Source organism: Pseudomonas sp. LS44, from assembly GCF_024730785.1.
Classification (GTDB): domain Bacteria; phylum Pseudomonadota; class Gammaproteobacteria; order Pseudomonadales; family Pseudomonadaceae; genus Aquipseudomonas.
Genome location: NZ_CP102830.1, coordinates 1,720,236 through 1,950,921, shown reverse-complemented (window position 1 = coordinate 1,950,921; position 230,686 = coordinate 1,720,236). Strand labels below are relative to the sequence as shown.

General features: G+C 60.5%; 191 protein-coding genes, 2 tRNA genes, 1 other RNA gene and 4 pseudogenes (1 of these 198 running past the window's edge). 87 read left to right on the top strand and 111 right to left on the bottom strand.

Going from position 1 to position 230,686, the window contains the following annotated elements:
- Nucleotides 1-18: 18 nt before the first annotated feature.
- Nucleotides 19-756: a uroporphyrinogen-III C-methyltransferase gene (gene cobA, locus NVV93_RS08755; RefSeq protein WP_258254049.1), complete on the top strand. Its 738-nt coding sequence runs from the start codon at nucleotides 19-21 to the stop codon at nucleotides 754-756.
- 151 nt (nucleotides 757-907) lie between these two features.
- On the opposite strand, the gene NVV93_RS08750 is transcribed toward cobA, so the two are convergent.
- The 7 genes from NVV93_RS08750 to NVV93_RS08720 form a co-directional block, all read right to left on the bottom strand.
- On the bottom strand, nucleotides 908-1,939 hold the full coding sequence (locus tag NVV93_RS08750; protein WP_258254048.1) for an OmpA family protein: 1,032 nt from the start codon (nucleotides 1,937-1,939) through the stop codon (nucleotides 908-910).
- 454 nt (nucleotides 1,940-2,393) lie between these two features.
- The gene (locus NVV93_RS08745; protein ID WP_258254047.1) at nucleotides 2,394-2,795 is read right to left on the bottom strand and encodes a biopolymer transporter ExbD; all 402 of its coding nucleotides are present in this window, start codon (nucleotides 2,793-2,795) and stop codon (nucleotides 2,394-2,396) included.
- Nucleotide 2,796: 1 nt separating this feature from the next.
- A complete protein-coding gene (locus NVV93_RS08740; RefSeq protein WP_258254046.1) occupies nucleotides 2,797-3,510 on the bottom strand; it encodes a MotA/TolQ/ExbB proton channel family protein in 714 nt (237 codons plus the stop codon).
- Nucleotides 3,511-3,553: 43 nt separating this feature from the next.
- On the bottom strand, nucleotides 3,554-4,351 hold the full coding sequence (locus NVV93_RS08735) for an energy transducer TonB (protein ID WP_258254045.1): 798 nt from the start codon (nucleotides 4,349-4,351) through the stop codon (nucleotides 3,554-3,556).
- A 337-nt stretch (nucleotides 4,352-4,688) separates the two neighbouring features.
- On the bottom strand, nucleotides 4,689-5,579 hold the full coding sequence (locus tag NVV93_RS08730) for a TauD/TfdA family dioxygenase (protein ID WP_258254044.1): 891 nt from the start codon (nucleotides 5,577-5,579) through the stop codon (nucleotides 4,689-4,691).
- A gap of 39 nt (nucleotides 5,580-5,618) precedes the next feature.
- Complete coding sequence (locus NVV93_RS08725; protein ID WP_258254043.1) at nucleotides 5,619-6,536, bottom strand: TauD/TfdA family dioxygenase; 918 nt, start codon at nucleotides 6,534-6,536, stop codon at nucleotides 5,619-5,621.
- Between the two features lie 85 nt (nucleotides 6,537-6,621).
- Nucleotides 6,622-9,024, bottom strand: a complete 2,403-nt coding sequence (locus NVV93_RS08720; protein ID WP_258254042.1) for a TonB-dependent receptor — start codon at nucleotides 9,022-9,024, stop codon at nucleotides 6,622-6,624.
- A 361-nt stretch (nucleotides 9,025-9,385) separates the two neighbouring features.
- Here NVV93_RS08720 and NVV93_RS08715 point away from each other — a divergent pair, with 361 nt between their 5' ends.
- Nucleotides 9,386-10,342 (top strand): LysR family transcriptional regulator, encoded by a 957-nt coding sequence (locus NVV93_RS08715; protein WP_258254041.1) that lies wholly within the window; start codon nucleotides 9,386-9,388, stop codon nucleotides 10,340-10,342.
- 55 nt (nucleotides 10,343-10,397) lie between these two features.
- Nucleotides 10,398-10,928, top strand: coding sequence for a DUF3016 domain-containing protein (locus NVV93_RS08710; protein ID WP_258254040.1), 531 nt, complete (start codon nucleotides 10,398-10,400; stop codon nucleotides 10,926-10,928).
- A 168-nt stretch (nucleotides 10,929-11,096) separates the two neighbouring features.
- Here the strand turns inward: NVV93_RS08710 and NVV93_RS08705 are convergent, their stop codons facing one another.
- A complete protein-coding gene (locus tag NVV93_RS08705; protein WP_258254039.1) occupies nucleotides 11,097-12,164 on the bottom strand; it encodes an ABC transporter substrate-binding protein in 1,068 nt (355 codons plus the stop codon).
- A gap of 307 nt (nucleotides 12,165-12,471) precedes the next feature.
- On the opposite strand from NVV93_RS08705, the gene NVV93_RS08700 reads away from it, so the two are divergent.
- The 6 genes from NVV93_RS08700 (at nucleotide 12,472) to adeC (ending at nucleotide 22,632) form a co-directional block, all read left to right on the top strand.
- Nucleotides 12,472-14,067 (top strand): ABC transporter permease, encoded by a 1,596-nt coding sequence (locus NVV93_RS08700; protein ID WP_258254038.1) that lies wholly within the window; start codon nucleotides 12,472-12,474, stop codon nucleotides 14,065-14,067.
- Nucleotides 14,064-14,900, top strand: a complete 837-nt coding sequence (locus NVV93_RS08695) for an ABC transporter ATP-binding protein (RefSeq protein WP_258254037.1) — start codon at nucleotides 14,064-14,066, stop codon at nucleotides 14,898-14,900. Before NVV93_RS08700 ends, NVV93_RS08695 begins: the two co-directional genes overlap by 4 nt.
- Before the next feature lie 63 nt (nucleotides 14,901-14,963).
- Complete coding sequence (locus NVV93_RS08690) at nucleotides 14,964-16,571, top strand: arylsulfatase (RefSeq protein ID WP_258254036.1); 1,608 nt, start codon at nucleotides 14,964-14,966, stop codon at nucleotides 16,569-16,571.
- A 346-nt stretch (nucleotides 16,572-16,917) separates the two neighbouring features.
- Nucleotides 16,918-18,039, top strand: a complete 1,122-nt coding sequence (locus NVV93_RS08685) for an efflux RND transporter periplasmic adaptor subunit (RefSeq protein ID WP_258254035.1) — start codon at nucleotides 16,918-16,920, stop codon at nucleotides 18,037-18,039.
- A gap of 10 nt (nucleotides 18,040-18,049) precedes the next feature.
- Nucleotides 18,050-21,187 (top strand): efflux RND transporter permease subunit, encoded by a 3,138-nt coding sequence (locus tag NVV93_RS08680; RefSeq protein WP_258254034.1) that lies wholly within the window; start codon nucleotides 18,050-18,052, stop codon nucleotides 21,185-21,187.
- A complete protein-coding gene (adeC, locus tag NVV93_RS08675; protein ID WP_258254033.1) occupies nucleotides 21,184-22,632 on the top strand; it encodes an AdeC/AdeK/OprM family multidrug efflux complex outer membrane factor in 1,449 nt (482 codons plus the stop codon). The genes NVV93_RS08680 and adeC overlap by 4 nt, the downstream gene beginning before the upstream one ends.
- 86 nt (nucleotides 22,633-22,718) lie before the next feature.
- On the opposite strand, the gene modC is transcribed toward adeC, so the two are convergent.
- The 4 genes from modC to NVV93_RS08655 all read right to left on the bottom strand — a co-directional run bounded on the left by modC (nucleotide 22,719) and on the right by NVV93_RS08655 (nucleotide 26,282).
- Nucleotides 22,719-23,828, bottom strand: coding sequence for a molybdenum ABC transporter ATP-binding protein (modC, locus tag NVV93_RS08670; protein WP_258254317.1), 1,110 nt, complete (start codon nucleotides 23,826-23,828; stop codon nucleotides 22,719-22,721).
- Nucleotides 23,828-24,508 carry a molybdate ABC transporter permease subunit gene (gene modB, locus NVV93_RS08665; RefSeq protein ID WP_258254032.1) on the bottom strand — a complete coding sequence of 227 codons (681 nt, stop codon included), beginning with the start codon at nucleotides 24,506-24,508 and terminating at the stop codon, nucleotides 23,828-23,830. Before modB ends, modC begins: the two co-directional genes overlap by 1 nt.
- Nucleotides 24,509-24,518: 10 nt before the next feature.
- Nucleotides 24,519-25,268: a molybdate ABC transporter substrate-binding protein gene (gene modA / locus NVV93_RS08660; protein WP_258254031.1), complete on the bottom strand. Its 750-nt coding sequence runs from the start codon at nucleotides 25,266-25,268 to the stop codon at nucleotides 24,519-24,521.
- A gap of 108 nt (nucleotides 25,269-25,376) precedes the next feature.
- The gene (locus NVV93_RS08655; protein ID WP_258254030.1) at nucleotides 25,377-26,282 is read right to left on the bottom strand and encodes a LysR family transcriptional regulator; all 906 of its coding nucleotides are present in this window, start codon (nucleotides 26,280-26,282) and stop codon (nucleotides 25,377-25,379) included.
- Nucleotides 26,283-26,430: 148 nt separating this feature from the next.
- Here NVV93_RS08655 and NVV93_RS08650 point away from each other — a divergent pair, with 148 nt between their 5' ends.
- From NVV93_RS08650 to NVV93_RS08610, 9 genes are all read left to right on the top strand, one after another.
- Entirely contained in the window at nucleotides 26,431-27,948 is a 1,518-nt protein-coding gene (locus NVV93_RS08650; protein WP_258254029.1) for a CoA-acylating methylmalonate-semialdehyde dehydrogenase, read from the top strand.
- A gap of 188 nt (nucleotides 27,949-28,136) precedes the next feature.
- Nucleotides 28,137-28,910, top strand: a complete 774-nt coding sequence (locus NVV93_RS08645; protein WP_258254028.1) for an enoyl-CoA hydratase — start codon at nucleotides 28,137-28,139, stop codon at nucleotides 28,908-28,910.
- 201 nt (nucleotides 28,911-29,111) lie between these two features.
- The gene (mmsB, locus tag NVV93_RS08640; RefSeq protein ID WP_258254027.1) at nucleotides 29,112-30,002 is read left to right on the top strand and encodes a 3-hydroxyisobutyrate dehydrogenase; all 891 of its coding nucleotides are present in this window, start codon (nucleotides 29,112-29,114) and stop codon (nucleotides 30,000-30,002) included.
- Nucleotides 30,003-30,005: 3 nt separating this feature from the next.
- Complete coding sequence (locus NVV93_RS08635) at nucleotides 30,006-31,109, top strand: enoyl-CoA hydratase/isomerase family protein (RefSeq protein ID WP_258254026.1); 1,104 nt, start codon at nucleotides 30,006-30,008, stop codon at nucleotides 31,107-31,109.
- Nucleotides 31,110-31,111: 2 nt separating this feature from the next.
- Complete coding sequence (locus NVV93_RS08630; protein ID WP_258254025.1) at nucleotides 31,112-32,263, top strand: acyl-CoA dehydrogenase family protein; 1,152 nt, start codon at nucleotides 31,112-31,114, stop codon at nucleotides 32,261-32,263.
- Nucleotides 32,264-32,793: 530 nt separating this feature from the next.
- On the top strand, nucleotides 32,794-34,167 hold the full coding sequence (locus tag NVV93_RS08625) for a site-specific integrase (protein WP_258254024.1): 1,374 nt from the start codon (nucleotides 32,794-32,796) through the stop codon (nucleotides 34,165-34,167).
- Nucleotides 34,168-34,225: 58 nt separating this feature from the next.
- Entirely contained in the window at nucleotides 34,226-34,888 is a 663-nt protein-coding gene (locus NVV93_RS08620) for a hypothetical protein (RefSeq protein ID WP_258254023.1), read from the top strand.
- A 72-nt stretch (nucleotides 34,889-34,960) separates the two neighbouring features.
- Complete coding sequence (locus tag NVV93_RS08615) at nucleotides 34,961-35,239, top strand: AlpA family transcriptional regulator (protein WP_258254022.1); 279 nt, start codon at nucleotides 34,961-34,963, stop codon at nucleotides 35,237-35,239.
- A gap of 2 nt (nucleotides 35,240-35,241) precedes the next feature.
- The gene (locus NVV93_RS08610; protein WP_258254021.1) at nucleotides 35,242-36,444 is read left to right on the top strand and encodes a hypothetical protein; all 1,203 of its coding nucleotides are present in this window, start codon (nucleotides 35,242-35,244) and stop codon (nucleotides 36,442-36,444) included.
- Nucleotides 36,445-36,815: 371 nt separating this feature from the next.
- On the opposite strand, the gene NVV93_RS08605 is transcribed toward NVV93_RS08610, so the two are convergent.
- The gene (locus NVV93_RS08605) at nucleotides 36,816-38,285 is read right to left on the bottom strand and encodes an RES family NAD+ phosphorylase (protein ID WP_258254020.1); all 1,470 of its coding nucleotides are present in this window, start codon (nucleotides 38,283-38,285) and stop codon (nucleotides 36,816-36,818) included.
- A gap of 101 nt (nucleotides 38,286-38,386) precedes the next feature.
- On the opposite strand from NVV93_RS08605, the gene NVV93_RS08600 reads away from it, so the two are divergent.
- The 4 genes from NVV93_RS08600 (at nucleotide 38,387) to NVV93_RS08585 (ending at nucleotide 41,434) form a co-directional block, all read left to right on the top strand.
- Nucleotides 38,387-38,737, top strand: coding sequence for a hypothetical protein (locus NVV93_RS08600; RefSeq protein ID WP_258254019.1), 351 nt, complete (start codon nucleotides 38,387-38,389; stop codon nucleotides 38,735-38,737).
- A gap of 193 nt (nucleotides 38,738-38,930) precedes the next feature.
- On the top strand, nucleotides 38,931-39,269 hold the full coding sequence (locus tag NVV93_RS08595; protein WP_258254018.1) for a hypothetical protein: 339 nt from the start codon (nucleotides 38,931-38,933) through the stop codon (nucleotides 39,267-39,269).
- A gap of 527 nt (nucleotides 39,270-39,796) precedes the next feature.
- Nucleotides 39,797-40,444: a hypothetical protein gene (locus tag NVV93_RS08590; protein ID WP_258254017.1), complete on the top strand. Its 648-nt coding sequence runs from the start codon at nucleotides 39,797-39,799 to the stop codon at nucleotides 40,442-40,444.
- 453 nt (nucleotides 40,445-40,897) lie between these two features.
- Nucleotides 40,898-41,434 (top strand): hypothetical protein, encoded by a 537-nt coding sequence (locus tag NVV93_RS08585; protein WP_258254016.1) that lies wholly within the window; start codon nucleotides 40,898-40,900, stop codon nucleotides 41,432-41,434.
- A 641-nt stretch (nucleotides 41,435-42,075) separates the two neighbouring features.
- Here NVV93_RS08585 and NVV93_RS08580 read toward each other — a convergent pair.
- Entirely contained in the window at nucleotides 42,076-42,528 is a 453-nt protein-coding gene (locus tag NVV93_RS08580) for a very short patch repair endonuclease (RefSeq protein ID WP_309137393.1), read from the bottom strand.
- A 34-nt stretch (nucleotides 42,529-42,562) separates the two neighbouring features.
- Here NVV93_RS08580 and NVV93_RS08575 point away from each other — a divergent pair, with 34 nt between their 5' ends.
- The 8 genes from NVV93_RS08575 to NVV93_RS08540 all read left to right on the top strand — a co-directional run bounded on the left by NVV93_RS08575 (nucleotide 42,563) and on the right by NVV93_RS08540 (nucleotide 55,412).
- Nucleotides 42,563-44,350, top strand: coding sequence for a DNA cytosine methyltransferase (locus tag NVV93_RS08575; RefSeq protein ID WP_258254014.1), 1,788 nt, complete (start codon nucleotides 42,563-42,565; stop codon nucleotides 44,348-44,350).
- 305 nt (nucleotides 44,351-44,655) lie between these two features.
- Nucleotides 44,656-47,295: a Z1 domain-containing protein gene (locus tag NVV93_RS08570; RefSeq protein ID WP_258254011.1), complete on the top strand. Its 2,640-nt coding sequence runs from the start codon at nucleotides 44,656-44,658 to the stop codon at nucleotides 47,293-47,295.
- A complete protein-coding gene (locus NVV93_RS08565) occupies nucleotides 47,288-48,286 on the top strand; it encodes a PD-(D/E)XK motif protein (RefSeq protein ID WP_258254010.1) in 999 nt (332 codons plus the stop codon). The genes NVV93_RS08570 and NVV93_RS08565 overlap by 8 nt, the downstream gene beginning before the upstream one ends.
- Nucleotides 48,283-50,133 carry a hypothetical protein gene (locus NVV93_RS08560; RefSeq protein ID WP_258254009.1) on the top strand — a complete coding sequence of 617 codons (1,851 nt, stop codon included), beginning with the start codon at nucleotides 48,283-48,285 and terminating at the stop codon, nucleotides 50,131-50,133. The genes NVV93_RS08565 and NVV93_RS08560 overlap by 4 nt, the downstream gene beginning before the upstream one ends.
- Nucleotides 50,130-51,035: a hypothetical protein gene (locus NVV93_RS08555; RefSeq protein WP_258254007.1), complete on the top strand. Its 906-nt coding sequence runs from the start codon at nucleotides 50,130-50,132 to the stop codon at nucleotides 51,033-51,035. Before NVV93_RS08560 ends, NVV93_RS08555 begins: the two co-directional genes overlap by 4 nt.
- Nucleotides 51,035-51,850 carry a DUF6339 family protein gene (locus NVV93_RS08550; RefSeq protein WP_258254005.1) on the top strand — a complete coding sequence of 272 codons (816 nt, stop codon included), beginning with the start codon at nucleotides 51,035-51,037 and terminating at the stop codon, nucleotides 51,848-51,850. Before NVV93_RS08555 ends, NVV93_RS08550 begins: the two co-directional genes overlap by 1 nt.
- A 289-nt stretch (nucleotides 51,851-52,139) precedes the next feature.
- Nucleotides 52,140-53,999 carry a DUF6119 family protein gene (locus tag NVV93_RS08545; RefSeq protein WP_258254004.1) on the top strand — a complete coding sequence of 620 codons (1,860 nt, stop codon included), beginning with the start codon at nucleotides 52,140-52,142 and terminating at the stop codon, nucleotides 53,997-53,999.
- A gap of 549 nt (nucleotides 54,000-54,548) precedes the next feature.
- Complete coding sequence (locus tag NVV93_RS08540; RefSeq protein ID WP_258254003.1) at nucleotides 54,549-55,412, top strand: HNH endonuclease signature motif containing protein; 864 nt, start codon at nucleotides 54,549-54,551, stop codon at nucleotides 55,410-55,412.
- Nucleotides 55,413-55,955: 543 nt separating this feature from the next.
- Here the strand turns inward: NVV93_RS08540 and NVV93_RS08535 are convergent.
- From NVV93_RS08535 to ppsA, 19 genes are all read right to left on the bottom strand, one after another.
- Nucleotides 55,956-56,032 (bottom strand) — tRNA-Pro (locus tag NVV93_RS08535).
- A gap of 85 nt (nucleotides 56,033-56,117) precedes the next feature.
- The gene (locus NVV93_RS08530) at nucleotides 56,118-56,474 is read right to left on the bottom strand and encodes a MerR family transcriptional regulator (protein WP_258254002.1); all 357 of its coding nucleotides are present in this window, start codon (nucleotides 56,472-56,474) and stop codon (nucleotides 56,118-56,120) included.
- Nucleotides 56,455-56,757 carry an integration host factor subunit alpha gene (gene ihfA, locus NVV93_RS08525; protein WP_003243414.1) on the bottom strand — a complete coding sequence of 101 codons (303 nt, stop codon included), beginning with the start codon at nucleotides 56,755-56,757 and terminating at the stop codon, nucleotides 56,455-56,457. Before ihfA ends, NVV93_RS08530 begins: the two co-directional genes overlap by 20 nt.
- Before the next feature lie 3 nt (nucleotides 56,758-56,760).
- Nucleotides 56,761-59,139 carry a phenylalanine--tRNA ligase subunit beta gene (pheT, locus tag NVV93_RS08520; RefSeq protein ID WP_258253998.1) on the bottom strand — a complete coding sequence of 793 codons (2,379 nt, stop codon included), beginning with the start codon at nucleotides 59,137-59,139 and terminating at the stop codon, nucleotides 56,761-56,763.
- Between the two features lie 38 nt (nucleotides 59,140-59,177).
- Nucleotides 59,178-60,194 (bottom strand): phenylalanine--tRNA ligase subunit alpha, encoded by a 1,017-nt coding sequence (gene pheS / locus NVV93_RS08515; RefSeq protein WP_258253997.1) that lies wholly within the window; start codon nucleotides 60,192-60,194, stop codon nucleotides 59,178-59,180.
- 95 nt (nucleotides 60,195-60,289) lie between these two features.
- The gene (gene rplT, locus NVV93_RS08510; protein ID WP_119893342.1) at nucleotides 60,290-60,646 is read right to left on the bottom strand and encodes a 50S ribosomal protein L20; all 357 of its coding nucleotides are present in this window, start codon (nucleotides 60,644-60,646) and stop codon (nucleotides 60,290-60,292) included.
- 29 nt (nucleotides 60,647-60,675) lie between these two features.
- On the bottom strand, nucleotides 60,676-60,870 hold the full coding sequence (gene rpmI / locus NVV93_RS08505) for a 50S ribosomal protein L35 (RefSeq protein WP_119893341.1): 195 nt from the start codon (nucleotides 60,868-60,870) through the stop codon (nucleotides 60,676-60,678).
- Nucleotides 60,871-60,932: 62 nt separating this feature from the next.
- Nucleotides 60,933-61,484 carry a translation initiation factor IF-3 gene (gene infC, locus NVV93_RS08500; RefSeq protein WP_258254316.1) on the bottom strand — a complete coding sequence of 184 codons (552 nt, stop codon included), beginning with the start codon at nucleotides 61,482-61,484 and terminating at the stop codon, nucleotides 60,933-60,935.
- Nucleotides 61,484-63,406 carry a threonine--tRNA ligase gene (gene thrS / locus NVV93_RS08495; protein WP_258253995.1) on the bottom strand — a complete coding sequence of 641 codons (1,923 nt, stop codon included), beginning with the start codon at nucleotides 63,404-63,406 and terminating at the stop codon, nucleotides 61,484-61,486. The genes infC and thrS overlap by 1 nt, the downstream gene beginning before the upstream one ends.
- Before the next feature lie 216 nt (nucleotides 63,407-63,622).
- Nucleotides 63,623-63,699 (bottom strand) — tRNA-Val (locus tag NVV93_RS08490).
- Between the two features lie 165 nt (nucleotides 63,700-63,864).
- Nucleotides 63,865-64,551, bottom strand: coding sequence for a peptidase C39 family protein (locus tag NVV93_RS08485; protein WP_258253994.1), 687 nt, complete (start codon nucleotides 64,549-64,551; stop codon nucleotides 63,865-63,867).
- 117 nt (nucleotides 64,552-64,668) lie between these two features.
- Entirely contained in the window at nucleotides 64,669-65,703 is a 1,035-nt protein-coding gene (locus tag NVV93_RS08480; protein ID WP_258253993.1) for an OmpA family protein, read from the bottom strand.
- A gap of 107 nt (nucleotides 65,704-65,810) precedes the next feature.
- Nucleotides 65,811-66,401, bottom strand: coding sequence for an RNA polymerase sigma factor SigX (gene sigX, locus NVV93_RS08475; protein ID WP_258253992.1), 591 nt, complete (start codon nucleotides 66,399-66,401; stop codon nucleotides 65,811-65,813).
- Between the two features lie 88 nt (nucleotides 66,402-66,489).
- The gene (locus NVV93_RS08470; protein ID WP_258253991.1) at nucleotides 66,490-67,314 is read right to left on the bottom strand and encodes a mechanosensitive ion channel domain-containing protein; all 825 of its coding nucleotides are present in this window, start codon (nucleotides 67,312-67,314) and stop codon (nucleotides 66,490-66,492) included.
- A 2-nt stretch (nucleotides 67,315-67,316) separates the two neighbouring features.
- Nucleotides 67,317-67,562 carry a CrfX protein gene (locus tag NVV93_RS08465; RefSeq protein ID WP_258253989.1) on the bottom strand — a complete coding sequence of 82 codons (246 nt, stop codon included), beginning with the start codon at nucleotides 67,560-67,562 and terminating at the stop codon, nucleotides 67,317-67,319.
- Between the two features lie 53 nt (nucleotides 67,563-67,615).
- Nucleotides 67,616-68,611, bottom strand: a complete 996-nt coding sequence (locus NVV93_RS08460) for a zinc transporter ZntB (RefSeq protein ID WP_258253988.1) — start codon at nucleotides 68,609-68,611, stop codon at nucleotides 67,616-67,618.
- Between the two features lie 59 nt (nucleotides 68,612-68,670).
- Nucleotides 68,671-69,159 carry a ribonuclease E activity regulator RraA gene (gene rraA, locus NVV93_RS08455; RefSeq protein WP_258253987.1) on the bottom strand — a complete coding sequence of 163 codons (489 nt, stop codon included), beginning with the start codon at nucleotides 69,157-69,159 and terminating at the stop codon, nucleotides 68,671-68,673.
- A 329-nt stretch (nucleotides 69,160-69,488) separates the two neighbouring features.
- Nucleotides 69,489-70,460: a lysophospholipase gene (locus NVV93_RS08450; protein WP_258253986.1), complete on the bottom strand. Its 972-nt coding sequence runs from the start codon at nucleotides 70,458-70,460 to the stop codon at nucleotides 69,489-69,491.
- Nucleotides 70,461-70,541: 81 nt separating this feature from the next.
- The gene (gene ppsA / locus NVV93_RS08445; RefSeq protein ID WP_258253984.1) at nucleotides 70,542-72,914 is read right to left on the bottom strand and encodes a phosphoenolpyruvate synthase; all 2,373 of its coding nucleotides are present in this window, start codon (nucleotides 72,912-72,914) and stop codon (nucleotides 70,542-70,544) included.
- 145 nt (nucleotides 72,915-73,059) lie between these two features.
- Here ppsA and NVV93_RS08440 point away from each other — a divergent pair, with 145 nt between their 5' ends.
- A complete protein-coding gene (locus tag NVV93_RS08440; RefSeq protein WP_258253983.1) occupies nucleotides 73,060-73,878 on the top strand; it encodes a pyruvate, water dikinase regulatory protein in 819 nt (272 codons plus the stop codon).
- A gap of 62 nt (nucleotides 73,879-73,940) precedes the next feature.
- On the opposite strand, the gene prpD is transcribed toward NVV93_RS08440, so the two are convergent.
- The 6 genes from prpD to NVV93_RS08410 all read right to left on the bottom strand — a co-directional run bounded on the left by prpD (nucleotide 73,941) and on the right by NVV93_RS08410 (nucleotide 82,420).
- A complete protein-coding gene (prpD, locus tag NVV93_RS08435; protein ID WP_258253982.1) occupies nucleotides 73,941-75,425 on the bottom strand; it encodes a 2-methylcitrate dehydratase in 1,485 nt (494 codons plus the stop codon).
- Nucleotides 75,426-75,598: 173 nt separating this feature from the next.
- A complete protein-coding gene (prpF, locus tag NVV93_RS08430) occupies nucleotides 75,599-76,786 on the bottom strand; it encodes a 2-methylaconitate cis-trans isomerase PrpF (RefSeq protein WP_258253981.1) in 1,188 nt (395 codons plus the stop codon).
- A 158-nt stretch (nucleotides 76,787-76,944) separates the two neighbouring features.
- Nucleotides 76,945-79,551 (bottom strand): Fe/S-dependent 2-methylisocitrate dehydratase AcnD, encoded by a 2,607-nt coding sequence (gene acnD, locus NVV93_RS08425; protein WP_258253980.1) that lies wholly within the window; start codon nucleotides 79,549-79,551, stop codon nucleotides 76,945-76,947.
- Nucleotide 79,552: 1 nt separating this feature from the next.
- Nucleotides 79,553-80,716, bottom strand: a complete 1,164-nt coding sequence (gene prpC, locus NVV93_RS08420) for a 2-methylcitrate synthase (RefSeq protein ID WP_258253979.1) — start codon at nucleotides 80,714-80,716, stop codon at nucleotides 79,553-79,555.
- 85 nt (nucleotides 80,717-80,801) lie between these two features.
- A complete protein-coding gene (gene prpB / locus NVV93_RS08415) occupies nucleotides 80,802-81,701 on the bottom strand; it encodes a methylisocitrate lyase (protein WP_258253977.1) in 900 nt (299 codons plus the stop codon).
- Nucleotides 81,698-82,420: a GntR family transcriptional regulator gene (locus NVV93_RS08410; protein WP_258253976.1), complete on the bottom strand. Its 723-nt coding sequence runs from the start codon at nucleotides 82,418-82,420 to the stop codon at nucleotides 81,698-81,700. The genes prpB and NVV93_RS08410 overlap by 4 nt, the downstream gene beginning before the upstream one ends.
- 250 nt (nucleotides 82,421-82,670) lie before the next feature.
- Here NVV93_RS08410 and NVV93_RS08405 point away from each other — a divergent pair, with 250 nt between their 5' ends.
- The 3 genes from NVV93_RS08405 to NVV93_RS08395 are packed head-to-tail and all read left to right on the top strand — an operon-like array spanning nucleotide 82,671 to nucleotide 85,729.
- Entirely contained in the window at nucleotides 82,671-83,207 is a 537-nt protein-coding gene (locus NVV93_RS08405; RefSeq protein ID WP_258253975.1) for an ATP-dependent zinc protease, read from the top strand.
- Nucleotides 83,208-83,212: 5 nt separating this feature from the next.
- The gene (locus NVV93_RS08400) at nucleotides 83,213-84,739 is read left to right on the top strand and encodes an inactive transglutaminase family protein (protein WP_258253974.1); all 1,527 of its coding nucleotides are present in this window, start codon (nucleotides 83,213-83,215) and stop codon (nucleotides 84,737-84,739) included.
- A gap of 3 nt (nucleotides 84,740-84,742) precedes the next feature.
- Nucleotides 84,743-85,729: an alpha-L-glutamate ligase-like protein gene (locus NVV93_RS08395; protein WP_258253973.1), complete on the top strand. Its 987-nt coding sequence runs from the start codon at nucleotides 84,743-84,745 to the stop codon at nucleotides 85,727-85,729.
- Between the two features lie 156 nt (nucleotides 85,730-85,885).
- Here NVV93_RS08395 and NVV93_RS08390 read toward each other — a convergent pair whose 3' ends face one another.
- The 7 genes from NVV93_RS08390 to NVV93_RS08360 all read right to left on the bottom strand — a co-directional run bounded on the left by NVV93_RS08390 (nucleotide 85,886) and on the right by NVV93_RS08360 (nucleotide 96,730).
- A complete protein-coding gene (locus NVV93_RS08390; protein WP_258253972.1) occupies nucleotides 85,886-87,061 on the bottom strand; it encodes a MalM family protein in 1,176 nt (391 codons plus the stop codon).
- Between the two features lie 9 nt (nucleotides 87,062-87,070).
- Nucleotides 87,071-88,663: an outer membrane protein transport protein gene (locus NVV93_RS08385; protein WP_258253971.1), complete on the bottom strand. Its 1,593-nt coding sequence runs from the start codon at nucleotides 88,661-88,663 to the stop codon at nucleotides 87,071-87,073.
- A gap of 18 nt (nucleotides 88,664-88,681) precedes the next feature.
- The gene (locus NVV93_RS08380) at nucleotides 88,682-89,686 is read right to left on the bottom strand and encodes a transporter (RefSeq protein WP_258253970.1); all 1,005 of its coding nucleotides are present in this window, start codon (nucleotides 89,684-89,686) and stop codon (nucleotides 88,682-88,684) included.
- Nucleotides 89,687-89,739: 53 nt separating this feature from the next.
- Nucleotides 89,740-90,498 carry a C39 family peptidase gene (locus NVV93_RS08375; RefSeq protein ID WP_258253969.1) on the bottom strand — a complete coding sequence of 253 codons (759 nt, stop codon included), beginning with the start codon at nucleotides 90,496-90,498 and terminating at the stop codon, nucleotides 89,740-89,742.
- A gap of 92 nt (nucleotides 90,499-90,590) precedes the next feature.
- Nucleotides 90,591-91,082 (bottom strand): DUF6160 family protein, encoded by a 492-nt coding sequence (locus NVV93_RS08370; RefSeq protein ID WP_258253968.1) that lies wholly within the window; start codon nucleotides 91,080-91,082, stop codon nucleotides 90,591-90,593.
- Nucleotides 91,083-91,304: 222 nt separating this feature from the next.
- A complete protein-coding gene (locus tag NVV93_RS08365; RefSeq protein WP_258253967.1) occupies nucleotides 91,305-94,007 on the bottom strand; it encodes a LuxR C-terminal-related transcriptional regulator in 2,703 nt (900 codons plus the stop codon).
- A gap of 11 nt (nucleotides 94,008-94,018) precedes the next feature.
- Nucleotides 94,019-96,730: a LuxR C-terminal-related transcriptional regulator gene (locus tag NVV93_RS08360; protein WP_258253966.1), complete on the bottom strand. Its 2,712-nt coding sequence runs from the start codon at nucleotides 96,728-96,730 to the stop codon at nucleotides 94,019-94,021.
- Nucleotides 96,731-96,886: 156 nt separating this feature from the next.
- On the opposite strand from NVV93_RS08360, the gene pabB reads away from it, so the two are divergent.
- Nucleotides 96,887-98,236 (top strand): aminodeoxychorismate synthase component I, encoded by a 1,350-nt coding sequence (gene pabB, locus NVV93_RS08355; protein ID WP_258253965.1) that lies wholly within the window; start codon nucleotides 96,887-96,889, stop codon nucleotides 98,234-98,236.
- 75 nt (nucleotides 98,237-98,311) lie between these two features.
- On the opposite strand, the gene thrH is transcribed toward pabB, so the two are convergent.
- Nucleotides 98,312-98,929, bottom strand: a complete 618-nt coding sequence (thrH, locus tag NVV93_RS08350; protein WP_258253964.1) for a bifunctional phosphoserine phosphatase/homoserine phosphotransferase ThrH — start codon at nucleotides 98,927-98,929, stop codon at nucleotides 98,312-98,314.
- Between the two features lie 188 nt (nucleotides 98,930-99,117).
- On the opposite strand from thrH, the gene NVV93_RS08345 reads away from it, so the two are divergent.
- Nucleotides 99,118-99,852 carry a phosphoadenylyl-sulfate reductase gene (locus NVV93_RS08345; RefSeq protein WP_258253963.1) on the top strand — a complete coding sequence of 245 codons (735 nt, stop codon included), beginning with the start codon at nucleotides 99,118-99,120 and terminating at the stop codon, nucleotides 99,850-99,852.
- A gap of 4 nt (nucleotides 99,853-99,856) precedes the next feature.
- The gene (locus NVV93_RS08340; protein WP_258253962.1) at nucleotides 99,857-100,204 is read left to right on the top strand and encodes a hypothetical protein; all 348 of its coding nucleotides are present in this window, start codon (nucleotides 99,857-99,859) and stop codon (nucleotides 100,202-100,204) included.
- 59 nt (nucleotides 100,205-100,263) lie between these two features.
- On the opposite strand, the gene cysB is transcribed toward NVV93_RS08340, so the two are convergent.
- The 4 genes from cysB to NVV93_RS08320 all read right to left on the bottom strand — a co-directional run bounded on the left by cysB (nucleotide 100,264) and on the right by NVV93_RS08320 (nucleotide 103,496).
- Nucleotides 100,264-101,238, bottom strand: coding sequence for an HTH-type transcriptional regulator CysB (gene cysB / locus NVV93_RS08335; protein WP_258253961.1), 975 nt, complete (start codon nucleotides 101,236-101,238; stop codon nucleotides 100,264-100,266).
- A gap of 122 nt (nucleotides 101,239-101,360) precedes the next feature.
- A complete protein-coding gene (locus tag NVV93_RS08330; RefSeq protein ID WP_258253960.1) occupies nucleotides 101,361-101,861 on the bottom strand; it encodes a universal stress protein in 501 nt (166 codons plus the stop codon).
- 97 nt (nucleotides 101,862-101,958) lie between these two features.
- Nucleotides 101,959-102,864, bottom strand: a complete 906-nt coding sequence (locus tag NVV93_RS08325; protein ID WP_258253959.1) for a 5'-nucleotidase — start codon at nucleotides 102,862-102,864, stop codon at nucleotides 101,959-101,961.
- Between the two features lie 305 nt (nucleotides 102,865-103,169).
- The gene (locus tag NVV93_RS08320; RefSeq protein WP_258253958.1) at nucleotides 103,170-103,496 is read right to left on the bottom strand and encodes a thioredoxin; all 327 of its coding nucleotides are present in this window, start codon (nucleotides 103,494-103,496) and stop codon (nucleotides 103,170-103,172) included.
- Between the two features lie 59 nt (nucleotides 103,497-103,555).
- On the opposite strand from NVV93_RS08320, the gene NVV93_RS08315 reads away from it, so the two are divergent.
- Nucleotides 103,556-103,969, top strand: a complete 414-nt coding sequence (locus NVV93_RS08315) for a PilZ domain-containing protein (RefSeq protein ID WP_258253957.1) — start codon at nucleotides 103,556-103,558, stop codon at nucleotides 103,967-103,969.
- Between the two features lie 175 nt (nucleotides 103,970-104,144).
- Nucleotides 104,145-105,221, top strand: a complete 1,077-nt coding sequence (locus tag NVV93_RS08310; protein ID WP_258253956.1) for a 3-deoxy-7-phosphoheptulonate synthase — start codon at nucleotides 104,145-104,147, stop codon at nucleotides 105,219-105,221.
- Nucleotides 105,222-105,276: 55 nt separating this feature from the next.
- Here NVV93_RS08310 and NVV93_RS08305 read toward each other — a convergent pair whose 3' ends face one another.
- A complete protein-coding gene (locus tag NVV93_RS08305; RefSeq protein WP_258253955.1) occupies nucleotides 105,277-105,558 on the bottom strand; it encodes a GNAT family N-acetyltransferase in 282 nt (93 codons plus the stop codon).
- Nucleotides 105,559-105,576: 18 nt separating this feature from the next.
- Complete coding sequence (locus tag NVV93_RS08300; protein WP_258253954.1) at nucleotides 105,577-106,842, bottom strand: hypothetical protein; 1,266 nt, start codon at nucleotides 106,840-106,842, stop codon at nucleotides 105,577-105,579.
- A gap of 372 nt (nucleotides 106,843-107,214) precedes the next feature.
- Here NVV93_RS08300 and oprI point away from each other — a divergent pair, with 372 nt between their 5' ends.
- Nucleotides 107,215-107,466: an outer membrane lipoprotei OprI gene (gene oprI, locus NVV93_RS08295; RefSeq protein WP_258253953.1), complete on the top strand. Its 252-nt coding sequence runs from the start codon at nucleotides 107,215-107,217 to the stop codon at nucleotides 107,464-107,466.
- 133 nt (nucleotides 107,467-107,599) lie between these two features.
- On the opposite strand, the gene NVV93_RS08290 is transcribed toward oprI, so the two are convergent.
- From NVV93_RS08290 to NVV93_RS08280, 3 genes are all read right to left on the bottom strand, one after another.
- Entirely contained in the window at nucleotides 107,600-108,559 is a 960-nt protein-coding gene (locus NVV93_RS08290; RefSeq protein WP_258254315.1) for a L,D-transpeptidase family protein, read from the bottom strand.
- A gap of 71 nt (nucleotides 108,560-108,630) precedes the next feature.
- A complete protein-coding gene (locus tag NVV93_RS08285; RefSeq protein ID WP_258253952.1) occupies nucleotides 108,631-108,912 on the bottom strand; it encodes a hypothetical protein in 282 nt (93 codons plus the stop codon).
- A gap of 56 nt (nucleotides 108,913-108,968) precedes the next feature.
- A complete protein-coding gene (locus tag NVV93_RS08280) occupies nucleotides 108,969-109,574 on the bottom strand; it encodes an arylesterase (protein WP_258253951.1) in 606 nt (201 codons plus the stop codon).
- Between the two features lie 10 nt (nucleotides 109,575-109,584).
- Here NVV93_RS08280 and NVV93_RS08275 point away from each other — a divergent pair, with 10 nt between their 5' ends.
- The 3 genes from NVV93_RS08275 to greB are packed head-to-tail and all read left to right on the top strand — an operon-like array spanning nucleotide 109,585 to nucleotide 113,310.
- A complete protein-coding gene (locus NVV93_RS08275) occupies nucleotides 109,585-110,268 on the top strand; it encodes an ABC transporter ATP-binding protein (protein WP_258253950.1) in 684 nt (227 codons plus the stop codon).
- Nucleotides 110,268-112,772 carry an ABC transporter permease gene (locus NVV93_RS08270; protein WP_258253949.1) on the top strand — a complete coding sequence of 835 codons (2,505 nt, stop codon included), beginning with the start codon at nucleotides 110,268-110,270 and terminating at the stop codon, nucleotides 112,770-112,772. The genes NVV93_RS08275 and NVV93_RS08270 overlap by 1 nt, the downstream gene beginning before the upstream one ends.
- Nucleotides 112,773-112,812: 40 nt before the next feature.
- The gene (gene greB, locus NVV93_RS08265; protein WP_258253948.1) at nucleotides 112,813-113,310 is read left to right on the top strand and encodes a transcription elongation factor GreB; all 498 of its coding nucleotides are present in this window, start codon (nucleotides 112,813-112,815) and stop codon (nucleotides 113,308-113,310) included.
- Here the strand turns inward: greB and NVV93_RS08260 are convergent.
- Complete coding sequence (locus tag NVV93_RS08260) at nucleotides 113,301-113,633, bottom strand: class I SAM-dependent methyltransferase (RefSeq protein ID WP_258253947.1); 333 nt, start codon at nucleotides 113,631-113,633, stop codon at nucleotides 113,301-113,303. The genes greB and NVV93_RS08260 overlap by 10 nt on opposite strands.
- 192 nt (nucleotides 113,634-113,825) lie before the next feature.
- On the opposite strand from NVV93_RS08260, the gene thpR reads away from it, so the two are divergent.
- From thpR to NVV93_RS08235, 5 genes are all read left to right on the top strand, one after another.
- On the top strand, nucleotides 113,826-114,371 hold the full coding sequence (thpR, locus tag NVV93_RS08255) for an RNA 2',3'-cyclic phosphodiesterase (protein WP_258253945.1): 546 nt from the start codon (nucleotides 113,826-113,828) through the stop codon (nucleotides 114,369-114,371).
- Nucleotides 114,372-114,737: 366 nt separating this feature from the next.
- The gene (locus tag NVV93_RS08250) at nucleotides 114,738-115,679 is read left to right on the top strand and encodes a triacylglycerol lipase (protein ID WP_258253944.1); all 942 of its coding nucleotides are present in this window, start codon (nucleotides 114,738-114,740) and stop codon (nucleotides 115,677-115,679) included.
- Between the two features lie 123 nt (nucleotides 115,680-115,802).
- Complete coding sequence (locus NVV93_RS08245) at nucleotides 115,803-116,738, top strand: triacylglycerol lipase (protein WP_258253943.1); 936 nt, start codon at nucleotides 115,803-115,805, stop codon at nucleotides 116,736-116,738.
- A gap of 180 nt (nucleotides 116,739-116,918) precedes the next feature.
- The gene (locus NVV93_RS08240) at nucleotides 116,919-117,953 is read left to right on the top strand and encodes a lipase secretion chaperone (protein WP_258253942.1); all 1,035 of its coding nucleotides are present in this window, start codon (nucleotides 116,919-116,921) and stop codon (nucleotides 117,951-117,953) included.
- A gap of 284 nt (nucleotides 117,954-118,237) precedes the next feature.
- The gene (locus NVV93_RS08235; RefSeq protein ID WP_258253941.1) at nucleotides 118,238-119,185 is read left to right on the top strand and encodes a triacylglycerol lipase; all 948 of its coding nucleotides are present in this window, start codon (nucleotides 118,238-118,240) and stop codon (nucleotides 119,183-119,185) included.
- A 58-nt stretch (nucleotides 119,186-119,243) separates the two neighbouring features.
- On the opposite strand, the gene NVV93_RS08230 is transcribed toward NVV93_RS08235, so the two are convergent.
- Together NVV93_RS08230 and NVV93_RS08225 are read right to left on the bottom strand one after the other, a co-directional pair.
- Nucleotides 119,244-119,678, bottom strand: coding sequence for a DoxX family protein (locus NVV93_RS08230; protein WP_258253940.1), 435 nt, complete (start codon nucleotides 119,676-119,678; stop codon nucleotides 119,244-119,246).
- Between the two features lie 107 nt (nucleotides 119,679-119,785).
- Entirely contained in the window at nucleotides 119,786-121,201 is a 1,416-nt protein-coding gene (locus NVV93_RS08225) for a transglycosylase SLT domain-containing protein (protein WP_258253939.1), read from the bottom strand.
- A gap of 235 nt (nucleotides 121,202-121,436) precedes the next feature.
- Here NVV93_RS08225 and NVV93_RS08220 point away from each other — a divergent pair, with 235 nt between their 5' ends.
- Nucleotides 121,437-122,240, top strand: coding sequence for a TatD family hydrolase (locus NVV93_RS08220; RefSeq protein WP_258253938.1), 804 nt, complete (start codon nucleotides 121,437-121,439; stop codon nucleotides 122,238-122,240).
- An 83-nt stretch (nucleotides 122,241-122,323) separates the two neighbouring features.
- On the opposite strand, the gene NVV93_RS08215 is transcribed toward NVV93_RS08220, so the two are convergent.
- Complete coding sequence (locus NVV93_RS08215) at nucleotides 122,324-123,121, bottom strand: acyl-CoA thioesterase II (RefSeq protein ID WP_258253937.1); 798 nt, start codon at nucleotides 123,119-123,121, stop codon at nucleotides 122,324-122,326.
- Nucleotides 123,122-123,333: 212 nt separating this feature from the next.
- On the bottom strand, nucleotides 123,334-124,383 hold the full coding sequence (rlmM, locus tag NVV93_RS08210; protein ID WP_258253936.1) for a 23S rRNA (cytidine(2498)-2'-O)-methyltransferase RlmM: 1,050 nt from the start codon (nucleotides 124,381-124,383) through the stop codon (nucleotides 123,334-123,336).
- Between the two features lie 157 nt (nucleotides 124,384-124,540).
- Between rlmM and acnA the strand changes: the two genes are divergently transcribed.
- Together acnA and NVV93_RS08200 are read left to right on the top strand one after the other, a co-directional pair.
- Nucleotides 124,541-127,282: an aconitate hydratase AcnA gene (gene acnA / locus NVV93_RS08205; protein ID WP_258253935.1), complete on the top strand. Its 2,742-nt coding sequence runs from the start codon at nucleotides 124,541-124,543 to the stop codon at nucleotides 127,280-127,282.
- A gap of 192 nt (nucleotides 127,283-127,474) precedes the next feature.
- Nucleotides 127,475-129,040 carry a PAS domain-containing methyl-accepting chemotaxis protein gene (locus NVV93_RS08200; RefSeq protein WP_258253934.1) on the top strand — a complete coding sequence of 522 codons (1,566 nt, stop codon included), beginning with the start codon at nucleotides 127,475-127,477 and terminating at the stop codon, nucleotides 129,038-129,040.
- A gap of 161 nt (nucleotides 129,041-129,201) precedes the next feature.
- On the opposite strand, the gene NVV93_RS08195 is transcribed toward NVV93_RS08200, so the two are convergent.
- Nucleotides 129,202-129,864 carry an alpha/beta family hydrolase gene (locus NVV93_RS08195; RefSeq protein ID WP_258253933.1) on the bottom strand — a complete coding sequence of 221 codons (663 nt, stop codon included), beginning with the start codon at nucleotides 129,862-129,864 and terminating at the stop codon, nucleotides 129,202-129,204.
- A gap of 460 nt (nucleotides 129,865-130,324) precedes the next feature.
- Between NVV93_RS08195 and ccoN the strand changes: the two genes are divergently transcribed.
- From ccoN to NVV93_RS08120, 15 genes are all read left to right on the top strand, one after another.
- On the top strand, nucleotides 130,325-131,764 hold the full coding sequence (gene ccoN, locus NVV93_RS08190) for a cytochrome-c oxidase, cbb3-type subunit I (RefSeq protein ID WP_258253932.1): 1,440 nt from the start codon (nucleotides 130,325-130,327) through the stop codon (nucleotides 131,762-131,764).
- Nucleotides 131,764-132,372 carry a cytochrome-c oxidase, cbb3-type subunit II gene (ccoO, locus tag NVV93_RS08185; RefSeq protein WP_258253931.1) on the top strand — a complete coding sequence of 203 codons (609 nt, stop codon included), beginning with the start codon at nucleotides 131,764-131,766 and terminating at the stop codon, nucleotides 132,370-132,372. Before ccoN ends, ccoO begins: the two co-directional genes overlap by 1 nt.
- A 5-nt stretch (nucleotides 132,373-132,377) precedes the next feature.
- The gene (locus tag NVV93_RS08180; protein WP_258253930.1) at nucleotides 132,378-132,569 is read left to right on the top strand and encodes a cbb3-type cytochrome c oxidase subunit 3; all 192 of its coding nucleotides are present in this window, start codon (nucleotides 132,378-132,380) and stop codon (nucleotides 132,567-132,569) included.
- The gene (gene ccoP, locus NVV93_RS08175) at nucleotides 132,566-133,537 is read left to right on the top strand and encodes a cytochrome-c oxidase, cbb3-type subunit III (RefSeq protein WP_258253929.1); all 972 of its coding nucleotides are present in this window, start codon (nucleotides 132,566-132,568) and stop codon (nucleotides 133,535-133,537) included. Before NVV93_RS08180 ends, ccoP begins: the two co-directional genes overlap by 4 nt.
- A gap of 198 nt (nucleotides 133,538-133,735) precedes the next feature.
- Nucleotides 133,736-135,151: a cytochrome c oxidase accessory protein CcoG gene (gene ccoG, locus NVV93_RS08170; RefSeq protein WP_258253927.1), complete on the top strand. Its 1,416-nt coding sequence runs from the start codon at nucleotides 133,736-133,738 to the stop codon at nucleotides 135,149-135,151.
- A 55-nt stretch (nucleotides 135,152-135,206) separates the two neighbouring features.
- A complete protein-coding gene (locus NVV93_RS08165) occupies nucleotides 135,207-135,749 on the top strand; it encodes a FixH family protein (protein ID WP_258253926.1) in 543 nt (180 codons plus the stop codon).
- Nucleotides 135,746-138,142: a heavy metal translocating P-type ATPase gene (locus NVV93_RS08160; protein ID WP_258253925.1), complete on the top strand. Its 2,397-nt coding sequence runs from the start codon at nucleotides 135,746-135,748 to the stop codon at nucleotides 138,140-138,142. The genes NVV93_RS08165 and NVV93_RS08160 overlap by 4 nt, the downstream gene beginning before the upstream one ends.
- Before the next feature lie 19 nt (nucleotides 138,143-138,161).
- On the top strand, nucleotides 138,162-138,374 hold the full coding sequence (gene ccoS, locus NVV93_RS08155; protein ID WP_258253924.1) for a cbb3-type cytochrome oxidase assembly protein CcoS: 213 nt from the start codon (nucleotides 138,162-138,164) through the stop codon (nucleotides 138,372-138,374).
- Entirely contained in the window at nucleotides 138,367-139,095 is a 729-nt protein-coding gene (locus NVV93_RS08150; RefSeq protein WP_258253923.1) for a sulfite exporter TauE/SafE family protein, read from the top strand. Before ccoS ends, NVV93_RS08150 begins: the two co-directional genes overlap by 8 nt.
- Before the next feature lie 81 nt (nucleotides 139,096-139,176).
- On the top strand, nucleotides 139,177-140,559 hold the full coding sequence (hemN, locus tag NVV93_RS08145; RefSeq protein WP_258253922.1) for an oxygen-independent coproporphyrinogen III oxidase: 1,383 nt from the start codon (nucleotides 139,177-139,179) through the stop codon (nucleotides 140,557-140,559).
- Nucleotides 140,560-140,759: 200 nt separating this feature from the next.
- Nucleotides 140,760-141,494, top strand: coding sequence for a fumarate/nitrate reduction transcriptional regulator Fnr (gene fnr / locus NVV93_RS08140; RefSeq protein ID WP_258253921.1), 735 nt, complete (start codon nucleotides 140,760-140,762; stop codon nucleotides 141,492-141,494).
- Between the two features lie 54 nt (nucleotides 141,495-141,548).
- Nucleotides 141,549-142,097, top strand: coding sequence for an adenine phosphoribosyltransferase (locus tag NVV93_RS08135; protein ID WP_258253920.1), 549 nt, complete (start codon nucleotides 141,549-141,551; stop codon nucleotides 142,095-142,097).
- A gap of 164 nt (nucleotides 142,098-142,261) precedes the next feature.
- Nucleotides 142,262-143,101: a PaaX family transcriptional regulator C-terminal domain-containing protein gene (locus tag NVV93_RS08130; RefSeq protein ID WP_258253919.1), complete on the top strand. Its 840-nt coding sequence runs from the start codon at nucleotides 142,262-142,264 to the stop codon at nucleotides 143,099-143,101.
- Complete coding sequence (locus tag NVV93_RS08125; RefSeq protein ID WP_258253918.1) at nucleotides 143,098-144,072, top strand: fatty acid desaturase family protein; 975 nt, start codon at nucleotides 143,098-143,100, stop codon at nucleotides 144,070-144,072. Before NVV93_RS08130 ends, NVV93_RS08125 begins: the two co-directional genes overlap by 4 nt.
- 138 nt (nucleotides 144,073-144,210) lie before the next feature.
- Nucleotides 144,211-145,050, top strand: coding sequence for a metal-dependent hydrolase (locus tag NVV93_RS08120; RefSeq protein ID WP_258253917.1), 840 nt, complete (start codon nucleotides 144,211-144,213; stop codon nucleotides 145,048-145,050).
- A gap of 241 nt (nucleotides 145,051-145,291) precedes the next feature.
- Here NVV93_RS08120 and NVV93_RS08115 read toward each other — a convergent pair whose 3' ends face one another.
- Nucleotides 145,292-146,008, bottom strand: coding sequence for a TetR family transcriptional regulator (locus NVV93_RS08115; RefSeq protein ID WP_258253916.1), 717 nt, complete (start codon nucleotides 146,006-146,008; stop codon nucleotides 145,292-145,294).
- A 115-nt stretch (nucleotides 146,009-146,123) separates the two neighbouring features.
- On the opposite strand from NVV93_RS08115, the gene NVV93_RS08110 reads away from it, so the two are divergent.
- Together NVV93_RS08110 and NVV93_RS08105 are read left to right on the top strand one after the other, a co-directional pair.
- The gene (locus NVV93_RS08110) at nucleotides 146,124-147,662 is read left to right on the top strand and encodes an NAD(P)/FAD-dependent oxidoreductase (RefSeq protein WP_258253915.1); all 1,539 of its coding nucleotides are present in this window, start codon (nucleotides 146,124-146,126) and stop codon (nucleotides 147,660-147,662) included.
- Nucleotides 147,659-148,540: an SDR family oxidoreductase gene (locus NVV93_RS08105; RefSeq protein WP_258253914.1), complete on the top strand. Its 882-nt coding sequence runs from the start codon at nucleotides 147,659-147,661 to the stop codon at nucleotides 148,538-148,540. Before NVV93_RS08110 ends, NVV93_RS08105 begins: the two co-directional genes overlap by 4 nt.
- Nucleotides 148,541-148,800: 260 nt before the next feature.
- Here NVV93_RS08105 and NVV93_RS08100 read toward each other — a convergent pair whose 3' ends face one another.
- Together NVV93_RS08100 and NVV93_RS08095 are read right to left on the bottom strand one after the other, a co-directional pair.
- Nucleotides 148,801-149,082: an antibiotic biosynthesis monooxygenase gene (locus NVV93_RS08100; protein WP_258253913.1), complete on the bottom strand. Its 282-nt coding sequence runs from the start codon at nucleotides 149,080-149,082 to the stop codon at nucleotides 148,801-148,803.
- A gap of 29 nt (nucleotides 149,083-149,111) precedes the next feature.
- Nucleotides 149,112-149,240, bottom strand: a pseudogene (locus NVV93_RS08095) (oxidoreductase); the annotation flags it as partial.
- Between NVV93_RS08095 and NVV93_RS08090 the strand changes: the two are divergent.
- Nucleotides 149,239-149,658, top strand: a pseudogene (locus NVV93_RS08090) (helix-turn-helix domain-containing protein); the annotation flags it as partial. The pseudogenes NVV93_RS08095 and NVV93_RS08090 sit on opposite strands and share 2 nt — an antisense overlap.
- A 126-nt stretch (nucleotides 149,659-149,784) precedes the next feature.
- Here NVV93_RS08090 and NVV93_RS08085 read toward each other — a convergent pair.
- The 5 genes from NVV93_RS08085 to ffs form a co-directional block, all read right to left on the bottom strand.
- Entirely contained in the window at nucleotides 149,785-150,933 is a 1,149-nt protein-coding gene (locus NVV93_RS08085) for an acyl-CoA dehydrogenase family protein (RefSeq protein WP_258253912.1), read from the bottom strand.
- A gap of 121 nt (nucleotides 150,934-151,054) precedes the next feature.
- The gene (gene recR / locus NVV93_RS08080) at nucleotides 151,055-151,654 is read right to left on the bottom strand and encodes a recombination mediator RecR (RefSeq protein ID WP_258253911.1); all 600 of its coding nucleotides are present in this window, start codon (nucleotides 151,652-151,654) and stop codon (nucleotides 151,055-151,057) included.
- Nucleotides 151,655-151,790: 136 nt separating this feature from the next.
- Nucleotides 151,791-152,117 (bottom strand): YbaB/EbfC family nucleoid-associated protein, encoded by a 327-nt coding sequence (locus tag NVV93_RS08075; RefSeq protein WP_258253910.1) that lies wholly within the window; start codon nucleotides 152,115-152,117, stop codon nucleotides 151,791-151,793.
- 15 nt (nucleotides 152,118-152,132) lie between these two features.
- A complete protein-coding gene (gene dnaX / locus NVV93_RS08070) occupies nucleotides 152,133-154,127 on the bottom strand; it encodes a DNA polymerase III subunit gamma/tau (RefSeq protein ID WP_258253909.1) in 1,995 nt (664 codons plus the stop codon).
- 196 nt (nucleotides 154,128-154,323) lie between these two features.
- Nucleotides 154,324-154,420: signal recognition particle sRNA small type (gene ffs / locus NVV93_RS08065), an RNA gene on the bottom strand.
- 285 nt (nucleotides 154,421-154,705) lie between these two features.
- Here ffs and NVV93_RS08060 point away from each other — a divergent pair.
- On the top strand, nucleotides 154,706-156,301 hold the full coding sequence (locus tag NVV93_RS08060; protein ID WP_258253908.1) for a triacylglycerol lipase: 1,596 nt from the start codon (nucleotides 154,706-154,708) through the stop codon (nucleotides 156,299-156,301).
- A gap of 111 nt (nucleotides 156,302-156,412) precedes the next feature.
- Entirely contained in the window at nucleotides 156,413-156,691 is a 279-nt protein-coding gene (locus NVV93_RS08055) for an HU family DNA-binding protein (RefSeq protein WP_258253907.1), read from the top strand.
- Nucleotides 156,692-156,741: 50 nt separating this feature from the next.
- Here NVV93_RS08055 and ligA read toward each other — a convergent pair whose 3' ends face one another.
- The 4 genes from ligA to NVV93_RS08035 all read right to left on the bottom strand — a co-directional run bounded on the left by ligA (nucleotide 156,742) and on the right by NVV93_RS08035 (nucleotide 164,396).
- Complete coding sequence (ligA, locus tag NVV93_RS08050) at nucleotides 156,742-159,120, bottom strand: NAD-dependent DNA ligase LigA (RefSeq protein ID WP_258253906.1); 2,379 nt, start codon at nucleotides 159,118-159,120, stop codon at nucleotides 156,742-156,744.
- A gap of 80 nt (nucleotides 159,121-159,200) precedes the next feature.
- The gene (gene zipA, locus NVV93_RS08045; RefSeq protein WP_258253905.1) at nucleotides 159,201-160,037 is read right to left on the bottom strand and encodes a cell division protein ZipA; all 837 of its coding nucleotides are present in this window, start codon (nucleotides 160,035-160,037) and stop codon (nucleotides 159,201-159,203) included.
- Between the two features lie 184 nt (nucleotides 160,038-160,221).
- Nucleotides 160,222-163,725: a chromosome segregation protein SMC gene (gene smc / locus NVV93_RS08040; RefSeq protein ID WP_258253904.1), complete on the bottom strand. Its 3,504-nt coding sequence runs from the start codon at nucleotides 163,723-163,725 to the stop codon at nucleotides 160,222-160,224.
- A gap of 11 nt (nucleotides 163,726-163,736) precedes the next feature.
- Nucleotides 163,737-164,396, bottom strand: coding sequence for a GntR family transcriptional regulator (locus tag NVV93_RS08035; RefSeq protein ID WP_258253903.1), 660 nt, complete (start codon nucleotides 164,394-164,396; stop codon nucleotides 163,737-163,739).
- A gap of 229 nt (nucleotides 164,397-164,625) precedes the next feature.
- Here NVV93_RS08035 and NVV93_RS08030 point away from each other — a divergent pair, with 229 nt between their 5' ends.
- From NVV93_RS08030 to NVV93_RS08020, 3 genes are all read left to right on the top strand, one after another.
- Nucleotides 164,626-164,805: a hypothetical protein gene (locus NVV93_RS08030; RefSeq protein WP_258253902.1), complete on the top strand. Its 180-nt coding sequence runs from the start codon at nucleotides 164,626-164,628 to the stop codon at nucleotides 164,803-164,805.
- A gap of 105 nt (nucleotides 164,806-164,910) precedes the next feature.
- Nucleotides 164,911-166,287, top strand: coding sequence for a glutamine synthetase family protein (locus NVV93_RS08025; protein WP_258253901.1), 1,377 nt, complete (start codon nucleotides 164,911-164,913; stop codon nucleotides 166,285-166,287).
- A gap of 84 nt (nucleotides 166,288-166,371) precedes the next feature.
- Nucleotides 166,372-167,697 carry an FAD-binding oxidoreductase gene (locus NVV93_RS08020; protein WP_258253900.1) on the top strand — a complete coding sequence of 442 codons (1,326 nt, stop codon included), beginning with the start codon at nucleotides 166,372-166,374 and terminating at the stop codon, nucleotides 167,695-167,697.
- Between the two features lie 397 nt (nucleotides 167,698-168,094).
- Here the strand turns inward: NVV93_RS08020 and NVV93_RS20180 are convergent.
- Together NVV93_RS20180 and NVV93_RS20175 are read right to left on the bottom strand one after the other, a co-directional pair.
- Nucleotides 168,095-169,264, bottom strand: a pseudogene (locus NVV93_RS20180) (sensor histidine kinase); the annotation flags it as partial.
- A gap of 120 nt (nucleotides 169,265-169,384) precedes the next feature.
- A pseudogene (locus NVV93_RS20175) lies at nucleotides 169,385-169,996 on the bottom strand (response regulator); the annotation flags it as partial.
- Between the two features lie 561 nt (nucleotides 169,997-170,557).
- On the opposite strand from NVV93_RS20175, the gene NVV93_RS08010 reads away from it, so the two are divergent.
- Together NVV93_RS08010 and NVV93_RS08005 are read left to right on the top strand one after the other, a co-directional pair.
- Nucleotides 170,558-174,355, top strand: coding sequence for an autotransporter outer membrane beta-barrel domain-containing protein (locus NVV93_RS08010; RefSeq protein ID WP_258253898.1), 3,798 nt, complete (start codon nucleotides 170,558-170,560; stop codon nucleotides 174,353-174,355).
- Nucleotides 174,356-174,848: 493 nt separating this feature from the next.
- Nucleotides 174,849-179,213: an autotransporter outer membrane beta-barrel domain-containing protein gene (locus NVV93_RS08005; protein WP_258253897.1), complete on the top strand. Its 4,365-nt coding sequence runs from the start codon at nucleotides 174,849-174,851 to the stop codon at nucleotides 179,211-179,213.
- Nucleotides 179,214-179,273: 60 nt separating this feature from the next.
- Here the strand turns inward: NVV93_RS08005 and NVV93_RS08000 are convergent, their stop codons facing one another.
- Nucleotides 179,274-181,046, bottom strand: coding sequence for an ATP-binding protein (locus NVV93_RS08000; protein WP_258253896.1), 1,773 nt, complete (start codon nucleotides 181,044-181,046; stop codon nucleotides 179,274-179,276).
- A 379-nt stretch (nucleotides 181,047-181,425) separates the two neighbouring features.
- On the bottom strand, nucleotides 181,426-181,779 hold the full coding sequence (gene uraH / locus NVV93_RS07995; RefSeq protein ID WP_258253895.1) for a hydroxyisourate hydrolase: 354 nt from the start codon (nucleotides 181,777-181,779) through the stop codon (nucleotides 181,426-181,428).
- A gap of 415 nt (nucleotides 181,780-182,194) precedes the next feature.
- On the opposite strand from uraH, the gene puuE reads away from it, so the two are divergent.
- The 5 genes from puuE (at nucleotide 182,195) to NVV93_RS07970 (ending at nucleotide 186,787) form a co-directional block, all read left to right on the top strand.
- Nucleotides 182,195-183,127 (top strand): allantoinase PuuE, encoded by a 933-nt coding sequence (gene puuE, locus NVV93_RS07990; RefSeq protein WP_258253894.1) that lies wholly within the window; start codon nucleotides 182,195-182,197, stop codon nucleotides 183,125-183,127.
- Nucleotides 183,124-183,639, top strand: a complete 516-nt coding sequence (gene uraD, locus NVV93_RS07985) for a 2-oxo-4-hydroxy-4-carboxy-5-ureidoimidazoline decarboxylase (RefSeq protein ID WP_258253893.1) — start codon at nucleotides 183,124-183,126, stop codon at nucleotides 183,637-183,639. Before puuE ends, uraD begins: the two co-directional genes overlap by 4 nt.
- Nucleotides 183,640-183,681: 42 nt before the next feature.
- Nucleotides 183,682-184,677 (top strand): allantoicase, encoded by a 996-nt coding sequence (gene alc, locus NVV93_RS07980; RefSeq protein ID WP_258253892.1) that lies wholly within the window; start codon nucleotides 183,682-183,684, stop codon nucleotides 184,675-184,677.
- Between the two features lie 244 nt (nucleotides 184,678-184,921).
- The gene (locus NVV93_RS07975) at nucleotides 184,922-185,425 is read left to right on the top strand and encodes an ureidoglycolate lyase (protein WP_258254314.1); all 504 of its coding nucleotides are present in this window, start codon (nucleotides 184,922-184,924) and stop codon (nucleotides 185,423-185,425) included.
- A 51-nt stretch (nucleotides 185,426-185,476) separates the two neighbouring features.
- A complete protein-coding gene (locus NVV93_RS07970; protein WP_258253891.1) occupies nucleotides 185,477-186,787 on the top strand; it encodes a urate hydroxylase PuuD in 1,311 nt (436 codons plus the stop codon).
- A gap of 204 nt (nucleotides 186,788-186,991) precedes the next feature.
- Here the strand turns inward: NVV93_RS07970 and NVV93_RS07965 are convergent, their stop codons facing one another.
- Nucleotides 186,992-187,495 carry a hypothetical protein gene (locus tag NVV93_RS07965; protein ID WP_258253890.1) on the bottom strand — a complete coding sequence of 168 codons (504 nt, stop codon included), beginning with the start codon at nucleotides 187,493-187,495 and terminating at the stop codon, nucleotides 186,992-186,994.
- Nucleotides 187,496-187,685: 190 nt separating this feature from the next.
- Here NVV93_RS07965 and NVV93_RS07960 point away from each other — a divergent pair, with 190 nt between their 5' ends.
- Nucleotides 187,686-187,970: a Rho-binding antiterminator gene (locus NVV93_RS07960; protein WP_258253889.1), complete on the top strand. Its 285-nt coding sequence runs from the start codon at nucleotides 187,686-187,688 to the stop codon at nucleotides 187,968-187,970.
- Between the two features lie 216 nt (nucleotides 187,971-188,186).
- On the opposite strand, the gene NVV93_RS07955 is transcribed toward NVV93_RS07960, so the two are convergent.
- The 5 genes from NVV93_RS07955 to NVV93_RS07935 form a co-directional block, all read right to left on the bottom strand.
- Complete coding sequence (locus NVV93_RS07955; RefSeq protein WP_258253888.1) at nucleotides 188,187-188,945, bottom strand: CHAD domain-containing protein; 759 nt, start codon at nucleotides 188,943-188,945, stop codon at nucleotides 188,187-188,189.
- A 43-nt stretch (nucleotides 188,946-188,988) separates the two neighbouring features.
- Nucleotides 188,989-191,004, bottom strand: a complete 2,016-nt coding sequence (locus NVV93_RS07950) for a DUF3488 and transglutaminase-like domain-containing protein (RefSeq protein WP_258253887.1) — start codon at nucleotides 191,002-191,004, stop codon at nucleotides 188,989-188,991.
- Nucleotides 191,001-191,954 (bottom strand): DUF58 domain-containing protein, encoded by a 954-nt coding sequence (locus NVV93_RS07945; protein WP_258253886.1) that lies wholly within the window; start codon nucleotides 191,952-191,954, stop codon nucleotides 191,001-191,003. Before NVV93_RS07945 ends, NVV93_RS07950 begins: the two co-directional genes overlap by 4 nt.
- A complete protein-coding gene (locus NVV93_RS07940) occupies nucleotides 191,951-192,868 on the bottom strand; it encodes a MoxR family ATPase (protein ID WP_258253885.1) in 918 nt (305 codons plus the stop codon). Before NVV93_RS07940 ends, NVV93_RS07945 begins: the two co-directional genes overlap by 4 nt.
- Before the next feature lie 237 nt (nucleotides 192,869-193,105).
- Nucleotides 193,106-193,714 (bottom strand): flavin reductase family protein, encoded by a 609-nt coding sequence (locus NVV93_RS07935; protein WP_258253884.1) that lies wholly within the window; start codon nucleotides 193,712-193,714, stop codon nucleotides 193,106-193,108.
- 236 nt (nucleotides 193,715-193,950) lie between these two features.
- On the opposite strand from NVV93_RS07935, the gene NVV93_RS07930 reads away from it, so the two are divergent.
- Nucleotides 193,951-194,265, top strand: coding sequence for a hypothetical protein (locus tag NVV93_RS07930; protein ID WP_258253883.1), 315 nt, complete (start codon nucleotides 193,951-193,953; stop codon nucleotides 194,263-194,265).
- On the opposite strand, the gene NVV93_RS07925 is transcribed toward NVV93_RS07930, so the two are convergent.
- Entirely contained in the window at nucleotides 194,266-194,544 is a 279-nt protein-coding gene (locus NVV93_RS07925) for a hypothetical protein (protein WP_258253882.1), read from the bottom strand.
- Nucleotides 194,545-194,918: 374 nt separating this feature from the next.
- Between NVV93_RS07925 and NVV93_RS07920 the strand changes: the two genes are divergently transcribed.
- A complete protein-coding gene (locus NVV93_RS07920) occupies nucleotides 194,919-195,968 on the top strand; it encodes a patatin-like phospholipase family protein (RefSeq protein WP_258253881.1) in 1,050 nt (349 codons plus the stop codon).
- Nucleotides 195,969-196,007: 39 nt separating this feature from the next.
- On the opposite strand, the gene NVV93_RS07915 is transcribed toward NVV93_RS07920, so the two are convergent.
- From NVV93_RS07915 to NVV93_RS07835, 17 genes are all read right to left on the bottom strand, one after another.
- Complete coding sequence (locus tag NVV93_RS07915) at nucleotides 196,008-196,958, bottom strand: putative 2-dehydropantoate 2-reductase (protein WP_258253880.1); 951 nt, start codon at nucleotides 196,956-196,958, stop codon at nucleotides 196,008-196,010.
- A 51-nt stretch (nucleotides 196,959-197,009) separates the two neighbouring features.
- Nucleotides 197,010-197,702, bottom strand: a complete 693-nt coding sequence (locus tag NVV93_RS07910; protein WP_258253879.1) for a response regulator — start codon at nucleotides 197,700-197,702, stop codon at nucleotides 197,010-197,012.
- A gap of 126 nt (nucleotides 197,703-197,828) precedes the next feature.
- Nucleotides 197,829-200,477, bottom strand: coding sequence for a sensor histidine kinase KdpD (locus NVV93_RS07905; RefSeq protein WP_258253878.1), 2,649 nt, complete (start codon nucleotides 200,475-200,477; stop codon nucleotides 197,829-197,831).
- A gap of 5 nt (nucleotides 200,478-200,482) precedes the next feature.
- Complete coding sequence (kdpC, locus tag NVV93_RS07900; protein ID WP_258253877.1) at nucleotides 200,483-201,061, bottom strand: potassium-transporting ATPase subunit KdpC; 579 nt, start codon at nucleotides 201,059-201,061, stop codon at nucleotides 200,483-200,485.
- A gap of 167 nt (nucleotides 201,062-201,228) precedes the next feature.
- On the bottom strand, nucleotides 201,229-203,286 hold the full coding sequence (kdpB, locus tag NVV93_RS07895) for a potassium-transporting ATPase subunit KdpB (protein WP_375162914.1): 2,058 nt from the start codon (nucleotides 203,284-203,286) through the stop codon (nucleotides 201,229-201,231).
- Between the two features lie 10 nt (nucleotides 203,287-203,296).
- Complete coding sequence (kdpA, locus tag NVV93_RS07890; RefSeq protein WP_258253875.1) at nucleotides 203,297-204,994, bottom strand: potassium-transporting ATPase subunit KdpA; 1,698 nt, start codon at nucleotides 204,992-204,994, stop codon at nucleotides 203,297-203,299.
- 8 nt (nucleotides 204,995-205,002) lie between these two features.
- Nucleotides 205,003-205,092, bottom strand: a complete 90-nt coding sequence (kdpF, locus tag NVV93_RS07885; RefSeq protein WP_258253874.1) for a K(+)-transporting ATPase subunit F — start codon at nucleotides 205,090-205,092, stop codon at nucleotides 205,003-205,005.
- Between the two features lie 311 nt (nucleotides 205,093-205,403).
- Nucleotides 205,404-206,540: an AI-2E family transporter gene (locus tag NVV93_RS07880; RefSeq protein WP_258253873.1), complete on the bottom strand. Its 1,137-nt coding sequence runs from the start codon at nucleotides 206,538-206,540 to the stop codon at nucleotides 205,404-205,406.
- A 154-nt stretch (nucleotides 206,541-206,694) separates the two neighbouring features.
- A complete protein-coding gene (locus tag NVV93_RS07875; protein WP_375162913.1) occupies nucleotides 206,695-207,513 on the bottom strand; it encodes a DUF4892 domain-containing protein in 819 nt (272 codons plus the stop codon).
- On the bottom strand, nucleotides 207,510-208,172 hold the full coding sequence (locus NVV93_RS07870; protein ID WP_258253871.1) for a glutathione S-transferase family protein: 663 nt from the start codon (nucleotides 208,170-208,172) through the stop codon (nucleotides 207,510-207,512). Before NVV93_RS07870 ends, NVV93_RS07875 begins: the two co-directional genes overlap by 4 nt.
- Before the next feature lie 50 nt (nucleotides 208,173-208,222).
- Nucleotides 208,223-209,086, bottom strand: a complete 864-nt coding sequence (locus NVV93_RS07865; protein WP_258253870.1) for an alpha/beta hydrolase — start codon at nucleotides 209,084-209,086, stop codon at nucleotides 208,223-208,225.
- Nucleotides 209,083-209,892 (bottom strand): alpha/beta fold hydrolase, encoded by an 810-nt coding sequence (locus tag NVV93_RS07860; protein ID WP_258253868.1) that lies wholly within the window; start codon nucleotides 209,890-209,892, stop codon nucleotides 209,083-209,085. Before NVV93_RS07860 ends, NVV93_RS07865 begins: the two co-directional genes overlap by 4 nt.
- 331 nt (nucleotides 209,893-210,223) lie before the next feature.
- Nucleotides 210,224-210,667, bottom strand: coding sequence for a hotdog fold thioesterase (locus NVV93_RS07855; protein WP_258253867.1), 444 nt, complete (start codon nucleotides 210,665-210,667; stop codon nucleotides 210,224-210,226).
- Nucleotides 210,668-210,820: 153 nt separating this feature from the next.
- Nucleotides 210,821-212,488: an AMP-binding protein gene (locus tag NVV93_RS07850; protein WP_258253866.1), complete on the bottom strand. Its 1,668-nt coding sequence runs from the start codon at nucleotides 212,486-212,488 to the stop codon at nucleotides 210,821-210,823.
- A gap of 128 nt (nucleotides 212,489-212,616) precedes the next feature.
- The gene (gene sixA, locus NVV93_RS07845) at nucleotides 212,617-213,075 is read right to left on the bottom strand and encodes a phosphohistidine phosphatase SixA (protein ID WP_258253865.1); all 459 of its coding nucleotides are present in this window, start codon (nucleotides 213,073-213,075) and stop codon (nucleotides 212,617-212,619) included.
- Nucleotides 213,072-213,416 (bottom strand): DUF4389 domain-containing protein, encoded by a 345-nt coding sequence (locus NVV93_RS07840; protein ID WP_258253864.1) that lies wholly within the window; start codon nucleotides 213,414-213,416, stop codon nucleotides 213,072-213,074. The genes sixA and NVV93_RS07840 overlap by 4 nt, the downstream gene beginning before the upstream one ends.
- Before the next feature lie 46 nt (nucleotides 213,417-213,462).
- Nucleotides 213,463-214,485 (bottom strand): NAD(P)H-dependent glycerol-3-phosphate dehydrogenase, encoded by a 1,023-nt coding sequence (locus NVV93_RS07835; protein WP_258253863.1) that lies wholly within the window; start codon nucleotides 214,483-214,485, stop codon nucleotides 213,463-213,465.
- Nucleotides 214,486-214,816: 331 nt separating this feature from the next.
- On the opposite strand from NVV93_RS07835, the gene NVV93_RS07830 reads away from it, so the two are divergent.
- From NVV93_RS07830 to fabB, 3 genes are all read left to right on the top strand, one after another.
- Nucleotides 214,817-216,721, top strand: coding sequence for an ATP-binding protein (locus tag NVV93_RS07830; protein ID WP_258253862.1), 1,905 nt, complete (start codon nucleotides 214,817-214,819; stop codon nucleotides 216,719-216,721).
- A gap of 203 nt (nucleotides 216,722-216,924) precedes the next feature.
- Nucleotides 216,925-217,440, top strand: a complete 516-nt coding sequence (fabA, locus tag NVV93_RS07825; RefSeq protein ID WP_119894037.1) for a 3-hydroxyacyl-[acyl-carrier-protein] dehydratase FabA — start codon at nucleotides 216,925-216,927, stop codon at nucleotides 217,438-217,440.
- A gap of 11 nt (nucleotides 217,441-217,451) precedes the next feature.
- Nucleotides 217,452-218,672: a beta-ketoacyl-ACP synthase I gene (gene fabB / locus NVV93_RS07820; protein ID WP_258253861.1), complete on the top strand. Its 1,221-nt coding sequence runs from the start codon at nucleotides 217,452-217,454 to the stop codon at nucleotides 218,670-218,672.
- A gap of 72 nt (nucleotides 218,673-218,744) precedes the next feature.
- Here fabB and mddA read toward each other — a convergent pair whose 3' ends face one another.
- From mddA to NVV93_RS07775, 9 genes are all read right to left on the bottom strand, one after another.
- Nucleotides 218,745-219,512 (bottom strand): methanethiol S-methyltransferase, encoded by a 768-nt coding sequence (gene mddA, locus NVV93_RS07815; RefSeq protein ID WP_258253860.1) that lies wholly within the window; start codon nucleotides 219,510-219,512, stop codon nucleotides 218,745-218,747.
- A gap of 293 nt (nucleotides 219,513-219,805) precedes the next feature.
- Nucleotides 219,806-222,604, bottom strand: a complete 2,799-nt coding sequence (locus NVV93_RS07810) for a PAS domain S-box protein (protein ID WP_258253859.1) — start codon at nucleotides 222,602-222,604, stop codon at nucleotides 219,806-219,808.
- A 107-nt stretch (nucleotides 222,605-222,711) separates the two neighbouring features.
- Nucleotides 222,712-223,425, bottom strand: a complete 714-nt coding sequence (locus NVV93_RS07805; RefSeq protein WP_258253858.1) for a response regulator — start codon at nucleotides 223,423-223,425, stop codon at nucleotides 222,712-222,714.
- A gap of 124 nt (nucleotides 223,426-223,549) precedes the next feature.
- Complete coding sequence (locus NVV93_RS07800) at nucleotides 223,550-224,920, bottom strand: DUF1329 domain-containing protein (RefSeq protein WP_258253857.1); 1,371 nt, start codon at nucleotides 224,918-224,920, stop codon at nucleotides 223,550-223,552.
- Between the two features lie 58 nt (nucleotides 224,921-224,978).
- Entirely contained in the window at nucleotides 224,979-226,937 is a 1,959-nt protein-coding gene (locus NVV93_RS07795; protein ID WP_258253856.1) for a DUF1302 domain-containing protein, read from the bottom strand.
- 354 nt (nucleotides 226,938-227,291) lie between these two features.
- Entirely contained in the window at nucleotides 227,292-228,917 is a 1,626-nt protein-coding gene (locus NVV93_RS07790; protein ID WP_258253855.1) for a methyl-accepting chemotaxis protein, read from the bottom strand.
- 172 nt (nucleotides 228,918-229,089) lie between these two features.
- Nucleotides 229,090-229,899: an OmpA family protein gene (locus NVV93_RS07785; protein WP_258253854.1), complete on the bottom strand. Its 810-nt coding sequence runs from the start codon at nucleotides 229,897-229,899 to the stop codon at nucleotides 229,090-229,092.
- Nucleotides 229,899-230,225 (bottom strand): DUF4398 domain-containing protein, encoded by a 327-nt coding sequence (locus NVV93_RS07780; RefSeq protein ID WP_258254313.1) that lies wholly within the window; start codon nucleotides 230,223-230,225, stop codon nucleotides 229,899-229,901. The genes NVV93_RS07785 and NVV93_RS07780 overlap by 1 nt, the downstream gene beginning before the upstream one ends.
- Before the next feature lie 19 nt (nucleotides 230,226-230,244).
- On the bottom strand, nucleotides 230,245-230,686 hold the 3' portion of the coding sequence (locus tag NVV93_RS07775; protein WP_258253853.1) for an ABC transporter substrate-binding protein. It continues 404 nt past the right edge of the window; the window shows 442 of its 846 coding nt (coding positions 405-846); its start codon lies off the right edge, out of view; its stop codon occupies nucleotides 230,245-230,247.

Here is a 230,686-nt window from a genome sequence, read left to right as displayed (position 1 = left end):
CTACGAGGAGATGTCGCTATGAACGCAAAAGTCTGGCTGGTGGGCGCAGGCCCAGGTGATCCGGATTTGCTGACCCTCAAAGCGGTCAAGGCCTTGCGCCAGGCAGACGTCGTGATGATCGACGATCTGGTCAACCCGGCGGTGCTGGAACATTGCCCGGATGCACGGGTGGTGCCGGTCGGCAAACGCGGCGGCTGTCGCTCCACGCCGCAGGCATTCATCCATCGCCTAATGCTGCGCTATGCCCGCCAAGGAAAATGCGTTGTGCGTCTGAAAGGTGGCGATCCGTGCATCTTTGGTCGCGGCAGCGAAGAAGCCGATTGGCTCGCCGCTCACGGTGTCGAGTGCGAGATGGTCAACGGCATCACCGCTGGCCTGGCTGGCGCCACCAATTGTGGCATTCCCCTGACCCTACGCGGCGTAGCCCGGGGTGTGACCCTGGTCACCGCTCATACTCAGGACGACAGCAGCCTCAACTGGCAGGCCCTGGCCCAGGGCGGCACCACTCTGGTGGTGTACATGGGCGTGGCCAAGCTCGGCGAGGTGCGCGACAGCCTGTTGGCCGGTGGTATGCGTGCAGATATGCCCGTGGCCATGATCGAAAATGCCTCATTGCCCGTGCAGCGGGAATGTCGCAGTAGTCTGCAACGAATGGTTGGCGATGCATCGGCATTTCAACTGAAAAGCCCGGCGATCCTGGTGATCGGCGAGGTGGCAGAGAGCGTTCAGCACCTGGCACTGGCGCAAAGCGCCTGAACCCTTTCTCCTGTGGAGCACCTCAACCGGCCGCACCAGGCCGGTTTTTTTTGCCTCGCTGTAAAGAGGAGCAAAGCTCGAGCTCCCTATCCTTCTTCCAAAGAAAAACCCGGCCGAGGCCGGGTTTTTCTTTGCGTGAAACTCAACCTAATTATTTAGGTTGGGCTTCCACTTCAGCTTCTACGCGACGGTTGACCGCACGGCCTTCCGAGGTGGCGTTATCGGCCACTGGGCGGGACTCGCCGTAACCAACCGACTCGATGCGCTCGCCGCCGACACTGTACTGGTTGACCAGCACGTCTTTAACCGCGTTGGCACGGCGCTCGGACAGTTTCTGGTTGTAGGCGTCAGTACCAACGGAGTCGGTGTGACCTTCCACGGTGGTGGTGGTCGACGGGTACTGGGTCATGAAGTCAGCCAGGTTTTTGATATCGCCGTAGCTTTCTTCTTTTACTTTGGACTTGTCGAAATCGAATTTCACGTCCAACTCGACACGCACATTCTCGGCAGCAGCCGGGCAACCATCGGCGTCAACGGTGACGTTGGCCGGGGTGTCCGGGCACTTGTCGACGTTATCGCACACGCCATCGTTGTCACTGTCGGCGCAAACTTCGGCAACCGGCTCGGCTGGCGGTACCGGTTGAGCACCACCGAAGTTCACACCGACACCAACACCGGCCATCCACTCGGAATCACCGCGGTCGAAGTTGTAGAGGCCATCTACGCCACCACGGGCATAGAAATGCTCGGTGAAGTAGTACTTCAGGCCGGCACCGAGAATGCCTTGAGTGGTGCGGTCACGTCCGCTGGCTTCCTGGCCAATGCTCTGGTGGCCGACACCTGCGGAAACGTACGGACGCAGGCCTGGGCCAGGTTGACCGAAGTGATACAGAGCAGTCAGGGCGCCATTGTCACCCTTGATGTCTTTGTTGGTCACATCGGTGCGAATGTCGTGGTACTGCCCATAGGACAGGGCCAGTTCGACATCTTCGGTCAGGAAGTAACCGAGCGAACCACCGAGCAGGTTACCTTCGTCGCCGTTGTACCCGCGAGTAGTGTCAGTGAAATAACGATTGCCGAAAATTTCCGCCTCAACGGCACCTTGGCCTTGGGCCAGTGCGCCGAGCGAAAGACTTCCGACCAGTGAGCCAATGACAACGCCTAAGGTGTTTTTCAATTTCATCCGTAAAATCCCCAGTTAGATGTAGTACGAGTTGCTGTAGAACACGTGAACCTACCTCAAAGTAGTAGACAAATTTCGTTATGGCGAGCCACGCCAAACAAGATTTTTCGCCGCCTACCGGCCACTTGCAAATTCTCCCGCAACCTGAGTGCGACGAAAAAGACTCAGCGAATACGCCGCACACAAGTCTGAAGGTGAGCAAACGGCGAAGTTCAGCAAAAATTCCTAGAGTTGCGACTTGCTTGGTATTTCACTGCCGCCCGATATCGTAAGTACAACTCCCGCCCCATCTTATATAAGGCAGTCAGCATCTCAACCCGGCTGAAGGAATAGTTCACGCGGCGATTTCTTATATTCACGGCCATTATTGCAATCATAAAAAAGGCCACTCTTCCCCTGCCTAAAGAAGAGTGGCCAGAAATACAGAGCGGACCCGACCTTGGGTCAAGCTCAATCATCGCGCTGTGATTACCGCCAGTTTTGTGATGCCTGCACGCTCGATGGATGCCATCGCTTTGGCCACCACGCCGTAGTCCACCCCGTCGTCGGCCTGCAACTGCACGCGCAGTTCAGCATCTTTGGCTTTGGCGCTTTCCAGGTTGCCCTGCAATGCCTGCGCCTGAATTTCGTCCTTATTAATGAACAGCTTGCCGTCGCCATCGATACTCACCACCAGAGGATCTTTCTGATCAGCCGGGGCGACGGCCTCGGTTTTTGGCAGGTTGATGTGAATCGAATTGGTCAACAGCGGTGCGGTAACGATGAACACCACCAATAGCACCAGCATCACATCGACCAGTGGCGTGACATTGATTTCGCTAAGCACTTCGTCGCTGTCTTGAGTGGAAAAGGCCATATCAGGACGCCTCCTTCACTTTTGTCGGGCTGGCGGCAGCTTTCGCGGCGGGCAATTGGATCAGCTTGAAGGCGCTCTTCTGGGCCAAGCTGTAAAAGTCATGGGCGAAGTCGTCGAGATCTGCGGCGGAGAGCTTCAGACGACGCAGGAAGTAGTTGTAAACCAGCACCGCGGGCACAGCGACGGCGATCCCGACACCGGTTGCCACCAGCGCCGCGCCAATCGGTCCAGCTACCGTTTCCAGACTCGCCGAACCCGCCGCGCTAATGCCTTTTAGCGCTTCCATGATGCCCCACACGGTGCCGAACAGCCCGATAAACGGCGATGTCGAGCCAATCGATGCGACCACTGCCAGACCGCTTTCCAAAGAGCGGCGCTCACGCTGGATCTGCTGACGCAAGGCGCGCTCGAGGCGATCCTGATGATTAATTGCCTGGCTCAGGTCGCCTTGACCGTTGTCCTGAATGCGGATGGCGCCAAAGCCGGCTTGCGCCACACGCGAGACCGCGCCGGGTTGAGTGGTGACCAGCTCGGCAGCGCCATCCAGGCTGGAGGCGCCCCAGAAGAGCTTCTGGAACTTGCGATCCTGGCCTTTCAGGCGACCGAACTGCACGCCCTTGAGCAGCGCCAAGCCCCAGGTCAGGACGGAAAAGCCGATCAGCAGCCAGATGACCGCGTGTTCGATGGATTCGAGGGGTGATGCCAATAGGTTCATGTCGGGCTCTCTCTGTTCAGCAAAAAAATGTCGGTGTGTTCAATCAATGCAGGCGGAAATCAATCGGCACGCTGACCCAGCCGTCCTGGGCCACATCGCCGCGCTTGGCGGGGACGAAGCTCCAGCGCTTGACTGCGCGCACCGCGGCCTCATCGAGCGACTCGCGGCCACTGGAGGTCTGCAGCTGGATTTCGCTCGGCTTACCGTTTGCCAGCACATGGACCCGCAGCAGTACCGTACCTTCCCAGCCGCGGCGTTGGGCCAGCGACGGGTATTCCGGCGCGGGATTGCGCAGGTAACCGGCGTTGGCAGTCGGCGGCGTGACCGGTACGGCCGCGGGTGGCGGCGGCGTCGGTGCTGCCACTTCCTTGGCCGCGGGTGCCGGCTCAACAGGTTTCGGTGCCGCTTTCGGCGGTGGCGGAACAGGCTTGGGTTTGAGTTTCGGCAACGGCTTGGGGGGCGGTTTGACCGCCAGCTCCTCCACCGGCGGTGGTGGTGGCTCGACCGGCTGTACGATCGGCTCGGGCGGTGGCGGCTCTACCACCGGCGGTGCCGGGCTGGCGAACTCGATGGTCATCGGCGGAATCTCCACCGGCACTTCTGGCAGGACCGGGGCTGGACGCTGAGCCAGCCAGTAAATCAGCGCACCATGCAACACCAGGGCAAATGCCCCGAGCAGCACGCCTTCCCGGCGGCTAAGCGCGCCCTTTGGCCTTACGTGATGCTGGCGATCGCGGCCCAGCGGTTGGCGATGCGGGCGACCCAGGTCCAGCAGATCGGCGCTGGGCGTTTCTCGCCAGAACAATCCCTGAGTGCTGGCCGTGCTTTGTGCATTGCCCATCGACTTGCTCCTCGAAAATCCTGATGCATTCCGCTAGCAACCGCCATATCGCGCTGAAAGGTCCAGTGCAGAGCGGTTACCGCGGTTGAGGAGATGATCTACGGCCGTTCTTATCCCATAAAGTAATCTTTATTAATTTTATAATTCCTTAAAGGAATATAAAAACTCTAACATATTGTTTTTAAACGTATTTATTTAGTGAAAAGCGCACAACGCATAGTAAAAATGCCTCAAAGGCATGAGCGAGCTGAAACGCGCGCCAGTCTCCCCGCCTCTCCAGTCAGTAAAAAGCCCCGAACAGCGCGAACTGCTGGGGCTGGAGAGGTTTTTGCACTACTCAGAACGGGCGGCTGCCCGCCAGGCTGATGCGCTTGAGGTTGCGTCGTTCGCGGGGATCGAAGGCAGTCCGCGCGTGCAGGGTCGCCTGGTTGTCCCAGTAGACGATGTCCCCCACTTGCCAGCGGTGGGTGTAGTAGAAGCGCGGCTGGCTGATGTGCTCGCGCAGGCGGGCGATTAGCGCCTTGCCGCGCTCCGGGTCGTAACCGGGGATTTCCACCTCGGTGGAGACGCTGAGATAAAGCAGGCGCTTGCCGCTCTCCGGATGCACACGCACCAGCGGGTGCTCGGTGCCCTGGATCGGTTCGATATCCGGCGTGCGATAGCTGACATGTGCGCCGCCATAGCCGCCCGCACGGATGCGGATGAACGGGTTGTAGTTGATCAGCCGCAAGTCATCGATTTCGCGCTTGGTCTCCTCGTCGAGCGTTTCATAGGCCAGCGCCAGGTTGTACCAGCTGGTGTCGCCACCTTTGGACGGCACTTCCAGGGCATATAGCAGGGAGCCCGACGACGGCACCGGCGTCCAGTGGTGATCGGTATGCGCCGGCAGCGCGAAACTTCCCAGCTCGCCCTCATCTTGATTGGCCACGCGCACGATCTCTGGCGCCTTGCCATCGGTGCCGGAGGACAGCACCGGAATATCCGCGGGCGGCTGGAACACCGCACCGAAATAGGTGGAGAAATCGAGGAACTGGCGATCGTCGAGGTGCTGTTGGCTGAACACCAGAATGTGGTGATCGCGCAGCGCCTGCTTGAGCGCGACGATTTGCGTGGCGGTTAGCGGCTGGCGGGCATCGAGGCCGCTGACCCGGGCGCCGAGTGGCGCATCCAGCGGGGTGATGGCGAAAGTTTCCGGCTCCTGAAGAAGCGCGGCAGCGGATTGGCTCATGGTTCGTCTCTCATCAATGGTATCGGTAGAAAATATGCATCAACCTTTGCGCACGGTCTGGCTGCGCTTGCCGTCGATGCTCACCGGCACGTCGCCGGCCAAGGTCACACGGCGCACCACGCGGCCCTGGTCGCCGTAGTCGTCGACCGCGTAATGCTGGGTGGCGCGGTTGTCCCAGATCGCCACGTCAGCTTCGCGCCAGCGCCAGCGCACGGTGTTTTCCAGGCGGATGACATGGTTTTGCAGGACATTGAACAGCTGCGCCGAATCGCTCTGCGACAGGCCTTTCAAGCGTTTGACGAAATGCCCGAGGAGCAGCGTGCGTTCGCCGCTGACCGGGTGCACGCGGACCACCGGGTGCTCGGTCTCGTAGACGGTGGAGGCGAAGATCTGGCGGTACTCCTCCAGACGCGCCGGGTCGACGCTGAGTTTTGCCGAGGCGTAGTCGTACTCGTTGCTGTGCACTGCCCAGAGCTTGTCGGCCAGCTCACGCAGCTCGCTGGGCAGATCGTTGTAAGCACTGGCGGTATTCGCCCACACGGTGTCACCACCGGCTGTGGCGGCCACCACCGAACGCAGGATCGAGGCTTTCGGATAGGCATCGACGAAGGTCACGTCGGTGTGCCAGGAGTTGGCCCGCCGCCCTTCGGCGCCGTCCAGTTCGAGCACATAGGCGGTGCCGGCGCGCACCGGTACGGTCGGGTGCGCGACCGGCTCGCCGAGCAGATTGGCGAAGGCTTCCTGGCCCTGATCGTCGAGATGGGTCTGGTCGCGGAAGAAGATCACCTTGTGGGTCACCAGCGCCTGCTGGATGGCGGCGACGGTGGCGGCGTCGAGGTCGCCGGCCAGTTTCACACCGCGAATCTCGGCGCCGATGCGCCCGGCGACCCGATGGATATCGAGGACGGCCAGTTGGCTGGTGATGCTCTGTTCTACGGCTAATGCGGCATTGCTCATGGTGTTTCTCCTTGAGGATTTGGCTGCGCGGCAGCCGGTCAGATCGTGACTCGATCAGCTCGTGACCCGGTCAATCGTGACCCGGTCAGAAGTCGTAGCGCAGGCTCACGCCAGCGGTGCGCGGTTGGCCGACGGACGCGGTGTAGGCGCCGTTGCTGAAGGCGAACGCAGTCAGGTAGTAGTCCTTGTCGGTGGCGTTCTTGATCCACGCGGAGGCGTCCAGCTGGCCCTCGCCGACGTCGGCGCGCACGCCGATCGAAGCGTTGACCAGGCCGTAGCCATCGATTTTCGACAGGTCGGAGTTATCCAGCGTCCCCTCCGCCTCGGAGCGGTAGGAATAGCCGGCCGTGACGTAGGGCTGCAGGCCGTTGCCCAGGCGCCACTGGTACTCACCGTTGAAGTTGCCAATCCACTTCGAGGCGCCGACCACCCGTTCGCCAGTCAGGTCGCAGACCGCCGTCGGGTTAACCGTGCTGACCTCGCCGGGGCATGGCGCGTCCTTGAACGACAGGTAGGTGACGTCGTTGTAGGAGCCGTTGAAGTTCAGGGTCAGCCCCTGAAACGGCAGGTAGCTGGTCTCGAACTCCACGCCGCGGGAACGCACGCTGCCGGCGTTGGCGAGCACCGAGACCGGGGTCAGCGAACTGCCGTTGGTGGTCAGGGTGGTGGCCTGGTAGCCGTGGATGCCAGTCCAGAACAGGTTGGCGTTGAACAGCAGGCGGCCGTCCAGCTGGGTGCTCTTGAAGCCCAGCTCGGCATCGTTGGCACGCTCCGGGCCGACCACCAGCGAGTCGCTGCCGAAGCCGGCCGATGGCGCCACCAGGTTGACCCCGCCGGACTTCTCGCCATGCGCCAGGCTGGCGTAGCCGAGCAGCCCGTCGGTGATCTTGTAGCTGAGGCTCAGCAGCCCGGACGGCGCGGCGTTGTGCAAGCCGAAGTCGCCGGTGTCGAGGCTGCCCATCTGGTTGCGGCGGGCGGCGGCGAGCGGGCCGGTCAGCGGCGCTCCGCCCGAGGGGTCGAAGCGGTGCACGCGGGCCTGCTTCTCCTCGTAGGTACCACGCACACCCGCAGTGAAGTCCAGACGGTCAGTCAGGTGCCAGTTGCCTTGGGCGAACAGCGCGTAGCTGTCGGTCTCGATCTTGCCGTTGGTCTGGCTGGTGGCGTTGTTGAAGATGTTGCGATTCACCCCGGTGAGGAAGAGGTCCGCCAGCGGGCCAAACTCCTGCACGGTCTTGTTGCCGAGGTTCTGGTTGAACAGGTAGGCGCCAACCACATAGTCGAAGGCGCCGCCGGTGGGCGAAGCCAGGCGGAATTCCTGGGAAAACTGCCGGTCATGGACCTCAACACCGCCGTGGATCAGCGCCGGGGCGTCGGTCAGGTCGGTGTCGTTCAGCGGAACGAAGTGCCAGTAGCGGTAGCCGCTGATCGAAGTAAAGGTATGGCCGCTGCCGAGGGTCCAGTTGGCCTCCAGCGACGTGCCGCCCTGCCAGACGTTCACCGCCTGGTCGGAGTCGATGTTCACTTCGCGCTTCTTCGGGTCGTACTGCGGATTGCCGCCGATCAGCGCGGCGCGCTCGCGGAAACGATCGGAAACGCCGTACAGCGCCCAAACCCCGTTGGTGGATTTTTCCTGGTTGTAATCGGTTATCCAGCGCAGGTTGAAGTCTTCATTCGGCTCAAACAGCAACTGACCGCGCGCCCCTTCCCGTTCGCCACCGATGAAGGTGCGGTCGTCGTGCTGGTTGTCGATGTAGCCGTCTTCACGGGTGCGGTAGGCGGACAGGCGCCCGGCCAAAGTCTCGGTCAGCGGGCCAGAGACGGTGCCCTTGCCCTGAAAGTAGCCACGCTCGCCACCGGAAATTTCCACACTGCGCTCGGGAGTGAAGGTCGGCTTGCGGGTGGTGATGTTGATCACCCCGGCCGTGGTGTTCTTGCCGAACAGCGTGCCTTGCGGGCCACGCAGCAACTCCAGCTGCTCCACATCGAGCAGGTCGAATACCGCCATGCCCGGACGGCCGAGATAGATGTTGTCGAGATAGATGCCGGCGCTGCCTTCCAGGCCATCGCTGGCCGGGTTGTTGCCGATACCGCGCACCGCGATGCTCGACTGCCGCGCATGGATGTAGGCGACGTTGACGCTGGGCAGGATCTGCTGCAGGTCCTGAACCCGGTAGACCTTTTGCTGCTCGAGGGTGGCACCACTGACCGTGGTGATCGGCGTCGGAACATCCTGCACGTTTTCCTCGCGGCGCCGCGCCGTGACGGTCACTTTCTCCAACTTCGCCTCGTCGGTCTGCGCCTCGGTTTGTTCGGTCTGGGCGCTGGTTTTTTTCACGTCCTGCGCCAGCGCAGCGTTGCTGTTGAACAGCCCGCCGAGGGCCAGCAACAGGGTCAGCGCGTAATCCGGAGCAGCAAGGCGGCTTACGGCCAGTGGCTTGCTGATGCGTGCTCGAAAACGTTGATCGTTCTGTGTGCGTTGCGGACTCATGGTGCTTCCTTTTCATCCCCAGCCCGGCGGCAAACGCCAGGCAATACGAACCCTTACCAGCAAACCTGGCAGCGAAAAAATGCGTGGTGTGACGGGCGCGATTTACCGCTTCAACCAGCGGAGGCGCCTCGAGGAGTTAGCAGCGACACATGCGCGCGATGGCGCTGCGGTATTGCCTGATTGGTTGGTTAGCGATGGTGCCCATGGTTTTTCCCCTGTGGCTGACGGCCATAAACTTATTCTCTATCGATCTAACAAACATTTATATGCTTCGTTGACGGAATAAGAGCTTGCATTTAAAACCCACACCACGGACCGGGCAAATACCTTCGGCCTATTTTTTCTATGCCAGGAAAGCATCATGGATTTACGACAATTGCGTTACTTCATCGCCCTGCTCGAATACCGCAGTTTTGTCCGCGCAGCCGATGCCATCGGCATCACTCAACCCGCGTTCAGCCGCAGCATTCAGGGCCTCGAGCAAGAGTTCGGCTGCCAACTGGTGGACCGCGCCAACAAGGACTTGCGCCCCACCCCGGAGGGTCAGCTGGTGCTCCAGCACGCCTTGCGCCTGGTCCAGGGTGCGAGCAATCTGGTTCACGAAATCAACCAGATGACCAAGCTCGACGCCGGCGAACTGCGCTTTGGCTGCGGCCCGGCACCGGCCGTGGCGCTGGTGCCCGATGCGGTAGCCAGTTTCGTCAACCGCCATCCGAAGGTGCGCACCACATTCATCGTCGACAGCTGGGAAAAACTCGGGCGCGCCCTAGGCCGCGACGAGATCGAATTCTTCATCGCCGACATCCGCCACTTCGAGGCCGATCCAAGCTTCCAGACCCAGCCGCTGACCGTTAAGCGCGGAGTGTTCTACTGCCGTCCCGGCCACCCGCTACTGACCAAGGAAAGCCTGTCGACCAACGACATGTTCAGCTATCCATTGGCCGCCTCGCAGATCCCGCCCGGGGTGCGCAAAGTGCTGGCCAACCTCAGCGGCCGCATCGACTTCTCCCCCAGTATCGAAGTCGAGAATTACCTCACCTTGCAGCGCATCGTCCGGCAGACCGATGCAATTGGCATCGGCACCGAAGAGGCGTACCGCAAGGCCATCGCCCAGGGCGAGCTGATCCATCTGCGCTTTCGCAATCTGCCGCACAATCTCGATGGCATGTTCGCGCGCTGCGGCATCGTCAGCCGCACCGGCTTCCGCCTCTCGTCGGCGGCGCGGGCGATGATCGAAACGCTGATCGAGGTCGATCAGGCTGGTGCAGCGCAGACCGGGATCAAAGTCGCCGCTGGTCAGGGTGAAATCCACCACTGACCAGCGGCGTAGACTGATAGGCAGGCGCGGTCAATGCCGCGTCAGGAGGTGTGCGATGCGTCCAACCCCAACTTTCACCCTCTGCCTCATCGGCGTCGTTTTGGTCGGTTTATCCACGGCGCTGGCAGCCGCGAGCGCGGTCGACGTCAGCTATCAGCATCCGGAGAAGTTTCGCGACGCCAGCCTGCGCAGTTCCGGCTATGAACGCGGTGCCGACGCCTTCGTCATGAAGGCGCTCGACGTTCACTTGCAAGAGCTAGGCAGCCGCTATCTGCCTGCCGGGCAAACCTTGCATATCGACATCCTCGACATCGACCTGGCCGGCCGCTACGAGCCATGGCACGGCAATGCCTACAATGTGCGTTTCATGCGTGACATCACTTGGCCGAGCATCAAGCTGCATTACGAACTCAAGCAGGACGGCAAAACCGTTGCCAGCCAGGACCAGCAGGTAAACGACATGTTCTACCTGCAGCGCCCCGGCCGCAGCATGCACAGCAGTGATCGGCTATATGCCGAAAAGGCCATGCTCGACGACTGGTTTCGCCAGCGCTTCGGCGCGCAACGGGCCAGCGCTACGCACTGACTGGCGAGGGTAGCTGGCCCAAGTCAGCATATTCCCGTCATGCCGGCGCAGGCCGCTATCCAGCTGCCCGCGCGAGTGACCCGCAATTCCCCCCTGGACCCCGGCCTGCGCCGGGGTGAGGAACTCTGATGGCACAGTGGCGCTCGCCTGGCCGGCAGGTCGAAGACTTCAGCGAGCGGCCTGGGCGCTGGCGGCGTGCGGCTGGTCGCGGGTGGCGGCCTCGAGGAACTCCGGCTGCGCCCAGTCCTTGACCGTAAACGGCTTGCGGATCAGGCGCAGTTCGCCGGCGAGATCCACCGATTTCTGCAGATGGGCGAGGAATGCCACATCCAGGTCCGAGCTGAACAGCGCAGCGAGTTTCTGATCCTTGTAGTCCGCCTGCAGGATCACCGGTGGATAGCTGGCCAGTTGCGAAACCAGCTGGATGTAAGCGTCCTTGTTATCTTCCTCGACCAACCATTGCAGCGCCTGCTCCTGCGCCGCCAGCAGGCGGGTGACCAGTTCCGGATGGGCATCGACGAAGGCCCCGGCGCCAAGCAGCACGCTCTGCATGCTGCCGGCGTCGCCGAGGTCGTTGGTGCTCAGGGGAATTTCGATCAGGTTGCGCGCGCGCAACGCGTTGAGATTGGAAAACCCCCACGAGGCGTCCACCTGCCTGGCCACCAGGGCCGCGGTAGAGGCGTTGAAATCGAGGTTGATGACTTTGAAGTCCTTCTCGCTCAAGCCCTGGCTGGCAATCGCCGCATCGAACGAGAGCTGGTTGGCGGTACCGCGAAACAGCGCCACGCGCTTGCCCTTGAGGCTTTGCAGGTCGGTGATCCCGCTGCCCGGCACCACACCCAGGTAACTCTTGATATTGCGGGCGATGCCGCTGAGCAGCCGGGTATCGGTGCCGCTGGATTTGCCGATGATCGCCGCCAGATCGCCCAGGTAGGCGAAGTCCACCTGACCGTTGGCGAAGGCTTCATTGATGACCGGGCCGGCGCCCTTGAAGAAATTCCACTGAATATGGATGCCCTGGTCGGCGAACGCTTTTTCCAGCAGCTGCTGGTCGCGCAACACATCCACCACACCGCCACCGCTGTGACCGGCGCCGGCACTGAGATCGGGCACGGCGATACGGATTTCCTTGACCGGCTGCGTGGTGGCCGAGGCGACCAAGGGGAAGGTGCCCAGCAAGCCCAGCAAAATCGGCGAGGCGAACAATCCGAACAGTGAATTGGCGAGGGTTTTCATTGAGGCGACTCCTTGGGCGATATCCATAGCGATGGCGGCTTAGCCGTCCGTTTGGCGATGAATAAGGCACAGCCCAGACATTCTCATAAATACTATTAATTCATTTTTTAATAACTAAGAGAGCTAAACAAGACAGGCCGCGGGCTGGCGCACAACATGCGCCACGGGCATAAAAAATATTCCACGAAGGCATTTGCGATGCGACTGCCAACCACGGTTTATTCATATAAATATTGGAACTTATATTCCATAAAGCACTATCAATAGGCCAATAACTGGCCCTCTTTCCTGTTCGGAACCCGTCGTTATGGCCACTACCTGGACTTCGCCTTCAACCACGCATGCACGGCCGCTAGATAATGCGGCCTGGTCTCGGCGCAGCGCCGCCCTGCTGCCCTGGCTGGTGCCGGCTAGCCTGGCACTGCTGTGGTGGCTGGCCAGTAACTTTGGCTGGATGTCGGAGCAGATCCTTCCGGCACCGCAACTGGTCTGGCAAAGCGCTCTGGAACTGGCGCACGGCGAGCTGTGGTTCAACCTTGGCATCAGCCTGCAGCGCCTCGCCGTCGGCTTGCTTCTCGGCATTGCCAGCGGCGCCGTGCTGGGCGGTTGGCTGGGCGCCAGTGCGCGGGCCGAGCGGCTGATCTACCCGACCTTCGCCGCGCTGGCGCAGATCCCGACCCTGGCCTGGATCCCGCTGTTCATGCTGCTGTTCGGCATCGGCGAGGCGCTCAAGCTGGTGGTGCTGGTCAAGGCCGTGGTGGTGCCGATCACCCTGCACACCCTGGTCGGCGTGCGCGATGCGCAGCCCAAATTGCGCGAGGCCGCCGCCGTACTGCGCCTGTCGCCACGCCTGCGGCTGTGGCGACTGACCATCCCGGCGGCCCTGCCAGCTTTTCTCGCCGGATTGCGGATCGCACTGGCCACCGGCTGGTCGTCGCTACTGGCGGTCGAACTGCTCGCGTCCAGCGAAGGCCTCGGCTTCCTGATGGTCTGGGGCCGGCAATTGTTCATGCTGGACATCGTATTCGTCTGCATTCTGGTGATCGGCGTCGTCGGTGTGCTGCTCGATCGCGGCATCAATCGGCTCGAGCATTCCCTGGTGCACTGGCCGCATCCACCCACGGCCGCGTTCCGTCGACGGCCGGCCGGCTCGGCCTGGCAACGCGTCCAGCCATGGTTGCTGCCGCTGGCGCTGCTGGGCCTATGGCAGCTGGCCAGCCAACGCGAGTGGCTGGACAGCAATATCCTCGTCGCCCCCAGTAGTGTGTGGCTGACCACCTGGCAAGGTCTGGTGGATGGCAGCCTGCCGGGCGCCATGGCGGAAAGCCTGAGCCGCACCGTTCTCGGCCTGGCACTGGGCGGCAGCCTCGGCGTTCTCGGCGGCCTGCTTCTCGGCCTGTCGCGCCCGGCGGAGCGCCTGTTTGGCCCGAGCTTGGGCGCGTTCCGCCAGGTGGCAATCTTTGCCTGGGTGCCGCTACTGACCGCCTGGTTCGGCCTAGGCGAGGCCGCCAAGCTGGCGTTCGTCGGCCTCGCCGCATTCTTCCCGCTGTTTATTGCCACCCAGCGCGGCGTCGCCGGCCTTTCGGCGCAGCTCGCCGAGGCGGCGCGGACCCTGCGCCTGAACCTCTGGCAACGCCTGCGCCTGCTGATCCTCCCCGGCGCCGCCCCGGCGATCTTCGCCGGCCTGCGCCTGGGGCTGATCTACGCCTGGCTGGGCACCATCGGCGCCGAATACTTCATGCCCGCCGGCGCGGGGATCGGCACGCTGATGCTCGGCGCCCAACAGCTCTTCCGCATGGACCTGGTGATGGCCGGCATGCTCCTGGTCGGCCTCACCGGCGCCCTGCTCAACACCCTCGGACAACGCATCGAAGCGCGTGCCACGCGCTGGAGAAACGCATGAATTCGCTGACCCGCCTGACCGTCGACACACCCATTGTCCGTTTCCGCCAGGTGAGCAAACAGTTCGCCGTCGACGGTGACAGGCTGGAAGTCATCCGCGATTTCGACCTCGACGTGCGCGAAGGTGAATCGATTGCCATCGTCGGCTCCAGCGGCTGCGGCAAATCCACCCTGCTGCGCCTGCTGGTCGGCCTGGATACCGAGTTCAGTGGCGATATTCAGGTCGACGGCGAGTCTGTGACCGGCATCGGTGGCGAGCGCGGCATCGTGTTTCAGGAGCACCGCCTGTTTCCCTGGCTGAACGTGGAACAGAACATCGCCCTCGGCCTGGTCAACGAAGGCCTGACCCAGGCCGAAAGCTTCCGCCGCGTCGAGCAGCTGGTGCAACTGGTCGGTCTGCACGGCTTTCAACGCGCCTACCCGCACCAGCTTTCCGGCGGCATGGCGCAGCGCGTGGCAATCGCCCGCGGGCTGGTCGCCAGTCCGCGCATCCTTCTGCTCGACGAGCCGTTTGGCGCCCTTGACGCGCTAACCCGGCAGCAGATGCAGGAGGAACTGCTGGCGATCCGCGCGCGTGCCGGGATCACCACCCTGCTGGTCACCCATGACGTTGAGGAAGCGATTTTCCTCGCCGACCGCGTGGTAGTCCTCGAGCCACGCCCCGGACGGATCAAACGCATCGTCGATATCGACCTGCCGCACCCGCGCAACCGCGCCAGCTTCGATTTCCACCTGCTGCGCGAAGAGCTGCTCCACGAACTGACCGGCAACGGCGAGCTCCGCGCTCCGCCTCCGCGTGTCGAGGACCTGCCGCTGGCGTACATCGCCTATTAATCCGCTTGTTCATTGGCCCCCGCCTACGCGGGGGTCCAGTCAACCACTCACTCCGGAGCCCCCATGCCGCACCGTCCCAACTTCCTGATCATTCTCGCCGACGACCTCGGTTTCTCTGATATCGGTGCCTTCGGCGGCGAGATTCGCACCCCTAACCTCGACGCCCTGGCCACCAGCGGTCTACGGCTGACCGATTTCCATACCGCGCCGACCTGCTCGCCAACCCGCTCGATGCTGCTCACCGGCACCGACCATCACATCGCCGGGCTGGGCACCATGGCCGAAGCGCTAACCCCGGAGCTGATCGGCAAGCCCGGCTACGAGGGGCACCTTAACGATCGCGTAGTCGCCCTGCCCGAGCTGTTGCGCGAGGCCGGCTACCAGACGCTGATGAGCGGCAAGTGGCACCTCGGCCTGACCGCCGAGTTGGCACCGCACGCGCGTGGCTTCGAGCGCTCCTTCGCGCTGCTGCCCGGCGCCGCCAACCACTATGGGTATGAGCCGCCCTACGACGAGTCCACGCCCGGCCTGCTGAAATCCACGCCGGCGCTGTACGTTGAGGACGACCAGTTCATCGACGAGTTGCCCGCCGACTTCTATTCCTCCGATGCCTTCGGCGACAAGCTGCTGCAGTACCTCAAGGAACGCGACCAGAGCCGGCCGTTCTTCGCCTACCTGCCATTCTCCGCGCCGCACTGGCCTCTGCAGGCCCCCGCCGAACTGGTCGACAGCTATCGCGGCCGCTACGACGCCGGCCCGGAAGTATTGCGCCTGGAGCGACTGACTCGCCTGAAGGCCTTGGGCTTGATCGACGAGCAGGTCGAGGCCCACCCGATCGTCACCCTCAGCCAGGAGTGGGCGCAGCTCGACGACGACAAGCGCCAGCGCTCGGCCCGAGCCATGGAGGTGTACGCGGCGATGGTCGAGCGCATGGATTGGAACATCGGCCGGGTTCTGGACTATCTGCGCCAGCAAGGTCAGCTGGACAACACCTTCATCCTGTTCATGTCCGACAACGGTGCCGAGGGCGCGCTGCTCGAGGCCTTTCCGAAATTCGGTCCCGAGCTGATGAGCTTCCTCAACCAGCACTACGACAACAGCCTGGACAACATCGGCCGCGCCAACTCCTACGTCTGGTACGGCCCGCGCTGGGCGCAGGCGGCGACTGCACCGTCGCGGCTGTTCAAGGCCTTCACCACCCAGGGCGGCATCCGCGTGCCGGCGCTGATCCGCTACCCGCAGGTGCATCGCCAGGGACAGATCAGCCATGACTTCGGCACGGTGATGGATATCACGCCGACGATTCTTGATCTGGCTGGCGTACGCCACCCCGGGAAGCGCTGGCGCGGCCGCGACGTGGCCGAGGTGCGCGGCAAATCCTGGCTGGGCTATTTGAGCGGCGAGACCGAGCAGGTTCACAACGAGCACACTGTCACTGGCTGGGAATTGTTCGGCATGCGCGCAATCCGCCAAGGTGATCTGAAAGCCGTGTACATCCCCGCACCGGTCGGCCCGGAAACCTGGCAGCTGTATGACTTGGCTAGCGATCCGGGCGAAATCCATGATCTTGCCCAGTCGCAGCCGGAAAAACTGGCTGCGCTGCTTGAGCATTGGCAACAGTATGTTGCGGAAACTGGCGTAATCCTTAGCAAATCGCCGTTCCAGGCGTAATTTCCGCACCACTCGTCTATCCGCACCCGACCGAGCATTGCACCGGTTTAATGGGTGCGGAATGATCCTCCCAGGCTGCAAATCAAGTGGCTGGCCGGCCATTTCTTCAGAATTTCGTCCCGGTCCCACCGCACGTTTTTTTCTGGCGCATCGACATTCATATCCAGCCACTGCGGCTCTTTATTTCTCGGCCCACCCACATGACTTGTAGTGGCATTTAGCCGATCAAAAGCGTTTACAGACAGTACTGAATGTAAGTATCTTTTGCAGTCTGCTTATTTGTCGTTTTTTCTTCGTACTTTCATGTTTTTCGCGCCCAGAGCGCGTAGCAATCGAGACATTTCCCATGCCCTTCAAGCCAGCCCTCACCGCTCTGGTTACTGCCACGTTGGCCGCCCTTTTGCTCAGCGGCTGCGACAAGCAAAACACTGCACAGCCACATGAAACGCCGACGGTCGGGGTCATTACCCTGCAACCCCAGGTGTTCGCGCAGACCAGCGAATTACCGGGCCGGGCCAGCGCCTACCGAATCGCCGAAGTACGTCCGCAGGTCAACGGCATCATTCTCAAGCGTCTGTTCAGCGAGGGTAGCGAGGTCAAGGCCGGGCAGCAACTCTACCAGATCGACCCAGCCACCTATCAGGCGACGTTCAAGAGCGCGCAGGCAGCCTTCAAGTCGGCCCAGGCATTGGCCGGTCGCTATAAAGAGCTGGTCGCCGACCAGGCCGTCAGCAAGCAGGAATATGACGAAGCCGAGGCCGCCCGTCTGCGCGACGAGGCCGCTCTGGAAAGCGCGCAGATCAACCTGCGCTACACCAAGGTGCTCGCACCGATTTCCGGACGCATCGGCCGCTCGGCGGTGAGCGAAGGCGCGCTGGTGAACGTTGGCCAGAGCGAAGCGATGGCGACCATCCAGCAGCTTGATCCCATTTATGTCGACGTCACTCAATCGTCCAAGGACATCCTCCGTCTGCGCAAAGAACTGGCCAGCGGCAACCTGCAAAAAATCGGTAAGCACGGCGCCAAGGTCAAGCTGGTGCTCGAGGACGGCAGCCTCTATGGGCATGAAGGCACGCTGGAGTTTTCCGAAGTCTCGGTAGACCCCGGCACCGGCTCGGTGGTCCTGCGTGCGGTATTCCCTAACCCCACCCATGATTTGCTGCCGGGCATGTTCGTCCATGCGCAGTTGCTCCAGGGCGTTAAAGAGCAAGCCATTCTCGCCCCACAACAAGGCATCACCCGTAACGTGCGTGGCGAACCGACTGCGCTGGTGGTCAACGCCGACGGCGTGGTCGAGCGCCGCGACCTGCAAGCCGAGCACACCGTCGGCAACCAGTGGCTGGTCAGCTCCGGCCTCAACAGCGGCGACCAGCTGATCACCGAGGGTCTGCAGCACGTGCGTCCGGGCGACAAGGTCCACGTCAAGGCCGCCAGTAACGTCAAGACAGCAGCCGCCACCCCGCGCTGAGGAACGTACCATGTCGAAATTCTTTATCGACCGGCCGATCTTCGCTTGGGTGATCGCCCTGGTGATCATGCTCGCCGGCACCCTGTCGATCCTCAATCTGCCAATTCAGCAGTACCCGAGCATCGCCCCACCGGCGATCGCCATTCAGGTCAACTACCCGGGCGCTTCCGCACAGACCGTGCAGGACACCGTGGCGCAGGTGATCGAACAGCAGCTCAACGGCATCGACAACCTGCGTTACATCACCTCGGACAGCAACTCCGACGGCAGCATGACCATCACCGCCACCTTCGAGCAGGGCACCAGCCCCGATACCGCCCAGGTACAGGTGCAGAACAAGCTGCAGCTGGCCACCCCACTGTTGCCGCAAGAGGTCCAGCAGCAGGGCATCCGCGTAACCAAGGCGGTGAAGAACTTCCTGATGGTTATCGGCGTGGTGTCCAAAGATGGCAGCATGGGCAAGAACGATCTGGCCAACTACATCGTCGCCAACATCCAGGACCCGATCTCGCGGACCAAGGGCGTCGGCGACTTCCAGGTATTCGGCGCGCAGTACGCCATGCGCATCTGGCTCGACCCGGCCAAGCTCAACAACTTCAAGCTGACGCCGATCGACGTGCGCACCGCCATCCAGGCGCAGAACGTGCAAATCTCCTCCGGCCAGTTCGGCGGCCTGCCGGCCGAGCCGGGACAGCAACTGAACGCCACCATCATCGGCAAGACCCGCCTGCAGACGCCCGAACAATTCCGCCAGATCCTCCTCAAGGTCAATACCGACGGCTCGCAGGTACGCCTCAGCGATGTCGCCAAGGTCGAGCTGGGTGGCGAGAACTATGCCATCAGCGCCCAGTACAACGGCATGCCGGCTTCAGGTCTGGCGATCAAGCTGGCCACCGGTGCCAATGCGCTGGACACCGCCAAGGCGATCCGCACTACCCTCGACGAGCTCAAGCCGTTCTTCCCTGCCGGCATGGAGGTGGTGCTGCCCTACGACACCACTCCGGTGGTATCGGCGTCGATCTACGAAGTGGTCAAGACCCTCGGCGAAGCCATCATCCTGGTATTCCTGGTGATGTACCTGTTCCTGCAGAACTTCCGCGCCACACTGATCCCGACCCTGGCGGTGCCAGTGGTCTTGCTCGGCACCTTCGGCGTGCTGGCGGCCGCAGGCTTCACCATCAATACCCTGACCATGTTCGGCATGGTCCTGGCCATCGGCCTATTGGTCGACGACGCCATCGTGGTCGTGGAAAACGTCGAACGGGTGATGACCGAGGAAGGCCTGTCACCCCGCGAGGCGACACGCAAGTCGATGGGCCAGATCCAGGGCGCGCTGGTCGGTATCGCCCTGGTGCTGTCGGCGGTCCTGCTGCCCATGGCGTTCTTCGGCGGCTCCACCGGGGTGATCTACCGGCAGTTCTCGATCACCATCGTCTCGGCCATGGGCCTCTCGGTACTAGTCGCACTGATCTTCACCCCTGCCTTGTGCGCCACCATGCTCAAGCCGATCCACAAGGGTGAGCATCACCATCACGGCGGCTTCTTCGGCTGGTTCAACCGTAGCTTCGAGCGCAGCGTGCAAAGTTATGAACGCGGCGTCGCCGGCATGCTCAAGCGCAAGGCGCCGTACCTGCTGGCCTACGTGGTGATTCTGGTCGGCATGGTCTGGCTGTTCGCCCGCATCCCCACCTCGTTCCTCCCGGAAGAGGACCAGGGGGTGCTGTTCGCCCAAGTGCAGACGCCGGCCGGCTCCAGCTCGATCCGCACCCAGGACGTGCTCGACGATATGCGCCAGTATTTGCTGGAAGACGAGAAAAACAACGTCAACTCGGTGTTCACCGTCAACGGCTTCAGCTTCGCCGGCCGCGGCCAGAGCTCGGGCATGGCCTTCATCATGCTCAGGCCCTGGGAAGAACGCACTAGCGCCGGCCAGGACGTGTTCTCCGTGGCCGACCGCGCCAAAAAATACTTCAACAATCTGATCGATGCCCGGGTGTCCTCCTTCGCCCCGCCAGCAGTGATGGAACTAGGCAACGCCACCGGTTTCGACTTCTACCTGCAGGACCGCTCCGGGAGCGGTCACGACGCGCTGATGGCCGCCCGCGATCAGCTCATCCAGCTGGCCCGGAAGAATCCGGTGCTCTCCGACGTACGCGCCAACGGCCTGGACGACGAGCCGCAGTACCAGTTGCAGATCGACGACGAGCGCGCCCGCGCCCTCGGCCTGTCGCTGGCCGAGATCAACAGCACCCTGTCGATCGCCTGGGGCGCCAGCTATGCCAACGACTTCATCGACCAGGGCCGGGTCAAGAAGGTCTATCTGCAGGGCGAAGCCGCCGCGCGGATGGGACCGGAAGACCTGGAGAAGTGGTACGTGCGCAACGACAAGGGCACGATGGTGCCGTTCGCCGCCTTCGCCAGCGGCAAATGGATCTACGGTTCGCCCAAGCTGTCGCGCTTCAATGGCGTGCCGGCGCTGCAGATCCAGGGCAAACCGGCAGCCGGGCGCAGTTCCGGCGAAGCGATGCAGGCGATCGAGGAGATCATTGCCCAACTGCCGCCAGGAATCGGCTACTCGTGGAGCGGCCTGTCCTATGAGGAGCGGCTGTCCGGCGCCCAAGCCCCAGCGCTGTACGCCATCTCGCTGCTGGTGGTATTCCTCTGCCTGGCGGCACTCTACGAGAGCTGGTCGATCCCCTTCTCGGTGATGCTGGTAGTGCCACTCGGGGTGATCGGCGCACTGCTCGCCACCTACGGTCGCGGCCTGTCCAACGACGTGTTCTTCCAGGTCGGCCTGCTGACCACGGTCGGCCTCGCGGCGAAGAACGCGATCCTCATCGTCGAGTTCGCCAAGGAACTCTACGAACAGGGCAAGAGCCTCCCCGAGGCGGCCATCGAAGCCTGCCGCATGCGTCTGCGGCCAATCATCATGACCTCGCTGGCGTTCGTCCTCGGCGTACTGCCACTGGCCATTTCCAATGGTGCCGGCGCGGGCAGCCAGCACGCCATCGGTACCGGCGTGATCGGCGGCATGATCACCGCGACGGTGCTGGCGATCTTCGGTGTGCCGCTGTTCTTCGTCATGGTCACGTCGATGTTCAAGCGCAAACCCAGACCCGTCACCAGCGAACAGGAGGTGGTCGAATGAGCAAGTCGTTACTGTCCCTCGCCGTCGCCTCGATCATCCTCGGTGGCTGCTCGCTGATCCCGGACTATGAGCGCCCAGAGGCGCCAATCGCCACTGCCTGGCCACAGGGCGAGGCCTATCCCTCGGCCGCGGAAATCGCCGGCAATGCGGACGCGCTGCAAGGCTGGCGGGAGTTTTTCCATGACCCGGCGCTGCAGCAGCTGATCGAAATCGCCCTCACCAACAACCGCGACCTGCGCACCGCGGCGCTGAACGTCGAGGCCTTCCAGGCGCAGTACCGCATTCAGCGTGCCGAGCTGTATCCAGCGGTTTCGGTGGACGGTGGCGCAAGCCGTCAGCGCGTGCCGGCCAGCCTGTCGCAGACCGGTGATTCGACCATCACCAGCCAATACTCGGCGACCATCGGCGTCAGCGCCTGGGAGTTGGACATGTTCGGCCGCCTGCGTAGCCTGCGGGATGCGGCGCTGGAGCAATATTTCGCCAGCGCAGAAGCACAGCGGGGCACGCAGATCAGCCTGATCGCCAGCGTGGCCAACGCTTATCTGAGCTGGCAAGCCGATCTGGACCTGTTGCAGCTCACCCAGGAAACCCTGGCCACTTACGAACGTACCCTCGCCCTCACCCAACGCAGCAATGAAGTCGGCGTGGCCTCGGCGCTGAACGTCAGTCAGGCACGCACTTCGGTGGAAACCGCGCGGGTGCGGCTGAGCCAGTACCAGCGCCTGGTCGCCCAAGACCGTAACGGCCTGATCCTGCTGCTCGGCCATGCGCTACCGGATGACCTGGGCCAGCCACTCGATCTGAACGCCAAGCTACTCGGCGATCTGCCGGCTGGCTTACCTTCGGAGTTGTTGCAGCGCCGCCCGGACATCCTCGCAGCCGAGCATCAGCTGAAGTCAGCCAACGCCAACATCGGCGCGGCGCGGGCGGCGTTCTTCCCCAGCATCAGCCTGACCGCCGATGCCGGAACGCTGAGTCCGGACCTGTCCGGCATGTTCGATGCGGGGTCGGGAACCTGGCTGTTCCGCCCGCAGATCAGCCTGCCGATTTTCAATGCCGGCGCCCTGCGCGCCAACCTCGACTACACCGAGGTGGTGAAGAGCATCCAGGTGGCGCAGTACGAGAAAACCATCCAGACCGCCTTCCAGGAAGTCGCCGATGGCCTCACCGCACGCGCCACCTACCGGCAGCAACTGCAGGCGCAGCGCGATCTGGTCGAGGCCAGCCAGAATTACTATCGCCTGGCCGAGAAGCGCTACCGCACTGGCATCGACAGCAACCTGACCTTCCTCGACGCCCAGCGCCTGCTGTTCAGCTCCGAGCAATCGCTGATCATCGATCGCCTGGCGCAGCTGGCCCGCGAGGTCAATCTGTACAAGGCGCTGGGTGGCGGTTGGGATGAGCAACGCGTGGGAGAAGCGCCGGCGACCGCGCCTGCATCTTGATCGCGCGGTTTTGATCGATGGGATCGCTCCCGGATTACATCCGGGCAACGGGTTTTTCATCTCTCCTGCCGGGAGAGATGAAGGACTTAAGCCAGCAACGCGACCGACTTCACCTGCGCCCATAACCGTTGCCCAACTTGCAGACCAAGCTGGTCGCGCGAATAGCGGGTAATCCGCGCCAACAGTGGCGTGCCGTCCACGTCCAGCCGCACCAGCACATGCGCGCCACTGGCGGCGGGTATTTCCTCCATGACCACCGCCGGCAGCAGATTGAGAATGCTGCTGTGTTGCTGGCACTGCAGGCTGAGGCTGACATCCCGCGCCTGCACCTTACAACGCAGCCGGCGCCCGAGCGGCATCGCCGGATGGGCTACACGCAAAGTCTGCTGACTCCCCGGCAGATGCACGCTGAGCAAGTCATACGCCGAGTCGTAGGCACTGACCTGACCCTCGATGACCACCCCGGCATCGTCGCCAAGCGCAGTGGGCAGATCCAGACGCGCCAGAGTTTCCCCGAGCGGACCGCTGGCCAGCACCGCGCCCTGTTCGAGTAGCACCAGGTGGTCGGCCAGGCGCGCCACCTCGTCCGGCGAATGGGTGACGTACAGAATCGGGATATCCAGTTCGTCGTGCAGACGCTCCAGATAGGGAAGGATCTCGCCCTTCAACTTGTGATCGAGCGCCGCCAAAGGCTCGTCCATCAGCAGCAGTCGCGGGCTGGTGAGCAAGGCCCGGGCGATGCCGACCCGCTGCCGCTCACCACCCGACAAGCGCTCGGGCAGGCGCTCGAGCAGATGAGCAATCCCGAGCAATTCCACCGCCTGATCGAGATGCACGCGGCGCTGCGCAGCGGCGATGCGGGTGTAGCCGTAATTCAAATTGCCGCGCACCGAGAGATGGGGAAACAGACTGGACTCCTGAAACACGTAACCCAGCGCGCGACGATGCGGCGGCGTGAACAGGCGCCGCTCGCTGTCCTGCCAGACCTGCCCATTGATGCGCAGATAGCCTGGTGCGCGCTCAAGCCCGGCCAGGCAACGCAACACACTGGTTTTCCCCGAGCCCGAGGGGCCGAACAGCGCCGTGACACCGCGTCCCGGCAAGCTCAGATCGACATCCAGAGTGAAATCCCCATGGCTCAGACGAAAACGCGCCTCGATCTGCTCGTCGCCATGCTTCGCGCTCACGTCATTCATCAATTCCATCCCGGCCTCATGCGTTTGCCGGAATACAGCGCCAGCAGCACCAGGAACGAAAACACCAGCATGCCTGCCGCCAGCCAGTGTGCCTGGGCGTATTCCATGGCCTCGACGTGATCGTAGATCTGCACCGAGACCACGCGGGTTTTATCGGGAATGTTGCCGCCGATCATCAGCACCACCCCGAACTCACCCACCGTGTGGGCAAAACCGAGCACGCTGGCGGTGATGATGCCCGGCTTGGCGAGCGGCAAGACCACCGAGAAAAAGCTGTCCCACGGCCCGGCTCGCAAGGTCGCCGCGACTTCCAGCGGACGCGCGCCAATGGTGGCGAAAGCGTTATGCAGTGGCTGCACGACAAAGGGCAGCGAATAGATCATCGAACCGATCACCAGGCCGGCGAAGGTGAATGGCAAGGTGCCGAGTCCCAAACTTTGCGTAAGCTGTCCGATCGGGCCGTGCGGGCCCATGCTGACCAGCAGATAGAAGCCGATCACCGTCGGTGGCAGCACCAGCGGCAGTGCCACCAGCGCGCCCACCGGGCCTTTCCAGCGTGACGAGGTGCGCGCCAGCCACCAGGCGATGGGCGTACCCAGCACCAGCAGTAACACCGTGGTCAGCGTGGCCAGCTGGATAGTCAGCCAGATTGCGGCGAAATCAGCAGCGCTCAGACCCATCGATCAGCTCTCAAAGCTCATAGCCGTAGGAGCGGATCACCTTAGCGGCATTCGGCCCGCGCAGGTACTCCAGGAATGCCTTGGCCGCCGGATTGTCCTTGCCCTTGTTGAGCAGTACCGCGTCCTGACGGATCGGCTGATGCAGCGTGGCCGGCACGATCCAGGCGGAACCATTGGTGATCTGGCCATCCTTATAGACCTGCGACAAGGCAACGAAACCCAACTCGGCATTGCCGCTGGAGACGAACTGGTGCGCCTGCGTGATGTTCTGCCCTTCCACCAGCTTGCCGGCCAGTGCTTGCGTCAGGCCCAGCTTGGCCAGCACCTCGGTGGCAGCCAGCCCGTAGGGCGCGGTTTTGGGGTTGGCGATGGCCAGATGTTGGAAAGTGTTTTGCTTCAACACCTCGCCTTTGCCATCCACATATCCGGCTTTGGCCGACCATAGGGCCAGCGTGCCGATCGCATAGGTAAAGCGCGAACTGGCGACGGTTTCGCCTTCCTGTTCGAGCTTTGCCGGGGTGCTGTCGTCGGCGGCCAGAAATACCTCGAACGGCGCGCCATTCTTGATCTGTGCGTAGAACTGCCCCGTCGCGCCGAACGCCGTCACCAGCTTGTGCCCGGAGTGTTTTTCGAAGTCACTGGCCATCGCCTGAATCGGCGCGGTGAAATTTGCCGCGACCGCGACCTGAACCTCATCGGCGGTTGCCACTTGGGCAAAACAACCAATGGCGGCAACCAACGCCAGGAAATGACGACGCATGAAAAACTCCTTTTTAGTGGGTTTTGACGGCTCGGAATCAAACCAGCATATCGCTATATCAAAAACTATATAGCGAAGCGCGCCACCCCACCAAGCCTAATCACGCATCTACTCCGTCGCGACCCGCTCACCCATCAACACCGCCTGACTATTGCCGGCCATTTCGCGGAGGAAGTTCCAGGTCGCCTTCATCCGCGCGATGTCTTTTAGCTCGATCGGCATGAGCATCCAGAACGTCCGGGTGAACTCCACCTCATCGCCCAGCACGCAGACCAGCCGCGGATCTGGATCGGCCGAAAACGCCGGCAGGATGGCAATCCCCGCGCCGGCAGCGGTCGCCTGTTGCTGCGCAAGAATGCTGGTGCTGCGCAGCGCGACCCGTCGCGGCTTGCCGATTTCGTCGAGGTTGAGGAGTTCCTTGCTGTACAGCAGGTCATCGATATAGCTGACGAAACCGTGCTCGCGCAGATCGTCGCGGCTGCGAATCGGCGCATGCCGCTCCAGGTAGTCGACGGAGGCGTACAGCCGCAGCACGTAGTTGGTCAGCCGGGTGATGATGAACGGGCCGCGCTCCGGTCGCTCAAGGGTGATCACGATGTCCGCCTCGCGACGCGACAAATGCACCATTCGCGGCACGGCCAACAGGTCGATGCCCAGATTCGGATGGCGCTGGGTGAACTCGGCCAACTGCGGCGCCAGCATCACCGAACCGTAACCCTCGGTCACACCGATCCGCACGTGCCCGGAAAGGTTTTCCTTCTGGTCTTCACGCGCCTGCTCGATAGCTGAAAAGGCACTTTCCATCGCCTCGGCTTGCGGCAGCAGCGTACTCCCCGCCTCCGTCAGGCTGTAACCCGAGGCCTCGCGGCTGAACAGCTGCACGCCGAGGCTCTTCTCCAGCGCCTGCACACGGCGGGCTACGGTGGTGTGGTCGACTGCCAGGCGGCGCGCGGCGGCTGTCAGCTTGCGCGTGCGGGAAAGCTCGAGGAAATACCGCAGGTTGTCCCAGTCCATTCGCCACCTATCGATCTGCAAAAATGCAGACTAACAATGCATTTACTCGAATTGATACCCACAAAAACGCACTGCTAGGATAAAGATAAGCGCGCTCGAAGGCATGCCCTCGGGCTTATCCCCCCACTGCCTGTCGGAGACCGGACACATGAACACGCCTTCTGCACCAAGCGTCCCCACCGTCAAACTGCTGATCGACGGACAACTGGTCGAATCGAAGACCAGCCACTGGCGCGACGTGGTCAACCCGGCCACCCAGGAAGTCCTGGCCCGCGTGCCGTTCGCCACCGACGACGAAATGCACGCCGCCGTGGCCAGTGCCAAGCAAGCGTTCAAAACCTGGCGCAAGACGGCGATTGGCACGCGGGCGCGCATCTTCCTCAAGTATCAGCAGCTGATCCGCGACCACATGAAAGAGCTCGCGGCGATCCTCACCGCCGAACAGGGCAAGACCCTGGCCGACGCTGAAGGCGATGTGTTTCGCGGCCTGGAAGTGGTCGAGCACGCCGCCGGGATCGGCAACCTGCAGCTCGGCGAGCTGGCCAACAACGTTGCTGGCGGCGTCGACACCTACACCTTGATGCAACCACTGGGCGTGTGCGCCGGCATCACCCCGTTCAACTTCCCGGCGATGATCCCGCTGTGGATGTTCCCGATGGCCATCGCCACCGGCAACACCTTCGTCCTCAAGCCGTCCGAGCAGGATCCGATGGTGACCATGCGCCTCGCCGAATTGGCGCTGGAAGCCGGTCTGCCGGCCGGCGTGCTCAACGTCATCCACGGCGGTGCCGACGCGGTCAACCTGATCTGCGATCACCCGGACATCAAGGCCGTGTCCTTCGTCGGCTCGACCAAGGTCGGCACCCACGTCTACCACCGCGCCAGCCAGGCCGGTAAGCGCGTGCAGTGCATGATGGGCGCGAAGAACCACGCGATCGTCATGCCCGACGCCCACAAAGAGCAGACCCTCAACAATCTCGCCGGCGCCGCCTTCGGTGCCGCTGGCCAGCGCTGCATGGCGCTGTCGGTGGTGGTGCTGGTCGGCGAAGCGCAGAGCTGGCTGCCGGAGCTGGCCGAGAAAGCCAAAACCTTGAAAATCAGTGCCGGCGTGGAGCCGGGCACCGATGTCGGCCCGCTGGTTTCCTGCGCGGCGCTCGACCGGGTCAGCAGCCTGATCGAACGTGGCGTCGACGAAGGCGCGAGCCTGGCGCTGGATGGACGCAACCCAAGTGTCGCCGGCTACGAGCGCGGTAACTTCGTTGGCCCGACCATTTTCGCCGGCGTCACTTCCGAGATGAGCATCTACAAGGAAGAAATCTTCGGCCCGGTGCTGTGCGTGATGCACGCGGAGACCATGGATGAAGCCATCGAGCTGATCAACGCCAACCCGAATGGCAACGGCACCGCGATCTTCACCCGCTCCGGTGCCGCCGCGCGGCACTTCCAGGAAGAAATCGACGTCGGCCAGGTCGGCATCAACGTGCCAATCCCGGTACCGGTACCAATGTTCTCCTTCACCGGCTCGCGCGGCTCGAAACTCGGCGACCTCGGCCCGTACGGCAAACAGGTCGTGCAGTTCTACACCCAGACCAAAACCGTCACCCAGCGCTGGTTCGACGAAAACGAAGTCGGTGGCGCGGTGAACACCACCATCACCCTGAAATGATCCGCCAGGCCGACGCACAGCTTCGTAGGGTGGGTTAGCCGCATAGCGGCGTAACCCACCATCCATGTCGCAAGGCATCGCGATTGCCAGCCTGACGGCCGGTCGGTGGGTTACGCCTTTGGCTAACCCACCCTACGCCAGACCATGCAACACCTGACTTGTACCTGGCTTTTTCTGGAGTTTGCACCATGGAATTTGAAACCCTTCTGCTGGACATCCGCGAGCGCGTCGGCCTGATCACCCTAAACCGGCCCAAGGCGCTCAACGCCCTGAACGGCCAGCTGATCGCCGAACTCAACCAGGCGCTGGATCGTCTGGAAACCGACCCGAGCATTGGCTGCATTGTCCTGACTGGCTCGCAGAAAGCCTTCGCCGCCGGTGCCGACATCAAGGAAATGGCCGAGCTGACCTTTCCGCAGATCTACCTGGACGACTTCTTCGCCGCCGCCGACCGCATCGCCAACCGCCGTAAGCCGATCATCGCCGCCGTGGCCGGTTACGCGCTGGGCGGTGGCTGCGAACTGGCGCTGATGTGCGACTTCATCTATGCCGCCGACAACGCCCGTTTTGGCCTGCCGGAAATCACCCTTGGCGTGCTGCCGGCGATCGGTGGCACCCAGCGCCTGACTCACGCACTGGGCAAATCCAAGGCCATGGAATTGTGCCTGACTGGCCGCCAGCTGACTGCCGAGGACGCCGAACGCGCCGGCTTGGTCGCCCGTGTGATCCCGGCCGACAGCCTGCTCGAAGAAACCCTCAAGGTCGCCGCCGGCATCGCCGCGAAATCGCTGCCTGCGGTGATGATGGTCAAGGAAAGCGTCAACCGCGCCTTCGAGGGCAGCCTCAGCGAAGGTCTGCGGTTCGAGCGACGGATCTTCCATGCGGTGTTCGCCACCAGCGACCAGAAGGAAGGCATGGCCGCCTTCGTCGAGAAACGCCCGGCGCAGTTCAAGCATCGTTAAACGTGGTGAGGGTGGAAAACGCTGCGCGGTTCTTCCGCGGGGTGGCCATCCACCCTACGAGGCTGCCGTAGCCCGGATGCAATCCGGGGGCGGAGTTGCCGGTTATCCCCGGATTGCATCCGGGCTACGCACTGAGGGTTTTGTCCCCTCCCCTGCGGGGCGAGGGGAGCTTTACCGCCGTTCCACAATAAGGACGTCACCATGCATATCGGCTTTATCGGTCTCGGCAACATGGGCGCCCCTATGGCCCGCAATCTCCTCAAGGCCGGCCACGCGCTGACCGTTTTCGATCTGTTCGCCACAGCCGTCTCCGGGCTGGTCGAAGCCGGCGCCACCGCCGCCACTTCCCCCGCGGCACTGGCGCAGAGCGACGTGAAACTGATCATCACCATGCTGCCGGCCGCCGCTCATGTGAAGAGCGTCTACCTCGGCGATGACGGCCTGCTCGCCAACGTGCGCGAAGGCGTGCTGCTGATCGACTCGTCAACCATCGATCCGCTCAGCGCCCGCGAAGTGGCCAAGGCCGCCATCGCCCAGGGCAACCCGATGCTCGATGCGCCGGTGTCCGGTGGCACGGGCGGCGCTGCAGCCGGCACGCTGACCTTTATGGTTGGCGGCGATCTGGCCGACTTCGAACACGCCCAACCGGTTCTCGCCGCGATGGGCAAGAACATCGTGCACTGCGGCGGCGCCGGCAACGGCCAAGTGGCCAAAGTCGCCAACAACATGCTGCTGGGTATCTCGATGATCGGCGTCGCCGAGGCCATGGCCCTTGGCGTGGCGCTGGGCATGGACGCCAGCGTGCTGGCCGGGGTGATCAACACGTCCAGTGGCCGCTGCTGGAGTGCCGACACCTACAACCCGTTCCCCGGCGTGATGGACAACGTGCCCGCAGCTCGCAGTTACAGCGGCGGCTTCGGCACCGACCTGATGCTCAAAGATCTCGGCCTGGCCACCGAATCGGCCAAGCAGGCCCGCCAACCGGTGATGCTCGGCGCCTTGGCGCAGCAACTGTATCAGGGCTTCAGCCAACAAGGCCACGGCGCGTTGGACTTCTCAGCGATCATCAACCTGTACCGCAAAGAGAGCTGAACAATGAGCGATAGCGATGCCGTCATTCTGGCTGAGGTGCGCAACCGCATCGGCCACCTGACGCTGAACCGGCCCAGCGGACTCAACGCCCTGACCCTGCCGATGATCCGCGCCCTCTCCCAGCAATTGCACGACTGGGAAGAGGACCCGCAGGTGCTCGCCGTGGTGCTGCGCGCCAGCGGCGAGAAAGCCTTCTGCGCCGGCGGCGATATCCGCGCGCTGTACGATAGCTATCGGGCCGGCGACACCTTGCACACGCAGTTTTTCGAGGAGGAATACGCGCTCGATCAATACATCCACGCCTATCGCAAACCGCTCCTCGCCTTGATGGACGGCTTCGTCCTCGGCGGTGGCATGGGCCTGGTCCAAGGCGCCAGTCTGCGTGTGGTCAGCGAGCGAGTGAAGATGGGCATGCCGGAAACCGGCATCGGTTATTTCCCCGATGTCGGCGGCAGTTACTTCCTCTCGCGTCTGTCGGGTCAGCTAGGGACTTACCTGGGTATCACCGGCATGCAGATCCGCGCAGCCGATGCGCTGTATACACGGCTGGCGGACTGGTGCCTGCCCAGCGAATTGTTCGCCGAGTTCGATCGCTGCCTCGATCACCTGAGCTGGACCACTCACCCGCAGGAATCCCTACGCACCCTGCTCTCCACGCTGGCCAGCAGCCAATTGCCCGGCGCCGAACTAAAAGCCCTGCGCCGGGCCATCGACGAACATTTCGCCCATGCCGATCTGCCGGCGATCCGCGCTGCGCTGGTGGCGGAAAACCGTCCGGAATACCGCGACTGGGCCGAGAAAACCGTCAAGCTCCTCGACAGCCGCTCGCCGCTGGCGATGAGCGTGACTCTGGAGATGCTGCGCCGCGGCCGCCAGCTATCGCTTGCCGATTGTTTCGATCTGGAATTACATCTGGACCGCCAATGGTTCGCCAAGGGCGACATCATGGAAGGCGTGCGCGCGCTGATCGTCGATAAGGACAAGACACCACGCTGGAATCCGCCCACTCTGGAGCAAGTCGACCGTGCGCAGGTCGACGCCTTCTTCTGCGGTTTCAAACCCACCGCTGGCAAAGCCCGGCGTACCGCCCTGGAACAAGAGAGATAACCATGCACGACCTCGAACTGAGCGAAGAACAACGCATGATCCGCGACATGGCCCGCGACTTCGCCCGCAGCGAAATCGCCCCCAAGACCCAGGCGTGGGAAAAAGCCGGCTGGATCGACGACGCGCTGATCGCGCAAATGGGCGACTTGGGCCTGCTGGGCATGGTCGTCCCGGAAGAATGGGGCGGCTCGTACGTCGATTACGTCGCCTATGCGCTGGCAGTGGAAGAAATCTCCGCGGCCGATGGCGCCGTGGGCACCCTGATGAGTGTGCACAACTCGGTCGGCTGCGGGCCGGTCCTGCGCTATGGCAGCCAGGCGCAGAAACAGGCCTGGTTACCGGCCTTGGCCGCTGGCCAGGCCATCGGCTGCTTCTGCCTGACCGAACCCCACGCCGGCTCCGAAGCGCACAACCTGCGCACCCGTGCCGAACTGCGCGACGGCCAGTGGGTGCTCAACGGCGCCAAGCAGTTCGTCACCAACGGCCAGCGCGCCAAGCTGGCCATCGTCTTCGCCGTTACCGATCCGGAGCTGGGCAAGAAAGGCCTTTCAGCCTTTCTGGTACCGACCGACAACCCCGGTTTCGTCGTCGAGCGCCGCGAACACAAGATGGGTATCAAGGCCTCCGACACCTGCGCAGTGACCCTGAACGATTGCACAATTCCCGCCGATAACCTGCTCGGCGAGCGTGGCAAGGGTCTGGCCATCGCCCTGTCGAACCTCGAAGGCGGACGCATTGGCATCGCCGCCCAAGCCCTCGGCATCGCCCGCGCGGCCTTTGAAGCGGCGCTGGGTTATGCCCGCGAGCGCACCCAATTCGGCAAGCCGATCATCGAGCACCAGAGCGTGTCGAACCTGCTCGCCGACATGCACACCAGCCTGAACGCCACGCGCCTGCTGGTACTACACGCGGCGCGCCTGAAAAGCGCCGGCCTGCCCTGCCTTTCCGAAGCCTCGCAGGCCAAATTGTTCGCCTCGGAGATGGCCGAGAAGGTGTGCTCGAAAGCGATCCAGATCCACGGCGGCTACGGCTATTTGGAAGATTATCCAGTGGAAAAATACTACCGCGACGCGCGCATCACCCAGATCTACGAAGGCTCCAGCGAAATCCAGCGCCTGCTGATCGCCCGCGAGCTGGTCAACTACAGTCTGTAAACGCCACGTTTGGCGTAAGCCTTCAAGCCCGCGCAGCTCATGCTGAGCGGGCTTTTTATTTCCCGCAACGTTCGGGAGTCCGTCTCGACTGGCTCCGTTACAGCTCACGACTACTTCCTGCCGAAAAATAACCCCCCCGCGCTCCCACGGTCATTCCCGCAGACAAAAGCATTGCTGATATTTCTCTTGTTGGTCGTCGTCCATGTAGCGGGAAATGGAACGAACCCCAAACGGTCACCAGAACCACCAAATCGCAGACATGAAAAAGGCCAGTCGTTTCCGAACTGGCCTAAGTCATTGAGGTAAATGGTCGGGACGGAGTGATTCGAACACTCTACCCCTTGCACCCCATAATGGTAAAAGCTCTTCCAAGGCAATCCACGGAGAACCATAAGAACATCGCAACTTATTGTTTCTACTTCAGTAATGCCTTATTTTAGCTTCCACTGTCATCTCGTAGCCTACGCCCAAATCCACGCACAAACGGTCACCAAACGGTCACCGGAAATTGTATTGATACGGGCGGAAAAATGGCAGACATCACCGACAGACAGATGAGCATCAAACCCGGCCCCCGGGACATCTGGCTCAACGAATCCGCCCCAAAAGGCCACGGCCGTTTCATGGCCCGCATCCGGCCCAATGGCGAGCGTCTCTTCTACTACCGATATACCGACTCGACCGGCGCGAGGATACGTCTCCCGATCGGGTCATATGATCGCGATGGAACCTCTGGACTGACGCTCAAATCTGCCCGCCTGCGCGCCCGGGAGCTGACAGAGCTTTATCTGAGCGGAGTTACTGACCTACGTGAGCATATAGAGGCCGAAGAAGCTGCCCGCAAGGCTGCAAGAGCAGCCGAAATCGCAAGGCTCGAATCAGAAAAGGCAGCGTTCGAAGCAGACTTGGCCCGCCAAGCGGCCCGCAAAACGGTTAACGACCTTTTCGACCACTGGACCCGTGTTGACCTGATTAACCGAAAGGACGGTGGTGCCGAAGTGCGACGCATGTTCCGTAAAGACGTGTTGCCCTTGATTGGTCACCTGGCCGTCGAAGACGTGCGCAAAGGTCACATCACCGAAGTGACCGATAAATTGCTCGCCCGCGGAGTCAATCGCATGGCGAAGCTCATCTTCTCGCTGATACGTCAGATGTTTCGCTTCGCAGTCGATCGCGATCTGATCGAAAACGATCCAACCGCGAGCATCCGTAAAGCCAAAATCGGCGGCAAGGATGTCGAGCGAGATCGTGTCCTCAGCGAAGACGAAATTCGAGCCTTAGCAAAGCAAGTTCCGGCTGCTGGCCTTCTGGCCACCTCACAAGCCGCCATCTGGATTGCCCTTTCGACATGCTGCCGGATCGGAGAGCTTCTGGCTTCACGGTGGGAGCACATAGACCTGGACAAGCGGACCTGGCGGATCCCACCTGAGAACAGCAAGAACAAGAAGGCTCATGTGATAGCGCTCTCTGACTTTACCTTGGGCCAATTCCAACTTCTGCGTGAAGTCACAGGCACATCGCCTTGGTGCTATCCGAACACAGATGGAACCGCGTCGGTGTGCTCGAAGACCGTCACTAAGCAGATTGGAGACAGGCAGCGAAAGCCCGGCCAAAGAATCATGAGCAACCGCAGCGCAATGGCCCATGCCCTCCTCTTACCTGCCGGCAAATGGACTCCGCACGACCTGCGGCGCACCGGAGCCACGCTCATGACAGTGATGGGCGTGTTACCTGAAGTCGCCGAGCGATGCCTGAATCACACGGAAGAAAACAAGGTGAAGCGCATCTATCAACGGCACAGCTATGCGGCAGAGATGGCAGATGCCTGGCAACGGCTCGGTGCCTACCTTGAAAGAATCACGCAGGAAGAAAACAGTAATGTCGTCACGCTCAAGCACGCATGACAACACCGCACCTGCTGCTACCCCGAACTCAGTAAAACAACCCCATCCGGATCACTACATGGCAATCAATCTAACTAACCTCGAATGGCTATCTCCCACGCAAGCCCTTAAATGGCTCCAGGTGGCCAACAAGGACCTAACCCGGGAAGACATGATGAGTCTTTGCGTCGAAGGGCGCTTCCTCGCCTACGTCCGCCTCAAAGGCGACAAAGGCGTGATGGCAGATGATCCAGAACATGTTGTTTACGGCAGCGGCCACTATGCCGTGCTCAACCCAGACGACCTTGTTCATGGAAAAAGGTCGATCTCGCTGCTGCTGCAAGGAGATGTTCTGCCTTCTCCCGACCCCGAAGACTCTCGCCTCCGTGACGTTGCATGGACAATGACCACAGACAGACAGGAACTTCGAGTCCTGTTCAAGCGAGCCGAGCTCGATCAGTTGAAAGGCGGATCGGTAGCTGGATCGAGCGACATGCACATGAATCACCTGGTCATTATCTCCGCCCTAGTGGAGATGCTGAAGGACCAGGCCAGACCGGCATACAACCAAGACCGAATCATCAAGGATTTGAACACCCGGTTCGGCCATGTGCATGGGTTGGGAGAGACAACGCTGCGAGCCTTGTTTGGCACAGCGAACAAGGTAAGGAAATCGGCAAAAACACCGCCACCAGGATCCTCAAAAATCCGACTGGATAAATCCGAAATCCAGTTGGACTGACCTCCCGCCGATCAGAGGGTTGAATTCGCCAGGACATCATTCATGCGCCATCGAGCGCTAAGGTTCCTGTCCATGACAACCCTTTCCAACCTTCCCACACATCACTCAGCAGTTAGTTACTCGCGCCGCTTCCTGCGGCTCCCTGAGGTCGAGCTGGTCACCGGCTTCAAGCGATCCCACATCTACAACCTCATGAAAACGGGTGCATTTCCGCAAGCTCTAAAGCTCGGGCTTCGGGCGGTCGCTTGGGACTCCGTTGCTATCGAGCAGTGGCAGATGGAACGGCTTGCGCCAACACGAGCGGCCAATAATGCAATCCACAGCCCCACTACCTCGTCGCTCCAGAAATGACCATGCCTATCCCTACCATGCACACATCACACGGCCAGCGGCTCGCAAGAAGAAACCGTAAATACCGTGCAACGCCAGCAAACATCGGGGCCCTGATCGACCTATACCTGCGTCATCAGCAGCTCAGCGTAGTTATAGATAACTACTTAACTCATTCACTCTCAGGAAAAGACAGTGAGGAGGAGCTACAACAACTACAGATAGAAAGCCTCCACAACCAGATCACAGCACACAAACACATCGCAGCCCTAAACCTTCCAAGATGGCGAGCACTCCCGGAGCAGCTGAAACAGATCTTCAAGATTGCTGCGGTCGGCTCAAATCGGGACTCCATTGCTGTGACCTGCAACGTCGGCTCAGAAACTGCAGCAAGTGCGCTGGTCGCCTCCAGAGGAGTGTCTGTTTACATAGGTAGAAAGCTCCGGGACACATTGCGGTCGGCTGACCTGGCCACTAGCTTTGCTCTGGTTCTCGAAGAGGCAATGGACCGGCAAAGTTGTAATCCTGAGCTCCACTTCCACGCGGTGTTCCAATGTCCAGCCCACCACCGACCAAAGCTTCATTCCGCGTTGGTAAAAGCGTTCGCATCGGACTACGTGGAGATTTTCAATAACCAAGCCGTGGACATAAGACCGATCACCAAACCCGGGGGCTGGGGTGGCTACTGCTGCAAAACGCTTCCTCGTGAAAATCATCTTGGTAGCCGTGCAGTCTTCTCCAGCAAAGCAGCCAGCCGAGCCGGAGAGCATCTATACCTAGAGGTCATGCGCTGGCTACGAAGCCTTCCAACATCGAACCAGCTGAAGGCTGATCTCAGTGGACTGCTTGGACCTCTGATCAAGGCAGAGGCGTGCCCAGAGCTACTCCAGCTAATCGCACAGCATTCCGCGCAGAGGAAAGAAAGGAGACTTCGGCGACGCCAACAAGGGGCTCAATACAAGCAGCTTGCTGCAAGCGAGCCAGAGTGGTTTCGCAGAGAGCTTGTCCAACAGCTCCGGCCGGCGTCTTGTGAAGTTACAAGCAGCTCTACAGCGCCTGCACAGCACGCAGAATCAACGATCAGCCCAGACCACACCCACACTACTGCAGAACGCCATATAGCCCTTGCTGAGCGTTACAGGACGCACCCGGGCTTCGGCGAGTGGGCAATCACTGAGGATGATGACGAAACCCTGTTTGGGAACCATCCAGACCCCGAATCTTGAACTACAGGTGCCCGACTAAGAACAGAGTGCAGTAAGCGGGCATACACGAACTGAACATCCGGGGCATTACAAGCAAACGAGTTGTCAGCCCCGGAGTGTCGATCGTCGAAGTCTTAGGAATACCGGGATAGCTGGACCCTATTCGATTTAACGTGGCTACCAGCTACCGGATGACTCCTTACACAGCCACGAAGTGAAGAAGTCAATTTTTGTTCCGTTGATGTTCACAAATACAGTGAGGTTTTCGTGTAAGGATCCGGTGAGGAAACCATTGGATTTTAAAAGCCTGCGGGGGCGGCAATAATATCCTTACACAGCAGCAGTCCAAACAGATTGACGTTCCGCCACGGCGCCACCAGCGCGGTCAACCTCTAAAAGTCATTGACCTTGCTTGTTGACTGTTCATATCGATGGCGAGAAACCGAGAAGGCAGTGCAATGAACTTGGACCCAATCCACGGAATGGACTTCCACCGAGCCTAGATCGACGCTAAGGGTAGCTTCGCGAGGCTCAAGGCTTCGAACGTCGGCGGGATCAAACCACAACAGATTATCCGGATCCAGATGCTGCCTGTGCCCAAGAGCATCATCCTTGATCGCCTTTGTTACCGTCTCCCAGACCGAGTAATCGACCTCATACCCCTCATCACTATGGTGTCCAGCGCTCGCAGATATCTCGGTATTTTGGGGGATCGACATGGCCTCAACTTTAGAAGCCTTGTGGAACAGCACGACATTACGCCCCTCTTTTGCCTGTGCTGACTGAAAAATTATTCCATCGAGCGCCGGCTCGTTTTCTGTTGCCAGGAAGTCGGCAATCGCCTGAGTAGCAAGATAGTCCAGGGCTTGATCGTCTGGCATGACTGCACGGGTCATCCGTTTTCCAACCGATCGCAGAAACGCGACCCGCTCGAGTCGGTCTTTTAGGGTGAGATCAAAGATGCTACCGGTGTCATGCGCATATTCCAGCGCAGTGAGGTCGAGGAGGCGCAGTGGCCGCTGGATGTTGAACCTGGCGACAACCACTCGACTTCCCACGGGAGGACGAACTTCTGCGATTGCAGACTGCATGCTTGTCGCACCATAGAAAACCGAAATGCCTTGGGCATTCATTCGGCCGGCGGTGGCGAGGCGCGCTGGCGGAGGGCCGAGTTCCTGGTCTGGCCGGCAGAGGGCCTTCAGGAGCGGATCCTCTGACTGGAAGACACGAGCACGATAGAGACAATTCAGGTCAAAATACGGTCCGGCGTCAACTACCAGCGGCTGATTATTACTCGTTTTGAGCGAGTCGATGTGGCCAAACACCTCGGCCAGGTGGACGGCGGCACTTCGGCTGAAGAATCGAGCCTCTTTCTGGATGCATTGCTCGAAATTGCGCCAGTCTTCTTGCCACGCTTCGTCGGTGGCTCCCTTCTCTTCGTAGTGGCACTCGGCTGAAAATTCGGTCTCGCCATCCCATTCTGACGGATCGTAACAAGCATGCTTGTCTTCAAGGATTACCTGCACATCCTTCGCCACCTCTGAGGCGACTTCCGCAGCCCCTTCAAAGGCTTCGACGGTAGTATCCCCTTCGCGAAACCATTCATAGCTAGACTCTCGATCGGCCATCATGTGCCGCTGCAAGTAGTCCGGCTCGACCGACGTTCGAGTGAAATGGTGGTCGAAGGCTATCTCAACTCGCTTCGCCAGCTGCCCGAGTGACCATGCGACCATTGTCTGGTCGCAGTAACTACATTTTGCAGCTTCTCCAGTGACGGACACTTCATTGGACAGGTATTCCTCACCAATGCACTCATGGCAGATGCGCTTTGCATTGAGCCGGGCAATATCGTCGCGATGCATAACGCTTGTTTTCCACCGTTTTGAAGTAGGAGCGGATTCTCCCATGCGCGAGCCCGGCCAGGTGGAACTGGAATGCAAAGCCCACCAGAAACTGATCTTCCATGCTTGAACTGCGCAACATCTCGCAAAAAATCACTTTTCGACCGAGCTACCCCCCCGATAAACTGATCGGCTGCGCGCTGAACAGCGATAACGCCCCCCCTGAGAGCGGAGTAATGAGTAGGAGCAGAAGAAAAAACCCTATTGTCGGCTATACCACAGCGACCAGCGAGGCCGAGGACAAAGCCCTCTGGCACCGCGCGCTCCGCCGCGCCGAAAACCAGCGCCTAGCCACAGCCCCAAACTCAGAAGCACACCATCCGCGAGAGTTCTCCAATCCTTGGAGTATGGATAAAGATGGCAAGCACTGGCTGGGGGCCCAGTGGCGGAGCGCAGACTGGGCCCGTAAATGAGAAAAACGAGACTTGGCTCGGTGACAAACACGTTGTCACGTAGCACTTAAACCACGACCTCCAAGCTTGTATAGCGCGAGCAAGCTGCGCCCCAGTCATCTCTGTTCTACACTCATCAGGGCCGCTATTGTTGGGGAGACTGGTTCGTGACGCTCAAGTTTCTGACTCAATCCCTCCCCCCCCCGCAGATCGTGTGACGATCACTCAAAAAGCCAGAAATCACCACCTCTCTGTGGATGAGCTCCTTCGTCGGGCGATCGCCCTCGACGAGGCCGAGGAAAGGTCCCTCCCCGCCGTTCCGCTTGCTGCAGCAGAAGAACTCCTGAACGAGGATCTACGTGAAATTCTCAGCGGAGAAAGGACACTAAGTGGATATCGCGAGAAGCGAGCACAGCTGGACCACTTGCTCACACAATTGAGTCAGTCGACCGCCCGTGCAAATGCTGCGCTGGATGACACATTGAGCTTCATTGAAGTATCCGACACGCGAATTGCGGAAATGGATAAAAACGTAAAGATGCAAAGTGTCTAGACAGCACTGCCAATACTTTCGAAGGTCGTCTTGCGCCTCGCACCATCGCAACAAATGGAAAAATTAACCTAGCTCGCTTAGGCGCCTCGATATCGCGCTTCCGCTGGGCATCCAGCACGGTATCTCTGCATACAGGCGTCATCTTCAAGCTCCTCGTCCCGGTAGCAAAATCCAATTGGAAACTAAAGAAATCCAATTGGACTGACACCCAGCTTTCGTAAGGGTTGAATGTGCCAACACCTCAATATGCGCCCAACGCGCTAAGGAATCTGGCAATGACAACCCTTCCCTTCGCCCCATCTGCTCAGTCAGCAGTTAGTTATTCCAGACTCTTCCTGCGGATTCTCTCAAGTCGAATCCATGACCGGATTCCCCTCTAGCAGCATAGACTTCCGCTAAGCTAAGTAATAGGAACTTAAAGAGGCAAGAGCATTAGCAAATCCATCAATACCGAGATTGGAGCTTTCTTAAAGCTACTAATCATTCATCACACAGATAAATATTAAACTATGGAAATAAGAAAACCGATGAGTGTTTCAACTGAGCGCATGAGTTACGGACGACCAAGCAGATGGCGGTCAGCCTCCGCAAAAGCTAGGGTTTTGATTGACCTATACCACCGCAACCAAGGCTTGGAGGAAACAATAAAACATCGCTCAGAACAAGCAATGAGCAAAAAACAGGAAGAAGAAACTTTACGACTACGCAGAAACAGCCTTGAAGATCAACTATTCGCCAAAAGAGCTCTCGGAGTGTTTACTCTCCCTAGCTGGCGATCTCTTCCGGTGGCCGCTCAGAAACTTTACACAAGCGCAGCGGAGAGTCATTCACAGGATGCCGAATTTGACAGCATCAAGAATGAGACCATATCCGCCGCCGGCCATTCAAGCCCAACAGGTGAGCAGCTATACGCCGAAGTTATTAGCTGGCTGCGCCAGCTTCCGGCTCTCACACAATTAAAGAGCGGAATCGCTAAATTACAGCCATTAATTATTAAATTGGACTGCCCTGAACATTTAGCGGACATACGCCATTATGCAGAAACACTTAACCCGAACCGCCGCAAACGCCCACAACACAATCGCTACAACCGGAGCGACTCTGACGTTTTGCAGCGATTAGAACAGATGACTTCGAGCCTCCCAAGCGACCCTTTTAGCATGATTCATTCATAGCGCCAACGTTACAGAAGGAGCATTTTTATGCGCTGCCAGATGCAAGTGACAGTTGCAGAGCTAGGAGCGTCGTCGACAAGCAGCCCCGTAGCGAAAGTGCTCTCTACCACTCAAGAAATTGCTGGCCATGGGCAGCACAGCACGGCATTTAAATCGGAAAATATAGGCAATTTATCTATTTGAAACTGAAACATCCGCCGACCGGCGACACGTGCGAGAAGCGGGTCCACCTGCCATACAGCCAAAAAAATACAACCCTCTTATTCGCAGAAAAGATCGCAGAAATCAAATAAAATCAACAGAAATACAATCATACAAGCAATCAAATAACTAACTAAATACTTATCAAATCAATTAACTAACGACTTAGTTATCAAAAAAACTCAACCCCCACAGTTGACACACTAAAAAACTAAGCCACCATTACCACATACCAATAACGGGCATGGTGAGATGAGCGAAGCCAAGCGAATACTCAAAGCAATTCAAAATTTTACAACCCCAGAGTTAGAGCCAGCACCAACACTAGACGCCAAAGCATCGCTACTTGGATATCCAGACTTTCAAGAGCTAGAAAATCATCTGCTAAAACTAGAAAAACAAGATCTTCTTGACACTGAAGCGGATCTACTTCAGAAAATATGTACTCTAAAAAACCCGAACGCCAATTATCGTTACTTCAAGTTTCACGCCCACTCAGACAGAGACATATCTTACTCCAGCATATGGATTGGCAAAAATGAATACGGATCAGACGTCAGAATTCCTGCTCTCGTCGACGCTTATAGAGTGCTGGAAAATTTCAAACTATTTTCAGATCTAAAGATAGTCATTGTGGACGACTTTCACGAAGCTCTAATTTGGAACAATTACTGGCTGGGTGATGCCCTAATAAGGGAAGACGTTGCCAGAGATTATTTTTTTGAACTTTTCCAACGAGAAAGCCAAATCAAGTCAATTTTCAACAAAGAGCCCAGCCTCCGCCAATGAAAAAAACAGATATCACAGAAGCCGAAGCACTCCTCTAGGGGATAGTCGAACAGGCTGCCGCGAGAGAAAAATCATGTTCACCAAAAGCGGCCTGCCCTTTGCGCAGATCATCCCTGCACGCAATTCACGAATTGGGATGTTGGAAGGCGCTTATCGGCCCAGATGATATAGATGCAGCGTATTCGAAAGAAATCGAGGGCATGTTTTGTGGGAAAGAGGAGTGATGGCGTTAAATAATTGGCCCGCCCCGAACTAGATAAACGCCGGAATGGTCCCGGCCGTTCTGCCACAATAGCACCCTGCCATGCCTGTTCCCGATCGCATGACCGGATGCGTTTTTCGATGCCGAACAGGAGGACGAGATGGAGATGGTGGTGCCATGTGCAGATCCGCCGGCATTGATCAGCTGCTCTATCCCTACACACCTAGGGATACCCTTCTTGTTCACTGGAAACCAGCGTATCAATCTGCTGCAAACTTGGTGCTCAGCGACCCAGGGATGGCGGTAGCACCATGAAATCTCACCTCGTCACACCAGACCGCCAAGCTGTCGTTGGCATCTTGGAATATGAAAATCGTGCGTTGTCGCCCTCTGCTGGAGAAGCATGCTCCCAGCAACGGGCTATCTGCCATTAGCGCCTCTATGGCGCTGGCAAGCTGCGCGGAAAGCTCGGCTGTCGCGCCTCTGGTAGAAGGTCGGGCCAGGACAAGCTTTTTTGATTACTATTGCAGATTGCTTCAAGGAGCCACTCCATTCCGGACTCGGGGCCGCGTATGCCGCATTCCCAGAGTTCAAACACTCGCCAACCCGATGCGAGAAGCTCTGCTTTGATCCTGGCATCACGGGTTACGTTCTGGTCAAATTTGGTCTGCCAAAATGCTGGGCGGGTCTTAGGGGTGGTGGCGTAGTGACATCCAAAATGCCTGTGCCAGAAGCAGCCGTGAACAAAAATGCACACCCGATAGCGGGGAAGCACCAGATCTGGCCTTCCAGGAAGATTTTTCTGGTGAAGGCGGTATCTGAAACCATGCCGATGCAGCAGGCGCCGAACCTTCATTTCCGGTGACGTGTCGCTGCTCCGGATGCCCGCCATCATGCGAGACCTGACTTCCTTACTGACTATGTCCATGAATCGAAACCAGATGACATTCCTTCCGGAGGATACGCCTCTAGACCCTCAGGGTGAGCTAAGCCAGCCCATCCAGATAGTTGACCTCTTTGCAGGACCAGGCGGCCTGGGGGAAGGATTCTCTTCGTTCGGTGACGGTAAGCGATTCGAGATTGTCGTGTCTGCAGAGAAGGACTCCAAGGCTTGGCAGACCCTGAGGCTGAGGGCGTTCTTTCGCTTGCTGAAGAAACACAAGCCGAGCCATCTCTTCGAGTACTACGACTACTGCAATGATCCCTCGGCGAAGGAGGGTTTCATTCCTTCGGATGAAACGAAGGGGCTTTGGGAGGCAGCTGCAAGAGAAGCTAAATGCATTACCTTGGGGAGCGACGAAGGAAATAAGGAGTTAGATGACGCGCTGAATGATCAGGAGCATGGCCTAGATAGGAATCGTCCCTGGGTGCTTATCGGTGGGCCCCCATGTCAGGCGTATTCCGTGGTGGGCCGTGCCCGTAACCAGGCCAAGGCTGACTACAAGGCTGAAGAGGATCACCGCCACTTCCTTTACAAAGAATATCTGCGGATCATCAGGGAGAGGCAGCCGACAGTCTTCGTAATGGAGAACGTCAAGGGCATTCTTTCGTCGAAGGTCAACAATGAGCGGATCTTCTCCAACATCCTGCGAGATCTCTCAGGCCCCCATAAGTCTCCTGATGAAGGAGGAGCCGAGAAGCGATACCACATCTATTCGTTGGTGACCGGCACCCATTTTGCTCCCGACGATGATGTCGACAAGATAAATCCGAAGTCTTTCATCATCAGGGCTGAGGACTATGGAATTCCTCAGGCTCGGCATCGGGTCATTCTGCTGGGCATTTCAGAGGATTGTCTGCCTGCGGATATTGCGCAGTTGAAACTGGCCAAAGACAGCCCGGAAGCGACTGTCGGGCAGGTCATTGGGAGCCTTCCAAAGCTCCGTAGCGGCTTGACCAAGATGGCGGACAGTCAGGAGCTGTGGGCTTCTACCGTGCAGGAGCAGGTCAACTACCTGCGTGACCAGATCGATGTGGCTGACAAAATGTGGCTTGCTCTTGGCGATGTCCTGAGAGACTTCAACGCACCAGCAAGCTGGGGTGGTAGGCGGATCAGACGAGCTGCCAGCAAGGACGATGGAAGCACGGGGAGTGCTCAGCTAGACGATTGGTACCACGACGAACATCTGGATTACTGGTTGAACCATGAAGCCCGCGGCCACATGCTGACAGATTTACGGCGGTATGTGTTTGCAGCCACCTACGCGAAGCTTCACGGTGTTTCGCCCAAAGGTCATAAAGGCTTCAATCTAAAAGGGCTTGCTCCTGATCATTCGAACTGGGAAAGCGGAGTCTTCAGTGATCGTTTCCGGGTCCAGGCGGAGCACCTGCCCGCAACGACCATTACCAGCCATATCTCTAAAGATGGGCACTACTTCATCCACTACGATCCCACTCAATGCCGTAGCTTGTCTGTGCGTGAAGCTGCTCGCATCCAGACCTTCCCTGACAACTACTTTTTCCAGGGCAACCGGACGGAGCAGTTTCATCAGGTAGGGAACGCGGTGCCCCCACTGTTGGCTTCCAAGATCGCAGGGGTCGTTTTCCGGATCCTTTTTGACAAGGTGCAGGAGTTCGACGAGCAAGGCTCGGTGGTAGAGCAAACCGACGCTGATCTCCCCTGGCAAACACAGAATGGGGCTCAGAAAGCCAGACGTGATAGCCACAGGGATGCACGTTCAGAACCTGCTAAACACACTGAGCCGTGTAACTGACCATCCCAGCCGCACTTCCTAGCGCAGTATGTGATGGTCTTTGGAGGGAGGCCTCGCTCTTCCGTTGCGCACAGGCTGTAACAGTCATGCCCATCCTAGAGAACTCATTTTTATCTTGCCGTTGCGGGATTTAACCTCGCAATGGCAGGATGCCTCTACTGCCGTGCGCAGATCATTGCAAATAGACTGTTCCGCCGGCCGACATAGCGAGGCGACGCTATATAAAACGGCCTGGAAGACTTATGGAACACCCATCCAGAAACCAGGATCGCTTTACCTCTGGACAGCAAGTAAGGATTGCTTCGATGACAAATCCGCAAGTCGAAACCTTCGCTCGTCAAATCCGCGAGAAGCTCCCCACACACGACACCCCCGAACAAGCCGCACAGGCCTTGGTAGTTGATTTCGCCAACATTGGGTTTCCCTTCTCCGACGAGATGAAGCAAAACCTCGCAGCAGCCTTGGAGCAGGTTATTGCGGCGCTGGAGGATGTAGAAATCCTTCGCCGCAACTCCCTCGTGAAAAGCAGGGTCGAGTGGTACAAGGGGCCTGGCCAGAAGGACCTCCATTGGCCCGCGCTCGAGGGGTATCTCACCAACACCAAAAGTTGGGACGAGGATGCCATCAAGTCCATTGACGAAAGCTCGTCAGAGGTAGTTTCTCTGCTTGCGAACCCTGGCAAGGAGGCTTTCCGTCATCGCGGGCTTGTAGTCGGGTACGTTCAGTCTGGCAAAACAGCGAACATGACCGCGGTGATCGCCAAGGCCGTGGACGCCGGATACAACCTGATCGTGTTACTGGGTGGGGTGACCAACAAACTGCGCGCTCAAACCCAGCGACGAATAGAGAACGATATCGTCAAACGTCATCGCGATCTCTGGCAGCTGTACACCACCGAGCATGATGATGGTGACTATACCTATCCGGCGAATGGTTCGTTCACCATGCCTGTCCCTGGGCGGGCGCAGCTGGTTGTGATGAAGAAGATCACATCGCGGCTGGAAACCTTTCGCAGAACCATTGTGGATGATAAGGGCAAGCCCAAGACGCCCTTGGCAATTCTCAGACAGCTCAAGGTGCTGCTGATTGATGATGAATGCGACCAAGCATCGGTGAACTCATCGAAGAGCGACTACGACATGACTCGAATCAACGCGGAGATCCGCAAGATCATCAGAGCTCTGCCGGCAGTTTCCTATGTGGGCTATACGGCAACACCGTTTGCAAACGTGTTCATTGATCCATACCCACTCAATCAGAACGATCTGGACGACCTCTACCCGGAAGACTTCATCACTGCCCTACCCCGGACTGAAGGTTACTTCGGTGCGCGGGAGGTATTCGGCTTCGGCCCGGCAAACCCCGATGGCCCGGAGTCGCCAGAAGAGGCCGGCAGAAACATGATCCGGAATGTGCCGACTGAAAAGCTAAACCAGTTGCGCCCAGCCCGGGCAAGCGACAAGGACACCTTCCGCCCTCAGATGACCGAAGAGCTGGAGAAAGCAGTTCTCTGGTTCCTGATCAGTTGTGCCATCCGACGAATTCGTGGGCAGGAAGACAAGCACATGACAATGCTTGTTCATACCTCCCCAAACATCATCCAGCACACCAGGATGGCCGAACTCATCGAGGGCTGGATTGAGGAGAAGCGCGAGGAACTGACCAGCAAATCCGGAGACCTCCACGACAAGCTGGTACAGCTATTCCAAGAAGAGACCGATCTGGTTCCGCTGGAGTATGACGGCATCTCTTCCTTCGACGCCCTGCTCCCTCATCTGAGCAGCACGCTGGAGGCCCTGCAGTTTGCGGTCGAGAATGGCGAGAGCCTAGAACGATTGGATTACACCCAAGAGCCAAAGACCTACATAGTCGTAGGCGGCACAGTTCTGGCGCGTGGTCTGACTCTGGAAGGACTGTCCGTTTCCTTCTTCCTGCGTACATCTATGCAGTACGACACGTTACTGCAGATGGGCCGATGGTTTGGCTACAGGCACGGCTACGAGGATCTGCCGCGTCTCTGGACAACCTCTGATCTTGCATCGAACTTCCGAGCACTCGCTCGCATCGAAGAAGAGATCCGCGAGGACATCAGCAACTACAGAAAACACAACGTCACTCCGAAAGAGTTCGCAATTCGTGTCCGCGCCATTCCCGGAATGGCAATCACGGCTGCATCCAAGATGCGACATGCTTACCGCAGCAACATCAGCTTCGAAGGTCGTCACGTGCAGACGATCCGCTTCGACCATCAGAGCCTCAGCAAAGTAGCTGGCAACTGGGATGCTGCAGTCAGTTTTGTGGACGAGATCGTGGGTGGCCGTCAGGTTGAAGCTCAAGGCGGAGACAAGCGCCGACTCGTGCGGGGTGTATCGATCCAGGAGATCCGCAAGTTCTTGGTTGCCTATGACATCTGCGAGCACCACATGGATCTGAAGAAGGACCTGCTGCTCGGTTACATCGACCAAGCATCGGACAGTCTGCAGGAGTGGAACGTCGGCATCATCACCCCTGCAGGCGAAAACACCTCTGTCAAACCGCTGGGTGCACTCGGTACGGTGAATGCAGGGTGCCGCTCCCAGTTGGCAGGCAATGAGCGCGGGTATGCCGACATCAAGGCGTTGATGTCCAAGAACGATATCCTGATTGATGTCGAGGACCTGGACGCGGTGAAGACAAGTGATAGCTGGTCAGACATAAAGGATCGACGACCTCAGGCCCCCCTTCTGCTGCTATATGTAATTGACGGTAAATCCAGCGCGCAATCGAAATCGCGTGTCGACCTTGATGCGGTCGGCGATCTGATCGGTATCGGTATCGTCTTCCCCGGCGCCCCCGATCAGGCCGGAGACTATTACTCAGTGGAGCTGGATGCGCCTGTTCCCGAACAGATCGAATCGGAAGAGGAACTGCTCGCAGAAGTGCTGGAAGAGAGTGCTGATGAGTAAGCGGGCCATCGAGCGCTGGAAGCGCTTGAACGCTACTGGCGCAGGTGATGGGGTAATAGAAGTCCCCAGCATCGATTCAGGTATCGCGACGGGCTTCGGCACGGCGCGATATGCCATCGGCGCCCAAGGTCAGCCACGTCTGCTGATTCCTGTAGGTGGGAGCGCCAATCCCCGAGGGCTTGCGTCAACACCAAAACTCCTAGTTACAACGTCGAACTTCAAGGTCGCCGGCAAGGGGACCTGGTTCCTCGATGTCATGTGCCAAGACCGCGCTTTGGACCTAGTCTTCGCCGAACTGGCAGAAGAAATTCTGCGCCGCATCCAGGAGGGGCACGTCCCTCTAAAGGCGGTTACAGCATCCATCGATGACTTCCGAGAACTCTTGAAGGAGAAATCCCGCGGAGAGATTCCGGACTGCAAGATCCAAGGTTTGGTCGGTGAACTGGAAACGCTTCGACGCCTTGCCACTTGCAATCCAGCGGCCGTAAAAACCTGGACCGGGCCCTATGAGTTGCGCCATGACTTTCGACGGGACGTGCATGCACTTGAGGTGAAAACGTCAGGTCGCTCTGACGCAACGCGTGTGTCCATTCACGGGATTGACCAGTTGGCAGCCCCGGCTGGGGGCACACTTCACTTGGTCCACATTCGTGTTGAGCTAGTCGCGAATGGACCGCTCTCGGTAAGCAGATTGTTCGATAGCCTGCTGAAACTCGGCGCTGACAAGGAGTCGCTCAAGAAAGGCCTGGAAGCACTCGAGTGCTCTGACCCCCATGCAGAAGAATGGAATCGCCTCTCCTACACGCTTGAAGGCCTGAGCGTCTACTCCGTTACCGACGGATTCCCACGAATCGTGGCCTCCAGCTTTAATGCAGGATTCTTGCCCCAAGGCATTTCGACTCTGGATTACCAAGTTGATCTCAGTCACGCAAAAACCTTCGAACTCTCGATTACTGATTGCGAAATAGCATTCAAAAGGATTGCTGGATGACGCGACTTGAGCTTTTCAGCGAACCCTTTGCCAAGACAGGAAATATTGCAGCAGACGGATTCAAGAGGTTGTTGGGTTGCCCAGCCCAAGACCTACTTCAAACCGTTCTGCGAGAGTCCATTCAGAACAGCATTGACGCCGCTCGGCTAGGCTCTGGTCCCTCCCTTCTCATTCGGTTCAGAACCCTGACTCCTAAGCAATGCATTGCACTCAGGGAATTAGCGCTGGCAGATCTTCCTCAAGGCGATCAGACCAGAGCCGAGATGGCTGCGTCGATTGGCAAGAAAGATCTCAAAGTCCTAGAAATCTGCGACTTCAACTCAACAGGACTTGGTGGGCCGACCTCAGGGGATGTGGCATCAGAGGGTACAGAGACCCTCGACTTTGTTAACTTCCTGCGCAATGTCGGCGTTGCCCGTGACACCCATCATGGAGGTGGCACATATGGCTACGGTAAGACTTCGTTGTATACGATGAGCGCCTGCTCGACCATTCTGATCGACACCCAAACCACCTGCGATGGCCAACCAGTACGTAGATTCATGGGCTGCCATCTTGGCTCTGCATTCGATGGAGATGTCGCCGGTGGGAAGCGCAAGCGCTTCACAGGACGGCATTGGTGGGGAGTAAGTGATGGCGATGGAGGTATCGACCCCCTGACCGGAAGCCCCGTGGCAGACATAGCAGCATCACTCGGTATGCCTGATCGAGGCTTGGAGAATACCGGTACCTCTATACTGATTCTTGACCCCTATATCGAAGGGGGCGACGAAGCCAGGCCGATAGATCACTACATCCAAGAGACGATTCTGTGGAACTTCTGGCCTAGGCTCACCAATTCGACGCCTGCAGAGAAGAAGCTCAGTATTCGAGTAGAGATCGAGAACGTTGAAGTGTCTTTGCCGCCTCCCGAATCGTTTCCACCTTTCGATCTCTTTGCATCAGCTATGGCAGCTTATCGCGAAGATCGCGATGTGGAGATCATCAAGAGCGAACGCCCAAAGAAGAACCTCGGCAAGCTGGTCATAAAGAAGGGACTTTGCGCTGCTCGCTCTGGCCCAGCCCTAGAGGAACACTCTGTCATACCCAAGCACTCAAGCCACATAGCGCTGATGCGCCCTGTAGAGCTGGTCGTGAAGTATGTTGAAGGGAGCCCCTTTCCTGACTCCCGATTCGAGTGGGCAGGAGTTTTTATCTGTTCGGACGAGAACGAAGTAGAGTCTGCCTTTGCATTGTCCGAGCCGCCAGCACATGACGACTGGGTCCCAGATAATCTGCCTGACCGCAGCGCAAAGACCTTCGTCAGGGTTGCACTCAAGCGCATCGAGTCAATCGCCAGCACCTACGCAACACCTGTGCTGCCGCCCAGCACAGCCGGTGGTGAACGCGGCCCCTCCCTGGCAAGCACGGCCACCCGTCTAGGGCGCCTTCTTGACTCCGTCTCCGGGAAGGGTCCGGGCAAGCCAAGACCTGTGACTCGCCCCTCCTCCAAGAAGAAAGAGCTATCCATTTCACCTGCTCGCTTCATCCGACTCGAGATAGACAAGTTAGGCCGACGTTGTGCCATCTTTGAGGCCGATCTCCAGAACGACGAAGCCGATGCCTCGCTTGAGCTATTGGCGGAACCACATCTGGTTGCTGATGGTGCGATTGCTGATAGCGAAGATCTTCCTTCGGGCTACGAGACAAAGGTCATCGAGATGTCTATCGCAGACTCTGGAGAATCCACAACTGACACGGTGATCAGAGTAGGCACGGAGAGCGGCACAATCAGAATCTCTGTTCTCAGCCCCCCAGAAGCCGCCGTTGGCGTGCGTCTGCGATTCCTGAATGAGGGTAGAGAATGACTCGGGTAGCTCTACCTTTCCTCGTCTTACCGAACGAAACAGTGAGTTTCAGCGGATGGATGATCGGCCCACCAGATGAGCCGCTCTCTCCTGCTTCAGACATCTTAGAAAACTGGGATTACGAGCAGGACATTCAGGTGAGCACTCGCCTCGCAATAGATTTCCCAGAAGCTGCAAAACAACTGGGAATAGACTCGGGAGACCTCAAACTTGCTGCGGTTCTGGTCGCTGGCACCGGGGCTGGTAGCTTGCCACGTCGCCTCGATCGGCTCGATACGAAAATCATCGATGCTGACAATCCCTCTGTCGCGCTTGACGCAGTAATACCTGGCAGAACGCTTTCAGGGCAGCTACAGCTAAGTCTTCGACTTGTCCTTGATTCCCCCATTGAATCTGGAAACGCGCTGTCGCCGAAACAACGTGGAGCTCGCCTCTGGCAGAGTCAGAAAAATATCCTCATTGAGGACGGAGGTGACTCAAGATTCCCTATCGAACTTGCAAGCTTCTCCGAAAGCTTCAAGGGCAGACAGGAGCAATATGCACCGTGGCTCGTCGAGTGGAATCCGACAACCCTTGATGCGGATTTCAGTGGCAACGTGCGACTCTATATCAACTCGGACAACGAGAGCATCACCAAAAGGTTTGTAGAGGGCGACCCGCTGACGCTCCAAGCGATGGTCGCGGACGTGATGACGCAGATGATCGAGGCTGCTTTAGAGAGCAAAGACGAAGCAGAGCTCACTCAATACGAAGAAGGCTCGATTGGCTATCAAGCCAGAGCTTGGATGGAGATGTCGCTCCCTGGGCAGAGCCTCGATAGTATTCGTCAAACTCGCATGTATAAACCCGGGAAATTCAGGGCCTCGATTCTTGCGATTGCTGACTTTGGGGAGGCCGAATAATGCGGGTTCCACTACTGCCACGCCTGAAAGCACATGGTGTTGCAACCATTCTTGAACGGCTGAAGGAAACAGCGCCAGCTGCCCGAGATGGAATAGATCTCCTTAGCGAATATGCTGCCCTGAAGTCTAGCGCTCCTAGTGGTGGTGCTAGAGCCGATGCTGTGGCAGTTGACATAACGGTTGAACTGAGAAAAATCGCCCAGAAGTTCGGCTTTCCTTATGCCAATACGCAATCCGCACGATCGCTCTTCGACCAAGAAGCAGCAATCTATCTTGCACAAAAGGAAGAGCTGAAATCCGGTGAAGCACTTCGTGACGATGTCTGGGCATTCATGAGCACCATACTCGCACCTGATGTAGTCGCTTGGCGATTTGCGGATAAGTCTAGCGAACGAGTGGCACGCTTTGCAGGAGGTGTTCGTAATTCGTTTCAGAGACTGTGGGTGAGAGGAACTGTCCTTGACCGCGGCGAGGGCCACCCTGAACGCTGGGAGCTCATAAAACAGCTCACCGAAGATGCTATGGTTCAAATCTTTGAGCGAGCATCAATTGGAGGCAATCCGCCACTGGCCAAAGCTCTAGCAGAAGGCTGGCTCAAGGCAGGTTTGATTTTCGGTAGGGGCTCAATGGAGTCAATCATGCGCTCAGCGACCAAAATCCTCCGCCTTAGAAACCAGATTGTCGATCTCGCATATCTGCCACCAAATGAATTGGAGCTAATCGTATCAGAAGCTTTTGAAACTGCAGGAGCCGCACTACAACTTCCGTATTCCTCTAATCCTCCTGTCCCAGCACTGTTACCTAATCAGCAGTAGAGTGTGGCGTTGGAGTTACTACTGAGGCTCGGCTTTTCAATTGGACACTGCACATAATGACAAATGGAGCCTGTCAGAACCCCGCGTATCAGGCTGCCCCACAGCAGCCAGGGCGGAAGAGTGAACCAAATATATGAGCGGGTGGGAATCCTGCGGCCCGAACACTAAGATTTCATATATTGTGCACCGAGAGGAATGCACATCATAAATCTAGCCCGACCCAATCGACTCAACGACGAGTAGTGGACCGGTGAGAAATATTATAATAACACAACGAAGGGATTCCGAATTGAAAAGCCGTCCTTTTACCATATTTCTGCTAAAGCAAGGCTTCGATGCAAATAATTCACTCAAAAACGAGCACGAACTAGACCAAGCAATAGCATCAGATCGACTCCCAGAAAATTCCAGCGTATATATTCTAGACAGTCAACCGAGGGCGCCATGGTGGCGAGAATACTTCAATATCGCCAACCCTCTTCAGCAGGCAAATAAAGGTGCACTCGTATTCATACCAGTGGCAGACAGGCACTTCGCCCTATCGTTTGGCCATGTCTTCCATAAATTACGCGACAACTGTTATGAGTATGACTTCGGACTACTAGTAACACTCAATAGTCTCGACCCAAAAAAACTCAAAAGTGCTGACATCATGGACCCTGGGGCGTCTAGGCGAAAGAGAACCCAAATCCCAGCAGCTGCCGACATTACATTCCTTGATTTTGATAGCAACACTGAGATTGTCCGAAGCCTAACAGGGGCGGTAAAGGAAGAGTTTATTGGACTTTTTAAAAGTGCGACGGGCTCAGCCAGCCTTAAAATTAGTCTGAAATTGCTTCCCGAAGAGCTTCATGGCTTGTGCAATACACTGCTCGATCTATACAGATGCGAAGACTACCTCGAAACCTTTCCAAGCGTCGGAAAAATCTCACCCGAGAATGATCCTGATATCATTCAAGTACTAGACGAGCAGCTTCTAGAGTGTTTTATTTCCCAAGACCCTTCTTTATCCCTTTGTATCCCTGACATCGTGGATTATCGAGACAATACCTCCTGCCGATTCCAAGGGCGCGGCGGACTGGCAGAAATCTATACGGATATTTCACTAGATGCATTCTACGACTATCTAGGTGAAGACACCGACCTAAACGTGCTCACCATCGAAAAGCTGAAATCTTTCAGCCTGGCACTCTGTGATGCCGAAGGAAACATCAGCAGAGCTTACAACATATACAACTGCCTGCTACTTGACATTGTTGAGGGTCATAAATTTTATCATTTATGCGAAGGCGGCTGGTATCGCGTTGAACGAGAATATATCGAGCACCTTAAGCAATATTTGGATGCCAAGTGTGAGCCTAATGATTTATTCGATTATAATCATGACCTGATTAAGGACGGGTTAAGTCACTACAGCGAAGAAACTTACAACGAAGCGGTGGCTAATGCTCACCCTGCATTCATATGCTTGGATCAGCAGAATATGAGCATTGATGGGCAGACCGCTATTGAGCCGTGTGACTTGTACATGGTGATTCCTCCTGTTAACGGCACCCAAGAACTAGGAAAACTGTACCATTTAAAAATCTCTACCAGATCATCACAGCTAAGTCACTTATTCAATCAAGGGACCAACTCGGCTGAATTAATTATCCTAGAGCCCAGATGTCGCGATGCGCTGAAACAATTGATTACTGATCGGATTGGCCAGAATGATCTGCAGCTATACCACGCAGCAATTGACAATATTAATATTAAGATAGTATACGGCATCATCACGACTAAATCACCAGCAGATTTGTCTGACAATCTTCCGCTGTTTTCCAGAATCAGCTTAATGCGCTGTTTCAAAAGCCTAGACTTAATGCAAATCTCCTCTGCGCTAATTTACATCCCTGACGCCAGCCCACCGAAAAACAAGTCCTGCGCACTGCCAGCCGCGATCGTCGAAGTAGTAGAATTAAAAAAAGGAAAGAAGGAAATCCGCGTAATTGCCGGGCAAACGCTTCAAGAGGGATTAAAAGTAAGCCGCTGCTCCGCCGCTATCGCAGAAAGTGCCGCAGGATCTCAGTTCAAAATACTCTATAAGATCAACAAAGAAGGAGCTCCATACTCAAGCCATCGCTGGCCTCATGAGGCCGTGAATTAGCTCTACACACATAATTAAACAGTGTAAATACTTACATGTTCGCCAGTACGCTTTGCTGGCAACAGTTCCATCATCCACCAAGTGACTCGTTTAAATTAAGCCTGATGCTTGACCATAACCAGATAAACACATAGAGCAGAATATTTTTCCCATGGGAATTATTGAGAGATTTTTTTCTTCAGATGCTATAAAAAACATGTTCGACAACATTAGGAATTTGGGCTTGTCAGCAGCCGTCCAAATCACCGGGAGCTACCTCGTAAACACGGTAACCCCTACCGCTCAGTGGCCAGAAGTAACATTCTCATTCGGCTACTCCTTAATTGCTTGCGGCTTTATTCTGATGATCACCTGCATTTTACACGGATACTTCTTACTCAAGAAATCCGCGCTACCCCTATTTGTTTCAAGGTCAATCTCTTTGATTTATTTCATTTTAGCAACACTACTATTCCTTACCACGCTCAAAGCCAAGGGCATTGCCTTATGAATATCTACTAGATGCATATGGGCTCCCACCACAAGCAGTAAGTATTTTTGGAGTTTTCAATGCCAAACGTAATCACAAGCAGTGGTCTGCAGCTCAATGCCACCTACTCAGTCGAAGAGTTTCAATCGATTCCAGGATTGATTTTAGAGTCTTGGGGACCATCCACTCGAAATGCCGATTACAACAAAGCATTAGACGTTTTGTTGGAAAGGCTCCAAGCGGCGGGATTCCTCTCCATTTCAGTTAATATCATCTCCCGCGATCTAGTACGAGCATTTCCTGACTTCTCGGATCGAGCGATCAAGATTGACGGCGAAGAAATTCTTTTGCTAGAGGCCGGCCACACAGAAGAGCTTCGGACTGCGATTGGAGCACAGCAAGCACGTCTCAAAGTTAATCCAGACTCTAAGGGCGGAAATCGTACAAAACGCATCTTGCTGCATAGCTCTTTGATATCACCCCAAGATTGGATCCAAATTTCAACCGGCAGCTTCAATTCCGCCCAATTGCTGAAGCAGCTTCAAGAGCCTACGGCCGACAATGCTGAACTAGAGGTGCGGGCAACTGCTTTGATACGCTCCATGCTTGAAGTGCCGCCAGGTCGCGCAAAGCCTGCTAGCACAACAGCCACAAGCACTGTATATGCCCGCGATCCCGCTGTTAAAGCTTGGGTTCTTCAGCGAGCGGATGGGTGCTGTGAACTCTGTGATTGTTCAGCGCCGTTTCTGAGAGAAGATGGCCTGCCATATTTGGAGGTGCATCACGTAAAGCCCCTAGCCGAAGGCGGTAGCGACAGAATATCGAACACAATTGCATTGTGTCCCAATTGCCATAGGCGCATGCACCACGGCCAAAGCAAGCTGGATCTCCGAGAGGAGGCGGTCAGAAAAATCCCTAGGCTGCTACAAGAATCCAGCAGCTAACAAATCGCGGGGCTTGATCTCTCCTACCCTGGTTGTAATCCCCATCAATACATGAAACCACCACGCCATTCGCAAGGCTAAATCCCTGCGGAAACGTCGTAGCACATCCGCGAGGCAATCCGTCGTAGGGACCAGCAGATTCCCGTCCAACGGACCATCGGCGGCCCGTGCTTCTCGACCTCTACTGCCGACATAAGCGGCGCGCGAGCTGTTCGGCCCGGAGCAACCGCGAAGACCAATCAGGTGCCCCCTCGCTCGCACGGAGCCAGAAATCAGATTGAGGCTCAGAATTTGCCTGTACCGCCCGATGTGGAGCCAAGAGAATTGGACGACTTCGCTGACTGTTTTGCAGCACTGGCGCTACTTATCCGGCACGCACTTATAAGATGATCGCTGGCTGTCAGGTAACCAAGCCTGCAGAAGCGAGTCCAGCACAAACGGTCACCAAACGGTCACCAGAACCGGCCTTTTGAGGTGAAAGCAAAAAACCGTGCCCAAAAAAAATCCAGTCACCGCTAAGTGACTGGATTTTCTAGGGTTATTTGGTCGGGACGGAGTGATTCGAACACTCGACCCCTTGCACCCCATGCAAGTGCGCTACCGGGCTGCGCTACGCCCCGACTAAAGATTTGCTTTCAGCTACAGCCGAAAGCGGGAGGAACTATAAACTAAGCCCATGAAATACGGAAGTTTTTTCGTAGAGCATCACTTCCGCAGAACAAGTAAAACGTCTTCCAATTCGACAATCATTTGCCGAATCAGCTGCTTGTACTGAGTGGTATCGTCCTTTGCCTCATCACCGGAAAGACGCTGACGCGCGCCGCCGATAGTGAAACCTTGATCGTAGAGTAAGGCCTTGATCTGCCGAATCATCAGCACATCCTGACGCTGATAGTAGCGGCGATTTCCACGGCGCTTCACTGGATTGAGCTGAGTAAACTCCTGCTCCCAGTAACGCAGAACATGTGGCTTCACCGCGCAAAGCTCACTTACTTCACCAATGGTGAAATAGCGCTTGCCCGGTATCGGCGGTAACTCATCGTTATGACTTGGTTCCAGCATAAGCTTCGACTCTGGCTTTCAGTTTCTGGCCTGGACGAAAAGTGACGACACGGCGAGCCGTAATCGGGATTTCTTCTCCCGTTTTTGGGTTACGTCCGGGGCGCTGACGCTTGTCTCGCAGATCAAAATTGCCAAAACCCGACAATTTGACCTGCTCATTAAGCTCCAGCGCCTGCCGGATTTCCTCAAAAAACAGCTCTACCAACTCCTTGGCTTCCCGCTTATTCAGGCCTAGCTCTTCATACAGACGTTCCGCCATTTCAGCTTTCGTCAGAGCCCCCATACGTTACTTCCTTAACGTGGCGTTGAACCTTTTTTCCAGCGAGGCAAGGATGTTCTGCGTTGTACTACTTACCTCATCGTCATTAAGAGTGCGCGATGGATGTTGCCAGGTCAAGCCGACGGCCAAGCTTTTTCTATGCGGATCAATACCTTTACCGTGATACACATCAAACAGCCTGAGGTCTGTCAGCCATTCGCCGGAAGTCTCACGAATAGTTGCCAGCACAGACTCAGCAGCAATGTCCTTATCCACCAGCAGTGCCAAGTCCCGACGTACCTCTGGGAAGCGCGATAGTTCTCTGAATTGAGGCAAATTACCTTGGGCAATTTCAGACAGCACCAATTCAAAAAGATAGATCGGCTGCTCCAAACCTAGCGATTGAGTTAGCTCAGGATGAATTGCCCCCATATAGCCGATGACTCGCCCTTCTCGTTCAATTTGCGCCGTCTGACCAGGATGCAGTGCAGCATGTTGGCCTGGGACGAAGATGAAAGAGTCCAGCGCACCTGCATGGCCCAGCACTGCTTCGACGTCCGCCTTCAAGTCATAGAAGTCAACGTCGTCACGTCCGTGAGCCCACGCCTCAGGCAAGCGACTTCCGGTAATAACTCCCGCCAGCATCGCTTCCTGCTTGAGGCCTGGGAGCTTACCTTTAAAGCGCAATCCGCTTTCGAACAAACGCACTCGGGACTGCTGTCGATTGAGGTTGTGCTGCAGTGCCTTGACCAAACCCGGCCACAGCGACGAACGCATGGCAGCCATATCGGCAGAAATCGGGTTGGCTAGTTGCAACGGCTCAACGCCCGGATCGAACAGGTCGAACAATTTAGGATCAATGAAACTGTAGGTAATAGCCTCTTGATAGCCCCGTGCGACTAACAAACGCCGCAGCACTGGAAGCTCCGAACGGGCTTCCGCCTTGGCCTGTGGCGCTAGGCGTGCCTGCGGATAGCGGATTGGTAAGCGGTTATAGCCATAAAGGCGCCCCAATTCTTCGATCAAATCCACTTCTATCGCGATGTCGAAGCGATGACTGGGTACCTCGACCTTCCAAATCCCGGAGCTCTCCTGGGTTACGGATAAGCCTAACGCGCGTAACAGTTGCTCGATCTCAGCCGAATCCATTTCTAAGCCGAGCATTTGGGTGATGCGCTCGGCCCGCAGAGTGATGGCGGCAGTGATTGGTAGGTTAGCTTCGCTGGCCACTTCAATTATCGGCCCAGCTTCTCCACCCATCACCTCGACCAACAGTGCAGTCGCTCGCTCCATGGCCTTACGCGGCAACAGAGGATCTACGCCACGCTCGAAGCGATGAGACGAATCCGTATGCAGGCCATAGGAACGTGCTTTTCCAGCCAAAGCGATCGTATCGAAGAAAGCGCTTTCGAGAAAAAGATCCGTTGTCCCGGTGTTAACGCCACTGCGCTCCCCACCCATAATTCCCGCCAGCGCCAGCGCACGTTGATGATCGGCGATGACTAAGGTGTCGGCTCTTAAGGTGATTTTCTGCCCGTCGAGCAGCGTCAGCGTCTCGCCCTCTTCGGCCATGCGCACATGAATCCCGCCCTGGATCTCGGCAAGATCAAACGCATGCATCGGCTGCCCCAACTCGAGCATCACATAATTGGTGATATCAACGGCAGCATTGATGCTACGGATATCCGAGCGACGCAGGCGCTCGACCATCCATAGGGGAGTAGCTCGGGATAGATCGACATTGCGGATCACACGACCGACGTATCTCGCACACGCCTTAGGCGCAAACACATCAACCGGTCGAGTTTCATCATGTGTAGCTGCGACAGCTTCAACTACTACGGTCTCGACATCGGCAGCATAAATAGCGCCGACCTCCCGAGCCAAACCTGCCAATGACAAGCAGTCACCACGATTTGGCGTCAAACCGAGCTCGATACTGACATCATCCAGCCCTAGATATGCACGAATACTTTCGCCAACCGGCGCATCGATCGCCAGTTCCATCAAACCGCTATCGTCTTCGCTGATCTGCAGCTCAGACGCCGAACACAGCATGCCGCTGGATTCAACTCCACGCAGTTTCGCCCTTTTGATCTTAAAATCACCGGGCAACTCCGCGCCAATCATTGCGAATGGAATTTTCAAACCTGGACGCACATTTGGCGCACCACAGACCACTTGAAAAATTTCGCTGCCATTGGACACCTGGCAAACACGCAACTTATCCGCGTCTGGATGCTGCTCCGTACTGAGTACCTCGCCAACGACCACGCCGGAAAAATTGCCAGCCACAGGTGTCACGCTGTCGACTTCAAGACCGACCATGGACAACCGCGCCACCAACTCATCGCGCGAGGCCTGGGGATTCACCCAGGTCCGCAGCCACTGCTCACTGAACTTCATCCTGCTCTCCCAATCAATTCGGTTACGGTCATGCGTTTCTAGCGAAATTGCGCCAAGAAACGCAGGTCGTTATCGAAGAACAGGCGTAAATCGTTGACGCCGTAGCGCAGCATAGCCAGACGCTCAACGCCCATACCGAAGGCGAAGCCCTGATACTTTTCGGGATCGATACCGGACATGGTCAACACGTTTGGATGCACCATTCCGCAGCCCATCACTTCCAACCAACCCGTCTGTTTACATACGCGACAGCCTTTACCGCTACACATCACGCACTGCATATCAACTTCAGCGGAAGGCTCGGTGAAAGGGAAGAACGACGGGCGGAAACGGACACCCAAATCCTTCTCAAAAAACACCCGAAGAAATTCTTCAATGGTGCCCTTTAGATCAGCAAAACTGATGTCCTCGTCAATCAGCAGCCCTTCAACCTGATGGAACATTGGCGAGTGCGTGATATCCGAATCACAGCGGTAAACCCGGCCTGGACAAACGATGCGAATCGGTGGCTGCTGGGACTCCATGGTGCGCACTTGGACGGGCGATGTGTGAGTGCGCAACAACATGTTCGCGTTGAAATAAAATGTGTCATGCATTGCCCGCGCCGGATGATGGCCAGGAATGTTGAGTGCCTCGAAATTGTGGTAGTCGTCTTCGACTTCAGGACCTTCCGCAACGCTGTAGCCGATATGCGTGAAAAATTGCTCGACTCGCTCCAGCGTGCGAGTAACGGGATGCAGGCCGCCGGATATTTGTCCGCGCCCCGGCAAAGTCACATCAATGCGCTCAGCAGCGAGCTTGGCGCTTAATGCTGCCTGCTCCAAAGCTGCTTTACGGATGTTCAACGCGTCTTGAACGCGCTCTTTTGCCACGTTAATCAGCGCACCGATCTTCGGCCGCTCTTCGGCCGGCAAATCGCCCAGGGTTTTCATTACCTGAGTCAGCTCGCCTTTCTTGCCAAGATAATGGACCCGGATTTGCTCCAGGGCATTGGTGTCTTCGGTATGTTGCACGGCCTCAAGCGCTTGCGAGACCAGCGCATCCAGGTTTTCCATGTACGGACTCCAGATACGAAATAGGGGAAGAGCTTGAAGGCCCTTCCCCTATTGGTGACGTTTAGCACCGGGCAAGCCCGGTGATTGTCGGGGACTTAAGCCAGAACGGCTTTCGCTTTCTCGACAATCGCAGCAAACGCCGCTTTTTCGTTCACTGCCAGATCGGCCAGAACCTTACGGTCGATCTCAACGGACGCTTTTTTCAGACCGGCGATCAAACGGCTGTACGACAGACCGTTGACACGAGCACCAGCGTTGATACGAGCGATCCACAGTGCGCGGAACTGACGCTTCCGCTGACGGCGGTCACGGTAGGCATATTGGCCAGCCTTGATTACCGCCTGCTTGGCAACACGGAATACGCGTGAGCGTGCACCGTAGTAGCCTTTGGCGAGTTTCAGAATTTTCTTGTGACGGGCACGGGCGATAACGCCACGCTTTACACGAGCCATGAATTAATCCTCTTGACCTAGACCGGAAATCAACGCAGACGCAACGAACGCTCTACACGAGCGACATCAGACTTATGCAGCATGGAAGTGCCACGCAGCTGACGCTTACGCTTGGTGGTCATTTTGGTAAGGATGTGGCTCTTGAAAGCGTGCTTGTGCTTGAGGCCACCAGCAGTTTTCTTGAAGCGCTTCGCAGCGCCACTCTTAGTTTTCATCTTTGGCATGTTCGGATACTCCGCATTGAGTCAATTTCACATAACCACAAGGCCTGCCAGTGCCCTGGAGATTATTTTCGCTTTTTGGGGGCGATGACCATCATCAGTTGGCGTCCTTCCAACTTAGGATGCTGCTCAACGGTGCCGTATTCAAGAAGGTCGGCTTCGACCCGCTTCAACAGCTCCATGCCCAGATCCTGGTGAGCCATCTCACGACCGCGGAATCGTAAAGATACCTTGGCCTTGTCCCCATCACTTAGGAAACGTACCAGGTTGCGTAGTTTTACCTGGTAATCCCCTTCTTCCGTCCCTGGACGAAACTTGATTTCTTTAATCTGAACCTGTTTCTGGTTCTTCTTGGCGGCTGCTACCTGTTTCTTCTTTTCGAACAGATGCTTGCCGTAATCCATGATGCGGCAGACAGGCGGCACTGCATCAGCGGAAATCTCTACAAGATCCAGCTTGGCTTCTTCAGCCACTCGAAGCGCTTCATCAATCGAGACGATGCCAATCTGCTCGCCGTCCGCGCCAATTAACCGAACCTCGCGTGCCGAGATATTCTCGTTGATCGGGGCTTTCGGTGCAGCTCGTTTATCCTGTCTCATTTCACGCTTAATAATGATTACTCCAAATCTTGGCGACCACGCCGGGAAACCGCCTGCGCAAGGAACTCCGCGAATTGAGCGACGGGCATCGAGCCCAGGTCAGCACCTTCACGAGTACGCACAGCGACTGTTTGCATTTCTACTTCCCTATCCCCGATCACAAGGAGATAAGGTGCCTTGAGCAAAGTATGCTCGCGGATTTTAAAGCCGATTTTTTCGTTTCTCAAGTCGGACTTGGCACGAAATCCGCTTTGAGTCAGTATTTTTTCCACTTGCAGAGCAAACTCAGCCTGTTTATCGGTGATATTCATGATCACCGCCTGCACAGGCGCCAGCCATGCAGGGAATGCTCCTTCATAATGCTCGATCAGCATTCCGATAAAGCGCTCGAAGGAGCCGAGAATCGCTCGATGCAGCATCACTGGATGCTTGCGACCGTTGTCTTCACTAACAAACTCAGCACCCAAACGAACCGGCAGATTAAAATCGAGCTGCAGGGTACCACACTGCCAGACCCGACCCAGGCAATCCTTGAGAGAGAATTCGATTTTAGGACCATAGAAGGCCCCTTCGCCCGGCTGCAGATCGTAGGGCAAACCAGCATTGTCTAAAGCCGATGCCAAAGCAGCTTCAGCACGATCCCACAGCTCATCGGAACCCACGCGCTTCTCTGGACGAGTCGAGAGCTTTAATTGGATATCGGAAAACCCGAAATCGGCATAAACATCCAGCGTCAGCTTGATGAAAGCCGCCGACTCCGCCTGCATCTGCTCTTCTGTACAGAAGATATGCGCATCGTCCTGAGTGAAACCGCGGACCCGCATGATGCCATGCAAAGCACCGGACGGCTCATTGCGATGGCAGGCACCAAATTCCGCCAAACGAAGCGGCAACTCGCGGTAGCTTTTCAACCCTTGGTTGAAAATCTGCACGTGGCACGGGCAGTTCATCGGCTTGATCGCGTAATCACGACTTTCCGACTGTGTCGTGAACATATTTTCCGCGTAGTTGGCCCAATGCCCGGATTTTTCCCACAGACTGCGATCGACAACCTGCGGTGTTTTCACTTCCAGGTAACCGTTTTCGCGCTGCACACCGCGCATGTACTGTTCAAGCACTTGATACAGCGTCCAGCCATTCGGATGCCAGAACACCATACCCGGAGCTTCTTCTTGGGTATGGAATAAATCCAAACGTTTGCCGAGCTTGCGGTGATCGCGCTTCTCCGCCTCTTCGATACGAGTGACATAGGCAGCTAGCTGCTTCTTGTCAGCCCATGCGGTTCCGTAGACGCGCTGCAGTTGCTCGTTCTTGGCATCACCACGCCAATAGGCACCAGACAACTTGGTCAATTTGAATGCTTTGAGAAAACGCGTATTGGGCACATGCGGCCCACGACACATGTCCACATATTCTTCGTGAAAATACAGACCCATCGCTTGCTCATTGGGCATATCGTCGACCAAACGCAGCTTGTAGTCTTCGCCCCGCGACTTAAACAGCTCAATCACTTCCGCCCGCGGAGTAACCCGCTTTACAACATCGTAATCTCGATCAATTAGCAGCTGCATGCGCTGCTCGATCGCAGCCAGATCATCCAGAGTAAAGGGCCGTTCATACGCGATGTCGTAATAGAAACCCTCATCGATAACTGGACCGATCACCATTTTGGCGGTCGGATAGAGCTGCTTAACCGCATGCCCAACGAGATGCGCGCAGGAGTGGCGAATGATCTCCAACCCTTCAGCGTCTTTCGGAGTGATGATCTGAAGGCTGGCGTCGTTTTCGACGAGATCGCTGGCATCCACCAGCCGCCCATCAACCTTACCAGCTAGAGTGGCCTTTGCTAGACCCGCACCAATAGACTGCGCCACCTCGGCAACAGATACCGGGTGATCAAATGAACGTTGACTGCCGTCGGGAAGAGTAATGGTTGGCATGGCGCCTCCTCTCCTAGTGGTGACCCCTACCAAAGGTCACGTGGGTTGGGATGAGCTAATACGTGTTCCGGCGGTGTACCTGCCTCACGATGGCAGGAGCAAAGCTCACCTAAACCGAACCAGAGTCATTTGACGCAAGAGGCCGAGTGCTTCCAGAAAGCAAGGAAACTAACAAGCGGCCAATAAAAAAGGGTCGCCTAAGCGACCCTTTTAATTTGGTAGGCACAATTGGACTCGAACCAACGACCCCCACCATGTCAAGGTGGTGCTCTAACCAACTGAGCTATGTGCCTGCATTGGTCGCGCATTCTACGTACTTACAAATTCCTGTCAACAAATTTTCTTCTAACTGTCTGAAAAAATGGATTTTTTCGCACCTGACGCCATACGGGAGCATGCGTGTCGCAACAACTATGTCACGCAAATCGGCGCCCATACCCAGCACACAGCCTGTTTTTTCAATGAGGGGCTGCCCGGCTCAGCACCTGCCTTGCGAGCGTCGCCGCCTGAGGCTGCCCAGCCAGATCAAGTCCATCTGCAGCCAAACGCCAACGCTGCGGATCCACTTTCGAAGGAAGACTGGTCGGCAACTGCACCAAGACCGCCCACCCACCCGCATCCTTCCACGCAGAATCAAAAGTGGAAAATTTGAGAATCTGACGTTTACTCGATCCGGATCTCAGCAAAAAGGTTTGCCGAAGTCGATCGTAACCAACGATCACGGCGTAATGCGGCTTCTTCACCCATCCAATCCCCTGATTCAACTGAACTAACACCGGGGAGCCGCCCGCCACCTGCCCCAGAATTTCAAGACTTGTTCTCAGTGGATAGACGATAAAACCCTGCTCATGGGCCACGCGCTGGATGTTGACCAATAATTGCGGCTCAGCATCTGGCAATCCCAATTCCTTCGCGACCAGGCCAGGGGTCGTAACCACCCCCTGTTGTGACAACATTACCGCCAGAGAGCCGGGCGCCCCCTCATAAGCCGTTTCAGAAAAAAATGGCACCCCAATAAGCTCTACGCGCTCAGGCAGCCTGCCGAGATCCGTCGGCAAATAAATCGCGCCTTGACAGCCGCCTAACACCCCAGCAATTAAAAAGAAGCGCAGACAAGAAAAGGACCCGCGAGAAATATTGAACAAAGCTCGTCTCCCACCGATTTCCAGCACCCGACCACTTGGTCAGTCATCCGGGCCAACATTCCCCGAAAATGAAAAAACCCGGCCAAAGCCGGGTTTTTCTGCAGATGCTCAGCTCAATTACTTGGCCTGTGCTTCCACTTCAGCTTCCACTCGACGGTTCACAGCACGACCTGCGTCAGTGGCGTTGTCCGCCACTGGACGGGACTCACCATAACCTACCGACTGAATACGCTCACCGCCAACACCGTACTGATTGACCAGGACGTCTTTAACCGCATTGGCACGACGCTCAGACAGCTTCTGGTTGTAGGCGTCAGTGCCGACGGAGTCGGTGTGGCCTTCAACAGTGGTGGTGGTCGACGGGTACTGGCCCATGAAATCAGCCAGGTTTTTGATATCGCCGTAGCTTTCTTCTTTAACTTTGGACTTGTCGAAGTCGAACTTCACGTCCAGCTCAACACGCACAGCTTCAGCGGCAGCCGGGCAACCATCCGCATCAACAGTGACATTAGCCGGGGTGTCAGGGCACTTGTCAACGTTGTCGCAAACGCCATCGTTGTCGCTGTCGGAGCAAACCTCGGCAACCGGAGCCGGAGCAGCTTCAACCGGCTTAGCACCACCACCGAAGTTCATGCCGATGCCGACGCTTGGAGCCCACTCGGTATCACCCTGATCGATGTTGTATTGAGCTTCGACACCAGCGCGGGCGTAGAAATTCTCGGTGAAATACAGCTTGGCACCGCCGCCAACGTTCGCGAAGGTGGAGCCATTACGACCACCGGCACCGTTTTGACCGATGCTTTGATCCGAGAAACCGGCAGATACGTATGGACGCAGTGTGTCGCCCGGAGCATTGAAGTGGTACAAGGCGTCCAGAGCGGTGTTCGAGCCTTTGATGTTGCGGCCATCATCGCTACGAGCATTGTGCAATTCGTCATAGCCCAGACGCAGCTCAACGTCGTCGGTCAGGAAATAACCAACGGAACCGCCGAACAGGTTGCCGTTGTTTTTGAAATCGCGAGCACTATCGAACTGCTCTTTCTTAGCGAAGCCTTCAACCTCGACAGCGCCTTGCCCTTGTGCCAGTACGGCCAGCGAAGAAGTGGCCAGCAATGCGCCAATGACAACGCCTAAGGTGTTTTTCAATTTCATCCGTAAATCCCTATCTTGGTGGTCAATTAAGTTGTCCAAGAATACCCAGACAACTCAACTAGTGATTGTATCAGAGTTCGCCGACTCGTTAGAGGTGCCACTTCGCATTAAGCTTCTGGATCGCCTGCGAATTTTTCCCGCAAGCGGTCCAAGGCCCGCTTATAACGCATCTTTGTTGCGCTGAGCCCCATACGCATGATGTCGGCTATCTCTTGGAATTCAAGTTCTGCGACAAAACGTAGCACCAAGATTTCACGATCAATTGGATTGACATGAACAAGCCAGCGGTCTAGACCACCTGGCTCAGCAAGCACCGGAGCCTTCTCCTCAGATGCCTCTTCCAGCGGATCCAAACTCAGAGCATCCATCAAACGACGCTTTCTGCGCTCCTTCCGATACTGGGTAATACATTCGTTGTAAGTAATACTATAAAGCCAAGTTTTAAATTTTGACTTTCCTTCAAAGTTCTTTAATCCATAAAGAACTTTGAGCATAACCTCCTGACACACATCATCCGCATCACGCTCGTTACCAAGATACCTCGCGCATACGTTGAACAATGTACGCTGGTAACGGCGCATCAGCTCTTCATAAGCCCGAGTTACATGAAACAATTCTCCATGAGCACGCGCCACGAGCTCTTCATCGGAGAGATCGCGAGGGTCATAACGAGACGGTAATGATTGGGCTTTGTTCAAAACAAATCGAGCCGACAGTAAGGGAGATAGCCGCCATCACCCAGGATAGGGTCACTAGTCGGCGATATACATTAGCAGGGTTAGCGCGTTAGCGACTGCTCACCTGCTGCTCGAGCAGAGTCCGATTGGCTACGGAAACCAGCTCTCCCTCATCCGTCAGTACGGTGGTCTTAACCGTGCCAATTTCTTCGATCTGACCTTCTACCGTGCCCACTTTGACTTGCTGCCCGACCTGATAAAGCTCGCGCACATAAATACCGGCGAGGATCTGCCCCGCTAGTTCGCGACTTCCCAGCCCTAATGCCAAAGCCACTGCTAAACCAACAGAAATCAGCACGATGGCAATCACGTTGTTTAGCAGCTCGGTCTTCACTTCCAGCTGACCGATAGCCACGGAGATACTGATGATGATCACCAGTCCTTGGGCGATTCGCCCAAGTCCACCCGCATAGTCAAGCCCGACCCCTTCGGCCGCACCACGCACCAGGCTATTGACCAACTGAGCCAGCAGAATACCGACAACCAAGACCAGAGCCGCGCCCAGCACTTTTGGTAGGTACAAAGCCAGCACATCGAGCGTCGCGGAAACGCGCCCCAGGCCCAAAGAGTCGGCGGCGGAGACCAGGAAAATCAGCAGCACGAACCAGTAAACGATCCGCCCAACTAGAGTCGAAACCGGTACGCGAATACCTACTCGCTCCAGCAGCTTGGTCAGACCAGTGCCCGCCATCAGGCGATCCAAGCCCAGTTTGGCCAGCAGCTTGGAAAGTAGAGTATCCAGCAGCTTGGCGACTACGAAACCCAGCAAAACAACCACCAACGCACCGAACAAACGCGGGATAAAACCGGCGACAGGCGTCCATACGTTGGTCATAGCGCTGACCAACCCTTGAGTCCAGGGATCGAATTCCATCGTTACTCGGCCTTATCAGCAGAAGAATTGGAAGAGGTGCGGCGTGAAACCGGAGCCACATGCGCAGAACCATTGCTCACGGCTATTAACAGAGCTTCAAACCAATGCCCCATCAGACTGAATAGATCACCTGCCCCAACCTGGCGGTTAGCGGTTTTCAGAACGCGGCCCAAGGTCGCGTCGTCATCATGTGGCGGGGACGACGCCTTGAGCAGGTCTCGTAGGGATTCTTCAAAAGGATCGCGCATGCATACCTCGCAGGGTGTGACGGCTAGACGAGGTCAATAGTCGGTAGGTCACATCAAATCCAGCGCAAACGGCGAAAAAGCCACCACTGCCCGAAGGCGAGAGAGCCAATGATGAGACAGGCACCCAGGAAGCCGACCGGGCTTTCCGAACCCGGGATGCCGCCGACATTGATGCCGAGCAGACCGGTCAAAAAGCTCATCGGCAAAAAAAAGCCGGTAATGATGCCAAAGCGATACATGGTGCGATTCATCCGCTCACTTGCTCGCCGATGCTCGGATTCCAGCACCAGGCCGACTCGTTCACGGATCAACTCCAGTTCTTCCAGATTGCGAATCAGGCGGTTGCTGAGCTCATTCCAGTAACCTACGTTCTCAGGAGTGAACCATGGCAATGGATTGCGGGAAAGCTGCGCATAGACATCCCGCTGCGGAGCCAGAAAACGGCGCAAACCAGCGGCGCGACGCCGGATATGCAGCATCAACCCATGATCAGGGGCATAGCGCTCATCGGCGTCGATTTTTTCTTCTTCGCCATCGATCTGCTCTGACAGTGCAGTCACCACATCATCGACCTTGTCGCTCAAATGATGGGCCAGATAGAACAGCAGTTCGGAGGCAGTTTTCGGCCCGACACCACGACCCAACTCATCGATGAGTTGATCCGTGGCCAGCAGCGGGCGCAAACGCAGCGAAATCACCTGCTGCGGCGCGGCGAAAATCCGCACTGAGACCATATCCTCGGGTTCGGCACCGGGATTGAGATTGACGCCGCGCAGGAACAGCAGCAGCTCTTCGTTGGCCAAAGGCAACAGCCGAGGACGGGTGTTTTCCTCCAACAGCAAATCGCAGCTGAATTCGTTTAAACCGCTCGAACTGCGCAGCCAGGCATGGGTTTGCGGATGCCCACGATCCCAGTGCAGCCATACGCTTTGTCCGGCATCGAGTTTCAACGAATCAAGCTGTTGACGCGAAATAGATGTCGCGCCGCCCTCGCCGTCCAGCACGAATGCATGGACCAACCCCCACTGCGAATTGTCTTCCTCGAGCATTGCTACTCCCACAAACATGCGACCCAGAAAAAACCCGACTCACGCCGGGTTCTTAATTGTTACTCCGGCATCGTCAGCGGTTTGGGCGAGACAATGATTCCGTTGTTATCGGCGTACATGAACTCGCCTGGGCGGAAGGTCACGCCCCCAAAGGTCACCGGCACGTTGAGATCGCCAATACCGCGCTTGTCGGTTTTCATTGGGTGGCTCGCGAGTGCCTGAACGCCCAAATCGGTCTGCGCGATGACATCGACATCACGAATGCAGCCGTAGACCACCAAACCTTCCCAGCCATTCTTCGCCGCTTTTTCGGCCAACATGTCGCCTAGCAACGCCCGCCGCAGCGATCCGCCACCATCGACGACCAGTACTTTACCCTGGCCATTGGTATCCACTTGGTCCTTGACCAGCGAGTTGTCTTCGAAGCACTTGATGGTGACAATTTCACCGCCAAAGGAATCACGGCCACCGAAATTGCTGAACATCGGCTCTACGACCTGTACCAGGTCTGGATAGGTATCGCACAGATCGGGAGTGATGTATTGCATTGGGAAACTCCTGGAAAAGGACAGTGGTTCAGGGTTCGACGCCAAGAAGATCACCATCAAAGACCATAGTGAATCGGGTCGATGGCGGACCGTGGGCATTCAATGATTTCCAGCACCCTGACGCGCGCAGCGCAGCACCCTACCGCTCAAGATCGCATCGTGCAAGGGAGCGCCGCGGTGCAGGCAGCGACTCCCCAGCAACAGCAGCTGGTTATCATCCACCATGAGCAAAATCTGGATGCAATTAACTGCTCATATATCTTAGCCGGCACGCGCCGCCCGGCGGAACACCGAACACCGAACGCAGAACGCAGCACATCGGCCACTCGCTAATCGCCTTTTTTCAGCTCCGGCAGTTCGGCATTGCGTAACCAATACTCGATCAAAGGCCAGACCTCGCCTTGCGCCGGCTTGCTGAGCAGCATTTCGATATGTCCGTAATCATCGGCAAAGCCTGTTTTCTTCCCGAGGCAAAGAAACTCGCGACGTGGCGAGCCGAAGCGCTCCAACAGTTTTCGACAGGCCCATGGCGGATCCTGATGATCCTCAGACGCAGCGACGGCAAGGACTGGTGCCTGCACCTCTGCGAGCCCCGCCCACCAATCGCGCTCGGCGTCACCGAAACGCCCGAATAGCCCGTGCCAACGCAAGCTTTCCAGCGCCACGCCAATTGGCTCGTCCTCCGGCCCCCGCTTGAGACCAGAGCCGGAAATGACCGAGAGGCGCTTGAGAAGCGCACGCCCTCCCCACTCCAGTGGCGGCAACTTCAAAGGCCAATACACCCGACTAACCTGGCTACCAAACAAAGCCACCGAAGCGACATCAGCCTCATCGAGGTAGTGACCGCCCAAGGCTGCCGCCAAGGTAATCCCGCCAAGAGAATGGCCGATCCAATGCGGCGCCTGACCACTTTGCTCACGCACGAACGCGGCGATGGCTGGCAAGTCATAGCGAGCATAGTCGGCTACGCGATTGTGTCGATAGGCTTGATTGCGTGGCGAAAGACCGTGCCCGCGCATCTCGGCGATCCAGACATCAAAACCTGCGCGCGCCAAATACGGGCCAAGCCCCAAGCCCTTTGGTGAATACCAAAAGCGGCGATTGGAAAAGCTGCCATGCAACAAGATCACGGGAATGCCCCGCGGCATTTCACACTGATGGCAGCCCAGACGAGTGACGGCCAATTCGACCGTGCTATCCGGGCTATTGCCAGGCTTCAAGCGATAAATGTCTTCACTTAGATCGCCCCGCAACTCGGCGCTCATCAATGCGACAGGAAATAATTCACTACTGCTTTGCATGCTGGTACGACGAAGAAAATGTTACTGGCACAAAAAAGGGCGGGATCAATCCCACCCTTTTTTAGTTGGTAAAGCCCGTTATCAGGCTTGTTGGCCTTCCGCGAGGAAGAACCAGGTCTCCAGCACCGAGTCCGGGTTCAGGGACACGCTTTCGATGCCCTGCTCCATCAGCCACTTGGCAAGGTCCGGGTGATCCGAAGGGCCCTGACCACAGATACCGATGTACTTGCCAGCCTTACGGCAAGCTTGAATGGCGTTGGAAAGCAGCTTCTTGACCGCCGGATTACGCTCGTCGAACAGGTGGGCGATGATTCCCGAATCCCGATCCAGACCAAGAGTCAGCTGAGTCAGGTCGTTGGAGCCGATGGAGAAACCATCGAAGAACTCCAGGAACTCCTCGGCCAGAATGGCATTGGACGGCAGCTCGCACATCATGATGAGCTTCAGGCCATTTTCACCGCGATTGAGGCCATTGCTGGCGAGCAGGTCGACCACCTGACTGGCTTCGCCCAAGGTCCGCACGAACGGCACCATGATTTCGACGTTGGTCAGGCCCATCTCATTACGGACTTTCTTCAGCGCACGGCACTCAAGCTCGAAGCAATCGCGGAACGACTCGCTGATGTAACGCGAAGCGCCGCGGAACCCGAGCATCGGGTTCTCTTCTTCCGGCTCGTACAGCTTGCCGCCGATCAGGTTGGCGTATTCGTTGGACTTGAAGTCCGACAGACGCACGATGACTTTTTTCGGCCAAAACGCCGCCGCCAGAGTGCTGATACCTTCGACCAGCTTCTCCACGTAGAAACCAACCGGGTCGTCGTAGCCGGCGATACGCTTCTCGACGCTGTCTTTGATATCGGTCGGCAGGTTGGCAAAGTTCAGCAGCGCCTTCGGGTGCACGCCGATCATGCGGTTGATGATAAATTCCAGACGCGCGAGACCCACGCCCTCGTTCGGCAGCTGAGCAAAATCGAAAGCTCGGTCCGGATTACCGACGTTCATCATGATTTTGAACGGCAGATCAGGCATGGCATCGACCGAGTTCTGGCGGATGTCGAAGCCCAACTCACCTTCAAAGATGAAACCGGTGTCACCTTCGGCGCAAGAAACGGTTACGCCCTGGCCATCTTTCAGCACTTGAGTGGCATTGCCGCAGCCAACAACCGCCGGAATACCCAGTTCACGGGCGATGATCGCCGCGTGACAAGTACGGCCGCCCCGGTTGGTAACGATTGCGCTGGCGCGTTTCATGATCGGTTCCCAATCCGGGTCGGTCATGTCGGAAACCAGTACGTCGCCCGGCTGGACTTTGTCCATCTCGGCGATGTCGTTGATTACCCGCACCTTGCCAGCACCGATCTTCTGTCCGATCGCGCGGCCTTCGACCAACACTTTGCTGGTCTCTTTCAGCAGGTAACGCTCCATCACGTTGACGTTGCTGCGGCTTTTTACGGTTTCCGGACGTGCCTGGACGATATACAGCTTGCCGTCATCACCGTCCTTGGCCCACTCGATATCCATCGGGCGCTGGTAATGCTTTTCGATAATCATCGCCTGCTTGGCCAACTCCGATACCTCGGCATCGGACAGGCAAAAGCGTGCGCGATCGGCGTGATCGACATCGACCACCTTGACCGACTTACCGGCCGTGGCTTCTTCGCCGTAAATCATCTTGATGGCTTTGCTGCCCAGGTTGCGGCGCAAGATTGCCGGACGACCGGCCTCCAGCGTTTGCTTGTGGACATAGAATTCGTCGGGGTTAACCGCGCCCTGAACGACGGTTTCACCAAGGCCGTATGCACCGGTGATGAACACCACGTCACGGAAACCAGATTCGGTGTCCAGGGTGAACATTACGCCGGCGGTACCGGTTTCCGAGCGGACCATGCGCTGCACGCCGGCGGACAAGGCGACCAGCTTGTGGTCGAAGCCCTGGTGGACGCGGTAGGCGATGGCGCGATCGTTGAACAGCGAGGCAAACACCTCTTTGGCTGCGCGGATCACGTTTTCCACGCCACGGATGTTCAGGAAAGTTTCTTGCTGGCCGGCAAAGGAAGCGTCCGGCAGGTCTTCAGCGGTGGCCGAGGAACGCACGGCGACGGCCATGTTGTCATTGCCGTTGGACATGGCCGCGAAGGCAGTGCGGATTTCAGCGTTCAACCGCTCTGGGAATTCCGCATCCATTACCCATTGGCGGATCTGCGCGCCGGCTTTCACCAGGGCATTCACATCATCCACGTCCAGCGCATCGAGGATGGCGTGAATACGGTCATTCAGACCGCTTTGCTCGAGAAAGTCACGATAGGCCTGGGCGGTAGTGGCGAAGCCACCAGGGACCGACACTCCGGCACCGGCCAGGTTGCTGATCATCTCGCCCAGGGAGGCGTTCTTGCCCCCTACGTACTCAACATCATGATTGCCGAGCTTATCGAGGGAAACTACGTACTCAACCAAGGTGATCTCTCCACTTGAGTTTGGGAAAGCCATGCGATGGCTTTGGCCCTGGCAAATAAGTCACAATGCCAGCCCATATGGGCCCGGCAAAACGGGGGGTCTATGATAGCCAAGAATCGTTCCCAGCTTAAGGCCTACGGCGCAAATGAAACGAACCGCTTTTTTCATCTCCGACGGGACCGGCATCACTGCTGAAACCTTGGGCCAGAGCTTGTTGGCGCAGTTCGAAAATATTACGTTCAATAAACTCACACGACCGTATATCGACAGCGTTGAAAAAGCGCGCGCAATGGTACAACAAATCAACGCTGCCGCGGAAAAGGATGGTGCCCGCCCGATCATTTTCGACACTGTGGTAAACCAGGAAATTCGCGACGTTCTGGCGAAGTCCGACGGTTTCATGATTGACATCTTCTCGACCTTCCTCGCCCCCCTGGAGCAGGAACTGACTTCCCGGTCATCCTATAGCGTTGGCAAGTCGCACTCGATCGCCCACAGCAGCAACTACATGGAGCGCATCGAGGCGGTCAACTTTGCTCTCGATAACGATGACGGCGCCCGTACTCACTACTACGACAAGGCCGATCTGATCCTGATCGGCGTGTCACGCTGCGGCAAGACGCCCACGTGCCTGTACATGGCCATGCAATATGGGATTCGCGCGGCCAACTATCCACTGACCGAAGACGACATGGAGCGCCTGCAGTTACCGGCCGCCCTCAAGGCGTACAAGCACAAACTGTTCGGCCTGACCATTGATCCCGACCGCCTGGCAGCGATCCGCAATGAACGCAAACCGAATAGCCGCTATGCCAGCTTCGCTCAGTGCGAATTCGAAGTACGAGAAGTCGAAGCCTTGCTACGCCGGGAAAACATCAACTTCATCAACTCCACGCATTTCTCGGTGGAAGAAATCTCCGCCAAGATTCTGGTGGAAAAAGGCGTCGAGCGGCGCTTGAAGTAGTCATCCGCTCGCAATCAAAGAGCCCGCTACTGCGGGCTTTTTTGTTCCAGTTTCGCCTCCATTCAAATCACCAACAGATCCATAAAACCCTGAACGGGCGTGGCCTCCAACTGCGCTTGGTCTTGGCACAGCGCGAAGATTTCCGCCGCACGCCGAGCGCTAAAGCGCGTCGCCAAAGCGGCCTTGAACTTGTCCTCCAACAACGGAATACCTTCTTTGCGGCGTCGACGATGGCCGATCGGGTATTCCACCGCCACTTGCGGCGCCGAGCTACCGTCGATGAAGAACACCTGCACGGAGTTGGCGATCGAGCGCTTGTCGGCTTCCAGATACTCGCGGGTGTAGCGGGCGTCCTCGATGATCGTCATCTTCTCGCGCAGGTCATCGATGATCGGATTCGCGGCATGGAAAGCATCCTCGTAATGCCCAGCCACCAGCTTGCCAAAAGCCAACGGCACGGCGGTCATGTACTGCAAACAGTGGTCGCGGTCGGCAGGATTGGTCAGCGGACCGACCTTGGAAATGATGCGGATTGCCGACTCCTGGGTGGTGATGACAATTCGGTCGATCTCCCGCAGGCGCTCCTTCACTAACGGATGCAGGAGTACCGCCGCTTCGCAGGCGGTTTGCGCGTGGAACTCGGCTGGGAAACTGATCTTGAACAGGATGTGCTCCATCACATAAGTGCCGAAGCCCTGCGAGAAACTGAACCGGCGCTTGTCCGTTGGTTTAACAGCCAGATCTTTGTTGGTATGGCTGAACAACACGTCATAAAAGCCCCACTGCGGCGCACTCAGCACACTGGGAATACCCATTTCGCCGCGCATGGCGATATCGGCCAAACGTACCCCGCGACTGCTCGCATCGCCCGCGGCCCACGACTTGCGCGAGCCGGCGTTCGGCGCGTGGCGGTAGGTACGCAGCGCCTGGCCGTCGACGCAGGCGTGGGACAGCGCGGAGAGCAATTGCACACGATTGGCGCCCATCAGCTTGGCGGTTACAGCGGTGGACGCCAGCTTGACCAGAATCACATGGTCCAGGCCGACGCGATTGAAGGAATTCTCCAGCGCGAACACGCCCTGGATTTCGTGGGCCATGATCATGGCTTCCAGCACGGTGCGCATAGTCAGCGGCGGCTCGCCGTTGGCGATGCGCTTCTGCGACAGGTGATCAGCCACGGCGAGGATGCCGCCGAGGTTGTCGGATGGATGGCCCCACTCAGCGGCCAGCCAGGTGTCGTTGAAGTCCAGCCAACGCACCATGGCGCCGATGTCCCAGGCTGCCTTGACCGGGTCGAGACGGAAGCTGGTGCCGGGAACGCGCGCACCGTGCGGCACCACGGTACCTTCAACGATCGGGCCGAGGTGCTTGGTGCACTCGGGAAAATTCAGGGCCAGCAGCCCGCAGCCAAGTGTATCCATCAGGCAGTAGCGGGCAGTGCTAAGAGCCTCGGCCGATTCGATGCGGTAGTTCAGGACATAGTCGGCGATGTCCTGAAGGACTTTGTCGTAGTCGGGGCGAATATTCAGATCGACGTTGGCGCTCATGTGTTCAATACCCTGGCTAACGAATTCGGCCGGCGATGACCAGCCCCGCGAACCGCCCGTGGCACCCAAGGAAAGTGCCCGGCTGTTCGGTAGGTGGACCTTGGCTCTGCCCCAGCGTTCCGGAAATAAAAAAGCCCGCTTGCGCGGGCTTTCTGGAACACGAAGCGGAATGCCTAGAACGCATCGCCCGGTACGCGCACCCAGCCTTCCATCAGCACCCGCGCACTGCGGCTCATAATGGCCTTGGTCACGGTCCATTCGCCGTTGACCTGGGTGGCTTCGGCGCCCACGCGCAGGGTGCCCGACGGGTGGCCGAAGCGCACGGCGCTGCGTTCACCGCCGCCGGCGGCGAGGTTCACCAGCGTACCGGGGACCGCGGCGGCAGTACCGATGGCCACCGCGGCGGTGCCCATCATGGCGTGGTGCAGCTTGCCCATCGACAGGGCGCGAACCAGCAGATCCACGTCGCCGGCGCTTACGGTCTTGCCGCTGGAAGAAAGGTAATCGACCGGCTTGGCGACGAAGGCGATCTTCGGCGTGTGCTGCCGGGTAGCTGCCTCTTCGGCCGTCTTGATCAAGCCCATGCGCAGGGCCCCGGCGACCCGGATCGCCTCGAAGCGCGCCAATGCCTCGGGGTTTGTGTTGATGTCTTCACGCAGCTCGGTGCCCTTGTAGCCGATGGCCTCGGCCTCGACGAACACGGTCGGAATCCCGGCGCTGATCATGGTCGCCTTGAGGGTGCCGATGCCGGGTACTTCCAGGTCGTCGACCAGGTTGCCGGTGGGGAACATCGAGCCGCCGTCCTCGCCATCGTCGGACGGATCGAGGAACTCCAGCACGATTTCCGCGGCCGGGAAGGTCACGCCGTCGAGTTCGAAGTCACCGGTTTCCTGAGTCTGGCCATTGGTGACCGGCACGTGGGCGATGATGGTTTTCTGGATGTTGGCTTGCCAGATGCGCACCACGCAGGTGCCATTCTGCGGGATGCGTGCCGGATCGATCAGCCCGGCGTGCAGGGCGAAGGCGCCAGCGGCGGTCGACAGGTTGCCGCAGTTGCCGCTCCAGTCAACGAAGGCCTTGTCGATGGAGATCTGGCCGTAGAGATAGTCCACATCGTGATCAGGCTGGCTGCTTTTCGACAGGATCACGCATTTGCTGGTGCTCGAGGTAGCGCCGCCCATACCGTCGATGTGCGCCGAATAGGGATCGGGGCTGCCGATCACGCGCATGAACAGCTTGTCACGCGCCTCGCCCGGCACCTGGCAGCGCTCGGGCAAATCTTGCAGGCGGAAGAACACGCCTTTGCTGGTGCCGCCACGGATATAGGTGGCGGGAACTTTGATCTGGGGTACGTGGGCCATGGCAATGTTGTCCTGATAGATTCCGCGGCACATGGAGCACCACGAATGGGTCGGATTCATTGGGTTTGCGCCGCCCTGCTCCGTTTAACAATCGACCCGGGGCCTTGCGGCACCGGGTCGATTGTCAGAGCAAGCAACGCTAAACCGTTCAGCGTTTCTTAAGCGGTAGCGGTCGATTCCAAGAAGTCCTGGGCGAAGCGCTGCAGCACACCGCCGGCCTCGTAGACCGAGACTTCTTCCGCGGTGTCGAGACGGCAGGTCATCGGCACTTCGACACGCTCGCCGTTGCGACGGTTGATCACCAGTGTCAGGTCGGTACGCGGGGTGAGATCGCCGACTACGTCGTAGGTCTCGGTGCCGTCCAGACCCAGAGTCTTGCGGGTGGTACCTGGTTTGAACTCCAGCGGCATCACGCCCATGCCGATCAGGTTGGTGCGGTGAATACGCTCGAAGCCTTCGGCCGCGATCGCTTCCACACCCGCCAGACGCACGCCCTTGGCCGCCCAGTCGCGGGACGAACCCTGACCGTAGTCAGCGCCGGCGACGATGATCAGCGGCTGCTTGCGCTCCATGTAGGTCTCGATCGCTTCCCACATGCGGGTGACCTTGCCTTCCGGCTCGATACGCGTCAGCGAGCCCTTCTTGACCTCGCCATTGACCACGGCCATTTCGTTCACCAGCTGCGGGTTCGCGAAGGTTGCACGCTGAGCAGTCAGGTGGTCGCCACGGTGGGTTGCGTAGGAGTTGAAGTCCTCTTCCGGCAAGCCCATCTTGTGCAGGTACTCGCCAGCAGCCGAATCCATCATAATTGCGTTGGACGGCGACAGGTGGTCGGTGGTGATGTTGTCCGGCAGCACGGCCAGAGGACGCATGCCCTTGAGGGTACGCTCACCCGCCAGCGCGCCTTCCCAGTACGGCGGACGACGGATGTAGGTGCTCATCTCGCGCCAGTCATACAGCGGCTCGACTTTCGGACCGGTGTCTTCCTGGATGGCGAACATCGGGATGTAAACCTTGCGGAACTGCTCCGGCTTGACCGCAGCCTTGACCACGGCGTCGATTTCTTCGTCGCTCGGCCAGATGTCCTTCAGACGAATTTCCTTGCCGTCGACCACGGCCAACACATCCTTCTCGATATCGAAGCGGATGGTACCGGCGATGGCATAGGCAACCACCAGCGGCGGCGAGGCCAGGAAGGCCTGCTTGGCGTACGGGTGGATACGGCCGTCGAAGTTACGGTTGCCCGACAGCACGGCAGTGGCGTACAGGTCGCGGTCGATGATTTCCTGTTGGATCACCGGATCCAGCGCACCGGACATGCCGTTGCAGGTGGTGCACGCGAACGCCACGATGCCGAAGCCCAGCTGCTCCAGATCGGCGGTCAGACCGGCCTCGTCCAGGTACAGGGCAACGGTCTTGGAACCCGGAGCCAGCGAGGACTTCACCCACGGTTTGCGGGTCAGACCGAGCTTGTTGGCGTTGCGCGCCAGCAGGCCGGCAGCGATCACGTTGCGCGGGTTGCTGGTGTTGGTGCAGCTGGTGATGGCGGCGATGATCACCGCGCCATCGGGCATCTGCCCGTCAGCTTCCTGAGCACGCGCCTTGTCCAGATCCACGGCGATGCCGCGCTCGGCCAGTGCCGATACCGGCAGACGGCGGTGCGGGTTGGACGGGCCAGCCAGGGTACGCACGACGGTGGACAGGTCGAAGCTCAGGACGCGCTTGTACTCGGCGGTCTTCAGGCTGTCCGCCCACAGACCGGCTTCCTTCGCGTAGGTCTCGACCAGCTTCACTTGCTCGTCTTCACGGCCGGTGAGCTTGAGGTAATCGATGGTCTGCTGGTCGATGAAGAACATCGCCGCGGTGGCGCCGTATTCCGGAGCCATGTTGGAGATGGTCGCGCGGTCGCCGAGGGTCAGGGCCGAAGCACCCTCGCCACGGAATTCCAGGTAGGCGCCGACGACTTTCGACTGACGCAGGAACTCGGTCAGCGACAGCACCACGTCGGTGGCGGTGATGCCTTCGGCCGGCTTGCCGGTCAGCTCGACGCCGACGATTTCCGGCAGGCGCATCCAGGAGGCGCGGCCGAGCATGACGTTCTCGGCTTCCAGGCCACCCACGCCGACGGCGATTACGCCCAGCGCATCTACGTGCGGGGTGTGACTGTCGGTGCCGACGCAGGTGTCCGGGTAGGCCAGGCCATTGTCCGAGTGGATTACCGGCGACATCTTCTCCAGATTGATCTGGTGCATGATGCCGTTGCCCGGCTGGATCACTTCGATGTTCTTGAACGCTTTCTTCGTCCAGTTGATGAAGTGGAAGCGGTCTTCGTTACGGCGGTCCTCGATGGCGCGGTTCTTCTCGAACGCTTGCGGGTCGAAACCGCCGCACTCGACGGCCAGCGAGTGGTCGACGATCAGCTGGACCGGCACCACCGGGTTGACCTGGGCCGGGTCACCGCCCTGGTCGGCGATCGCGTCGCGCAGACCAGCGAGGTCGACCAGCGCGGTCTGACCGAGGATGTCGTGGCACACGACACGGGCCGGGAACCACGGAAAGTCACGTTCTTGCTTGCCTTCGACGATCTGGGTCAGGCACTCGGTGAGGATCGCCGGATCGCATTTACGCACCAAGTTCTCGGCGTGCACGCGCGAGGTATAGGGCAGCTTCGCCCAGGAACCAGGCTGGATGGCTTCGGCCGCCGCGCGGGCGTCGAAGTAGTCCAGCTTGGTACCGGGTAGATTCTTGCGGTATTGGCTGTTCATTTTAGGTACGGTCCTTCAGCGGCACGAACTTCAGATCTTCCGGGCCGACGTAGTTGGCGCTCGGGCGAATGATCTTGCCGTCGATGCGCTGTTCGATGACGTGGGACGACCAGCCGGAGGTGCGGGCGATCACGAACAGCGGGGTGAACATGGCAGTGGGCACGCCCATCATGTGGTAGCTGACAGCGCTGAACCAATCGAGGTTGGGGAACATCTTCTTGATTTCCCACATCACGCTTTCCAGGCGCTCGGCGATGTCGAACATCTTGGTGTTGCTTTGCTCAGCGGAGAGCTCGCGAGCCACGTCCTTGATCACCTTGTTGCGCGGGTCGGCAACGGTGTAGACCGGGTGACCGAAGCCGATCACGACTTCTTTCTTCTCGACGCGAGCACGAATGTCAGCTTCTGCTTCATTCGGGTTGTCATAGCGCTTCTGGATCTCGAAGGCCACTTCGTTGGCGCCGCCGTGCTTCGGACCGCGCAGCGCGCCGATGGCACCGGCGACGCAAGAGAACATGTCGGAACCGGTACCGGCGATCACGCGGGAGGTGAAGGTGGACGCGTTGAACTCATGCTCGGCGTACAGGTTCAGCGAGGTGTGCATGGCGCGCACCCAGGACTCACGCGGCTTCTCGCCGTGCAGCAGGTGCAGGAAATGGCCGCCGATGGAATCGTCATCGGTTTCTACGTCGATGCGCTTGCCGTTGTGGCTGAAGTGGTACCAGTACAGCAACGCGGAACCCAGCGAAGCCATCAGCTTGTCGGCGATGTCGCGGGCGCCCGGATGGTTGTGGTCTTCCTTCTCCGGCGACACACAGCCCAGCACGGATACGGCAGTACGCATCACGTCCATCGGATGGGCGGACGGCGGCAGTTGCTCGAGAGAGGTCTTGAGGGCCGCCGGGATGCCGCGCAGGGCCTTGAGCTTGGCTTTGTAGCCAGCCAGCTCGGCAACGTTCGGCAGCTTGCCGTGGACCAGCAGGTGGGCGATTTCTTCGAATTCGCAGCGGTTGGCGAAGTCGAGAACGTCATAGCCACGGTAGTGCAGGTCGTTACCCGTGCGGCCGACAGTGCACAGTGCGGTGTTGCCGGCGGCGGTGCCACTCAGGGCTACCGACTTCTTCGGCTTGAAGCCTGGAGTGGTCGTTTCTGGGGTAGCGCTCATCGCGTGTATCTCCTCATTCAATCCGGTTGGGTACAGCTTCTTGTTGTTGCAGACCGCCTTGAGCAAGCAAGGCGGCCTGCTCCGGTTATTTCTTCGCAGCGAACAGCGCGTCGAGGCTCTGCTCGAACGCGTGGTAGTTGATGCGCTCGTACAGTTCCATGCGGGTTTGCATGGTGTCGATCACGTTCGCCTGGGTGCCGTCGCGGCGCAGCGCGGTGTAAACGTTCTCGGCGGCCTTGTTCATGGCGCGGAAAGCGGACAGCGGGTAGAGGACCAGGGATACATCCACTTCGGCCAGCTGCTGGGTGGTGTACAGCGGGGTAGCACCGAACTCGGTGATGTTAGCCAGGATCGGCGCCTTCACACGGTCAGCGAAGGTCTTGTACATGGCCAGTTCGGTGATCGCTTCCGGGAAGATCATGTCGGCGCCGGCTTCGATGCAGGCGGCAGCGCGATCCAGCGCGGAGTTCAGGCCTTCGACGGCCAGCGCGTCGGTACGCGCCATGATCACAAAGCTGTCATCGGTACGTGCGTCAACGGCGGCCTTGATGCGGTCGACCATTTCCTGCTGGGTAACGATTTCTTTGTTCGGACGGTGGCCGCAACGCTTGGCGCCAACCTGGTCTTCGATGTGGATGGCAGCAGCGCCGAACTTGATCATCGACTTGACGGTACGCGCCACGTTGAAGGCCGAGGAGCCGAAGCCGGTGTCAACGTCGACCAGCAGCGGCAGGTCGCAGACGTCGGTGATGCGACGCACGTCGGTCAGCACGTCGTCCAGGCCGGTGATGCCCAGGTCCGGTAGGCCCAACGAGCCAGCAGCAACACCGCCACCGGACAGGTAGATAGCCTGGAAGCCGGCACGCTTGGCCAGCAGGGCGTGGTTGGCGTTAATCGCGCCAACAACTTGCAGCGGATGTTCAGCGGCTACGGCGTCGCGAAAACGCTGACCTGGACTGCTCTTGACGGAAGAAAGCGAACTCATGACTCACCTCGTGGAGTGGTTGTCTGTGCATTAGCGCCAAGGTAATGGCGTTCGATATTGCGCTTCGATGCACCGATGTGACGGCGCATCAGCAACTCGGCCAATTCGCCGTCTCGGTCGGCGATGGCATCGAGAATTCGGTGGTGCTCGTTGAAGGCCTGGCGTGGCCGATTCGGCGTGGCGGAGAACTGCAGGCGGTACATGCGCACCAGCTGGTACAACTCGCCGCAGAGCATTTGGGTCAAGGTGCGATTGCCGCTGCCCTGGATGATCCGGTAGTGGAAATCGAAGTCGCCTTCCTGCTGGTAATAACCAACGCCAGCCTGAAACGCAGCATCCTGCTCATGTAGATCGAGCAGACGGCGCAGTTCATCGATTTCTTCGCGACTCATACGCTCGGCGGCCAGCCGGCAGGCCATGCCTTCGAGGGATTCGCGAATTTCGTAGAGCTCGATCAACTCGGCATGGTCGAGCGATACCACGCGCGCGCCAACATGCGGCACGCGCACCAGCAAGCGCTGCCCTTCCAAGCGATGGATGGCCTCGCGCAGTGGGCCACGGCTGATACCGTAGGTACGCGCCAGTTCTGGCTCGGAAATTTTGCTGCCGGGAGCGATTTCGCCTTTGACGATGGCCGCCTGAATACGCCGGAACACGTGCTCGGCAAGCGTTTCGCTATCACCCTGGATAGCCAGGGGTTCGTCGATGACGTCCAGCATATTGTCGACACACCGTTAAATATTCGGGCGAAAATTACCCCGAGGCAGCGTTACTGTCAAACAGTTCAGTCGGATTGTCGACAATCAACTAATAAGCAAATATCCCAGCCGACGCCGCCTCACTTACACAAACACCTATAAGCGCCTGTCGCGGCTGAAACAGCACATGTTAGAATGCCGGCGCCCCGCCTGGCTGGGCAGTCGACCGCCCCAGCCGCCTTCCTAGCGATTGCTCTACGCATTAGGACTTATGAGATTCAAGCCCTTTACCCTGTTGTGTTGCCTTCTACTTTCGTCAGGCCTGAGTCTCGCGGCTGACAAAACTGTCTATGGCCTCAACGAATACGCGCAGCTCGCGGACCTCGACATTCAGGTCGCGGCAAAACTGGACACCGGCGCCAAGACGGCTTCGCTCAGTGCTCGCGACATCAAACGTTTCAAACGTGACGGGGAAACCTGGGTGCGCTTCTATTTGGCTATCGATGATGCGCACAGCCACCCGATTGAGCGTCCGCTAGCCCGCATCAGCAAAATCAAACGCCGCGCCGGCGATTACAACGCCGAAGAAGAAAAGGCCTATACCGCGCGTCCGGTGATCGAGATGGATGTATGCATGGGATCAAGCTTGCGCAATATCGAAGTGAACCTCACCGACCGTAGTGCCTTCCAATACCCGCTTCTTATCGGCTCCGAGGCGCTCAAACGCTTCGACGCCCTGATCGACCCGAGCCTTAAATATGCAGCCGGCAAGCCGGGCTGTGCCACCGACGCAAATTCTGCAGAGTAATTCACATGCGCTCTCTCAACCTTCATCTGAAAGTCCTGATCGCCGTACTGGTGACCCTGGGCATTCTGATCACGGGCTATCAGATCTTCATCGTAGGCATCCCGGTTACCGAGGATGAAACCGACGACTTGTGGAATATCGACGCCAAGGTCGAATTCCAGGCCAATCCGAAGAGTCCGGTGAAGGTGCAAATGTTCGTACCGCCGCTGAGCCGCGACTACGTCAGCCTGAATGAGAGCTTCGTCTCCAATAACTACGGCGTGAGCATCAATCGCATTGATGGCAACCGTAAGGTCACCTGGTCGGCACGTCGCGCCAGTGGCAATCAGACCCTGTATTACCGATTGGTGCTGACCAAGCGCTACAGCGGTGAGAAAGTCAAAATCAACGGGCCGATCTTCCGTGACAGCATTGCCGTGGAAGGTCCGGAGAAAATCGCTGCCGAGGCATTGCTGGCACCGATCCGTCAACACTCAGCGGATGTCGAAACGTTCATCAGCGAGACCATCAAGCGGGTCAACAACCTCAACGATGACAACGTCAAACTGCTCCTGGCCGGCGACCCGTCAACCGTCAACAAGGCCAAGACCATCGAGTTGCTGCTGTCCATCGCCCATGTGCCGATGGAGCGCGTGCATACCCTGCGCCTGATTGCCGATCAACCGCAAACCCCGGAACTCTGGCTGCGTAGCTTCAACGGCGAGAACTGGCTGTATTTCAATCCGGAAACCGGCGAACAGGGTATGTCGAATGACCGCCTGATCTGGTGGATCGGCGATGAGCCGCTGATCAGCGTGGATGGCGGTAAGAAGGCCCAAGTCAGCTTCAACCTCAACAACAGCGAGATCAATGCGATCCGCCTGGCCAAGCTGACCGACGAGAACACCGACGCCGACTTCCTCGGCTACTCGCTGTATGGCCTGCCACTGTCGACCCAGCAGACCTTCCAGATCATGATCATGATCCCGATCGGCGTGCTGGTGATCCTGATCCTGCGCAACCTGATCGGCCTGCAAACGCTCGGTACATTCACCCCGGTACTGATCGCCCTCGCCTTCCGCGAAACCGGCCTGGAATGGGGGATCGGGCTCTTCACCCTGATTACCACCTTGGGTCTGTCACTACGCTCGTATCTGGAACACCTGAAGCTGCAGATGCTGCCGCGCCTGTCGGTGGTGTTGACGTTCGTGGTGGTGACCATCGCGGCCATCAGCCTGCTCAGCCACAAACTTGGTTTCGACAGCGGCCTGTCCGTCGCGCTGTTCCCGATGGTGATCCTGACCATGAGCATCGAGCGTCTGTCGATCACCTGGGAAGAACGTGGCGCCGCCCATGCCATGAAGGCGGCCATCGGCACCTTGTTCGCCGCGTCACTGGCGCACATCGTGATGGGCATTCCGGAGCTGGTGTACTTCGTGTTCACCTTCCCGGCGGTGTTGATGATTCTGGTTGGTTTCATGCTGGCGATGGGTCGCTATCGCGGCTACCGCCTGACCGAGCTGTTCCGCTTCAAAGCCTTCCTCAAGGACTAAGCCATGTTCGGCCTGATCAAGCGATGGAAAGCCCTGGAAGCCAAAGGCATCATGGGCATCAATCGGCGTAATGCGGACTACGTGCTGAAGTACAACCAACGGCACCTGTACCCGATCGTCGATGACAAAATCATCACCAAGATGCGTGCCATCGAAGCCGGCATCAATGTTCCCGAAATGTACGGGATCATCGAAACCGAGAAGGATATCGACAAGCTCAACGAGATCATCGGTGGGCGCAGCGACTTCGTCGTCAAGCCCGCGCAGGGTGCTGGCGGCGATGGCATCCTGGTGATCGCCGACCGTTTCGAGGAGCGCTACAAGACCGTCTCCGGCAAGATCATCAGCCATGACGAGATTGAGCATCAGATCTCCAACATCCTCACCGGCCTCTACTCGCTCGGTGGTCACCGCGACCGCGCGCTGATCGAGTACCGGGTAACCCCGGACCAGATCTTCAAGAGCATCAGCTACGAAGGCGTGCCGGATATTCGCATCATCGTGCTCAAGGGCTACCCGGTGATGGCCATGCTGCGCCTGCCGACGCGCCAGTCCGGCGGCAAGGCCAACCTGCACCAGGGCGCCATTGGTGTGGGTGTCGACATGGCAACCGGGGTGACGCTCAAGGGCACCTGGCTGAATGCCAAGATCACCAAGCACCCGGATACCGCCAATGCGGTGGATGGCGTGCAGCTGCCCAACTGGGACGGCTTCATGAAGCTTGCCGCCGGCTGCTACGAGCTGTGTGGGCTGGGTTATATCGGCGTGGACATGGTCCTCGATCAGGATAAGGGCCCGCTGATTCTCGAGCTGAATGCGCGCCCCGGCCTGAACATCCAGATCGCCAACGACTGTGGACTGACCAAGCGCGCCCATGCGGTCGAGGCGCGGCTGGCCGAAATGGAAGCGAAGGGCATCGTGGAAACACCGGAAGAACGCGTGCGCTTCGCCCAAGGCCTGTTTGGCCATGTGCAGCAAGTGCACGTCTGACTCGATCCGCTATAAAAAAGCCCGGCACACCGCCGGGCTTTTTTATTGGTGGGCTGACTGGTTTGCCTCTGCGCCCGAGGCTGGTCGCTATTCGATGGGTATCGACGCTGCGTGCCTCGACCCCTCCTACGAAACGTCGAAACTCTGCAATCGCGACTACTTGACGACTGCCAGTTCGAAGCCGCCTTCGTCGCTGTGCGCGTGGTTCTGCATGCCGGCTTCATCGACGGCGAGCTTCTGCAGCGGGCGCTTGAAGGGTTTGTTGTCCAGGGTATTCAGGTTGCGATCTTCATCGGTGGTCAGCAGCAACACATAGCGCTCGCCCTCGGCGGCCTTGACCGGCACGGTGCCCTCGATGAAGGCGTAGCGGTACCAGGTTTCCCCGTGCAGCTGGTAGACCGCGTCACTGACCAGGCGCGTCGGCCGCTTGGCTTCGTCGAGAAACAGCAGCGACGGATAAACCACCTGCTTATTGGCAAAACTGCGCACCCGCAGTCCATAGGTGCGCTGCGAGCGCGGGAGCTTGAGCGCCGCGTAATAGCTGCGCCCCATGGGAAAGTCGAAGCTCGGCGAGAAGCGATTCAGCTCTTCATAACGCGACTCATCGGCCGACAACTCGGTAAACGCGTCCTCGGCCAATTGCCCGCAGCATTGATCCAGCAAGCTTTGATAGAGACCACCGTCATCCGCGCCTTTACTGCCCGCCAGCAGCGCCTGCATGGCACTGGTCGGTTGGCCGTCGAGGCCCGGCAGGAGCGCTTTCTTGCCAGAAAACTCGACCTGCCGACCTTCGGTGAAGGCAATCGGTTGACCAGCAGCGGCGTCCGCCTGACGCCCGGCTGGCGCGACCGTCGAGTTGCGCATCCGGCCTTGCTCATCGACCCAGGTGTAATACGGACTACCCTGCTCCGGTCGCGTATAACCGCGGCCCTCCAGCACATCAGCATCGATATATTCCCCGGCGCGCTCGCCATTGGGCAGTAGCTGATCGGCGCGCCCAGGCAACTGCTGATCGCCGGCGTAGAAACTGTTCTGCAAATTGCCGCCGCCATCCACCCAGGTGTAGTAGCGGCGCTTGCTCTCGTTGCTGCTCTTGCTGCCGGGCCAACGCGCCGCACTGTCGTCATTGAGGCGCGCCTGATCGCTCAGGTTGATCCTCCGCGCAGCCTGGCGCTGCTGCTCGCCGTAGGCGTTGTCGACGAAGGTGTTATGCACCCTGCCCTGGTCGTCCACCCAGGTCAGATAGCGGCCTTGGCTGGCGATTGCCGTGGCGCTCGCTGCGAGGGTGCAGAGCACTGCCAGGGCTGGAAATAGACGCGTCACGATAGTCATGGCGGCGACTCAAAAAGAGGTCTGGTAAGTCAGGGCCAGGATGTAGGCCTTGACGGTGGTATCCACATCCAGATCGGCATACGGGTTGTACACCATGCTGTCGATGTCCGAGCAGTTGATGTTGCAGCTCGACCGGGCATCGATGCTCTGCTTGCTGACCAGATAGTTGAAACCCAGGTCGATCGTCGTGTCTTTGTCCCAGCGATAGCCGACGCCCAAACCGTACAACGTGGCATCGCCGATCGGTGCCAGTGCATCGGCCTTGTTGCCGGGAATCGCCGAAGGCCGCGGCTCGTAGCCCGCCCGCAGGCTCAGGCGGTCGTTGACGTCGTACTGCACACCCAGCGCCCAACTCCATACCGACTCGTAATCCCGGTCGAGGGTGATGGTGGTCGCGGTGGCGTTGTCCGGCGAGAACAGACTGGCAATCTTCAGCACGTCCAGCGGCCGGTCGAATTCCAGTTTGAATTCCTTCCAGGACGCGTAATCGGTCCATTTGACGTCGAAGTTGACCTGCCATTTGGGCAGCGGGTTGACCTTGATGCCGGTGGAAAAATGCGCCGGATAGGTCAGGTCCATCGACACGTTGCCGGCCTCTTCGTCGAACACTCCATCCGGGGTGATGCTGCTGAAGATCGCACCGATCAAGGAGCTGTCCAGCCCTTGCCAGAAGCCCTGCCAATCTTGCGAATAGTCGACCCGATACTTGCCCTGCAAGTGCATCTTCGCCTCGCTCTGATACACCGCGCCCCAGGCCAACCACTCGTAGGGCTCCCAGAGGAAACCGACGTTCCAGGTCGGCGATAGTGACTGCTGCATGTCGACATCAATGTTGGCGATGTCGGTGAACGGGCCAAGATCGCCGCCGCAAATATTCAGCAGGATTTCGAACGGGTTGCCCTCGATGGTGCACAGCGCATCCTGCGCCACACCGGTAAAACCGGTCAGTACGCCGGGGGCGCGAAAGTCCTGATTGAGCGCCACCGCCTGGTGGGAAAAGCCGATCGACAAGCCGATCGACAGCTCGTCGTTGACCTGATAACCCAGCGACGGCGAAAAATAGGTGATGCGCTGCAGCACCACTTCCTTGCCCTGATAACGCCCAGGGTCGTCGTCATCGCGTTGATAGCCCAGCGCTTGCGGGGCATACACATCGGTGGCGAAGGTGAACTTCGAGCCGGGCGGTGTGATCGACAAACCCGCCAGCGGGGCGAACAGCACCGGCACCTCGGTGGCGCCACCCAGGCCGGGCAAATACATGGCGGCCGTCGTGGTGCGGCTGGACTGGTTGGCCACCGGGTCGTTGTCCAGGCCGAGGAAATTGCTGCCGTAATCCGACGGCGCATCGAAGTCGGCGCGGATATCCATCACCCCGGTGAGGAACTTCACCATGGTCTGCCGACCTTTGAGTTTGGTCAGCGCCGCCGGGTTGTAATGCACCGCATCGATACCGCTGTAATCCGCGGTGATGGCGTTGCCCATGGCCATCGCCTTGGGATTGCCGATGGTCAGGTTTTGCGCCATTTGCGCGTGCGCCAGCCCGCCCCAGAGCAAGGTGATCCCGGCAACCGCTCGGGCCAGCGGCGATATTTTCATAGTCATGACCAGTTCGCTCGCCGCTTAGGGGGCCTTCAGGCCTTTGATGTCGAGGGGCAAGGACAGCCCCAGCAACACATCGGGCGAATCTTCGGTCATGCCGAAACCGGCATTGATGTTGACGATGTAATCCGGCGAGGTCCGCAGGCCCAGCGAGAAGTTCATGATCGCGCTGGTCTGCTCAGTGCCATCGAAACTGGCATCGGCGAAGGTGTAGGTCGGCTTGAAGCTCTGCGACATCTGGTAGGAGGTGGACAGCGATACGTCGTACGACAACGCGTAGGCGAAACCCATGCTCAGGTTGATCGCGGAACCGGGATCGACCTTGTTCAGCTCACGTCCGCCGCGCACCTGATGCAGGCCCGAGACCGGCACGTTGTAGGTGTAGCCCAGCGAGCCGAACAACACGACCGGGTCGATCACGTAGGACATGTTCGCCCCGCCACCGATGCTGTAGAAACCGCTGCCGGTCGCCAGGTCATTGTTGTTATTGATGTCGTACGGGCTGGTGCCGGTGGGCAGGCCAAGGGTCGCGTATAGCGTGGTAACCGGCTTGCCACGCGCCGACGACCACGGCTGCCAGCGCAGGCTGGCGGAGATATCGCCGAGGCTATATACGTCGATCTCACGCTCGGTATCGTACTTGGCCACCAACGGCAAACGCATGCTGAAGGTCAGGTTGTCCCAGATGCCGTAGTCGAAGGTGAACGAGTTGGTGAAGGTGTGCTGCGCTTCGGCCTGCGTGACCACGCTGTACACCTCGTCACCGGTGCGCACGGACTGGATTTGCGTGTCGCGCAGCAAGGAATAATCGAAGCCATAGGTCAGCGTGCGTTCGCCCTTCTTGAGTAGCGTGTAGCTCTGCTCCGCAGCCTGGAACACCTGTTCCAGCGCCTTGGCGCTGTCGGCGTCGTCGTCTTTCTTGCTCAACGCATCGCGCGCTTCGTCCACAGACGGCTCATCGGCCCAGAGGGGTTGCGCAGTCGTCAGCGCCAGCAGGGCCAGCCATGCATAACCGTTAAAACCCATGACGCTATCCCCAGTAATTTCTTGTTATGTCGGGCAGTGCAGTGGCTGCACTGTCACTTTCTACGGATGTATTGAATGTCGCCGCCGGAGCCCAGTTCGTCGGCCTGGTTGTCGAGGAATTTGCTCATCTGCGGAAAATCGTGGAACGCCAGCAGGCTGACAGTACGGTCATCGATGATGCGCAGGTCGCGCTCGGTGAGCGCCATGGCGTTATGCGGTTCCTGGCCATTGGGGAAGATCACGAACAGGACGTTCTGGTCCCAGATTTCCTCGAAGCGGGTACGGGTAAAACTGATATTGCCAAGCGCCGGATCGGCGACGAACACGTGATCGTTGTACACATCGCGCACGACCACGAAATGCTTGAAGCCGGCATAGTGGATCGGCACGATCGCCGGATGCTCAAGGGCATCCAGGTCGGCGAACTCGGCGCGGAAACCGCCGCTGTTGTAGCCGAGCGCACTGACGAAACGCTTCATGTCGAGTAGCGAAAAACCGCGGCGCTCGACGATCTTGTCCGCCTCGCCATAGCGCAGCAGACCTTCCATGACCTGGCGTTCTTCCAGGTTACGGCCGAGGAAATAATCCAGCAGGCTGGTCAGCGCGGCCGAACCGCAGCTGTAGTCGTAGGCTTGGCGAATGACGTTGCGAAACTGCAACTGGCTCATCGGCTCGAGCGTCACCGATTCGCGGTACGTCCCGGGCACCAGCGCCTGGGTGATATTGACTGTCCCCTGGGGCGGCGGCTTGGTATCCACAGCCTCGGTAAAACCGAACAGGCCAATCAGGCTACCCACGAGAATTTCGATCATCAGCAGTCCTGGTAAAGCGACTTTCTTATTAGGAGAAAAGCCTTACCAGCCGGGGCTGATAAGGCTTTTCGAGTCATGCGGACCGAGCGAACTCAGTGGCCCCAGACTTTAACGATGGTGCCACCCATGTTGATATCGGAAATCGCCAGGCCACCGATGTTACTGCCACCGGACAGAGCGCCCGGGGTCGCGCCGCTGGCGGCGGTGTAAGCGCCGCCAACGTTGATTTTCGCCACCGTCAGGGTACCGGTCATGCTCGGCAGACCGATAGCCAATTGCTTGGTGGCGACGGCTGTCCCACCACCGGCTGGAGTGATGCTGGTAGTGACCACGTCGACGGTCAGCGGGCTACTATCGGAAATGGAGAAACCGTTGAAGGCGATGCCGCTGAGGTTCAGCGCGCTGCCCTCGTCGATGTAGGCCACGTTGCCAATCGAGCCACTGAAGTTACCGGAGATGCTGATACCGTCCTGACCGGTCACAGCGGAAAGGCTGCTGTCATCCATTGCTTTGAGGTCGGCTTGTGCCATGAACGGAGCGGCCAGAATCGCTGCAGCGAGAGCCAGTTGTTTGAAATTTGTCATTGTTGTTTTCTCCAAGATTCACAGATGAGGTAGCTGTCGCGGACATCCTGTCCTGACAACTGGACCGACTCACGCCGGTCGACTAACAGTGGCTTCCCTATTACCGCCAGCCTGGACTCGTGAAGCACCGTGCTTCCCGCCCTGAACCTCAAATTACTGTCGTCGCCCTCGCCTGCCAGCCTATCCAAGGGATGGCGAATGGCAGGCCGCATTTGCTCCGCACTACAACTCGCTCAGCAACCCCATGCTCTTGCCCTTGAGTACCGCCTGGGTGCGGCTGCGCACCCCCAACTTGGAAAACAAATTGTGCAGATGCCACTTAATCGTGGCCTCCGACAAATGCACCGTATGGGCGATATCTCGATTCGACAGACCAGCCGCAACGAAACGCAAAATTTCTCGCTCACGGTGACTAACATCCTGATTTTCATCGAGACTTTGGTAGTCGACGGATAATCTGCGGCATTGCTCGCGGAGCATTTCGGCGACGCCCTGCCAGGCCACCGCACGTTTCGGTTCGACGGCTTGCCAGGCTTCCCAGAACGGCAAGAGCCATAGCGCATCGTCCTGAAACATCCGCCGGTAACCGCTGCTCCAGGCTTCTTCCAAAGTTGGCTGAAACAAGGCAAAGGCTTTTTCGCTGTTACCTTTGCGCCAGTACGCCACAGAAAGTAACAAGGACAGGCGCAAACGCCGGTCGCGCTGGTGTTCCGCCGTCTGTTTGGCCAGGCACTCTTCCAGGCACGCCTGCGCCCTGTCGGCACGCCGCTCGCTGAGCGACAAGCGCGCTTCGGTCAGCGCGAGTGCAGTGTCGGTATCCAGATAGCGAGCCGGCAAACTGGCCAAGTACTGCTGCAACTGCAAACAAATGCGCTCGGCTTCGTTGGGACGACGCAACCACAGCAGGAACTGCACCTTGCAGCTCATGCCCAGAGCGAATGCCCGTTCAAAACGAGCACCCTGCAATTCGGCCAGCCACTCATCGAGCTCGGCCAGGCCTTGCTCGGGCTCGCCAGCGAAGAAACGCGCGCGCGCCATGACCAATTTGCCGCGGCTGATCAACTCAACCGGCGTGGCTACATCGCGCCAGGTGGTGGCCAGCGGCAATTCGGCAAGAATCGCCGCGTGACGATCCTGTTCGTAAAGTAGGTCGGCATACGCCAGCGCCAGCGGGCCGCCGACCCGACTGCGGCGACCGAAAATACGCTCGATCAGCTCGCGCGCGGATTCGGCCACGGCGCGGCCGCGCTCCAGTTCGCCGTGCTCTTTGCAGATCAGTGATTCGATCAGGCTGGTCATGGCCTGCAGATAGTCGCTGCTGGCCAGCCGCAGGTTATCCCGCGCGATAGCGATCGACTTGCCCGCCTCACCGTACTCGCCAAGGAGTGCATAGGCGGCCGCTTGAATGCACGACAGGCTGGCGCGGAACACCGGCTGATTGTCAGGCGCCATGCCCAACCAGTGGCGGGCGACCTTCAGGCAGCTCTCCAGCTTGTCCTGGTACAACAACACCAAAGCCTTGAGCACCTGGGCGGCGGCAAACAGCTCCATCAGGCCGAAATGCATCGGTCGGCCACGCCCTTGCAACAGACGCGAGCCGACTTCCTCGATCAGCGCCTCGGCTTCGGCGAAGCGCTGATCGAAGGCCAACTGCCAGGCATAGAAGACCTGGAACACCGGGTGCTCACGAATCACATCGGCAGGCACGCTCTTGAGCATGGTGAGGATGTCGTAGACCCGATTGCTGGCAATCAGGTTGGCACCTTGGCGTTCGAGTAGGTCGGCAGCGAAGCTGAAATCGCGCGCGCGGACCGCATAACGGATCGCCCGCTCCGGCAGCTCGTGGCTTTCACACCAGCGCGCGGCTGCATGCAGCAACAATGTCGAGTCGCCGCGCTTGGCCAAGCGACTCTGAAGAAATTCGGCAAACACCGGATGATAGCGAAACCACTGCTTTTGCTCGCCACACCGGGCCAGAAACAGCTGGCCGTAATACAAGCGCGTCAGGGTTTCCTGGCCATCGCTACGTCCGGTCAGGGCGTTGCACAGATCGCCATTGAGCTCATCGAGCACCGATGTCTGCTCGAGAAACAGCTGAATACCTTCCGGCAGCCTGGCGACCACGTCCTCGCTCAGGTAGTCGGCAATAGTGCGCTCGGTACCCGACAGGCCAGCGAGAAACGCACGCCGATCCGGATGCACCGCCAACGCCAGCGCCGCCAGATGCAGCGCCGTTACCCAGCCCTCGGTGCGCACCTGCAGGATGTTCACTTCAGCATTGCTGAGCGGCAGTCCCTTGATCTCGCGCAGATAGCGTGCGGTTTCCTCGCCGCTCAGGCTCAAGTCTTTGGCGCCGAGGGAAAACAGCCAGGCCGGACTGAACTTGGTATTGAGCTGGTGAGGTTTGTAGCGCATGCCGGTGATCAAGCGCAGATTGCGTGGCAGACGCTCGATCAGATAGCGCGCCACCTGGCGCATCGACGGATGACGGATGCGATGGAAGTCATCGAGCATCAAGTAAATATCGCCGGGCAGCCGCTCGAGATCGACGACAAATGCATCTATCAGCGCCTCCGGCAGCCAGCTCTCATCGCCGTCCAACAGGCGACCGACATTAACGCCGAAATCCGGCGCGATGACCCGGACCGCGGCAACCAGATATTCCATCAAGCGCCGCGGCTCGCTATCCGACTCATCGCACGACAGCCACGCCACCTGAGCTCCGCGGGCGAGCAGATACTGGCGGTACTGGCCGAGCAACGTGCTTTTGCCATAGCCGGCCGGCGCATGCAGCACCACCAGGCGATGATCCTTGGCGGCGACCAGACGCTCGATCAGCGCCGGACGCGGCAGTTGTGGACGGTTTTCGTATGGCGCCGGGAAGAGTTTGGTGCGCAGCAGAGGTAAAGCATTCAGATTCGACAAGCGCGCACTCCTCAGTCCAGCAAATTGAGCTCTCGGGCACGACGGATGGCTTGCGTCCGGTTCCGTACCTTGAGCTTCTCGTAGATGTTATGCAGGTGCCATTTGACGGTGCCCAAGGCCAACTCCAACTGTTGGCCGATCTCCTCGTTGGACATCCCGCGCGCGGCGAGACAAATCACTTCGCGCTCACGCTCGGTGAGCCCTTCATCCAGCACATCGAGAGTCTTGCGCGCGGCGTGTCCAGGCCAGACGCTCAGCAGTCCGCGAATGAAGACCTGCAAGCCCGGCTGACGCTCGGCCGCCTCCAATTGCTGCAACAGCAAGCGAATCGCTTCGCCTTCTTCGATGAATAGCGCCCGCACGCCTTCGCGTTCGGCGGTGATCAGACATTGCACCAGCAACGACTGGGCGCGCTCCTGATAACCCAGGCGCTGATAGCTGAGCGCGGCGAGCAAATCCAGACGCAGGCGCTGCAAGCCATGCCAGCCTGCTTGTAGCTGGCCACGCAGTTGCGTGATCTCGTGCAGCGCCTCGCTGTAGTGACCGCGCGCCTGTTGCAAGCGCACCCGCGTCAGGCCTTGCATCCACAGCACCGGATTGCAGCTCATGTGCTGGTAGCCGGATGCCAGTTTGCTCCATTCAATACTGGCGAAACGTTGCTCGGCGCGCTTCAAGCGGTCGGTCGCCGGCTCCTGCAAGATCATCGCGATTTCATCGCCCACGGCTTGCACGTAGAAACGCCAGGCCTGATTGCGCGCCGCCAGGTTTTGCATCAGTACCAGGCTGGCCAGCGCCTCTTTGGGCTTGTCGTGAATGCGCTGGCTGCGCGCCAGAATCAGCATGCCTTGGGCATACAGATCGATCGGGTTGATTACATCGACGGTCGCCAGCGCCCAGCGCAGACGCTCTTCGATATTTTCCAGGCGGACCTGCTGATAGGCGATCAACGAATCGGTGATGACCGGCAACGCCAACGCCCGCGAGCGCTCGCCGAACCAGGGCAACACACGCATCTGCAGCTGTTCGAACGACAACTGCGCCTGGCGCACCTGACCTTGTTCGAGGCACAGGAGAATCTCGACGTTGGCCAGCTGCATGTCCAGATAGCGACCTTCGAGAAAATGCTTGCGCTGCTGGGCCAGCGCTAGCAACCGACGCGCCTGATCGGGCTGCGCCAGCATCACGTGCGCCAAGGCGCCGAGAATCAGCATCGCCACTTCGAGAAACGCGCTGTGCTGCCCAAGCTGGCCCTCGATACGCTGGGCCAATTGGATACAGGTTTCCAGATCGTCCTTCTGCATGGCCAATACCGACTTGATCGTCAGCGCGGCCATTGCCCGATCGCCAAACCCGCCTTCGCGCTTCGTGCTGGTCCAGCGCGCCAGCTGCTCATCGAGCATGCGATTGGCCTCGGGCAGCGACAGCTCCGCCGCCCTCGTCCACACATCGGCGAGAACCAAGACCGGATAGCGCTCGGCAATCGCGTCCGGCACCTGCTGGCGCCAGCGATGAATCAGGTTGAGTTGGCCGCGATTGACCAGCTCCAGACCACAGCCGTCGATCAGCGCGGCGAGCATTTCCGGATCGTCGGCCAGGCAGGCGTGCTCGATCGCCAGGTTCTGCATATGGTGGTTGGCGAACCACAAACTGGCGTTGAAATGCAGGTGGCTGAAGCGTTGCGGGTCGCGCTCCTTGAGGCGCGCGCGCAGAAAGTCGGCAAACAGATTGTGAAAGCGATACCACTGACGCTCGCGATCCAGCGGCAGGAGGAACAACTGCATGGTTTCCAGCTGCTCGAGCAATGCCTGACCGTCTTGCCGGCCAGTCAGCGCATTGGCCAGATCGCCGCTCAATTGCCGGGCCACGCCCAACGCCAGCAAGACGTCCTGCATATCACTGGGCAACTGCTCGAAGACCGTTTTCAGCAGGTTGTCGCCCACCGCCACCTGGTCACTGCCGAATCTGGTCATTTGCTCAGCGGTCAGCGATTGGTTACGCAGCAGCAGCGCCGCCAGATGCACGCCGATCATCCAGCCTTCGGTCTGGGTGTACAGGCTGTCGTGCGCCGCCACGTCCAGCTGCAAGCCGAGGCGTTCGAGGTAGTCGCGGGTTTGCGCCTTGCTCAGGCGCAGCTCTTGCGGACCGATCTCCAGCAGCAGTTCCTTGGCCCGCCAGGTGGCCAAGCGCAACGCCGGCTGAGCGCGAGTGCCAATCGCCAGGATGAATCCAGCCGGCGCCAGGGCGACCAGGCGATTAAGCGCGGTGAGCAGTTCGCCGTCCTGAAGCAGGTGCAGATCGTCTAGGACCAGCAGAAGCGGCTGATCGTGCTGACAGAGATCGGCCAGCAGACTTTCCATCACCGCCACTACCGGCACACGCATGGTGTTTAGGAGAAAGTTTTGGGCATTGCCGCCGAAGCCGGGAATCACGGTACCGAGGGCTTTAATCAGTTGCTGGAAAAACCTCGAAGGATCGTCATCTTCCGAGTCCAGGGACAACCAGGCGACTGCTCGTCCCGTATCGCGATGGCGCTCGGCGATCACCGCCAGCTCAGTGGTCTTGCCAAACCCAGCCGGCGCAGAGAACAGCAGCAGCCGCGCATGCCGATGCGCGGCCAGCGCCTCCTGGACGTGCGGACGGGCCACGTGATCGGCAGGGACTTGCGGCGGTATGAGTTTGGAGCGCAGCAAACTACCAGCAGCAGGATCGAGCACTACGTCCATGGACTGGGTCCTTCGATTATTTTTGTTGTTGTAATCGGAGCTAACTTCGCCGCCCATACTTATCAGCCCGTGGCGCTGCCGTAAACCCGTGCAGCAGCTCTAGGACGAATGCCGACGGCGAATTACAATCGTCTCCCAAGCCCGCCCGAGTCGCGCATGCCAACCTGTTCGCTCCATGTTCTGCCCTATCAGGCCGATCCTGCTCACTATTTCGCCGCCGTCCGTCATTTGCCGGGGGCGGTGCTGCTGGATGCCGGCCGGCCGGCGGCCGAGCGTGGACGCTATGACTTAATAAGTGCGCAGCCATTGGCGCAGTTGTCACCGGCCAATGACGAATCGGCCACAGATTTCCTGCAACGGACCCGCAGCGCCCTCGCCCAGCTGGGTCCGGCCAGCGCCCCGGAGGACTGCGAGTTACCCTTCGTGGGTGGGTTGATTGGTTATCTCGCCTACGACTTCGCCCGCCACCTTGAATGGATGGCTATTCAGGCGGTGGATGACCTGCAGCTGCCCGATGCGCGCCTGGGCATCTATCCCTGGGCACTGATCAGCGATCACCAGCTGCGCACCAGCCAACTGGTTTTTCATCCAAGCTTCGCCGACAGCGAACGGCAGCGCTTGATCGCCCTGTTCAGCCAGCCCGCTACCCTTCGCCCGGCACCCTTTCACTTGGACGCGCCATTTCAGGCCGATCTCAGCGAGGCTCGCTATCGCCAGTCGATCGAACGCATTCAGGCCTACATCCAGGCCGGCGACTGCTATCAGGTGAACTTCGCCCAACGCTTTCGCGCGCCATGCCAGGGCGATCCGTGGAGCGCGTATCAAGCGTTGCGGGCGAGCTGTCCGACACCGTTTGCGGCATTTCTCGCCCTAGAGGATGGTGGCGCCATTGTCAGCCTGTCGCCGGAGCGCTTTCTGCGGGTCAGCGAGCGCCAGGTGGAAACCCGGCCCATTAAAGGCACTCGACCGCGTGGCGGCGACCCCAGCACGGATGCCGCGCAGGCCGCCGAACTGCTCGCCAGCAGCAAGGATCGCGCGGAAAACCTGATGATCGTCGACCTGCTGCGTAATGACCTCGGGCGCAGCTGCAAGACCGGCTCGGTACGCGTGCCGGAGTTGTTCGCCCTAGAGAGTTACCCCAACGTGCATCACCTGGTCAGCAGCGTCAGGGGCGAGCTCGCGCCTGGCAAAGATGCGCTGGATCTGCTCGCGGGCAGCTTTCCCGGCGGCTCGATCACCGGCGCACCGAAGATCCGCGCGATGCAGATCATCGACGAGCTGGAGCCTACTCGCCGAGCGATCTACTGCGGCTCGCTGCTGTATCTGGATGTGCGTGGCGAGATGGACAGCTCGATCGCCATCCGAAGCCTGCTGATCAAAGATGGCCAGGCCAGCTGCTGGGGCGGCGGCGGCATCGTCGCCGACTCGGATTGGCAGGCCGAATATGCAGAGTCGATTACCAAGGTAAAAGTCCTGCTGGATACCCTGGAGCAGCTCAGCGCATAGCGCCGGCACCTTTCGATCCATAAATCTCGCCCATGAAAAAGCCCGCCGAAGCGGGCTTTTTCATGGGCTGAATCCTTACAGACTCAGCTGACGGTTGGACGCCTTGATGAACTCGCGCTTGAGGTCTTCGAAGGTGTGCACCGCCGGGAACTGCGGGAACTCGCGGATCACGTTCTCCGGCGCATGGAACAGGATGCCGGCATGGGCTTCGCTGAGCATGGTGGTGTCGTTGTACGAGTCGCCAGCGGCGATGACCCGATAGTAGAGACTCTTGAAGGCCAGCACGGATTGGCGCTTGGGATCCTTCTGGCGCAGTTGGTAATCCACCACGCGGTTAGTTTCGTCGGTAATCAGCTTGTGGCACAGCAGGGTCGGGAAGCCCAGCTGGCGCATCAACGGCTGGGAAAACTCGTAGAAGGTATCCGACAGAATCACCACCTGGAACCGCTCGCGCAGCCAGTTGACGAATTCCACGGCACCATCCAGCGGCTTCAGCGTGGCGATCACTTCCTGGATATCGGCGAGCTTCAGGCCGTGCTCGTCGAGGATACGCAGACGCTGCTTCATCAGCACGTCGTAGTCAGGAATATCCCGGGTGGTGGCCTTGAGCGCATCGATACCGGTTTTTTCAGCGAAGGCGATCCAGATTTCTGGAACCAGGACCCCTTCCAGGTCGAGACAGGCGATTTCCACAGGACACTCCCAGGTGAGCTAGCAAGAAGAAGGCGGCACTCTAACGGCTCACCTGCACAGGTGCAATCCAGGGTTATAGCCTTGATGACCGGAGGGACGCCGCTTGGTTATTTAGGCCATTGGGGGCTTTTTGTTACCATCCACAGCACAGAGCGCCCAAGCGCCACCAAACCTAGGAAAAACGCCTGATGAGCCATCCTTTCAACGTCGCCGAGCTAGCCGCGACTTACGCCAACAAGTCCCCGCAGGACATTCTCAAGCTTGCTTTCGAACATTTTGGCGACGACCTGTGGATTTCCTTCAGCGGCGCCGAAGACGTGGTGCTGGTGGACATGGCCTGGAAGCTGAACAAGAACGTCAAGGTATTCAGCCTGGATACCGGCCGTCTGCATCCGGAGACCTACCGCTTCATCGAACAGGTACGTGAGCATTACGGCATCGCCATCGAACTGATCTCCCCGGATCCGCGCTTGCTCGAGCCGCTGGTCAAGGAAAAGGGTCTGTTCAGCTTTTATAAGGATGGTCACGGCGAGTGCTGTGGGATCCGCAAGATCGAACCCTTGAAGCGCAAGCTGTCCACCGTTCGCGCCTGGGCCACCGGTCAGCGCCGCGATCAGAGCCCGGGCACGCGCAGCGCCGTGGCCGCTCTGGAAGTGGACAGCGCCTTCTCTACCCCTGAAAAACCGTTGTACAAGTTCAACCCGCTGGCGCAGATGAGCAGCGAAGAAGTCTGGGCGTACATTCGCATGCTCGAATTGCCCTATAACAGCCTGCACGAACGCGGTTTCATCAGCATCGGTTGCGAGCCCTGCACGCGTCCGGTACTGCCCAACCAGCACGAGCGCGAAGGTCGCTGGTGGTGGGAGGAAGCCACTCAGAAGGAATGCGGGCTACACGCCGGTAACCTGATCGCGAAGAGCTGAACCTATGCGCATCACCCTGGTGAAAAAAGTCCTGGCCGACGGGCAGGACTGCCGCAAATGTCGCGATGTGCTCGAACAACTCGAGCGGCGCGGTCACCTGGGACATATCGACCGCATTCTGGTCGCCGACGAGCGCGACCCCGGCAGCGCTGGCTGGATGGTTGCTCAGCACTACGGCGTGGAGGCCGCGCCATTCTTCGTGGTTCGCCAGGACGATGGCCGCGAACAGGTTTACAGCGTGTTCCTTGCCTTCCTCCATGAGGTGCTGGAGCCTCACGGCAAAGAAGCGCCCAGCACCACGCCCGAAGACTTGGCAGCACTGGCCCTGCGCGATGGCCTCGACCGGCTTTGAGCCAGCGCTCGCATAAAAAAGCCCGGCACTTGGCCGGGCTTTTTTATCTCTGCGCCGAATCAGTAAACCGGCAGCTCCACATCATGGAACAACTCTTCCAACTCGGACTTGTTGTGGCATTGCACGGCCTTCGCCAGCATGTCGCGGGTCAGATGCGGGGCGAATTTCTCGATGAAGTCGCACATGAATCCGCGCAGGAACGTGCCACGCCGGAAACCGATCTTGGTCACGCTGGACTCGAACAACTCGCTGGCATCCAGCACCACCAAGTCGGTATCGAGCTTCGGATCGACGGCCATCTTGGCCACGATGCCCACACCGAGACCGAGTCGCACATAGGTTTTGATCACGTCGGCGTCGGCGGCGGTGAATACCACTTTGGGCGACAGGCCACGATGGTTGAAGGCTTCATCGAGCTTCGAACGACCGGTGAAGCCGAACACGTAAGTCACGATCGGATGCTCGGCCAGCGCTTCCAGGGTCAGCTTCGGCAGCTTGGTCAGCGGATGCCCTTGCGGTACCACCACACAACGGTTCCAGCGGTAGCACGGCATCATCACCAGATCACCGAACAGCTCCAGCGCTTCGGTGGCAATGGCGAAATCGACGGTGCCATCGGCGGCCATTTCGGCAATCTGCATGGGTGTGCCCTGGTGCATATGCAGAGCGACATCCGGGTACTGCTTGATAAAACTGCTGATGATTGGCGGCAAGGCGTAGCGCGCCTGAGTGTGCGTGGTGGCGATCGACAGTGTGCCTTTCTTCTCGTTGGAGAACTCCTGCGCGATTTGCTTGATGCTCTCAACCTTGCGCAGAATTTCCCCAGCGGTGGTGATAATCCGCTCGCCAGCCGGCGTAACTCGGGTCAAATGTTTGCCGCTACGCGCGAAAACCTCGACGCCCAACTCGTCTTCCAGCAAACGAATCTGTTTGCTGATACCAGGCTGCGAGGTGTACAGGCTTTGCGCAGTGGCAGACACGTTAAGGTCGTGGTGCGCTACTTCCCAGATGTAACGCAGTTGCTGAAGCTTCATAGATATCCCTCAAAGCAAAAATACGACGCTGATTACACCAGCGGCGGTATATAACCATATTAATGGTTAGAAGAATAAAACTAGACGTTTTTCCCCACTTTGCTTGCCATTCGTCTAACAGTTCACGGCTCCAACCGTTGCCGATGCTGAATGAGGGGCACCAAGTACACCGGCATTTCCGCCAGATGCAGTAGACGGGCGGCGGTACGCCCCATCGGAACGTCCAGTTCGTTGCCATGGCTATGGCTGCCAATCACCAACAGATCGACCGCCAACCTTTTGCTTTCTTCGTGAATCACTTGCGGCGGATCGCCCTGGACAACCCGCACCGCGCGGATCATGGAAATATTCTGCGGGGCATCGCTGAGCTCATCCCGAAACGCCTCTAGCACCCGTTCCTCAATGCTCGACATAACCGCCGGCAGGCCTTTGCTGCGCATTTCATCGAGGGTGTCCTGGTCCAGATAGGTTTTCAGCACAGACTCGGCGAACAGGCTCATCGGCTCGACCGCATGGATCACATGCAGGTCGGCGCGAAAGGCCTGGGCCAACGTCAAGGCATGCTGCAACACGAATGGCGCGTAGAGGCCGAGATCAGTGGCGTAGAGAATCGAACGGATCATCACTCTCCTCGACGGGGGTCTGGCGAGTCTGATTTGAGCTTAGCAGTGCCAAGCGCAAAACAATGGCGCCAGGCGGCGCCGAGATGAGCGGTGAAATTTACACTTGGGGTTCGTTGCTAATCCCGTGGGGTACATGACCAGTGGCGACCAATTCGCGAGCCTTTTCGCAATGCCCCAACTGGTCGTCGAAAAACACATCGGCGCCGAAAGTTTCGAGAATCGCCGCCTTCTCCAAGCCGCCGAGAAAAAACGACTCATCCAGACGGATATTCCACTCACGCAGGGTGCGGATGACTCGCTCGTGCGCGGGCGCCGAGCGGGCGGTTACCAACGCCGTGCGGATTGGGCAGGCCTCACTGGGGAACTCCTGCTGCAAACGATGCAACGCGAAGAGGAAGGGTTTGAAGGGGCCGCCACCGAGCAGCTCACGCGCCGACTCGCGTTCATGGTCCTGAAAAGCCATCAACCCGCCCTTCTGGTAAACCCGCTCGGACTCGTCGGAAAACAACACCGCATCGCCATCGAAGGCGATGCGCAATTCAGTGCTGGCTTCCCGCCGTGGCCCGCCGGACAGAATCGTCGCGGCGCCGAAGCCTGACGCCAGTGCGCTGCGCACATCTTCGGCATGTGTGGAAAGAAACAGCTGGCAACCGAACGCCGCCAAGTACGGATCAGGACTACGTCCGCCGACGAACGCCGCGCGGGAAATGCCCAAGCCGTAGTGCTGGATCGAGTTGAAGGCACGCAAACCGGTGTCCGCGCTGTTCCGCGAAACCAGAATGACTTCGACCCTCGGCTGGCCCAAGACGGTATTGAGGCCAAGCAGCTTCTCTACCAGAGGAAAGGCATCCCCCGGCATGAGAATCTCGTCCTCATGCTCGATCTGGTACTGACGATAGGCGTCGACGCCGTCGGCCTCATAAATCCGGTGGCTTTCGCGCAGATCGAACAGCGCTCGCGAGGAAATCGCCAAGACCAGCTTGTCGCCCAGCCCTTTGCTCATATCGACCTCAACTCAGATTGCGTTCATCGAGAAAGCGTAACGTTTGATACAGCGCCTGGATGCGCGGCAGCTCGCATCGACTCCACTGCCAAGCCATTTTGTAACAACACAACCTCGGCGTCTTGAGCCGTCACCTGAATGATCGCCGGGAGCAAACTTGATTGCTGGCGGTCTTGGCGCCGACCAGCACCAATCGCGGAGCGGCATCTGCTCCGCGAGTGATAGGCCAGAACCAGCAGCAATTCGTAAACCCACAATGCCACCGGTACCGATAATGCCAATACGCGGACGTGCTAAATCAGATATCAGGGAAGTTCCTCAACAGGGCGCAGCAATGCTCGCTCAAGGGCGTCAAGCAGATCGAGGGCGTTCAAACGCGACGATAGGAGGCCGTAATAAAAGCCGTCACGAATCACAAAGATCGACGGCAAATAAAACACTTCATAGCGCTCGACCAAACCCCCGTTATTTCCCGCATCAACCCAGCACAGCCGGTCGATCGGCAAAACCACATTGGGTAGTTCACGACGCGCCCAACGGCAACTGGCACAGCCCATGCTGGTGAATACCAACAACGAGGTGCCAGGCAGGTCGAGCAGTCGACGATCGGCATCTAGATCGGTCAGTTCCATGCCGACTATTAAGTTCTTGGACGTGGTTTGCACAGCCCCCTCACCTGGAATTCGTCTCAATGCGACAATTTTTGCGTCATCCCAGCGAACTGCCGGTTGAACTCATCAAGCGTAAACACGCGTTTCTACCCAAACAACGCTTGCACAATATCAGCTTGGGGGGCGTGGCCTGTAACTCGATCAAGGGATTCCGCCGCGGCACCGCGGTGGAGTTACACATCCCTTTGCTGGGCGAGCAGGCGCGCTGCGCGGGTGTCGTCGCCTGGTGCCGCAAACAAGCGGGCGATTATTTGGTAGGTGTCGCATTCATCGATGAAGACTCGCTGTTTCGCGCCCGCATGGTGGAGCAGGTCTGCCAAATCGAGCAGTACCGAATGCAGCGCGAACGGCAAGCCGGACAAGCCCTACCGGTGGAAGTGATCGCCAAAGAATGGATTTCGCAACACGCTGCTGATTTCCCGAGTGCCCTATGAACTAATGCTTTCGCCCTCTTATGGTGGATTAAACCTATCCCCACCCATTGTCTAGCCGGCGGGTAACGCGCTAAGGTTCCCAACCCTGTTGCGCCTACGACGCCGCCCTTGCCGAGCAGGAATGGCTGGCGGCCGGCACTTGCAACCCGACACTTTTGAGCTGATGAATTGCACGATGGCTGATTTACCGATCGACGACCTCAACGTTGCTTCCAACGAAACCCTGATCACTCCCGATCAGTTGAAGCGCGAAATCCCCCTTACTGACGCAGCCCTCCATACCGTGGCCAGCGGCCGCGAAGTAATCCGCAACATTCTCGATGGCAAAGATCATCGTCTGTTCGTGGTGGTGGGGCCTTGCTCGATTCATGACATTAAAGCTGCCCATGAATATGCAGCTCGCCTGAAAGAACTGGCGAGCGAGGTGGCCGATACCCTGTATCTGGTCATGCGCGTGTATTTCGAGAAGCCACGTACCACTGTCGGCTGGAAAGGTTTGATCAACGATCCGTATCTTGATGACTCGTTCAAGATCCAGAACGGTCTGCATATCGGCCGCCAGTTGCTGCGCGACTTAGCAGAAATGGGCTTGCCTACCGCCACCGAAGCGCTTGACCCAATCTCTCCGCAATATTTGCAAGATCTGATCAGTTGGTCAGCGATCGGCGCGCGCACCACCGAATCCCAAACCCACCGAGAGATGGCCTCCGGCCTTTCTTCCGCGGTGGGTTTCAAGAATGGTACCGATGGCGGTTTGACCGTAGCGATCAATGCTCTGCAGTCGGTCTCCAGCCCGCATCGTTTCCTCGGCATTAACCAGGAAGGTGGCGTTTCGATTGTCACTACCAAGGGCAATGCCTATGGCCATGTAGTTTTGCGTGGCGGTAACGGCAAGCCGAATTACGATTCGGTCAGCGTAGCCATTTGCGAGCAGGAACTGGCCAAAGCAGGCATTCGTCCGAACATCATGGTCGACTGCAGCCACGCTAACTCGAATAAGGATCCGGCACTGCAACCCTTGGTCATGGATAACGTCGCCAACCAAATCCTTGAAGGCAACCAATCCATCGTTGGCTTGATGGTCGAAAGCCACCTGGGCTGGGGAAATCAATCGATCCCGAAAGACTTGGGAGCACTGCAGTACGGCATCTCCGTCACTGACGCCTGCATCGACTGGGACACCACTGAAAAGAGCATCCGCAGCATGCATGCGAAGCTCAAAGATGTGCTGCCTCAGCGCGAACGGGACTAAATCAGCAAGAACAAAAACGCCGGGCAATGCCCGGCGTTTTTTTATCCATAAAATCTTAGTTTCTTACGTTTGGCCGCTGACGCCGCTCCATGTAGCGCTCGACATAAGAGCAAGACGGAATCACGGTATAGCCCATGCGCTCGGCGTATTCGAGCGCTCGCTCGGTCAGAGCCGCCGCAACGCCTCTTCCGCGCAAGGAACTTGGCACAAACGTCCGATAGATATCCAAGGTCTGTTTACCCAGATCCATATACGCCAGATAAGCACGATCACCGTCGATGATGGTTTCGAATTGGTGACCTGCTTGGTCATGGATAATGGACAACACCTCGCTCATCGCAGCTCCTCAGCGGGTCTAAAGCATGACCCTTACCTTATCGATCTTTTCCAGCCGAAGAAACATTTCTGCATTTCCGGAGCCGAATTGGACATTTAGAAATGCTTTTCCGTTCTCGACCTTACGTAAAATACCTTGGTAATAGGCACCATCATGAGTGACGAACTGCAAGCGCTTACCAGCATAGTCGGACAAGCTGGAAACGTTTACGAACTCATACTGCTGAGCGGCAGGCTTTGATTCGGTTGCCTCGGCAACAATCACCTCTTGAGCCACTTGCGGCTTATCGGCGTTAGGGTCTACCCAAGCAAATCCAAGCGGAGTGACCAACTGCTGATTCACCAAAAGTACTGGATGCATCATCGTCATCACGTCCTTGGCGTCAAAGAACTGCAAGCCATCCCAACTCATTCCCTCGCTGGGGCTGAGTTCCAGGCGCAAGGATTGCGGATCCTGCAAGTAGCGCCGATACGCCTGAAGGACTGAAGAATCCAAAGCTATGCGTTGGCTACGTAATACCCGATCCAGTTGCTCCACAGCCGTATTCACATAGTCTTCGGCAGACTGCCCGAGCTTAGCAGCGCAATACATCTGAATTTTGCGCTGATACTGGTTGTCGTTCAGTTCAATTGTCCAGTGCTTGAGGCGCGGTGGATTTACTCGAAGATCGCCAGGATTTTCCGACATATTGGCCAGCGCCATACTGACGCGCATGTCCAGCATGTCGCGAGTATCCGCGCTCATGTTAAAAGTCAGCGTCTGCGCGCCTGGCTTGAATACATATGCGATCTGCGCATCTGTCTCGAAAGTGCGGTAACCCATCTCCAGCAATTCGGTAGTACCGATATTTCGTACTTTGCCGCACTCCACCTCGCTCATCGCAGTAAACACGCTGCGCTCGGCCGGGATGTCATGCAACTGCTGCATAAATGGGCCATGCACGTCCAAGGCCAGCCCTTTGAGGCTCAGTGCCATTTGTTCTGGAAACTTACCTTCGGCCAGACGCTCCTTGAAACGCAATAATTCGCCCAACCCGTTGAACTTCAACTCGGCATGCTCGATGCGAACGCTGTCGCCCAATGCCGGCACCCGGACATTGACCTTTTCCAGCCCTACCCGACCATCGAACGACGAAGTGATGCCGCCGTAGGTGACATCCATAACCGGCGCCAAACGCCCAACGGCGTCCTGCATGATCGAGCGCACCGATAACCACAGTGACAATTTGATCAACAGGGCAATCGCTACAACCGACAGCAGCCCCCACTTCAAGATCTTCGACATGCGTACATCCTTGATACCGTAGTTATTTTGATAATCCCGCACAGTTAGTCAACGAGCTTATCAGCGTGGCAGGTTGCCAGCTACTCGCATGCCATACTCAAGATCGCCTTGGAAGAACCGGTCGGCAAATCGCATGCATCGGAAATTCTGCTACAAAGAAAAGGATGATTGAACGCCTCATAGGTTTGGCTGGATGTTTTTTAAACAAAGGCGTTACCAGTTGCTTACAAAACGCTCAATCAGCTGAAAAAAATTGCCGTCCTAGCGCTCTGTCAGTTTTACTTACCCAAAGTAATGAGTAGTATGTAGGCCGGCTAATTCCTCGAGCTCGAGGAGTTGCTATTATGGAATATCCACCTTAAGGGGAACACGATGAACAACGTTCTGAAATTCTCTGCTCTGGCATTGGCCGCAGTATTGGCTACCGGTTGCAGCAGCACTTCCAAAGAAACTGAAGCCCGTCTGACCGCGACTGAAGACGCAGCTGCACGCGCTCAAGCTCGCGCTGACGAAGCCTACAGCAAGGCTGACGAAGCTCTGGCTGCTGCTCAGAAGGCTCAGCAAACTGCTGACGAAGCCAACGAGCGAGCTCTGCGTATGCTGGAAAAAGCCAGCCGCAAGTAATAGCCTTCAGGCTATATAAGCCGACCCAGTTTTCTGGGTCGGCTTTTTTATTGACCAATATTTAATCTGAGCAGTTACATGGACAAAAAAACCCGCCGTGCATCCACAAGCGGGTTATGAGTTCAAATTTCGATCAGAAAGTATTCTGCTCACTGCTTGCGACCGCTGCTGCGGGCTCGGCGATTTCAACCGGAAGCCCGTCCTCGGCAGCGACAACCTCGCGCACCACATCCCAATCCAGACGGGCGCCTCCAGCCATATCATCGCGCTTGAGCAGGGCATTAATCACTGCAGTGTGCTTGTCGACCACCGAAGGTTCGCCATGATCATCCAGAGGAGTATGGGCTTCGAGATAGATCTTGCCGCCACTGATCCCGAACTTGTAAGGATCATTGAGGATTCGCACCACAGTTCCCACCGGCGCCATCTTCGCAAGATCGAGAACATTTTGATTAAGCATGCGGAAGCAGCCATGGCTCACCCGCATACCGATTCCGAATTTCTTGTTCGACCCGTGAATCAAATAACCTGGCACACCCAGGTTGAATTTGAACGGCCCCAGCGGATTGTCAGGACCGGGCGGTACGACGGCGGGCAACGGATCACCGTCAGCCGCATGCTCTGCCCGAATTGATTTGGGAGGATACCAAGCCGGATTAGGAGTTTTTGCGGTGATAGTCGTCCTCGCGATGGGCGAGCCCCAACCTTCACGGCCAATACCCAAGGGGAATGTGTGCACTACGTTTTGTCCTTTCGGAAAGTAGTACATACGGTATTCAGCCAGGTTGATAACAATACCTTCGCGAGGCCCCGGAGGCAGAATGAAACGAGTTGGCAACACTATCTCGGCGCCCTCGCCCGGCAACCACGGATCCACACCGGGGTTAGCCGCAACCATCTCCAAATATCCAAGGTCATTGGCCACGCCGATATCAGCGAAAGTATCTTCATACTTGGCCTTGATCACCTGCACCTGGCCAACGATATCCTCACCTGGAGGTGGGAGTTGGAGCTCCAGAGCCGCGACTGGGCCCACCGCGAACAGCGCAGCAAGAGATAGGGAACGGGCGACGGTGGGGGCGCGCGACAACATCCAGAAATCCTTAAAACGTAATAGGTGAATAAAAAAGCGATTGTACACCGCGATCGAAGCGGTCGGGAGGCTCAGAAGTCCGGCCAATGAGGCCGCTCACCAACGCGCTGCGCCTGCAGGGTCGCATGGCATACGGGGCACAGACGCTTATCACGTAAGGTCGGCTTGCCGAGGCTTGCTCGGCGAGGCTGGGCCGGTAACAAGCCACCGCATAGGGTGCGATCGGCGTGCCAACCCAGCTCCAACTGCCGAGCGATAAGATGCAGACGCACTTCACGACAGGCGAAAAGATCCAGTTGCTCGTCTGGCTCGATCACTTGATAAGCATGCAAAGACCAGACGTGGCGAGGCATTGGGGGCTCCTGAGCGGGTGCGCCACATTATCCGAAAGGTAATGGACGGAAAAGCCTCAAAGCAACGGCTTCAGTGACGGCCAGACGTTACCCAATAGCTTCGATTGGGCCGCAGCCGCCGGATGAATGCCATCCGCTTGCATCATTCCCTCTACGCCACCAACGCCGTCCAAAAAAAACGGAACGAGCATCACCTGCTTGCCTTCAGCCACCGTAGCGAAAGCGGCCGAAAATGCCGTGTTGTAACGCGGACCATAATTGGGTGGCAATTGCATGCCCAGTAATAGAACTTTCGCCCCGGTTTCCTGGGAGATGTCGATCATTTCAGCAAGATTTTGTTGCAATTGGACTGGAGACTGCCCACGCAAACCATCGTTGCCGCCCAGCTCAATGATCACGACTTCGGGATGGTGCGTTGCAAGCAGCGCAGGCAGCCGCGCCACGCCGCCTGCGCTGGTATCACCGCTGATCGAAGCATTGATAACTTGATGTTCGAATCCCTCTTCAGCCAGGCGTTTTCCTAGCAAAGTGACCCAGCCCTGGCTGGTATCCAGCCCTAAAGCGGCGCTGATACTATCGCCGACGACCAGCACAGTGCCTGCCGCGGCGCCTTGAGCCCACAGCAGTAACAGTAAGGCTGCGTTAATCCACCAGCTACGCATTGGAATCCCCATGAGCACAAGCATTCTGACTGCGCGGAACCTTAGCAAAGTGGTTCCCTGTGCGGAAGGCGAGCTGACCATTCTGGACAGTCTCTCCTTGGATCTGCGCCGCGGCGACAGCCTAGCGATTGTCGGCACCTCCGGCTCTGGTAAATCAACCCTGCTCGGCCTCCTCGCCGGGCTCGATTTGCCTAGCGCCGGAGAAGTGACCTTGGCTGGCCGCAGCCTCGCGGCGCTGGATGAAGACCAACGCGCCCGGATACGTGCCGAGCACACCGGCTTCGTTTTTCAATCCTTCCAATTGCTCGACACTCTGAATGCCTTGGAAAACGTGATGCTGCCGCTGGAGCTCGAAGGGCGTCGCGACGCTCGCGCACGCGCAACCGAATTGCTCGGCCGGGTTGGCCTGGCGCAGCGTTTAACTCATTCCCCCCGCCAGCTATCCGGGGGCGAACAACAGCGCGTGGCTATCGCACGCGCCTTCGCGGCTGAGCCGGATGTGCTGTTTGCCGATGAACCCACCGGCAATCTGGATAGCCAAACTGGTGAGCGCATCTGCAATCTGCTGTTTGAATTGAACCAGGAACGCGGAACCACATTGGTACTGGTTACCCATGACGAGCGCCTCGCCCACCGCTGCCAACGGCTGATCCGCCTGGAAGGCGGCCGTTTGGTCGAGCGCGCTGAGCCCTGATGGCCGGCATGCCGTTTTCCCGCCTTAGCGCCCTCGCCTATCGGCAGCTGCGTCGTGATGCCCGCTCGGGCGAGTTACGGGTGCTGTTCTTCGCCTTGTTGGTGGCGGTTGCCGCGAGTACCGCCATTGGCTATTTCGGCGCCAGACTGAACGCCGCCATGCTCTTGCGTGCCACCGAGTTTCTGGCTGCCGATCTGGTACTTAACGGCAGCGCGCCGGCGACAACCGCTCAAGTCGAGCTTGGCAAGCGTCTTGGCCTCGAACATGCCCAAGCGGTGGAGTTTTCCAGCGTAATCGCGACCGATAGCGGCATTCAGCTTGCCAGTGTCAAAGCGGTTGATAGCGCTTATCCGCTACGCGGCCAGCTGAAAAGCGCAGCGGCACCCTATCAGCGGGAAATTACCGGCGGCGGCCCGCAGCCAGGCGAAGTCTGGGCCGAGGCCAGACTGTTCGCCGCACTCAACCTGCAGCCTGGCGATTCCATTGAAGTGGGCAATAAATCGCTCAAGCTGAGCCGCGTACTGACTTATGAGCCAGACCGCGCCGGGGACTTTTACAGCCTGACGCCGCGAGTACTCATGCACCTCGACGATCTTGCCGATACCGGCATTGTCCAGCCTGGTAGCCGCGTCAGGTATCGAGAGCTGTGGCGCGGCGAATCACAAACCCTGGCTGACTACCGCAAAGCGATCAAAGCCGTCATCGCCCCCAGCCAACGCTTGGAGGACGCCCGCGATGGCAACCGGCAGATCGGCGGAGCGCTAACCCGCGCCGAACGCTATTTGAACCTCGCCAGCTTGGCCGCGGTATTGCTCGCTGGCGTGGCGGTAGCATTGTCTGCCGCCCGATTTGCCGCGCGGCGTTTCGACGCCAGTGCCTTGCTGCGCTGCTTGGGCTTGTCACGCCGCGAGACCCTGGGGCTTTACAGCCTGCAACTCGTTCAGCTGGGCCTATTGGCCAGCCTGTGTGGCGCCCTGCTCGGCTGGCTGGCGCAACTGCTGCTGTTCAAGCTTCTGCAAGGGTTGCTGCCGGCCACGGTTCCGCCCGGCGGCCTGCTGCCCGCGCTCGCGGGCATGGCGACGGGCTTGGTTGCCCTGGCGGGTTTCGCCCTGCCGCCGCTGGCCGCGCTCGGGCGCGTACCGCCGCTGCGGGTGCTACGTCGCGATTTGCTGCCACTGCCGGCCAGCGCCTGGCTGGTCTATGGCACCGCAGTCCTGGCCCTGGGGTTGATCATGTGGCGCTTGAGCCTGGATTTGCGCCTGACGCTTGGACTGCTCGGCGGCGGCCTGATCGCTGCCGCGCTACTTGGCGGCCTGTTGTTACTGGCCTTACGCGGTCTTCGCCGGCTGTTGGCGCGCGCAGCGCTACCTTGGCGGCTGGGACTTGGTCAGCTGATGCGTCATCCGTTAGCCGCGGCCGGCCAGACGTTGGCGTTCGGTCTGATCTTGCTGGCGATGGCGCTGATCACCTTGTTGCGCAGCGAGTTGCTGGACACCTGGCAAGATCAACTGCCAGCCGATGCGCCCAATCACTTCGCCCTCAATGTGTTACCTGCCGATAGAGAGGCATTCGCCACGCGCCTTGCTCAGCTTTCACCCCACCCAGCGCCACTCTATCCAGTAGTGCCGGGGCGTTTGGTGGCCATCAATGGCGAGCCGGTGCGACAGATCGTCAGCAAAGACAGCACCGGCGATCGCGCCGTGCGTCGTGATCTCAGCCTGACTTGGTCCAACGAACTGCCAGTGAGCAATCACATAACCGCGGGCAGCTGGTGGAGCACCGCCCACGCCAGTGAATTACCCGGCGTCTCGGTCGAGTCGAAATTAGCGGAAAGCCTGCATCTCAAGTTGGGGGATCGCCTGCGCTTCAACGTCGGTAGTCTCGAGCGAGAGGCTCAGGTGAGCAGTTTCCGCGAAGTAGACTGGAACAGCTTCCAGCCCAACTTCTATATGGTCTTCGAACCGGGCACGTTGCAGGATCTGCCGGTTACCTACCTGACCAGCTTCTATCTGCCGCCCCAGCATGAACGGCAACTGGTCGAATTGGCCCGCACCTTCCCTGCGGTGACGTTACTGCAAGTCGACGCCCTGCTCGCCCAACTGCGCAGCATCCTCGCCCAGGTCACCCTGGCGGTGGAGTATGTCCTGCTGTTCGTGCTGGCCGCCGGCCTGGCGGTCCTCTTCGCTGGACTCCAGGCGACCCTGGACGAGCGCATCCATCAAGGCGCGGTTCTGCGGGCGCTGGGCGCAAAACGGCAATTGCTGGCCAGCGCCAGGCGAACCGAGTTCGCCGTCCTTGGTGCATGCAGTGGCGTACTCGCGGCGCTCGGCTGCGAGTTGGTAAGTTTCCTGCTCTACCGCTTCGTTTTCGATTTAGCGTGGCGACCGCATCTCTGGTTGTTGTTATTGCCAGTCTTCGGCGCCGCGTTAGTCGGGGTCGCCGGCGTACTGGGCACCCGCCGTGCCGTAAACGTCAGCCCGCTTACTGTGCTGCGCGAAGGGTGAGCTTGATAGACTGCCAACCTTCCCTTCAGTAGCCGAAACCATGAGCCGTTATCGTCCTCCGCGCAGTGCGGGAACCCCGCTGATCACCCCCGAAGGCGAGGCACGCATGCGCGCCGAGCTGCACGAGCTGTGGCATGTACGGCGACCGCAGGTGACCCAGGCGGTGAGCGAGGCTGCAGCCCAGGGCGATCGCTCGGAGAACGCCGAGTACACCTACGGCAAGAAGATGCTGCGCGAGATCGACAGCCGTGTGCGTTTTCTCACCAAACGTCTGGAAAACCTCAAGGTGATCAGCCAGATCCCGTCCGATCCGGGCAAGGTGTATTTCGGCGCCTGGGTGACCATCGAGAATGACGACGGCGACCAGTCGCGCTACCGCATCGTCGGCCCCGACGAACTGGACCTGAAACAGAACCTGATCAGCATTGACTCGCCGCTGGCCCGCGCCCTGGTTGGCAAGGCGCTGGACGCCGAGGTGCGGGTGCACACGCCGACCGGCGAGCAGCTCTGCTACATCGTGGCCATCGACTACCCCTGAAGGGTCAAGCCCAGCGGGCGCCGCGTAATCAAGCCCTGGCGAGCAACCCGGGTCAGCTGGCTGACCAGTTCGGCCAACTGCCCGGCCGCCGGCGTCTGCACCACCGCCAGATCGAAACTGTCGTCGGCAAAGCGCGCCAGCGATTCACCTTCACGGGCAAACTGGATCAACAGGGTGTAGGGGCGATGCCAGCGCTTCGGCCAGCCGTCGAGATAACGCAGCAAGGTGGGCTGATGTTCGCCGCCGAGCAGCACTTTCGGGTTGCGCAGCAACGGACCGCTGGTCAGCGGTGTCAGACGAATCTGCGGTTGGGGGCAGCTCATGGTGTAGGTCTCCGCCTCGAGAATCCCGCTGGGCAGCGGTGAGAGGCGACACCGAACCAGCGCTTTAGCGGTATTTCGAGGCCTAGACATCGACCTCTGCGCCCCGCAAGTAGCTGACTAAATCGGCGCAATGAGCGGAATCCTATGAAGAGCCGCGCAATACTGTCAAGGCCGCGCCCCTGGAGCCAGACGATGAGCACGCCCCCCCTGCGCCTGTTTTTTGCCCTGCCTTGCCCGCCGGACCTGGCGCACGCCGTGGTCGCCTGGCGTGACGGCCTGGCGCTGGACGGCAAGCCGGTCGCGAAGGAAAATCTGCATATCACTCTCACCTTCCTCGGTGCCCAGCCCCGGGGACGACTCGACGAGCTCCATGGCCTTGCCGCCGGGATCGAAACGCCCCCTTTCGTACTCAGCCTGGATAGCCTCGGCCGCTGGGGCAACGGCCTGCTGTACCTGGCTCCCAGCCAGGTGCCGAGCGAACTGCTGGAGCTCGAACATGAGTTGCACGAGCGTCTGCTGCTGGCCGGATTCGAGCTGGAGACCCGTCGCTATCGCCCCCACCTCACCCTTGCACGGCATTGCCGGCGCCTCCCACATGCCATCACGCCTCCCGACTTGACTTGGCAGGTTGAACAGTTCGCGCTGTTCGTGTCGCGAGCCACAGCGGGAGCGGGTTCGAACTACCAATCAGTTGGCCAATGGCGCCTAGGCGGTAACAGCAAGGCCGACTACCCGTAGTCCTGCCGACGACGGCTGCCAGAAGATCACCCACAAGGGTTAGCCCTGCGTGAAAGGCGGCCTGTGGCCAGCATCCAAAACCTCTTTATACCTACCCATATGGGTTGCAAGCCATTGATCCAAAAGCTTTTTTTTGCTACTCCAAGTAGCTTGTTCCACATCTGACGTCAGTACTTCGCTTCAAGTTGTAACAAACAAACCACCCCTACCTCTGTGATGCCCGTGACCCAATAGTCACAAACCCTCGCGCCAGAGCGTCCGCGCCATTTTTTAGGCGCATGGCACGTTTTCTGCCTGAGCCTGACTATCCAGGGACTGGACAGATTAAGAACAGGATCGCTACCCCTAACCCCTCGAGAGAGCCACATGAACAACAAAAAAACGCTACTCGCCCTGTGTTTCGGCGCCTGCCTGGCAGCCTCTGGCCAGAGCCAGGCTGCCCTGTTTGAAAACCCACTGACCTACACCAAAACCAAGTACCCGATTCTGCTGACCCACGGCGTCCTCGGTTTCGACCGTATCCTCGGTGTCAGCTACTGGTACGGCATTCCGCTGGCACTCAGTTCGGGCGGCGCCGACGTGCGCTTGACCGAAGTCAGCCAGTTGAACAGCACCGAGCTGCGCGGCGAAGAGCTGCTCGATCAGGTCGAGGAGGTCATCGCCATCACCGGCCAGCCCAAGGTCAACTTGATCGGCCATAGCCATGGCGGGCCAACCGTGCGGTATGTCGCATCGGTGCGTCCGGACCTCGTGGCATCGGTTACCAGCGTCGCCGGCCCTAGCAAAGGCGTACCCCTGGCCGACATGATCACCAACCAGCCGGAGGGCTCCCTGGGCTACCTCAACGACGTGAACAATGCGCTGGCGGCCTTCATCGACTTCCTCTCGCCGGGGGATCCGTGGACTGCCCAGGATGCCGCCACAGCGCTGGCCTCTCTCGATACTGCCGGGATCACCGCCTTCAACGCCCGCCATCCGCAAGGCGTGCCGACCACGGCCTGCGGCGAAGGCGCCTATGTGGTTAACGGCGTGCGCTACTACTCGTTCAGCGGCACCAGCCCGCTGACCAATGCCGCCGACGCTGGCGACGCGCTCCTGGGGCTCACGTCCATCGCCTACAACGGCACGCCGAACGATGGCCTGGTCGGCGCCTGCGATTCGCACCTGGGCATGACCATCCGCGACGACTACCGGATGAACCACCTCGACGAGGTCAACCACGCCTTCGGCCTCACCAGCCTGTTCGAAACCGATCCCAAGGTCGTCTATCGCCAGCAGGCCAACCGCTTGAAAAACGCCGGCCTGTAAGCTCACAGGTCGGGCCCTTCCACTCTTGCGTTGTTGCCATGTGTTCGGCTCATCCCTTCCACCGGACGGGATGAGCCGGGCATGCAAGGGTCTGCCATTTACCCACAACCCAAGAGTGCAACGATGAAAAAGAACAAACTGGTACTTCCCCTCGCCCTCGGCACCGCCCTGGCGACTTCCGGCCAAGCGCACGCTGACCTGTTCGACTCCGGCTACACCAAGACCAAATACCCGATCGTACTCGGCCACGGTTGGATGGGTTTCGACCGCGTCCTTGGCGTCGGCTATTGGTACGGGGTTCCTGACGCCATGAGACGCTCCGGCGCCTCCGTGTACCTGAGCCAAGTCAGCGCACAGAACGGTAACGAAATCCGTGGCGAGCAACTGCTGGCCCAGGTAGAGCAAATCGTCGCCATCAGCGGCAAGGCCAAGGTCAATCTGATCGGCCACAGCCAGGGCGCGCCCACAGCGCGTTATGTCGCCGCAGTTCGCCCGGACTTGGTGGCCTCGGTAACCACCGTGGGCGGCGTCAACAAGGGCTCCGAGATGATGGCGGTACTCGGCGACCTCTCGGCAGGCGTGGCACCGCTGCGCAGCGCCATGCTCAACGCCATCGGCACCCTGCTCGATGTCCTCTCTACCCCTGGCAGCTCCAATCCGCATGATGCGGCCTTGGCTTGGGCAGACGTAACCCCCGCCAACATGGCCGTGTTCAATGCCAAGTATCCGCAGGGCGTGCCGACCAGCGCCTGCGGCGAGGGCGCCTACTCGGTGAATGGCGTGCGCTACTACTCCTGGAGCGGCACCAGCCCACTGACCAACCCCCTGGATCCCAGCGACGCGCTCCTGGCGACCACCGGCCTGGCCTTCAACGGCGCTCCCAGCGACGGCGCCGTCGGCAAATGTTCCTCGCACCTCGGCCAGGTGATTCGCGACGACTACCGCATGAACCATCTGGATGAAATCAACCACAACTTCGGCCTGGTCAGCCTGTTCGAAACCAACCCGCTGACCGTGCTTCGCCAACACGCCAACCGACTGAAGAACGCAGGCCTCTAACCCAATGGGCGGGGTGCAGCGCGTCCCGCCCATCGTTACCCACCGTAACCCTGTCGATTTCGCTCGCTTCCCGCCAAAGCAGCCAGATGCCCGGCGCAAAGGGCTCCGCGCACACCTGCCAGCCCCTGGCACGGCTTGTGCTGCCTCGCTAGCGCTCGATATCAGCCCAAGGACCGCCCTGTGAAGAAATTGCTAGTGCTGTTGCCGATCACCTTCATCGCCGCAATCGCTGCCTTCCTATATTTCCCGAAGACTCCGTCCGCGCCACAAGAGACTGCCGCCGCCCCCGCGACAGGCCTGGAAACCTCGCCCGGCGCCCCGCAGGCGCCAATCGAAACAGCTCCTCGTATCGCGCCCCTGCCGCCCAAGGTCGCACCGATGCCACCATCCTTTCGCGGTACCGAAATCGACGGACGACTCGAAGTCGACGAAGCCGGCAATCTGGTGATCAGCCAGGACATCCGCAATCTGTTCGACTACTTCCTCGCCGCCATCGGCGAAGAGCCGATGAAAACCAGCATCCAACGCCTGCGTGACTACATCGCCGCGGTTCTCGACCAACCGGCCGAAGACCAGGCGCTGGTGATACTCGAGCAGTACCTGCAATACAAACGTGAACTGGTACTGCTGGAGCGCGATCTGCCGGTGCTTGCCGACCTCGATGCTATCCGTCGCCGCGAAACCGCGGCGCACGACCTGCGCGCGCGGGTCTTCAGCCCCGAGGTGCACGCAGCATTCTTCGGCCAGGAAGAAGCCTACAACCGCTTCAACCTCGAGCGCATGGCGATCCTGCGCGACGATAGCCTGCCCTCCGACGTCAAAGGGGCCGCCATCGACCGGCTGCGCGACAGCCTGCCCGACGAGGTGAAAGACAGCGTGCTGCCCTCCCTGCAGGGCGAACTACACGCCCGCACCGCCGAACTGCAGGCCCAAGGCGCCAGCCCAGAGCAGATCCGCGCGCTGCGCCAACAACTGGTGGGCAACGAGGCGACCGTCCGCCTGGAAGTGCTCGATCAGCAACGCGCAGCCTGGAAGCAGCGGGTCGCCTCCTACAGCGCAGAGAAAGCCCGCATCGAGGCCGAGGACGGCTTGAGCGAGGCCGACAAGCACGCGACGATCAAGCGCCTTGCCGAGGACGGCTTCAACGAACAGGAGCGCATGCGCCTGGAAGCGGCTGAGCAGATTCACAGACAGCAGGCGGACAAGAAAAGCTGAACGATGGCGGCTCCTGGCCAGCAAACTTTCGACTGGTCGGGAGCAAAACCAAGTGGCGGACGGGAACGTCACTTTCAGACCGGGCAGTCATCGTGACGGCCTGTAACACCCCCTGAGCAGCACTGGCTCCACCCCTCTCGACACGGGGCTCACGCTAGAGCCCCTACGCCCTCCCGCACAGCACACTGGCATGGTTTCTGCTCTTCCCCCTGCAGCCCCGGACGCGGGCATCCCCAAGGGCGCAAGGAAGCCCACCTCCAGCTTCATCTATCTCGAGAGCGCACATGAACAAGAAAAAAACCCTGCTCGCCCTCTGCCTTGGTGCTGCCTTTACCTTAAGTGGTCAAGCCCAAGCGGGATTGTTCGGCTCCAACGGTTATACCCAGACCAAGTACCCCATCGTCCTCGCTCACGGCATGCTCGGTTGGGACAGCATGCTGGGCATCGACTACTGGTATGGCATTCCCTCTGCCCTGCGAAAGGACGGAGCCACCGTCTACACAACAGAAGTGGCCCAGTTGAACACCTCGGAGGTACGTGGCGAGGATCTGCTCAAGGAGGTTGAGGAAATTGTCGCAATCTCCGGCAAGAGCAAGGTCAATCTGGTCGGCCACAGCCATGGTGGCCCTACCGCGCGATATGTCGCGGCGGTGCGACCGGATCTGGTCGCGTCGGTCACCAGCGTGGGCGCCCCACACAAAGGCTCTGCAGTCGCTGACCTGCTTCGCAAGATCCCGGAAGGTTCCGGCGGCGAAGCTGTCCTAGCGGGATTGGTGAATGCCGCCGGCAGTGTGATTCATCTGCTATCGGGCAGCAGTAGCACGTCACCCCAGGACTCCCTGGGCTCACTGGAATCGCTGAACAGTCAGGGGGCCGCGGTATTCAATGCGAAATATCCGCAAGGCATTCCGACCAGCGCCTGTGGTGAAGGCGCGTCCAAAGTGTCAGGGGTGAGTTACTACTCCTGGAGCGGGACCGCCCCCTTGACCAATGGCCTCGATCCGATGGACCTGATCACGGGCGCCGCTTCGCTGGCCTTCCCCGCTGGCGTTGCCAACGACGGTTTTGTCGAGCGCTGCAGTTCACACCTCGGCAAGGTGATCCGCGACGACTACCGGATGAACCATCTGGACGAGGTCAACCAGTTCCTCGGGTTGTCCAGCCTGTTCGAGACCGACCCGGTCACGGTGTACCGCCAGCAGGCCAACCGGCTGAAGACCGCCGGACTGTAACGGCTCCGGAAAAACAAAAGCCCGCATCGCGCGGGCTTTTGTTTTATACCGGCGTCGCTCAGTTGGCGATCTGGCGGTCCAGCGACAGCTTGCCGCCCCCCTCAATCAGCAACACGGCGCTGATCAGGCCGAGGATCATCGCGTACTCAAACCCGTTGGCAGTGATGAAGAAGCCATTCACCCAGTGCACGCTGGCAATCGCCACCAGCATCGCCACGATCAGTGCAGCCGCCGCCGGACGCACTAGCAGGCCGATCACCAGCGCCAGGCCGCCGAAGAACTCGGCACTGCCGGCCAACAAGGCCATCAGGTAGCCCGGGGTGATGCCTATGCTTTCCATCCATTGGCCGGTACCAGCCAAACCGTGGCCACCGAACCAAGCGAACAGCTTTTGCGAACCATGGGCGACAAAGGTCAAACCCGTGACGACACGCAGCAGAGTGATGCCGTAACCGGCGTGAGTGGAAAAAACAGCTTTGATAGTGGCGTTCATAGCGGCTCGCGTCCTTTTCCTGAGTGGGTTTACGGAGGCTAGCCTAAATTATTGACTCGATATTAACAGCGGAAAAAACCCGAGATACATATCGAATAATTAGATATTCAGCGTGCACTGATACGCTTCACCTGGCGTTCCAACGAATCGCGCTCACGGTCGTAGGTCAGGTAGTACTTGTTCACCGCGTTGACGTAACTGACGACGCCCATGCCCAACTGGTCCATGGCGATACGCTCGACCTGGAAGAACCATTGGTTGTTGTTCAAGCCTCGTCGACGAGCCTCGGCGCGCAAGCTTTGTACCCGCGCCGGGCCGAGGTTGTAGGCGGCCAGGGTGAAGGCCAGCTTATCGCGCGGCTTGATCTGCGAACTGTTGAAGTAGTTGCGGCGAAGCATGGCCAGGTACTTGGCGCTGGCTTGGACGTTGCCGTCCAGCGACTGCACATTGCCGACCCCGACGCTGCGCGCCGCGGCCGGGGTGATCTGCATCAGCCCGGTCGCCCCGCCGACACCCCGAGCTGCCGGATTCATAGTCGATTCCTTGAAGGCCAAGGCAGCCAGCGCCAGCCAATCGAAATCGTGTTGCTCGGCATAGCGCTGGAGCGTCGGACGGACTTTTTCCAGACGTTGCCGCTCTACCCGTCCGAGCGGCGAATGCACTTGATACAGACGCCGATAGACGCGCAAGAAGTCGGCATCTTGATCAGTCGGCATGTGATAGGCCTTGATGAAGTTGTTGACGCTGGCCCGCAGCATCGGTGCATCGCGGCGCACGAACCAACTCATGTTGCCCTGTTTACTCAGCACCAATTGCTTGTCGATGCGCAACTTGGGCATCACCTTGGCCCAGCGCTCGGCAATCGGCAGCTCGACCGCGGTGCGCGGCAAAATACCGGCCTGCACCATCTCCAGCACGTCCTCGACCGCCAGGCTGGGATCGACCCATTCGATCATCATCGGCGCCAGCTTGCGCTCGGCGAGCTTCTGATTGACCGCGCGCAACGCCTCCCCGGCCGCACTGCCAACTGGCAGGGCCAGGCTGCGTCCGGCCAACTGCTCAAGACGCTGATAACGGCGGTCGCCCTGGCGGCTAACCAGCACCAAGGGCACGTTAGTGCGGAACGCATCGGTGGGGCTGACGCTCTGGCCGCTGTGTGCGTCGAGCAATTCACCCGGGGCGACGAGATCGCCCTCGCCGCGCTGCAAGGCGGCCAGCAGCTGGTCCTTGGCTTTGGGAATGATCTTCAGGGTCAGGGTGCGGCTATCGCGGGCTTGGCTATTGAGGTATTGCTCGAATGCACGCAGGCGGTGGTATTCGATCCCAATGCTCTGCCCCTTGACCTCGCCGGAGCTGTTGCGACTCTGATTGACCAAGACGCGCAGCACCCTGCTACCACGGATCTCGGCGAGATCACGAGTACTGGCCGCGTGCTGCCAGGATTCGGCTGGTTCGACCAAACGTGCGGCCGCCGGCAACGGCAGCAGCAACAGGCAGAACAGCAAAAACAGCGGTCGCGTCATCCAATCTCCGGGGCGGATCGGTCCAAATTACGGGCCACCGATCGTCTAAGAGCACTACGCAATTCAGGGAAACTCCCCTGCGTGAGGGGCGCGGAGGTTCGCACAGCGCGCCGACGATGCCAACCCGAACGTCGGAAAAAGCGTTAACAACAGACACTAACTATATGTAATTGTTCAAATTATTTACAAAGTCATTGCTTTGATATGCTGCTCACCTTTGTTAGCAGGTAGAACCATGCAACTCATCGATATCGGCGTCAATCTGACCCACGCCAGCCTCGCCAAAGCGCCCGACGCCGTGCTCGAGCGAGCCTATCAGGCGGGTGTTTGTCAGTTAGTGCTCACCGGCACAAGTCTCGCCGGCAGCGAGCAGGCCCTGGCCCTTTGTCACCAGCTGGACGCCAGCGCCACCCGGTTGTTCTGCACCGCCGGCGTTCACCCCCATGACTCCAGCACCTGGACCCGCGCCAGCAGCGCACAACTGGAAGCGCTGTTGCGCGAACCGCTAGTGCGCGCCGTGGGTGAATGCGGTCTGGATTTCAACCGCGACTTCTCTCCCCGGCCCCAACAAGAAAAGGCGCTGGAGGAGCAGCTGGCGCTAGCCGTCGAGCTACAACTGCCGGTGTTCCTGCACGAGCGCGAGGCCGATCAGCGCCTGCGGGAAATTCTTCGCGATTTTCGCGATCAGCTGCCGGCCGCGGTGGTGCATTGCTTTACCGCCGACAAACGTGCGCTGTTCGGGTATCTGGATATGGATTTGCACATCGGTATCACCGGCTGGGTGTGCGATGAACGCCGCGGCACCCATCTGCATCCGCTGATGCGGGAAATTCCCCAGGGCCGCTTGATGCTGGAAAGCGATGCGCCCTACCTGCTACCACGCACGTTGCGACCTAAGCCCAAGCACGGTCACAACGAGCCGGCGTTCCTGACTGAGGTGCTTAACGAAGTTGCCCGCCACCGCGGCGAAACGCCGGAGCAACTGGCCGAACACACCACCGCCTGCGCGCGAGCGTTCTTCGCCTTGCCGGTGATCTAAAAATGTTAATCCGTAGCCCGGGTGTAATCCGGGGGGAAGCTGACGGCACCGCTCCCCGGATTGCATCCGGGCTACTAAGCAGACTAAGCGAACACCGTTACGGTCTGCCGGCTGATAGCGACCAGCTCGCCGCTGGGGCTCCACAGCTTGGCTGCAACATGACCATAGCCATCGCGGGCGTAGTCGATATCCGCCAGATACTGGCACCAGTCGAATGTGCTCACGGTTGGCACCGGCTGCACGAACTCGATGGTCCAGGTCAGCGAACTGCCCGGGGCGCGGGCGCTCAAGAACTGCAGTAGGGCTGGCGGCCAGGCATCGACCAGCGCCAGCAGATCGGCCTCATCCACCGGGCGATCTTCGCTTTCAGTGCGAAAACGCACCCAACCACCCATCTGCCGATTCGCCACGTTGCTGAACGGCATGCCACCCACCGCCCAGCGCATCGCCAGATGCTGAGTGAACTCCGGGGTGACGCCCTTCAGATAGGGCAATTCGCTGCATTCCGCGGCGGGACGCATTTGCGGAGCCGGCTCGGCGGGAACATCGATCACCGATTCGCGGGAGCCACCGAAGCTGCCCTGCACCAGCGTCACTACCTGGCCATCTTGCACGGCGCGGCCAAGCACCTGGCTGACCGCCTTGCCCTCGCGCAGCACTTCGACTTCGAAGCTCACCGGTACGTCCACCGTCAGCGGACCGACAAAGGTGATCGCCAGCGAGCGCACCGGGCGTTCAGCAGGCACTCGGGCACGCATCGCCTCATACACCAACGCCGCCGCCAGGCCACCAAAGCCAGCGCGACCCTGGCCCCAGCTGCCTGGCACGACCACACTCGACGCACTGCCGCGCACCGCTTGCTTCAATTCGGAAAATTTCATTACGACCTCAAAATAGAAATGCCCCGCGATCTTAGGGGATTGCGCAGCACCGATGAACCCGTGCGCAGGCGGCTATCACGCCAATTAGAGGGCGGAATGGCGCACTACCGGATTGGTCAATAAGGCTGAAGCGGCGCGCTGTGTAGCCCGGATGCAATCCGGAACCGGCGGCATAGATTTCCCGGATTGCATCCGGGCTACCGAGTCAACGCCTACAGGCGCCGCAGGTGGCAGGTCACTTCCTCGCGGTCGTGATACAGCTGCTTGCAGGCGATCGAGACTTTGATCTTGCGGGCGGCGAAGCCTTCTTCCATCCGCTGCAACAAGCGCCGCACTTCGGCGTAGCGCTGCTTCATCGGCAATTTGAGGTTGACCACGGCCTCGCGGCACAGGCCTTCGCCGATCCAGGTTTCCAGCAGCGCGGCGTTGCGCGCCGGCTTCTCGACGATGTCGCAGACCATCCAGTCCACCGGCTGCTTGGGCTTCCAGGTGAAGCCGTCGACCATCAGATGCTGGACCAGACCGGTATCCATCAGGCTTTCGGCCATCGGACCATTGTCGATGGCGGTCACCAGCATGCCGCGGCGCACCAGTTGATAGGTCCAGCCCCCTGGTGCGGCACCTAGATCAACGCCAGTCATTTCGTCAGACAGGCGCTCATCCCACTGCTCGCGCGGAATGAAGAAGTGCCAGGCTTCCTCGAGCTTGAGAGTCGAGCGGCTCGGCGCCTCGCGGGGAAACTTCAGGCGCGGAATGCCCATGGGCCACATCGCCGAATTGTTCGCTTCGGCCAAGCCGACGAACACTTCCCGGCCGCTTTTGAAGGTCAGCAGTAGACGCGGTTTATGCGGGTCTTCCACCAACTTGCCGGCCTTGCTCAGCGCCTTGCGCAGCGGCGCCTCGAATTTCTTGCAGAAGTTCGACAATTCCTTGCCGTCGTTGGTGTCCAGCACCTCCAGCCACAGGCTGCCGCACACCGGGAACTCGGCCAGCGCCTCGAGCAACACGCTGATGCGGTCGCTTTCCGGCAGCGCGACGAATTCGCCCCGTGCCCACTGGCGGGCGAATATCAGGCGATTGAAGCGCTGTCCACGCATCAGCTGCTCGGCACCGCCCGCTTCGCTGCAGACGAATTCGGCGCACGCGCTGTTCGGCTTGGCCTTGGCATAGCCGGCGACGTTCAAGCGGGCGGCGTGCTCACTGATTTCCGAGCAGACCTCGCCCTCGAACCCGGGGCGGCAATGCAATAACAAAGAGTTCATCGAGGCTTCTCCTAAGGCCGCGCATGATAGCGGAACAAGGAACCGGAACGGTGCCAGCCGGTCCAGTTAAACAGGCAGGCCGGAGCAAACCGAACTAGCGTCAAAGCTCCTGCATCGTTACCCGAGCCCGTGTCGCGCGGGCCACAAGGAGACAAAAATGCCCTCCCTGGATAGCCTGAACAGCCGACGGACGCTCGAAGTCGACGGCAAGCATTACGTCTATTTCGATCTGCCAGAGGCCGCCAAGAGCCTCGGCGATATCAGCAAACTGCCCATGTCGCTGAAAGTGCTGTTGGAAAACCTGCTGCGTTGGGAAGACAACACCACCGTGCACGCCGCCGACATCAAGGCGCTGGTGGACTGGCAGAAAACCCGCAGCTCCGAGCATGAAATCCAGTATCGCCCTGCTCGCGTATTGATGCAGGACTTCACCGGCGTACCGGCGGTGGTCGATCTGGCCGCCATGCGCGACGCCATGGCCAAAGCCGGCGGCGACCCGCAGCGCATCAACCCGCTGTCGCCAGTCGATCTGGTCATCGACCACTCGGTGATGGTCGACAAGTTCGCCAGCAAACAAGCCTTCGCGCAGAACGTCGAAATCGAGATGCAGCGCAATGGCGAGCGCTACACCTTCCTGCGCTGGGGCCAGCACGCGTTCCAGAACTTCAGCGTGGTGCCGCCCGGCACCGGCATCTGTCACCAAGTCAATCTGGAATACCTCGGCCGTACGGTGTGGACCAAAGATGAAAATGGCGAGACGTTGGCCTTCCCCGACACTTTGGTCGGCACCGACTCACACACCACCATGATCAATGGCCTGGGTGTGCTCGGTTGGGGCGTCGGCGGCATCGAAGCGGAAGCGGCCATGCTCGGCCAGCCGGTGTCGATGCTGATTCCCGAGGTGATCGGCTTCAAGCTCGCCGGCAAGTTGCAAGAAGGCATCACCGCCACGGACCTGGTGTTGACCGTCACCCAGATGCTGCGCAAAAAAGGGGTGGTGGGGAAATTCGTCGAATTCTACGGCGACGGCCTGGCCGAGCTGCCTTTGGCGGATCGCGCGACCATCGCCAACATGGCCCCCGAATACGGCGCCACCTGTGGCTTCTTCCCGGTCGACGAGATCACCCTGGGTTATCTGCGTCTATCCGGCCGCCCGGACGCCACCGTCAAGCTGGTCGAGGCCTACTCCAAGGCCCAGGGTATGTGGCGCGAGCCTGGCCATGAGCCGCTGTTCACCGACAGCCTGGAACTGGACATGAGCAGCGTCGAAGCCAGCCTGGCCGGCCCGAAACGGCCGCAAGACCGCGTCGCTTTGCCGCTAGTGCCGAAGGCGTTCGACGACTTGCTCGGTCTGCACCTCAAACCCGGGCCCAAGGAAGAAGGTCGCCTGCTCAGCGAGGGCGGCGGTGGCACTGCGGTGGGCAGCGCCGATACGTTCGGGGAGGTCGACTACGTCCATGAAGGCGCCACCCATCGGTTGAAAAACGGGGCGGTGGTGATTGCCGCCATCACCTCCTGCACCAATACCTCCAATCCCAGCGTGATGATGGCCGCCGGCCTGGTCGCGAAGAAAGCCATCGAGAAAGGCCTGACTCGCAAGCCATGGGTGAAGAGCTCCCTGGCGCCGGGCTCCAAGGTGGTCACCGAGTATTTGGATGCCGCCGGCTTGACCCCCTACTTGAACCAGCTGGGCTTCGATCTGGTCGGCTACGGCTGCACCACCTGCATCGGTAACTCCGGGCCGTTGCAGGAGCCGATTGAGAAAGCCATCCAGCAATCTGACCTGACCGTCGCCTCGGTGCTTTCAGGCAATCGCAATTTCGAAGGCCGCGTGCATCCCTTGGTGAAGACCAATTGGCTGGCTTCGCCGCCCCTGGTGGTCGCCTATGCCTTGGCCGGCAGCGTGCGATTGGACATCAGCACTCAATCGCTGGGCACCGACAAAGCGGGTCATCCGGTACATCTCAAGGACATTTGGCCGAGCCAGGCAGAGATCGCCGCAGCGGTGCAAAAGGTCGATACCGCGATGTTTCATAAGGAATACGCCGAGGTGTTCGCCGGCGATGCCAAGTGGCAAGCGATCCAGGTGCCACACAGCGATACCTACGCCTGGCAGGATGACTCGACCTACATCCAGCACCCGCCATTCTTCGACGATATCGCCGATGCCCCGCCGCATATCGGCGATATCCATCGCACGCGCATCCTCGCCCTGCTCGGCGACTCAGTGACCACCGACCACATCTCGCCGGCCGGCAACATCAAGGCCGATAGCCCAGCGGGACGCTACCTGCGCGAGCATGGCGTGGAACCGGTGGATTTCAATTCCTACGGCTCACGGCGGGGCAATCACGAGGTGATGATGCGCGGCACGTTCGCCAACATCCGCATCCGCAACGAGATGCTCGACGGCGAGGAAGGCGGCACTACCCTGCACATTCCCAGCGGCGACAAACTGGCGATCTACGACGCTTCGATGCGCTACCAAGAGGAAGGTACGCCGCTAGTGATCGTCGCCGGCAAGGAATACGGCACCGGCTCGTCGCGTGACTGGGCGGCCAAGGGCACCAACCTGCTGGGCATCAAGGCGGTGATCGCCGAGAGTTTCGAACGCATCCATCGCTCCAACCTGGTGGGCATGGGCGTTCTGCCCCTGCAATTCAAGGAGGGCCAGGATCGCAAGAGCCTGAATCTGACCGGCCGGGAGAGTCTGGATATTTGCGGTCTGGATGGCGTCGAACTGCATCCGAAGATGACTCTGAGCGTGGAAGTGCACCGCGAAGACGGCAGCCGGGCCAGCTTCGAAGTACTGTGCCGCATCGATACGCTCAACGAGGTGGAATACTTCAAGGCCGGCGGGATTCTGCATTACGTGCTGCGCCAGTTAATTGCCGGCTGAAGATCAGCGCGGCCCCGGGCGCCGCGCCTTCCTGCATTAGTGATCTCGAACCCCCGGCCAGCGGAGCCTGGTTCTCACCTACAGGCGGAGAGGCCAGCACATCCAGCGTGCTGAACCCGTGGTAGCTAACGTGGCTTAACTTTTCCGGCTCTCGGCCGATAGCTGGGCCAGCTACCAATGGATGCCCTTCTAATGCGCAACAATCAGCCCATCACCCAACGTGAACGCAGCTTCCCCGCAGAGCAGCGCCTGATTTCTACGACTGACCTCAAAGGCCAGATCACCTATTGCAACGACGCGTTCGTGGACATCAGCGGTTTCAGCTATGACGAACTGCTACGAGCTCCGCACAACTTGGTGCGCCATCCAGACGTGCCACCAGCGGTCTTCGCCCACATGTGGACAACCCTAAAGAAAGGTCGACCGTGGATGGGGATCGTCAAAAATCGCTGTAAGAACGGCGATCACTATTGGGTCAATGCGTACGTCACCCCGGTTGTGGAAAATAGCCAGGTCGTGGGTTTCGAGTCCGTGCGGGTCAAACCCAGCGCGGAACAGATACGCCGCGCTGAGGCTCTCTATCGACGGCTCAACGCTGGCCAGCCCGCCATCCCGCTCAGCGACCGCCTACTACCGTTACTTCGTTACTGGCTGCCTTTCATTGCGGTAGCGCTGCTGAGTTGTGTAATAGGCAACTGGCTGAGTAGTGGCTGGAGCTTTGCGCTGGCCGCCGCCCTGGCGATTCCGCTCGGATTGATCAGCCTGAGCGGGCAGAACGCCGGTCTGCGTCGCCTGTTGCACCTTGCCGAAAAAAGCACTTCGGACCCACTGATTGCGCAGATGTACACCGACAGCCGTGGCCCACATGGGCGACTCGAACTATCGATCCTTAGCCAGGAAGCGCATCTGCGCACCTGCTTGACCCGCCTGCAGGACAGCGCCGAAAACCTGACTCAGCAAGCCGGACAAGCCAACTCCCTCGCACAAAACAGCTCGAACGGATTAGAGCGCCAACGGATCGAGACCGAGCAGGTCGCAACCGCCGTAAATGAGATGGCCGCAACCACACTGGAAGTGGCCAGCAACGTCGCGCGCACTGCCATCGCTACCCAAGAGGCCAACAATCTGACCAGCCAAGGTCGCACCATTGCTGCAGAGACCCGCGAGGCGATCCAGCGGCTATCGGTATCAGTGGGCGAAACCGGAGAAACCGTTACACGCCTGGCTCAAGACAGTAACGAGATCGGCGGCGTGGTCGATGTGATCAAGGGCATTGCTGACCAGACCAACCTGCTGGCGCTTAACGCGGCCATCGAAGCCGCCCGGGCTGGCGAGATGGGCCGTGGTTTTGCAGTCGTCGCCGACGAGGTGCGCTCGCTTGCGCAACGCACCGCCGAGTCCACCGAGCAGATCCACCAGCTAATTGCCAAACTGCAGCGCACTGCCGAAGAAGCCGTGATGACAACGGAGATCGGTCGACGTCAGGCGGACGAGGGCGTTGAGCGCGTGCAACAGGCCGACCAAGCACTCTTGGGGATCAGCGACGCGGTCGCCAGCATCACCGACATGGCCAACCAGATCGCCGCGGCCGCAGAAGAACAGAGTGCGGTGGCCGATGAGATCAATCGCAACATCACCAACATCGCGCAACTCGCCGACCAAACCGCTGGCGAAGCCCAGAACACTGCGCAACTGAGCCGTGAACTGACCGCGACTGCTCAAAGCCAATCGGCGCTTGTCGAGCGTTTCAACCGTTAAAGCCAGGCCGTAGGGTGGAAAACCGCGAAGCGTTTTCCACCGGAAAAGCGGTGGATGTGAAAAGCGACATCCACCCTACGGCCCCGTCTGTAGGAGCGAATTCATTCGCGAAAGCCGCAGCGCCCTATCGCGAATGAATTCGCTCCTACAGAAAAGCGCCCTCAGCTCGAGATCAAGAAGCTCGCCACCGCATCCGCCGCGCGGTCCAGATGCTGGTCATGGGTAATGCCTGAGGCCTTCAACGGCTTCAGGTCATGATCGGCCGCCGCCAGCCAGCACAACTCGATTGCCGCCGACAGTGCGTATTGCGCCACGGCCGGGCGATCGCCCATGGCATCGCGCTCGCCTTGGACGATCAGCGTCCGCGTTTGTAAGGCCGCCAGGTGCGCCACTCGCGGTTTGTCGGCCTTGCCAGCGGCATGAAATGGATAACCCAGACAGATCAGCGCATCGACGCCCAGCTCATCGGCCAGCATGCTCGCCATCCGGCCGCCCATAGACTTGCCCCCAATAGCCAATTTGCCGCTGACCTGTTGCCGCACCCCGGCGTAAACCTCACGCCAATACGCTAGCAGTTGGGTCTGCGGGTTTGGCGGGCGTTTTCGGCCATCGACACGGCGCGCTTGCATATAAGGAAACTCGAAACGCGCCACGGCTATACCTCTATGAGCTAGTCGCCTGGCTATTGCAGTCATGAAATCACTATCCATTGGCGCACCAGCACCATGGGCAAGAATTAAGGTGGCTTGGATGATCGTGGCCGGCCGATCCCATAAAAACCAATCCTGCTCAGATCGAGGTTGATCAGATTCCGCCTTTGTCATGGCTTATTCATTTCTATAAAAATTCCAATAGCGTGCAGCGAAATAGCTGCGGATTTCATATGGCTTTCGTAACGTATGTTCCACACAGCGAAAGCTCGTACGGCAAAGCCCTACAGATCCAGCGGCAATTCTCGTCGCTGAGCTTCACCCGGCACTTTAGTGCTGCGACTGAGTGTCGCACCTCTCCGACCAGCAGCCCTCGCGAGGGTTGACCTTGGACTAATCTTGCCCAAATTGCCCGCATTCGGCGGATACCGGCTATCCCTCTTCTTCCACAATCCACCAACCTCTACCAGGGTCGCAACCAACATGCTCGCCACAGGTAAGAAACATTCTGTTTCAGCTGCCCGGAAGCCCCGGTAGCAGCGGCTTTTTGCGTTGCAATGAGTACCTGGTTTATCCATACTTGCCGCCGATTTTTTACCCTAAAAAACTACACCCTAAACCGTGGAACCTTAGAATGAGCACAGCAATCAGTCCGACTGCTTATAACTATAAGGTGGTCCGCCAGTTCGCCATCATGACGGTGGTCTGGGGGATCCTTGGCATGGGCATGGGCGTCTTCATTGCCTCGCAATTGGTCTTTCCGGAATTGAACTTCGGATTGCCATGGACGAGCTTTGGACGCCTACGCCCTCTGCACACCAACTTGGTGATTTTCGCCTTCGGCGGCTGTGCTCTGTTCGCTACCTCCTACTATGTGGTGCAGCGCACCTGTCAGACTCGCTTGATCTCTGACAGCTTGGCCGCATTCCATTTCTGGGGCTGGCAAGCGGTAATCCTGGGGGCCGCTATCACCCTGCCGCTCGGCTACACCACCACCAAGGAATACGCTGAGCTGGAATGGCCGCTGGCTATCCTGCTGGCGATTGTTTGGGTGACTTACGGCGTGGTGTTCTTCGGCACCATCGTCAAGCGCAAAACCAAACACATCTATGTCGGCAACTGGTTCTACGGTGCGTTCATCGTGGTTACCGCCATGCTGCACATCGTCAACCACCTGTCGATTCCAGTGTCGTTCTTCAAGTCCTACTCGCTGTATTCCGGCGCTACCGACGCGATGATCCAGTGGTGGTACGGCCACAACGCCGTGGGCTTCTTCCTGACCACCGGCTTCCTGGGGATGATGTACTACTTCGTACCGAAGCAGGCCGAGCGCCCGATCTACTCCTATCGCCTGTCCATCGTGCACTTCTGGGCGCTGATCACCCTGTATATCTGGGCCGGCCCGCACCACCTGCACTACACCGCCCTGCCGGACTGGGCGCAGTCCCTGGGCATGGCGATGTCGATCATCCTCCTGGCACCGAGCTGGGGCGGCATGATCAACGGCATGATGACCCTCTCCGGCGCCTGGCATAAATTGCGCACCGACCCAATCCTGCGCTTCCTGGTTGTCTCGCTGGCGTTCTACGGCATGTCGACCTTCGAAGGGCCGATGATGGCGATCAAGACCGTCAACGCGCTGTCCCACTACACTGACTGGACCATCGGCCACGTACATGCCGGCGCGCTCGGCTGGGTAGCGATGATTTCGATCGGCGCCATCTACCACATGATTCCGAAGCTTTGGGGTCGTCCGCAGATGCACAGCATTGGCTTGATCAACGCGCACTTCTGGCTGGCAACCATCGGTACCGTGCTGTACATCGCCTCGATGTGGGTCAACGGCATCACCCAGGGCCTGATGTGGCGCGCGATCAACGAGGACGGCACGCTGACCTACTCGTTCGTCGAAGCACTGCAAGCCAGCCATCCTGGCTTCGTGGTCCGCGCCATTGGCGGCGCATTCTTCGCCAGCGGCATGCTGCTGATGGCTTACAACACTTACCGCACCGTGCGCGCCTCGAAGCCGGCTGAAGCTGAAGCCGCTGCTCAGATCGCAGTAGGAGCTCACTGATGAATCATGAAGTAGTCGAGAAGAATATCGGCCTGCTGGCCTTCTTCATGGTCATCGCCGTCGCCATTGGCGGCCTGACCCAGATCGTTCCGCTGTTCTTCCAGGACGTCACCAACAAGCCGGTCGAAGGCATGAAGCCGCGTACCGCCCTGGAGCTGGAAGGTCGTGACGTCTATATCGCCAACGGCTGCGTCGGCTGTCACTCGCAGATGATCCGTCCGTTCCGTGCAGAAACCGAGCGCTACGGTCACTACTCGGTAGCCGGTGAAAGCGTTTGGGATCACCCGTTCCTGTGGGGCTCCAAGCGCACCGGTCCGGACTTGGCCCGTGTCGGCGGTCGTTACTCTGATGAATGGCACCGTGCGCATCTCTACAACCCGCGCAACGTGGTGCCGGAGTCGGTCATGCCGAGCTACCCGTGGCTGGTAGAGAGCAAACTGGACGGCAAAGACACCGCTAAAAAAATGGAAGTGATGCGCTCTATGGGCGTGCCTTACACCGATGAAGACATTGCCGGTGCACGTGAAGCGGTCAAGGGCAAAACCGAAATGGATGCCCTGATCGCCTACCTGCAGGGCCTTGGTACCATTATCAAAAGCAAACGGTGACAACGATGGACATCGGGACTATTCGTGGCCTGGGCACCCTTGTCGTACTGGTTGCCTTCATCGGGTTGGCGCTTTGGGTGTTTAGCTCCCGGCGCAAAAAAGACTTCGACGAGGCGACTCTGCTGCCCTTCGCGGATGATCCCGATGCCATTAAGCACGTTGAGCAAGAGCAAGCTTCTAGGAGTAACAAAGAATGACCCTCTTCTGGAGTCTGTACGTCACTGTACTCACCCTGGGCACTATCTTCTCGCTGACCTGGCTGCTGTTTTCCACACGCCGCGGCCAGCGCACGGAAGCGACCGATGAAACCGTCGGCCATGCCTTCGATGGTATCGAGGAGTATGACAACCCACTGCCAAAGTGGTGGTTCATGCTGTTCGTCGCCACCATCATCTTCGCCCTCGGCTACCTGGCGCTCTATCCGGGCCTGGGTAACTGGAAAGGTCTGCTGCCTGGTTACAGCTATGTGAACAACGAAACCAAGCAGGAGTTTTCCAACGGGAAGCCGGGCTGGACTGGCGTGCACGAGTGGGAAAAAGAAATGGCCAAGGCCGACGCCAAATTCGGCCCGATCTTTGCCAAATTCGCCGCCATGCCGATCGAAGAAGTCGCCAAAGACCCACAAGCCCTGAAAATGGGTGGTCGTCTGTTCGCGTCCAACTGCTCGGTTTGCCATGGTTCTGATGCCAAGGGTAACTACGGCTTCCCTAACCTAACCGACGACAGCTGGCGCTGGGGCGGTGAGGCGGAAACCATCAAGACCAGCATCATGGGCGGTCGTCACGGCATGATGCCGGCACAGGCGCCTACCATTGGCGAAGAAAACGTGCCGAACGTTGCTGCCTACGTGATCACCGAACTGCAAGGCCGCAAGCTGCCGGAAGGCGTGAAGGCCGACATTGAAGCCGGTCGCAAGGTGTTCTCCACCACCTGCTTCGCTTGCCACGGCGCAGAAGGTCACGGCACCCCAGCCATGGGCGCACCGAACCTGACCCGCCCAGATGCCTTCATCTACGGCACCAGCTTCGCTCAGGTGCAGCACACCATCCGTTACGGCCGGAGCAACGCCATGCCGGCGCAGGCAGAAATCCAGGGCAACGACAAGGTCCACCTGTTGGCCGCCTATGTCTACAGCCTGTCTCATGGTGAAAAGGCCGCTGAATAAGGCCCCTCCCCCCTCATCCCCGGACTCGGCAATCGAGTCCGGGCGATGGCTCTGCACCAAGCCTTACACTGCAACTACGCGACCTCCGGTCGCACCGTCCGATTCGCGCTCAACAGGTATAATTACCCGGACGAAAGTCGCTTTGACCTCTGTCGGCATGCACTGGCCGAGGCATTTTCCACTGCCGTGGTATGACCGATGAGCAAGCAGATTCCGGTTCAGGACGTAACGCCGCAGGCCAAACCTGCCGCCACTAGCGTCGACCTTTATGCCTCCCGCGAAAAAATCTACACGCGTGCTTTCACCGGCTTCTTCCGCAACCTGCGCCGCTTCGGCGGCGCTGCGTTATTTCTCGCCTATTTCGGCACCGTCTGGCTGAGTTGGGGCGAACGACAGGCCGTATGGTGGAACCTGCCCGAGCGCAAGTTCTTCATCTTTGGCGCCACCTTCTGGCCCCAGGACTTCATCCTGCTATCGGGCATCCTCATCGTCAGCGCCTTCGGATTGTTCTTCATTACCGTGTTCGCCGGGCGCGTCTGGTGTGGTTACACCTGCCCGCAAAGCGTGTGGACATGGATTTTCATGTGGTGCGAGAAAGTCACCGAAGGTGATCGCAACCAGCGCATAAAGCTCGACAAAGCGCCGATGAGCGCCAACAAATTCGTCCGCAAGCTGAGCAAACATACGCTGTGGATATTGATCGGCTTCGTCACTGGCCTGACCTTCGTCGGCTACTTCACGCCGATCCGTGAATTGGTCTTCGACCTATTTACCGGCCAGGCAGACGGCTGGTCGTACTTCTGGGTGGGCTTCTTTACCTTGGCCACCTATGGCAACGCCGGCTGGTTGCGTGAGCAGGTGTGCATCTATATGTGCCCGTATGCGCGCTTCCAGAGCGTGATGTTCGACAAGGACACCCTGATCGTCTCCTACGATCCGCGCCGTGGTGAGCAGCGCGGGCCGCGCAAGAAAGGCATCGACTACAAAGCCGAGGGCCTCGGCGACTGCATCGATTGCACCATGTGCGTCCAGGTCTGCCCGACCGGCATCGATATCCGTGACGGCCTGCAGATCGAATGCATCGGCTGCGCCGCCTGCATCGACGCGTGCGACACGATCATGGACAAGATGGACTATCCGCGCGGTTTGATCAGCTACACCACCGAGCACAATCTGTCCGGACAAAAAACCCATCTGCTGCGCCCACGGTTGATCGGCTATGCAATTGCTCTGGTAGCGATGATCAGCGTCCTGATCGGCGCAATCGTGCTGCGGCCGCTGGTGGGCTTCGATGTCAGCAAGGACCGCGTGCTGTTTCGCGAAAACGCTGAGGGCCGGATCGAGAACGTCTACAACCTGAAGGTCATGAACAAAGACCAGCGCGAGCACACCTATCTGCTCGACGCCAAAGGCCTGGACGACATCAAGCTAGAGGGCAAACGCGAACTCAAAGTCGCCGCCGGCGAAATCCTTACGTTACCGGTAGAGCTGTCGATTGCCCCGGAAAAGCTGCCGTCGAGCACCAACGAGGTGTTCTTTACCCTGCAAGACGCCGACAACCCGGATAGTAAAGTCGAAGCGAAGAGTCGCTTCATCGGCCCGAGCCTCCGGTAAAATCATTCGGGCACGCCCAGCGCGTGCCCGTCCGCCCCGTACGAGAACCCGCCGCATGCCTTCCGCACCGCAACACACCACCCGCTGGTACAAGAATGTCTGGCCCTGGATCATCATCGGCCTGCTTGGCACCTCGGTGTTTCTCAGCATCAACTTGATCCGCATTGCCATGGACAACCAAGACACGCTGGTCAACGACAACTATTACGAGGCCGGCAAGGGCATCAACCGCTCCCTTGACCGTGAACGCCTGGCGCGCGACCTACACCTGCGCGCCACGCTCCATCTCGATGAACTGACCGGTGAAATCAGCCTGCAACTGAGCGGTGACAGCCTGCCCGAGCAGATCGAACTGAGCCTGATCTCGCCGACCCAGGCGGAGAAAGACCGACACATTTCCCTTAAGCGCAGCGCCAATGAGCCCGGTCGTTATGTCGGCCAGCTCGAGGAAGGCATCCAGGGACGGCGCTTCGTCGAATTGCTCGGCGAACATGACAACCAGACCTGGCGGCTCTTCGAGGAAGAAAGCGTAGCGCCGGGTGCCATCCTGAAGCTCGGCGATGAAGTCATTCCGGGGGCCGAAGACCTCGCTCGATGAGCACGCCGCGGCCCTGCTATCACTGCGGCTTGCCGGTTCCCGCCGGTGGCCGCTTTCGCGCCAGCGTACTCGATGCGGTGCGGGAGTTTTGCTGCCCCGGTTGCCAGGCGGTCGCCGAAGCCATCGTCGCCGGCGGCCTGGACAGCTACTACAAGCATCGCAGCGAAAACTCCGCCAACCCGCAGGCCTTACCGCAGCAGCTCAGCGACGAGCTGGCGCTGTATGACCGCGCGGACGTGCAGCAACCTTTCGTCCATCATCAGGGCGACCTCGCCGAAGCCACCCTGCTGGTCGAAGGCATCAGCTGTGCCGCTTGCGGCTGGTTGATCGAACACCATCTGAAGCATCTGCCGGGGATCGCCGAAGCGCGCCTCAATCTGTCCAACCACCGCTTGCAGGTGCGCTGGGCCGACAGCCAGTTACCGCTCAGCCACATGCTCACCGCACTGCGCAAGATCGGTTACGCCGCCCACCCTTATCAGCCTGACCGCGCCACCGAGCAACTCGCCGCGGAAAACCGCCAAGCTCTGCGCCAGCTCGGCGTCGCCGGCCTGCTGTGGTTCCAGGCGATGATGGCGACCATGGCCACCTGGCCGGAATTCAATATCGACTTGAGCCCCGAACTGCACCAGATCATGCGCTGGGTGGCGATGTTCCTTACCACGCCGATCGTCTTCTACAGCTGCGCGCCATTCTTCCGCGGCGCCCTGCGTGACTTGCGCACTCGCCACTTGACCATGGATGTGTCGGTCTCGCTGGCCATCGGCGGCGCCTATCTGGCAGGTATCTGGACGGCGATCAGCGGCCAGGGTGAACTGTATTTCGACGCCGTCGGCATGTTCGCGCTGTTCCTCCTCAGCGGCCGATACCTCGAGCGCCGCGCCCGCGAGCGCACGGCGGCAGCTACCGCGCAACTGGTCAATCTGCTGCCGGCTTCCTGCCTGCGTCTGGGCGCCGACGGACAGAGCGAGCGCATCCTGCTCCGCGAACTGCGCTTGGGCGATCACGTGCAGGTGCTGCCTGGCGCCATACTGCCCGCCGACGGCCGCATCCTCGATGGCCAATCAAGTGTCGACGAATCCCTGCTCACCGGTGAATACCTGCCGCTGCCGCGCGATGTGGGCGACACGGTGACCGCCGGCACGCTGAACGTCGAGGGACCGCTGATCGTCGAGGTCGGCGCGCTCGGCCACGACACACGGCTGTCGGCGATCGTCCGCCTGCTGGAGCGCGCGCAAGCGGAAAAGCCGCGCCTGGCGGTGCTCGCCGATCGCGCCGCGCAATGGTTTTTGCTGTTTTCGCTGATCGCAGCCGCCGCCATCGGCCTGCTGTGGCTATATGTGGACGCCGCACGGGCGTTCTGGATTGTCCTCGCCATGCTGGTGGCGACCTGTCCGTGCGCGCTGTCGTTGGCCACGCCGACCGCTCTTACCGCTGCCACCGGCACTCTGCACAAACTTGGCCTGCTGTTAACTCGCGGCCACGTGCTGGAAGGCCTGAACCAGATCGACACGGTGATCTTCGACAAGACCGGCACGCTAACCGAAGGCAAGCTGACCCTGCGCGAAGTTCGTCCGCTCGGCGCCACCGATGCCGATACCTGCCTGGCCCTCGCCGCAGCGCTGGAAAACCGCTCCGAACACCCCATTGCCCGCGCCTTTGGCCAAGCACCGCAAGCCGCCGAGGATGTCAGCAACATCCCAGGCCTGGGTTTGGAAGGCGTGGTCGCCGGCCGCCGCTTACGGATCGGCCAAGCGGCCTTTGTCGCCGAATTGAGCGCTAAACCCACGCCACCCATGCCCGAGGAACTCGGCCAATGGCTGCTGTTGGGCGACAGTCACGGCCCGCTGGCCTGGCTGGTCCTCGACGACCGGCTGCGCAGCGATGCGGCGGCGCTGCTCGCCGATTGCAAGGCGCGCGGTTGGCGGACCCTGCTGCTCTCCGGCGACAGCTCGCCGATGGTCGCTAGCGTCGCCGCCGAATTGGGCATCGACGAAGCGCGCGGCGGCCTGCGTCCGGACGACAAATTGGCGATTCTTCAGCAACTGCGCCGCGACGGTCGCAAGGTGCTGATGCTTGGCGATGGCGTCAACGACGTACCGGTCCTCGCGGCCGCCGACATCAGCGTGGCCATGGGCTCGGCTACCGATCTGGCGAAGACCAGCGCCGATGCGGTGCTGCTGTCCAACCGTCTGGAAGCGCTGAGCGCCGCGTTCGCCCTGGCCCGCCGCACGCGCCGGGTAATCGTCGAGAACCTGCTGTGGGCAGGGTTGTACAATGGCCTCATGTTGCCCTTCGCTGCCCTCGGCTGGATCACTCCAGCTTGGGCGGCCATCGGCATGTCCGTCAGCTCGCTGACCGTGGTGCTGAATGCCCTGCGGCTCACTCGCTGAGCGCATCACGAGGTTTGCCATGCCCGCTCTGTATGTATTGATTCCGGTCGCGCTGCTGATCGTCGCGGTGGCCATCTACATCTTCTTCTGGGCGGTGGATAGCGGCCAGTACGACGATCTTGACGGCCCGGCCCACAGCATCCTGTTCGACGACGAAGACCCGCAACACCAGGCCGGCGTCGACGAGGCCTCGGCCAACAAGACAGATAAACAGGATCCGCCACGTGCTTGAACTGGCACCTTTACTAATTTCCGCCCTAGCTCTCGGTTTGCTCGGTGGCGGCCATTGCCTGGGCATGTGCGGCGGCCTGATGGGCGCATTGACCCTGGCGATTCCGCCGGAACAACGCAATCGCCGCCTGCACCTGCTGATGGCCTACAACCTCGGCCGCATCCTCAGCTACGCCACCGCCGGACTGATCATCGGCCTGGCCGGCTGGGCCGTGGCCAGCAGCCCGGCAGCCATGGCGTTGCGCGTGGTTGCCGCCCTACTGTTGATCACCATGGGTTTGTATCTGGCTGGCTGGTGGAGCGGCCTGACCCGCATCGAAGCGCTGGGGCGTGGCCTTTGGCGGCATATCCAGCCATTCGCCAGCCGTTTGATGCCGGTCGCCACTGTGCCGCGCGCGCTGTTGCTCGGTGCACTGTGGGGCTGGCTGCCGTGCGGACTGGTCTATAGCACGCTGCTCTGGGCGGCGAGCCAGGGCGATGCACTGGATAGCGCGCTGCTGATGCTGGCCTTCGGCATTGGTACCTGGCCGGTACTGATCGCCACCGGCCTGGCCGCCGAACGCATTACCGCCGTGCTGCGCAAGCGTGGAGTGCGCATGGCCGGTGGCCTGCTGGTGATTCTTTTCGGCATGTGGACGTTGCCTGGTCCACATCAAGCCTGGCTGATGGGCCACGGTGCCGGCCATGCGACACCCTCCAGCGCGCCGCAACATACGCACTGATATAACCACTGACCCAGATCAAAACGGCCCTCTCGGCGGCTCCATAGACTCACGGCATATTCTGAAAACCGGAGTGCCGAGATGTTCGACTCAATCCGTTGGGATGCCGACCTGATCCGCCGTTACGATCACTCCGGCCCGCGCTACACCTCTTACCCGACCGCCGTGCAATTCCATCCCGGGGTCGGTCCGTTCGAGTTCTTCCATGCCCTGCGCGATAGCCGCCACGCCAAGCGGGCGCTGTCGCTTTACGTGCACATCCCGTTCTGCGCGAACATTTGTTACTACTGCGCCTGCACCAAAGTCATTACCAAGGATCGCAGCCGCAGCGAGCCTTACCTGCAACGACTGATCCATGAAATCGAGATCATCGGTCGCCATCTCGACCACGACCAGGTCGTCGAGCAGCTGCATTTCGGTGGCGGCACGCCGACCTTTCTCGACCATGCCCAACTACGCCGGTTGATGGCCGAATTACGCCGCAACTTCAATCTGCTGGGTGACGACAGCGCCGACTACAGCATCGAAATCGATCCCCGCGAGGCCGACTGGGCAACCATGGGCCTGCTTCGCGAGCTGGGCTTCAACCGCATCAGCCTCGGCGTGCAAGATCTCGATCCGGCGGTGCAACGCGCGGTCAACCGCCTGCAAACCCTCGAAGAAACCCGCTCCATCATCGATGCCGCGCGCACCTTGCAATACCGCTCGGTGAACATCGATCTGATTTACGGATTACCCAAACAGACCCCGGAGAGCTTTTCCCACACCATTGCCGCAGTAACCGAGCTGCAGCCCGATCGGCTTTCGGTCTACAACTATGCCCACCTGCCGGAGCGCTTCATGCCGCAGCGGCGCATCAACAGCGCCGAGTTGCCTGAGCCGGCGGAAAAACTGCTGATGCTACAAAACACCGTCGGCCAGTTGAGCGCCGCCGGTTATCGCTACATCGGCATGGATCACTTCGCCTTGCCCGACGACGAATTGGCCATCGCCCAGGAAGAAGGCTTGTTGCATCGCACGTTCCAGGGCTACACCACGCATTCGCATTGCGACCTGATTGGTCTTGGCGTCTCGGCCATTAGCCGCATCGGCGAGCTGTACAGCCAGAACAGCAGCGATCTGAGTCACTATCAAAACTGCCTGGATGGCGGCCAACTGGCCACCGCGCGCGGCTTGAGGACCAGCGAAGACGATCGCATTCGGCGCACGGTGATCCATCATCTGCTCTGCGATTTCGAAGTGAATTTCGGCGCCATCGAAGACTGTTTCGGCCTGTACTTCCGCAGCTACTTCCACGATATCTGGCCGCAGCTCGAGCACATGGCCAACGATGGGTTACTTGAGATAGGCCAGCGGCGCATCAAAATCCTGCCCGCCGGCCGTCTGCTGGTCCGCGCGGTCTGCATGCTCTTCGATACCTACGTCGGCGAAGCGCAACAGCAGCGTTTCTCCCGCGTAATCTGAAGCTTCAGCGCAGCGAAAGGCGCGTTAAGTCCTGCATCTGTTCATCGCTCAACCGGGCTTTGCGCAGCACTTCGAGCAAGGCGCCATTGCCGACTGCGTCGATCACGACCCGGCGAACTTGAGCTGGCGCTTAACTGGCAGGCCTATCCTCCGTGGAGTACCCTGCAGGCAATGTGTGATTGCCGCGAGGAAGCCCCGCAATGTCCGAGTTGATCAAAGTCCGCACGCTGCCTCCGGTCGCCTGCAAGGACTGCAGCCTTGCCAGTCTGTGTTTGCCGTTGTCGCTCAATCTCGAAGATATGGACTCGCTCGACGAGATCGTCAAACGTGGCCGACCTTTGAAAAAGGGCGAATTCCTGTTCCGTCAGGGCGATACCTTCAACTCGGTATTTGCCGTCCGCGCTGGCAGCCTGAAGACCTTCAGCCTGAGCGACGAAGGCACCGAGCAATTGACCGGCTTCCATCTGCCCAGTGAGTTAGTCGGCCTTTCCGGCATGGACAGCGAGCAATACCCGGTGTCCGCCCAGGCACTGGAAACCACGTCGGTGTGCGAAATTCCGTTCGAACGTCTCGACTCGCTGGCTGCCGAGCTGCCACAGCTGCGCCGCCAGCTGATGCGCGTGATGAGCCGCGAGATCCGCGACGATCAGCAAATGATGCTGCTACTGTCAAAAAAGACCGCCGACGAGCGTATCGCCACGTTCCTGGTCAACCTCTCGGCCCGCTTTCGGGCACGCGGGTTTTCCGCCAATCAGTTTCGCTTGGCCATGTCGCGCAACGAGATCGGCAACTACCTCGGCCTTGCCGTGGAAACCGTTTCACGGGTTTTCACCCGTTTCCAGCAGAACGGTCTGATCAGCGCCACCGGCAAGGAAGTGCAAATTCTCGACCCGATCGAGCTCTGCGCGCAGGCCGGCGGCAACCTAGAATCTTGATGCTGCGCCGCGCCGTGCTGGCGCGGTCGCCCTTACCCTGCCGGACTGCACACCATGACTTTCGACGTTTCCAGCCTCAAAACCCTGATCCGCCCGGTGCCGGATTTCCCCAAGCCGGGCGTCATGTTCCGCGACATCACTCCGCTGTTCCAGTCGCCACGCGCGCTGCGCATGGTGGTCGACAGCTTTATCCAGCGTTATGTCGAAACTGAATTCAGCCACATCGGCGCCATGGACGCACGCGGCTTTTTGATCGGTTCGATCGTCGCCTACGAGCTGAACAAGCCGCTGGTGTTGTTCCGCAAGCAAGGCAAGCTGCCCGCCGAAGTGCTCAGCGAGGGATATCAGACCGAGTACGGCGAGGCCTTTCTCGAGGTGCATGCCGACAGTCTCTGCGAAGGCGACTCGGTGCTGATGTTCGATGACCTGATCGCCACCGGCGGCACCCTGCTGGCCGCCGCCAAACTGGTCCGGCGCATGGGCGCCAACCTGTTCGAAGCCGCAGCAATCATTGACTTGCCCGAGCTCGGCGGCTCGCAGCGCTTGCAGGCCATTGGTATTCCCACCTTCACCCTCACCGCCTTCGCCCTCGACGAACGTTGATCCTCCGCGGCGTCTAGCCGCCCCTCCCTTGCCACCCACCGCGCGACGCACCAGAAACTGCTCTGGAGCGGCGTGCGGCTGCGCGCCTTTTGCTCGCACTTGCCAAACCCGCACAAATCGGCAATGTTACCCATACAAACACTTAGTGATTTTTTGAGTAACAAATGCAACCGACCGCCAAGAGCCTCATTCTCGAACTGCTGCTCGCCGCCCAGGGCGTACCCCTGACCGCGCGCGATGCGGTGGTCGCCTGTGGATTGTTCGAGATCAATGCCAGCAACGCTCGCGTGGCCCTTGTGCGCCTATCCGCCGCCGGACTGATCGAGGCCGCCGGACGTGGCAGCTATCAGCTCAGCGAGCAGGCCAGGGAACTGGGCGGTGATATCGCCACCTGGCGCGAAATCGAACAGCGCCTACGCCCCTGGGATGGCAGCTACGTGCTGGCCCAGTGCGGCGCGCTGGGGCGCACCGACCGGGGCGCGCTGCGCCGCCGCGAACGGGCCCTGGAACTGCTCGGCTTCCGCGAACTGGAACGCGGCCTGTACCTGCGCCCCAACAACCTGGAGCCCGATCTCGCCGCCTTGCGCCAGCGCATCCACGGCCTCGGCCTGGAGTCGGCCGCCTACCTGTTCAGGGCCGACGGCTTCGACGCCGACTGCCAGGCGCGGATCGACCGCCTGTGGAACACCGCCGCGCTGCTCGAGCAGTACCGCCAGCTGAGCCGACAGATGCGCGACTGGCTGGCCCGCGTCGATGACCTGGAAACCGACGTCGCCGCCCGCGAGGCCTTCCTGTTCGGAAGTCGGGCGATTCGCCAGGTGGTGTTCGACCCGCTGCTGCCGGCGCCGATGATCGACGAAGCGGCGCGCGCCGCCTTCTTCACCGACGTCCGCGAGTTCGACCGTATCGGTCACCAGCTCTGGCAACGCTTTTATCGCAGCACGCCGCCCCTGCGCAGCGGCAGCCGTGAACCGACTAAAACAACAACCAGGAGCCTGCAATGACCAGCCGCCAGAAAGTCACCGACTTCTTCAGCCGTGAAGAGATCCAGCTACTCACCCGCCGCTCCGACGCGGCCGGCTGGTGGGCCGTGCTCTCCACCTGGGCGGTGATCGCTGCCACCTTCGCCGTGCTGGCGATCTGGCCGAACCCGCTGACCTTCGTCCTGGCGCTGATCGTCCTCGGCGGGCGCCAACTCTGCCTGGCGATCCTCATGCACGACGCGGCCCATGGCACCTTGTTCAAAACCAAGGCGCTCAACGACAAGCTCACCGACTGGCTGTGCGCGCGGATCATCTGGGTCGACGTGGCGCGTTACCGCGAACATCACCTGCGCCATCACGGCCACACCGGCACCGACCTCGATCCAGACTGGAGCCTGGCGCGGCCCTTTCCGGCCAGCCGGGTCTCGCTGGCGCGCAAGTTCGCCCGCGACCTGCTCGGCCTCACCGGTCTCAAGCGCCTCTACGGGCAGCTGCTGATGGACATCGGCGTGCTCAAGTACACCGTCGCCTCGGATGTAGAAGTCCTGCCGCGCAACGGCCGCCGCTGGCGCGATTACGCCCGCACCGGGCTGCGCAACATGACCGGCATGCTGCTGGCCAACGCCACGCTGGCCGGCATCCTCGCCGCGTGCGGACAGCTGTGGCTGTACGGCGTCTGGCTGCTCGCCTACCTGACAACCTACAGCCTGTTCATGCGCATTCGCTCGCTGGCCGAACACGCCTGCACCGAGCGCACCCGCGACATGCTGCTCAATACCCGCACCACTCGCGCCGGCTGGTTGGCGCGGATCACGGTGGCGCCGATCCGCGTCAACTTCCACATCGAACACCACCTGATGGCAGCCGTGCCCTACTTCCGCTTGCCACACGCCCATCGCCTGCTGCGCGAACGTGGGCTCATCGACAACCCACCCGGCTACCTCGATGTGCTGCGAATCGTTACCCAGGTGCCACGGGTCGCCATGCCATAACCCGCCGAAAGTTGGCCGCGCAAAAACTCTCCTTGCTCAATAGTTACATCAAGCAATGACACAGTCGTAAACGACACGGTCATGCTCATAACAAGAATGGTGGCGCCCACACGCCGCCCCAGAGCGAGGATTCCCGCAATGTCGACCACAGCTACTGCCAATTCCCTGCCGAGTGCCAGCTTTCCGGTGCGGCGCATGGATTTCAGCTTCGCCGAAACGAAGAAGTACTGGTGGAGCGATGAACCATTCATGACCCAGTTCATGAACAATCTGTCGTCGCTGTTTCCGCATGGCGAAATGTTCTTCGTCAACAGCGTGCGCGCCGTGCGCGACCGCATCACCGATCCGCAGCTGAAGAAGGACATCAGCGCCTTCATCGGCCAGGAGGCCATGCACTCCAAGGAGCATGCGACCTACAACGAATACGCCGCCGCGCATGGCATCGACCTCGAGAAGCTCGACCTGCGCATCAAGGTGCTGCTCGAGTGGGTCACCAAAGTGACCACCAAGAAGCAGCGCCTGGCCGCCACCTGCGCCCTCGAGCACTTCACCGCGACCATGGCCGAGCAATTGCTCAAGCGCGAAGACCTGACCACGCAGATCGACGACCCGAAGATGTATCAGCTGTGGATGTGGCACGCGATTGAGGAAAACGAACACAAGGCGGTGTGCTATGACGCCTACCAGGCGATCGGCGGCGGTTACTTCACTCGCACTATTTCGATGATGATCACCACGGTGATCTTCCTCAGCGTGCTCGGCTGGTTCCAGCTCCATCTGCTGCGTAAGGACGGCCAGCTATTTAACGGGCGCGCCTGGAAGCGCGGCCTGACTACCCTGTTCAGCCCGCGCAACGGCTTCTTCACCAAGCTGATCGGCCCGTACCTCGACTACTACCGCCCGGGCTTTCACCCCTTCGACCACGAGACCAAGGCGCTGGAGCAAACCTGGCGGCAGCGCCTGGGATTCAGCAACTGATCATTTCATGGCGGGTTTCACCCGCCCTACGCAACTAGCTCATCGACCCATGTTGGCGGCGTCGCTTTCCCCAAGGCGGCGCCGTCTTTTTTGTTTCCACACGGCACCTGTAGGTTGGCGTTGAGCGCAGCGATACCCAACGATGGGCCGACCGACCCGTACCAGACTCGCCACGATGGGTATCGCTACGCTCCGGCTAGGCGCCCCCACCCATCCTACGAACGCACGCCGGCCGGCTCGATCAAGACAGGCGCAACTGGCCCAAGCCCTGCAGCACGCTGGCACCGGTGAACAGCATGACGATTTCTTCTTCGGCCAACGCGCAGATCGCCGCGCGCCGTTCAGGCTGGCCGATGTAGTCGAGCGACACCTGGAACAGGTTGCGACTGACCAGGCTGGAAATCTGCAGCACTACCGGCTTGCTGACCAAGGCCGGCAGCAGCTTGAACTCGAAGATGTCCTCGGCCATGTCGGCAGCGAACTCGTCCATCACCTCCTGCAACGCCGCGCGTAGCACTAGCGATGCGCCATGTAGTTCGCGTACGCCGATGATGAAGGCTTCCGGATGCGCCCCAACGAAGGCGAAGAACAGCTGCACGGTTTCGTGGCAAACCCTCCGCCCCCGATTGAGGTCAATGCCGAACAGCTGCGGCGATGTGTCCTTGGACTCGCTCACCGCCCTCTGCGCCGCCTCGCGGCGCAGGTCGCGCAACGGCTGACGCAGTTGCACGGAAATGTCGCGGATCACCGCCATGCCAAGATCGTCCACATCCTTGAAATGGCGGTAGAAGGTGTTCGGGTTAAGCCCCGCCTCGCGCGCCAACTCACGCAGGCCCAGGCCGCTCAAGCTGCGACTGGTCGAGGTCAAACGTAACGCCGCTTCCATGAGCAGACGCTTGCCCGGCGCATCGCTGTTCCTTTCCCGCGCAAGGGGCGTTTCGCTGACATCCGGATTCATGGCGGCCCTACCTTAGGTTGGCTTGTCGCGTTAGCTGTTGCCGGCGAGTATACAGATGTCTACATTGGTATACAGATGTATACGCAAGCAATAAGCATAACAGGAGCTTGGCCATATGAACGCCCATGTGACACCCATCCGTCATTGCAAGATCGCCATCATCGGCAGCGGCTTTTCCGGCCTCGGTATGGCCATCCGCCTGAAACAACAAGGCGAAGAGGACTTCCTGCTATTCGAGAAAGAAGGCGGCGTCGGCGGCACCTGGCGGGTCAACAACTACCCGGGTTGCGGCTGCGATGTGCAATCGCATCTGTACTCCTTCTCCTTCGAGCCGAACACGACGTGGACGCGGATGTTCGCCAAACAGCCGGAAATCCAGAGCTACCTGGAAGGCTGCTGGGAAAAGTACCGCTTGCAGGACAAGACCCTGCTGAACAGCGAAATTGCCCGCCTGGAATGGGATGAAAAGCTCGAGTTGTGGCACATCACCGACGCGACCGGCACCCAGTACAGCGCGCAGTTCGTGGTGTCCGGCATGGGCGCGCTGTCCACTCCGTCGATCCCTAAACTGAAGGGCGTAGAGAAATTCAAAGGCGCGCTGTTCCACTCGCAGCAGTGGAACCACGATTTCGATCTCAAGGGCAAACGCGTGGCGGTCGTCGGCACTGGCGCCTCGTCAATCCAGTTCGTCCCGCAGATTCAGAAGGATGTCGCCAAGCTCGATCTCTATCAGCGCACAGCGCCGTGGATCATGCCCAAGCCCGACCGCGCGATCAGCGACACAGAGCGCGCGCGCTTTCGCCGCTTCCCGCTAGCCCAGAAGCTCTGGCGCGGTTTGATCTACGGCATGCTGGAGAGCCGCGTGATCGCCTTCGCCTTCGCCCCGCGGTTGCTGAAAGTGGCGCAATGGGTCGGCAAGGCGTACATCAAAAAACACATTAAAGATCCGGTGCTGCGCGCCAAAGTCACCCCGGACTACACCATGGGTTGCAAACGCGTGCTGATCTCCAACGACTATTACCCGGCGCTGGTGCAGCCGAATGTCGATGTGATCAGCGAGGGCATCCGGGAAATCCGCGCAGGCAGCATCGTCACCAACGACGGCCAGGAACGTGCAGTCGACGCGATCATCTTCGGCACCGGCTTCATGCCCAGCGATCCGTTGCCGCGTGGCGTGGTGTATGGCCGCGGCGGCGTCGACCTGCTCGACACCTGGCCGCAAGGACCGGAAGCCTATAAAGGCACGCTGACTGCCGGCTTCCCTAACCTGTTCTTCCTCATGGGCCCGAACACCGGCCTCGGCCACAACTCGATGGTGTATATGATCGAGTCGCAGATTCACTACGTGCTCGGCGCCCTCGCGCTAGTCGACAAAAAACGCCTGCAAAGCCTGGAAGTCAAACGTGAGGCGCAGGATAAATTCAACGGCAAGCTGCAAGGCACGATGGGCAAAACCGTATGGAATGCCGGCGGTTGCATGAGCTGGTATCTGCACCCGGTAAGCGGGCGCAACTGCACCGTGTGGCCCGGCTTCACCTGGCGTTTTCGCATGTTGACCCGCAACTTCGATCCAGCCGCCTACCATTTCAGTCGTCAGAGCGCTGCGCATCCTGCTCAGAGTTATGCCGTTCGTGCCGAGGAGGCCACTGCATGAAATCGTTCGAGAACAAAGTCGCCGCCGTCACCGGAGCCGGTTCCGGCATCGGCCGCGCCCTCGCCTATCGCCTGGCTCGTCAGGGTTGCCATCTGGCGCTGGCCGATGTGAATAGCGAAGGTCTGGCGGAAACCGCAGCGCAGGCGCGCAAGCTCGGCGTGACCGTCAGCGAGACGCGCGTCGATGTCGCCGACCGCGAGGCGGTGCACGCCTGGGCCGAGCAAGTGGTCACGGATCACGGCCGGGTCAACCTGATCTTCAACAACGCCGGCGTGGCGCAGAGCGGCTCGGTGGAAGCCAACGATTACGCCGACTACGAATGGATCATGAACATCAACTTCTGGGGCGTGGTGCATGGCACCAAGGCCTTCCTGCCGCACCTGAGAGCATCGGGCGAAGGTCATGTGGTCAACGTTTCGAGCATCTTCGGGGTGTTCGCCCAGCCCGGCATGAGCGCCTACAACGCGACTAAATTTGCGGTGCGCGGCTTTACCGAAGCGCTGCGTCAGGAGCTGGATATTGCCGGCAAAGGGGTGTCCGCCAGTTGCGTGCACCCCGGCGGGATCAAGACCAATATCGCCAAAACCGCGCGCATGAACGAAAGCATGGCCGCTCTGACCGGCCAGGAGACGGAGCAGTCGCGCGAGCAGTTCGACCAGTTCCTGCGCACCACGCCCGACAAGGCAGCCCAAGTCATTCTGCGCGGCGTGCTGCGCAATAACCGGCGCATTCTGATCGGCGCCGACGCGTGGATTCTGGATGGCATGCAACGCTTGATGCCGACCTTCTACCAACGCATTGTGGTCGGCAGCATGCGCTTGGCGGCACGCTTCGCGCCGAAGAAAGCGCGCAGCGCGGGCGCCCCGGCCGAGCAGTGATCCACGGCGACAAAAAAGCCCCGGCTGCCTGAGCACCGGGGCTTTTTGCATGGCTATGTCTCAGTTACGTGTTGCATGGCCTCGAGTAGGGTGGGTTAGCCGAAGGCGTAACCCACCACCGGCCGTCAGGCCGGCAATCCCATGTGGCATCGATGGTGGGTTACGTCGCTACGCGGCTAACCCACCCTACGGAAATACCGAGTTTCGGCAGTCATCCGCGCCACCAACACTCAACTGGGACATAGCCTTTTGCATGGCCTTCAAGGTTGGTCTGACTGGCACTCCAGGCTGCCAAGCAGCCCGTCGCGCAACAAGCCACTGAATACCTCCTGCAGCAGTGGCGCGGCGAAAAATGCCTGGCGCGCCGCTGACGACGCCCAACGACCTTGCAAGCGCCACACCCCATCCGTCAGCGACTCAACGCTGAACACCAGGCAGCCCGGCAGCCGCGCGACGGGCTCCTGCAAATCGAGCAGGTAGACACCGAGTTGCGTCGAGCGCCCGCGGCTGGCGCGGACGTAAGCCAGATGCTGGATGGTCATGAAGATCTCCTGATCCAAACAGACTGCGCTTAGAAAGAGCTGGCGGTGGGACGCACGATCAGCTCGCTAACATCGACATCCGCCGGTTGCTCGACGGCATAGGCGATGGCGCGGGCAATCGCATCGGGGGTCAGGGCGATCTTGCGAAACTCCTGCATCGCCCCGCTGATCCAGCGCGAGATCTTCTACCGCCTGCTGCACAGCCCGCAGGGGCAGATCCTCCATGAGATCGCCCTGGCCGACAGTCAGGGCCACCGCATTGCCCGCGCCATCGACTGGCTGAACCAGAACTACGACCGGCAACTGCGCATCGACGAGCTGGCGCGCACGGTCAACCTCAGCCCCTCCACCCTGCACCACCGCTTCAAGGCGGTGACCGCGCTCAGCCCGCTGCAATACCAGAAGCAACTGCGCCTGCAGGAAACACGGCGGCTGATGGTCACCGAGGGCCTGGAGGCCGCTGCGGCCAGCTACCGGGTCGGTTACGAAAGCCCCTCGCAGTTCAGCCGCGAATACAGCCGGCTGTTCGGCGCCCCGCCGCTGCGCGATCTGGCGCGGCTGCGCCAGCAGGCGTGAAATGCTTCCATAGATCTGGGGAATCCCACAAACGCCCCCTCAAAAAATCCTGAGGAAGGCTTCATCACAAGCATCCAGCGGCTGAATCTGAATGAGAGCACCGACAGCAATCATCAAGCCGGTTGCTTATAAGCCCATCTGCTTGCTGATGATCTCGTTCATCACTTCGCGCGTGCCACCGCCGATGGAGAGGATACGGTTGTCGCGGTACAGGCGCTCGACCAGGCTTTCGCGCATGAAACCCATGCCACCCATGATCTGCACCGCGTCATAGACGATACGGTCGGAAATATCGGTGGCGAAGTTCTTGGCCATGGAAATCTCCTTGATCACGCTCTTACCGGCACTCATTTTGGCCGCCTGCCGATAAGTGAATTCGCGGGAAACCTCGAGCTGGGTCGCCATCTCGGCCAGGCGATGTTTGAGCACCTGGAATTTGCCGATCGGCTTGCCGAACGCCTCGCGTTCGCGTGCCCATTTGAGGCTTTCGTCCAGCGCCAGTTGCGCGGTCATGTTAGCCATGACCGCCAGTGCCAGGCGCTCGGATTGGAAGTTGGCCATGATGCAGGCGAACCCGGCGTTTTCTACGCCGATGAGGTTGTCTACCGGCACCTTGCAGTCATCGAAGAACAGCTCGGCGGTGTCCGACGCCCACCAGCCCATCTTCTTCAGCTTGCGGCCGACGGTGAAGCCCGGCGTGCCCTTCTCGATCAGCAGCAAGCTGACGCCACCAAAGCCTTCGCCACCAGTACGCACTGCCACGCTGTAGTAATCGGCGCGCACGCCGCTGGTAATGAAGGTCTTGCTGCCGGTAACCCGGTAATACTCACCGTCACGCACTGCGCGGGTTTTCAGGCGGGCAACGTCCGAGCCGCCGGACGGTTCGGTGACCGCCAGCGCCATGATTTTCTCTCCCTCCAGCACGGGCGGCACGATGCGCTCGCGCAATGCCGGCTTGGCCCATTTGAGTACCGGCGGCAAACCGATATCCAGCGAGCACAGCCCCGCCACCAACCCGCCGGAGCCGCAGCGCATCAGCTCTTCGCTGGCCGCGACCTTGGCGAACAGGTCACCTTCATGGCTACCGCCGAGCTGCTCCGGATAACCGATGCCGAGAATCCCGGCCGCGCCGGCCTTGCGGTACAGCTCTCGGGGAAACTCTTCGGCCTCTTCCCACTCAGCGACATGCGGAAGGATTTCCCGCTCGACGAAACGCCGCACGGAATCGCGCACCAGTTGATGGGATGGGTCGAAATATTCCTGAAGAACGGACATGGGCAGCGCTCCCGATTAGGTTTGCACAACCTAACCGAGCGCTTGCTTGGTTTTCAAGGAGGGGTTTCTGCCAGAACGTAGGGTGATCGGCTCAAACGCGCCAATCACTACTATCGGCTAGCTACAGATTGATCGGCCGCCTGCCAGCCAGGGCATGGGCCAGAGTGCCGCCATCGACCAATTCCAGTTCGCCACCCAGCGGCATGCCATGGGCGATCCGTGAGGCCACCAGACCTTTATTGACGAGCATCTGGGCAATGTAATGCGCGGTCGCCTCGCCTTCCACGGTGGGGTTGGTGGCGAGAATGACTTCGCTGAATGCGCCATCGTCGATGCGCTTGAGCAGTACGGGGATGCCAATCGCTTCCGGGCCTAAGCCATCGAGCGGCGACAAATGCCCCTTGAGGACGAAATAGCGGCCCCGATAACCGGTCTGCTCCACCGCATAAACATCCATCGGACCCTCGACCACACACAGCAAACTGTCATCACGTCGCGGGTCCAGGCATAGCTGGCAAACCTCCTCCTCGCTGAGCGTGCGGCAGCGTGTGCAATGGCCGACGCCCTCCATCGCCTGCGTCAGCGCCTGGGCCAGGCGCAAGGCGCCACTGCGATCCCGCTCGAGCATCTGCAAGGCCATGCGCTGGGCGGTCTTCTGCCCGACGCCGGGAAGAATGCGCAGGGAGTCGATCAGATGGCGGATCAGGGGGCTGAAACTCATGACAAGCACTCAACAATGCAGAGAGGCGACGGGCATTGGCACGCCAGGTTGAACGAAGCGTTAGCCAACCAGCAGCAGTTCAAGGCGCGCGAAGATGGGTATCGCTGTGCTCAACCCATCCTCCAGCTTCACGGACTCAGAATGGCAGCTTGAAGCCTGGGGGCAACTGCATCCCGGCGGTCATGCCGGACATCTTGTCCTGGCTGTTCGCCTCGATCTTGCGCACTGCATCGTTCACCGCGGCGGCGATCAGGTCTTCGAGGATTTCCTTGTCTTCCTGCATCAGGCTGTCGTCCAGGCTGATGCGTTTGACGTCGTGGCGACCGGTCATCACCACGCTAACCAGCCCGGCGCCGGCCTGCCCGGTCACTTCGGCGTTGGCCAGCTCTTCCTGCATCTTCTGCATTTTTTCCTGCATCTGCTGGGCCTGCTTCATCAGCCCGGACATGCCACCTTTCATCATGATTACTTACCTCGGTTATTTATCGACGGGTTCGATGGTGTCTTCGCGGATCACGGCAGCGAACTGCTGAATCATCTGCTGCACCAGCGGATCGTTATGAATCGATGCTTCGGCATTGGCCTGGCGCTCAGCGCGCCGGCGGGCTGCAGCCTGGGCCGGAGTTTCCTGCTCGGGCTTGCGCAGCTCGATTTCCAGCTTGAGCTCGCGGCCATGGTATTGGTTCAGCGCGTCGTTGACGCGGCGCTGCTGCGTGGCATTGAACAGCGCACTTTGCGCCGGGTCCAGATGCAGCCGCCAGGTATCGCCTTCGACCGCAACCAGCGTGCAGTTAGCCGCGATACTACCGGTCAGCCCGCTGATGCCCAGGCGCGGAAACAGATCGAGCCACTCGGCGGCCAGACCGGTGGCCGGCTGCGAGGCGGCGGAAGGTTCTGGTTCGGGCGCTGCGTGCACCTCGCCAAGATCGGGCATGACCTCCAAGTATGTGGATTCGCTGTCGATTCCGTAATAGTCATCGTCGCCGAGCGGCGGCTCCTCGTCGTCGACTTCACGAGAGTCATCGACTGCCGGCGCAGACGGTGTTTCCTCAACCCTGACGGCTGGCGGTTCAGCAGCCATTACCACCGGAGCCGGGGTGGTTGGCGCAGGCGTCTGCACCTCCCACGGTAAGTCGATGACTTCAGCGACCGGCTCGGCCGTCAGCGGGCTTGGTTGCACGATCGGCTCGGCAGCAACCGGCGCCTCAACCGCTGCGGGAGCCACCACCAGAGCGGCTGCCTCACCGACCGGCAGCGGCGCGTGAAGGGGAGCAACAGCAACAACCGGTGCAGCCACGGCGGCGCCGGCCACTGGGTTGGAACGGGGATCAGTTGTGGCCTGGCTGATCCCGACTGGCTTTAGCGCCACCCTCGGCGCATCGTCGCTATCGGCTGGCCGGAACGCCAACATGCGCAACAAGACCATCTCGAAACCACCGCGCGGGTCCGGCGCCAACGGCAAATCGCGGCGACCGATCAAACCCATCTGGTAATAAAACTGCACATCCTCGGCAGGCAGTGCCTGTGCCAGCGCCAGCACCCGATCGCGATCGCCTTGGCCATTGTCGATGGCATCCGGAAGCGCTTGGGCGATGGCCACCCGATGCAGGACATTGAGGATTTCGGCCAACACACCGTTCCAGTCCGGGCCCTGCTCGGCGAGATGGCGAACCGCTTCGAGCATGGCCCGCGCATCGCCCTCCAACAGCGCATGCAGCACGCCGTAAACCTGGCCATGATCGAGGCTGCCCAGCATGGCGCGCACGTCGGCGGCCAGCACCTTGCCTTCACCAAAGGCGATGGCCTGATCGGTCAGGCTCATAGCATCGCGCATCGAACCGTCGGCCGCGCGGCCGAGCAGCCACAGTGCGTCGTCCTCGAAGGGCACGCTCTCGGCAGTCAGTACGTGGGTCAAATGCTCGACCACGCGCTCTGGCGGCATGTTCTTCAGAGAGAACTGCAGGCAGCGCGACAGGATAGTGACCGGCAGTTTTTGCGGGTCAGTGGTCGCCAGCAGGAATTTGACGTGGGGTGGCGGCTCTTCGAGCGTCTTGAGCAGCGCATTGAACGAGTGCGTGGACAACATGTGCACTTCGTCGATCAGATAGACCTTGTAGCGTCCGCGCGTCGGTGCGTATTGCACGTTATCCAGCAGCTCGCGCGTGTCTTCGACCTTGGTACGGCTGGCGGCGTCGACTTCGATCAGGTCGATGAAGCGGCCTTCGTCGATCTCCCGGCACACCGAACACACGCCGCAGGGCGTAGAGCTAACCCCGGTTTCACAGTTCAGGCACTTGGCGATGATCCGCGCGATGGTGGTCTTACCCACTCCGCGGGTGCCGGTGAACAAATAGGCATGGTGCAGGCGCTGGCTGTCGAGGGCGTTGATCAAGGCCTTGAGCACATGGGTCTGGCCGACCATTTCGCGGAACGAGCGCGGGCGCCATTTACGTGCAAGAACCTGATAACTCATTAAAAAACCGTCGCGACTGGAAAGCGGAAGTGGGCTAATCCTAGCGGAGCAAGGGGCAAATTGCACTCGCCATGCAGCGCTGCATCAGGCCTGCACAGCAACGCAGGCGCGGCTGGGCCGAACACGAGACAGGAGTAGCGAATTGGGGAGATTTGCAGGCAGGCGCAGCGAAAGTGCTGGCTGAAAATGGAGGCGGCCCCTCCAGCCACACCTCGGCACACAATGTCACCGCTGCGGCTGCTCCCTTCCAGGTCTGACCGGGTTCACGGCTGATCGTTGCGAGGGGACCGAAGGGACCACCATAACGCTGCCCGCCTGGCGGCGAGCCGCGCCATTGTACCGGCTTGAAGAGAACTTACAACCGCCTGCCAGCGATTAAAAAACACATCCGCGACAAGCACTTGCCGAGCTAGCTTGAAGTCAGCGTCATACCGTTCGGCGCGACCGCCCTGACATCCCTGCACGCTTGGCTAGCCTTGCAGCAACGGCCCGCACGCTACATCGGCCAAGGTCTGAAGCGTACCGAAATGACGCAGTGGTGCCGCTCGCAGAAGGACAAGCGAAACAGGAGCCGCACCATGCCCAACAAGCACAGCCCCTTTTATCCGATCATTTATGTGCGCGGTTACGCCATGACCGCTGGCGAGATCGATCAGACCACCGCCGATCCGTTTTGCGGCTTTAACCTGGGTTCGACGGTCTACCGCGCCGTCGCCGAGAAAGACCGGCAACCACGCAAGTTCGTCTTCGAATCACCGCTTATTCGCCTGGCCACCGACTTCGGCTATCGCGACGTGTATGAAAACGGCTACGACATCCTCGACCCGGAATGGCAGGCCGATACGGACAGCCCGCTGAGCAGCCGCTCGGTGATCATCTACCGCTATTACGACGAGGCCTCGCGGCTGTTGGGCATCGGCAAGACCCCGAGTCTGGAAGCGTTTTCCAGCCAGCTCGGTGAGCTGATCATCAAAATCCGCGACCTCGTTTGCGGGAATGCCGCCAATGGCATCGCCGCGGCGGATTTTCGCTGCTATCTGGTGGCCCACTCGATGGGCGGCCTGGTGTGTCGCGGGCTGCTGCAGAATCCCAAGCTCGATAAACGTGGCGCGGCCAAGCTGGTCGACAAGCTGTTCACCTACGCCACGCCGCACAACGGCATTGAGCTGCTCGGGGTCAATACGCCGAGCTGGCTGAGCCTTAATGACATCAATAATTTCAGCCGCGACAACCTGGCCAAATTCCTCGATCTGGCCGACGCGTACAAAGCCACCGGGCGAGTCGACTGGCTGCCGGAAAAGCGCTTTCCCAGCGAACAGGTGTTCTGCATGGTCGGCAGCAATCGCCTGGATTACGAAGCCGCGCTGGGACTGTCGCGTACCTTTGTCGGCCATGGTAGCGACGGCTTGGTGCGGATCGAGAACGCCACCCTTCGGGGCCTCGATGCGCAAGGCAAGGAGTGCAGCCAGTGCGCTAAGGCGTTCACCTACCGCGCCCATTCCGGCTTCTTCGGCATCGTTAACAGCGAGGAGGCCTACCAGAACCTCACGCGTTTTCTGTTCGGCGATGTGCGCGTCGATCTGTGGCTGGATATCGACGACATCGCCCTCCCCGACGAGCTGCGCAAGGCCGAGGCCAACGGCGAGACGGTCAATGCCCTCTACCAGATCGAGGTGCTGGCCTCGCCGCGTGGCAAGTTGTGGTACCTGACCCGGCGCACCGTCGAGGAAGACTCGGTGGCCTGCCTGGCGCACCAGGATTGGAAGCGCGAGCCGAAGAAAAACAGCTCGCTGTACCTCTCCACCTTGATTCTCGCCAACCGCGCGCGGGTCAATCCGCGACGCAGATCGCTGGCCTACAGCCTGGCCTTGAATATCCGGGTACCCGACTACGAGGTCGAGCGGCGCCTGTGGATCAATCAGCACTTTGAAGGCAGCTATCTGTTTCGCAACGCACTGATCCTGGAACTGGTCCCGCCACCCGCCAACGACCCAGATGCCTGGCGCTTCACCTTCGCCTGGCAGAACCAAGGAGTCAGTCAGGCGCGCGAACAGCTGGATGCCAAGGCATTGAAGAATGGCAAAGTCGAAGTGAAAGTACCGTTCGACAGCGGAACCCGACCCGGAATCAAGGGTCAGCTACGCTTCGTGGTTTCCACTTGGAACGCGGACTGATGCATCCATGTCGCTCGCAACACAGAGACGCACATCCATTTGTGCTAGCGTGCGGCGCTCGCCACCGGGCACTGGCCTGATAAAACCAACATTCGTAAAGGGAGCTACATCATGGCAATAAGCAAAGACCAGCTGATCACCGATATCGCCGAAGCCACCGCCTCGACTAAGGCCGCCGTCCGCTTGGTCCTCGATCAATTGAGCGAGATCGTCAGCGACGCCCTGGAAAACCACGATGAAATCACCCTGCCAGGCATCGGCAAGCTGAAAGTCGCCGAGCGCCCTGCGCGCACCGGCCGCAATCCGCAGACCGGCAAAAGCATCGAAATCGCCGCCAAGAAAGTCGTCAAGTACGTGCCGGCCAAAGCCCTGACCGACGCATTGAACTAAGCCCAACGCCTGTAGGAGCCGGCCATGGGCCGCTCCTACATTCGCGCTGGCTACTGAATGCCGTGACCGGCCAGCATGGACACAAACTCCACCTCATCGAGCACCCGCACTCCCAGCTCACTGGCCTTCGCCAACTTCGAGCCAGCGCCCGGCCCAGCGACCACGCAGGTGGTTTTCACGGAGACCGAACCGGCGACCTTGGCTCCCAGCCCTTCCAGCTTCTCCTTGGCCACATCGCGACTCATGATCTCCAGCGCGCCTGTCAGCACCCAGGTCTGACCCGCCAACGGCAAGCCTTCGACCACCTTTTTCTCGCTCGCCCAATGCATGCCGAACTCGGCCAGTTGCGCTTCCATGGCCCGGGCGCGCTCGGTGTTCTGTGGATTGGCAAAAAATTCGCGCAACGATTGCTTGGCCTTTTCGTTCAACCCCTTCATCACGCTCAGCTCCAGCCAGTCCTGACTGAGGGCGATCACGGCGTCCAGGCTGCCGGCCTTCTCCGCCAAGTTTTTCGCTCCGGTGGCGGCGATGAAGGCGATGTCGAGTTTGGCCAGCAATGCAGCCAGCGTGACGGAAGCGGCGAACTCAGCATGCAACTCGCCCTCCTCCTGCGGCTCCACGCCACGTTCGAGCAGCAGGGCGATGACCGTGCGGTTATGGTCGTCGTCGAAAAAGTTGTGAATCTCATAGGCCACTTCGGCACCGATGTCCGGCAGCCAGGTCAGCACCTCCGGCAGCGCCCGCTGAATGCGCGCCAGCGAGCCCAACGAGCGAGCCAGAGTCTTGGCGGTTTCTTCACCGACATCGGGAATGCCCAGCGCGTAGACGAAGCGCGCCAGGCTCGGCCGTTTACTGTCAGCGATGGCCGCCAGGAGATTGTTGCTCGATAGTTCAGCGAAACCTTCGAGCCCGACGATTTGCTCGAACTGCAGGGTGTACAGATCGGCCGGCGAACCCACCAAGCCCTCATCCACCAACTGCTCGACGCTCTTCTCGCCCAGCCCTTCGATATCCATCGCGCGCCGCGAGACGAAATGGATGATCGCCTGTTTGAGCTGCGCACCGCAGGCCAGCCGGCCGACGCAGCGATATACCGCGCCCTCGCTGAGGGTTTCCTTGCCCTTGCTGCGCTTGACCAACTGAGTGCGCTCGACCTGCGAGCCGCACACCGGGCACTGCTCAGGAATAAGCACTGGCCGCGCATCGGCTGGACGCCGCTCAGTTACTACCTGCATGACCTGTGGAATCACATCACCGGCGCGGCGAATGATCACCGTATCGCCGATCATCAGCCCCAGTCGCGCCACTTCGTCCATGTTGTGCAGCGTCGCGTTGGAGACGGTGACGCCGGCCACCTTGACCGGCTTGAGGCGTGCCACCGGCGTAACCGCGCCGGTGCGACCGACCTGAAACTCGACATCGAGCAGCTCGGTCAGCTCCTCGCTGGCGGGAAATTTATGCGCGATGGCCCAGCGCGGTTCGCGCGCGCGAAAACCCAGCTCGCGCTGCGAGGCCAGGCTGTTGACCTTGAACACCACGCCATCGATCTCATAAGCCAACGTCGAACGACGCTCGCCAATATCGCGGTAATAGGCCAGACACTCCTCGACACCGCGCGCCAGCTTCAGCTCCCGACTGATCGGCACGCCCCAGCCCTTCAGGGCCTGCAGCATGCCGACCTGACTATCCGGAAGCTCGCCTTGCACGCAGCCCACGCCATAGCAGCAGAACTCCAGTGGCCGGCTGGCGGTGATCTTCGGGTCCAGCTGGCGCAAGCTACCAGCGGCGGCGTTGCGCGGATTGGCGAACGTCTTACCGCCACTTTCAGCCTGACGAACATTCAACGCCTCGAAGCCGGCCTTGGACATGAACACTTCACCGCGCACTTCCAGTACCGCGGGCCAGCCCGTGCCTTGCAGCTTGAGCGGAATATTGCGCACGGTGCGCACGTTGGCGCTGATGTCTTCCCCGGTACTGCCATCGCCACGCGTGGCACCGCGCACCAGTACGCCGCTCTCATACAGCAGGCTAACCGCCAGGCCATCGAGCTTGGGTTCGCAGCTGTATTCAACCGCGGCGCCAGCACCGAACAAGTCATTGACCGGCAGATCCAATCCTTCACTCACCCGCCGGTCAAACTCGCGCAGATCGGCGTCTTCAAAGGCGTTGCCGAGGCTGAGCATCGGCACCTCATGCCGCACGCTGCCGAAGGCGCTGAGCGCCGTACCACCGACCCGCTGGGTGGGCGAATCGGGCGTAATCAACTGCGGATATTGGCCTTCCAGCGCCTTCAGCTCGTTGAATAGACGGTCGTACTCGGCGTCCGGCACGCTCGGCTCATCGAGCACATAATAGCGGTAGTTGTGCGCATCCAACTGATTGCGCAGCTCAGCGATTCGTTCGGCGGCCTGGGTGGTGGCTTCGGTCATGGTGTGGCTCTCGGAAAACGAAAAGAGCAGCCTTGGCTGCTCTTTCATAATACAGGCGGCCCGCATGCGGGCCGTTGCGCTTAACGGCGCTGGTTCAGCAGCTTGTTGCGTTCGAATTCGACGATACGTTGACGATAGTGCTCGATGGTCTGCGCGGTCAGGACGCTGCGGTGATCATCCTTCAACTCGCCATTCAGCTCGTGAGCCAGTTTGCGCGCCGCAGCGACCATCACGTCGAATGCCTGCTTCGGATGCCGTGGTCCCGGCATACCGAGGAAGAAGCTCACGGCACGGGTACGGAAATGGTCGATATCGTCGAGATCGAAGGTGCCCGGCTTGACGCCGTTGGCCATCGAGAACAACACCTCGCCATTGCCGGCCATGCTTTCGTGACGATGGAAGATGTCCATTTCGCCAAAACGCAGGCCACTTTCGAGAATGTTCTGCAGCAGCGCCGGGCCGTTGAAACCATCTTCATCGCGAGCGACGACGTTGATCACCAGCACTTCTTCGACCGGTGGCAGATTAGCGCTTTCGTCTTTCTTGGCCGCGCCCTTGTGCTTCTTCGGCTCGTCGCCTTCCACCGGGTTGAGCAAGGTTGGCGGCTCATCGAGACCGAGTTCCAAGTCGCCCTGCTGCGGCTCGACCGGCGTACCGCGGCGACGATTCAGCTCGCGGGCATTCATCACCGGCAGTTCTTCTTCGTTCAACGCCGGCTCTTTGGAGCGCGAAGTTACCCGTGCCGGGCCTAACAACTCCGGATCGCCATCCTCCTCGGGAAGATTCGAGAAGCTGCGATCCAGCTTGAATTTCAATTTGCCTTTGCCGCCTCGCATGCGCCGCCAGCCGTCAAACAAAATGCCGGCGATAACAATGATGCCGATGACGATCAGCCACTCGCGCAGACCGATTTCCATGTAACCCCTTAACCCCTGAAAATTATGATGAAGAAGGACGTCCTCGTCCCTTTGAATCACGGACAACTGTATGTTCTTACAGGCTTTTTCCGTGCATATAACATCTGTAGCAAAAGTGTGGCTAAAGCTAGCACGACGAACGGCAGTTTTGCACCGTTAGCGTGCCATTCTCTTTATCGCCGACTCAGGCCTCAACCATGGCCAGCGCTTCCTCGACATCCACCGCTACCAGCCGCGAACAACCGGGCTCGTGCATGGTGACCCCCATCAGTTGATCGGCCATCTCCATGGCGATCTTGTTGTGGGTAATGTAGATGAACTGGACTTTCTCCGACATTTCCTTGACCAAGCGCGCGTAGCGACCGACGTTGGCATCGTCCAGCGGCGCATCCACTTCGTCGAGCATACAGAACGGCGCCGGATTGAGCTGGAAGATGGCGAACACCAGCGCCAGCGCGGTAAGCGCCTTCTCCCCACCCGACAGCAAATGAATAGTACTGTTCTTCTTGCCCGGTGGCCGCGCCATGATGCTTACCCCGGTATCGAGTAGATCCTCGCCGGTAAGTTCCAGATAAGCGTTGCCGCCGCCGAAGACTTTCGGGAACAGCGCCTGCAGGCCGCCATTGATCTGATCGAAGGTTTCCTTGAAGCGGTTGCGGGTTTCTTTGTCGATTTTGCGGATGACGTTTTCCAGCGTTTCCAGCGCCTCGACCAGGTCGGCGTTCTGCGCGTCGAGATAGCGTTTGCGCTCGCCCTGTTGCTGATACTCGTCGATCGCCGCCAGGTTGATCGGACCGAGCCGCTGAATCCGCGCGGCCAAACGCTCCAGTTCGTCTTCCCAACCCTGCTCGCTGGCCTCGCCCGACAAGGTAGCGAGCACGCCGTGCAGGTCGTAGCCGTCTTCCACCAGTTGATCGTGCAGCGCTTTGCGGCGCACGTTGAGCGCCTGCCATTCCATGCGCTGCTGCTCCAGCTGACCGCGCAGCAACTGCGACTGCTGCTCGGCCTGGCTGCGGCGTTTCTCGGCATCACGCAGTTCGCGGTCGGCGTCTTCCAGCGCAAGGCGGGCCTGTTTCAGCTCGTCCTCGACGCCCATGCGTTTTTCCAGCAACTCCTCGAGCTTGAAGCGCAACTCTTCCAGCGGTGCGGCGCCCTCTTCCAGATTGAGGGTGAGCTGTTCCCGGCGCTCCAGAGCGCGGGCGAACTGCGTTTCCAGGCGTTCCAAGGCCTGGCGGGTAGATTCGTACTGGGCAGTGATCGAGCCCAGACGCACGGCCAACTGGTGCGCCTGGTCCTTATGCTGACGGGCATCCTGCCGCACCCGATCGAGACGCTCGCGCAACTGATCGCGCTGCGCCAGCAGCGATTCGCGCTGCTCGTTATCGATGGCCATGGCGTCCAGGGCATCCTGCAATTGCAGACGCCCTTCGCCGAGTTGTTCGTGCTCCAGGCCGCGCTGCTCGCCGAGTTCGGCTAATTCTTCGTCAAGACGGCGGCGACGCAAGATCAGCTGTTCGACCTTGGCCTGGCCAGCCGACAGCTGCGCCTTCAGCTCGCCCTGCTGGCGGGCTTCGTGCTGCAACAGACGACGCTGCTGTTCACGGGCTTCTTCCTGCTGACGCTGGCGCTCGCGCAAATGTTGTAGGCGTTCATCGAGGACCACCAAGGCCGCCTCGCGCTCATCGCGCTCGCCGGCCAGCCGCTCAAGCTCCTGACCACGCGCCAGCACCCCGCTTTCCGCCTCGCTGGCGCGGCGCACGCGGAGGAAATGCCGGCCGACCCAATAGCCGTCGCGGCTGATCAGGCTCTCGCCATCGGCCAGCTGGGCGCGTTGCGCCAGCGCCTCATCGAGCGATGCCACCGGCTTCACCCGTGCCAACCAGGGTGCCAGATCGATAGCCGCCTCGACCTTGTCGAGCAGACTGCCGGCCACCCGCACGCCACCCTTGGCCGGGCTGACCAGGCGCAAATCACCCTGGGTGAAGGTGCTGAGATCCAGATCGGCCAAGCTTTGCCCGGAGGTCTCGTCGAGCAATACCGCCTGCAGGTCCGCGCCCAGTACGGTTTCCACCGCCAATTCCCAGCCCGCTTCGACACGCAAGCCTTCGGCCAGTCGTGGGCGCTCGGCCAGGTGCTGCTCGCGCAACCATTCGGCGGCGCCTTTACCGGGATTCAACGCCGCCTGTTGCAGCGCCTCCAGCGAAGCGAGTCGGCCGTTCAAGCGTTGCAACTCGCCTTGCGCCTGCTGCTGGGCCTGCGTCGCGTGCTGCAGTTCGCCGCGCACCTGCTCCAGTCCATCGACCAGCTCCAGCTCGGCGGCATGCAGCTCTTCGAGAGTCAGCTCGCTGGCCGCGACCTGCTCGGCCAGGTCGAGAATCGCCGCGTCCTCTGGATCGGCGGCGAGCAGTTGGTGTTCATCGCTGAGGCGCCGTTGCCGGTCGGCCAGGCGCTCGAGGCTCTGTTCCAGCTGCTGGATGCGCGCCTGCTGCAGTTCGGCCTGGCGGCGCGGCGCGGCGGAATGCTGATTGAAGCCGTCCCACTGCTCCTGCCAGGCATGCATAGCGCCTTCGGCATCTTCCAGCTGCGCTGCGGATTCCTCGGCGGCCGCCGCACTGATTTCCTGCTCGGGACTCAGCTTGGCCTGTTCTTCGCCAAGGGTGGCGAGCAAGATGCGGTCGTGGCCCAGGTGCGACTCGGTTTCCAGGCGCGCGCGTTCGGCCTCGTTGAGATCGTCCTGCAACTGCCGCAAACGCTGCTGACCGTGCTGGATGCTCTGCTCGACGCGAGCGATATCACCGCCCACCGAATAGAAGCGCCCCTGCACCTGATTGAAGCGCTCGGACAAATCGTGATGACCATCGCGCAGCCGCTCGATACTCGCATCGGCATTGCGCTGCTCGGCGACCAACGCTTCGAAGCCGACTTCCTGATTGCCGATCACCGCTTCCCGCTGGCCGACCTGCTCATTCAGCGCCTGCCAGCGCAAGGCCGACAGCTGTGCCTTGAGCTGGCGCTCCTCGGCCTTGTATTCCTGATACTTTTCCGCCGCCTGGGCCTGTCGATGCAGGCGCTCCAGCTGGCGTTCGAGCTCATCGCGCAGGTCGGTCAGGCGCGCGAGGTTCTCGTGGGTACGGCGAATGCGGTTTTCGGTTTCGCGACGGCGCTCCTTGTACTTGGAGATGCCGGCCGCTTCCTCGATGAAGTTGCGCAGGTCCTCGGGCTTGGCCTCGATCAGCTTGGAGATCATGCCTTGCTCGATGATCGAATAGCTGCGCGGGCCGAGGCCGGTGCCGAGGAAGATATCGGTGATATCCCGACGCCGGCATTTCACGCCGTTGAGGAAATAGGTGTTCTGGCTGTCGCGAGTGACCCGACGGCGGATGGAAATTTCCGCGAAGCTCGCGTACTCGCCGCCGAGGCTGCCGTCGCTGTTGTCGAAGATCAGCTCGATACTGGCCTGGGTCACCGGCTTGCGGGTGTTCGAGCCGTTGAAGATGACGTCGGTCATCGACTCGCCGCGCAGATTTTTCGCCGAGCTCTCGCCCATCACCCAGCGCACGGCGTCGATGATGTTCGACTTGCCGCAGCCATTTGGCCCGACCACAGCGGCCATGTTGCTGGGAAAGCTCACGGTAGTTGGATCGACGAAGGATTTGAAGCCCGCCAGCTTGATGCACTTGAGGCGCATGCTCCGCTCCCTTACCGGTCCGCCAGGGCGGCCAGCACCACCTGGCAATTGTGCTGGCTATAGGCGCTGATCATTTCGCGGATCTGCGCTTTGTCCCGCGCGATCACTGCCTGCAGCAAGCCGTCGAGCACTTCGAGGAACTGGCTCATCCGGGTTTGCCGGCGCTCCAGCGCGAAGTGATAGGTACGGCTGACGGAGGGCAGGAGGTTTTCCAGGGTTTCCTGCAAATACGGATTGTCGGCGAACGGCAGCGCGGCGCTGACGATATTGAAGCCTTCGGCGACGAAACCCTGGATGTCGCCGCGATCGGCGCTGACGATCAAGCGCTGCTGAATGGCGCGGAACGGCTGCAGATCCGCCTCGACTTGCCAGCGATCGGCCACGCTATTGGCAAGCAGGATGTACAGCTCGCAGACCAGGGCATACAGATTTCGCACATTGCGCGCATTCAGCTCGCTGACCTGCGCTCCACGACGTGGCGGAATGGTGACCAGGTGACGGCGCTCAAGGAGCAGCAGCGCCTCGCGTACCGAGCCACGGCTGACGTTCAACTCCTGGGTGACTTTCAATTCCTGGATGCGCTCGCGCTCCTTCAACTCGCCGCGAATGATGCGCTGGGCGAGATGGTTGGCGATCTGCTCGACGAGGCTATCCGGGGCCTTGAAGGTCATGACTTTCCTTGATTTGGAGGGCGCGCGAGGGGCGGAGTCTACCACAGGGAATACGCCGAAAAAGATGGCGAAAGCCCCTCGCACTGGGCTTTTGAAGCCTATCCGCGACGCATGGAAAGTTTAGTAATCGGCACACTGAACATCTGAAGAATACGATTTAACCGCCAACCGTCGGCATGTGAACCTGCTGTCTGCCTGAGCCCTGTGCGGCTCGTCACGATGCGCCCCCATGCTTGATCTTGCCCTGTCCGCCCCGCCCGCCGGGACACCGAACACCCGCATTGCGGATGTCGGACGACTGCGCAAGAACAACCACCACGCTGCCTGCGCCTTACCTGCCGAGCTGACCTTCTGGGCGCTCTGGCATTGCCGTCACGCCCGCCCGCCGGATGCCACGCCACTCGCCTGAGCGCGAGCCCGCTGCCCTTCCCTACGAATGCCGATCTCCCGCGCCCTGAGCGTGGAGCTTCGGCTGAACGCCACTACGTGCATCCCGGTGCTGACGAGAACCCGCATGACCTTCGCTGACGCGCAAGAAGCCCAGGCATTCCTGGCCAAACATCCCGATATCGAAGCTTTCGAACTGTTTATTCTCGACGCCAACGGCGTGCCGCGCGGCAAGCTGCTGCACCGCGACGAGCTGCTCGCCGTGTACCAAAGCGGTCGACCGCTGCCGAGCACGATCCTCGGCCTGACCATTCACGGCGATGACGTCGAGGACTCAGGCCTGGTCTGGGAAGTCGGCGATATCGACTGCCGCGCCTATCCACTGGCCGGCAGTCTGGTGCGCCTGCCATGGCGGAAGATGCCGACCGCCGCCGTGCAGGTCAGCATGCACCCGATCGAGGGCATGCCGGCAACCATCGCCGATCCACGCCATGTGCTGATCAAGGTCATCGATGCGCTGAAGGCTGACGGCTATCACCCGGTAATGGCCTGCGAACTGGAGTTCTACCTGCTCGATCAGCAGCGCGACGCGCAAGGGCGTCCGCAGCCGGCGCTGGACCGCGATGGCGGTCGACCGCGCAGCACCCAGGTCTACGGCCTGCGCGAGCTGGAGCAGATCGAGCCGTTCCTCGCCGACCTGTACGCCGCCTGCAAGGAGCAAGGCATTCCAGCGCGCACGGCAATCTCCGAATACGCGCCGGGCCAGGTGGAAATCACCCTGGAGCACGGCGATGCGCTAGCAGCCATGGATCAGGCCGTGCGCTACAAGCGCCTGGTCAAAGGCGTCGCCCACAAGCACGGTATGCAGGCCTGCTTCATGGCCAAACCGTACGACCATCTGGCCGGTACCGGCATGCACATGCATGTCAGCCTGGCCAATGAAAACGGCACCAACCTGTTCGCCAGCGACGACCCTGCCGGCACTCCGCTGCTGCGCCTGGCCATCGGCGGCATGCTCGCCTCGCTGCTCGATTCACTGCTGCTGTTCTGTCCCAACGCCAACTCCTATCGACGCTTCCAGGCCAACAGCTATGCGCCGCTGGCGCCGACCTGGGGCGTCGACAACCGTACCGTGAGCCTGCGCATTCCGGGTGGCCCGGCCAATACCCGGCATATCGAACACCGCATCTGCGGTGCCGACGCCAACCCGTATCTGGCCGCAGCGGCGATTCTCGCCGGCATCCACCGCGGCATCCGCGACGAAATCGACCCCGGCGCGCCGGTCACTGGCAACGGCTATGCGCAGGCCACCGCCCAGAACATGGAGCTGCTGCCGACCGACTGGCTGACCTCGCTGCGCGCGCTGGAGCAGTCCAACTGGGCGAGCGAGGCGCTGGGGGCGGAATTCCTCGGCGTCTACCTGGCGGTCAAGCGTGCCGAATACCGCCAGTTCATGGCCGAAGTCGGCGAGCAGGATTGGCGCTGGTATTTAACCAATACGTGATGCGCTGTAGCCCGGATGCAATCCGGGGCAACCCCGTCCCGGATTGCATCCGGGCTACGACCTACAGACAAAGGAATACCCTCGATGACCGCTGCACTAGCCGCCGCACTCAAACCCGCCGTCCCCGCCGCCGAGCGCTGCCCGTCCTACTACAGCGCCACGCTCAACGAGGAAACCAACTACCCGCGCCTGCAGGGGCGGATCAGTGTCGACATCGCCATCATCGGCGGCGGTTTCACCGGCGTCGCCAGCGCCGTGGAACTGGCCGAGCGCGGCTACAAGGTGGCCATCGTCGAAGCCCACAAGATCGGCTGGGGCGCCACTGGGCGCAACGGCGGCCAGGTCACCGGCAGCCTGTCGGGCGACGCGGCGATGCGCAAACAGATGCGTGACAACCTCGGCGAGGAAGTCGACGACTTCATCTGGCACCTGCGCTGGCGCGGTCACCAGATCATCAAGAGTCGGGTAGAGAAGTACGGCATTCGCTGCGACCTCAAGCACGGTCACCTGCACGCGGCGATGAAGCCCAGTCACATGGACGAGCTGCGCGCCTCGCATGACGAAGCGCAGCGTCGCGGCATGAGCGATGACGTCACCCTGCTGGACCGCGACGGCATGCGTGCGCACCTCGGCAGCGACCTGTACCTCGGTGCGCTGAAGAACACCCGCAACATGCACCTGCACCCGCTCAACCTGTGCATCGGCGAAGCGAAGGCCGCGGCAAACCTCGGCGCGCTGATCTTCGAGCACTCCGAAGTACTGGAGATCGTCCATGGCGAGACGCCGGCCGTAATCACTGCCGAGGGACGCATCGATGCCAAGCAAGTGCTGCTGGCCGGCGACGTCTACCACAAGCTCGAACCCAAGCAGCTCAAGGGCAAGATTTTCCCGGCCATGGGCGGCATCGTCACCACCGCACCGCTCGGCGCGCTGGCCCGCGAGATCAACCCGCAGGACCTGGCGCTGTACGACTGCCGTTTCGTGCTCGACTATTACCGCCTGACCGCCGACGGTCGCCTGCTGTTCGGCGGTGGCGCCAATTATTCCGGGCGCGACTCGCGGGATATCGCCGGCGAGCTGCGCCCGTGCATCGAACGCACCTTCCCACAACTCAAGGGCGTGGCGATCGACTTCCAGTGGAGCTGCGCAATGGGCATCGTGATGAACCGCATCCCGCAGCTCGGCAAGCTGTCAAACAACGTCTGGTATTGCCAGGGCTACTCCGGCCACGGCATCGCCACCACCCACATCATGGGCGAGATCATGGCCAACGCGATGCACGGCGACCTGAGCCAGTTCGACACCTTCGCCGCCTGCAAGCACATCAAGGTGCCGCTCGGCGACATCTTCGGCAACCCGATGCTGGCCGCCGGCATGTGGTACTACCAGTTGCTCGAAAAACTGCGCTGAGCGGCCAGGCAATCGCCACCTCGCCCCTTCGATCGCCCATAAAAAGGCTATGCCCCAGTTACGTGTTGGGACGTCCAAGCTTGGCAGGTGATGCCCGGGGCGATGATTCGCAGGGTGGGTTAGCCGTAGGCGTAACCCACCAACTATGCAGGCTGGACGCCGCTGTCCAAGGCGGCGCTGCCGGTGGGTTACGCCGCTGCGCAGCTAACCCACCCTACAAAAGCGGTGCGCAATACTTAACGGGTACGTAGCCATAAAAAAGCCCGCAGAATCGTAAGATGGGTGGGGGCGCCTAGCCGGAGTGCAGCGATACCCATCAGGTCAAACGATGAGCCGCTCGCCCGACTTCAACCACCCAAAAACTCCTCTCTGCTTTGCTGATTGCGGAGCAGGCCTGTCAGATATACCACTCGAGCGGCGGCCCTTCGACCGCTGTACCGAGCTGCTGCATCACCTGCCTCAACGCGTGATGCCCCCTCTGTGCATCGACCAGATTGAGCGCGGCCGATTGCCGATCCAACTCACCGCAGACTTCCATCGCTTGGGGCAGGCACAGGTCGAGAGTGAAACAACTACCCAGTCCCGGCTGGCCCTGCACGCTCAGCGTGCCACCCATGGCCTGGGCCAGACGCCAACTGAGCGCCAGGCCCAGACCACTGCAGCTGCGCGCAAGCGGGTCCGGCGCCAACGCAAAGGGTTCGAATAACAGCGGCAGATCCTCCTCGGCGATGCCTACACCACTATCGCTGACCGCCAGCTGTAATTCGACGCGGGCCTTGCCGCACGGCACGGTGCGCAAGGTGACCTCAATGCGCCCGTAATCGGTGGAATTCAGCGCGTTGCTGAGCAACTGATCGACAATCTGTGTGAAGCGCCGGGGGTCGACCCAAACGTTTGACGGCACCGTGCGATCCAGGCTGCACACCAGCTCCAATCCACGCTGGAGCGCTTCAGCGCGGTAGGTCTGCACGCAGGCTTCGGTCAGTGCGCCGGCATCGACGGGCTGGCTATCCAGGCTCAACAGGCCCATCTGCAAACGCGCCAGATCGTTCAGCTCGTCACTCAAACGCAGCAACTGGGCCACCGCCTGCTGGGCCACCGGCAGGGCTTCGCGGGTCTGCACCGCCAGCACCGGCTCTTGCGAAGCCAACCGCAGTAGATCGTTCACAGCCTGCAACGGCGCCTGCAGCTCGTGGTGCATGCGCTGCAGCAACTGGTCACTCGCACGGCTGACGGCCTCGGCCTGCAGGCGAGCATTGCTGTGCTGCAGCAACTGCTCTTCGCGCTCGGTGATATCCAACGCCCCGCAGATCATGCCGAGGACGCCGCCTTGAGCATCGCGATACGGCATGCCCCAATGCTGTATCACCCGGCGCTGGCCATCGATCTGCTGGACCAGGTTGAACGAGCATGGCTCGACACGACAGATCGCCTGCTCATAGCGGCCGCGGTAGACCTCGACATCCGCCGCGGCAATCCAGCCCTGCTCCACCAGTCGCTGGCCCTGCAGCAGCTCCAGCGGCTGACCGACGGCGGCGCAGAACGCCCGATTGGCGAACAACAGGTGGCCGTCGATGTCACCGACATAGAGCTGCGCTGGCATGCCATCGATGATACCGCTCAGCCACCCGAGGGCTTCGCCGGCAGGTGCAGCACGCGCGGTGGCGGGTCTGCCGTCGTCGCCGAGCAACAATCCATCCCGGCGGGCGATCTCGGCCAACTCGACCAGCGAGCCGGCATGCAGCTTGGCCATAAGTCGAGTCTTGTAAGTGCTCACAGTCTTGAAGCTAATCGCCAGTTCATTGGCAATCGCCCGACTGCTTATGCCCTTGACGAGATGCTGCAGCACAGTGAATTCGCGGGCCGACAGCTGCGCGTGCTCCTCAGCGTGCGCTGGCTCTCTGCCCAGGGCTTCCAGTGCGATGCTCGGAAAATAGCTGCGGCCTTGCAGTACCGCGCGCACGGCGCTGCGCAGTTCGAGCAGATCGTCCTGTTTGGCGACGAAACCATCGGCACCGGCGTGCAGGCAGCGCGACGCCAGGTGGGGTGCATCACCAGTGAACACCAACACCTTGAGGCGTTCGTCATGGCTTTTCAGTCGGCGAATCAGGTCGAGGCCGCCTAGCTGCGAAATAGCAAGATCGAGGATGACCAGGTCGGGTTGCCGTTCGCGACTCATGGCCAGAGCGGTGCGGCCGTTCTCGGCCTTGCCAATCACCTCATGACCGGCAGACTCCAGCTTGAGTCGCACCGCGCGGCGAATGATCGGGTAACTGTCGACGATCAGAATGCGGCTCACGTTGGCCACCTCGCAGGTTGCATGGACTGCCGTGCCGATGGGGTTCCAGCAGCCCGAGGCATCAGTATTGCAACGGAGAATATCCACATAACGGGAGGAACAACTGGCCAATAAGCCAACTTCGGACTTCTCCTACATGTACTCAGGAATAGTCCTACAGAGTGCTGTCGCAAAAGCCAGGAAACTTAAACTGCGGTCAAGCAACGTCCGCTCTTCCGAGCACTAGTCATGAGGACTGCGCAACCTCGAGTTGTTGAACAGTCGGCTGGAGGCCAGACATCTGCGGCTGATGGGCACGTACGGCCGCGACCAGCGCAAATCGCTGCTCTGCGCTGCCCGGAACCGCGAACTGCCGTTGCTGGACATCCTCGAACCGACCTTGCAACGCGCATCGCTACGCCGTGTCCTGCTACATGTGCCGGCCGCGGCACCACCTGCCACTGAATGCTCGCCGACCTGGAACTTCGGAGTACTCCTACAACCGTTTCAGAGTGTTCCTACAGAACCGCCAAGCCCGATTGCCGAGACTTCCAGCAACGAAACCTTGCAGGAGTCTCAATAATGAAAAGCAAAACTCCGACCACCCTGTTCGAAAAATTCCGCCGCAACAAACTGGCCCAAGCCATCAGTCTGTTGCTGGCCGGCCTGTTCAGCCTGCGCGTCGCCGAGGCCGAAGCCGAAGACACCGTGGTCGCCCCGGACCAGGACGATCTCAACCTACCCTCCGCAGCTGGCCTGGATATCGGACCACAACCGACATCAGCGCTGATGAGTGCCTTGCTCGGCGCCAATCCGCCGATCGACGTCACCGGGGATAGCGGAACCGCCGTCAATGCCACGAATGGGGCGCAAGAGGCGATATCCGACAGCACCATCACCCACTCGACCCGATTGCGAGCTCTCCTGCTTTCCGGGACATCTATTGCGTTGCCAGCCGGGATTTCGGCTTATGGCAATGCGAACGATGCGCAGACCTATGAACAGACAATTGCTGATGGTGCCCCAGTTAATCAGCCGGCAATCACGATTAACGCTGGATCGGGGAATGGCGGTCTTAATATCCTCGGCTCGGGGAGTGGGACTTTTGGCTCCATGGATATTTCCACGACGTCAAACGCTGCCCATGCGATCAATATGTCAGGCGCTCCAGGCGGGACGCTCACCGATACTGGCAATCCACGAAGCCGCATAGCCACAGAGGGCGGTGGTGCGATTGGCCTGAACGTCCAGAATGCTTCTACGGTCAACCTGAGTCATGCGGATATCTCCACCCAGGGAAGATCCGGTGCCCACGGCGTGTTCGCGACGAATGGCGGCAAAATCACATTGTCCGATGTCGCGGTTTCCACCAATTTCAATGGGGGATCCACGCTCGATGCCTATGGCCATAACGTCGGTGTTTATGCCACGGGCGGCAGTACCGTCGACATGACGAACGGAACCATTAAGACCTTCGGTAATTACGTGGGCCATGGCGTCGAAGTGATGGATCAGGGTTCGCAGGTGACATTGACGAATGTGGATGTCACCACCCATGGCAATGATGGCGCGACCGGTTTTCGCCTGAACAATCGGCAGACAAGCGAAAAAACGGCAGCCACCGCAACTGGCAGCGGTTCGGCGATAATCACCGGCGGCAGTATCACGACGCTGGGTACCGGGGCTTCACATGGTATTTTCGCGGAAGATTACAGCGCGTTGACGGTTACCGATACCAAGGTGACAACCAAGGGAGCCTCTGCGCAAGGGATTTCCAGCGGTAACAATACCAGCCTTACGCTCAAGGATATCGACGTCAAAACGACAGGTGCCAGTGCCTACGGTGTTGCCATTTCGTCCGGCACGCTGAGCCTTGCCGGCGGCAAGGTCGAAACGGGCAAATTGGGCAGCAACAATGCTCCCTCTGTATTTATCCGCACGCAAAAAGTGGATGCGAACATCGATGGCGCAACCCTCATTACCAATGGCAAGAACTCTCCAGGTATCTGGGCCAGTAGCTCGGGTAGCAGCGCTGCAACCGGAGCCCTGAAAGTAAACAACACCAATATCACCATCAAGGGGGCGGAGTCGCACGGCATCGCTCTTACCACCCACCAACCGGCAACCATTACCAATACCAGCATCACCATGAATGCGGGCGGAAATACCAGCCCGGCAGCGCTTTATGTGACGGGTGCGGGTGGGGATGTGACCTTTAAAGACAGCACCATCACCACGACGTCGGCGGCGACGCGGGCTCGGGGTGTGGCGGCGTTTGGAGGGGCCAAGGCGGTAGTCGATGGAGGTTCCATCACTGTGGGTAGCGGCTCTGCCATGGGGGTTCTGGCTGCGACTGAAGCCCTGGTTGAAGTCAAGAACAATACCGCCATCACCGCCAGCGGATCATCCGCCTATGCGGTTGCTGCCAATGCCGGCGGCAAGGTCATCGTGCAGGATGCGACCATAAAAAATACGGGGGCTGCTGCCTTCACCGGGGCCGGGGGTGGACTGTACGCAAATGGCGGCGGAACGATTGAGATGGCGAAGGGTTCGGTGACGGTCACCAATACGCCTGCCGTGATCCTGAGTTCCAGTGTTGCCACGGATACCAACACGATAACCCTCGGAGAGGTTGCAGTCTCGTCGGAAAAAGGCCCGGCGATTACCAGCTCTGGCGGTACGAACGAGTTGTTGCTGAATGGGACGACCGTGGGCGGCAACGGAACATTACTCAATGTAAAAAATTTCTCCGCCACCGCACCGTCCGACTTCACCCTCACCGCGACCGGCGCAACCATGACCGGCGCGGCGCTACTGGCTGATGCGGACTCAAAGTCCAACATAATTCTGAACGCTGGGACAACATGGAATGTAACGCCTGAGTCGGATACAAAGTTCGCTTCCGTGTTGACCAACCTGACACTGAACCCGAACAGCTTGGTCGCTTTTGCCGCGCCGCAGGCGAACAATTTCCAGACCCTGACCGTCGAGGGTGACCTGAGCGGTAACGGCACCTTCGCCATGAACACCGACCTGGCCAGCGAGCAGGGCGACCTGCTGAAAGTCCTCGGCAACACCAGCGGCAGCCACAGCCTGGCGGTCGCCGACTCCGGCCGCGAGCCGGGCGCCGCGAACGGCCAACTGCTGATGGTCGATGGCAACGGCGGTGACGGTAGCTTCGCCTTGGCCGGCCGCCCTCACGTGGATGCCGGTGCGTTCCGCTACAGCCTCGAACAGCAGGGCAATGACTGGTTCCTGCGCAATACCGCGCTGGTGCCGGTCGAGCCGGTGGCCCCTATCGATCTAGTAGATCCGGTGAACCCAGTCGATCCAATTGCGCCAATCGATCCGGTGACGCCGGTGAACCCGGTCGATCCGGTGATCGATCCGATCCAGCCGCCGCACATTGACCCGGTGAGCCCGGCCACCCCCGTTGTTCCGCCCCGCATCGACCCGCGCCCGGAAACCCTCTCCGACGGTGCCAACGCCGCGCTGGGCAACCAGGCCGCCACCGCCACGCTGTGGAATGCCGAGATGAACGCCCTGGTCAAACGCCTTGGCGAACTGCGCATGGGCGAGGACAACGGCGGCGTGTGGGCACGTGGCATCGGCAAGACCTTCGAGGTCGACAACGGCGACAGCCGCGGCTTCGACCAGGACGTGCGCGGCCTGGAGATCGGCGCCGACACCGCGATTCCTATGGATGGCGGCAAGCTCTACGTCGGCGGCATGGTCGGTGCGGCCAAGTCCACGCAGGACTATGGCGACGGCGGCAGCGGCGAAATCGACAGCCAGCTGATCGGTGCCTACGCCACCTGGCTCGATGACAACGGCTACTACGTCGACACCGTGGCCAAGTACAACCGCATGGACAACGAGGTTAAGACCCTGAGCAACACCGGCGAGCGGGTCAAAGGCTCGTACGACACCGACGGTTACGGCGTCGACGTCGAAGTCGGCAAGCACATCAAGCTGCAAGACGGCTGGTTCGTCGAGCCGCAGGCCGAGCTGACCTACACCCACACCGAAGGCGCCGACTACACGGCGAGCAACGGTCTGGAGGTTGAAGCCGATGACGCCGATTCGCTGCAAGGCCGGGTCGGTGCGCTGTTCGGCAGGACCATCAAGCTCGACGGCGGCATGACCGCGCAGCCCTACGTCAAGGGGTCCTACGTGCATGAGTTCGCCGGCGACAGCACGGTCACCGTCAACGGCTACGAGCTGGACAACCAGATATCCGGCTCACGCACCGAAATCGGGTTCGGCGGCATACTGCAGATCAGCGAGAAGACCAAACTGTCGCTGGACATCGAACATGCCAAGGGCAGCCAGGTTGAAGAGCCTTGGGGCGTCAACCTCGGTGTGCGCTTCCTCTGGTAGCCGATTGGCCCAGTGACGCAAGCCCCGGCTAACCGCCGGGGCTTTTTATGGCTATGTCCCCGTTAACTGTTGCGCACCGCTTTTGTAGGGCGGGTTAGCCGCGTAGCGGCGTAACCCGCCAGCGGTGCCGACCCGAGCATCGGTGTTCAGCAGGGTCGGTGGGTTACGCCTACGGCTAACCCACCCTACGAATCATCGCCGCAGGCATCACCTAGCGGGCCTGCATGTCTCAACACGCAGCTGGGACATAGACTTTTATGGCTGCTATCCCAGCGCGCCCAGCGATACACCGAGCCGTCGCCGCGCATTTTGTCGCCCGTCCCACTGAATCACGCCCCGCCACCCGACGTAACGCCTTCACCGGGCGGCCTGCGCGCGGCTGAAAGCTCCATGCGGATACGGACTACTCCTACGAGCGGTCAGGAGCAGTCCTACAGAATCGTCCCCTCCAACTCTCGAGACTGATGGCAACCCCACTTAACGGAGAGCCGTCATGAAAAAGACCGCCTCGATTCAGTTGACCTTGCTCCAGCAGATGCACCACAACCACCTCGCCCAGGCCATCAGCCTGGTCCTGGCTGGCATGTTTAGCAGCGGCGTATTCGCCGACACCAACGTGACCACGGCCGACACCGTCGGCATCAGCACCACCGGCACCCACAACGGCGAGACCATCAAGCTCGGCGCCACCCGTACCACCGGGGTCGAGGCTGATGTGGGCGAACACATCCAGTTCGACGCCGGTCGCGTCGAGAGCAGCGCCATCAATGCCGCCCAGGCCAAGAATCAGGTCGGCCTGCATGCCAAGGATGGCGGGCACATCGCCGCCAGTGACAGCCTGGTAATTCTCGTACCGAAGACCGCGTTGGGTGTGGTCATCACCGCCAGCGACATGACTGGCGCACTGGTCGAAGCGGGCGGCCGCTTGAGCCTGCGCGAGACCTCGGTGGAGATTGGCGGCGGCGCCAAGGGCAATAACAATCTCGGTGTGTTGGTCCGCGGTGTGAAGTCCACCCTCGACATGCACGGCGGCTCGGTCAGCACCTCGTCATGGGGTGCACCCGCCATCACAGTCCGCGAGGGCGCTTCGGCAACCCTGAGCGAGGGTGCCAGCATCACCACCAGCGGCGCCCGCAGCACCACCACCGGCGGCAGCCATGGCGTAGTGGTGAGTGGCACCGGCAGCCAGTTGAGCGGTAGCGACATCACCGTAACCACCACGGGCGGGTCGGCCTATGGTGTGCGTGTCGACGACAGTGCCGTGGTCAATCTCACCAACGCCAGCGTGTCCACCGCTGGTGGCAACGGCCATGCGGTATTGGCCGACGGCACGCACAGCCGGATCGACATGACCGGCGGTTCGCTCAGCACCACCGGCAAAGGCTCGGTCGGCGCCTGGGCGCGCAATGGCGCGGCGATCAACCTCAGTGGCACCGAGGTGCGCACCAGCGGTGCGGCCATCTCCAGCACCGCGCCGGTCGACGGTGAGAAGGCGCTGAGCCTGAGCCACGGCCTGCTGGCCAGCGGCACAGGCAGCGCCATCAATGCCAAGGACTCATCCCTGCAGATCGGCGCGGGCAGCGCCAGCGCGGCCCGCGCCGAAGACGGCGCACGGATCAACCTGAGCGACAGCACCGTCACCGTCAGCGGCGGCGCCACCTCGACCACCACCACCGCCGCTCTGCATGCCCTGAACGGCGCTGTCATCGATGGCACAGGGCTGAGCGTGACCAGCAACGGCGTCAATGTCGGCGGCGCCCGTGCAGACGGCACCGACAGCCAGGTGCTGCTGAAGGACAGCACCGTCACCGTCCGTGGCGCCGGTAGCGTGGCCAACCCGGCCGCCGCGGCACGGGCGATGAACGGAGCCCGCGTCACTATCGACAACAGCCAGCTCACGGCCGAAGGCCAGTACGGGCACGGCATCTCGGTGGAAGGCGCCGGCTCGCATGCCGAGGTCAGCCGCTCCAGTATCAGTGTCGGCGGCAATCGCTCGATCGGCGTCAACATCGTTGGCGGAGCCAGCACCAAGGTCGCCGGCAGCAGCATCAGCGCCACGGCAGCTCCGGGCGCGGTCGGCCCGTTCGCTCCGGGTGTACTGGTCGAGGGCGCCAGCTCCAAGCTGCAACTGGATGACAGCGACGTGGGCACCAGCCAAGGCAGCAGCCACGGCCTGCAGGTGGGCAACGGTGGCGATGTCACCATCAACAACGGTTCGATCACCACCGGCGGCAACTATTCGACCGGGATCAGCGCCGGCAATGCGACAGTCTCCGCCAACAACGTCACCGTCACCACCCATGGCAACGACAACGCCATGGGCGTGGTGGCCAATGGCAACGCGACCATCCGCCTCAACGGCGGATCGATTACCACCACCGGCAACGGTTCACCCGTTCAGTCCAACCTGACCTTTCCTCACGCCCTGGCGTCGCGTAATCCGGGCGCGCTGTTGATCTCCGACGGCACCAGCCTGCTGACCAAGGGCTCCCAGGCCTACGGCGCGGCGGTGGACGATGGCGGCAGCATGATTCTCAAGAATCTGTCGGTGAAAACCGAAGGGCAGTATTCACGCGGTCTCTACGCCGGCATCGGCATCCTCAAACCAGGCAATGTCAGCCTGACGGCCGACAACCTGACCGTCGAGACGCTGGGCGATTACGCCACCGGCGCGCTCACCAGCCGCCAGTACAACGATGAAACGGCAACGCTGGACCTGAGCAACACCAGCATCCGCACCCATGGCTTGCAATCCCATGGCTTGCAATCGGAGTCTGGCGCCGCGCTGACCGCCAAGGACACTGTGGTGAACACTTCCGGCCTCGGCGCTCTGGGCGCCATGGCCAACAACTCGGCTACCGTCGATCTCGATGTGGTCGACATCAGCACCAGCGGCGATGCTGGCCACGGTGTGGTGGCGAAGAACGGCGGCAGCGTCACCGGCAGCGACGTGGTGGTCCGCACCAACGGCGATCAGGCCGCAGCGCTCTACGCGCAAGGCACCGACGCGCTGAAAGGCACGGTGAGTCTCGATCGCGGCGTGCTCAATAACCGCAGCGGCGCGACCATCGCCGTCGCTGGGGTCGCCGATATCGACCTGCAGAACTCCATCGTTGGCGGCAGCGGGCAATGGCTGAACGTCGACCGTTCGGTGGCGAGCAGCGGCACCAGCATTCCAGACATGGGTACCGGGCAATGGCAGGGCGTCGGCCAGTCGCTCAGCAGCGACGGCAAGGCCACCATCGACCTCGGCAACTCGCTGGTCACTGGCTCGGCCCGCACTGCCACCGGCAGCCAAGCGGACGTGGCGATGCATGACACCAGCATCTGGCAGCTGACCGGCGAATCTAACCTCAGCCGCCTGAGCAACGACCGCAGCCTGATCGACTTCAGCACGCCGGTGGGCGGTCAGTTCAAGAACCTGACGGTGAACGACTACCACGGCGCCAACGGCACCATCGCCCTGAACACCTACCTATTCGACGACGCCTCGCCGTCAGACCAGCTGGTGATCGACGGCGGCAGCGCAACTGGCAGCAGCAACCTGCAGATCAAGAACGCTGGCGGCGCCGGTGCGCTAACCACTGGCAACGGCATCAAGGTGGTGGACGCGATCAACGGCGGCAGCACCGACACCAATGCGTTCCGCCTGCTCAGCCGCGTGGTGGCCGGCCCCTACGAATACACCCTGCACCGCTCGAGCCTGGACGACAGCAACGGCGAAGCCTGGTACCTGCGCTCGACTCAGGATGCGGTACAGCCGGTCGGCCTGGTCGGCCTGGTTGATCCGGCCAATCCGGTCGGGCTGGTCGATCCGGTCGATCCGACCAACCGTACAACGCCGAGCGAGCCAGTACCGCAAGTACCCAACTACCGCCCGGAAACCTCGCTATACAGCGGCATTCCCACCCAGGCGTTGCTCTACAGCCGCGCCATGGTCGATACCCTGCACGAACGGGTCGGCGAGGAACGTCGGCGTGCCACGGTCGACCCACTGCTCGGCGAGGACGACAGTGAGTTTGGTCCGTCGCTCGGCTGGGGCCGGCTGATCTACCGCACCGGTAAGGACACCCGCGGCAGCGCCGATTACAACTACGACCTGCGCGCCTTCCAGGTGGGTGTCGACCTGTACCGCAGCGAGGACACCGACGGCAGCACTAACCAAGCCGGCCTGTCCCTGGGGCTGGGCAAGATCGACGGCGCCATCAAGCACACCAACGGCGCCTACGCCGGCGACGACGCCATGCGCGGCTACAGCCTCGGCGGCTACTGGACCCACTTCGGCCCCAGCGGCTGGTACCTGGATGGCGTGCTGCAACTGCACAAGTTCACCGCCACGGCCAACCCCGACAGCGTGGACAAGGTGAAAACCCGCGGCCACGGCGTCACCGCTTCGCTGGAAGTCGGCAAACCCTTCGTCTTCAACGAGGAGAAAGAGATCTACATCGAGCCGCAAGCTCAGGTGATCGTCACCAAGATCAAGCTGCAGGACACCCATGACGCCGCAGCCGACGTGCGCTTCGACGACGTCGACTCGCTGACCGGACGCCTCGGCGTGCGCATCGACCGCGACTGGTTCCGCACCGATGACAAGGGTGAAATCCATCGCACCAATGGCTGGGTACGCCCGAGCGTCTGGCACGAATTCAAGGGCCAGCCGAAGACTGAGTTCTCCTCGACCGATGGCTACGTACCTTTCGCCGTCGACATGAGCGGCACCTGGGGCGAGGTCAATCTGGGGGTCGACTACGAGTACAACGCACGGACCACGCTTACCGGCTCGCTCGGTTACCAGAAGGCTTTCGATGGCGACAGCCGCAGCTACGAAGGCATGCTCGGCATCAAGGTCAAATTCTGAGTCGGCACCAGGCGGCCGCAGTTCAACAGAAGTCTGTTGGGCTGCGGCCGTCGGCGCGTTTCACAGCGACGCCTCCGCGGCGACGATCCGCACCACCGCACGGGTACCAACACCCAGTTCACTGTGCAGTTCCAGGCTGCCGTCCATGGCCTCGGCCAAGCGACGACAGAGGGCCAGACCTAGTCCAGTGTCGCCGCGCGCAATACCCGCCTGATCGGGGATCAAGCTGAATGGCTCAAACAGCATTGGCTGGTCCTCGACGGCAATCCCCACCCCGCTGTCGATTACTTCCAGGGTCAACTCGACCTGCGCCTTTCCTAGCGGATCGCTGCGTAGCGACACCGTGACCCGCCCCTGCGGTGTGTATTTCAGGGCGTTGCCGAGCAGCTTGCGCAGAATCTGAGTAAAACGCCGCGCGTCCAACCACAGCCCGGCGATCTGCACAGTGTCTAATTCGCAATGCAGGGCCAGGCCGCGCCGCTGAGCTTCAGCTTCGAATTCCTGCACGCACGCCGCGACCAACGCGCGCGCGTCGGTCGCCTTCGGCTCCAGGCTCAAGCGGCCGCGTTCGAGGCCAACCAGATCGCCGAGATCGGTGCTCAGGCGCAACAGCCCCAGGGTTATCTTCTCAGCGCGCTCCAGTGAACCCCTGGCGCGCTCGCTGAGCGACGCCTCGCCATGCAACTGTCGCAGGTTGTTGCCCAGCGCGCCCAACGGCACATAGAGGATCGAGCTCAGGCGCTCGAGAAAGTGTGTCTTCGCCCGATTACCTGCCTCGGCCTGCTGCCGCGCCTCACTCAGTGCGCGCAGTTGATCTACGCGCTCGGTGACATCCACGCCGCCGCAAATCATGCCGACCAGTTGGCCGTTAACGTCCCGGTAGGGCACCCCCCAGTGCTGGAACATGCGACTCTGGCCGCGGTAGTCGATCAGCACATCCAGCGTGTAGGGTTCCGCGCGCCGAATGGCCTCCAAGAAGCGCGCCTTGCTCTGCGACTTGCGCTCCTCGCTGACAATCCCCAAATCGAAGATGCGCCGACCGCGCATCTCCTCCAGACTCAGTCCAGCAAAGTCGCAGAAAGCCTGGTTACAGAACAGCAGGCTGCCCTGCAGGTCGCACACGTAGGTGCGCAACGGCATCACATCGAGGATTTGTTGCAGTAGGCTGTCACCGGCCGATGACACCACCGGCGCGGCAGGCTCGTTGCTGTCAGCCAGCAGGCCATGGCGACGGGCAATATCAGCCAGCTCGACCACCGAACTCGCATGCAGCTTCTGCAGCAGCCGTACCTTGTAGGTGCTGACGGTCTTGAAACTGATGGCCATCTGTTCGGCGATCGCCAGGTTGGACAGGCCGTTGACCAGGTACTGCAGCACGCTGAACTCCCGCGGCGAGAGCTGCTGCAGTTCGCCCTCATCGGAGTCGGCGCGGCTGTCGAGTTCCAGCAAGGCTTCACGGGGAAAGTAGGTACGCCCTTGTCGCAACGCCTGCAGGGCGGTCTTGAGCTCCTGCGGATCGACCCGCTTGCTGACGAAACCATCAGCGCCGGCCTGCATGCAGCGCGCAGCCATATAGCCGACGTCCCCATCGCTGTAGACCAGGATCTTTAGCGCCTGACTGAGATTCTTCAGCCGCCGGACCAGCTCCAGTCCGCCGGGCTGCGTGATGGCCAGGTCGATAACCATCAGGTCAGGCGCTGTCTCGCGGAACAGCCGCAGTGCGTCACGGCCGTTGTCGGCCTCGCCCACCACCTCGTGCCCCTCTTTCTCCAGCTTGATGCGCATGGATCGGCGAATGATCGGATAACTGTCGACCAGAATGAACCTGCTCACTTCTACGCTCCTGTACCGCTGGAAACCTCCATTGCGGTAATAGCCTAGACCACGATGCCGGCAGCACCCGTCGAGTGCCGCACCGCCTCAGGGCGCGCAGCACATGGCCCGCGCGTAGCCGTCCGGAGCAAAGCGCAGGGTCACCCCGAGCATCAGCACCACGCACACGTCGCGGACCAGGCGCTGACCTCGTGCATGAAGCCTGCGGCTTGCATGGGCTGTTCTCCTGCAGTGGACGGAATGGGGCAACACCCTACGGAAAACCGCAGGCTGCAATGGCGGGTTTCACCCGCCCTACAAATAAAAAAGCCCGCAGTGTGCGCGGGCAAAGACTCTGTTATGAGTCGGAGGGTAACGAGTCGGGAGACCGGCGCGGCGACTAGCTGCCGCGGTAGGTGGAATAGCTGTACGGCGAAATCAGCAGCGGCACATGGTAATGCTCCTGGCCGGCGTCGATGCCGAAGCGCAGCACCACCACGTCGAGGAACGCCGGGTTGGGCAGCGCGACGCCGCGGGCGCGGTAATAGTCGCCAGCGTGAAAGTGCAGCTGGTAGACCCCGGAGCGGTAGGCGTCGCCCTGCAGGATCGGCGCATCCAGACGGCCGTCATGGTTGGTCAGCGCGGTGGCGACCAGTTCCTGTCGCGCACCGTCGACGCGATACAGCTCGACCTTGATCTCGCTGCCAGGGCAGCCGTGCGCAGCATCCAGTACGTGGGTGGTTAAACGTCCCATAGCTTCTGGGCATCAGCGCTCGCCCTGCGAACCCTTGATGCCACGCCTCCTTTAATCAGTTGAATTCTGTACGCCGCCAAGGCCGAACAGCCCTGCGACGATGAGAGCATAACACGTCAAAAACGGAATGTTAGACACTTCATCTAGTTAATTGTACACAATATGCATGCCCTATCCTGGGGCGCATATCACTAGAGCGCTCCAATACGATTTCGCATAGCCCTCAGTGATCTAGGCAGCTCCAGCTGTTACACCTGACTACTTAGGCAAGATTTTTGCAAAACCACTATCCTGAATAGAAATGAAATTTTGATTTACAACTCACACATCACTTTGTATACAATCACTCCATCACGATTGCCCAACTGCCTTTCCGGCCCGGCCATCGCAACGTCTCTCAAGAAGGAAGACCGCAGTGAGTGCTGACTATCCACGCGACCTGATCGGCTACGGCAGCAACCCTCCCCATCCGCACTGGCCGGGCGAGGCGCGCATCGCTCTGTCCTTCGTCCTCAACTATGAGGAAGGTGGCGAGCGTTGCGTACTGCACGGCGACAAGGAATCCGAGGCGTTCCTTTCCGAGATGGTCGCCGCCCAGCCGCTGCAGGGCGCGCGCAACATGAGCATGGAGTCGCTGTACGAGTACGGCAGCCGTGCCGGCGTGTGGCGCCTGCTCAAGCTGTTCCAGAAACACAACATCCCGCTGACCGTGTTTGCCGTGGCCATGGCCGCGCAGCGCCACCCGGACGTGATCAAGGCGATGGTCGCCGCCGGCCACGAGATCTGCAGCCACGGCTACCGCTGGATCGATTACCAGTACATGGACGAGCAGCAGGAGCGCGAGCACATGCTCGAGGCGATCCGCATCCTCACCGAACTGACCGGCGAGCGCCCGGTCGGCTGGTACACCGGGCGCACCGGCCCGAACAGCCGGCGCATCGTCATGGAGGAAGGTGGCTTCCTGTATGACTCGGACACCTACGACGACGACCTGCCCTACTGGGACCCGGCGAGCACCGCCGAGAAGCCGCATCTGGTGATCCCCTACACCCTGGACACCAACGACATGCGCTTCACCCAGGTGCAGGGCTTCAACACCGGCGACGACTTCTTTACCTACCTGAAGGACGCCTTCGATGTGCTGTACGCCGAAGGCGTCGAAGGCGCACCGAAGATGCTCTCGATCGGCATGCACTGCCGCCTGCTCGGCCGCCCGGCACGCCTGGCCTCGCTGGCGCGCTTCATCGAATACGTGCAGGGCCACGAGAAAGTCTGGATCGCCCGTCGCGACGACATCGCCCGCCACTGGCACGCCACCCACCCTTTCAAAACGGAGAGCGCGAAATGAACCGCTTCCAGACCCTGACCCCGTCCAGCCTGAGCCGCGATGAGTTCGTCGCCGCCTTCGCCGACATCTACGAGCATTCGCCGTGGGTCGCCGAACAAGCCTATGACCGCGGCGTCGACAACAGCCTCAACGACATCGACGGCCTGCATCAGTGCATGGCCGACATCCTGCTCAGTGCCAGCCACGCTGCACAGCTGGCACTGATCAACGCTCACCCGGATCTGGCCGGCAAGGCAGCCATCCGCGGTGAACTCACCGCCTCCTCCACTTCGGAGCAGGCCGGCGCGGGTATCCACGCGTGTACAGCCGAGGAATTCGCCCGCTTCACCGAACTTAACGATGCCTACAAGGCCAAGTTCGGCTTTCCTTTCATTAAGGCGGTGAAAGGCAGCAACCGGCACCAGATCCTGGCGGCCTTCGAGGAGCGTATCCATAACTCCCCGGAGCAGGAATTCGCCACGGCCCTGGCCGAGATCAACAAGATCGCGCTGTTCCGTCTGCAGGCACTCTAACTGCACGCCGGCATCGCCCCTCCCACGCACGAGAAGAGTCCAATGAGAACCTACGCCGTACCTTTCGAGAAATACGTCAACCTCGCCGACGCCCGCCTCGGCACCAAAGCCATTTCCGTCACTGACGATTGGTTCGCCGACGTCAACCGGTTGTTCCAGCCGACCCCGGCTGTGTGGAAGGAGGGCGTGTTCGACGATAACGGCAAGTGGATGGACGGCTGGGAGTCGCGCCGCAAGCGCTTCGAAGGTTACGACAGCGCAGTGATCCGCCTCGGCGTGCCGGGCTCGATCAAGGGCGTGGACATCGACACCAGCTTCTTCACCGGCAACTTCCCGCCGTCGGCCTCGCTGGAAGCCTGCTTCGTCGCCGAAGGTGATCCGACCGACGCCACCGAGTGGACCGAAGTACTGTCGGCCGTGACCCTGCAGGGCAACAGCCACCACTACCACGAGATCAATAACACGCAGGCTTTCACCCACCTGCGCTTCAACATCTACCCGGACGGCGGTGTCGCCCGTCTGCGCGTATACGGCGTGCCGTTCCGCGACTGGAGCAGCATCGGCGACAACGAGCAGGTCGACCTGGCCGCCGCGCTGAATGGCGGTCGCGCCCTGGCCTGCTCCGACGAGCACTTCGGCCGCATGAGCAACATCCTCAACCCGGGCCGTGGCATCAACATGGGCGATGGCTGGGAAACCGCACGCCGCCGCACCCCGGGTAACGACTGGGTGATCGTCGCCCTCGGCCATCCGGGCGAGATCGAGCGCATCGTCGTCGATACCCTGCACTTCAAGGGCAACTACCCGGACAGCTGCTCGATCCAGGGCGCCTTCGTCAAAGGCGGCACCGACGCGCAGATCGAAACCCAGAGCCTGTTCTGGCGCGAACTGCTGCCGAGCCAGAAACTGTCGATGCACGCCGAACATGAGTTCGCCGAGCAGATCGCCAAGCTTGGCCCGATCACCCACATCCGCCTGAACGTGTTCCCGGACGGTGGTGTCAGCCGTCTGCGCCTGTTCGGCAAGGTGGCGAAGTAAGTTGTGGCGACCTGTAGGAGCGGCTTCAGCCGCGATGCTCTTCGCGAATGAATTCGCTCCTACAAACTGCGTGTAACCCTTCTCCCCGGCCAGTTCGTAGCCCGGATGAAATCCGGGATTGTCGCTCGCACGATGCCCCGGATTGCATCCGGGCTACGAAATGATGCAGATCGATCTCCTCTCCCCCCTTTCTTTAAAAGAGAGCAGGGAGAGGGGAAACAAACAACGAACAAGCAGAACCAGCATGCGCAAACTGATAATCGAGCCTTTGAGCAAAGAAGCCTTCGCCCCCTTCGGTGACGTGATCGAAACCGAGAACAGCGACTACTTCATGATCAACAACGGTTCCACCCGCCGCTATCACAAGCTGGCCACGGTGGAGACTGCGCAGGCCGAGGACAAGGCGATCATCAGCATCTTCAGCGCCGAAAAGCTCGAGATGCCGCTGACCATCCGCATGCTGGAGCGTCATCCGCTGGGCAGCCAGGCGTTCATTCCGCTGCTCGGCAATCCTTTTCTGGTTGTGGTCGCGCCAGTTGGCGATGCACCTGTACCAGGTTTGGTCCGTGCCTTCCTCACCAATGGCAGGCAGGGCGTTAATTACCATCGCGGCGTTTGGCACCACCCGGTGCTGACGATCGAAAAGCGGGATGACTTCCTGGTGGTTGATCGCAGTGGTTCTGGCAACAACTGCGATGAGCATTTCTTTACCGAGAGCGACGTACTGCTCCTCGACCCCCACCAATAAGAGAAGATCCTGAAGCCGGCGTGTCGGCGACGGGTAAATGAGGAAACGGCTGTGGAAGCACATCTGACTGAGTGGCTGAATCTGGGTATTCGCTGGATTCACATGATCACGGGCATCGCCTGGATCGGCGCATCGTTCTATTTCGTCTGGCTGGAGAACAACCTCAATCGCAGCAACCCGCGCGAAGGGCTGGCCGGCGACCTCTGGGCGATCCACGGTGGCGGTATCTACCACCTGGAAAAATACAAACTGGCCCCGCCGAAAATGCCGGACAACCTGCATTGGTTCAAATGGGAAGCCTATTTCACCTGGCTGTCGGGTGTTGCCCTGATGCTGGTGGTCTACTACCTCAACCCGAGCCTGTACCTGGTCAAGCCTGGCGTTGATCTGGCACCGGAAATGGCCATTGTCATCGGCTTCGGCTCAATGATTGCGGGCTATGTGGCCTACCACTTCCTCTGTGATTCGGCCCTGGGCAAGCGCCCAGCCCTGCTCGGTGCGGTGCTGTTCGTTCTGTTGATCGCTGCAGCCTATGGCTTCACCCAGATCTTCAGCGGCCGCGCAGCCTATATCCATGTCGGTGCAATCATCGGCACCATCATGGTCGGCAACGTGTTCTTCACCATCATGCCGGCCCAGCGTGCGCTGGTGAAGGCGATCGAAGACAACACCACCCCCGACCCGGCGCTGCCGGCCAAGGGCCTGCTGCGTTCGCGCCACAACAACTACTTCACCCTGCCGGTGCTGTTCATCATGATCAGCAACCACTTCCCGAGCACCTACGGCAGTGAGTACAACTGGCTGATCCTCGCCGGTATCGCGATTCTCGCCGTGCTGGTTCGCCACTACTTCAACACCCGCCACGACAGCAACAAGTTCGCCTGGACCCTGCCGGCTGCCGCCGTCGGCATGCTCTGCCTGGCCTTCGTCACCGGCCCGAAACCGATCGAAAGCAACAAAGCTGCCAAGGCCGAGCCGCAGTACCAGTCGTTGCCGGCCACCGCCGTCGGTGGCAAGACCGCCGCGCAGCTGAAAGCCGAGGAAGCCGCCAAACCAGCCGCCACCGAAGCGCCGGCACAAGCTCAGGCGCAGGCCGGCGGTGCCGACTTCGAGAAGGTCCACAGCGTGATTCAGGAACGTTGCACGGTCTGCCACTCGGCCAAGCCGACCAGCCCGTTGTTCAGCGCCGCGCCAGCCGGGGTGATGCTCGACACGCCGCAGCAGATCCAGCAACTGGCGCCGAAGATCCAGGCGCAAGCCGTGGCTTCGCAGATCATGCCGCTGGGTAACATCACCCAGATGACCCCGGAAGAGCGCCAACTGATCGGCCAGTGGATCGCCCAGGGCGCCCGCACCCAGTAACAGTCCCACGACTGGCCGGAGCCTTTCCCCCGGTCCGGCCAGACTTCTTAGCCCGCTCTCAGCGGGCTTTTTTTATCTATGTACCTGTTAACTGCTGCGCATCGCTTTTGTAGGGAGGGTTAGCCGCGTAGCGGCGTAACCCGCCAACCGCCGACGCCCAACTGGCCCGGTGGGTTACGCCTACGGCTAACCCACGAATAGAGGTTAGTGATGCTGGCGAGCCAGGGCAGCGGCAATACGCCGCGAACGCAACGTGAGCATCTGGTAGGTCAGACCAACGAGGAAAATCACCAAGGCGATCAACAGCGCCGCCTGCACAGCCGGCGAGTCCGGCCCGTGGCCGATGGGATCGCCGGGCGGGACGCGGGACAGGGTTTCGTTGAGGCCAGGAATCATCAACACGAAATAGCTGAAGGTCATGCTGGCGACCTCCAGATAAGGTCGGCCATTGCCCAGCCAAGTCAGCCGCTCGGCATAGCGAGCGACCAGAATCGCTGCCAGGGCAACCAGTCCCAGCGTGTGGCCGACATTGAAGCCACCGCTGCTAGACAGACCGAACGAAGTGACTACCGAGGCGAGCATGCCGCCCAGGTACCAGTTGCCCAGACGCAATGCAGGAATGACGCGGCCGTCGCGACAGAAGCCGTAGGCGCCGACGATCACCGGCAGCAGGCTAAGCACCGTGTGAAGGATGCCAAGTGCAGACATGCCGCGAGCCTCCTACAGTGAATCCATCTTGAAAATGCACAACGATGCTCACGCAACGACAACTACCGCCAACGCCTGAACGGAAGACCGAATTGCCAGGCGAACTTTGATCCTAGTCGACAATCTGCCTGGCTACCGCTCAACTCAGAACGAGCGCTCCATGTTGCTCAATCCCCGCAGGAACCACCCCGTGGATCACTATCAACCTCTCGATTGCGACCTGCACGACTACCTGGAAATTGCCTGCTTGTACGGCTACCGACTGCTGGTCGAACTCACCGATGGCAGCAGCTTCGAAGCCAAGGCTCTGACCACGCGCACCACCGCGGCCAAGGAAGAATTCCTTGCCCTGGACGCCAACGACGGCACGCGCGAGGTGCGTCTCGACCACCTGCTGGCCATCACCCCGCTGGATCCCGGCAGCCGCTTCGGCCGAGTCCAACTCAGTGGAATCACGAAGGCCTGCACCCCGTAGGAGCGAATTCATTCGCGATGGCATCAGCCGGTCGTCGACAGAAACACATGAAGGATTGCAGCCTCTTTCGCGAATGAATTCGCTCCTACAGATGGGGGAGCGGCGCAGGCGCCGCCTACCACCGAGCGTCGTAGGATGGGTTGAGGAGTGCAGCGACAATACCCATCGATCCGCTGCCATGGGGATCGCTGCCCCGCTTCCACGGCGTTGGGGGCGCTATAAGCGCTCGAGCAGCGGCTGCAACGCCTGATCGGCTTGTTCCTCGGCATCCTGCAGCGCCTCGCGCCAGACCGGCGCCAGGGACGCCAAGTCGGCCTCCCGTTCCGCGCGGGCCAGCCACTGCAGCAGATCGTGCCAAGTGCCCAGCGCCGACTGCGCGGCCTTGAGCGCGTCGCGGTCGCTTTTGGAGATCGGCGTCAGTTGCGCAAAGGCTTCGCTGCCATAACGCATGCGCTTGATCAGCACCCGCAGCCGGTGCCGGTCATGCGCCGGATCGCGCAGCGCCTTGCGCAGCTTGCGCCGTTGCCGCCTCAAAGCCGTGCCGATGCACGTGCGGGCCTTTTTCAACAGCTGGTAATGCTCGGCCCGGCGCATCAGCTGCGGCCAGCTGTCCAGCACGCGAAACAGATGATGCAGCTCGGCGCTGACCAGCAGACGCCGATAACCCGCCTCCAGGCTGGCCTGATGAATTGTCACGAGATCAAGCCGACCCACGCGCCGCAGCTCGCCGAGCAACACTTCTTCATCGCGCAACGGTCCGCTCAACTGCCCCAGCGCCGCGGCGGCCTGCTCCAGCATCGCCATTGCCGGCACCTCGCGCAGCGGACGCAACAGGCTGCGCAGCTTGCGCATGTTGATGCGCAAGTCATGCAGGCCTTCGCCATCGGTGTGCGCTGCCATGCGTTCGCGGCAAGCATGCAGGGCGATATCCAGGCGCAATACCTGGGCGATCAGATCATCGACGAACCTGGACATGAGACTCCTTCGAACTATTTGCCAAACAGGTCAATGCATCAGCCTAGCGCGTCAGTCGCCAAGGCAGCGCCCGGCGTAGTTGCCGCAGATGTCGACGCAATTCCCCAGCCGGCAACGCGCGACCCGCGTAGCGCTGCGCCTCATAGGCCTGGCCGAATGTGCGAATCGCCTCGGCCTGTGCCGGCAAGGCCAGACTGGCGCGCTCGGCGTATGCACGCGGCCCCTCACCGGCGGCGCGGCGCAGGCCATGCCGAGCCAGCAACGTCTCGAACTGGCGAAACAGACGTCGTTGCGCGTCTTGCTCACGGCGCCAGGGCTTGAACAACCAGAGCGCCACCAAACCCAGCAGCAGACCGCCACCACCAACCATCGCCAGGGCCAGATCGCGGCCGTCCACGCGACCGAACCAACGCTGCAGTAACTGCAACTGCTGCTCGCCCTGGTAGCCGAGCACCCAGCGTTGCCAGTCATAGTTGAGCTGGTCCCAGCTCAGGCGCAGTTCGTTCAGCCAGCTGACGTTGCGGTAGCGCAGCGGCGACAGCGGCGATCCCTCGAGAAAGCTCTGCTCGCCAGCCAGCGCTTCTTCGAGGCCTTGCTCGATGCGCTCTGGCGCCACTTGGAAAGTCGGGTCGACGCTCGTCCAGCCCTGCCCCTCCCGCCAGTATTCAACCCAAGCGTGGGCATCAAACTGGCGTACTTGCAGGTAGTTGCCGGCCTGGTTCCATTCGCCGCCCTGGTAGCCAGCTACCACACGCGCGGGAATGCCGGCGGCACGCAGCACGAAGACCATGGCCCCGGCGTAGTGGGCGCAAAAGCCACTGCGCGTGGCGAACAGGAAATCGTCGATGCTGTCGGCGCCCAATGCCGGCGGACGCAGCGTGTAGTGGAATGGCTGCTGGTGGAAATGCGCGAGCAGCGCCTGCACCAACGCCTGCGGTTGCTCGTGCTGTTGTTGCAACTGTTCAGCCCAGGCACGGGTGCGTGGGTCGCCACTCGCCGGCAGCTGCAAGGCGCGGCGCAAGGTAGCGGGACTCGCCTGCGGCTCACGCACCGCCTCCGGCCAGGAGGTAACCTGGTATTGCAGGGCGCGTTGTACCGGGCGAGCGCGTTCCAGGCGGAAATCGCTCATCAGCCGGGTTTGCGGCAAATCGCTTTCGGCCACGTCGAGGGCGAACAGCCAGCGCTGTGCACTGGGCTGCATGATCACGCTGTAGGCATAACTCGACCCGCGTTTCTGCCAGTTCGGCGTCGGCGAGAAGGCGGCACCATCGGATTGCGACCAGCGCCGACCATCGAAATGGTCGAGCGTCAGCGCCCGCCAATACAGGCTGGCGCGCGGTGGCGGCTGATCGGCGAAGCTGACCCGGAAGGCCAGCTCGGCGGAGCGGCTCAGCTCGGCGATATCCGCCGGCGTCATGCTCTCGGCCAGACCGATGACGCCTTGATCCTTGGGCAGCGACAGCGACCACAGCGGCCCCAGACGCGGAAAGAACACGAACAGCAGCAGCATCAGCGGCAACGCCTGCAGCAGCAGACCGCCGGCCAGGCGCAAGGTCGGCCACGGGCGACTGGCGAAGGCGCTCTGCTGCAGACCGATCAAGGCGGCCAGCAGCGCGGTGACCGGCAGCAGGCTGAACAGCGCCGCGACGATGCTGTCATCGAATAGATAAGCGGTGACCACGGTAAAGAAGCCGAGCAGGATCAAAACCAGCGCGTCGCGCCGGGTGCGCATTTCGACCAGCTTGAGAATGAACGCGGCGACCAGCAGCACCACGCCGGCGTCGAGGCCGATCAGGCTGCCACGCGAGAAAAACACCCCGGCGCCGGCACCGATCATCATGGCGATCTTGGTCAGGCCGCTGGGATAGCGCGCTCGCATGCGGAAGATCTGCACCCGCCACGCCGCGCAGGCCAGCCACAGACCGATGATCCACAGCGGTAGATGCGCCAGATGGGGAATGATCACCAGCGCCTGGGCGACCAACAGCCAGGTCAGGCTGACCCGAGGAATTGGTCGGGCCGCGTTCGGTCGGGCCGCGATCGGCTGCGGCGCACTCATGGCTGGGCACCGTACAGAGCCAAGGCGCGTAGACAGGCTTCGCGGTGGCCATCGCCGCACGCCGGCGCCAGCTGCACGCCGGGCAGGTTCAGGGCAAAGGGCTGCTGGCGTTCGGACAATTGCAGCACCCAGTGGCAAAGCAACGACAGGCGGCTCTCCACCTCGCCGTCCAAGGCGTCGAAATCCAGCCACAGATCACGGCCGCTGAGCGCGGCGAAGTCTTTGACCAGCAGCCCTTGGCCGCGCGAAAAGGCCTTCCAGTGCATGCGCCGCTTGGAGTCACCGGGCTGATAGGCCTTCAGGCCCTGAAAGTCGTCGGCGCCGCCGCCCAAGGTACGCACGCCTTCATCCTCGGGATCATCGCCGCCGGTTTGCAGCGGCAGCTCGCCTTCCAATGGGCGCGGATAAATCAGCAAGGCTTGATCCAGATCGACCAGGCTCCAGGCCACCAGAAGACCCAGCGGAAAGCGGCTCTCGACCCGCAAACGGCCGGGCCGCAACCAACCGCGCTGCAACGCCGGCTGGCTTAGCTCGCATTCGCTGACGCCTTGTTGCGGCACGTCCAGCGCTTGCAGCGGTTGCGGCGGCCAGCCCAGGGCAATCGCCTGGTGAGCGCGCTCGCGGCTTTCCAGGCGCAGGCGAAAACGCGCTTGCTCGCCGACAAACACCGCTCCGCCACCGGCGGCGCTCAAGGTCAGCCCGGCCAGATTGCGGTAGGTATGCAAGATGGCGACGATGAACACCGAGCCGAGCAAGAAGGTCAGGCCGAAGGCCAGATTGTTCTGGTAATTGATTGCCGCCAGCAGCATCAGCAACAACGCCAGGAAGAACGCCGCGCCGATCCGCGTGGGAATGATGAAAATCCGCCGCTGCGTCAGCCGTACGCTGGAGGCCGGCGGCAGACGCCGCGCCAGCCAGCGGTTCCAGCGCTGGCGTAGCAGCGCGCTCAAAGCGCCGGCACCTCGCGCAGCAACCACTGCACCAGCGCACCGCCGCCATGGCCGGCCGGGTCGGCACGCTCGCGCAGGCGATGGCCGACCACCGATGGCAGCACCGCCTGCACATCTTCGGGAATCACGTAATCGCGCTCAGCAAGAAACGCCCAGGCGCGCGCCGCGGCCAGCAGTGCCAGACTGGCCCGCGGCGACAAACCCCAGGCGAACTGCGGCTGACTGCGCGTGGCATCGACCAGGCGCAGCACGTAATCGACCAATGCATCGCTGGCGCGCACTTGCGGCACCAAAGCTTGCAGGCCAGCCAGTTCCTCGTGGCTGAGAATCGCCGGCAGACGGGGCAGCAGATCACGCCGCGCTTCGCCGAGCAGCAGCGCTTTTTCCGCCACCTTGGCCGGGTAGCCGAGCGACAGGCGCATGAGAAAGCGATCGAGCTGCGATTCTGGCAGGGCGAAGGTGCCGCCCTGGCTCACCGGGTTCTGCGTGGCGATCACGAAAAACGACTCGGGCAGCGGCCGGGTCGCCCCTTCGATGGTCACCTGGCCCTCTTCCATCGCCTCGAGCAGCGCGCTCTGGCTCTTCGGCGTGGCGCGGTTGATCTCGTCGGCCAGCACCAGTTCGGCGAAAATCGGCCCAGGATGAAAGACGAACTGGCCACTGTCCTTGTCGAACACCGAAGTACCAAGGATATCGCCGGGCAGCAGGTCGGAGGTGAACTGGATGCGCTGGAAACTCAAGCCGAGCACCTTGGCCAAGGCGTGACTGAGCGTGGTCTTGCCCATGCCGGGCAGGTCTTCGATCAGCAAGTGCCCCCGCGCCAGCAGACAGGTCATGGCCAGACGCACTTGGGCATCCTTACCAAGCAATACTTGATTGACCGCCTGCAAACAGCCTTCCAGTTTCGTGCGCATGCATCACTCCTTGTTGTTCTGGAGTCCGATGCTACTGGCCCGGCGATGCGCCGCAAAGCGCCGGCAACCTTTGGCGACACCTCGCCAGCGATCTCGTCGTTTGGTAGGAGCGAATTCATTCGTGATGCGCGCCTCCCCTATCGCGAATGAATTCGCTCCTACGGCCTCTTTGTAGCCCGGATGCAATCCGGGAGCCGGCAACTCGCCGCCCCGGATTGCATCCGGGCTACGGCAGGATCAAGGACGAGTCATCGAAAAACGATCGCGGGTGGTGCAATAGTTGCTGCCGCCGAGGCGGCCGATCAGGTCGAGTTGAGCCGGATCGATGTGCCGGCCGTTATCGATCAGGACTGCGTCGTCGATATGCGCCAGCAGCACGCGGGCAAAGATCAAATGACAGTTGGGCGCCGCGCGCGGATAAGGTTGCACCTCAACCACATCGCACTCGAACGCCACCGCCGCCCCAGCCACGCGCGGGGCCCGCACCCGCTCGGCGGGCAGACTGGCAATCCCGCAATATTCAAACTCGCTGATGCCATGCGGCAACACGGCCGCCGAGGCGTTCATGAGCTGCGCATGTGCCGCGGACACCAACTGGATGACCAGTTCGCCGGTTTCCTGAACATTGCGCAGTGTGTCTTTCAGAGCGCCGTCGTCGCGGGTCGAAATGTTGACCATCACGGTTGGCGGCGTATCGCTGATGACCTGAAAAAAACTGAATGGCGCCAGGTTGCTAATGCCGCTCGCGCTACGCGTGGACACCCAGGCAATCGGCCGTGGCGTGACGGTGGAGGCCAGCCAACGATAGGCCTCGGCGGGTGAAAGCTGATTGAAATCAAGCTGCATCGGAACCTCTGTGCAGGCAGAAAAGGAGCAGGAGTGCGGGCTACACTAGTGGCCTGTGCGGTTAATTGGTTATCTCAAGTTCGGATGACTGAGGCTCTGAGACAAGGCGCCGCGACGAGTCATAGCAGGGCTATGGCGAGGAGCGGCAACGCAGTATCGGGGTCTCAGGTGCCGAAATTGACTAACTGAATTAACCAAACAGGCCACTACAGCACTATCCATCAAGGAGTGATCCTATGAACCGTTCCCTTCCGCTGTTCGCCTGCCTCGTCTCGCTGAGCGGGTGCGTCACCAACGAGCAGTTCGTCGCCCAGAACCAGGAGGCGGCAGTCAAGGCCACCACCACCCGCGCCGCTTTCGAGCTGAACTGCCAGAACGTGACGCCGAGCGTGCTCACCAGCAAGGTCGTCCAGCTACGCTTCGGCTACGAACGCACCGAATACACCATTGGCGTACGCGGCTGCGGCAAGCAGGCGGTGTACCTCACCTACTGCCTGACGCCGGACAATTGCAATGCCATCAGCGACACCGCGCGCGTGAGCGAGGAGTGATCAACGCCCGGCGCGCGACTCGCGAATGTAGAAACGCGCCTTCTCGGCTTTCTCGGTACAGCCTTGATAGCCCTCGAATTGCTGCTGGGTCTTGGCTCCGGTGAGCAGCGACAACGCCTTCGAATAGCTGACGGTACCGGCAAATCCATCGGCCTTGGCCAGGTCGAGCTCTTTCCATGCGGCGTCCAGTTGCGAAGCACAGCTGTCACGGTAGGCGGTCTTGCCAGCACAGCCGGCCAGCGCCAGAACCAGCAAAGGTAGGCAGATCAGGGCTTTCATAGTGTTGCTCCTTGAATGGACGATCGAAAAAATTCTAGCTGGCGGTTGGAACGGCGCGCAGTGAAAAAGTGCCCAACCCTGATAAGAGCCTGTTCACGATCTCGCGAGCTAAAGCCGGACAAGGCGCAACGACCAGCGGGAGTAACAGCCAAAGGCTGGCCCGTAGGGTGAGCGCCAGCGAATAAAACGGACGAAGAGCGGAGTTTACGCGCTGTAAATGAGCATCTGAGCCCGGTTTTTAACGCCGTACGGCCGACGCGCAGCAGATCGTGAACAGGCTCTAAGACGGTCGACCACGATAATCGCAGCCGCACGCCTAGGCGAGTGAAGATTGCGCGCGTATGGTCACAGAAAGCCTGCAAACGAGGTCGGTTATGAGTAAGCGAGTAGCCCTGGTGCTGGGGTCGGGGGGCGCACGCGGCTATGCGCATATCGGCGTAATCGCCGAGCTGGAGGCGCGCGGCTATGACATCGCCTGTATCGCCGGCTGCTCGATGGGCTCGGTGATCGGCGGCATCTATGCCGCCGGCAAGCTCGGCGAGTACCGCGCCTGGATCGAAAGCCTGGACTACCTCGACGTGTTGCGCCTGGTCGATGTGAGTTTCCGCCTCGGCGCGATTCGTGGCGAAAAGGTCTTCGGGCGGATTCGCGAGATCGTCGGCGAAATCGATATCGAGAACCTCAACATCCCCTACACGGCCGTCGCCACCGACCTCACCAACCAGCAGGAAATCTGGTTCCAGGAAGGCTGCCTTCATCAAGCGATGCGTGCCTCGGCGGCGATTCCGAGTCTGTTCACACCGGTGGTCCAGGGCAACCGCATGCTGGTCGATGGCGGCATTCTCAATCCGCTGCCGATCGTCCCGGTGGTGTCCAGCCATTGCGACCTGATCATCGCCGTCAATCTCAACGCAACCAATCACAAACAGTACCGGCTGCCGGTGATCGAACGACCGCCGGCGCTCAAGAGTCGCTTCGATCAGTTAATGAGTTCGTTGACCACCCGCCTGCCCTCGTTCCGCTTCAAAACCAGCAGTGACGAGGAGGACTTGGCCATGCTGGTCGACGGAAGCCAGCCAAGCGCAGCGGAACCCAATCCCTGGATCGACGAGCCAGCCTTACCGCAAGCGCAGCAACCGATCGCCGCCCCGGAAAGCGAAGGCGCGCCGAAATCCGCCGAGGGCTCGGTGGTGTTGAGCAATATCGGCCCGGCCTCGCTGCTGGAGCTGATCAACCAAAGCTTCGAGGTGATGCAGACGTCGTTGGCGCAGTACAAGATCGCCGGCTATCCGCCGGATATCCTCATCAACGTGCCGAAGCGCGTCTGCCGGTTCTTCGAGTTCTACAGGGCGCCGGAGCTGATCGAACTCGGTCGGCAGATCGCCAGCGACACGCTGGACAAGTACGAGCAGGAGAATCGCTGAGCAACATGGCTGGCCCGGCCTAGCGCCGGACCAGCGTGGTCATGGCCGGTTGCGCTCGTCGAGAAAGCACAAGCTCTGGTAGAGCATCTCGATCTTCGGCATGGCGAAGCCGACCTTGGCGACCGCTGCCAGCGGCGCCGCATAGATCGCCCCGATTTCCAGCGGACGCTGGGCGGCGAAGTCGAGAAACATGCTTGGTTGGTAGTCGGTCTGGACGTCGGTCGATGCCCAAGCCATTTCGACGCTGCCAGCCGGCACCGGATGGCCGCACGCAGCGGCACCGGCCACTACCTCATCCATCAGCTCACGCACCAGCGCGCGGGTTTCCGGCTTGGTCATCAAGGCCCGCGAACCGCTGTTGAGCAGCACCGACAAGCCATTCAGGGGAATGTTGAACAAGAGCTTCTGCCAGCGCGCCTGGGCCAGGTCGTCCATGCTCTCCGCCTCCAGTCCGGCAGCGACAAACAGCCCGGCGCCTTCTTCGACGATTTGCTGAGCAGCCGTGCCCTTGGCTGGACCGGAGTGATAGCCCAGATTGACCCGCCCACCGCCGTAATGCTCGATCATTCCCGGCCCACGACGATGGGTCGAAACCAGGCACAGACCGCCGAGCAGATGCAGGCTTTCCGGTAGTAATGGCCGCAGCTCATCCTCAACCGCCAGACCGTTCTGCAACAGCACCACCTTGGCGCCCGGTGCAGCAACCTTGGCGATGGATGGGGCCAGCGCGAGGTTGGCGGTGGTCTTGGCGGCCACCAGCAGCCAATCGCAAGGCGGCATGTCGGCGGCGGCGCCATAGGCTTGCAGGGAGCTGGGACTGTAGTCGCCGAGCCGTTTGCTCTTCAGGGTCAGGCCGTGTTCCTGCACCGCGGCGAACTCGCTGCGATACAGGAAATGCACATCGAAACCAGCGCGCGCCAGCATCACTCCGTAGAAGCCGCCGATGGCACCTGCGCCGATGATGCCAATCCGGGTATTCGCGTTACTCATGAAATGTCCTCCTCGGTTACCCGGAAGGAAACCACATTTCGCTATCGGATATCAGCACTCGCGCAGGCGATAGCCAACGCCCGCTTCAGTCACGATGAAACGTGGCGCGGCGGGATCGTCGCCGAGCTTCTGGCGCAAGTGACCGACCACCACGCGCAGGTAGTGGCTATCTTCCGCATGGGTCGGCCCCCAGATGTCCTTGAGCAACTGCTGCTGGGTCACCACGCGCCCGAGATGACGTGCCAGTTGCGCCAGCACGGCGTACTCCTTGCGAGTCAGAGCGATCTCGACGCCATCCAGGCTCACCCGCCGGTAGGCGAAATCGATAGTCAGCGGGCCGCTGCTGACCTGCGCTGGCGCCTGCTCGCCGTTGTCGGCCTGACGGAGCAACACGCGCACGCGGGCGAGGAATTCCTGGATACTGAACGGCTTGGTCACGTAGTCGTTGGCGCCGCCGTCCAGGGCCAGGACCTTCTCGCCTTCGCTGGCGCGCACCGAGAGCACCAGTACCGGCACTTGCGACCACTGACGCAGCTCGCTGAGCACCTGCTGGCCATCCATATCGGGCAGGCCGAGGTCGAGCACCAGCAGGTCCGGCTTGGCCAACGCCGCCTGGGCCAAGCCTTCCGCCCCATTGGCCGCCTCCAGCACCCGGTATTGCTGGGCGCTCAAGCTGATGCGCAGAAACTTGCGGATCTGCGGCTCGTCGTCGATGACCAGGATGGTCGGTTGGTTGCTTGTCATGGGCTGAGTCTATTTCCGATGGTTTCCACGTGGTATCTGGGAACGCTCAATTTCGTAGGGCGGGTGAAACCCGCATTGCCGGTAGCCGCGGGTTGCACCCGCCCTACGTCTGCGCCTTGAAAACCATTACTCATCTTCCAACTGCGGCTGCGGGTGCAAGGGTAGATGCAGGGTCAGGGTCGTGCCCTGGCCGTCCATGCCGTCGCCGACCGTTACCTTCCCACCGTGCGCACCGATCATGCCCTGGCAGATCGCCAGGCCGAGCCCAGTGCCCTGCCCGCCCCGGTCGCCGCGAGCTGCGGTGTAGAACATGTCGAAGATCTTCGCCCGCTCGGCGTGGGGAATCCCCGGCCCCTGATCGCTGACCGCGAAGCGCAGCTCAGTCTCGTCCGCCTCGACCGTCACCTGCAGGCTGGCCTGGGTCGGTGAGAAGCGTGCGGCGTTCTCCAGCACGTTGATCAGCGCCTGTTCGATCAACGCGGCATGCACATACAGCAGCGGCAACTCGTCCGCCACGCGGGTTTGCACATTCAAAGGCGCCAACACCGCACGCAAGCGCTGCAGGGCGCTGGCGACGATGTCCACTGGCGCCACCCAGTCGCGGGCGAGCTTCAACTCGCCGTGGCCAAGGCGGGTCATGTCCAGCAAGTTCTGGATATAGCGGTCCAGGCGCTCGGCTTCGTCGCGGGTGCCCTCCAGCAGCTCGCGGCGGTCGGCCAGCGAGATCGCCTCGCCGAGCGCCAGCAGGCTGTCGATCGAGCCGCGCATGGCGGTCAGCGGCGTACGCAGGTCGTGGGATACCGAGGCCAGCAGTGCACTGCGCAATTGCTCGGTCTCACCGTGCAGGCGCGCGGCTTCCAGATCCTCGGCCAGCTGCGCGCGGGCCAGCGCCTGGGCCAATGGCTGGGCCAGCGCGGCGAGCAGGCGGCGGCGCTCGGCCGGTAGCACACGCCCATCACGCGGACTGACGCCGAGCAGCGCCAAGGGACCGTCGTCGCCGGACAGCGGCCACCACCACCAGCGCCCACCCGGCAGTGTGCCGGTGCCGAGGCCGGCCGGCTGGTCGTGGCGCCAGCACCAGTCGGCGGCGGCGCGCTCCTGCTCGGCGAGCAGGCGCTGTACGCCCGCTTCGACCTTCCACACCCCGTCTGCACTGCGCCCCAACAGACACACCTCGACGTCGCTCCAGACGGAAAACTGTTGCGCGGCCACCGCCAGCACCGCCTGCCGATCGGTGGCGGCGGTCAGCTTGCGCGACAATTCGAGGAGTGCCGTGGTCTCGCCCTGGGTCTGCCGCAGCGCGTCCACCTGGCGACGCTGCCGCGCGGCGAGGTTGCCAGTGAGGCCGGCCATCAGCAGGAAGAACAGCAGAGTCAGCACGTCTTCCTGGCGCTGGATGGTCAGGGAAAAAATTGGCGGAATGAACAGGAAGTCGTAGGCCAGGAACGACAGCGCCGCGCAAGCCAGCGCCGGACCCAGACTGCTGCGCACGGCGACCAGCAGCACCGCGGCGAGAAACACCAGGGAGATGTTCGGCAGCTCCAGGGTCCGCGATACGGCCCAGGCCAGTCCCGCAGCGCCGAGCGCGGCGCACGCGGCAAGCAGGTAGTCGCGCAGCACCCAGGGCGCGCGGGTCCGCTGCGCCGCCGGCGCATGGCCGATGTCGGTGTCCAGCACGCTGACTTCCAGGCCTTCGCCAAAACGCAGCAGGCGCTCGGCGAGACCGCGACCCAGCCAGCGGCGGCGCAGGCGCTGGCGACTGCGGCCGACCAATAGCAAACTGGCGCGGCGCTCGGCCGCATGCTCGATCAGCGTACGGGCGACTTCCTCGGCGCGCAGGGTGATCACCTCGCCCCCGAGACGTTCGGCCAGTTGCTGGGCCGCCTGCAGGCGCGCACGCGCCTGTTCGTCGTGCGGCCGACCGATGTCGACATGCACCAGCGACCAGGGCAGATGGCGCCGCTCGGCAACCCGGCTGGCATGCCGCACCAGACGTTCGGCCTGCTCATCGCCGTCCACCCCGACCAGCAGCCGCCCGCGCACGGTCGGCGCCTCCTGGCCGAGCTGGCGGTAGCGCCGGTTGAGGTCGGCATCGACCCGCGCGGCGGCGGTCTGCATCGCCAGCTCGCGCAGCGCGGTGAGGTTGGTCTGGCTGAAGAACGCATCGATGGCCGCGCGCGCCTGCTCCGGCACATACACCTTGCCGTCGCGCAGGCGCTCGAGCAGTTCGCGCGGTGGCAGGTCGATCAGGAGGATTTCGTCGGCTTCCTGCAGCACCCAGTCCGGCACCGTCTCGCGCACCTGCACGCCAGTGATATCGCGCACCTGGTCGTTAAGCGCCTCAAGGTGCTGCACGTTGACCGTGGTGTAGACGTCGATGCCGGCTTCGAGCAGCTCCAGCACGTCCTGCCAGCGCTTGGCATGGCGACTGCCGGGCGCGTTGCTGTGCGCCAGCTCGTCGACCAGCACCAGCTGCGGCGGCTTGGCGAGGATGCCGTCGAGGTCCATCTCGGTCAGCGCCACGCCGCGATATTCCAGACGCTTTAACGGCTGCTGCGGCAGACCGGCGAGCAGCGCCTCGGTCTCCGCGCGACCGTGAGTCTCGACCACCCCGGCACGCAGGTCGGCACCCTGACGCAGTTGCGCCTGCGCCGCCTGGAGCATGGCGAAGGTCTTGCCGACCCCCGGCGCCGCACCGAGAAAAACCTTCAACCGGCCGCGCCCGGCCTTGGACATATCGGCCAACAGGGCATCGGCGCGGACGGCGTCACTCATGCGTTTCACTCATGCAGTTTAGGGATGGAGGCAATGGCGGGATTGTCGGCGAGAGCCAGATTGAGCGCCAGCACATTGACCACTGCCGGGCCCACCAGCGGCGTCTCGGTGTTCTGCTGCACCAGGCGTTGCAGGCTATCGGTGGTCATACCGCGAGCGGCGGCGATGCGCGGGATCTGGTAGCCGGCCGCGGTCGGCGACAGGTGCGGATCGAGGCCGCTGGCCGAGGTAGTGACCAGCTCCATCGGCACCGTGCCCTGCCCTACTTCGGCCAGGCGCACGGCTTCCTTGCCTATGCGTTCGGCCAGCGCCGGGTTGCTCGGCGCCAGGTTGCTCGCACCGCTGGCCACCGTGGCGAAGTTCGCCGCCGACGGGCGCGGCTGAAACCACTGCTCGCCCTCGAACGACTGGGCCAGCAGCGCGCTGCCGCGCACCACGCCTTGGGCATCGCGCACCAGGCTGCCGTTGGCTTGCTCGGGGAACGCCACTTGGGCGATGCCGGTGACGGCGAGCGGATAGGCCACGCCGGTAATCAGAGTCATCAGCACCAATAGGCTGATGGCGGGACGGAATTGCTTGAGCATGATGGTTCTCCGAATCTGTATGTATCAGTTGCCTAAGCCGTAGCCCGGATGCAATCCGGGAGGGCGTCCCCGGATTGCATCCGGGCTACAAAATCTTCACACCTGCACCTAACCAGTCCCCCCTCCCACACTTCATAAACAGAGCGTGGGCGAGGGGAGAAAAAGCGCTACACCAGTCCCACCGCCACCAGCAGCAGGTCGATCAACTTGATCCCCACGAACGGCGCGATGATCCCGCCGAGGCCGTAGATCAGCAGGTTGCGGCGCAGCAGGCTGGCCGCGTCGGCGGCTTGCACGCGCACCCCACGCAGGGCCAGGGGTATCAGCGCGACGATGATCAGCGCGTTGAACACGATGGCCGAGAGGATCGCGCTCTGCGGGCTGTGCAGCTGCATGATGTTGAGCGCGCCGAGCTGCGGGTAGATGCTGGCGAACAGCGCCGGGAGGATGGCGAAGTACTTGGCGATGTCGTTGGCCACCGAGAAGGTGGTCAACGCGCCGCGGGTCACCAGCAGCTCCTTGCCGACCTGCACCACGTCGAGCAACTTGGTCGGATCGCTGTCCAGGTCGACCAGGTTGGCCGCCTCGCGGGCCGCCTGGGTGCCATCGTTCATCGCCAGACCGACGTCGGCCTGAGCCAGCGCCGGCGCGTCGTTGGCGCCGTCGCCGCACATGGCGACCAGCTTGCCGTCGGCCTGCTCGCTGCGGATGCGCTGCAGCTTCTTCTCCGGCGTGGCCTCGGCGAGCACGTCATCGACCCCGGCTTCGGCGGCGATGGCAGCGGCGGTCAGCGGGTTGTCGCCGGTGACCATCACGGTGCGGATGCCCATCTTGCGCAACTCGGCGAAACGCTCGCGGATGCCCGGCTTGACCACGTCCTTGAGATGGATCGCGCCAAGCAGGCGACCGTGCCCGGCGACCAGCAGCGGCGTACCACCGCTCTGGGCGATCTGCTCGACCTCGCGGGCCAGCGGAACAGGTAGCTGGTCGCGACCAAGACCCAGGAACATCAGGAGCGAGTCCACCGCGCCCTTGCGATACACATGACCGTTCCAGTTGACCCCGGACAGCCGCGTCTCGGCGCTGAACGGCACCACCTCGATCTCTGCTCGCGCCGGCTCGGCGAGCGGATGCAAAGCGCGCAGGAATTCGACGATCGACTTGCCCTCCGCCGTGTCGTCGGCCAGCGAGGCAAGCAACGCGCCTTCGCCCAGTTCGCGGGCACTCACCCCCGGCGCGGCGTACAGCGCGGTGCAACGACGGTTGCCGAAGGTGATGGTGCCGGTCTTGTCGAGCAGCAAGGTATGCACATCGCCCGCCGCCTCAACCGCACGACCGGACTTGGCGATCACGTTGAGGCGCACCAGGCGGTCCATGCCGGCGATGCCGATGGCCGAGAGCAGGCCGCCGATGGTGGTCGGGATCAGCGTCACCAGCAGCGCTACCAGATACACCAGCGGCAGCTCGCCGCCGGCGAAGCGGGTGAACGGCTGTAGGGTGGCAACCACCAGCAGGAAGATCAGGGTCAGGCCGATCAGCAGGATATCCAGCGCCACTTCATTGGGCGTTTTCTGCCGCTTGGCGCCTTCGACCAGGGCGATCATCCGGTCCAGCGTCGACTCGCCCGGGTTGGCGGTAATGCGCACGCGCAGCCAGTCGGAGACCAACCGAGTATTGCCGGTCACCGCCGAGCGATCACCGCCGGACTCGCGGATCACCGGCGCCGATTCGCCGGTGATCGCCGCCTCGTTGACCGCGGCGATGCCTTCGATCACCTCGCCGTCGCCGGGAATCAGCTCGCCGGCCTCGACGCGCACGACGTCACCCTTGCGCAGTTGGCTGGCGGCGACCGCCTGGTAATCACCGACGCTCAGCTGACGACGTGCCATCAGGCCCTTGCCACCGGCGCGCAGGCTATCGGCGCGCGCCTTGCCGCGGCCTTCGGCGAGGGCCTCGGCGAAGTTGGCGAACAACACGGTGAACCACAGCCACAGGGCGATCTGCACGGCCAAGCCGACGCTCACCGCGGGGTTGGGAATGAAGCACAGCACCGTGGTAACGATCGCAGTCAGTTCGACCACCAGCATCACCGGCGCGCGCTTCAACTGGCGCGGGTCAAGCTTGACGAAGGCCTGCAACAGCGCTGGTCGCCACAACGCAGCGAAACTCGTGCGCGACGCCGCTTTGGCGGTTTTCATTTCCTGGGTTTGCACATTGGCATTCATATCCATTTCCTCAATGCGCCAGTTGGCCAAGGTGTTCGGCGATCGGCCCAAGGGCCAGTGCCGGCAGGAACGTCAGGCCGCCAACCAGCAGGATGGTCAACGTCAGCAGAGTGACGAACAGCGGGCCGTGGGTCGGGAAGCTGTTTCTGCCGATGGGCGCGGTCTTCTTCGCCGCCAGGCTGCCGGCGATGGCGAGGATCGGCAGGATGTAGCCGAAGCGCCCGATCAGCATGGCCAGGCCAATCATCAGGTTGTGGTACGGCGTGTTAGAGCCGAAGCCACCAAAGGCCGAGCCGTTGTTCGCCGTACCGGAGGTGTAGTTGTAGAGAATCTGGCTGAAGCCGTGGGCTCCCGGGTTGCTCACCGAGGCCGCCGGCCCTGGCAGGCTGGCCGCCAGGGCGCCGAGCACCAGCACGCCGACCGGCATCACCAGCAGGGTCGCGACCAGCAAGCGGACCTCGCGGGCCTCAAGTTTCTTGCCGAGGTACTCCGGCGTGCGGCCGATCATCAAACCGGCGAGGAACACGGCAATCAGAACGAACAGCAGCATGCCGTACATCCCGGCACCGACGCCGCCGAAGACAATCTCGCCGAGCATCATGTTGAACATCGGCACCAATCCGCCCAGTGCACTGAAGCTGTCATGCATGGCGTTCACCGAGCCGTTCGACGCCGCGGTAGTGGTGACCGCCCATAGCGCCGAAGCGGTGATGCCGAAGCGGCTTTCCTTGCCTTCCAGGGAGCCGACCTGCTCGATCGGCAGCGCAGCCAACGCCGGATTCGGCTGATATTCGGAATACAGGGTTACGCCCAGGCCGAGCATGAAGATGACCAGCATGCAGGCCAACAAGGCGCGGCTCTGGCGCAGGTCCTTGACGTAGTGGCCGAAGGTGAACAGCAGCGCCGCCGGGATCAGGATGATCGACGCCATTTCAAACAGGTTGCTCCAGGCCGTCGGGTTCTCGAACGGATGCGCCGAGTTGACGCCAAAGAAGCCGCCACCGTTGGTGCCGAGCTGCTTGATGGCGATCTGACTGGCGGCCGGGCCGAGCGGAATGGTCTGGTCGGCGCCGAGCAGGGTTTTGGCCTGCACGTAATCGAGGAAGGTCTGCGGCACGCCCTGCCAGACCAGGAACAACGCCAGCAGCAGGCACAGTGGCAGCAGTCCGTAGAGAGTGGCGCGAGTCAGGTCGACCCAGAAGTTGCCGAGGTTGTGGGTGGATTTGCGCGCAATGCCACGGCAGAACACCACCAGCACGGCCAAGCCGACCGCCGGGCTGACAAAGTTCTGCACGGTCAGGCCAATCATCTGGCTGAAATAACTCAGCGACGCCTCGCCGCTATAAGCCTGCCAGTTGGTGTTGGCGACGAAGCTCACTGCGGTGTTGAACGCCAGTGTCCACTCCAGCCCCGGCAGCTGTTGCGGGTTGAGCGGCAGCGCACCCTGCCCCACCAGAATCGCGAAGAGCACCAGCAAGCTGGCTGCAGTGAAGGCCAGCAGGGCCAGCATGTAGGTTTTCCAGTCCTGCTCAGACTGTTCATTCACCCCGGACAGGCGATAACAGAAGCGCTCGAGCGGACCGAACAGCGGGCTCAGCAGGGTCTTCTGCCCTTCCATGGCGCGGTACAGGTAGCGGCCGAGGAACGGCGCGGGGACCAGCACAAGAGCGAAGAAGGCCAACAACAATAGGTAATCTTGAACTTGCATCACGCCTCCTAACTACGATCGGCGCGTAGCAGCGCGGTCAGCAAGTAAATGAACAGCCCCAAAGCCAAAGCCAGGGACACGCCATCGAGAATGCTCATGAGTAATGCTCCTTAATGCGGACTCTCCCGCTGTGGAGTCATTCTCGAAAGGAAGGGCGTAAAGGAACGAGTCGTCAGCCGCGAGCGCGGCATAAAGAAGACGTAAAGAAAGACCATGCCTCAGCTATGTGTGCACCCCGCTTTTGTAGGGTGGGTTAGCCGCGTAACCCACCAGCGGTGCCATCTCGAACACCGGCGTCCAGCCTGCTCGGTGGGTTACGCCTACGGCTAACCCACCCTACGAATCATCACCCCAAACGCCGCCTACCTGGCCTGTACGTCCCAACAGGTGACCGAGGCATAACCCCACTTTATTGGGGCGTTACGGACGATTTGTCCGGCGGTTCCGTGCCGGTTATCACCGGCTCCTCAAGTTTTCCCGGCTTGACCGTCAACACCGGCGCAGGCGGCAACGAAGGATCATGGGCGATCCAGTCACTGACCAGGCTGTAGGCAACCGCCAACAGAGTCGGGCCGAGGAACAGGCCCATGAAGCCGAAAGCCAGCAGGCCACCGAACACACCAAGCAGCACCACCACCAGCGGCAGATTACCGCCGCGACTGATCAGGTACGGCTTAAGCACGTTGTCCACGCCGCTGATGATGAAAGTGCCCCAGATCGCCAGGAACACCGCATAACCGTACTCGCCGTGCCACACCAACCAAGCGGTGGCGGGAATCCAGACCAATGGCGGCCCCATGGGAATCAGGCTGAAGGCGAAGGTGAGCAGGCCGAGCACCAGTGCCCCCGGCACCCCGGCGATCCAGAAGCCGATCAGCGCCAGCACGGCCTGCGCCGCCGCAGTGCCGATCACGCCATTGACCACACGCTGCACGGTGCCGGCCACCAGCTCCAGGTAGTGATCAGCCCGGTCGCCGATCAGGCGGCGCAGGCCACTGCGCACGAAGATCGCCATGCGCGGACCGTCGCGGTAGAAGAAAAACACCAGCACCAAACTGAGTACCAGCTCGACCAGGCCCGCGCCAATTTGTGCGCTGCGCGCCAGCAGCCAATTGCCGACCTCACCCATGTATGGTTTTAGGCTGGCGAAGAACGCCGACCCCTGCTGATCGATGGTGTACCAGAGCCGGATCAGGCGCTCGCCAATCAGCGGAATAGTCCCCAACCAGTCGGGCGGCGCCGGCAGACCCTGCATCTGCACGTCCTTGAGCAGACTCATGCCATCGCGGATGTGATCGGCGAGGTTGATGGTCAGCATTACCAACGGTACGGCGACGAGCAGCATCCAGCCCAGGGTCAGGATCGCAGCAGCAGCAGTGGTACGGCCATTCAGCCAGCGGGTCAGCAGTGGCATCAGCGGCCAGCTGGCAAAGGCGAGCACGGCCGCCCAGAACAGTGCCGACCAGAACGGAGCCAGCACCCACAGACTGGCACCGAGCAGCGCCAGCACCAGAATCTGCAGCAACAGGCGATCATTGGTGGGCATGGACAAGCTTCCTTAATGATGAAAGTGGTCCGCGCAGAAGAGCGAACCGATGACCTACACGATGTCTGACTCGCGCCTGCCCTTCAAGGCGCAGCCGCTCTAGCGGGCCGCTTTAACGCCAGATTGGCAACGTAGATGATTTTTCAACGGCCTGCTAGCGCAACTGTTTGATGTGTAACCCCAACACCTCACCCGGCTCCAGCTCGAGGCGCGCCGCACGCACCCGTTGCTGGATCAGTGCCTCACGCCAGGCCTCGGCATGCGTCCCTGACAGACTGACCCGCAGGGTGGTGTCGAGGTTCAGGCAGCGAGCCAGCAACTCACTCCAGTTCGCTGCCGGCTCGCCGTCGAGACGCGGCAGCGCCAGCTCGCCGGTGGCGCGCAGCTGCCGCAATAAAGTACCCGCAGTGGGCAACAGCTCACCCAACGGCGCGCTGGCTTGCAGTTGCTCGACATGCAAATAGGCGCGGCGGTTGCCACGAGTGATGCCGTACAGCGCGACCAGTACATCCTGCTGCGGTGGCGCCAGACGCAGCAACAGGTAGTCCTGCTGCTCGTCCGAGCCCATCAGCTTGGCGTTACCAAATACCGAATTGGCCCACAGGCTGCTGGAGCCGCAATCGCGCCCTTCACACCAGTACAACAGTTCGGCGCCCTGCTCCTGCAATGCTTGGCGGGTAGCGTTGAAAGCCTGATCGCCGAAGTGTTCGGCGGGTAGCTGATAGGTCACCGAGGTCAGCTGACCTTGCGTGGCGACCTGTTGCTCATAGCGCAGCTGATTGCTGATGCGGCGGATCGAACCCTGCGGATAGATGCGTTCCTGATCAGTCTGCTCACGGAAGTCGACGATTTCCGCCCGGGGAAACCGCGGAATACCGGCAAGATCATGACTGTCGGGCAGATCAGCGGCCACGGCGCTGAAACTGCAGAGAACTAGCGCCAAAGTCCGGCGCAGAGACATCGAGAAGCTCATCGCATCAACATCGATTGCGCACCTTTGATCACCTGCTCATCCGGCTCGCGACGCTTGGGTACCGCCAAACCGCGCTGCACCGCCGGCCGCGCCTCGATGGCTGCCAGCCAGCGCTGCAGATGCGCGAGGCCGTCGAGGGAGATGCCAGCCCAGTCGTACAAACGCACCCAGGGAAACGTGGCGATGTCGGCAATCCCATACTCGCCGGCCAGGTACGGTGCTTCGCTCAAACGGCTGTCGAGCACCTCATAAAGACGGCGGGTTTCGTGCTGATAACGGTCGATGGCCGGCTGCAGCTTCTCCGGGAAGTAGCGGAAAAATACGTTAGCCTGACCCTGCATCGGGCCGACGCCGCCTATCTGGAACATCAGCCACTGAATCGCCAGCGAGCGAGCCTTGGCATCCTGCGGCAGCAATTGGCCGGTCAATTCGGCGAGGTAGAGAAGGATGGCGCCGGACTCGAACACGGCGAAGTTGTCATTGTCGCGATCGACGATGGCCGGGATGCGGCCATTCGGATTGATCTTCAGAAAGGCAGGGCTTTTCTGTTCCTTCAGCTCGAAGTTCAGCGGGTGCACTTCATAGGGCAACCCGAGCTCTTCGAGGGCGATGGACACCTTGTGGCCGTTGGGGGTGGCGGCGGTGTACAGATCGATCATGTGCTTCTCCTGTCTCGACCCACCCAGCCTTACCGCTCGGCCGAAGCCCGTCAAGCAGGATGGAAGAAGCGATTGAAACAGTCTGCGACGGCCTGCGCGCCCTCCTCGTCTTCCAGGTGCAGATGGTGACGACCGGGCAGCTCGGTGATCTCGACGGGCAGCCGCTCGAGCATGTCGAAGGTGCCGGGAATCTTCCGGAGAATGCCTTGTTGGGCGACCACCAGATTGATCGGGCAAGTGATGCGCTCGACGAAGGCCAGCGCCTGCGGCAGAGTCAGGCGCACCGGCGAAGGGAGGGCCAGACGACTATCGGTGCGCCAAACATAACCGCCGGGCACCGGCATTACGCCACGCTGGGCGAGCAGTTCTGAGGCCTCGCGGTTGACCGGCACTTGGCCTTTCATGCGCGCCTCGATGGCTTTGTCGAAGCTGTCGTGTACGCGCTTGCGCTTGCTGCCATGGGCCTTCTGCGCGTCCAGCGCGGTGGCCAGTTCCGCAGCCATGGCTTGTGGCTCGGCGGTGTGGGGAATGATTGCGTCGATCAACGCCAGGCGTTCAACTCGATGCGGCATGGTGCCGGTCAGCAGGGTCGAAACAATGGCGCCCATCGAATGACCCAGTAGCGAGAAACGCTCCCAGCCGAACTGGTCGGCCACCTGCAGGATGTCGGCGACGTATTCCCAGATCAGGTAGCTGGCACCCGGCGGGCGATGGTCGGAATAGCCATGCCCCGCCAGGTCAACCGCCACAATACGCAGTCCGTGCAACTTGGGAATCAACCGCGCGAAGCTCATCGCGTTATCCATCCAGCCATGCACCGCGAGCACCGGCAGGCCGTCTTCCGGACCGGAAATATGCGCTGCCAACTCGATATGCGGCAGGCTCAGACGGACTTCCTCGACCTGCATGCTCATCGCGGCTCCTGCATAGCGCGGCGTTGATCCCAGCGACTCAACAGCTGTTTGACCAGTTCGGCGGTGTCCTGCGGACGCTCGAAGGGGAACATGTGGCCGCCGGGCAGGGTCAGGTATTCGCCTTGCGGGACACGGCGTACCAGTTGTGCATCGCGCTTGCGCACCACCCGACTTTGCTCGCCACGAACCACGGCCATTGGCACCTGCAACTGCTGCGGCGCGCCGGGATTGGTATGCGGAACGTTGCGATAGATGCTCAGCTCTGTGGCCGGATCGAAGCGCAGGCGCAGGCCGTCCTGACACGCCTGCAAGCCGTGCTCGACGTAGGCATCCAGGCACTCTGGATCGAAATGGCGGAACAGGGATTTCTCGGCGAAATAGGCGCGCGCTTCAGCAGGATCGTTGAACAGTTCACGGCGGCCCTGGGTGCGTCCGGCCGGCGTTACCCGATCGATGAAGCCGAAGCGTTTCGCGGTACGGATCGCCAACCGATGCGGCAGGCCCAGGATCGGCGAGTCCAACAGCACCAGCCCGCGGTACAGCTCGGGGCGTTGCAAGGCCGCGCGGTAATGCAAGATACCGCCCAGCGAATGCCCGACGCCCCATACCGGCTCGCCGAGCGATTCGAGATGGTGGAGCAATTCGCCAACCAACTCCTCCCAGTTCTCCCCCACCGGAAAGCGCGGATCATGGCCGTGCTGCTCCAGATGTTGGACCCGGTACGCGGGCGCGAGCTCGGCAAACAATTTGCCGTAAGTGGCCGAAGGAAAACCGTTGGCGTGAGCGAAGAAAACGGGCTGTGACATGGTCATCGTCTAAAAAGGGATACACAAGGATTGTCCGGCAGGCAGGTGCTTGCGGCAATGACAAAACGGTCAGTGAATGATGGCAGTACGGCCAAAACCAAGGCTGACGCTCCCGCGGGAACGCCAATTGGCTCAGAACCTGTTTACGATCTCGCGAGCTAGAGCCGTGCAAGGCGCAACGACCAGCGGGAGTAACAGCCAAAGGCTGGCCCGTAGGGTGAGCGCCAGCGAATAAAATGGGCGAAGAGCGGAGTTTACGAGCTGTAAATGAGCATCCGAGCCCAGTTTTTAACGCCGTATGGCCGACGCGCAGCAGATCGTAAACAGGTTCTCAAGCTTTAGGCGGTTGCTCGCCCAGCGGCACGATGGCCATGGTCAGCCGCGAGATACAGCTCGGCTTGCCATCTTCACCGCTCAGGCGGATACCCCAGACATGCGTGGTCCGGCCCAGATGCACCGGCCGCGCCACCGCCGTGACTCGCCCGCTGCGCAGGCCACGCAAATGGTTGGCGTTGACCTCCAGCCCGACGCAGTAATAACGGCTGCTATCGAGGCACAGGAAACTCGCGGTCGAACCGAGGGTTTCGGCCAGCACGACCGAGGCCCCTCCATGCAATAAACCAAAGGGTTGGTGAGTGCGACGATCGACCACCATGCTGGCGGTGATCGACTCGTCATCGAACGATTCGAAGCGGATATCCAACAGCTCGCCAATGCTGTTGCGCAGGTTGGCGTTGAGTCGCTCCAGATCGGGTGTATTGCGCCATAGGCTCATGAAAACTCCTTAACAGGCCGTTGAAAAACTACCTACGTTGCCGATACGGCGTTAAAAACGGCCTCAAAATGCTCATTTACAGCGCGTAAACTGCGCTTTTTCGGCCGTTTTTGCCTTGTCTCGGCTGCCTCGGCTACATTTTTCAACGGCCTGTTAGCCATGCCAGAGCACCGTTTCACGACGATCCAGCCACTCTTGGAAATGCGGCTGATAGGTGCCTTCCACGACATTGCGCTTGATCTTCAGGGTGGGCGTGAGAAAGCCATTTTCGACCGCCCAGTTGTCCTGCAGGAGGACCAGGGTGAGCAGCCGCTCATGCTTGTCGAGCACCTTGTTCACGTCGTCTAGCAGGGTGCGGAAACTGCTTTCCAGATCGCCGCGGGTGCCGCCCTGCACCGAGCGCCGGCCGACTTCAGACAGCACGCACAAGGCCAGCGGTTGCGGCAGGCTGTCGCCAACCACGCACACCTGCTCGATCAGCGGATGCACCGCCAAACGGTTTTCGATCGGTGCTGGGGCGACATATTTGCCCTTGCTGGTCTTGAAGATTTCCTTGAGCCGTCCGGTCAGCCGCAGGTAGCCGTCGGCGTCCTCTTCACCCTTGTCGCCGGTACGTAGATAACCGTCCGCGGTGATGGTTTCGGCAGTCTTTTCCGAGTCTTTGAAATAGCCCTGCATGGTCGCGCCGCTGCGCACCTGCAGTTCACCGTCGTCAGCGATACGCACCTCGACGCCCAGACTTGGTTGGCCGATCCAGCCAGTCTTGATCTTGCCCTTCCGGCACAGATGGGAATAACCGCAGTTCTCGGTCATGCCATAGACCTCGAGCACTTCCAGGCCCATGCGTTGATACCAGTTCAACAGCGCTTGCGGCACGGGCGCAGCACCGCATAGCGCTAGGCGCACCGCATCCAGGCCAAGACCGGTGAGCACTTTGCGGCCAACGATGCGACCGATGATCGGCAGGCGCAGAAGGAAGTCCAGCTTGGCCGCCGGCATCTTGCTGTACACGCCCATTTGAAACTTGGACCAAATGCGCGGCACACCGAACATCAAGGTCGGCCGGGCACGCTTGAGGTCTTCCAGGAAGGTATCCAGGCTTTCGGCGAAGAACACCGCTGCCCCGCTATACAGGGACCCCAGCTCAACGAACATGCGCTCCGCCACATGACACAGGGGCAGATAAGAAATCAGCCGATCGTTCTCGCTGCTCTGGAACATCTGCATGCCGTTACTACCGGCAAAACCAAAGTTACCGAAGGTGTGCATCACGCCTTTCGGGGTGCCGGTGGTCCCGGAGGTGTAGATGATCGTGGCCAGTTGATCGGCCGTTGGCGACGGGTTGTCGCGGATCGGCGCGCTGGCTTGCAGGTCGCTCCACTGATAGTCGAACTGACCTGGCGGATGCAGCGGCAACGCTATGGTCGGCACACCGGAAGGCACGCCCGCCACCATGGACGGCCAATCGTCCAACTTGCCGATGAGTACCAGCATCGACTCGGAATGCTCGAGTACCTGGCGGGTCGATTCGGCGCTCAGATTCGGATACAGCGGCACCGAGATGTGCCCAGCCATCCAGATCGCCAGGTCGGCGACGATCCAGTGCGCGCAGTTCTTGGAGATGATTGCGATGCGACTGCCGGCGGGCAGTTCGCGGGCGCGTAGCCAGTTGGCGGCGCGGCGTGCCTGGTCGCCGACATCGGACCAGCTCAGTTCTTCGACCTGGTCGCCGCCCAGCGGCTGCACCAGATAACGCTTATTCGGGTGTCGAGCTTCGCGCTCGTAGAACACTTCCAACGGCAATCGAACTGCATTAGCCACGACATCCTCCTTGTTTTTGTTATGGAGACAGTCAACCAAGCACTTGCTTGGTCGAATATTCCATGCACAAACCCGAGGTGCAACCGGAGAAATGTTTCCGTGTGTAGTCGTCTTGCCAGATCACGACGTTAGTGCGGATGCACCAGCGCGAGCAAATCCATACTGCCGGCCGCAAAGATGTCGCCATCCAGTTCGGCAAGGCTGGCGGTGCTCATCGGTAGGGGCTGCTGACGATGGCCGTGTACCAACAGCCCTCCCAGGTCACCGATAAATGGCTGGTGACTGACCAGCAACACCTCACGTTCAGCGTACTCGTCGAGATGCCGCAAGGCCTCGGCGGGTGAGCTGTCCGGAGTCAGCCAGGGCACCGTGGTGATCGACACGCGCACGCCCAACGCCTCGCGCACCAGTTCGGCGGTCTGCTGCGCGCGGATATATGGACTGGCGAGGATCGCCGCCAGCGGCCGACCATCCAATTGCGCGCTGCTTTGCAGCACTTCCTTGCGCCCGCGCTTGGTCAGATGCCGCTCGGCATCGGTGCGCGCGTGCGGCTCTGCTTCGCCGTGGCGCAACAACCACAACCTCATAGCTTGGGCTCTTCGTCACGCACCGGGTGCGGCGCTGGAGGCACCGCGTGAGCAGCCTCGCCTTCTGGCGCTTGCGGGGTCGGCCAATCAGCGAAAGGCCAGGGTTTGATGTCGCTATTGAAGGTACCGAAGCGGCCGATCTGCGCCAGATACTGGCTGAGGCTGTCGCCCAAACCCAACAGGCTGGCGTTGGGTGCGCTGTAGAACAGGCGATAACCCAGTTGCAACAGGACTACCGCCCCGAGCACCAGCTCGGCTAGCTGCCAGATAATGACAAAAACCACCATCCACAGAATGCGCAGCACAATAGACTCGTGCTGCAGTTCATTGGTGTCGTTCATGGCGTTTCCCTCTTCATAATTGCGTCAATTACTGAAACCCGCCGACTTAGAAGCCGCTGAGCGAAATAAAGTCCACATCGGTCTTCGGCTCGCCGCGCATCAACAGCTCGATAACCTGCGTCAGAGTACGCCCTTCAAACAAAATCGCATGCAGGCCAGCCACCAGCGGCATGTAGATCTGCAATTCCTCCGCCTTAGCCTTGAGCACCTTCAGGGTATTAACCCCTTCGGCGACTTCACCGAGCCGGGTTACCGCTTCCTCCAAGCTCAATCCCTCGCCCAGGGCGAAGCCGACCTGATAATTGCGGCTTTTCGGCGATGTGCAGGTGACGATCAGATCGCCCACGCCAGCCAGCCCCAGAAACGTCATCGGATTGGCCCCGAGCTTGACCGCAAAGCGCGTCATTTCGGCCAGGGCACGGGTGATCAGCATGCTTTTGGTGTTCTCGCCCATGCCAAGCGCAGCGGCCATGCCGGCGATGATCGCGTAGACATTCTTCAGCGCCCCGCCCAGCTCGACACCGAAGCGGTCGCCGCTCGCGTAAACCCGAAAAGTGCGGCCATGCAGGACTGCCTGAACGCGCGCGCAAAGTGCTTCATCCTCACTGGCCACCACCGTCGCGGTGAGCGCGTGTTCGGCGATTTCCTTGGCCAGATTGGGCCCGGATAGCACGCCGATATGGGCCTGCGGCGCGACCTCCTCGAGAATCTGGCTCATCAGCTTAAAGCTCTGCGCCTCGATGCCTTTGGTCAGGCTGATCAGTTGCTTGCCCGCCAACTGCGCGCCATGCGGCTGCAGTACGGTGCGCAAGGCACTGGATGGAATGGCCACGAAAAACAGCTCGCAGGCCACCAACGTCGCGGCGAGATCAACGCTTGGCGTCACGCTCGGATGAACTTTTACGCCCTTCAGATAACGAGGATTCTCCCGCGTAACCCGAATGGCCTCCGCTTGCTCGGGATCGCGCATCCACAGACGCACCAACTGGCCATTCTCAGCCAGCAAATTAGCCACCGCAGTACCGAAACTACCGCCACCAAGGACGGCAATGGGTTGTTGCTCAGTCATAAAGAATCCGTGTGGCTATCACATTAAAAAGCCGTTGCGAGCATTATACGGAGCGTCTGGCGGGCAGCTAGCATTTGCCTACGCGAGCCAGAAGATACTGATTATTCTGCTAATTTTGCTCAAATAGAGTAGTGGCAGAGGCACTTCAAACGGCATCCCGGTTATGGTGGAAGCCCGATTGCTATATTTCCTGCAGCCCGAACTAGAGTTTTAGCATGCGTTCACATCCCACGGACGAGCCCACACGAGGCCAATGGATGCGCCGTCTCCCGCCACTTACCGGCGACTGTGAGTTAGCTGTCTTCTCGCACCTTGCTCGAGTAGCGCGGCGATGAACTTGCGCCGCGGCTGGGACATTCATACCCGAACCCAGTTGATCAGTCTGGGACCAGCGCTGGTGCTGACGCTGCTGCTGACCGGTTTTTTCACGTTCGCTCGCCTTCAGGACCTGCGCCAGGAACTCAACCACACCGGCCAGCTGATCGCCAACCAGCTGGCGCCCGCCACCGAATACGGTGTGCTCAGCGGCAATCTGCAGGTGCTGCATAAGCTTCTCAAAGCCACCCTGGACACGCCGCACGTGCGCTTCTTGGAGGTGCGTGATCGTGACGACCGTATCCTCGTCTACATCGAGCAGCCCAACAGTCCCAAGCAGGCGTCACAAGTGGAAATCTTCCACGCGCCGATCCGCCTGCAGCACCTGACGTTGCCCGCCGAGGTGCTGCGAGGTAACCAACATCTCGATCAGGTCGGCAATAACTACCTCGGTCGCGTGGTGGTTGGCATGTCCAACGATGCCTTTAGCAGCCGCCAGCAGGAAATCCTGCTCAAAGCCATGGTTCTCGTGGTGCTGGCTTTGCTGCTGACCTTTGCAATTGCCCGTCGCCTGGCCCGCGGCTTGTCCAAACCGCTGAGCGCGATGGGCAAGACGGTCGAAGCCATCCAGGCCGGGCACTACGACAATCGACTGCCGGCCGGCGGCGAAGGCGAATTGAGCGATTTGGCCCGGCATATCAATAACCTTGCCAGTGCCCTGGACCACGCCAGTCGTGAGCAGCAGCAGGCCATGGCGGAGCTGATCAACGCTCGCGAGGAATCCGAACAGGCCAACCGGGCAAAATCCGAGTTTCTGGCGATGATGAGCCACGAGCTGCGCACCCCGATGAACGGTGTACTAGGTATGCTGCAGCTGCTGGAAACCACCGAGATGAACCAGGAGCAAGTGGAATATGCGGCCCTGGCGACCGAATCCACCGAGCATCTGCTCAAGGTGATCAACGACATTCTCGACTTCTCGCGGATCGAGCGCGGCGCGCTGGAACTCGAGCAGATCCCGTTCAACCTGCTGGAGCTGCTGCAAAGCTCCACCCAGGTTTTCCAGCACAGCGCCCAGCAGCGCGGCCTGGAGCTGAAGCTGGATTGCCAGGCCGGCCTGGAAAACCTCGAAGTCCAAGGCGACCCGACGCGCATCCGGCAAATCCTGGTCAACCTGCTCGGCAACGCCCTGAAATTCACGGAGGAAGGTGGCATCCGCCTGCAGGCCCGCTGGCAGCCGCTGGACGACGAAGTGCTGTGGTTCACCTGCGCGGTTCACGACAGCGGCATCGGCATTCCGGCAGAGCGCCTGGAGCACATGTTCGATGCCTTCCAGCAGGCCGATAGCTCGATTTCACGGCGCTACGGCGGCACCGGCCTTGGCCTGCCCATCGCCCGCACGTTGGCCGAGCGCATGGGCGGCACCTTGCGGGCGGAAAGCGCCGACGGAAAAGGCTCGATATTCACCCTGGAAATTCCGTTGCCGTTCCGGACTCAAGTAGCCGGCGCCCTGACCAATCGACCGATCAGCGAGCATCTTAGTAGCGGCCATGAGGTGCTGCTGGTGGAAGACAATCCGGTCAATCAGACCGTAATCGAAGCCATGCTGCGCAGTCTCGGTTATCAGGTCAGCCTGGTCAGCGATGGCGCTGAGGCGGTGCACAGCGCCAGCCGGCAGCAATTTTCCGCGATCCTCATGGATTGCCGCCTGCCCGTCATGGACGGTTACGAAGCGACCCGACAGATCCGCGAACTCAGCGGCCAGGGTGGCGTGCCGATCATCGCCCTCACCGCCAACGCACTGCAGGGCGACCGCGAAGCCTGTCTGCAGGCAGGCATGAACGACTACCTGTCCAAACCGTTCAAACGCTCCGATCTACAGCGTATTTTGCAGCGCTGGCTTCCCCCCGACCTTCGGTGAGTGGCCGTCCGTCGACCACTTTGTTAGCGTACCGCTCCGATGGGGCGTTCTCCTATACGTGCTGCCATGCTGTACAAGTGCTTGGCGCACTGTGACTTTCATCAACACGCAACAGTCTACGACTAGGCTGTCAGACACCATGCGGTGCGCAGGCAGCCTGGATTTGCCCAGCCCTGCTGCACAGGGATCATTGAGGAGCTCGCATGACCAAACAAAACGCCTTTACCCGGGAAGACCTGCTGCGCTGCAGCCGCGGCGAGTTATTCGGTCCGGGAAATGCGCAACTGCCCGCCCCGAACATGCTGATGGTTGATCGCATCACCCATATCAGCGAAGTCGGCGGCAAATACGGCAAAGGTGAATTGGTCGCCGAGCTGGATATCAACCCTGACCTGTGGTTCTTCGCCTGCCATTTCGAGGGTGATCCGGTGATGCCGGGCTGCCTGGGCCTTGACGCCATGTGGCAGCTGGTAGGTTTCTATCTGGGCTGGCAAGGCAATCCGGGCCGTGGCCGCGCGCTGGGATCCGGCGAAGTGAAGTTCTTCGGCCAGGTTCTGCCGACCGCCAAAAAGATCACTTACAACATTCACATCAAGCGCACCATCAGTCGTTCGTTGATCCTCGGCATCGCCGATGGCAGTGTCAGCGTCGATGGTCGCGAGATCTACAGTGCCGAAGGCTTGCGCGTCGGTCTGTTCACTTCCACTGACAATTTTTAAGGGTTATCCGCATGCGTCGCGTCGTGATTACCGGTTTGGGCATCGTTTCTTGCCTGGGCAATGACAAAGACACCGTTTCTGCCAACCTGCGTGCCGGGCGCGCCGGGATCCGCTACAACCCGTCCTATGCCGAGATGGGCTTACGCAGCCAGGTGTCCGGCTCGGTCGACCTGAAGCTGGAAGAGCTGATCGACCGTAAGGTGTTCCGCTTCATGGGCGACGCCGCGGCTTATGCGTACCTGGCGATGGAACAGGCGATCAAGGACTCCGGCCTGAGCCAGGAGCAGGTTTCCAATCCGCGCACCGGCCTGGTCGCTGGCTCCGGTGGTGCTTCCACCATCAACCAGATGGAAGCCATCGACACCCTGCGCGAAAAAGGCGTCAAGCGCATCGGCCCATACCGCGTGCCGCGCACCATGAGCAGCACCGTGTCGGCCTGCCTGGCCACGCCGTTCGAAATCAAGGGCGTCAACTACTCGATCTCCTCCGCCTGCGCCACCAGTGCCCACTGCATTGGTCACGCCATGGAGCAGATCCAGCTGGGTAAACAGGACATCGTCTTCGCCGGCGGCGGCGAAGAAGAGCACTGGAGCCAGAGCTGCTTGTTCGACGCCATGGGCGCCCTCTCCACCCAGTACAACGAAACCCCGGAGAAGGCCTCGCGCGCCTACGACGCCAAGCGTGACGGCTTCGTCATCGCCGGCGGCGGTGGCATGGTGGTGGTCGAGGAACTGGAGCACGCCCTCAAGCGCGGCGCCAAGATCTACGCAGAAATCGTCGGCTACGGCGCGACCTCCGACGGTTACGACATGGTTGCCCCGAGCGGCGAAGGCGCGACCCGCTGCATGCAGCAGGCGCTGGCCACCGTTAGCGACCCGATCGACTACCTGAACACCCACGGCACCTCCACCCCGGTGGGCGACACCGCGGAAGCCGGTGCGGTACGGGCCGTGTTCGGCGACAAGGCACCGAAGGTCAGCTCGACCAAGAGCCTGTCCGGTCACTCGCTGGGCGCCGCCGGGGTACACGAGGCGATCTATTGCATGCTGATGATGGAAGGCAACTTCATTGCCGGTTCAGCCAACATCGACGAAGTCGATCCGGCCGTTGCCGACCTGCCGATCGTGCGCAAGACCGAGGAAAACGCCAAGGTCGACGTGGTGATGAGCAACAGCTTCGGTTTCGGTGGCACCAACGCCACCCTGATCTTGAAGCGCTGGACCGGCAAGTAAGCCGCTCCCGCAATAAAAAAGGGCGCCTCACGGCGCCCTTTTTTATTTCTCCGGTTTTTAGATCTCCCGGCCTCAGGCCGCGCTGTCATTGTGATGCAGGCCGCGATGCAGACGGTTGATACGTGGCACCAACATCGGCACTTCGCGACGATAGTCGGCATATTCCGGATGCGCGTCCTGCAAATCGCGCTCCTCGAGCTGAATGGCCGACAAGATGTAGGCCGTGTTCAGCAGCGCGAACAGCGCGTGGGTCATGGTCATTTCCGGAGTGGCCCAAAACGCGATGAACCAGCCGACATACAGCGGATGACGCACGATCTGGTAGACCGCCGGAGTCTTGAAGGTCAGCGGCTGGTACGCCCGGCCGAGCAATTGCAGCCACACCTGACGCAGACCGAACAGGTCGAAATGGTTGATCAGGAAGGTGCTGTACAGCACCAGCAACCAGCCGAAACCGAACAGCGCATACAGCACACCGCGACCGACCGGGTTTTCCACCGACCAGAACACTCCGCCGACCGGCTGCCAGAAGCTGAACATCAGGATCAGCGCCAGGCTGGAAAACAGCACGTAGGTGCTGCGCTCGGCCTCGACCGGCACCCATTGCGTCCACCAGCGCTTGAACGCCGGCCGGGCCATCACGCTGTGCTGCAGGGCGAACAGCGCGATCAGCAGGACGTCGATGAGCACCGCGTTGGTCGACGGCAGCCGTGGCTCGCCATCCAGCGTGCTCGGTACGAACGGCAAGTTACCGACGAACGCGATCAGATAGAGAAACGTGGCGAAGAAGATCAGATAGCTCACAACGCCATAGATGAAGATGGAAGTGCGCTTGAACATGTTCGGCTCCTCGGCAAGCAAGCGACCGTACTGCCCGGCCCGGCGACACCTACGCGATTCAGGCAGAGAAAAGGGAACGGACGGCAAAACTCGGCAGTTGCACGCCCTGGCGGCCCAGTGGTGCAGCGGCGCAGCGGCCGAGTAGCGGGAGTTGGCGTTCGATCGAATGGCGTTTCATGCTCGGTACCTACCTTGGCTAGTGATTCGGTGCAGTGTTCTGCACTTGAAGCCAGGTTATGGCCGGCATGTATCGGCTCTATGTCTGTAATCGCGCAAATTGTTACGCTTCGGTTTCAGTCGCGGCTTTCGCTCAGCAGCTGACGTAACAGGCGATGCAACTGGACCTGGTCGACCGGCTTGCGCAGCAGCGCGCGCAAGCCCTCGGCCTGCACTTGGCCCTCGCTCAACTGGTCGCTGAAGCCGCTGTACAGCACGATCGGCAAGTCCGCGCGCAACACCAGCAGGCGCCGCGCCACTTGCAGGCCGGTCAGGCGCGGCATGCTCTGGTCCAGGATCACCAGGTCCCAAGCGTAGGGATCGGCGCAGAGCACCGCGCAGGCCTGTTCGGCGTCGCCGAAATGGCGCACCTGCAGGCCCCAGTCGGCCAGGCGATCGGCCATGAACTCGGCCACCATTGGCTCGTCGTCGACCACCGCCACACGCCCGCGCAACGGTTCCGAGTGCGACGGCACGACCAATGCGCCGGCCTCCTCCAGACAGGGAGTGCCCTCGGCCAGCGCCGGCAGGAAAATCTGGAAGGTACTGCCCTCGCCCAGCCGGGAGGCGACGTGGATGTGCCCCGAGTACTCGTGCACGATGCCGTGCACCAGCGACAGGCCCATGCCACTGCCCTGCCCGCTGGCCTTGGTCGAGAAGAACGGCTCGAACATGTGCTCGCACACCGCCGCCTCGATGCCCGGGCCGCTATCGCTGACACTGAGCACCACGTACCGGCCGCCGAACGGCTGCCGGCAGGAGGCGCAGATGCCGCGCTGCATGGCCTGCACGCCCACCGCGATGCGCAGCTGACCGACCCCGGACATGGCGTCGCGGGCGTTGATGCACAGGTTCATCAGCACCTGCTCCAGCTGCACCGGATCGACCAGCACCGGGGGCAGATCGACCGGCAAGCGCGTATCGATTTCCACGCTGGACGGCAGGCTGGCCTCGACCAGCTTGATGAAGCCGCCGACCCGCTCGGCCAACGCCACCGGCTGCGGTTGGCCACGGCTACCACGACTGAAAGTGAGCATCTGCTGGATCAGATCGCGGGCCTTCTCGGCTGAGCGCTGCACGCGGGTCAGGTGGTGACTGAGGCGCTGATCGGGCAGTCGCTCGGCCAACTCCTGGGCCATCACCGTGTAACCGAGCATGCCGGTGAGCAGGTTGTTGAAATCGTGGGCCACGCCACCGGTCAGGTGCCCGATCGCCTCCATACGCTGCGCCTGGCGCAGCTGCTGGGCGAGCGCCGCGCGCTGCTCCTCGGCATGCTTGAGCTCGGTGATATCACGCAGGTAACCGATGAATTGCAGGCCATCCGGATTGTCCACGGCGCTCACCGTCAGTTCGGCGGGAAATTCCTCGCCGTTGGCCCGCCGCAACTGCACCTCGACACGCCGGCCGCTCATCAAACGCCAGCCGGCCAAGTAGGCCTGGAAGCCGCTGCGCATCTTGTCCCGGTGGCGCTCGGGGAGGATCAGGTCGGCCAGCGGCTGGCCAATCGCCTGCTCGCGGCGGTAGCCGAAGCACTGCTCGGCAGAGGGGTTGAACGCCAGTACACGCCCCTCGCCATCGGTGCTAATGATGCAATCCAACGCCGTGCTGACGATCGCCCGATACTGCTGCTCGCTGGCGCGCAGGGCTTGCTCTGCCGCCTTGCGCTGGGTGATTTCACGGGTGATACCGAGGATCCGCTCGACCCCGCCGATAGTCGTGCGTTTGAGCACCACCTCGTCCCAGTGCAGGCTGCCGTCGCGGTTACGCCGGTGCCACTCGAAGCGCTGCAGCTCACCATCGCGGGCCCGCGCCAGCCAGCCGGCGGCGTCCTCGCCGGTGTAGGGGCGATAACCGGCACTGAAGTCGTCGATAGTCAGGCCGAGCATCTCTTCATAGCGGTAGCCGTAGGCTTCGCAGGCCTTGGGATTGACGTCGACCAGCACGCCGCTGTGCAGGTCGTGGACGAAGATGGCGTCTTCCGAGCTGTCGAAGATCGCCCGGTAGCTGGCTTCGGCTTCGCCGCTCTGGATTTCCGCCGCAGCGCGCACCGAGAAGACCTTAAGCAACGCCTCGGTGAGATCCGGGGACTCCAGCGTGCCGCGGCTGGAGACGGAAATCAGGCCGATCGGCCGGCCATCGGTGGCGAACAGCGGATAGCCGGAATAACTGTTGAGGTGGAATTCCTTGATGAACGGATCCTCGGGAAAGCGCGCCTGGGCATCGTTACCGACGAACTGGAAACCCAGGTCGATCACCCGCTCGCACGGTGTACCGGTCAGCCGATAGGTGACGTTGTCGCGCAGCTGGCCATCGAAATACAACGCCACGGTGCGCAGATGCTTGACCCGGTCGCCCTGTAGATGGGCGATGGCGACGATGTCGGCGCCCAGCGAACGCCCCAGGTAGCGAACGATCTCGCTGAACACCGCCTCACCGCTGACCGCCGAAACGCCCATCGCGATATGCCGCAGCGCCTCTTCCCAGCGCTTGCGTGCGGTGATGTCGGTGGACATGCCGCACACCGCGATGACCTTACCGTGGTCGTCGAACAGCGGAATCTTGGTCGACAGGTAGGTGCGCCGCCCGCCGGCCAGCTCGACCTGCTCCTCGAACTCCAGGGCCTGGCCTAGTTCGGCGACGCGCCGGTCATTGGCGCGCAGCTCATCGGCCTCGGCCGAGGGGAACAGCTCATGGTCGGTGTGGCCGATAACTTCTGCGGCGCTGCGTCCGAATAGCTCTTCGAACGCGCGATTGACCAGCTGCAGGTGACCCTGCAGGTCCTTCACGTAGATCACCGCACTGCTGTTGTCGACGATCTGTCGTAACTGATGCTCCACCGTACTGGTGGCGAGGATCCTGGGCAGGGGGTGATTCATGCGCACATCCTCGGCGGGGAGCGAGACTCTGCGCTGAGTATAGGGGCGTGTCCACAGGACTCGAGGAGGTCGCAACCGGGTTGAAACAATTGAAACAAAACAGGCTCTCAGCGCGGCACGAACATGTAGCCAACGCCACGCACCGTGCGGATCAGCTGCGGTTTGTCGGGGTCGGGCTCGAGCTTGCGGCGCAGGCGGGCGATGCGGATGTCGATGGAGCGGTCGTACGGATTCCAGTCGCGCTGCTGGGTCAGGTTGAGGATCTGGTCGCGCGACAGCGGGCGGTTCGGCCGCTGCACGAAGACCTGCAACATCTCGAACTCCATGGCAGTCAGCGGCACTTCGGCGCCGTTGGCATCGAACAACTGATGGCGCTGCAAATCCAGGCGACAGTCGCCGAGCGCCAGTAAGTCGTCGTCGGCCGCCGCCTCCACGGCGGCGCTGGGCTGGCGGGTATAGCGACGCAGCACGGTTTTCAGGCGTGCCAGCAGCTCACGCGGGTCGAAGGGTTTGGCCAGGTAGTCGTCGGCACCGACTTCCAGGCCGACGATGCGGTCCAGCGGCGTGCTGGCACCCGAGATCATGATCACCGGCAGGTCGTGATGCTCGCGCAGGAAGCGCGCCAGGCTCAGGCCGTCCTCACCGGGCAGGCCGACATCCAGCAGCACCACGTCCGGCAGCTGCTCAGCGAGCAGCGCACGCATTTGCTGGCTATCCGCCGCGAGCGCCACCTCATAGCCGTGCCCGCCCAGATAGTCAGCGAGCAACTCGCGTATGTCGGCATCGTCGTCCACCGCCAGGACCCTGATCGGCGCTGCCATGCTGCCCTCCTCTTCGCGCATCCACCCCAGCCACTATAGCTGCCGGCATCTGCGGCCAACGCACAGCTGGTCAGGGCAGCATGAAAAACGGCGCCTCTCGGCGCCGTTTTTTCCATCGGGTGATTTAGCGCGAGGCTTTGCGCCGCAACGCCGCCGGGCTGAAGTTCGAATCGTCCGGGGCCGGCTTGCTGAAATCCGCGGTGCCGGGCTCTTCGTTGTCCAGCCATTGCACGCCGTAGCGGCGCGCTTGCAGGTCGTGGAAGGTATCCAGCGCCGTCCAGACGGTCGGCAGTTCGTAGAAGTTCTTCAGATACGCCATCGATACGCGCCACAACTCGCCGCGGCCATCGAACTGGTCAACCACCGCCGCCCCCCAGCTATCTTCATCGAGGAACAGGGTGCGCTTGGAGTAGATATGCCGCGCGCTGGCTTTCAACTTGCCCTCGACCACCCACACCCGATGCAGCTCATAACGGGTGTATTTGGGGTTGAGGTGGCCGGGCAGCAGCAAGTCGTCGTACTTCACCTCGGGGCTGGTGAGCTTGTAGTTGTTGTACGGAATGTAGAGTTCTTTCTTGCCGACCAGCGTCCAGTCGTAGCGATCCGGTGCGCCGTTGTACATGTCGGTGTCATCGGCGGTGCGCAGGCCATCGGAGTCTTCGATCGGCGTGTCGTAGGCCAGCGTCGGCGCGCGACGGACGCGGCGTTGGCCGGGGTTGTAGGCCCAAGCCTGGCGCGGCTCTTTGACCTGATCGAGCATTTCCTGGAGCAACGCACCGTTACCGGCCAAACGCGCCGGCGCGGTGGTGAAGGTCAGGTAATAGAACAGCGTGTTGTTCAGTGTCGCGTAGCTGCCTTTGGGATCGTAGAAACGAAACAGCGCTTCGTCCTGCGAGGTCACCAGCGAGTAGGCGCCGTTACGCTGGATACCGGCCTGCGCGGAACGGCGCACCACATAGCTACCGCGGTAACGAGTGATGTGATTCCACACTGCTTCCAGGCCGCTCTGCGGAACCGGGAAGGGCACGCCGCCATAAGCGTCGGCGATGCCGTTACCGTCGTTGAGCAGCTTGGCACTGGTGGCATTCTTGAACATGTTGTCGTACACCCACTGCGGCGCGGAACCGGAGCGCCGAGTCGGGTAGACCGGGATCTGGAAAGTCTCCGGATAGGCAGCGAACAAGGCGATCTGGCCGGCCGTCAGGTTGGCTTTGTATTGCTCCAAATTGGCTTTGCTGATGGTGAACAGCGGTTGATCCGCGGCAAATGGATCGACATGGTGCTGCCCCGGCCCTTTGTAGCCGGTCGGTGCCTGGGTGATACCGCCCTGCCAGACAGGAATGGTGCCGGCGGCGTTAGCGGCTTTTTCGGCACCGAACGGCGTGAGGGTGGTTTTCAGTGTCGCGGCCTGTTCCGCCGAAACGGTCGCCAACGCATCCGTCGTCCCGAAGGCGAGGATGATGGCGGCAACGAGCAGTGAGGGCTTTTTCAACATGCTGCGGTTCTCCAGGATCAGTCGATCGCCCGGCGTGGATCGGGCCGGGCGCTAGGTATCAGAACGAGTACTTGGCGTTGAGCGATACGTTGTCCCGGTCGCGCGTGCTGTTGTTGTCTCCGGCGCCGTAGTACTCGGTGTACTGCATGCCTACTTCGAAACTGTTCAGGTAGCTGGCATCGATCCCGAGGGTGTGTGCCTTGCGCCCCTCGATGAAGTTGCCGGTGCGATCCGAATTGCCCTGGAAATCGTTCTGGAACACCACGTAGGGAGTCAGCTTGACCCCGGCGTAGACGTCGTTCCAGCTACCCGATAGCAGCAGCGTGTAGCCGTAACTATCGCGGCTGATCTGATCGCTGTCGCCGTTCTCTGGGTCGCCATAAGCCTTGTCGGTGGCGCTGGTGAATTTGCGCTGCGAGCCGTCAAAGGCGGTGTATTGCAGGCTGCTGCCGCGGATGTGCTGGGAGGCGATTTCAGCGACGCCGAACAGCGAGTCGAAGCTCAGCAGCGGGCCGAAGTTGTAGATGGTCGACAGCGACAGATTGAAGGTTTCCGCTCGTTCGTAGTTCTCGAACAAGCCCGAGCGGCACAACGGCTTGCCGGCCACCAAGGCGCACGCCTGCGTGCCGGGTACGCTGTTGTCGTACAGCGTGGTGTTGCCAGATATGCCCTGCACCAGCAGATCGCCGAGGAGGTCGTCAGTAGTGGAGATACTGATCGGCGCATTCGGCCGGTAAGCGACTTCACCAGACACCGAGGCGTCGCCCAGGGTGGTGTTGAAGCTCAGGCCGTACATGCGGATGTCTTCGACATAATCACGGCGCGCCTGGGCATTGCTGGCGACATCCAGGGTTGCCAGACCGAACTCCGCACCGGGCGCACCGAGCCCAGCGGCAACAGCGCCAAGCGTGGCCATGTCCACGCCTTCGTAACCGCTGAGGTCGACGGCAACCTGCGGTTCCTTGGCATGGTAGTTGACGAAATAGGCGCCAAATTCAGTGGAGTTGAGCTGCTCAGCAACGTAGCGGAACGCCACGCCAAACTGCCCGTCGTCGCGTGCTTCGATATCCGGGCCGACGTTGGCGACTTTGAAGGTGCCGGTGGCCGGATTCAGATAGGCATTCGGGCCAAACGGACCATTGCCGACCAAACCAAACTGCGCCGCCAGCGGATAGGCACCGAGCAGTTGGGCGAACGCCGGATCGTCGATCGAGGTGTAAGCCGTATTGCCGCCATCGGCGAACAGATCGGTATCGCTGAAATAGGTACCCACTGGGTCGAGGCGGGTCTCCTTCCACTTCCACTGGTAGAAGGCTTCCATCGACAGATTGTCAGTCAAACCGAAGTTGAAGCTCAGCGCCTCGACCGGCACCAGCACCTCTTTCAACTCGGAGCCGGGCAGGTGGAATTTGGCGGCATCCACCGGATTGGTGGTGTTGATGCCACCCCGGTAGAACACGCCCTCGCCCCAATTGAACACCTGGCGACCGACCTTGGCGCTTACTGGCTGCTCGTAGATATCCCAGTTGCCATACAGGTAAGCATCCAGCAACTCGGCCTTGCGGCCGGCAATATGCCGGGTGTCTTCGGTGAATTCGTTGTCGTTCGGGAAGTTCTGACTGGGCCGCTCGACTCCATTGGTGGTGGAGTAGTAGTCGTTGCGTTTGTCCATGATCTGCGTGTCGTAGTACGCCGTGCCGCGGACGAACAAGCCATAGTTCTGGTACTTGGCCGACAGGTCGGAAGTCACTTTGTAGACTTCGGAAACCAGGCCGGTATCGAAGTTGCGGTTACCGTCATCGGCGTTGATATCGGTGATGTTGTCGTCGTCCCGCCCCTGCACACGCCACATGGAACCGTAAGACAGGGTGGTATCCAGTGAGCCGCTAATCTGGTTATCGACAACGCTGAACTCGGCTGCTTGCGCCGCTCCAGCGATCAGTAGCGGCAACAATCCAAGCATTGCACCGGCCTGCCAGGGTCGATACATCAGCTTTGAACACGCTTGCATCCTCATCGGCAACGCTCCTTTTACGGCCAAGATTATCGATCGACGTTTGCCGTCGCTCTGTTGTTATTTTGTCTCTCGGCTGCCGATCCACTGAGGCGTCCGCCCGGTCGGATTTAAGCAGAAAGCTTCTTTGTTGGCGCTCCCCCGTGGCGCACCACGAAATCGGCTTATGCCCTCAAATTGGCACGATAGTGCACGGAAAGTAACAAAGTGTTGCCCTCCCTGCCAACTGGTCTGCGGATAAATTTTCTCGCCGCTGGCGAATACCAAAACGACGCGCAGAGACGTCGTTCGATGCTGCGTAGGCTTTCAGCCATGCCAAGGCACGTGCCGGCATAGCTGATGGCTTGCCCAGCCGATCTATACGGAGAACCGCGAAACCATGGTATTCAGCGCTACCGCCAGGCGTGACAGCTCCTGGCTCGCCGCGCTGGTCTGGTTGGCCCCGGCAGAGGTTTGCATCGACAGATCGCGGATATTCACCAGATTGCGGTCCACTTCGCGTGCCACCTGAGCCTGTTGCTCGGACGCACTGGCGATCACCAGGTTGCGCTCGTTGATTTCGGTGAACGCTGTAGCAATCCGGTCCAGCGCCTGGCCAGCGGTCTGTGCGACGTCCAAAGTCGAGCGCGCACGGCTGTTGCTGTTCTGCATGGCGGCAACCGCCTGATCGGTGCCCTGCTGAATACTCCCGATCATCTGCTCGATTTCTTGCGTCGACTGCTGAGTGCGATGCGCCAAGCCGCGCACTTCATCGGCGACCACCGCGAAACCGCGACCGGCATCTCCGGCACGCGCGGCCTCGATTGCCGCGTTGAGGGCTAGCAAGTTGGTTTGCTCGGCGACCGAGCGAATCACATCGAGCACCTTGCTGATGTCGCGCATCTGTCCGGCCAATTGCTCGACTTGGCAAGCGGTGGAAGTCACATCGTCAGCCAGGTGGCTGATCGAATCGACGGTCTTCAAGACTTGTTCTCGGCCTTGCTGCGCGGTGCGATCCGACTGGCGCGAGGCTTCCGACGTGGATACCGCGTTGCGCGCCACCTCTTCCACTGCGGCGGTCATTTGGTTTACCGCAGTGGCAGCCTGCTCGATCTCATTGCTCTGCTGGTGCAAGCCGCGGTTGGCATCCTCGGTCACCGCGCTCAGCTCTTCCGAGGCAGAGGCCAACTGATTGGACGACTCGGAAATCCCCATGATCGTGTCGCGCAGACTTTGCTGCATGGTCTTCAGCGCCGCCAGCAAACGCGCGGGCTCATCCTGACCACTCACTTCGATGAATGCCGCGAGGTTGCCGCTGGCAACCCGCTCAGCGACCTTCACCGCTTCGTTCAAAGGCAAAACGATACTGCGCGTCAGCAGCGTGGCCAGAGAGATGGTCAGCAACGCCGCAACTAGCATCACCGAAATTACTCCGGTGCGGGCGATGCCGTAGGCCTTATCTGCTAACGCTGCCGACGCCTTAGCGCCTTTATCATTGAGCGTGGTGAGCTCGTTCAGCGCTTTGCTCATGTCATCGGCGTGCTGGTTCAGAACGCCATTGGTGATCGCCACCGCCTCGTCAAATTGCTGTTGCCGAACAAGATCCATGATCTTGCCCTGCTGCTCCATGTAAGCGGCCTCGGCCTGCTCAAAACGTTCGTAGAGCACGCGTTCTTGCGGACTGGAAATCAGGCCGGCGTATTCGCGCAGGGAATCGCGTACCTGGGCCTTGAGGTCGACGAGCTTGGCAGTGTTCGCCTGTACCGCCTGGTCGTCACGATTGACCAGCAGCCGCAGGGTCAACGCACGTACCCGCTGGACGTTCTGACCGATCTGATCGAGGGTAATCAGGCTAGGCAACCAATTGTCCTCGACACGATTGGATTCAGCGCGCATATCGGCCATTTTCAGCAGCGCAAACCCACCGAGGACGAGCACCAACAAGGCGACCAGACCGAAGCCTAAACCTGCCCGCAAAGCGATAGTCAGATTCCTCAACGCCATATTCGCGACTCCTTTTTTATTATTCATATCGGTCATCAGACCAAGCCGCAGTCTGCCGGCCGAATGGTCTTCCCTAAGTTGTATCGACTGAGCTATCACTCTCTTGATCCTGCCGAAAACAAAAAACCCGGTGCCTTTCGGTCACCGGGTTGATGGGTTGCAGGTCAGCTAATCAGCGGCTAGAGCCGAGCTTTCCTTGTTCGTCGGAGAAGACGATTTCGACCCGGCGATTCTGCGCACGCCCTCGATTGGAGGCGTTCTCTGCCACGGGGAAGTCAGAGCCGAAACCCTGCACCTGAATGCGCTTGTCCTCGATGCCAAGATCGATCAGCGCATCAGCCACGGTTTGGGCGCGCGCCTTCGACAGACCGAGATTTTCCTGCTTGCCGCCGATGCTGTCGGTGTAGCCCTCGATGCGGACTATCCGGCGCGGATTCAACTGCAAGAACTGCACGAGTTTAAGCACCGTACGATTGGCCGCCGGCTTCAATTCCGAATTGCCGGCATCGAATAGCACATCGCCCAGAGTCATCACCAACCCGCGATCGGTCTCGGTGGTGGCCAGACTGACAATCTGCTCTTCAAGCCATTTGCCCTGCTCCTGAACACTGAGCATTTTGGCTTCTTTGAGTGACAGCTGGAGGCGTTCAAGTTCGAGCTCGAGCTTGACCGCACGCTCCTGATTCAGCGCCAACGCGGTATGTTGCTCTGCAATGTCGCTATAGCGCTGGCTCAAATAGGCGTATTGCTGGACGTCTTCACTGCTGCCCCAATAGCTCGACAGGCGATCGGCGCGGGCCAGCGACTCACCGGCGCGAATGACATCCTTGGGTGCGATGCGCAACACATCGGGATCTTCCTTGACCTTTTGAAAGCGCTCCTGCGCCGCCGCCAAGATCTGCTCGCTGCTCTGCGAAGCGGTACAACCGTTCAAGGCCAACACCACCAGCAGCGCAGCGGTAATTCTCTCGATATTTCCCATCACTGCAGATCCCCCAACTGCTTGCGCAGACGTTTGATCCGCGAATTCAGTTCGTCCAGTTGCTCCTGACTTTTACGGGTCAGAACGCGAGCTTCGGCCAAGCGCGCATCCAGCTCAGCTTGTTCGGCAAAGACCCGGGCGCGCTTGTAATCTTCTTCGCCCATGTTCTTCTGCGCTCTGGCGAGCTTTTGCTCCGCCAGCTGCATCTCGGCGATTTGCTCGTTCGCACCTATGGCCTTGGCTTGTTGGACCGCCTGCTCGCTGAGGTGCATCTGTTCATTTGGCGCGGGGTCATTCGCGCAACCGGCGATGACCAAAGAGGCCAGGCCTATGGCAACTATGCGTTTATCGCTCACGAAGCTCTTCCTGCTGATTCGGGGCTGCTACCGGCTGCAGCTGCTGGGCCTTCCAGCGCTCAAGATTGCGCTGCAACAAGGTTTCCGGCATGCCGGCGGCGGTCAATTCTGTCATCTTTTTTGCCAGCTGTCCGCGCAGCCAGGCATCGTTGCAAGCCGAGTTATGCGACAGCGCCAGATAAAGACCCTCGCTGGAAATCGGCGGATCGAGCGCTTCAAGATCGCCCCGCAAACCCAGGGTGTCAGCCACAGCCAAACCGGGATAGCGCTCGTAAAGCACATAGTCGGTACGGTCAAGAAGCAGCTTCTGAAATGCCTGGGTCAGGCTAGGCACTGGCTCGAGAGCCAAGTCGGTCTTGGCGAAGCTGTCGAACTGCTGACCAAAACTGTTACTCACCAAAGTTCCGCCACTGCGACCGCGCAGGTCTTCC

Excerpts from the sequence above, each read along its gene's own strand:
- cobA (WP_258254049.1), top strand. The coding sequence starts at position 19 with ATGAACGCAAAAGTCTGGCTGGTGGGCGCAGGCCCAGGTGATCCGGAT.
- NVV93_RS08750 (WP_258254048.1), bottom strand. The coding sequence starts at position 1,939 with ATGAAATTGAAAAACACCTTAGGCGTTGTCATTGGCTCACTGGTCGGA.
- NVV93_RS08745 (WP_258254047.1), bottom strand. The coding sequence starts at position 2,795 with ATGGCCTTTTCCACTCAAGACAGCGACGAAGTGCTTAGCGAAATCAAT.
- NVV93_RS08740 (WP_258254046.1), bottom strand. The coding sequence starts at position 3,510 with ATGAACCTATTGGCATCACCCCTCGAATCCATCGAACACGCGGTCATC.
- NVV93_RS08735 (WP_258254045.1), bottom strand. The coding sequence starts at position 4,351 with ATGGGCAATGCACAAAGCACGGCCAGCACTCAGGGATTGTTCTGGCGA.
- NVV93_RS08730 (WP_258254044.1), bottom strand. The coding sequence starts at position 5,579 with ATGAGCCAATCCGCTGCCGCGCTTCTTCAGGAGCCGGAAACTTTCGCC.
- NVV93_RS08725 (WP_258254043.1), bottom strand. The coding sequence starts at position 6,536 with ATGAGCAATGCCGCATTAGCCGTAGAACAGAGCATCACCAGCCAACTG.
- NVV93_RS08720 (WP_258254042.1), bottom strand. The coding sequence starts at position 9,024 with ATGAGTCCGCAACGCACACAGAACGATCAACGTTTTCGAGCACGCATC.
- NVV93_RS08715 (WP_258254041.1), top strand. The coding sequence starts at position 9,386 with ATGGATTTACGACAATTGCGTTACTTCATCGCCCTGCTCGAATACCGC.
- NVV93_RS08710 (WP_258254040.1), top strand. The coding sequence starts at position 10,398 with ATGCGTCCAACCCCAACTTTCACCCTCTGCCTCATCGGCGTCGTTTTG.
- NVV93_RS08705 (WP_258254039.1), bottom strand. The coding sequence starts at position 12,164 with ATGAAAACCCTCGCCAATTCACTGTTCGGATTGTTCGCCTCGCCGATT.
- NVV93_RS08700 (WP_258254038.1), top strand. The coding sequence starts at position 12,472 with ATGGCCACTACCTGGACTTCGCCTTCAACCACGCATGCACGGCCGCTA.
- NVV93_RS08695 (WP_258254037.1), top strand. The coding sequence starts at position 14,064 with ATGAATTCGCTGACCCGCCTGACCGTCGACACACCCATTGTCCGTTTC.
- NVV93_RS08690 (WP_258254036.1), top strand. The coding sequence starts at position 14,964 with ATGCCGCACCGTCCCAACTTCCTGATCATTCTCGCCGACGACCTCGGT.
- NVV93_RS08685 (WP_258254035.1), top strand. The coding sequence starts at position 16,918 with ATGCCCTTCAAGCCAGCCCTCACCGCTCTGGTTACTGCCACGTTGGCC.
- NVV93_RS08680 (WP_258254034.1), top strand. The coding sequence starts at position 18,050 with ATGTCGAAATTCTTTATCGACCGGCCGATCTTCGCTTGGGTGATCGCC.
- adeC (WP_258254033.1), top strand. The coding sequence starts at position 21,184 with ATGAGCAAGTCGTTACTGTCCCTCGCCGTCGCCTCGATCATCCTCGGT.
- modC (WP_258254317.1), bottom strand. The coding sequence starts at position 23,828 with ATGAATGACGTGAGCGCGAAGCATGGCGACGAGCAGATCGAGGCGCGT.
- modB (WP_258254032.1), bottom strand. The coding sequence starts at position 24,508 with ATGGGTCTGAGCGCTGCTGATTTCGCCGCAATCTGGCTGACTATCCAG.
- modA (WP_258254031.1), bottom strand. The coding sequence starts at position 25,268 with ATGCGTCGTCATTTCCTGGCGTTGGTTGCCGCCATTGGTTGTTTTGCC.
- NVV93_RS08655 (WP_258254030.1), bottom strand. The coding sequence starts at position 26,282 with ATGGACTGGGACAACCTGCGGTATTTCCTCGAGCTTTCCCGCACGCGC.
- NVV93_RS08650 (WP_258254029.1), top strand. The coding sequence starts at position 26,431 with ATGAACACGCCTTCTGCACCAAGCGTCCCCACCGTCAAACTGCTGATC.
- NVV93_RS08645 (WP_258254028.1), top strand. The coding sequence starts at position 28,137 with ATGGAATTTGAAACCCTTCTGCTGGACATCCGCGAGCGCGTCGGCCTG.
- mmsB (WP_258254027.1), top strand. The coding sequence starts at position 29,112 with ATGCATATCGGCTTTATCGGTCTCGGCAACATGGGCGCCCCTATGGCC.
- NVV93_RS08635 (WP_258254026.1), top strand. The coding sequence starts at position 30,006 with ATGAGCGATAGCGATGCCGTCATTCTGGCTGAGGTGCGCAACCGCATC.
- NVV93_RS08630 (WP_258254025.1), top strand. The coding sequence starts at position 31,112 with ATGCACGACCTCGAACTGAGCGAAGAACAACGCATGATCCGCGACATG.
- NVV93_RS08625 (WP_258254024.1), top strand. The coding sequence starts at position 32,794 with ATGGCAGACATCACCGACAGACAGATGAGCATCAAACCCGGCCCCCGG.
- NVV93_RS08620 (WP_258254023.1), top strand. The coding sequence starts at position 34,226 with ATGGCAATCAATCTAACTAACCTCGAATGGCTATCTCCCACGCAAGCC.
- NVV93_RS08615 (WP_258254022.1), top strand. The coding sequence starts at position 34,961 with ATGACAACCCTTTCCAACCTTCCCACACATCACTCAGCAGTTAGTTAC.
- NVV93_RS08610 (WP_258254021.1), top strand. The coding sequence starts at position 35,242 with ATGCCTATCCCTACCATGCACACATCACACGGCCAGCGGCTCGCAAGA.
- NVV93_RS08605 (WP_258254020.1), bottom strand. The coding sequence starts at position 38,285 with ATGCATCGCGACGATATTGCCCGGCTCAATGCAAAGCGCATCTGCCAT.
- NVV93_RS08600 (WP_258254019.1), top strand. The coding sequence starts at position 38,387 with ATGCTTGAACTGCGCAACATCTCGCAAAAAATCACTTTTCGACCGAGC.
- NVV93_RS08590 (WP_258254017.1), top strand. The coding sequence starts at position 39,797 with ATGAGTGTTTCAACTGAGCGCATGAGTTACGGACGACCAAGCAGATGG.
- NVV93_RS08585 (WP_258254016.1), top strand. The coding sequence starts at position 40,898 with ATGAGCGAAGCCAAGCGAATACTCAAAGCAATTCAAAATTTTACAACC.
- NVV93_RS08580 (WP_309137393.1), bottom strand. The coding sequence starts at position 42,528 with ATGGCGGGCATCCGGAGCAGCGACACGTCACCGGAAATGAAGGTTCGG.
- NVV93_RS08575 (WP_258254014.1), top strand. The coding sequence starts at position 42,563 with ATGAATCGAAACCAGATGACATTCCTTCCGGAGGATACGCCTCTAGAC.
- NVV93_RS08570 (WP_258254011.1), top strand. The coding sequence starts at position 44,656 with ATGACAAATCCGCAAGTCGAAACCTTCGCTCGTCAAATCCGCGAGAAG.
- NVV93_RS08565 (WP_258254010.1), top strand. The coding sequence starts at position 47,288 with ATGAGTAAGCGGGCCATCGAGCGCTGGAAGCGCTTGAACGCTACTGGC.
- NVV93_RS08560 (WP_258254009.1), top strand. The coding sequence starts at position 48,283 with ATGACGCGACTTGAGCTTTTCAGCGAACCCTTTGCCAAGACAGGAAAT.
- NVV93_RS08555 (WP_258254007.1), top strand. The coding sequence starts at position 50,130 with ATGACTCGGGTAGCTCTACCTTTCCTCGTCTTACCGAACGAAACAGTG.
- NVV93_RS08550 (WP_258254005.1), top strand. The coding sequence starts at position 51,035 with ATGCGGGTTCCACTACTGCCACGCCTGAAAGCACATGGTGTTGCAACC.
- NVV93_RS08540 (WP_258254003.1), top strand. The coding sequence starts at position 54,549 with ATGCCAAACGTAATCACAAGCAGTGGTCTGCAGCTCAATGCCACCTAC.
- NVV93_RS08530 (WP_258254002.1), bottom strand. The coding sequence starts at position 56,474 with ATGCTGGAACCAAGTCATAACGATGAGTTACCGCCGATACCGGGCAAG.
- ihfA (WP_003243414.1), bottom strand. The coding sequence starts at position 56,757 with ATGGGGGCTCTGACGAAAGCTGAAATGGCGGAACGTCTGTATGAAGAG.
- pheT (WP_258253998.1), bottom strand. The coding sequence starts at position 59,139 with ATGAAGTTCAGTGAGCAGTGGCTGCGGACCTGGGTGAATCCCCAGGCC.
- pheS (WP_258253997.1), bottom strand. The coding sequence starts at position 60,194 with ATGGAAAACCTGGATGCGCTGGTCTCGCAAGCGCTTGAGGCCGTGCAA.
- rplT (WP_119893342.1), bottom strand. The coding sequence starts at position 60,646 with ATGGCTCGTGTAAAGCGTGGCGTTATCGCCCGTGCCCGTCACAAGAAA.
- rpmI (WP_119893341.1), bottom strand. The coding sequence starts at position 60,870 with ATGCCAAAGATGAAAACTAAGAGTGGCGCTGCGAAGCGCTTCAAGAAA.
- thrS (WP_258253995.1), bottom strand. The coding sequence starts at position 63,406 with ATGCCAACCATTACTCTTCCCGACGGCAGTCAACGTTCATTTGATCAC.
- NVV93_RS08480 (WP_258253993.1), bottom strand. The coding sequence starts at position 65,703 with ATGAAATTGAAAAACACCTTAGGCGTTGTCATTGGCGCATTGCTGGCC.
- NVV93_RS08470 (WP_258253991.1), bottom strand. The coding sequence starts at position 67,314 with ATGGAATTCGATCCCTGGACTCAAGGGTTGGTCAGCGCTATGACCAAC.
- NVV93_RS08465 (WP_258253989.1), bottom strand. The coding sequence starts at position 67,562 with ATGCGCGATCCTTTTGAAGAATCCCTACGAGACCTGCTCAAGGCGTCG.
- NVV93_RS08460 (WP_258253988.1), bottom strand. The coding sequence starts at position 68,611 with ATGCTCGAGGAAGACAATTCGCAGTGGGGGTTGGTCCATGCATTCGTG.
- rraA (WP_258253987.1), bottom strand. The coding sequence starts at position 69,159 with ATGCAATACATCACTCCCGATCTGTGCGATACCTATCCAGACCTGGTA.
- NVV93_RS08450 (WP_258253986.1), bottom strand. The coding sequence starts at position 70,460 with ATGCAAAGCAGTAGTGAATTATTTCCTGTCGCATTGATGAGCGCCGAG.
- NVV93_RS08440 (WP_258253983.1), top strand. The coding sequence starts at position 73,060 with ATGAAACGAACCGCTTTTTTCATCTCCGACGGGACCGGCATCACTGCT.
- prpD (WP_258253982.1), bottom strand. The coding sequence starts at position 75,425 with ATGAGCGCCAACGTCGATCTGAATATTCGCCCCGACTACGACAAAGTC.
- prpF (WP_258253981.1), bottom strand. The coding sequence starts at position 76,786 with ATGGCCCACGTACCCCAGATCAAAGTTCCCGCCACCTATATCCGTGGC.
- acnD (WP_258253980.1), bottom strand. The coding sequence starts at position 79,551 with ATGAACAGCCAATACCGCAAGAATCTACCCGGTACCAAGCTGGACTAC.
- prpC (WP_258253979.1), bottom strand. The coding sequence starts at position 80,716 with ATGAGCGCTACCCCAGAAACGACCACTCCAGGCTTCAAGCCGAAGAAG.
- prpB (WP_258253977.1), bottom strand. The coding sequence starts at position 81,701 with ATGAGTTCGCTTTCTTCCGTCAAGAGCAGTCCAGGTCAGCGTTTTCGC.
- NVV93_RS08410 (WP_258253976.1), bottom strand. The coding sequence starts at position 82,420 with ATGCTGGACGTCATCGACGAACCCCTGGCTATCCAGGGTGATAGCGAA.
- NVV93_RS08405 (WP_258253975.1), top strand. The coding sequence starts at position 82,671 with ATGAGATTCAAGCCCTTTACCCTGTTGTGTTGCCTTCTACTTTCGTCA.
- NVV93_RS08400 (WP_258253974.1), top strand. The coding sequence starts at position 83,213 with ATGCGCTCTCTCAACCTTCATCTGAAAGTCCTGATCGCCGTACTGGTG.
- NVV93_RS08395 (WP_258253973.1), top strand. The coding sequence starts at position 84,743 with ATGTTCGGCCTGATCAAGCGATGGAAAGCCCTGGAAGCCAAAGGCATC.
- NVV93_RS08390 (WP_258253972.1), bottom strand. The coding sequence starts at position 87,061 with ATGACTATCGTGACGCGTCTATTTCCAGCCCTGGCAGTGCTCTGCACC.
- NVV93_RS08385 (WP_258253971.1), bottom strand. The coding sequence starts at position 88,663 with ATGACTATGAAAATATCGCCGCTGGCCCGAGCGGTTGCCGGGATCACC.
- NVV93_RS08380 (WP_258253970.1), bottom strand. The coding sequence starts at position 89,686 with ATGGGTTTTAACGGTTATGCATGGCTGGCCCTGCTGGCGCTGACGACT.
- NVV93_RS08375 (WP_258253969.1), bottom strand. The coding sequence starts at position 90,498 with ATGATCGAAATTCTCGTGGGTAGCCTGATTGGCCTGTTCGGTTTTACC.
- NVV93_RS08370 (WP_258253968.1), bottom strand. The coding sequence starts at position 91,082 with ATGACAAATTTCAAACAACTGGCTCTCGCTGCAGCGATTCTGGCCGCT.
- NVV93_RS08360 (WP_258253966.1), bottom strand. The coding sequence starts at position 96,730 with ATGGACGTAGTGCTCGATCCTGCTGCTGGTAGTTTGCTGCGCTCCAAA.
- pabB (WP_258253965.1), top strand. The coding sequence starts at position 96,887 with ATGCCAACCTGTTCGCTCCATGTTCTGCCCTATCAGGCCGATCCTGCT.
- NVV93_RS08345 (WP_258253963.1), top strand. The coding sequence starts at position 99,118 with ATGAGCCATCCTTTCAACGTCGCCGAGCTAGCCGCGACTTACGCCAAC.
- NVV93_RS08340 (WP_258253962.1), top strand. The coding sequence starts at position 99,857 with ATGCGCATCACCCTGGTGAAAAAAGTCCTGGCCGACGGGCAGGACTGC.
- cysB (WP_258253961.1), bottom strand. The coding sequence starts at position 101,238 with ATGAAGCTTCAGCAACTGCGTTACATCTGGGAAGTAGCGCACCACGAC.
- NVV93_RS08330 (WP_258253960.1), bottom strand. The coding sequence starts at position 101,861 with ATGATCCGTTCGATTCTCTACGCCACTGATCTCGGCCTCTACGCGCCA.
- NVV93_RS08325 (WP_258253959.1), bottom strand. The coding sequence starts at position 102,864 with ATGAGCAAAGGGCTGGGCGACAAGCTGGTCTTGGCGATTTCCTCGCGA.
- NVV93_RS08320 (WP_258253958.1), bottom strand. The coding sequence starts at position 103,496 with ATGGAACTGACCGATCTAGATGCCGATCGTCGACTGCTCGACCTGCCT.
- NVV93_RS08315 (WP_258253957.1), top strand. The coding sequence starts at position 103,556 with ATGCGACAATTTTTGCGTCATCCCAGCGAACTGCCGGTTGAACTCATC.
- NVV93_RS08310 (WP_258253956.1), top strand. The coding sequence starts at position 104,145 with ATGGCTGATTTACCGATCGACGACCTCAACGTTGCTTCCAACGAAACC.
- NVV93_RS08305 (WP_258253955.1), bottom strand. The coding sequence starts at position 105,558 with ATGAGCGAGGTGTTGTCCATTATCCATGACCAAGCAGGTCACCAATTC.
- NVV93_RS08300 (WP_258253954.1), bottom strand. The coding sequence starts at position 106,842 with ATGTCGAAGATCTTGAAGTGGGGGCTGCTGTCGGTTGTAGCGATTGCC.
- oprI (WP_258253953.1), top strand. The coding sequence starts at position 107,215 with ATGAACAACGTTCTGAAATTCTCTGCTCTGGCATTGGCCGCAGTATTG.
- NVV93_RS08290 (WP_258254315.1), bottom strand. The coding sequence starts at position 108,559 with ATGTTGTCGCGCGCCCCCACCGTCGCCCGTTCCCTATCTCTTGCTGCG.
- NVV93_RS08285 (WP_258253952.1), bottom strand. The coding sequence starts at position 108,912 with ATGCCTCGCCACGTCTGGTCTTTGCATGCTTATCAAGTGATCGAGCCA.
- NVV93_RS08280 (WP_258253951.1), bottom strand. The coding sequence starts at position 109,574 with ATGCGTAGCTGGTGGATTAACGCAGCCTTACTGTTACTGCTGTGGGCT.
- NVV93_RS08275 (WP_258253950.1), top strand. The coding sequence starts at position 109,585 with ATGAGCACAAGCATTCTGACTGCGCGGAACCTTAGCAAAGTGGTTCCC.
- NVV93_RS08270 (WP_258253949.1), top strand. The coding sequence starts at position 110,268 with ATGGCCGGCATGCCGTTTTCCCGCCTTAGCGCCCTCGCCTATCGGCAG.
- greB (WP_258253948.1), top strand. The coding sequence starts at position 112,813 with ATGAGCCGTTATCGTCCTCCGCGCAGTGCGGGAACCCCGCTGATCACC.
- NVV93_RS08260 (WP_258253947.1), bottom strand. The coding sequence starts at position 113,633 with ATGAGCTGCCCCCAACCGCAGATTCGTCTGACACCGCTGACCAGCGGT.
- thpR (WP_258253945.1), top strand. The coding sequence starts at position 113,826 with ATGAGCACGCCCCCCCTGCGCCTGTTTTTTGCCCTGCCTTGCCCGCCG.
- NVV93_RS08250 (WP_258253944.1), top strand. The coding sequence starts at position 114,738 with ATGAACAACAAAAAAACGCTACTCGCCCTGTGTTTCGGCGCCTGCCTG.
- NVV93_RS08245 (WP_258253943.1), top strand. The coding sequence starts at position 115,803 with ATGAAAAAGAACAAACTGGTACTTCCCCTCGCCCTCGGCACCGCCCTG.
- NVV93_RS08235 (WP_258253941.1), top strand. The coding sequence starts at position 118,238 with ATGAACAAGAAAAAAACCCTGCTCGCCCTCTGCCTTGGTGCTGCCTTT.
- NVV93_RS08230 (WP_258253940.1), bottom strand. The coding sequence starts at position 119,678 with ATGAACGCCACTATCAAAGCTGTTTTTTCCACTCACGCCGGTTACGGC.
- NVV93_RS08225 (WP_258253939.1), bottom strand. The coding sequence starts at position 121,201 with ATGACGCGACCGCTGTTTTTGCTGTTCTGCCTGTTGCTGCTGCCGTTG.
- NVV93_RS08220 (WP_258253938.1), top strand. The coding sequence starts at position 121,437 with ATGCAACTCATCGATATCGGCGTCAATCTGACCCACGCCAGCCTCGCC.
- NVV93_RS08215 (WP_258253937.1), bottom strand. The coding sequence starts at position 123,121 with ATGAAATTTTCCGAATTGAAGCAAGCGGTGCGCGGCAGTGCGTCGAGT.
- rlmM (WP_258253936.1), bottom strand. The coding sequence starts at position 124,383 with ATGAACTCTTTGTTATTGCATTGCCGCCCCGGGTTCGAGGGCGAGGTC.
- acnA (WP_258253935.1), top strand. The coding sequence starts at position 124,541 with ATGCCCTCCCTGGATAGCCTGAACAGCCGACGGACGCTCGAAGTCGAC.
- NVV93_RS08200 (WP_258253934.1), top strand. The coding sequence starts at position 127,475 with ATGCGCAACAATCAGCCCATCACCCAACGTGAACGCAGCTTCCCCGCA.
- NVV93_RS08195 (WP_258253933.1), bottom strand. The coding sequence starts at position 129,864 with ATGACAAAGGCGGAATCTGATCAACCTCGATCTGAGCAGGATTGGTTT.
- ccoN (WP_258253932.1), top strand. The coding sequence starts at position 130,325 with ATGAGCACAGCAATCAGTCCGACTGCTTATAACTATAAGGTGGTCCGC.
- ccoO (WP_258253931.1), top strand. The coding sequence starts at position 131,764 with ATGAATCATGAAGTAGTCGAGAAGAATATCGGCCTGCTGGCCTTCTTC.
- NVV93_RS08180 (WP_258253930.1), top strand. The coding sequence starts at position 132,378 with ATGGACATCGGGACTATTCGTGGCCTGGGCACCCTTGTCGTACTGGTT.
- ccoP (WP_258253929.1), top strand. The coding sequence starts at position 132,566 with ATGACCCTCTTCTGGAGTCTGTACGTCACTGTACTCACCCTGGGCACT.
- ccoG (WP_258253927.1), top strand. The coding sequence starts at position 133,736 with ATGAGCAAGCAGATTCCGGTTCAGGACGTAACGCCGCAGGCCAAACCT.
- NVV93_RS08165 (WP_258253926.1), top strand. The coding sequence starts at position 135,207 with ATGCCTTCCGCACCGCAACACACCACCCGCTGGTACAAGAATGTCTGG.
- NVV93_RS08160 (WP_258253925.1), top strand. The coding sequence starts at position 135,746 with ATGAGCACGCCGCGGCCCTGCTATCACTGCGGCTTGCCGGTTCCCGCC.
- ccoS (WP_258253924.1), top strand. The coding sequence starts at position 138,162 with ATGCCCGCTCTGTATGTATTGATTCCGGTCGCGCTGCTGATCGTCGCG.
- hemN (WP_258253922.1), top strand. The coding sequence starts at position 139,177 with ATGTTCGACTCAATCCGTTGGGATGCCGACCTGATCCGCCGTTACGAT.
- fnr (WP_258253921.1), top strand. The coding sequence starts at position 140,760 with ATGTCCGAGTTGATCAAAGTCCGCACGCTGCCTCCGGTCGCCTGCAAG.
- NVV93_RS08135 (WP_258253920.1), top strand. The coding sequence starts at position 141,549 with ATGACTTTCGACGTTTCCAGCCTCAAAACCCTGATCCGCCCGGTGCCG.
- NVV93_RS08130 (WP_258253919.1), top strand. The coding sequence starts at position 142,262 with ATGCAACCGACCGCCAAGAGCCTCATTCTCGAACTGCTGCTCGCCGCC.
- NVV93_RS08125 (WP_258253918.1), top strand. The coding sequence starts at position 143,098 with ATGACCAGCCGCCAGAAAGTCACCGACTTCTTCAGCCGTGAAGAGATC.
- NVV93_RS08120 (WP_258253917.1), top strand. The coding sequence starts at position 144,211 with ATGTCGACCACAGCTACTGCCAATTCCCTGCCGAGTGCCAGCTTTCCG.
- NVV93_RS08115 (WP_258253916.1), bottom strand. The coding sequence starts at position 146,008 with ATGAATCCGGATGTCAGCGAAACGCCCCTTGCGCGGGAAAGGAACAGC.
- NVV93_RS08110 (WP_258253915.1), top strand. The coding sequence starts at position 146,124 with ATGAACGCCCATGTGACACCCATCCGTCATTGCAAGATCGCCATCATC.
- NVV93_RS08105 (WP_258253914.1), top strand. The coding sequence starts at position 147,659 with ATGAAATCGTTCGAGAACAAAGTCGCCGCCGTCACCGGAGCCGGTTCC.
- NVV93_RS08100 (WP_258253913.1), bottom strand. The coding sequence starts at position 149,082 with ATGACCATCCAGCATCTGGCTTACGTCCGCGCCAGCCGCGGGCGCTCG.
- NVV93_RS08085 (WP_258253912.1), bottom strand. The coding sequence starts at position 150,933 with ATGTCCGTTCTTCAGGAATATTTCGACCCATCCCATCAACTGGTGCGC.
- recR (WP_258253911.1), bottom strand. The coding sequence starts at position 151,654 with ATGAGTTTCAGCCCCCTGATCCGCCATCTGATCGACTCCCTGCGCATT.
- NVV93_RS08075 (WP_258253910.1), bottom strand. The coding sequence starts at position 152,117 with ATGATGAAAGGTGGCATGTCCGGGCTGATGAAGCAGGCCCAGCAGATG.
- dnaX (WP_258253909.1), bottom strand. The coding sequence starts at position 154,127 with ATGAGTTATCAGGTTCTTGCACGTAAATGGCGCCCGCGCTCGTTCCGC.
- NVV93_RS08060 (WP_258253908.1), top strand. The coding sequence starts at position 154,706 with ATGCCCAACAAGCACAGCCCCTTTTATCCGATCATTTATGTGCGCGGT.
- NVV93_RS08055 (WP_258253907.1), top strand. The coding sequence starts at position 156,413 with ATGGCAATAAGCAAAGACCAGCTGATCACCGATATCGCCGAAGCCACC.
- ligA (WP_258253906.1), bottom strand. The coding sequence starts at position 159,120 with ATGACCGAAGCCACCACCCAGGCCGCCGAACGAATCGCTGAGCTGCGC.
- zipA (WP_258253905.1), bottom strand. The coding sequence starts at position 160,037 with ATGGAAATCGGTCTGCGCGAGTGGCTGATCGTCATCGGCATCATTGTT.
- smc (WP_258253904.1), bottom strand. The coding sequence starts at position 163,725 with ATGCGCCTCAAGTGCATCAAGCTGGCGGGCTTCAAATCCTTCGTCGAT.
- NVV93_RS08035 (WP_258253903.1), bottom strand. The coding sequence starts at position 164,396 with ATGACCTTCAAGGCCCCGGATAGCCTCGTCGAGCAGATCGCCAACCAT.
- NVV93_RS08030 (WP_258253902.1), top strand. The coding sequence starts at position 164,626 with ATGCTTGATCTTGCCCTGTCCGCCCCGCCCGCCGGGACACCGAACACC.
- NVV93_RS08025 (WP_258253901.1), top strand. The coding sequence starts at position 164,911 with ATGACCTTCGCTGACGCGCAAGAAGCCCAGGCATTCCTGGCCAAACAT.
- NVV93_RS08020 (WP_258253900.1), top strand. The coding sequence starts at position 166,372 with ATGACCGCTGCACTAGCCGCCGCACTCAAACCCGCCGTCCCCGCCGCC.
- NVV93_RS08010 (WP_258253898.1), top strand. The coding sequence starts at position 170,558 with ATGAAAAGCAAAACTCCGACCACCCTGTTCGAAAAATTCCGCCGCAAC.
- NVV93_RS08005 (WP_258253897.1), top strand. The coding sequence starts at position 174,849 with ATGAAAAAGACCGCCTCGATTCAGTTGACCTTGCTCCAGCAGATGCAC.
- uraH (WP_258253895.1), bottom strand. The coding sequence starts at position 181,779 with ATGGGACGTTTAACCACCCACGTACTGGATGCTGCGCACGGCTGCCCT.
- uraD (WP_258253893.1), top strand. The coding sequence starts at position 183,124 with ATGAACCGCTTCCAGACCCTGACCCCGTCCAGCCTGAGCCGCGATGAG.
- alc (WP_258253892.1), top strand. The coding sequence starts at position 183,682 with ATGAGAACCTACGCCGTACCTTTCGAGAAATACGTCAACCTCGCCGAC.
- NVV93_RS07975 (WP_258254314.1), top strand. The coding sequence starts at position 184,922 with ATGCGCAAACTGATAATCGAGCCTTTGAGCAAAGAAGCCTTCGCCCCC.
- NVV93_RS07965 (WP_258253890.1), bottom strand. The coding sequence starts at position 187,495 with ATGTCTGCACTTGGCATCCTTCACACGGTGCTTAGCCTGCTGCCGGTG.
- NVV93_RS07955 (WP_258253888.1), bottom strand. The coding sequence starts at position 188,945 with ATGTCCAGGTTCGTCGATGATCTGATCGCCCAGGTATTGCGCCTGGAT.
- NVV93_RS07950 (WP_258253887.1), bottom strand. The coding sequence starts at position 191,004 with ATGAGTGCGCCGCAGCCGATCGCGGCCCGACCGAACGCGGCCCGACCA.
- NVV93_RS07940 (WP_258253885.1), bottom strand. The coding sequence starts at position 192,868 with ATGCGCACGAAACTGGAAGGCTGTTTGCAGGCGGTCAATCAAGTATTG.
- NVV93_RS07935 (WP_258253884.1), bottom strand. The coding sequence starts at position 193,714 with ATGCAGCTTGATTTCAATCAGCTTTCACCCGCCGAGGCCTATCGTTGG.
- NVV93_RS07930 (WP_258253883.1), top strand. The coding sequence starts at position 193,951 with ATGAACCGTTCCCTTCCGCTGTTCGCCTGCCTCGTCTCGCTGAGCGGG.
- NVV93_RS07925 (WP_258253882.1), bottom strand. The coding sequence starts at position 194,544 with ATGAAAGCCCTGATCTGCCTACCTTTGCTGGTTCTGGCGCTGGCCGGC.
- NVV93_RS07920 (WP_258253881.1), top strand. The coding sequence starts at position 194,919 with ATGAGTAAGCGAGTAGCCCTGGTGCTGGGGTCGGGGGGCGCACGCGGC.
- NVV93_RS07915 (WP_258253880.1), bottom strand. The coding sequence starts at position 196,958 with ATGAGTAACGCGAATACCCGGATTGGCATCATCGGCGCAGGTGCCATC.
- NVV93_RS07910 (WP_258253879.1), bottom strand. The coding sequence starts at position 197,702 with ATGACAAGCAACCAACCGACCATCCTGGTCATCGACGACGAGCCGCAG.
- NVV93_RS07905 (WP_258253878.1), bottom strand. The coding sequence starts at position 200,477 with ATGAGTGACGCCGTCCGCGCCGATGCCCTGTTGGCCGATATGTCCAAG.
- kdpC (WP_258253877.1), bottom strand. The coding sequence starts at position 201,061 with ATGCTCAAGCAATTCCGTCCCGCCATCAGCCTATTGGTGCTGATGACT.
- kdpB (WP_375162914.1), bottom strand. The coding sequence starts at position 203,286 with ATGAATGCCAATGTGCAAACCCAGGAAATGAAAACCGCCAAAGCGGCG.
- kdpA (WP_258253875.1), bottom strand. The coding sequence starts at position 204,994 with ATGCAAGTTCAAGATTACCTATTGTTGTTGGCCTTCTTCGCTCTTGTG.
- kdpF (WP_258253874.1), bottom strand. The coding sequence starts at position 205,092 with ATGAGCATTCTCGATGGCGTGTCCCTGGCTTTGGCTTTGGGGCTGTTC.
- NVV93_RS07880 (WP_258253873.1), bottom strand. The coding sequence starts at position 206,540 with ATGCCCACCAATGATCGCCTGTTGCTGCAGATTCTGGTGCTGGCGCTG.
- NVV93_RS07875 (WP_375162913.1), bottom strand. The coding sequence starts at position 207,513 with ATGAGCTTCTCGATGTCTCTGCGCCGGACTTTGGCGCTAGTTCTCTGC.
- NVV93_RS07870 (WP_258253871.1), bottom strand. The coding sequence starts at position 208,172 with ATGATCGATCTGTACACCGCCGCCACCCCCAACGGCCACAAGGTGTCC.
- NVV93_RS07865 (WP_258253870.1), bottom strand. The coding sequence starts at position 209,086 with ATGAGCATGCAGGTCGAGGAAGTCCGTCTGAGCCTGCCGCATATCGAG.
- NVV93_RS07860 (WP_258253868.1), bottom strand. The coding sequence starts at position 209,892 with ATGTCACAGCCCGTTTTCTTCGCTCACGCCAACGGTTTTCCTTCGGCC.
- NVV93_RS07855 (WP_258253867.1), bottom strand. The coding sequence starts at position 210,667 with ATGAGCCTATGGCGCAATACACCCGATCTGGAGCGACTCAACGCCAAC.
- sixA (WP_258253865.1), bottom strand. The coding sequence starts at position 213,075 with ATGAGGTTGTGGTTGTTGCGCCACGGCGAAGCAGAGCCGCACGCGCGC.
- NVV93_RS07840 (WP_258253864.1), bottom strand. The coding sequence starts at position 213,416 with ATGAACGACACCAATGAACTGCAGCACGAGTCTATTGTGCTGCGCATT.
- NVV93_RS07835 (WP_258253863.1), bottom strand. The coding sequence starts at position 214,485 with ATGACTGAGCAACAACCCATTGCCGTCCTTGGTGGCGGTAGTTTCGGT.
- NVV93_RS07830 (WP_258253862.1), top strand. The coding sequence starts at position 214,817 with ATGAACTTGCGCCGCGGCTGGGACATTCATACCCGAACCCAGTTGATC.
- fabA (WP_119894037.1), top strand. The coding sequence starts at position 216,925 with ATGACCAAACAAAACGCCTTTACCCGGGAAGACCTGCTGCGCTGCAGC.
- fabB (WP_258253861.1), top strand. The coding sequence starts at position 217,452 with ATGCGTCGCGTCGTGATTACCGGTTTGGGCATCGTTTCTTGCCTGGGC.
- mddA (WP_258253860.1), bottom strand. The coding sequence starts at position 219,512 with ATGTTCAAGCGCACTTCCATCTTCATCTATGGCGTTGTGAGCTATCTG.
- NVV93_RS07810 (WP_258253859.1), bottom strand. The coding sequence starts at position 222,604 with ATGAATCACCCCCTGCCCAGGATCCTCGCCACCAGTACGGTGGAGCAT.
- NVV93_RS07805 (WP_258253858.1), bottom strand. The coding sequence starts at position 223,425 with ATGGCAGCGCCGATCAGGGTCCTGGCGGTGGACGACGATGCCGACATA.
- NVV93_RS07800 (WP_258253857.1), bottom strand. The coding sequence starts at position 224,920 with ATGTTGAAAAAGCCCTCACTGCTCGTTGCCGCCATCATCCTCGCCTTC.
- NVV93_RS07795 (WP_258253856.1), bottom strand. The coding sequence starts at position 226,937 with ATGAGGATGCAAGCGTGTTCAAAGCTGATGTATCGACCCTGGCAGGCC.
- NVV93_RS07790 (WP_258253855.1), bottom strand. The coding sequence starts at position 228,917 with ATGGCGTTGAGGAATCTGACTATCGCTTTGCGGGCAGGTTTAGGCTTC.
- NVV93_RS07785 (WP_258253854.1), bottom strand. The coding sequence starts at position 229,899 with ATGGGAAATATCGAGAGAATTACCGCTGCGCTGCTGGTGGTGTTGGCC.